Origin of the sequence: Bacillus sp. N447-1 (assembly GCF_022701035.1) — a bacterium.
GTDB classification, from domain to species: domain Bacteria; phylum Bacillota; class Bacilli; order Bacillales; family Bacillaceae_G; genus Bacillus_A; species Bacillus_A cereus.
Window position 1 is genome coordinate 922,742 of sequence record NZ_CP065509.1, and the last position, 230,686, is coordinate 1,153,427.

The following is a 230,686-nucleotide window of genomic DNA, read 5'->3' on the forward strand; positions in this document are numbered from 1 at the left end:
TTCAAAATAATCTTCTGGCTTTATTAAACCTGTAATACAAAATTCATAGCCAACATATTTCAAGTTAGGATTTAAGTCTGTAACACCGACGTATTTAAATGGTTCAACAGCCTCATCCTCTACTCTATAAAGAGTTTGATTCAATTCTTCATTGCATATAACACATACTTCTTCTAACAATTCCTTCACTCTTGTTGGATCTTCCTGATAACTTACCGTGATGCGTTCAATTACACGCATCCATCCTTTATTAAAATTTTGTATCGTTCTAATCTCTCCGTGCGGGATGGTAAGTAGTTTTCCTGACCATTCACGAATTTGCATAAAACGAATACTAATCTCTTCAATAGTTCCTGAATTTGTTCCGTTAAAAGTTACAAAATCACCAACCCGAAACTCTTTGTCCGCTAATCTTGCAAAGCCTAATATAACATCTTTTAGCATCTGTTGTGCAGCAAAACCGATGACAACTCCAGCTATCCCTGCACCTGCAATAATACTTTTTATATCTACAAATTGGCTAATTAAATATATGATAAGACTGATGATAATGATATATCTAAAAATAGATCGAATTACACTTTGAATCGTCTGCTCTACCTCTTCATCAAAAAAGCTTGATTTCCTAAAAAACCAATCAATAATACGGTTTATTACAAAAGAAATAATGATTAAAACTAAAGCAAATAGTAAAAATCTTAAAAGTAAAAACTCTCTTACATAATTAAAAATTCTTCAGTATACGTTAATAAGCTCATTTAACCACTTCCTTACTAATTAAAAATTCATAATCGCCTAAGTTTGTTCCAGAAAAATCTATTATCCTAATCTAAAATGCCACTATCCTTACTATGTATTTTGACTCTATTACTAATTCACCTTAAACAGTATGTCTAGGTGTTCTTTTTCCTTTCCCTTTAAATATACCCTTTTTAATAACCTAAGGGGGAGCGAATCGTGAAATTTTTTTATACGTTAAAACTTTATTCATCTCATTACGATTTCAACTCATTTATTCATTAACTACGTAAAAAAAGAGCTGAATTGAACTGCACCCCAATTGTTAGACACAGTCTAACAATTGGAGGTGCAGTTTTTCTATGGCTAAATTTACAGCTGATGAAAAAGTACAAATCGTTCTACGTTATTTGAATGGAAATGAAAGTTATCGAGAAATGGGTAAATCGATTGGTATAAGTGACACAATTATTTTGAATTGGGTAAACCAATATAAACAGAATGGTATGGAAGCTTTTCTAAAACGATGTACAAATTACACACAACAATTTAAACTAGACGTACTAAACTTTATGATTGAAAACGGTATGTCCTTATTTGAGACGGCAGCTATCTTTAACATTCCTGCCCTTCAACGATTTCTGTTTGGAAAACAGCTCGAAACACAAGGAATTGATGCCCTTCAATCTAAGAAAAAGGGGCGTCCATCCATGAAAAAAGATTCAAATAAACAAGTAAAACAAGCTTTAGCTGAAGGGTCAGTCGAAGCACTTGAAGCACGTATTCAACAGCTTGAAATGGAAAATGAGTACTTAAAAAAGTTGAATGCCTTAGTTCAAAACAAGGAAAAATCACGAAACAAGACAAGGCACAAGTAGTCTATGAATTAAGGCATAAATATTCAGTGAAGGCACTCGTGGAGCTAGCTGGTATTCCACGGAGTACGTATTATGATTTAGTAAAGAAAATGAATCGTCCGGATCAAGATGCCGATTTGAAAGCTGAAATTAAAGCAATTTATGAGGAAAATGAAGGTCGTTATGGCTACCGTCGCATTCGTGATGAGTTAACGAATCGTGATCAGAAAGTGAATCACAAGAAGGTTCAGCGCATTATGAAAGAGCTTGGATTAAAGTGTGTTGTGCGTATGAGGAAATATAAATCCTATAAAGGGAAAGTCGGTAAAATTGCACCTAATATTTTAGAGCGTAATTTTTATACAGATGCCCCGAATCAAAAATGGGTAACGGACATCACAGAGTTTAAATTGTTTGGAGAGAAACTGTATGTATCACCTGTATTAGACTTGTATAATGGTGAAATTATTACCTATACAATTGGTTCTAGACCGACGTATTCACTTGTTTCAGAGATGTTAGAGAAAGCATTAGAACGCTTACCTGAAAATCACCAGCTACTAATGCATTCGGATCAAGGATGGCATTATCAAATGAGACAGTACGTCCGGACACTTGAATCAAGAGCTATCGTCCAGAGTATGTCTCGAAAAGGCAACTGTTACGACAACGCAGTAATAGAAAATTTCTTTGGGATTATGAAGTCAGAGTTCCTATACATAAAAGAATTTGAAAATGTAGAGCACTTTAAAATAGAATTAAAAAAATATATAGATTATTATAATACGAAACGGATTAAGGCAAAATTAAAAATGAGCCCGGTACAATACCGGACTCACTTTTATCAAGCTGCCTAATGAAATAACCGTGTCTAACTTTTAGGGGTCACTTCAAATTTATCAGCTCTTTTATTCAATATTAATTGTTGTCTTACTACTTTTTTCTTCTTTCAATTTTGGCAATTCAATTGTCAGTACGCCATCTTTATAATTTGCTTTAACATTTTCTTCCTCAACTTGTTTAAAATTAAAGCGTCGAGTTACAGAACCTATAGAACGTTCTTTACGAATATATGTGCCATTCTCATTTTTTTCGTCTACTTCATTATGATTCGTTGCTTGGATCGTTAATATATCTTGTTCAAAATCAACTTGAATGTTTTCTTTTTGAAAACCTGGTAAATCTGCTTTCACAGTATATTTACCAGATTGCTCATGAACATCTACTTTAAAAGTATCCATGTTCAGTGGCTTAAAGAAAGCATCTGTCATCCCTTCTAATAAAGAAGGCCCAAAATCAAAAATGCCATTTTGCCGTTTTGTTATCTCTGGAAATAAATTACGCATATTTTTTCCTCCTTATTATTTATGAATGAAAGATTATCTCTTTCTGCCTTTATTATAACATTTGGTCAAAAAAGGTCAAAGTTTTCGTTTGACCTTTTTTGATGTATATTTTACCAAATAAAACAAATAAGTTATATGTCATCTCTCCCCTTATAAAGAGGAATATATTTACATAATAACGAATAGTTTATTTGCTCTTATTTTTTCTTACGGAGGTTACATACAATGGGATATATTGAAGAACTTAGAAAAGTTGTCGGATCAAGACCACTCTGCTGTAGCTGTTTTCAATGAACATGGACAAATAAAAGAGACCTTTTTTAAAGGCCTCTTTTTTCACTTCACTTCTGCATGTAAGCATGACTTAAAATGTCCAAGTGCATATTCATGCCCTTGTGCATTAAAAGATGCAACCGCCTTTTCATAAACAACAATTTTAAACCCTTTATTATAAGCATCTACTGCTGTATGAAGAACACAAATATCAGTACAAACACCTACAAGATGAACTTCTTCTATTCCTCTTTCTCTTAGCTTCATCTCTAAATCCGTTCCAGCAAACGCACTGTATCGCGTTTTGTCCATATAATATACATTCTCTGCATTTTTATATGTTTCGTACACATCTTGTAATTCACCAAACAAATCTCTTCCACTTGTACCAGCTATATTATGAGGTGGGAATAACTTTGATTCTGGATGATATACATCATTTTCTTCATGTTTATCAATAGCAAAGACAACGTAATCTCCATTTTCAATATATTGCTTCGTTATATGTACAATTTCCTTCTCAATTTCCTGTCCTGGTTTCCCGCAAGTTAAAGCACCCTTTTCCGCTACAAAATCATATGTATAATCAATATTAATAAGAGCTCGTTTCATAACCACTATCTCTCCTTCTTCTGTTTCACAGTAAACAATAGAAAATTTGTTATTACGACATCGTATGTACTATTCGACATTTCAAATGAAATACCTACATTTTTCTTCTGAAACTTACCTTAGTCCGAGTTTATCATATAATAGATAAACAATGGTAAAACAAATAGCTCCTATTAACAAGTCATGAATTTGATAATTGAGCGTTATTTGCATAAACTCTTGTATCGTAAACCAAATTACTGCCATCATTAGGCTAATCAAAATGATACGAATACACCGATTCACGTATTCAACCTCTTTCTCTGTCATAGTAGTAACAAGTGATTACTTCCTATTTAATCGTATTAGAAAATGAAATAAGTTATTCACTCTTGCCCACTTTAGTCCAAACAAAAAAGCACACTACTTTTTGAGTAATGTACTTTTTATTCTTATTAAGACGCAGGTTTTGTCTCAAATGTTGCTTGATTAAAACTAATAACCTTTCCTTTCGGGTCATTGTTTTCATACTGAACTGCAGTAATTGTATGACTACCTGTTTCCAGCGTTTTTTCTTTTAACTGCACTGTTGTCTGCGTTGTACTAGTTACTTGATGTTTATCTGTATACATTTGATCTACAAATACGAATGTTTCTTTATCACTTTGAAAATTAGAAAGTTCTAATTCAACTTGCTGAATTAATGTATCCTTTTTGATGAATACAGTCGGTATATTGCCGTTTTCAGAAGTACCATCTGGAGTAATAACTTTTACTTTCCCTTCTCCAATTGACATTGCTCCTTCAGGAAATACAACCATATTCTCATCACTTGCGTTTACAACTTGTTCTTCCTGTTTTGATTGCGCGTCCTCTTTTTCCTGTGGAGCACCGCAACCAACTAATAACAATACAGACAATCCAGTGATTATGAATTTTTTCAAAATTCATCCCCCCTGTAACTTCATTATAATTTATTATACAAAAATAACTTTTAAATTTTGAGACTACTTTCAACACTTTCATGAACAAATAGAATCTTGCTCACGATTAATGTATCATACTTTCCTTAATAGAACATTAATTTTTTTTATGAAATAAATAGTAATTTCCTCTTATCTATCATTTTAGCCCAACATATGAATTACATACCCTCAAAAATAAAAAGACATTGTTAATTCAATGTCTTTTCTATACAGCAATTAAAAAACAAACGTTGTAATCTCATCTACTTCTTTTCTTGGAAGTTTCTTCGGTTTATCTTTCGGAAATCCGAGTGAAATAACCATATTTATTTGTTTTTCAGGCTCAACTTGTAAATATTGGCGCAGTTCATCTTGAGCTAGCAATACTGGCCCTGTCATTGGACAAGTACCAAGTCCCTTTGCATGTGCAGCTAACATTAAGTTTTGTGCCGCTAAACAGCTACTCTTAATGCCTTCTTCCTCCCAAACTGAATTTGGAACAAAAGCAATTGGATCAAATATCTTTTCACGGAACTTTGATTCATATGGTGTTGCCAAACATACGATTAATACTGGTGCCTCCGAGAAAGCTGTTGCATATGGTCCGAAAGAACGTGTAAGTAATTTCCCTGCTTTCTCTTCTCCATTTTCTGCTGCTTTTGCCGCAAGTTTATGTAATGCATCCCACGTCATTTGTTCAATTTCTTTAATCTTCTCTCGATTCATGATAACTAAGAATTCCCACGTTTGTGAATTCGTATCACTTGGTGCGTAACGAGCACAATCAATTATTTCTTTTATATCATTAGTAGATACTTCTTGATCTGTAAACTTTCTAACACTTCGTCTTCCGTGAATTACTTCTTTAAAATCTTCATAATTCATATATTAAATCCCCTTTTTACAGCGTTTTCAACACTTGTCCTATGCTTGAATTATATCATGAAAAAAAGCCGGAAGAATACCAGCTTTTTTCTTCATGATTAATTTGTCACTTTAAACAAACGAATACTCTCTTCGTATGCAGCTTGTAGTTTTTTCGTAATTGGTCCTCTTTCACCAGCCCCGAACTGTTCATAACCAATTTGAACGACTGGGAATATTTCAAGTGGCGTCGCTGTAAAGAAGCACTCCTCAGCGTCATATACTTCTTGTAATGAAAACTCTCGTTCCTCTACATCGATATGTAACTCTTTCGCTAATGTAATTACATAGTGACGTGTAATACCATGTAAAATGAAATGATCCGCTGGATGTGTAATCAACTTATTATTCTTCACGATAAAGAAATTGGAATGACACCCTTCAGTCACAATACCATCTCGTACTAATATTGCTTCTTGATACCCTTGTTCATTTATTTTGTTTTTGATCATGATATTAGGAAGCAAATTTAAAGATTTTATATGGCAAAACTTCCACCTGATGTCCTCTTCTACTGTCACCTTAATCCCTGCCTCCATTGAAGCAACTGGTCTTGGGAACGAAACAAGATTTGCAAAATATGTCGGTTGTAAATCTGATTCATATACATGATTGCGCGGTTGTGCACCTCTTGATATTTGTAAATATACATTCCCATCTTCTTGAAATTGATTTTTTTCAATCATTTGATATAACTCTTCTACTAATTCTTCCTTCGTAAATGGTGGAATTAGTTTTATTTCTGCCATAGAGTTAAAGAATCGTTCCAAATGTAAATCTAATAAATGAGGCTTGCCATCGTATAGTCTAAATACTTCATAAATCCCATCACCAAATTGGAAGCCTCTCTCTTCTAATGCTACCATCGGCTGTTCTTCTTTCGTATTAATCATTCTCCCATTAAACAAGATCCAATCTTTATGAGTAGCTTTCATTCTTCCCCACTCCTTTATCACATGATTGATTTTATTGTACAACTTATGACACCCTGAAAGAAGGAATTTTCTGTATTTTCACAAACTAAAAATACATCACTTCGTAAAAGTGATGTATTTTATCATTTATTTAAGGAAATATTTTTCAATATCATCTAACATAAGGTTCGCAGCTTTAATACCGCCTGCTGTATTCCAGATTACCTCATCCACTTGGAATACTTTATTATTTTTAGAAGCCTGTAGTTGCTTAAAGAGTGGATCTTCTGTCCATTCCTTCGCTAACGAATTTCCTTCATTATTCTTATCTGCATCTTTATCAGACGTGAAATAGAATAAGTAGTCTCCGTCCATATTTGGAATCTGCTCTTTTGTAATTCCTTTTATCGCAAAATCATCTTTATCTTGTAATGGTGGTCGTTTAAATCCAATATCATTTAAAACAACGCCCGAGAATGAGTTTTTTTGATAAATACGAACATCACCTGGCACGAAACGAATAATAGAAACTTTAGAATTCAATTTATCGCCTAACTTCTCTTTCATTCCTTCAATGCGTTTTTTATAATCATCAAGAGCTTTTTGCCCTTCTTTTTCTTTATTTACAGCTTTTGTATAAAGTGTAAAGTTTTCTTTCCAATCACCGCGTAATGTTTCTGCATAAACAGTTGGTGCGATTTCTTTTAGCTGATCATATATTTTTTCATGACGCATTTTATTTCCGATAATTAAATCTGGCTTAAGCTTCATTACAGCCTCTAAATTAATATCACGTTCAGTTCCTACAACTTCCGTGTTTTTTAACTCTTTCGCTAAATGAGGATACCATTCATCACCAGCACGTGGTTTCGTAGTCCCCACTGGCGTTACGCCCACAGCTAGGAGAGCCTCTGCGCCTTCATTTGTTAAAACAACAACTTTTTTAGGTGTACCATTTACTGTCGTTTCACCCATTGCATGCTTTACCGTATATGAATCTTTTGCTTTCGCTGATATATTATTTTCTTTTTTCTCTTCTTTACTACATCCTGCAATTACAACCATGAGTATCATAATGCAGAACATAATTAGTTTTTAGTATGTATCATATGTCCTCCTAGATGAAATCGATTATCATTAACATTTAAAGATTAATGTATCTTACATACATTGTCAATGTATATCAGAAAACTTTTTAATATATACTATTTAGATTCTATCCGCTTTTCTAATGTTTCTTTTAAAACATAGTGCATAAGTATGAAAAAATGTTGTTATTAAAATGCGTATCCTTGTTATACATAACAAGGATACGCATCCATATTGCACTATCATTTCAATTCCTAATATTGAGTATACTTAATATACGCTGAGTCATTATATACCCACTGATTTCCCCCAAGGTTTAACCAACCATTTTCATTTATATATACTAAATAAGATTCTGGAGAATTTAATTGGCGGATAACTGCAGATGTAGTTGATGGACCACTTCTTAAATTTACATTCATCCCTTGTATATATGCAACCCCAATCGGGCTTCCATCACTATTGCTTGTCTTTACAAAATTAATGTAAGAAGGATCATTATACACCCATTGTCCATTCCCCAAATCTAGCCATCCGTTACTTTCTTGATATACAACGTAAGATTCTGGAGAATTTAATTGACGAATAACTGAGGAAGAAGTTGATGGACCATTTCTTAAATTTACATTTTTCCCAAGAACATAAGCGATTCCCTTCGTTTGAGGTGTCGGTTGTGGGTTAGGAGGTTGTGGATTTGGAGTTACTCCAAAAATAGCTGCTATTCCATTTGCATACGCTTGACTTAGATCTTCAATAAATTGTGGATTTTTTAATAAATTTGCATCAAAAGCTGTATCAATAAAAGCAGTCTCAGTTAAAATTGCATCCATTGCGGTTTCTCTTAATACCGCATAATTTTCTTTTTTTGCTCCTCGATCACGAAGACCATATTTTGTTAATACAGGATTGACAGCTGTATGCATTTTTTGTTGCTTTGCATATGCAGTGCTGCTATTGGATAACGCATTATAAATATAACTTTCAAAACCTGTACCCCCGCCGCTATTAATATGAAATGAAATAAAATAATCCGCACTGAAAGCATTAGCAATATTAGCACGTTCAGATAAAGAAATAAACACATCACTATCACGTGTCATTTTAATTGTAATTGGGTAATTTACCGTTAAAATGTCTCGAACGCGTCTAGCAATTTGAAGTGTTAAGTTTTTTTCTACTAAACCATTACCAACAGCACCAGAATCATATCCACCGTGCCCTGCGTCTATAACAAGTTTCATTTTATTGCCCCGCCCCTTTCTTGTAATATGTTTGCATTTCTACTCGTCCTATTTTATGTGAAATGTACAAATTCTGTTACAATTGCAAATAAAAAAACCGCCTTATGTAAGGCGGTTTCTATCATCTTGCTTTAACCAATTTAAAATAAATATATACGATTGATAGTGAACATAACGTATGCAAAATAAAATAAATAAAAGTGCTATTCCAACACCACTATAAAGTAAACCGAACTTTAAAAAAACATTTACAAGTGGTGGAAAGTTTATTAGATTTTGTAATGTACTAAGCATACAAAACATAATGAAAAAGACAGGGACGTATTGTAATTCATACGGCTTTTTTTTCTTAATCATTCTTTTCCGAATGATTATATGACATAATTCTGCTACTATAAAGCACCCTCCAATTAATACAAGACCAGAAGTCATCGTCATACATCCACCTGCCTTATATTTATTGTATCGCATAAATAATCATCGTTATATTTTCTTTACGTACTCTTCATCTTCTGAAGTAAAACCAAAACTCTCTATGAAAGACTTCGCCTTTTCTGTTAATTTCTCTTGTAGCACTTTTATTTCTTTCACATTTCTTTGTTTCATCATTTCTTCAAATGTAAAATACGTATTTGTACCATAACCGTAACCTTGGTAATCAAAATGAATAATTAGCTGTGATAAAACAGCCCGTTCCTCTTGTACACTATAATCTATTACACCAATATATGTATCATCAACTTTCACACAGTACTGTACCTTTTTCTCACCTAAACTATGCGATTTAAACATTTCTTTAACAACGCTTTCATTTTCTACAGTAACTTTCTCAAACGTAATCATATGTTGTCCATCCTTTTACTATTATTGTATCAATAATACTTCCTATTTATGAAAAAAACCTTAAGACCGTATGCGATCTTAAGGTTTTTCTAATTAAACTAAGCTATACGCACGTTTTGTTTCTTCATGGAACTTATTCGTATCGTATTTATGCTCAACATAAATTTGGTGCCATACCATAAACGCAAGTACAGTCCAAATTTTACGGCTATAATCGCCTTTATCTGCACAATGTGCTTCCAGTAAGTTTAATACATACTGTTTGTCGATTAAATGCTCTGTCTTACTTTCGTTTATAATATTTATAGCCCAATCATGCATTTCGTCTTTTAACCAGTGACGAATTGGTACTGGGAATCCAAGTTTTTTACGATCTAATACGTGATCTGGAACGATTCCGCGTGCTGCTTCACGTAAAATGGCTTTCGTAGTTCCGTTAGCAATCTTAAATTCAGTTGGAATTTTAGATGCAACATCGAATACTTCTTTATCTAAGAACGGTACACGAAGTTCTAATGAGTTTGCCATTGTCATTTTATCAGCTTTTAATAAAATGTCACCGCGTAACCATGTGAACATGTCAATGTACTGCATTTTACTTACATCATCATAATCTTTAATCTCGTTATACAATGGTTTCGTGATATCCATATAGTTAACACTTTCATTGTAATACTTCATTAATTCAGCTTTTTCTTCTTCACGGAAGATTTTAGCATTTCCATAGTAACGCTCTTCAATTGGTGTACATCCACGCTCTAGGAAGCTCTTACCTTTAAATCCTTCTTTAAGAGCACCACTTAATGCTTTTAGAACGCTCTTACCTGGACTAGGGATGTAAGAGAACATTTTTAGTGAGTTTGGCTCACGGTAAATGTTATAACCACCAAATAGCTCGTCTGCGCCTTCACCAGAAAGAACAACTGTTACATGTTTACGTGCTTCTTTCGCAACGAAGTACAATGGTACAGCTGCTGGATCAGCTAAAGGATCATCCATATGCCAAATGATTTTTGGGAACTCATCCATAAATTCTTTCGCTGAAATGAATACGTTATGGTTTTTAACGCCTAATTTCTCAGCAGTTTCTTTCGCAACATCAACTTCACTGAAACCACGTTGCTCAAAACCAACAGAGAATGTTAAAAGATTTGGATTCATTTCTCTTGCGATAGAAGCGATGATAGATGAATCGATACCACCAGATAAGAATGAACCTACTGGTACATCACTACGCATATGCACTTTTACTGAATCATATAACACATCACGAATTGCTTGGATATGCTCCTCTTTCGTTGCACTTGAAGCGTTGAAATAAGGTTTCCAGTAGCGATGGATTTCCATCTCTTTACCGATTTCTTTTACGAAATAATGACCAGGCTCGATTTTATTAACATCAATTGTTAAAGTTTCTGGCTCTGGACCATATTGGTACGTAAAGTAATGTTGTAGTGACGTTGGATTAACGCCTTTATCTTCCATCACATGCATAATACTTTTCTTCTCAGATGCGAAGAATGTAGTATCACCTTGTTGTGCGATGTATAAAGGTTTAATACCGAAGTGATCACGTGCACCGAAAAGTTTCTTTTCTTCACGATCCCAAATCATAAATGCAAACATACCACGAAGGTAATCTACACATTTTTCTTTCATATGTGCATACAATGCAATGATAACTTCTGTATCAGATTGCGTTGCAAACGTTGCACCTTTTTCAAGTAACATTTCACGTAATTCTACATAGTTGTAAATTTCACCATTAAAAATAATTACATATCGATCATTTTCATAAGTTAGCGGCTGATGTCCTGCCTCTAAGTCAATGATGCTTAAACGGCGGAAGCCAAATTGTACATGTTCATCACGAAAATATCCTTCGTCATCTGGACCACGGTGGAAAATCATCGTGTTCATATTTTCAAATTGATGTTTTTCTGTTTCTGAAAACTCTCTAGGGTTTTCACATAAACATCCTACAAAACCACACATACTTCTTACCCTCTTTCAGTTTTCATTCTGTCTCTATACTACTATATCAACCCTATTTATACTAGCATAATCAACTGAATATGGCGACCAAAAACTATAAAAAAATCACTCCATTTCACATTTTTAACAATTTTTTATGAAAACATGAAAACTAGGCACTCACCTTTCTCCGCTTTTGTCATATGATATTGCAAATTGATTTCTAGGAGGGAATACCATGAGTGAAGAAAAAAAAGATTCTTCTCGCCCACCGGTTCGTAATTACTTAAAGCAAATTGATGATTTCTTCGAGCAAACACCTCTTCGCAATGTAATCGCTGATTTAAATCATTTTTTCCAAAAAGGAAACCGTTTATTAACATTCCCTGTAGATTTATATGAAGTTGGTGAAGAACTCGTTGTTACAGCTGAACTACCAGGTATACAAAAAGAACAAATCCAAATTGAAATACAAAGTGAATACTTAAAAGTCTCTGTAAAAGAAGAGATACTTGAAGAGGAAGAAGAACAAACATCCCATAACTATTATCGCCGAGAACGTTCCATTTCAGAAGCATCAAGATTGATTAAATTGCCGTATTCAATTAATAAAAAAGCGGCAAAAGCTTCTTATCAAAACGGCGTATTAGAAATTCGGGCGCCGAAACTTCCCCAGCAACATGACATTTTATCGATAGACTAATGCAAAAAAATAAGGGTGCTATGCACCCTTATTTTTAACCCACTAATCGCTTCATATCACGTATAATGTCTTCGTATGGCGTATTACTAATGCCACTATACTTTTTCATTACTTTTCCGTTTTGATCAATTAAATAAAATGATGTACCATGCATGACCTGACCGTTCTCCGGCTTATCTACAAGTGATTGGAAATTATCTTTTGAAAACTTTGTAATATCTTCTAACGAATACCCCGTTAATAAATTCCAGTTACTAGTATCCTCTGTAAACTTTTGAATAAAAGCTTTCAGATTTTCTGGCTTATCAAGGTCTGGATCTACACTAAATGAAACAAACTGAACGTCTAATTTCTCTTCTTTTGCCATCTTTTGAAGCTTGGCCATATTTGCAGTCATTGGTGGACAAACTGTCTGACAATTTGTGAACATAAAATCTGCAACCCAAACTTTCCCTTTTAAATCTTTTGTACCAAATTTCTTTCCATCTTGATTTGTAAATTGGAAGGTTTCTAAATCCCAATTTAATGGTTTACGAAGCTTTGAACCTGATTCACTACATCCAGCAAGTACAAAGAGACAAAATACAACCATAAGACCAATTATTTTTTGATAACGCTTCATTTATAAACCTCTTTTCTCTATCCTAAATTTAAATAGGTTATGTTTATAATAACAAAAGTTAACACTACGAGAAAATTGTTTACTACATTTGTTCACGAAATCGTACGAATTTACGTATGTTACTTTTTATTTCAAGCGAATTACTAGACAAAATATATTTTTTACTATTCTTTCTCTAAATAAAAGTGATAAAACTAATTTTATTGTTACTTTTGTAAATACCTCTCCTATTTTTTAACAATTCCTTAAACATTAATCCATGTTTTACACTGTATTCCTTAACAACATTTCGGTACAATACAAATACAACGATTTTAAATGAGGTGATGTTCATGGCAAAGCGCTATGAAAATATGGATAATGTTAGTACAAAAAAATCAATTCGCTCTTTTTTACGCTGGCGTAAAGAACGAAAGCAAAACAAAAAAGATTTTTCTTTCTTAGTAGAACAATCACCCGTTAAACAAAGTGCATTTTTGCAAAGTAATGTTGAAAAAACGACTATCACATGGATTGGGCATTCCACTTTTCTTATCCAAACGAATGGACTTAATATATTAACAGATCCAGTATGGGCTAATAAATTAAAGCTAGTTCCAAGACTTACAGAACCTGGACTCTCTATAGAAGCACTACCTAAAATTGATATTGTCCTTATTTCACATGGTCATTATGATCATTTAGATTTTTCAACTCTTCGTCAGTTGAATGATGATGTTCTATATCTTGTACCTATTGGATTAAAAAAATTATTTACTCGTAAGAAATTTAAACATGTAGAAGAGTATAAATGGTGGGAAAGTACGATAATTAACGAAGTTTCTTTTCACTTCGTACCCGCTCAGCACTGGACGAGAAGATTCTTATTTGATATGAATACGTCTCACTGGGGTGGATGGATTATTGATAATGAAACGACTATGGAAACCATATATTTTTGTGGTGACAGTGGCTATTTCCAAGGTTTCAAAGAAATTGGTGAACGCTTTTTAATTGATATTGCTCTTATGCCCATTGGCGCTTATGAACCAGAATGGTTTATGAAAGTATCTCATGTTTCACCTGAAGAGGCCGTGCAAGCTTATTTAGATTTAAACGCTACGCATTTTATACCAATGCATTACGGAGCTTTTGCACTCGCCGATGAAACACCTCGTGAAGCAATAACTAGACTTCGAAATAATTGGAATTTGCGCATGTTACCGTGGGAACAACTGCATGTACTCTTTTTAGGTCAAACTTTTATTTATAGTAACGCAACAAATAATAAGCAAATAAAAGAAAAAATTGAAACTTTACATGTGTAACGTAATGACTGATTTTCTATATCCAACATATAATATAGAAAATCCTATAGTGAAACTTTAATTAGTGGGTTTTCTTCATCCCCACTGATTATTTGCATTCACCAATCAAGCTTTTACGGGCAGCCCGCTACCTAACCTCTTTGCTCCAGCTAAATTTGAGGTAGAGAGTTTTACTGTCCACAAATAGCGGGATAAAGGGTGTTTTCTATGAATGAATATTTACAGACTCGCTATATCATTAGCGGTAGTGCCTGTGTAGCTCTTCTTATTTCTTACTTTCTATTTACATAAAAAAGCTACTTGAAATATATTTTCAAGTAGCTTTTTTATTACTCTGCTAAATACATAAATCCGATTGCGCCCGGACCTGTATGAGTACTAATAATAGGCGTTGTATAGAAAATTTCTGATTGAGCAAATCCACTTACTTTTTCAACCGCCGCTTTCATACTTTCAGCTAAAGGAATTGCTTTCGCATGCGGAATTGCAACAGCTTTTACGACTTTTCCAGCCGTATCTTGCTCAAATAACTTAGCTAATGTTTTTACAATTTGGCCTTGGCTACGAACTTTCGTTACAGGATTATAAACACCGTCTTCAAGACTAGCAATTGGCTTTATATTAAGTAGAGAACCGATAAACGCTTTTCCTTTACCGATACGTCCACCCTTCACTAAGTTTTCTAATGTATCCACTACTACATATAAACGAGTATTCTTTCTTACTTCATCTACACGTTTTAAAATTTCTTCTAGTGAGCGTCCGTCATTTGCCATTTTTGCAGCTTCAATTACTTGATATGCTAAAGCATGTGTAATAAATTGAGAATCAACAACTGTTACTTTTGTATCAGTCATTGATGCAGCGCTATTTGCAGTTGCTACAGTACCGCTCATTCCACTTGTCATATGGATAGAAAGGACTTCGCTTCCATCTTCCCCTAACTTGTCATACATTTCTACAAATGTACCCATAGCTGGTTGTGATGTTTTTGGTAATTCCTCTGATTTAATCATTTCTTCAATAAATTCGTCAGGTTGTAAATCAACGCGATCTAAATATGTTTGTCCATTTACAGAGATTGATAATGGTAAAACATGAATGTCATACTTTTCGATTACGTCTTGTGATAAATCTGCCGTTGAATCTGTTACAATTTTAATTTTTTGCATACTATACTTCTTCCCTTTCCAATACGCTCTCCTTGTTATTATACTAGTATTCCCATTGCTTTCAACAATTTGGAACGAAATTTCATCAAATTAATTATATTTTCATATCTAAAATGAAAAAGACAGAGTTTACTAACCCTGTCCGTACTTCGTATCATGCATTTTTTTCAAGGGTATTTGTTTTATATACATTTAAATAATCATTCCACTTCAAACAATTTTGTAAATATTCACGGAAAGAATACGAAAATCTTGGGTGTTTTTGTTTTTGAATTTTTGCAATAAATAATTGAAGACGAGACTGAATTAGAAACGATAATGGATGCTGTGCCTGTAGGACAGGGATTTCGAATATTTTAATGCAATCCCCTGTTGAATGAGTGAAATAAAAACTTTTCGTAATCACAATATCAATCCTCTTTTTCATTGGATTTTTGAACTTCCTCTACTTTGCGCTGTAACACGTTGTTTAAAGTGGAGTAAAATCAGACTTATATGATTTCTGTAGTCCTTATGGCTAGAAGATTTATACTCTATTCATCTCCACCTAATTCACCTTCCCGCCCTAAATATCTCTGAGACGGGAATCTCATTATCCATCAATTGTTTAATACATTTAGTATAAGCTTATAAAAGCGCAAAGTTTGTCTAAATTTTGGAGATTCTATAATTTTTTTCTTCTATATATTGTATACGTTTATAGCTATAGTATAACAAATAAATAAAAAAGTGCCTTTATAACGAGGCACTTTTCGACTGCATTTCTTCTCTTTTCTTTTTCCTCTTACTAACAACCTTTGATAACGCAATACTTACTTCATAAATACAAATAAGCGGCACTGCAACTAAACTATGAGATAAAAAGTCTGGCGGTGATATACAAGATGCAATGATAATTAATGCTACGTAAGCATACCTTCTTATTTTTATTAAAAATTCCGCCGTAAGTATTCCAATACTAGTTAAAAACATTACAACGACTGGCAATTCAAAAATCACAGCAAATGGAACTGTTAAATTAAGTACAAAATGAAAATACTTTTCTGTCGTAAACATCGTATTAAACATTTCATTACCTATCGTAGTTAAAAAGTGAAATAGAAACGGCATTACAATAAAGTATCCAAAACATAAACCTGCAATAAATAATATAGACAATACCGGTATATACATTATTGTCATCTTTTGTTCATTTGGATGTAAACCCGGTTTTACAAATAACCAAATTTGTATAGCAGCAAAAGGAATTGTACAAACGATAGCAAATACTGTAGCAATCGAGAAAAAAATCCACAATACATCACTTGGACCGAGAACAGTTAATTTCATTGGTAAATCTTTTACAAGCCAAAAATAAATATCCTTTGTAAAAGTAAATCCAATAATTAAAAATAGTACAAAGGATAACACCGTATATATTACTCTTTTTCGAAGCTCAACAATATGTTCTACTACGCTCATTTCCCGATTTTCCATCTCGTTCACCACACTTTATTTATCCATTACAAGGAAAATACACTACATTTTTTCTTTCTTTTCCTTTTCTTGAAATGCGTCATCTGTCAATTCTTTCGTTGATTTTTTAAACTCTTTTAACGTTTCCCCTAAAGCCTTCCCGATTTCCGGCAATTTTTTAGGTCCAAATAAAATGAGTACTGCTACTAAAATTAAAATTAACCCTGGAAAGCCAATATTTGAAAACATTTCCCCATCCCCTTTATTAGTAGTTTCCTTGTCCTACTATTACATAATTTTATTTTGTCAAAAAAGTTTGAAAACGTCAACAAATCCATTGTCTTTTGTCAAAAAAATTCAAAAATATAATCAATTATACAAATTTCATTTTCTATTGCTCTTGTGTATGATATGGTAAGGGAAATGACATATTATTTTATGATAGTAGAAAGGATTTGCATTATGACTGAAAAAATGACACGAATGACCCAATTTGTAAAAGAAGAAATTGCAAATGCAATTACACATGGTATCGGTGCCATTTTAAGCATCCCTGCCTTAATCATATTGATTATTCATGCTTCTAAGCACGGTACCGCATCAGCCGTAGTTGCATTTACTGTTTATGGTGTAAGTATGTTCTTACTGTACTTGTTTTCAACATTGCTACATAGCATTCATCATCCTAAAGTAGAAAAAATATTTACTATTTTAGATCATTCAGCCATTTACTTATTGATTGCTGGCACGTATACTCCTTTTCTACTTATTACACTTCGTGGCCCATTAGGATGGACGTTGCTTGCTATAATATGGACACTAGCAATCGGAGGTATCGTCTTCAAAATTTTCTTTGTACGTCGCTTTATTAAGGCATCAACGCTATGTTATATCATAATGGGATGGCTCATAATCGTTGCTATTAAACCACTTTATGAAAATCTAACTGGACATGGTTTTTCACTACTTTTAGCAGGTGGCATTTTATATTCTGTCGGAGCTATATTCTTCCTTTGGGAAAAGCTACCTTTCAACCATGCCATATGGCACCTGTTCGTTTTAGGTGGTAGTGCGATGATGTTCTTCTGTGTACTCTTTTATGTCTTACCTACAGCATAATAAAAAGGATTCAGCTTACGATAAGCTGAATCCTTTTTTATTACTTATGTAATTGTGATGCAATAACTTCCTGTGTATGCTTCGTTAATTCTTTAATATCCATATTCGCATAATCTTCAGGTGTAATCGGCTTAGAAATTGTTACTGTTGCATGAGCTGGCTTCATACGATTTCCATTGGCTTCAAACATCTTATATGTACCATCTAACGTTACAGGTAAAATTGCTACACCTGACTTTACTGCAAGATGAAAACTACCAGCCTTAAACTCTCCAACTTCGCCACCCTTACTTCTCGTTCCTTCAGGGAAAATTACGATAGAATGTCCATTCTTTAATAGTTCAATTCCATCTTTAATCGCTTGAAGAGATTGACGACGATCGCTACGATCCATAAATACACAATTCATCAGTTCCATCCAAGTTGGTACAACTGGGAACTTTTTAATCTCTGCTTTTGAAACGAATCCAATTGGTTTATTTAAGTAACCTAGTAAAACAGGGATATCCATATTACTTTGGTGATTACTTACAACTAGCACTGGCTTGTCTTTCGGAACATTTTCAAGTCCTTTCACTTCTACTGCCCCTCCAGCTACACGTACCATTTTCTTACCAAACCAATTTGTCGTTTTATACACAGCATTGTCTTTTTCTTTTGGCGCCATCGTATTTACTTGTCTTTTAAGACGCCACATTCTCGGTGTAATCGCAATTACGATTAAAATTAAATAAAAGATTTTAAAAAACGTTTGAATCATACAGAACCCCCACCTATTATCATTCCGACCTTCATTATACTAGACAAACGAAGGAAAAAGAAGAAAAAAAGTCCAAACAGCAAGTGTTCGGACTTTTTAAGCATTCTATATTAGAAACGTTTTGCTAATTCACGAGCATTAGCAATTGCTGCTTCTTTAATTTCTTGTGCTTTTTCAGGGTTTGCATTCATGCCTTCAACTGCAATATATTCAGTATCATTCACACCGACAAATCCTAATACAGTCTTTAAGTGATTACGACCGAAGTCTACAGCTGCGTATGCTCCTTCAGAATATACGCCACCTGTTGCTTGAATGTGAAGTGCTTTTTTACCTTCTAATAAGCCGACTGGACCATTTTCAGTATATTTGAATGTTTTACCTGCGATTGCTACGTTATCTAAGTATGCTTTTACTACTGGTGGATAGCTAAAGTTCCACATTGGAGTTACGAATACATAACGATCTGCATTCATAAATGTTTCTAAGTTTGTGTTCATTGCTGCTATTTTTTGTTGTTGAACTTCAGTTAAAGCTTCAAAGCCTTCACCTGCTGCAAATTTACCCCAAGCAGCAAATACATCTGCATCAATTGCTGGTACTGTAGTGTTGAATAAATCAATTGTTACAACTTCGTCTTGTGGATGTTCGTTTTTATAAGCTTCGATGAAAGCTTCCCCTACTGCCATTCCGAAAGAACCTTCTGCTGAATTTGGATTTGCTGTAATAAATAGTACTTTTGTCATTGTATTCTCTCCCTTTTTTCTCTTTATCTTTAATTCAAGATTTGTTTTTTAAAAGTTAATAACTTACCTTATGTAAGTATAATATAAAAAGTTTTAATCAATGTCAATAAAAAATAGCTACTTTTTTTTCGTAAGTTAATGATTTACTTTGTTTCCTTAAAATTTAGTATACAGATATTACAAACTCTTTCATATAAAAAGGCTACCTCTACAACCTATAGAGATAGCCTTCTATTACATATTATTTTTGAAATACATGTTTTACTTTTTCAGCTGGAATATTACTTCCGCCTCTACCTTTTACATCTTCAATCATCATTGTAATGACCATATCTGGCGAATTTAAATCAAATGCAGCGAACCAACCTAGTTCTTTTCCTTCGGCCTCTTTTGATACTTTTAATTCCGCTGTACCTGTTTTTCCAGCAAGAGTCATACCATCAATTTTAGCAATTTTCCCTGTACCATCTGGATCATTAATTACTTTCGTCATTGCAGTTTTTAATATATCCTGATTTCCTTTAGAAATTACATTTTCTTTCCAAGCTTTTGGTTGTTTATCTGTTTTAATAATATACGGTGACGGAATCGTTCCATCATTTACAATTGGCGCATACGTTAAAGCTAAATGAAGAGGAGTCATTAATACTTGTCCTTGTCCATATCCCGTATCTGCCATTTGAATATCATTTTTAATGCCGTCATTTGCAATTTTAGAAGCAGGGAATCCATATTCAATTGGTAGTTTCTCATCGAATCCGAATTTTTTTGCTTCACTCATAAACTTGTCTTTTCCGATTTTCAAAGCTTCTTGTGCGAAGTAAATATTATCCGAGTATTTCATCGCCTTATCAAGATCAATCGGATTTGCATCTTTCACACGCGTTACATAGTAATTACCCCAAGAAGAATCTTTTGTCCATTTTAATCCTTCAATTTTCAACTCTTCTTTTGGATTAATTGCTTTCGTTTCAAGACCAATTGCAGCTGTAATAGGTTTAAATACAGAACCTGGTACCGACAATTGTGTAAAGCGATTTGTCATTGGTTTTTTCGGATCATTATTCCAAGCTTCGCGTTGTGCCTTCGATGTCCCTCGTGCAATTATATTAGGATCATATGCTGGACTACTTACTAGTGCAATTGTTTCTCCACTTTTCGGATTAATTGCTGCACTTGAACCAGCTTCGCCCTTCATTTCATTATACGTTTTTTCTTGAACAACACTATCAATAGTTAAAGTTACATTTTCTCCATCAACAGCATCTGTTTTTGCCAAGTTTTTAATTTCTTTTCCTTGCGCATCTTCTACAAAGACACGGCCACCTTTTTTACCGCGTAGCTTTTCCTCTAATACTTGCTCTAAACCAGCTTTACCAACTGGGTCATCAGCTTGATAGCCTTTCTTTTGTAGCGTTTTTAAATCTTCAGCATTTACCTTTCCAATATAACCAGTCAGATGAGCTGCCGCTTCCCCTAACGGATATGTACGAACATTTACAGGTTTTGTTGAAACACCTGGTAAATCAATGTACGTATTTTGTGTTGCCCCTTCAGGCAAAATTCCAATTGGTACGAGATACCCTGGTTTTACCCATTTAGCAGCTAATTTTTGATCAATTTCTTCTACAGACATATTTAATAACTTCGCTACTGTTTCTTTCGTTTGCGGAGCAGCATCGCCTAACTTTTCAGGAATCAATCCGATTTCAGAAGCTTTCCCATTCGTTGCAAGACCTTTTCCATTACGATCGTATATTTCACCACGTTTTGGCTGTGTTGTCTGCATACGCACTTTACTATCTTTCGTCATGCCTGGGAAAATAAAATCAGGAGTCCAATCTATTTTCCAAGATTCTTTATCTCCATCTTTTTCTTTCACCATTTTTGCTTCATGACCAAATGTAATTTTACCACCAACTGTATCCATGCTTACTTTAAAAGGAACAGGGCCTTCATCTTTTTTATCTTCTTTTACTTCCCCTGTTTCTACCTTTAAGTCTTTCACTTCGATACCAGAATAAATTTTTTCATATTTCTCAGTAAACTCTTTCTTTGAAATATCTTTTTTTGCATTTTTTGATAGTTGATCATACATATCTGCAAATTTTTGTTTATTCCACGCTTTTACATATGTATCAAACGCTTCTTGTGGTTTTTCTTCTTTACCACATCCAACTAACATGAATGTTAAGCAAAGAAAAAGAATCCCCCATATCTTTCTCAATCGATTCTCCTCCTCTTTCTATATTAGTACTTTTGAAAATTTTAGCATTTTTACATGCTACCTATCATTATAGCACTATCGAATCTCATCTATAAACTTATATTGGTGAATATAAATAAAAGATTGATGCGAATTCTCACATCAATCTTTTTATTATTGTTGTTTCTCATATACATGGTAATAATACGTATATGGGTTTTTCATCCGTTAAACCTTTTTCTACAAAAATCTCTTTCCAATTTGTCATATCTATTCCTGGGAAGAATGTATCTCCTTCAAATGCATGATGGATTTTTGTTATATATAACTTGTCTACATAAGGTAAAAAGAGGTCGTAAATTTGCGCTCCACCAAAAATAAAAATCTCTTCTTCATTTTTACATAGTTCAAACACTTCTTCTACAGAATGAACAACTTCACAACCTTCAACATGATACCCTTCATTACGAGTTACAATAATATTACGTCTTCCAGGCAGTGGTCTACCAATCGCTTCATAGTTCTTTCTTCCCATAATAAGCGGGTGACCCATCGTTGTTTTCTTCACGTATTGTAATTCACTCGGTAAACGCCAAGGTAAATTATTATCTTTACCAATTACTCTATTTTCGTCCATAGCGACCATAAATGAAACAATCATTTTTTCATCTCCTCTACAATTATACTGCAACCGGTGCTTTAATTGCTGGATGCGGATCGTATCCTTCAATCATTAAATCTTCCATTTCAAAATCGAAAACAGATTTCACATCTGGATTTAATGTAAGTTTCGGGAATGGACGTGGTTCACGTGCCAATTGCTTTTCTACTTGTTCAAAATGATTTGTATAAATGTGTGCATCACCAATTGTATGAACAAATTCTCCCACTTCAAGTCCGCATTCATGTGCAATTAAATGTGTTAGTAGTGAGTAACTTGCAATGTTAAATGGAATCCCAAGGAATATGTCACCACTTCTTTGATATAACTGACAAGAAAGCTTTCCATCTGCTACATAAAACTGGAATAGCGTATGACAAGGCGGTAAGGCCATACTTGGTACATCTTCTGGATTCCAGGCAGAAACGATTAAACGACGTGAGTCTGGTGTTTTTTTAATCATTTCAATTACATCTTTTAATTGATCAAGTGTCTCACCAGCTGTCGTTTTCCAAGCACGCCACTGTTTACCGTAAACGTCTCCTAAATAACCATATTTATTTGAGAACTCATCATCTTCTAAAACGTTCTTTTTAAACAATTCCATTTGCTCGTCGTACTGTACTTTAAATTCTTCATCTTGTTGTGAGCGAAGACCAAAATCAGTCATGTCAGGACCAGTATACTCATCACTTTCTACCCAGCTCTTAAAAGCCCATTCATTCCAAATGTTATTATTATGCTGCAATAAATAGCGAATATTTGTATCACCTTTCATAAACCAAAGCAGTTCACTTGCTACAAGGCGAAACGGTACTCTCTTTGTTGTTAATAAAGGAAAACCTTTACTTAGATCAAAACGCATTTGATATCCAAATACAGATACAGTGCCTGTCCCTGTACGGTCTTCTTTCTTCGTACCATGTTCCATTACATGGCGGCATAAATTTAAGTATTCATTTTCAGCATGTTTCATATGTAGGAAAACCTTCTTTCAATCGTATATGCAATTTATCATAACATGAAAAATGATAAATTTAATAATCCTAATTAATAAAATTTCTTGCGCTAATTCTTACAAAATTATTAACTTTCCGAATATAAAAAGGTTTTCATTTTCTATTACCGAAAGTATAGTGCGGTAGAACAAAATTTATATTTGGAGGTTAGAAGTATGTCTAAAATTGAAACGCCTGTTATGACTTCTTTACAAACAACGGCTGAAAAAATGATGAAGGATTTAAATGTTCCTGGTGCTGCTGTCGCTGTTATAAAAGACGGTGAAGTTATTATTTCAGAAGGTTTCGGCTATCGTAATATAGAAACAAAAGAGGCTGTTACACCGAATACTCGATTCGCAATCGGTTCCTCAACGAAAGCATTTGGCACACTTTCATTAAGCTTGTTAGCACAGCAAAAAAAGTTTAATTGGGATACCCCTATCCAGTCTTATATACCTAACTTTACTTTATCTGAACTACTTGCTAGCTCACAAGTTACAGGACGGGATTTAGCTTCTCATCGAACTGGAGTGAGTCGTCATGAGGCTCTTTGGTACAGTTCTTCCTTATCTCGAAAAGATCTCGTTGAAAAAATAAAACATTTACCACTTGATGCACCGTTCCGAACTGCATTTCTATATAACAATTTAATGTATGCAACAATTAGCTACATTGTTGAAAACATTACAAATCAAACGTGGGAGCAATACACTACAGAACATATTTTAGAACCTTTAAATATGAGACATACAAACTTCTCTGTTAACGATTCACAAACTACAGATGATTACGCTTTACCTTACATTGAAAATGACGGTGAAATAAAAGCAGTTCCATTCCGTAACATCGATACAGTTGGCGCTGCTGGGTGTATTAATTCCACAATTGAAGATATGGCAAATTGGGTACTTCTCCACTTAAATGAAGGAAAATTTGGAGATCATGAATTAATCTCCTCTGAATTATTACAACAAATGTATACACCACACAATTCAATTCCAGACCAACCGGTTTTATCACTCCCTGAATCTCCATTAAATAGTTACGGTCTTGGTTGGTTTATTAGCGCTTATCGTGGTAAAAAAGTGATTCATCATGGCGGTAATATCGATGGATTTTCAGCGCTTGTTTCATTCATACCAACAGAAAACATAGGCCTTGTCATTTTAACGAATGCTGGAGGAACATTACTTCCTACTTATCTCGCTAATCAAATTTATGACGAACTACTTGAATTAGAATCCATTGATTGGCATAAACGTGCTGTAGAAGATACTAAAAAAATGAAGGAAATGATGAAAGAAGCAACTGAATCCCTCCCTGAACAAATTAAAGGGACTACACCTTCGCACAAGTTAGAGGATTATACTGGTACTTTTGAACATCCTGCATACGGAACATTACAAGTATACAAACGAGATGATTCGTTATATGTACAATTTATGGAAATGGATATTCAATTAGGGCATCATCATTACGACATCTTCTCTGCAAAAGTTGACTTATTCCAAATGAAAATGAGCTTATTATTCGCTTATGAAATGAATGTAAGTGGTGAATTCCCATCCCTTCAGTTACATGTACCAGCTACATTAAGTACTCAGCCGCTTACATTTAAGAAAATTAAATAAGTATTTTGATGGTAAAAAATAAAGGTAGGTGCGAATCACACCTACCTTTTCTATTTCATATCAATCTTATCTGATTGAAACCAAATTGGCTTCGATAACTCAAAGTTATTATGATCCTCTAAAACTATAGTAAGGCGCTCTAACATATCATCTAACATATGCGGCGCTGCTCGTAATGTCCAGACAACTGAGGAGAAAACTGTCATACCAACGTACACCGTGTATAATGTCCAGAATTCCTCTGGTATTTTTCTATTAAAGTATCCTTCTATTTGTCCGATTGAATACGGAATACTAATGTCCCTTGCAAACAGTGCAATTTTCACAAAATCATGAAGTGGATCGCCCCAATCGTAGCCATTAAAATCAACAACACCTACATATTTTCCATCCCGTACAATTATATTTTCTAAGTGAAAATCATCGTGTTGAAATCGATTTGGGCGGTTCTTTAAATATATTTCATTTTCTTCAATAAACTTTATGATTTTATCATCATTTTTTATGTTTATTCCACATGTTTTATATGCCTCTAAATATTTACTATGTTTTTTCATTGCTCTTTCATACCATGGAAGTATATTATTAGGAGCTTCATATGTATGCATTTTTGCTAAATCTTTCCCTGCCTCTATACCAATATCATATTGTTCTTTTGGTGAATACGTAGGCAATAACTTCTTCGCATCTTCCCCTTCTAAATACGAAAAGATGCCATAGCATAAACCTTCTTCTGCCAACAAACCTATTTCAATTGGTTTTTGTGCTTGCACACTACGATTTTGCATTTCATTTAAAATTTGAAACTCTATTTTCTTTCTTTCATACTCTTTTATATCGCCTGTCCGCAATAAATATTTATCATTATTCGCACTCGTAATTATATATTTCTTATCAGGTGAAAAACCTTTAGAAATTTCTTTAATATCCACTGCATTTTTTACTATTTGTATATTGTTTTGCCATGCTGTAATTATCTTCATATCTATTCCCCTTACATTTCTGCATTTGGTGTATAGGCAACTTCTACAATAAATCCATTCGGATCGTAAAAATCAATCGTATAGTAACCTTCCGAATAATGATTCATTTCAATTGGACCACGTATTACCTTCACTTTCGTACTAGAAAGAAAATCTGCTACTTCCTCAACTACTTCTCTATGAATAGCTTGATAACAAATATGTCTAGGCCCTAACGTCCTTACAATTTCCTCATCTACTTCTTTAAAGTATATTTCACTTTCTCCTGTGCTATATGCTATTTCATTTAACTTTCTCCACCCAATTATGGAAAACAACTTATTATAAAAAGAAATGGATTCCTCTAAATTTGCTACCCAAAATTCAATATGATGAATGCCTGCTCGCAGTGTATTCATATTAAGAATACGCTCCTTGTACTACTTGCACAATTTCCATCGGCTTATGAACCATGTAATCTGGTGCATCTTTTTTCACTGTTTCAATAACATCATATCCCCAAGATACCCAAATTACGTTCACTCCAGCCTTTTTACACGCTGCTACGTCTCGCTGTTCATCACCGACATATAACATATCTTTCTCTGTTATTTTTTTTGATTTCAAAAATCTTTTTATCATTTTATCTTTACCAAACAAATTTTTAGAACAATACACTTCTTGAATATTTTCGATACCATTCTTGTGTAAAAACGCCCGAATATGCTCTTCTGAGTTCGATGATATGACTGCAATTCCGTAGCCTTTTTTATGTAGTTCATCTAATACTTCTTTCATCCCATGGAACAAAACGAGATTTTTTATAGCAGGCTGATATAATTTATAAAATTCCAACGCTAATATCGGTAGTTTATACAGTGGTACATTAAGTTGTTTACATCTCTCTGGCATCGTTAATTTACGTAAATGTTCAATTTCGTCTTCCTTTACTGCTTTATACCCATGTTTTTCAGCAAGTTGATTATAAATCGGTACAAATATATTTTGTGAATCTACTAATGTGCCATCAAAGTCAAAAACAATATATTTTTGCATTCCCATACTCCCTTTGCTTCTTTTTTCTAAACCTATGTTATTCAACAACATAGGTGTCTGTCCCTTCTATAAAAATAAAAAAGAACAAGATTTTCTCTTGTTCTTTTTAAGACAACCATTTCGGTGGTACATTCGTATTCCAATAAATATTTCCTAACTCATGATGTCCAGAGTATCCATCATCAAAACGGTGGTAATGGAAATTAAAATAATAACCATCTTGCGGTGGATGATCTCTTCTTACATGGAAACGCAATAAATCATTTCCAGATTTCGTATCGTAGACGTGAAAAATCTTCTCATTATTTCCACCAGCTGGTTTTTGAGAAATCGCTAATGATTGTAGTGAATCTTCTGGTACATCACTAGCAAGCTCAGCAATTGCCTCTTCAATTTTCGGTAATATTACATCTTTAAACTCATCTTCAATTACTGGACCAATTTTAGTACCAAACTTTTGCATCGACTGCTTCTCTGCTTCTTGCATTGCATAAGTAATAAAAGTATCGGTGGTTAACCTGTCATTCGTTTCTTCATATGTATAGGACGTGCTCTCCAAACTTTGTTGCCCAGCTGTGCTCGTAGGCTTGTCCGCAGCTTTGGCATTATCAAGTAATATGGAAGGAGGCGTCACTAAACCAAATGTAAACACGGTAATTAATGCGACTAAGGTTTTTCTAAACCAATTTGGCATTTATGTTCCCTCCCCTTTCACTCATTATTTTTTATATAACGGTGGTTTCTTCTATTATACAAAATGATTGTAATTTTTGCACTTTACAATTTTGTTAACGTTCACATATTTTTCACTTGAATATGAAATTGTAAGATTTCATACAATAAAAATACAACAACAATAAGGAGGCGATCAGATGACTTTAGATGTCATGTATTCCGCCGCAAGTATACTCGTTTTAGTATATTTTATTTATCAATGTGTTACAGACTAGAAAAAGAGCCGTCACTGGCTCTTTTTTACTGGTACAAATACAATCCATACAATTAATAAAATAAAAACAACGCTGCCTACCACAGCTGGCAATAAATAAAACTGTGAAAGTATAACTATTCCATATAAAAGTATTGCTGGTAGTAGTAAATAACGATCTGCCTTCCATCTTAACAATAGTAATTTCCCTTCATCACAATATAAACGAAGAAACATCTTATTCGTAAATTCATTCCAATAATCACGTGCATAGCGAGAAATTGCAACTACAGCAAATACGAGAACAATAGCTGCAATCCACCTTGGAGTCATAATTATACTTGCAGTACTGATACATACAATTTGAATATAAAATATTCGTGCAGTACTTGTACGGAAAAATTCTTTCAAAAAAGATTCGACAATACGAGAATCAGCTTTTTTCCCTAAAAGTCTTTTAGAGCGCGGAAACATCCACGGTTTTTTATTCGAACTACTCGGTTTAGCCGCATGACCACCAACTTGCATAATTCCGCTCGTCCAGCGCATGCTTTCCTCCTTTTCTTTCTCGATTTCTTTAAAAAAGAACTTTTTATAATTCATTTTCTCTTTTACTAATACACTACTTAAGAAAATTACTAGACCGATAAATAGAATTGAATACAACGGATTTTTATAAATAAAAAATAAACTAATTCCAAAAAAGGACACGCTCATAGAAAATACTACATTTTTTACAATCCATAAAACCCATCGTTTCCCCACATGTACATGAACAAATCTCGTTAACAACGACAACATAAATCGAAATATAGTAAAGAATACCCAAAATAATAGGACTTGTATCTCTGTTACTTCGATACTTTTCATCAACACTGGTAACATAATAACGACTACTATTATATTCGTTATCGCTATTCGAACAAATGTGTACATCATGCCATACTGGACTAATTTTCGCATATGTGTTGCATACGAAATTAAAAATAAACTATCCGCTTGCTCAAAAAATGAACGAACTCCTCTTGGATATGTTACTAGATAAAATGCGAGTAATCCTAATCCGAAATAAATCGTCTCTTCCGTTGATAATTCATTTATCCATAGCGATCGATAATAGATTCCCATAAATATAAGTGCTGGAATAATAATATATAATGCGACTGTCCAATCTGTTACCGAACGTATAGACTTCCATTTCCGCTCAAGTTCATGGCGTAATCTCTTATAAAATTGTTGTTTAATCATGTTGTTCACGCCTTACAATTACATCAAAGCAGTCTAATAATGAACTACCCGGCATTTCCGCTAATATTTGAATAGATTCTAAATGTCCATCTGCGACTAATGTACCTTGTGAAATGAGTAAAAATCTTTCACAAATTTTTTCAGCAGTATCTAATACGTGCGTACAAAGTAAAATTCCTGCCCCGCGCTCTTTTTCTTTATATAAATAATTTAAAAACTCTTTCGTAGCTACTGGATCTAAACCGATAAAAGGTTCGTCAATGATATAAAAATCTGGCTCAGTTAAAAACGCCAATATTAGCATAGACTTTTGTTTCATGCCTTTTGAAAACTTTGATAAATACTCATGTTTATGCTTATTCATTCGAAAAGTATGTAATAATTGTTCCGCTCGTTCTTCCCAACTTCCCATTTCACTTCCACGAGCTGCCATTAATAATTCAATATGTTCCCAGAGCGTCAAGTAATCATAGTATGTTGGATGTTCTGGTACGTATGCATACGGATTTTTCTTTTCACCGAATGATATTTCACCGTCCATATTTACAAGTAATCCGAGTATCGTTTTAATCGTCGTACTTTTCCCAGCACCATTTGCTCCAATAAGAGCAACTAGTTCACCTTTTTCGATAGAAAAAACTATATCATGAATTGTTTTTTCGCCTATTTCATATCCAGCTGAGCGGATATTTACTTTTAACATGCATTCCCCTTCTTTCCATTTCCAATACAATCAAGGAAAAGAATAACATATAACTATCTATATATCATTATAAAATATTTATTTTCATAGCAGGAAAAAACATTTTTTAACAGAATATTAAATGTTTGATTACATTTTATTGGAGTTGATAATATGTCTTTTCAAATTCGTGAAGCAACGATAGATGATATAGACGCACTTTGTTCTTTAACGAAAGAATTAAAAGGTTCCTCTATTTCCTATGAAGATATGAACAACCGCCTACAATTCGTACAAATGAGTCCGTTTGATTTTTTATATGTTTACGAGGAAGAAGAAGCTATATTTGGATTACTTGGATTTCGCATACGTGAAAATTTAGAAGATGTAACACGTTATGGAGAGATTTCAATTATTAGCGTTGATTCTAACATACGACGGAAAGGCATTGGACAAGTTTTGATGGATTATGCCGAGCAATTAGCAAAGAAACATAATTGCATTGGCACATGGCTAGTTAGTGGAACAAAAAGAGTAGAAGCTCATCCTTTTTACAAAAAATTAGGTTATGAAGTAAATGGCTACCGATTTGTAAAATATTTTTAAACTACTTTATAAAGTGAAGGGACTATAACTATGACAAACATTAAAGCAATTTTCATTGATCGTGACGGTACAATTGGTGGTGACACTACAATACATTATCCAGGATCTTTTACATTATTTCCATTCACAAAAACATCCTTGCAAAAACTAAAAGCTAAAAATATAAAAATTTTTTCTTTCACAAATCAACCCGGTATCGCAGATGGAATAGCAACTGTAGCCGATTTTGTACAAGAATTAGAAGGCTTCGGTTTTGATGATATTTATGTATGTCCTCATAAACACGGTGATGGTTGTGAATGCCGTAAACCAAGTACAGGCATGCTGCTTAAAGCAGCAAAAAAACATGGACTTAATTTAACACAATGTGCTGTAGTTGGTGATCGTTGGACTGATATTGTTGCAGGAGCAAAAGTAAATGCGACTACGATTCTAGTCCGAACAGGCGCTGGGTATGATGCTTTGCATACGTACCGAGACAAATGGGCACATATTGAACCAAACTACATTGCAGATAACTTTGAAGATGCAACAAACTGGGTTTTAAATCAACTATAATACAAATGAAAATTTTGATTCACCCGAAATAATTTAAAACATAGTTAAAATAGCCTTTTGGCAAATAATTGTATTCCACAAAACGGATCACCTCAAAAGGTAGCAAGTTCCCTTTTGATACGCAAACATTGCAATTCAAATTATATTTTTTATTAGTAACAGCAATTAACGTAAAGAAGGAATAGCTTAGTGGCTATCCCTTCTTTATTGACTTCTATTATTTACATTTGTTATCTGTTTTTATTGAGTATTCTCATCGTTTTTATACTCCAAAATATCCCCTGGCTGACACTCCAAAGCTTTACATATCGCTTCTAATGTTGAAAAACGAACCGCTTTTGCTTTCGCATTTTTCAAAATAGAAAGATTCGCCATCGTAATTCCAACCTTCTCTGAAAGCTCCGTTACACTCATTTTTCGTTTTGCTAACATGACGTCAATATTAATAATGATTGTCATATCCGCCACCTCAAACCGTCAAATCATTTTCTGATTTTATGTGAATTGCCTCTTGTAGAAGTCGTTGGAGGATAGCAGCAAAAACGGCGATAACGAGCGAAGCAAAAACGATAATGAGTCCCACTAACCCAATAGGAGGATCCATTTTTTTCGCTATAAAATGAAAAAGTGGCAAACTTAATACATACAAACCACTGATTGTAATTGCACAGCGCTTTATATTCTTTAACGCCTTCACTGATAATTCCGAGAACGCTGTGTTCTCATCAATGTACTGTAAAAGATTGAAAGCCTGATAAAGAGCAACGTAAAAAGGCACAGCTGCTCCATACATTACAATGAAAACAAGATATTTTATCGGAGCAATGTTAGGATACAAATTCGCTGTGAAATCCGCCATTTCCGGCACTAAAAATATGCATAAAGCAAGCACTGAAATTCCAGCAAGAAAAATAATTACTTTTAAGAACATTGTTGAACTTCGTTTAAGATTCATTTACAATACCTCACTTATTTAATGGCAACATAATTTTATCACAACATTTATTGTTTAACAATAAATAAATATCGTTTTATTTTTGTCATGTTTTTTAATTTAGGCAAAAATAAAAAAGAATTTCTCATTACAAAGAAATTCTTTTTCTTGAAAATGCCTCTTTCAACTTAATTTTTTAAAACGTTAATTCGTAATGGAAATAACGATTATCTCTCAAATAGCCATTTTCAGCGTATAATCGTTGTGCTGATAAATTATCAATCTCTGTTTGCAATTTTACACCTTTTGCTCCATTTTCTAATGCGTATTCTTTAGCAGCTTCTAATAATTTTTTACCTGTTCCGGCTCCACGCTTCGCCGCTTGTACAAATAAATCATTTAAAATCCATAATTCTTTCATTGAAATGGAAGAAAATGATGGATATAGTTGCGTGAATCCAATATATTCGTCGTCTTCAACTGCTACGAAAATAACAGACTCTTTTCTCTCAATTCGATTTCGTAAAAATACTTTTGCCCCTTCTAAATCAGAATCTTGTCTATAAAACATGCGATAGTTATTAAAAACTGATGCCAGTCCATCTAAATCTGCAATTGTTGCTTCATATATTCTCATTTTACTACATTCCCCTTCCAATACTGTCTCATTATATCCGTTGCCCATTTAGGCTGGTGTATTTCTTCTGTCGGCATAAACTCTTTCATTATTGGTTTTATATCCAATATAGGAGTGCCATCAATAGCATCTAATCCCTCAACAATAATTGATTTACCTTCTCTTTTGATCACCTTTACAATTGTTACACCTATGCGATTCGGACGATTTTTCCCGCGCTGTGCAAAAATACCTACTTCAGGATAATCCTTATTATTTCTAGGATGTCTAGCAAAATACTGAATTTGCTCGTCAGTTACTTTATGAAAATAAAAAACAACTTCAATATGAGAAAAATCTTCAATCCCTTGTATACTTTTTTCTGCATACATTTCAGTTAAAGTTATACGGGATCTTACTTCTCCCCACTCATCATCTTTTATTTCCTTTCTTTCATTATGTACAAATGCGATTGGTTGAACTGAAAACATACGCATTCCCCCTCAAATGTAACCACTTACATTATAAAGTATTTTCTGAATGTTTTCCAGATATACGAATTAAGTTTACATAATATAATTATAATCTATTTATCTAAAGCTACCTTGACTGCTTCAATTGCATGTATATGGGTCGTATCAAATATCGGGACTGATACGTTTTCTTGCTTTATTAATAAACCTATTTCCGTACAACCTAATATAATTCCTTGTGCTCCTTCTTGTACTAATTCTTCTATAACCCTTTTATAATACTCTCTAGATTGAACTACTATTTTTCCTAAACATAATTCTGTATATATTACTTCGTTTACTTTTTCTCTATTTGTTCCTGATGGTACTATTACTTTTATATCATGCTCTTCAATACGTGACTTATAGAAATCTTGCTCCATTGTATATTTAGTTCCAAGCAGACCAACCTTTTGAATGTCTTTTCTTTTAATTTCTTTTGCAGTTGCATCAGCAATATGTAAGACTGGAATATCAATTTTTTCCTTTATTTTTTCAACTACCTTATGCATTGTATTTGTACAAATGATTATAAAGTCTGCTCCTCCCTTTTGTAATGAATATGCCGCATTCCCTAGAATTTCTCCAGCACCATCCCAATCTCCGCTAGACTGACATCGTTCAATCTCTTCAAAATCCACACTATTAATCAAACATTTTGCTGAATGTAGCCCTCCTAATCTCTCTTTTATTTCTTCATTAATAATTCGATAATATTCAGAAGTTGATTCCCAACTCATGCCACCTATAAGACCTATCGTTTTCATATAAACACCTACCTAAACTATTTTTATAAAACTAATAACAACGTTTTATTGTGTATATTATACATAATAAAACAAGACTTTAAGTTTGGAATATAAAGTCTTGTTTTAACGGAAATATGGAAATAATAAAGAATAATTCTACTTTCATTTCCAAGGAAATTTTTATAGAATATTCTGAAATTAATAATCTGATGTTTTTATAAATTCTTTATACTTATAATTAAAACACTCTCGATACAGCTCTTTGATTTCATCATATGATGGAACACGTGGGTTATTAGCTGGGCTACCACTTTCAATTGCATCTGATGCCATTTTAGAAATAGCATTTTCAAATTCAATTTCATCGATTCCGTATTCTTTTAAATTTGGAATACGAAGATCAAAGCAAAGTTTTTTTATTTCACCAAGTGTGTAGTCTGCTACTTCCTCATCAGAATTCGAATACAAATCCTTATTTAAACTACGTCCAATTTTTGCTAACCTTTTCATTGCACTTGTTTTTGTAAACTCTAACACTGTAGGTAATAGTATGGCATTTGATATTCCATGCGGTACATGAAATAATGCTCCCACTGGCCTTGACATTCCATGAACTAATGTAACTGATGCATTAGAAAATGCAATTCCAGCTTGTAAAGAAGCAATCATCATCGCTTCTCTTGCCTCCATATTACGTCCATCTTCATATGCTATACGTAAATATTTCATAATACTTTCAATAGCTGAAAGAGCAAGTACATCTGTAAGTGGTTGTGAAAATTTAGAAATATAAGCTTCAATCGCATGACATAACGCATCTATTCCTGTTGCTGCCGTAATTTGTGGGGGTAACGAACTTGTCAAAACTGGATCTATAATTGCTACTTTCGGTATAAAACTAGGATGCTTCATCATCATTTTTACATCTGTTTTTTTATTCGTAATTACTGCTACACTTGTAACTTCCGATCCAGTACCAGAAGTTGTTGGAATTGCAATAAGTGGTAGTGGATTGTTTTCTATTTTAATATCCTTTTGGACATAATCCTCAACTTCTCCACCATTTGTATATAAAACCGCTACCGCTTTCGCAGCATCAATACAACTTCCACCACCAATACCGATAATAAAATCGCACTTTTCCTCTTTACAAAGAGATAACGCTTCTAATACGTGTATATTTGTAGGCTCAGCATCCACTTTATTATATGTACTAACAGTAATACCTTTCTTATTTAGTTGTTGCATACACTTTTCAACATATCCTAATTTCTCCATAATTGTATCAGTAACTATAAAAGCTCTTTTCCCTAACTTTTTTGATTGTTCTCCCAGTTTTTCAAGCGAATTCCTTCCATATAATACCGACTTTGGCATACGAAACTCAGAAACCTCTTGCAAGTCCCCCACCCCTTCTTATCCTAATTAATATTTTATAACATAAATTATCGATTTGATGAATCTTTACGATTCAAATTTTTTAATAGAGTCCTGTTAAAGTATAGAATGCGATAACTAAAAATACAGCAACCGTTTTCAAAATTGTAATAGCAAATATATCTTTATATGACTGTTTATGTGTTAATCCTGTTACTGTAAGAATAGTAATAATAGCCCCGTTATGTGGTAGTGTATCCATTCCTCCTGATGCCATTGATACGATACGGTGCATAACTTCTAATGGAATATCAAATTGATTGGCCGCTGCAATAAATTTATCTCCCATTGCACTTAATACTATTCCCATTCCTCCTGATGCCGAGCCTGTAATTCCAGCTAAAATATTCGTCGTTACTGCACCATTCACTAACGGATTTGTGAAAGTAGCAGAGATGCCATCTCTCATAATTGCGAAACCTGGAAGTGCTGCAATGACACCACCGAATCCAAACTCAGCTCCTGTATTCATCGTTGCAAGTAGCGCTCCACCAATACTTGTATTCAATCCAGCTTGGAAACCTGTTACTACTCGCTTCCAATATAATAATAACGTTGTTAAGATCCCTATAATAAGTGCCAATTCTACAGACCAAATTCCTACTACTGCACTTAATTCTACTTTTCCAAATGTTTTCATACCAATTGCAGAAAAATCAAAACCGCTTGGATACCACTTCGGTATCATAATAATAAACACTTTATTCATTACACCTACTAAAATAAGTGGTATAAATGCAATAAGTTGTTGTGCTCTTGTGATTTCAATGTTATTAGTTAATGGCATATTTTTTTGTTCTACTTGCAAAGATGCTGCCATTTCAGTATTTCCATCATTAAAACCAAAGTATCCTTCACCTGCCGCTTTTGCCTTCTTACGTCTACTCTCTAAATATAGTAAACCTACTGTAAGAACAAAAATTGCTCCTACAATCCCAAGTATCGGTGCAGCATAAATATCCGTTTTAAAAAATGTTGTAGGTATTACATTTTGAATTTGTGGTGATCCAGGTAACGCATCCATTGTAAACGTTACTGCTCCAAGAACAATCGTTCCAGGGATTAAACACTTTGGAATATTAGCTTGTCGAAACAACTTAGCTGCGAACGGATAAACAGCAAACACTACTACATACACACTAACACCACTATACGTTAAAATAGCCCCCATTAATACAATCGCTAATATAGTACGTTTTTCACCAACTAACTCAATAATTGTTTTTGCGATAGAATCTGCAATTCCTGACATTTCCACTACTTTTCCAAATATTGCTCCTAATAAAAACACAGGAAAATATAATTTTATAAATCCAACCATTTTCTCCATAAAGATATTAGAAAAGAAAGGTAATACATAACTAGGTTCTGTCAAAAATACTGCAAATAATGCAAATATCGGTGCGAATAAAATAACAGAAAAACCTCTGTATGCTACGAACATAAGTAAACTTAGTGCTAATAATATAATAACTAACTCCAATTTTACCCTCCATTAAACAGAATATTCTAAATTTTATTGATAAATTTCTACTAACCTTTTAATTCTGACATCCCTCCTCTTATTCATACAAATTTTTATGCTAAAAATGTCTAATTATAATTATTCGATTACATATGAAAAATCCCTTTAAACAGAAACGAATTCATCGTCATACGTTATAAAGGGATTGCTAGAATCTATATTTACTGCTGTATTAAATTTTTCTCTACACAAAAATGATACAGTTCTTCAACATCTTTCACTATGTAGGTCGCACTAACTTCAGTCAGTTCTTTTTCACAGCCATAGCCATATAAAACACCAATTGAAGCAATTCCATTCTGATTTGCACCTATTATATCGTGCTTTCTATCACCAATCATTATCATTTCTTCTTTATTTAGTTCTTCATTTTTTTGTAAAATATGAGCAATTATTTCTTCTTTTTTTATTCTCGTACCATCTAAATTACTTCCAATGATGTCTTCGAAATAATTCGTTAATTGAAAATGCTCTATAACTTGTTTCGCAAATACAGTGGGCTTTGAAGTTGCTACAAATATGCGATTCCCTGAACTTTTTAATTGTTGCAAGAGCTTCAGAATCCCCTCGTATACATTATTTTCAAACAATCCACGCTGCTTTAAATACTCACGGAAGTAAAAAACTGCACGTTCAACCTCTCCTTCACTCATATTATATCTCTCTACGAATGATTGCTGAATAGGAGGACCTATAAATGAATCTAACTCACTTATATGTACTTCTTCAATTCCTACTTTTTTTAACGCATACAAAACCGAATTTACAATTCCTTCTTTCGGATCCGTTAAAGTTCCATCTAAATCAAATAGAAATGTTTTATACATGTTTCATTCCTCCACTTAATTTGCTGTATAAATAACTGCTAACATCTCTTCCACTTCTCCCTATTATACTATCATTATCTATTTTTTCGAAAAATCAATTTCCATATGTCACATACTTTCAGTTACAAAATACGATAGATATGATAAAGTAAAAAAGTTACAATTATTTTAATAGAAACTGGTGAAACAAATGTCAATTACGTTAATTTTTATAATGGCTTTCACAATTGTAATCCACGCAGTTGAAACAAGCTCTTATAGTATTCGATTAGCGGGGGTTCGTTTAAAGAAGATTGCTGTCGCATTATCCGTCGTAGGAATCGTATTACTCATTTCAAGAACGTCAAACTTACTACAAGCCTTTTTACTTGGCGGGATTGTGGACGAAGCAAAACTAGATCCTTCTATTGATTTAGAGCATATTATACGTCTTGTACTATTATCTGCTTCTATCGGTACATTGCTTGCGATTATACTGTATCCAACTTTGACAAAACTATTTGGATATGTCATTCAAAACTTTGAAACAGACGGTTCTTTCATTCGAATGATGAAAACGAATAACATTCAAAAATTAAAGTACACAAAAAAATATGTCCGCTTTCCAAAGTTAGAAATGATTCATAGACTGCGTATCGGCGGTATTCCAAAGCGTATAATGCTTATTAACATGTTCGCTACTGCAATTTATACAGCGGGAGTTCTTTCCGCACTATATGCTTCTTTTTTAATTCCAGCTTTCGCAACAAAAGCCACTACAGCTTCTGGTCTTATTAATGGTTTTGCTACTATTTTATTAACAGTGCTACTAGATCCACGTATTGCTCTTTTAACAGAGCGAGCTCTTCAATCAGAAGAAGGTGCTGAAGCAATGAGTAAAATGTATGCTTGGCTAATGATTTCTAGACTTTTTGGTACATTACTTGCTCAACTGTTATTCATACCAGGTGCTTACTGGATTACATGGATTATAAAGCTTATGAATTAAATTTACTCTCTAAAAAAAAGCAGGTGAGATAACAAATGACTATACAAACAGAACAAGATATCATTCGCTTAATAGAAAACGACGAATGGATGATGAATGTATTACAAATGGCAAAATCACTAGAGCTACCTGATTGGTGGATTTGTGCCGGATTTGTTCGTTCTAAAATTTGGGATACTTTACATGACTATGAAGCTAAAACGGCTATGCCTGATGTTGATGTAATTTATTATGATAGTCTACATCAAGATGAGATATACGAACAATCATTAGAAACGAAATTAATGAATATTGATGCTACTATCCCTTGGTCTGTAAAAAATCAAGCTCGTATGCATGTAGTGAATAATATGCCACCATATTCTTCTTCTGTTAATGCTATATCTAAATTCCCTGAAACAGCAACGGCTTTAGGAGTTACACTTGATGAACTAAACAACGTTATCTTAACAGCCCCATGTGGTATTGAAGATGTCCTTTCCTTACAAGTGAAACCAACAGCTCATTTTCTTAAATCGAAAGAACGATTACATATGTACAAAAACAGAGTTATAAAAAAGAATTGGCAAAGTAAGTGGCCTAGCATCACAATCACATATCCAGAAATTTAGAAAGGGTGCCTCTCATTTATAGAAGCACCCTTTTCTTCATTTCAAAAAATGTATGACTGTTTCTGCAAATCTATCTGCTTCCTCATAATGAGGTGAATGACCGCTCTCTTCAAATACGATATACTTGCCGTTTCGGGCATCTTTATTAAATGTTTTAATTTGTTCTTCACACGTTACTACATCATGTTTTCCTACTATTAATAACATTAGATTTTGTACATCTTTTATTTTTGATAATAATGATGTATGACATGCTCCCTCTAATTTTAATCTATCAAAGTGAATTTTGGAGCGATTTGAAAATATTTCCCACTCTTCATCACTGTATAAACTCTCATCTGTCCTATCTTCCTTATTATTGTAAATCTCCATTCTTTTTTCTTCTAATTCAGCGCTTAATCTTATATAAGCTTCTGACAACTCTTCTGAACTAGCATCGCTAGATGAATAAGCAAAGCATTCTTTTGCTATTTCTTCTTTTCCATACTTTTTTAATAAATGCCCTGTTTTTTGTAACAAAGCCCTACTTGTTAATGCAAAATTAAAAGTTGGTCCTTCAAATATTATTTTCTCTATTGAACTTGGATATATCGACGCATAAAGCAATGCTACATATCCACCGAAAGAGTGTCCAATTATAGACCACTTCTCAATTTGTAATACTTTTTTTAATTCCTCACAGTCTTCAATCAAATCATTTAATCCAAAAGCTTCGTCTTCAGTAATTTCTTCTGAGCGACAAACACCTCTTTGATCTATCATAATTACATATAGAGAATCTTTTAAACGTTCCGCTTGATGAAATGAAAAATCATAACAACTTTCTCCTGGTCCACCATGCAAGTATAAGACTGGCTTATTTTTAGGATTTCCATGTGTTTCAACGTATAGCTTTTTCCCTCTAATATTCATGTATTTCCCTGCTTCTATCAAATTTTCCTTTATGATCACCACCCCTTTTTTTACTGAATATTATAACATTTAATATTAAATAATTCCTATCACATTTAAGAAGACGATAATTATTGCAAGTGGTGCTACAAATCGAAGTAAAAATGCCCAACAAGTAAATACTTTCTTTCCATAATTTCCACCTACAAAAAACTCTGCTTCTAGTACCTTCTTCTCCATTTTGAATGAAACGAAAATACTAATAAATAGTGCTCCAAGTGGCATTAATATATTACTAGATAAGAAGTCTACTGCATCAAAAATATTCTTTCCGAAAATCGTAATATCACTCCATACTCCAAATGATAACGCTGATGGTATACCTACTAAGAAAATGCCGAAACCGATCAGCCATGATAATTTCGTTCTCTTTTCTTGTTCACCATTTGCTAATGCTGAAACAACAGTTTCTAGTAGAGAAAATGCTGATGTTAATGTCGCAAATGTAAATAGTGCAAGAAATACTGTTAAGAAAAATCCACCGAATGGGATTTGACTAAATACAGATGGTAATACGATAAATAGTAATCCAGGTCCTTCTGTTGGCTCCATTCCTAATGAAAATACGGCTGGAAAAATAGCAAGACCTGCAAATAATGAAACAAATAAATTTAATCCAACAATTGTTATTGCTGATTTTGGTAAACTTTCTTTTTTATTTAAATAGGAACTATACGTAACCATAATTGAAATCCCGATACTAATTGCAAAGAATGATTGCCCCATTGCGAACAAAATACTTTCCGAAGTAATCTTTGAGAAATCTGGTTGTAAGAAAAACTTCACACCTTTCATTGCATCATCAAGTGTTAACGAACGAATAATAAGAGCGACAAATAAAACGAACAATGCTGGCAACATATATTTACTTGCTTTTTCAATTCCGTTTTGTACACCCTTTGATACAACCCATATCGTAATGAACATAAAAGCGAAATGTCCCATAATAGCCCAAGCAGGATTCCCAATTGTTTCAGTAAATAATGTGCCGTAATTTTGTCCTGGCGTAATCAGTTGTCCAGTTATTCCTCTGAATAAATAAATTAATACCCATCCACCTACAACACTATAAAATGAAAGTAGTATAAAACACGTTCCAACACCAAGGCGTCCAATCCAATGCCATCCTGTATTTGGTGCGATGCTTTTAAATGCTCCAACTGCTTGTTTCTGCGTACTGCGTCCAATCATAAATTCAGCTATAAGTAGCGGTAGTCCAATTAAAACAGTAAATAATATAAATATTAAAAAGAACGCTCCTCCCCCACTCTTCCCAGCGATATAAGGGAACTTCCATATCGCACCAAGTCCAATTGCTGATCCGGCTGCCGCCATTATAAAACCTAATTTCGAAGTCCATTGCTCCGTCTGTTTCATCTCATTTTCCTCCTAACTAAATCTTTTTATATAAATAAATAAATTTTATAAACCTATTCAAATAAACCCTCCATTTCTTCTTCCATATAATAAAAAAATGGCCTAGCATCTCTATATAAAGAGACGCTAAGCCATTTACTTAACGCGGTACCACCCTTATTGATTCCATTATGAATCCACCTTAGTAGTAATCGTTTGATTACAAACCTAATATCGAAGGTTAACCGTTAAGATTTACTAAGAATGTAATTCCGTTCCACCTTACTGCTCCTAGGCGAGTTCAGGATGTCATTTGACTATGTCACACCAACCCATAGCTCTCTGTACAAATACATGACCTTACTACTCCTATTCAACACATTGTAATATTTAGAATATATTTTCTTTTGAAATTAATATGAAGTATATCGGTTATATTTGTAACTGTCAAGGAATATGTTAATTTTTTTCGAAAAGAATGTTCTGTTGTAATTTTGTACAATAGGGCGATGTTATTAATCATCTAAATCATCATACTCCATATCGTCTTCACCTTGGTCATCATCTTCATCTTCATTTTTAATAAATTCAAATTCCTTTTCCGCTATAATATTCCCGTTTTTCTTCTTAATATATATTTCTTCCTCATCTTCGTTTGTTTCTACCTCTATTTCATATACACCCTTATCATCCATACGTTCTACATCAATTTCCTCTACAACTCCATTTACCTTTTCAACTGCAATTTGCTTAGCTATTTCTGGACTAAACTCTTTACTTTCGTAACTTTTTTCTTCTCTCTCTTCATATCGTATTTCTTCATGTTCCATTGCATTTACACCATATGCTGTCCCTCCAGCAATGAAAAGCACCATCACGATTCCAATCCATAATTTCATTCCATGTTCCCCCTCTTCATTTCTTTCTTACTTACATACTAAAATGTTAAAATGAAAAAAAACTGTGAGAAACATTAAAATTTGATGAGAATCCGTTTATTTTTGTGATTATCCTTCGTCATCATCATCTTGATTATCATTGCCTTCTTCTTGATCATCGTCATCTTGTTGTTGAGATGGCTCCTTTTGCTGAATAGCGTTATTTACTGCTGTAGTTGATAAAATTTCTCCTGTTATTGTATGTACTCTTACATCAACAGTTTCAGTTTGTTTTTTTATAATAATTTGGTAAGTAGCCGTACCATTTATATCAATTATACTTACCTTCTCAATAAATCCACCTTGTATTTTTTGTAACGCAACTTCTGTCGCCTGTTCTTCTGTTATAACTTTTGGTATTTGTGAACTACCAATTAAAGCGCCTGTAGTTTCTTCAATTTCTACGATTACATTTTCACTTGCACTTTTCTCTATTTCTATTACATATATATTTTTTTCATTTTTTTGCTCAAGCCTAATTCCCTTTACATTCCCTGGCACTTGCTGCACTGCAATTTCTTTTGCCTGCTCTTCTGTAATTTTTGTCATCGGTTTTTCTGACAATTGAATTTTACCAGTTGTTTTTTCAATCTCAACTACCTTACTTTTCTTATCATTTGTTTCTACCGTAATTACGAACACTTCTATCTCATTTCTCTTTTCTAATATAGTATGTTTAATTACACCTTGTACTTCCTGTAGCGCCATTTCTTCTGCTTTCTCTTTCGTTATTGTATTACTTTTTAATGCTATTTCTTTTGCACGTTTTACCTCTCCATTTTTGGCATCTACTATTATTTCATATAAACCTTGTTCATTTGAAAGGTTTACCCTATAAAAATCTTGTTCCCCTTTATTTACTAATTTCATACTTTTAATTTTCCCAGGATACTGTTCAGATACAATACTTTGAATTTGCTTCTCAGATAATATTCTTTCTCCTTGCTTTGAAACAATACGTTGTGATACAAACGCTACACTTACAACCGCAAAGCAAACGAACAATGCAATTTTCCATTTCTTTTTCATTTATAAAGCTCCTATCCCTTTATAAAAAATGAGGTAAATTTACTGTAACTTTCGTCCATTTTCCTTCTTCACTTTCAAGTTGTATATCTCCTTCATGAGCATCAATAATTTGTTTGGCAATCGATAAACCTAAACCAGTACCCCCTGTTTCCCTGCTCCTCGCTTTATCAACTCGAAAGAAACGATCAAACACTTTCTGTATATCTTCCTTAGGAATTCCCATACCGTAATCTTGAATAGAAAAAAAGACTTTTTCTTTTTGTATTCCTACTATCATATCGATTGAATCTTTACTGTATTTCATTGCATTATCTAATAAAACTACTAATACTTGTTTTATTTTTTGTTCGTCAATATTTACAATAATCTTTTCTTCCTCTGTAATAACACGAAAATCTCGATTATATGTTTTTTCTAGTTGTTCCGCAGTCATCTTACATAATCGAACTAAATCTGATTCTTTCGTTTCCAACTTCCACTCTGCACTACTGTTGGCAAGCAGTAACATTTGATTTGTCATGCCTTTCATTCTTACTGCTTCAGAGTATATCGCCTCTACAGATTCTTCTAAAACATCTTGTTTTTTCATTCCCCATCTTTTTAATAATTTCGCATAACTTTCAATAACTGTTAACGGTGTTCTTAATTCATGCGAAGCATCTGAAACGAACTGTTGTTGCTTTTCAAAGTTCTGATGTAATAAATCAATCATTTTATTAAATGTCGTTCCCATTATGTGCAATTCATCTTTTGATTTATTCTCAAGCGGTATTTTTTTGAATATCCCTCTATCTTGTATATGCTCCATTGTTTGTATTAAAGAATTTACAGGTTTTAAAATGAGTTTACTTAACATTCTTCCCGCAAAAAAAGATGGAATTAAAACGAAAAGTGATGCAATAACTAATACATTTTTTAACATATTTAAATTCTCTTGCAAACTATCTAAACGTTCTGTCATTTCTAACGAAACGATTTTCCCATCATTCCAAATGATTGGCATTTTTATATAAGCAAATTCACCCTCGTTCTTCTCATAAATTCCAGCGGATTCTTTTCTTTCAAATTTCGTATTTAATGCCGGAATTGGTTTTGTACTATCTACTTCTTGCCTAATCATTACCTTTGAATTTTCATTAATAATTCTAATCATACCGTTTGAAGGTAAGTATGGTTGCAATAGACTTATTGCATCTACTTCTTTTGCTGAATCTGCGTTCATTCCATCAATGATATGTATTGCCTCACGTTTCAATCGTTCTAACTCTCCGTTCGTAGTCACTTTATAAAACAAAAAATATATTGAACTATTAATAATTAATAAAATAAGTAGTAACCATACTGTAGAGAATAAATATATTTTATTTTTAATTTTCATACATTACCCCTTTAAGACATACCCAACACCTCTAACAGTGTGAATAAGTGGTACGTCCACATTACAATCTACTTTTTTACGCAAATATCTAATATATACATCAACAACATTTGTATCGCCATAATAATCAAATCCCCAAACATTCGTTACAATTTGCTCACGGTTTAACACTTGATTTTCATGCTTCATTAAAAAGAGTAATAAATCAAATTCACGTGGTGTCAAGTCGACTAGATTATCCCCTCTTTTCACTTCTCTCGTTTTCTCATCTAAATATAAATCTGCAATTTGATAACTACTATTTTCCTCTTCTTTTACTACATTTGAAATTCTTAAACAAGCACGAATTCTCGCTAATAATTCTTCTATTTGAAAAGGCTTTGTGATATAGTCACTTGCTCCTTGATCTAAACCACTAACCTTGTCAACAACTGAGTCACGAGCAGTTAATAAAATAATAGGTATTACAGCATTTTTCAAACGTATTCTTCGAAGAACTTCTAACCCACTTATATTTGGAAGCATTACATCAAGTAATATTAAATCCCAGTTACCATTGCTGAACTTTTCCATTGCCTCTGTACCTGTTTTTGCATTTTCACTTTCATATCCTTCAAATTCTAATTCTAACTGCACGACACGAGCAATTTTTTCTTCATCCTCAACGATTAAAATCCTTTCTCCCATAAAAGCCTCCTATAATATATATTTGCACCATTTTAGTATAACAAGTAATACTTTCCTTCAAAAGAAAAAATACCCAATATATTTTATCCTTAATGAAAAAAATCAGGAATGAAATATATTCCTGATTTTTAAAGAGACAATCCAACCCATTGCCAATATGCATAGTAAAATATAACCATTACAAATATATAAATAACGCTTAAATAACTACTTAATTTTAATAAATCTTGTGGTTGAAAAGTTTCTCTATCACTTTCTTGAAATAATAGTAGTGCCTTAGAACTGACCGGAAAGGTTAAACAATAATTCATTCCAACAATACCTATAAATAAGACAGCTACTTCATTTAATTGTAGACTAGTTGCAAAGTATAGTAGTGGCGGAATAAAAATTACTGCTCTCGTAGTGTGAGATGTAATATATAAATGTGATGTTACGGAAAGAATAACAATTACTAGTAGCACAATGAAAATTGATTGATCATCAATAAATTTTGTTACAGAAAATAACTTCTGCATAATCCATTGCGCTGCACCACTTTCCATTAATGATTTTCCTAATGCAATTGCTGCTCCAACAAATAAAATTAAGTTCCAGGAGACACCTTTCAAACTTTCTTTCCACTTCATCACACCGACTTTTGGTAAAGTTAATAAAAAAACTCCGATTATAGTTACAGTAGCAATTTCCAAACCGTGTAACGACTCTGTTAACCAAAAAGTTACCATCGCTATTAAAATAGTTATTGTATATTTTTCATTTCTTGATAATTTAACCTGCACTTTTTTCGGCTGTAGTTTCGTCTTTACTTCTTCTTTATCTAAAAATAAAAATAATATTACGCGACAACATATAAAGCTCATTATGACTCCAAATGGTAATCCCCATATTAACCACTTTACGAACGTAATGTTTTTATTATTAAATTCCTTTAACATATCTAGCGCGATTAAATGTGAGCCTGCACCAATAATTGTAGAACTTGTTGAAACTAAAATAACAGTAGGCATTAAAATTGCTAATGCTTTCGTAATTCTTCTACTTCCAATTTCTTTAGATATAGCTTGAAAAACAGGTAATACAACCGCTGCGCGTCCCGATGTAGATGGAATAAAAAAGGCAAGTATTTGAATAATCATCGTTAAAATCCAGCATAAGCCTGATATATTACGAGCGCGATTTACAACAAAGTACGTCATTTTTTCAGCTAGACCGGTAATTTGAAGTGCTCTTCCTAAAATAAACGAACCGATCATAAGCCAAATCACATCCGAAGCTAGCGAATCAAATAAAAGATCTTGCTTTGCTGTTCCTGAAATAATTAGAAATAATACAGAACCGAGTGCAATATAGGCCGAATTTATCGTTGTTGTTGTCCATAATATAATTGCACAGCAAAATCCAAACAAACTCCATTTCGCTTCCATCGTTAATGATGATGGAAGCAAAAGAACTATTTCTGCCATTAATATAAGCGCTACGGGAATAACCCAAGATGGCTTAGTTTTCGGATTATCAGTACTATTCACATGTAATTCCACTACATTTTTTTCAATCATGATACGTACCCACTTTTATTCAGCCGAGAAGCGATTTGATAACCGACTAACACTGTACGCATCGTACTCTCTGTACAATCACGAAGCCATTTCTCTGCATTTGAAAATGCATTTTCCAAAGAAGATGGCATTGGTAGTATACTTGTATATGCATCAATTCCGTAATCATAATTAATACGTGCTCCTTTACCGACTGTCCCTACTAACGCTATTACTGGTAACCCATATTTTTTTGCACATTTAGCCACCTCAGCTGGAATTTTTCCACGTGGTGTTTGAAAATCTATACTTCCTTCCGCGGTAAATACAAGATCACACTTTAACAATAGTTTATTTAAATCCATATACTTCATAATAATATCGTATCTCGGATGAAGTGTTGCCCCAATTAAAGCTTGTAGTCCAGCACCAAGACCGCCAGATGCACCACTTCCTGGTGTATGATGTACATCTATACCTATATCTTTTTTTATAATAGAAGCATAGCGCTCCAATGCTTTTTCTAGTTCTATTACTTGTTCTTCGTTAGCACCCTTTTGCGGACCAAACACTCTAGCTACTCCATGCTCACCGCATAATTGATTAAACCAATTACAAGCAACATCGATTTGAACATGCCTTAATCTAGGATCTACTTGTAATGTATCTATTTTCGAAACTTGTAATAAAGATGTTCCTCCTTGAATTTGCAATTCCTTTCCATCTCTATTTAAAAACTTTACACCTAATGCTTGAGCCATACCAGCTCCTCCATCAGATGTACCTGAATCACCACACCCTATTAATATACGATCTACCCCTTTATTTAAAGCTAATTCTATTAACTGTCCAACACCATGAGTAGTCGTTTTTCTTGGATCACGTAAATCTCTCGGTACAAGGCGTAGCCCAGCCGCTGCAGCCATTTCAATAACAGCTGTACGCTCACCATTTCTCGTTTCAAAAACACCAAAATAAGATTGTATCTCATCTCCAACAGGTCCCATTACTTGTACTTTATACATTTTTCCACCAGTAATATTTATAATTGTCTCTGTAAAACCTTCCCCACCATCAACCATTGGTAAAGTCTCTACAGTAGCAAGTGGCATAACTTTTAAAATCCCTTCTTTCATTACATCAGCAGCTTCCTTCGCCCCTAAACTTTCTTTAAATCCTGATGGTACAACTAAAATACGCATGTATTATTTCTCCCTTCACCTTATATATCTTTCGTATCTACGGCTTATATTAAAGGTGAAAAAAGAGAGCACAATTAAGCTTACATTAAAATCTGGTGAGAAAGTGCTGAATTTTAGGAACTAAAAAACCGTTGTACTATAAAATAGCACAACGGATACATTCCTCCTCATTATTAAGGGATAAGTCTTGTACAGTCTCTTGGAAAAGCACTAGCCTCTCGTACATTTGTTAATTCTAATAGTTTATATACAATCCTTTCTAACCCAATTCCGAAACCTCCATGTGGTGGACAACCATATCGGAATGTATTTAAATAAGATTGAAATTTCTCTGGATGTAATCCTTTTTCTTTAAACGAAGCGAGTAACAATTCATAATTATGAATTCGCTGTGCCCCTGACGTTATTTCTAGCCCTTTATATAATAAGTCGAATGAATCAGTAATAGCTGGATTCTCTTTATTTTGCATCGTATACATCGGTCTCGCTTCTTTCGGATAATGTGTAATGAAAACAAATTCACTATTATATGTTTCCTTTACATATTTCCCTAGTAACTTTTCACCTTCTGTATCTAAATCCCCTACAGGAGATTCTTTACGATACTTACTTTTCAAAATTTCTTGTGCTTCTAACAATGTAATTTTAGGTATTTCAGTAATAACAGGTACTTCTATTTGTAATAGTTGTAGTTCTATTTCACATTTTTTCGCTACTTGTTGAAACATATATCGTAAAACATCCGTTTCTAGTTGCATCACTTCATAAAAATCATGAATAAAACCAAGTTCTACGTCTAACGATATATATTCATTCAAATGACGGGAAGAATTATGATGTTCCGCTCTATATACAGGTGCAATTTCAAAAACTCGTTCTAACCCACCTGCCACCATCATTTGCTTATAAAACTGTGGTGATTGTGCTAAATAAGCTTCTTTTTGGAAGTATGGAAGCTTAAAAACATTTGCTCCTCCTTCTGCCCCTTGCGAAACAATTTTCGGCGTAAAGATCCGTGTGAAATCGTTCTCTATAAGAAATTCACTAAAGCTCTGAACGAGTGTAGATTTCACTTTAAAAATCGCTGCGGTTCGCTCATGCCTTAATGATATTGCTCGCTCATTAAGTAGTTGATCTAAGCCAACTTGTAACTTCTTTTTATTTATTTCAAATGGAAGTGGCTCTGCACCGTTTATTACTTTCACTTCATGAGCAAGTACTTCAACACCCAATTCTGTTTTCGATGTCTCGACTATCTCACCGATTACATGGACAACACTTTCTACATCAACTTTATATCCGGCCAATTCATTTTCTAATACACATTGAATTACTCCTGTTCTGTCCCGTAATAATAAAAAACTAACATTTCCAAGGTGCCGAATTTTTTTTACCCATCCTTGAAGTAATACAACCTTTCCACTTTGCTTTGTACATTCTTTTGTGAGTGAACGCTTCATTATTGAATCCATTATTTTTCCCTCCAGTAATTTTATATTTATTTACGTTATTGTTGTCATCGTCATCATCCACGGTCACTCACCCCCTTTCAAAGAATACAAAAATCCGCCCCTATAAATAGGGACGGATTTTTTTCCGCGGTACCACCCAAATTGTCATACTGACCATCTTAGCCCTGATAACGGTAGGTACCGTTTGCTTTTACTAATAATCACGTTCAAAGCAACACTCACAGGTGTCTTTCCATCATGCGGTATCGCAACCTTCCCAGCAACCAGCTGCTCTCTGTAGACCTTTGCACCATGTACTTTTCCTGATCATCACTTTTTATATTTACAGAGTATTCTAACTCCTTACTTTATAAAATGCAAGCCTTTTTTAAAACATTCTGATTTTCTAACTCCTAGATTCTTCTAAAGTGTGAAAAGTTAATTTTGTAATACATATTCTTATGTATTAAATCCAAAATTACACCTTTAACATTTTCCAATTTTTACATAAAAACTAATTCATTTACGCATATTAATAAAAATTTTAAAGCGAGGTGTGTTTATGCAAAAAGCAATTAGTTTCTTTCTCCTTTTGTTTTGCTTAATTGTAGTAAACGAAACGTATGCCTATTCACCAAAATCTTTACCAATCTCTCAAAACTCTGATCAATGGCAAGTGAATATTGATAAACCGAAAAAAACAAACAAGAATATGCTTCAAGCTAAAAAAGATGAATTTCAAACATATCATTTTTCAGTAAAGAATGTCGGGAATAGTGAAGTATATAATGTAAACGTCGAAGTATTCCGCAACGAACCAAATAAGAAAACGAAATATGAACTCTTTTCCCTAAAGGAAAGTCGTTTGGCAAGTGGAAAAACTGGATTTGAACACGCTAATTTACCCGTTGCTACAAAAGCAGATGAAGTTGATGTTATTATTACATGGCAAGAACACCCATTCCGATCGATGCGAAATGGTCAAAAAGTTGAATCTAGAAAATTTAAAGAGCATTTTGTTTTTAAAGAAGCCAAAAAGTAAATGGGATACGGATATATTCACACTATCATTGATATAGCTTTATTTACTAGTACCAGTTCTTAAGCAAATTAAAAAGTCGTGGCTTATAATGCCACGACTTTTTATATTAATTCGTACTAATGCCTCTCGCTGCCCAAATGCGATCGATATCAGCAGCATGTTGTCCGCCATATAAAAGAGCATCCGCTTGCTTAATCGCTTTCGCTCCATCACTGAATTTAGAGTTTGGTGTTAATGACCAGTGTGATTGTAAAATGATTTTTGTTGCTACATCACGGCCAAAAGCTTGTGCCATTTCGTATTGGCCTTGAGCCCAAATTTCACCATCATCATGCACTTCATTCGTTATATCTTTCGGATATACTTTATTCGTATCTAATCGGCGTAAGCATGTTGGATCTGAACTAGAATAAGCTGTCGCATCCCATTCTCCAACACATGCTTTACCATATCCAGTAGTCGATACAGCATCTTCATACGTAGCACCTAGGAAGTCGCCAAATCCTTCTCCCATCGCTCCGCCTTCTGCTGAACTACCAAAGCCAGGAACTTGGTTATCTTGGATTGAATGTCCGTATTCATGTGCGATAATTCCAGCATCTTCTGCATCATCAACACCGCCAGTACCAAATGTTAAAGCTTTCGTTGTCGGTGAATAGAATGAGTTATCAGCTGTTGTTCCATTCACATTCACTTTAATCGAACGATTATTAATATTTTTAAATCCTAGACTTTGAATGTAACGTTGCAATGTGTCGATATGATAGTACGACATAACATCTTCAAAGCTATCATTTGCGCGTGTATAGTTAAATTGTAAATTCGTAGATTTTGTTCTCGCTTTTGAAGAAATCGTTACATACTCTCCAATTAAAAATCCTGTTCCATCTAAACCTTTTAACGTAACAGTTTTCAGTTGGTTCGTTAGAGCTGTTGAATCTGCATCGTTATTATCTTTTAAGCCTACTTTACTACCGCTAGATACAACTGGGTTAGGTAAAAATACTTTTCCTGACCCTTCAGCTTTTCGGTTTATATCAATCTTTTTAATTAACTTTCCATTTTCTGCATCAATAAATGTTTCCCATGCACCAAATGGATTATTAGAATGGACTACAACTTTATATACTGGACGAGCAATTCCTTCTTCAACAATATATCCGAACTCTTTATCTGTAGGAGCCCATAAATTTTGCTCACTTGCTTCTCCAACATACGCCATTGATTTTTGTATTGCATCTTTTTCACTAATTTTTGTCGTTACTTCCTTCACACCTGTAACAGGCTGATAATCAGAAACAGCGAGTACTCCCTTTCCCTCTCCGTTAAGCGTAACTGTTATTTGTTTTGAAAATACAGGTGCACCATTAACAACTTGTTGGAACCTAACATATGAAGCTACTGACGTTTCTGTTGTAGAAATATATTGCAAGTCTGAAAGGTCTGTTTTCAATCCATACTGCGCAGCATTTTCTTTTAAATATTCAGTTGCTTTTTTCTGTGGCGAATAAGCTTCTAACTTTACTTGCTGTTGTTTTTCCAATGCCGAAACCGTAGAAATCGTCCCCATTACTAACGGTACAGTCATTGCCATTGCCACCATTTTTTTATTGAACATAGAACCACTCCCCCTAATAAAGTAGCTCAACCTTATCCCATTACCACTAGGCAATCATTCCCCGCAAAATGGATGGATAAAAATTGAATCTACGAGTAATTCTCTATGAACACTTCTATTACCTTTCCATTTAGGGTAAGTGAAATTTTCTCAATATTTATGTATAAATTGAACACAATACTGTAGAAATATATTTCTACAGTATTGTGTTCGGTACGCTATGAAAAAAGACAATTGCTAGTGGTCCTATCGAATGTATAGTCAAATAAATTCTAATCATACAAAAAAGGAAGTTGGAATCATTCCAACTTCCTTTTTTCTTTAATTAGCTGCACTTAATTTAATTCTAAGTTTTGTTTCACCTAAAGAAAGTTCATCATCTTCGTTCGTTAAGTGACCAAATGTAAATTGTTTAACGAGTAAGTTTTCTTCCAATAAATCTTTATGGTTCGTTAACGTTCGCTGTAGTTCTTCTTCTGTATCAAGAATAATATCGACTCGTAAATTAACTGGTAAATTCAACTGTTTACGGTATTCTTGAACCGCACGAATGAATTCACGCGCTACTCCTTCTTGTAACAATTCTTCCGTTACATTCGTATCTAACATAACTGTATATTGTCCGTTAGTCGTATTAGAGAATCCTGATTTTGCAACTTTCTCAACTAGCACATCTTCAGCAGTTACAACTACTTCTCCTTCTGTTGTTGCTTCGTAAACTGCTCTTCCTGTTGATACAAAGTTTTGTACTTCTTCTTGTGATAATTGTTTTAGCCAACCATTCACTGCATTCACATTTTTACCGAATTTTGGCCCCGCTGTTTTAAAATTAAGCTTCAATTGATATGATGTGTATTTTGTTTCATCGAGTTCAACATGGAACGCTTTTACATTTAACTCATCCATAACGATATCACGATAAGATTCCCAATCCATATCATTCTCGTTATGCTCAAGTAATACAAGTTCTGCTAGCGGCTGTTTTACTTTTAAAGAATGCTGATTACGGTTACTTCTTCCAAGTTCAACAACTTGTAAAACAGCATCCATTTCCGCTTCTAATTTTGGTTGAAGTAGTGATTCATTTACAACTGGATAATCGGCTAAATGAACGCTGCTTCCTTCTAAATTTAGATGAATGTCTTCCGCGACAAACGGTGTAAATGGTGCAATTAATTTACTAATTGTTACAAGCACTTCATGAAGTGTCTCATACGCAGCTGCTTTCTCAGCGTTCATACCAGATTCCCAGAAACGATTACGTGAGCGTCTTACATACCAGTTACTCACTTCATCTACAAGTGCTGCAATTTCACGAGCTGCATTCGTAAATTGATAATCATCAAGTGCAGTTCTCACTTTTTTCGTTGTACTATGCAATCTTGATAATACCCATTCGTCTAATTTCGTAAGCTTTACATCATACGTTTCTTTCGGATTATACTCATCTAAATTTGCATATAAAACGTAGAAGCTATACACATTGACTAATGTATCTACAAATTTAGATTTCGCTTCCAGTACTGTTCTTTCAGAAAAACGCTTCGCATTCCACGGGGCACTATCAACAAGTAAAGCCCATCTTAGCGCATCTGCACCAAATTTATCTACTAAATCAACTGGATCTAGTGCATTTCCTTTGCTTTTAGACATTTTCTGCCCTTCTTCATCTAAAACATGCCCTAGTGATAACACTCGTTTATACGGTACTTTTCCTGTATATAGTGCTGATACTGCTAATAAACTATAAAACCAGCCGCGTGTTTGATCAATTCCTTCTGCAATAACATCCGCTGGAAACTGCTCTTCAAATAACTCTTTATTTTCAAATGGGTAATGATATTGTGCAAATGGCATAGAACCACTATCAAACCAAACATCAATCACTTCTGGTGTACGATTCATTGTGCCTCCGCATTTCCCGCAGCAGACTTGCACTTCATCTACATAAGGCTTATGCAATTCCAAATCTTCTGGTGTTTCTTTCGTACTATTCTTTCTTAATTCGGCAATGCTTTTCGGTGCGAACTGATGATCACAACTTTCACATTCCCATACATTCAATGGCGTTCCCCAATATCTATTTCGGCTAATATTCCAGTCCACCATATTTTCTAAAAACTTACCAAAGCGCCCATGTTTCATATGATCCGGATACCAAGTAACAGAATCATTATTTTGTAAAAATGTATCTTTAATTGCAGTTGTTCGGATTAACCAACTTTCTCCTGCATAATAAAGTAGTGGTGAATCACAACGCCAGCAATGCGGATAGCTATGTTCATATTTTTCTTTATGATACAGTAAACCTTCCTTCGCTAAATAACGAACGATATCCACGTCACAATCTTTTACAAATTTCCCTTTCAAAAATGGTACTGCCTCTGTATACTCACCTTTTTCATCTACAACGTGCAAGAATGACAATCCTTCACTTTGAACAACTCTATAATCGTCCTCTCCATATGCTGGAGCAATATGAACAAGTCCTGTACCACTATCTCCCGTTACAAAATCTGCTGCAATAACGCGGTAACCATTTGTAACTTCTTTCATCGGAAATGGCGCTGTATAAGATGTGTTTAATAATTCTTCGCCTTTATGAACAGATAATACTTCATAGTTCTCTTTTAATACTTCTTGTACACGTTCTTTCGCAACAATGTATACATGACTTTCTTGTTTTGCTTTAACGTATTCCATATTTGGATGGACAGCAAGCGCAACGTTTGCTGGAAGTGTCCAAGGTGTCGTTGTCCAACCTAAGAAATACTCATTTTCACTATCTTTCACTTTAAACTTCACAGTTGCACTTAAATCTTTTACTGTTTTATACCCTTGCGCAACCTCATGTGAGCTCAATGAGGTTTGGCAGCTTGGGCAGTATGGTGAAACTCTATGTCCTTTATATAACAATCCTTTTTCATGAATTGTCCCCAAAATATGCCATACACTTTCGATATATGGATTCTTTAAAGTTACATATGGATCATCCATATCTACCCAATAACCAATACTTTCAGTGAATTCGCGCCACTGCTTCTCATATGTGAAAACACTCTCTTTACACTTTTGAATAAATGGTTCAATGCCATATTCTTCGATCTCATGTTTACCAGAAATACCAAGTTGCTTCTCAACGCCTAATTCTACAGGTAAACCATGTGTATCCCATCCTGCTTTTCTTAACACTTTATAACCAGCCATCGTTTTATATCTTGCTACTAAGTCTTTAATTGTTCGTCCAAGTGCATGACCTACATGCGGTAGTCCGTTCGCCGTTGGTGGTCCTTCATAAAATACGAAAGACTGTGCGCCTTCTCGATTCTGAATTGATTGTTCGAAAATATTTTGTTCGTTCCACTGTTTGCGAATTCGCATTTCTCTTCCTACAGCTGATTCTTTTACATCTACTTTTTCCATATACAATCACTCCTTTGAATATTTTAAAGCACACAAAAAACCCGTCCCTATAAAGTAGGGACGGGTTTACTCGCGATACCACCCTAATTCTATTAGCTTTTTCACTAATAGCACTTAGCAACGTACTATCATACGTGTTCTTTGTAACGGTAGACATCCGTCCGGGCTTACTTACTTTCAGCCTCGGCTCCTCGGAGATGATTTTCAAATAACGTCTGCACACCGGCTTTCAGCAATATACCGGCTCTCTGGAGAACAGCTCACTATTTTACTCTTTCTCGTCTTCAGATTTGTATACTTTGTTAAAAGTTATTTTATGCCATTTAGCAACTAATTGTCAACTAATTCAAAATATATCCTTATCTTTTTCCCCTATTCTTATACAATTACTTTTCAAACTCTCGCAATGCTGCTAAATTTTCATCATCCTCAATAAGTTCAGCAAAGAATCCCGATTCATCCTCACGAAGGACAAATTCAAGCTCTTCCTTCGCCTCTTCATTTCTATTTAACTGTGCTAAATAACAAGCTCGATCATATCTTGCTAACAAATCACTCGCGTCAATTATTAATACTTCATTTGTTATTTTTTCTGCCTTTATCGTTTGGCCGGCACCATGATATGAAGATGCTAAAGAAAGAAGAATTGCTGTTTCATTTGGATGATGTATAGAAGCATTTTCTAATACATGAATTGCCTCTTCAAACCTTTCTTGACTTTGATATATTTCTCCTAAAGCAAGAAATGCTCTACTTACAAACGGTGTTTGCTCTGTTAATTGTAAGATAATCTTTTCTGCTTTTCTTTCTTCCCTTGCTTTAAAGAATACTTGTGCTTGCAGAAGAAGAGTATCATAATCATCTGGTAGTTCTCGAACCATTTGTTTCGTTAATTCCAAAGCATCTCTTAACATATCTTCTTCCCCGCACTCAACGAAAAGATTTACAAGTTGCTTCGCTACGTCATAATCCCATTTATTTTCTAGTGACGTGTGCAGAATCTCTATTGCTTCTTTATTCATCTCTACATTCTCATAAAATAGCGCAAATCGCTGTGCTGCCATACTATTTTTCGGATTTAACTTTAAAGAGATTTCATATAAATCAATTATCATAGTAACCATTGAAATTTCTTTCGCACGATTTTTCATACGATAAAAAGCTCTCGTAATGATAGATCGTTTTGGCTGTTCATGCAGCTGGCGTTCAATCCATATTTCCGTAACTGCAGCTGCAGCATACATGAATGCTGTACTCCTTTCTGCTTTTTTCACCTTTAACGTATGAAGAAAATCTCGTATGTTAGACAATTTTTTATGTTGCTCTACTGCTTTTACATAAACATCAAATATACGTTCATTATCAAAATCTTTTTGTATTACTTTCATTGCAACTTCAATTGCTTTTACATTTCTTTTTTTCACTAATACTTTTGCATAATGATATAGAACTTCTATATGCTCACCATCTAATTGTAGTGCGTATTCAACCTGTGCTTGTTCTTTATCTATTTCATTCATCGCTCCGTACACATATGCAATCGCATCTAAACGCCATATTTCAGGTACTTCGTCCACTAATTGTTCTAGTTCAGTCAGCAATTCTTCCTGAAGATTCATATCTACTGAAAGCTGTGCTAAATATTCCATATTAATATGCAACGGCTCTTCTTTCATCGCCTGAACCATATGACTTTGTTCTTTAGAACGGTTTTCTTCTTTTTCGTATATTTCCGCAAGCTGTAAATGTACACCTACGAAATTCCCATCAAGCTCTAAACATGTTTCATACGCTTGTTTTGCTTCCGTCAATTGCCCTAATGCCATAAGTGTTTCACCAATTCGGTAATACGGTAATGCCGTTTCCATTTGTTCTATCGCCTTATTATATCTTTTCATCGCTTGGCCGTACTGTCCAATAGATTCATATAAAATACCTGCATAACAACCGTACTCACTTACTTCATTTCTTTCTTTGTGTAACGTTCTTAAAAATGCTATACCTCGTTGTACAAATTCCGTTCCTTTAATTCGATTCACATATTCATCTAACGCACTTGCTACATTATAATCACTTTTCTTTATACCATTTTCTAACTTAGATAGTGCTACTTTAAACCCTTCTTCATTTCCACCAAGTTCAATTTCAGCATCCCATAAAACCATTCCTGCATTCATGAGGAAATCTTGGCTCTTTTCAATTTGCTTCTCAAGACCAAGTATATATTCTTTTGCTTCCTTATATTGTTCTCTTGCCATATAAACTTGTGTAAGTCCGAAGTGAGAATAAACATCCTCATCATTTTCTTCTAAAGCACGCTTATACAATACTTCTGCTTCTTCCAAGCTATCATTTTGAAAATGATAATCACCTAATTTTACGTAAAGAGGTGCTTTATCATCACAATTCTCAATACCGTTTAATAAAATTTCTTTCGCACTTTCCTCATCCTTCAAATCAGATTCGTATATTTCCGAAAGTTTCGTATAAATGTAAGGTGCATTACTATCCAAACGAATCGCTACTTTAAGCCCTTTTATTGCTAAATATAATTTCCCTAGTTGATGTGCACATCTCGCTCGTTCATACCATACATGCGCTTCATATTTATACTCTTTTAACAAGTCATTAAAGATTTCATATGCTTCTTCATATCTTTCTAAATCTATTAATATTAAACCGTGATTTGTTAAAGTGAACCTTTCAGGACTACGCTCTAACGCAACTTGAGAGTATTGCAATGCTTTTTCAGATTGATCAATATACATATAGGATAAAGCGAGAAAACTCCAAGCAATAGGCTGATCTGCGTCTAATTGTAACGATGAACGAAAGCTTGAAATCGCTTCTATATAACTTTCCTGCTCAAAAGCATATCTTCCGTTTATTAAATGATATAAAGCACGATTATTTTTCTTCTCAACGCTTGTCAGCATTTGCTCCGCTTTCTCTACTTCTTGAAGACGAATAAAACACTGTGCACCATGCAATTTAACAAAGTCCGAGTTCGGAAACTTTTCCATTAACTTATCGATACAATATAAAATAAATTCTTTATCTACTTCAACATCTAAGTGCTTTATCGTATATAACCACGTATTTGGATTATCACTCGTTTCTTTTAAAAATTGTACTAAGTTACTAATCCCCTCTTTGTCATGTTCATCTAAATGATCCGTAAGAGAAAAAATAGATTTAAAGTAACGATTTTCTTCCTCACTTAGAAACGCTAGTTGCTCCTTCTTTTCTTTCGGAACAAACGTGATTGCTAAACAGCCTGTATAACGATATTTTTCTTGTAATTTACTATATTCCACAAGAACTGGTTCTATAAAGTTTGGATCTTGAACATAGAAAGCTTGCAATGTATCATCATATCCAGATAGAACTTGTACGTGTGAAGCATGCTCAATATCTATACTTAATAAAACAGGAATTCCTTCGTCAATCAGTCTCTTATAATTCTCTTCATTCCCTTTAAAATAACGATATTCATAACCTAATTCTTCTAAATAAGAAACAGTATCTGAAAACTTCGAACCTGTCATATCAAAAATAAACTCTGCTATTTCATCTTGTGTACGTTTCTCTCCCCATATACGCAACATCATCTCTAAACTTGTCGGAACACAATAATTATCCTTTTGTACAATAGGAACTATCGGCAAGTGAACCTTTTTTCCATCCGGATTTTTTTCTAAATTATGATATAAAGATTCTTTTAAACTCTTTTCTTCTTTTAATAGTTTTTGTAAATCTGCAAATTTATTCATTTTGTACAGTGCTTCTGCACGTAAATGTACAAAGTAAGTATTATAGGCATGATACGGCAGCTGAGTATTTATGTTATCTATTACCGCTAACATCTCTTCATATCGCTCTAAATCTAATAAATACTTTATCTTCTCAAAATGAAAATATGGTACTTGTGGGAATTTTACAATTGCATCATCGATTAACTGTATCGCGCGTTTTTGTTCTCCTTTATTCGCATACAATTGTGATAATAAATAGGTAGATAACTCTTCACAATCTTTATGCTGCATGCCAGCAATAAATTGTTCTTCCGCTTTCTCCCATTCACCTGTATGCATATAAACGTAGCCCCATTTATCAAACACTGCGCGTGCACTGTACTCCTCTGCTTTTTGCATATACATTAACGCTTCTTCGTTTCGTTTCATTTCTAAAAGACATCGTACTAACGTAAAATATGTTTTCGCTAAAAAATCTGCATCTATTTCTTCTTTATTACTCTCTTCTAAAGTTTCTTTTAACAGCTGCTCTGCTTCAAGAATTTTCCGCTCATCAATTAACTCATCACAATATAAAGAGAGCGTTCTCATATTTGGGAATTTTTTATAAGCGTAACGAATGAGGAATGAACTGTATTGGTGCATAAGCCCTTCATCAGTAAGACGAATTAATATATCGAACTCCTTATGCGAAGGAATATTGGCAAGCCAATTCTTCACATAGGATAAAGTATTCGTTTCTTTTATATATGCAATTTCATTATTTATTTCCTGTAATCCATCTACAAATCTCTTGTCTTTTAAACAAGTTTCTAACTGCTTAAAATCTAGCATGCATTCACCTCGAATTTATATTTATACTGCTACTTGCTTAGATTTTACACACCATATAGTATGTATTCAACTAAAATCTCTTATAATGGATGGTATTAATTAATATTATTCAAATTTATAACAAAATATAGTAAAATGATTGTCTTTCTCTGTATTTTGTTTGATTATATAGAATAACGTAACATGTGTATCCTATCTTTTGTTAGTTAAAAACAGTACATGAAATTATATCGGCGATAATTCAAATATATCAGCGATTCTTTCATTTTATCGGCGATTTTCAAATTATATCGACCGATTCTTAACATTTATCAGCGATTATATGTCGAATATCGACTTATCGACATTAAACGACAATCCTTATACATCATACCTTTTAACAAACTATGTCACCAAATGTAATTTTCATATTGGGAGCGTATACAAAAGAAGAATACACATGAAATATGTTAAAAAATCGTAGTTCAGCTTCATATTGAGCTAGCGCATTATCATATGTTAATCCTCTGGCTATTAAACGTTCTACAAATTGTTGCTTATCGCCCGGATCACCTGCAATCCCCTCTTCTTTTAATGATTGATACAAATCGTTTTTATCATTGTGATGCATATTTGAATCTAAAAAGTTCACTTTATCGCTTACTCTACATTCAATATTTTTCACACCTAATTCACTTAAATATATCGGTATTTTCATGCCTATATTGCCATCTTTACCATTTCTTTGCGTATCACTTTCAAATAATTTCTGCAAAACACCTAGCTGAATAAATTCCGATTGTTTCTCCCCATCTAGTAAATAAGAAGCCATATTAGAAATCCAATGTGGTTCAAAACAGATTATTTTTCCACCCTTTTTAACTGAATGTATCATTTTTTCTAGCATTGTTTCTGGAGTAGTCATATGTAATAAGAAAGCATGACAGATTGCTATATCGTATTTATCGTTCAGTTCAATTTCTGTAGCATCTCCTTCAAGAAATTCTGAATCATACGGAAGTAAACGAAACAACTCTCTGGCTTCAGCTAATAATGTTTCTCCACTATCAATACCTGTATACTTTGAACCTTCTGGGAGCAATGGCATTAATACTAATCCTAAATAACCATATCCACAACCGTAATCAACGATATGTACAGGCTTAGTAATCTTCCAAACTGTATTTACTAAAAAGCTTACATAATCGTCGTTGTAATATAAATCTCTCGTGTTTTTTAAATATGTTAGTTTATTGTTCCAATCATACGTTTCCAACATCTAACGCCTCCTTTTATATACAAAACTAAAGTTCTCTATATAATAGCCGTATTCCTACACTTTTCTTAAAATTTCAAAGCAAAAAGCTAGTGTATTTTTAATAATACACTAGCTTTTTATTGGAAAAAAATTTAACAAGTACAATCACAATCAAAACAATCCGTACAGTCTAAATCGTCACAATCTGCTTTTCTCTTTCTTTTGTTTCTTTTAAGATAATAATACAGTAGCCCAAACAATAGTATACAAATAACAAAAGCTATTATTGCTTCTGTATACTTATTTTGAATCATAAAACCAATTCCACTTCCGCCTGAAATAAAAATTAGAATTAAGTAAATCCAGAACATCTATGTAAATACCTCCATTACTATATATCTTAAGATAATATCCATATAACACTAGAGGAAATGAATAATCCCATACCATTACCGCTTAATACACCAGTAGTTATTCTTAGCAAATTTGAGCTACTTCTCCATTTCCACTTTTGGGTGAACCCATCGATAAGTAACGGAATTTGAGCGAAAAATGATAGTATGATTGCCAAAAGAAATGAAGGTGTCATATAAAAATAAATTGGAAACATTAAAATACCAATAAGCATGCCTGTACAACGCGCACATAAAGGTATGTACTTTTGTAGTTTAAAAAAACTCCTATCTAATCTTCTATGACAAGGAATTTGTAAAATAAAAGTTCGAATCAATATGAATCACCCTCTCTAAAAAGATTTTAATTGATTTTGCAAAAAAAATATATATCCAATAAAAAAACAAACCAGGTTTATACTAGACCCAGTTTGTCAGTTTACTACTATGTTACATTTCCTCAGGTGCCTCCACCCCAAGTAAACGTAATCCTTCTTTTAATACAACCGTCACAGCATAAACCAATGCGAGTCTGCTGTCTTTTTCTTTGCTCTCTTCTAATATACGAACATTACCGTAATATTTATTGAATGATTGTGCTACATCTAATATATATTTCGAAATAATCGATGGCTCATTTTTATTGAAAGCTGCTTCAATTATTTGCGGGAATTTATTTAGTAATTTTACGACACTCCAGCTATGATCGTCTTTTAAAGCAAATGTACATGTTTCAAATTCTACACTTTCTTTTCTTAAAATAGAACAAGCACGTGCATGTGTGTACTGTACGTAAGGTCCTGTTTCTCCTTCAAATTTCAGCATATTTTCTAATGAGAATTCGATATTATGCATACGCTCATTTTTTAAATCGTGGAAGATGACTGCACCAACACCGACTTGCTTTGCTACTTCTTCTTTCTGTTTTAAGTTTGGATTTTTCTCTTCAATATTTTGTTTTGCAAGTTCGATTGCTTCTTCGAGTACTTCTTCAAGTAAAATAACTCTTCCTTTACGTGTCGACATTTTCTTACCATCTTTTAAAATGAAGCCAAACGGTACGTGTTCCATACCATCAACCCAAGTATAGCCAAGTTTTTTTAATACGGTGAAAAATTGATTGAAATGTAAGCTTTGTTCTGGACCAACAACATATAGCGCTTTATCAAACCCATAAGTGTTTTGACGATATAAAGCTGCCGTTAAGTCACGCGTTGCATAAATCGTCGCACCATCTGACTTTCTAATTAAACATGGCGGCATACCTTCTTCTTCTAAATTAACGACTAATGCGCCTTCTGATTCTTCCAGTAAGTCGTGCTCTTCTAAAATCCCAATAAAGTCTTCCATTTTATCATTATAGAAAGCCTCGCCTTGAAAATTAGTAAATTCCACACCGAGAAGTTCATAAATACGAGAAAATTCTTTTAATGATTCGTGACGGAACCAATTCCAAAGTTCAACAGCTTCTTCATCGCCTTCTTCTAGCTTTTTAAACCAAGCACGTCCTTCTTCTTCTAATTCTTCATTCTCTTTTACTTCTGCATGAAACTGAACATATAACTTAAATAACTCACGTATTGGATCCTCTTTCACTACTTCTTCATTTCCCCATTTTCTATATGCGGTAATTAACTTTCCAAACTGTGTTCCCCAATCTCCTATATAATTAATCCCTACAACTTCATAGCCACATTTTTCAGCGATATGTTTCAGCGAATTTCCTATCATTGTAGAACGTAAATGCCCCATCGAAAAAGGTTTCGCGATATTAGGAGAGGAATAATCAATTACTACTGTTTTTTCACAGCCAAAGTGGTTTTGACCGAACTCTTCTTTCTCCGCTAAAACTGTTTTTAATACTGCATCACTTACAGTTTCACGATTGAAAAATACATTTACATAAGGACCAACGGCTTCTACTTTCGTAAAAAACGGATCATTGAATTTCTCAGCAACTTCCTTTGCGATAAGAGCTGGTGCTTTTTTATATTGCTTCGCTAATGAAAAGCATGGGAACGCTGCATCTCCAAATTCATCTTGTTTCGGTGTTTCAATTAAATCTAAAATTTGTTTTTGCGTTAATTCATTCGTGAAAATATTAGATAAACTTTCCGCAAACTGCATTTTATAATCCATGATACAACCTCCTTATTTTTTAAAACACAAAAAACTCGTCTCTAAAAAAGAGACGAGTTTTAACCCGTGGTACCACCCTTGTTGTTCGTTACGAACCACTTTCCCGTTTATAACGAGGACAGGGGGCCTCGGCTTTCTCTACTATTCGTTCAAGAAGCATCTCCGAAGTGCGCTTCATCTTTTTCTTCCGTACTAGGCTCACACCATCCCTAGCTCGCTTTCCTTCTAAAAAAGACTACTCTCTTCATCACAGACAGTATATTTAATTAATTATTGCTTATTATACATCTTTTCAAACAATTAGCAAGGGTCAATTACACCAAAGTGAAACTTAGCACTTTTTCTTTTGTATACATAAAAATTGTGTTTTTCAAATCTAGAACTACGAAAATGATCTTTTAAAACGACACGTTTTCTCGCCACTCGTTTTGCCTCCGCAATTGTTTCGTCAGTAATATCATGATACAAAGCGAAGTGTTTTAATCCTTTAATTCCATCGGATTCTATGACAGTTTCTTCAAACATCGGATCAAGGTAAACGACATCGTAACTATTGTCTTCACATTGCGCTAAAAATGAAAAATGCTCCGTTTGCTTTACTTGGATTCTTTGCATTGCTTCATCAATTTCAGAAACAGATGAAGACCATGTTTTCAAACCATTTTCCATAATATAAGCCATATACTCATTGCCTTCAAGTCCTGTTACTTTTCCGCTTTCCCCAACAACATAACTAGCTACAATACTATCTGATGCCATCCCGAGCGTACAATCTAACACTGTCATTCCTCTCTCTAATTGCGTGGCTTGTACAAACGGATCGTGTTCTCCACGCATTAACCTTTTCACACGAAACATCGCTGAGTTCGGATGAAAGAAAAACGATTCTTCCGTACCTTTTGGATAAATAGCTAATCGGTTCTTCCCTACGACAAGCACATCTTGTTCATACTGCTCATGTAGCTTATGTACCGGTATGTCATTACGTTTAACGAAAGAAGTATTTAATTCTGCTGCTACCTCGTTTGCATAATCTGTCATTTCTTTGTTCGTTCTTCCTGCTGTTGTTACGATCATTGTTTCACCTCTATATAAAGAAAAGAGGGAGATTTACTCTCCCCCTTCTTTAGCAATTCTTTTCGAAAGCTTGTTCTAAGTTCGTAATAATTTCGTCCATAGTTGCACCTTCAATTTCATGACGGTGAATAAAGTGAACAACTTCTTTTCCTTTTAATAATGCCATAGATGGTGAAGATGGAGGAATTTCTCCGAAGTATTCACGCATTTTTGCAGTAGCATCTTTATCTTGACCTGCGAATACAGTTACAAGATGATCAGGTTGTTTTTCAGCACGAACAACCGCTTGACCTGCTGATGGACGTGCTAAACCAGCTGCACAACCACAAACAGAGTTTACAACTACTAAAGTTGTACCTGATGTATTTTCCATAAATTCTGTTACAGCTTCTTCTGTAGTTAACTCTTCAAACCCAGAACGCACTAACTCTTGGCGCATTGGGATTACCATTTGGCGCATGTATTCTTCATAAGCATTTGACATCTTGTAATCTCTCCTTCAACTTTCATTCCAAATTCATCATATCACGCTCTATTAATAGGTGCAAAAGAAAGATAACGATGATTTCATTTTTTTGTAGGGATTTCACAAACCCCACCGCGGCAATGTCCCACTGGAACAAGTTTTCTATTATTAGCGATATAATCGTATACTTTACTTCCAAAACCAAGTACGATAGATAGCTTTATAAAAGGAACTGCAAACCAATAAGATGGAACGGCCTTTGCTAATACATGTATGCTATGAATACCGTCATACCACTTATTATATTTTAAAATATACAATCTTTGTTCCATCTTGCTTTGTAGTTCTTGAGAAAGTTCATACTTCTCAACTACATCTTCATTTCGAAATGAAACAAATTTCATCTTACCCTTTTTATCTAATTTTTTCGTACGTTCTGCAACGGCCGTACACATCGGACACCAACTATCATAGAAAACAATCATACATTATTCCCCTTTACGAGACTCCGTCATTTGTTTCCATACAGAACCTTTTGCTTCTTCTCCGCCTTCAATACGCTCTAATGCTAGACGTGCTTGCATGGCTACTTCAAACTCTGGATCATCTTGCGCTGCTTTTAATGCTGGAATCGCACTTTCATCTCCAAGTTCAAATAAGAACATCGCTGCACGCCAGCGTACTAATTTACTTGGATCTTTCAGAGATTTAATCATAACGAACATCGCTGCCGGATCACCTACATCTGATAAACAATCTCCTGCAGTACGGCGAACACTTACAGAGCGATCTAACAACGCTTTATATAATAACGGTAATACTTCATCACCTTTTACCATACCTAAATACGCTGTTGCTAAGCGGCGTATTGAAACTTTTTCATCATCTAACGCCATCTTCAACACTGGAATATCTTCTTCAGTAGGATCCATTTGTTCTAATGCTGCAAAACGGTTTTTCCAGTCAGAATCTTTCATCATCTCTTCTGTTACTTTATATGGCTCACGCTTTTGAATCGTTACTTCAACAGCACCTGCTTGATTTAATAATTCTTTAACCGTTTCATTTACACGTTCTTCTGAATAAGCAGCAACAATCTCTTCCACTACTTCTTTCCCAATTTCTTCAAAATTACCGTAACGTGTACTTTGTTCTACCCATTTACGCTCTTTTACAACGTTTGGTGCAGACATTTGCACTTTCATAATTGATTCTTTAAAACGATCTGGTAAACCAACACGTTCTTCCGTCGTTCCATCTGTTAACTTTACTTGCATTGGAATTGTAAAGAACATTTGAACAAACACCTTCACTTCTCCAAAATGAGCAAGTTGTTGTTCTTCACTTTCTTCCACTACTTCTTCGCCAAAAACAGCACGAACTTGTTGTAATAAAACTTTCCAGTCATACTTCGCATTTCGCTCCACTGCTAAAAAGTCGGCTACATGATATACACCTTTAATGCCTTCAATTTTCAAAATTTCTTGCACTTGCATTGGTGCTTGTTCTTTATTTTCATTTGTATAATTATTACGTGCTCCTGATGGTAATACTTCATTCAAAATAACTTTCATTGTATTTGGACTTGGCGTCGGTTCAATTGCTTTAATCTTCACGTAAAAAACTCTCCTTTATTGCATGTTCTTAGCTGTATTGTAACATGTTATCACTCTATACTCCTACTCGGATGCTTAATTTTACTACTTTCTTCCCGCTACCATACTATTTCATTCTTTTTACATTTTAAATTAGGAACGGGATTTTAAAAGCTTTCGTTTCCGATGATTTTTATTTTTTATCCATTAAGTTTATTAAAATACTTTCCACAATTTTTTCCGAAGCTATTACTTAAAATCACCTTTTATTACGATGCCCCCTCCCGCCTTCTCTCCAAAAAGGTAATACTCTCAATCACAACTTCAGTTCTATATATTCTCTTTCCTTGTTCATCATCGTAATTACTAGTCTGAATACGCCCTGTAATCCCAACGAGTGATCCCTTTTTACAATATTCAGTTACATTCTCAGCCGATTTGCGCCAAACGACACAATTAATAAAATCGACTTGTTGTTCACCTAAACTATTTCGAAATCCTCTATTCACCGCAACACATATTCGTGCATAAGCGACGCCTTGTTTTGTGTAGTATAATTCTGGCTCCTTTGTCAATCTACCGATTAATACAACTCGATTCATCATAAGTTATACCACCTCACATGTTTTTCTTCATTGTAAGGAGAAATGTTTGAATGGTAAAAAGCACAAAATGATATATCCGTAAGTAAAAAGTATTATTTTAGACCTTACAAAACAAAAAAAGAAACCATACATAGTTCAAACATGTATGGTTTCAAAATTTATTACACTTCAGTACAAGATATGTAATATCCTCCGCGAGCCATCTTTATTTCAGCACGGTACATTGCATTTTCTAAGTAGAAAGTAATCGGTTTAACTTTACTCTCAAATTTTAATCTTTCATTGCATTCAGTTGCATATCCTTCAATCGCTGAAGTAATAACTTTTGATGATGGATACGTTAAAGCTTCATCTAGTTCTATGAAAAAACTTTTAGAAAATAGTTTTTTCATAATCCCCTTCTTCTCTTTCATCATATTCCATCTCCTTCACTTCAAGTTGCTATCATCCATATTATACCATACATTCAATATATCTTTGAAAATAAAAAAATCCTGCATTTTTCATGCAGGATTTTTTTATTAGTCATTTTTCGTAAAGTACGAAACGAAACGAAGAATTTCTAAGTATAACCATACTAATGTAAGCATTAATCCCATCGCAGTATACCACTCCATATATTTCGGAGCTTGACTACGTACACCATTTTCGATTAAATCGAAATCTAGTAATAAGTTTAATGCAGCAACTACAATAACAACTGCACTAATAATAATACCGATTGTACCACCTTGGTGAATGTATGGAACAGTTACACCAAACATATTTAGTAGAAATACGACTAAATACATAACCATAATTCCAAGTGTTGCTGCCATCACGCCTGTACGGAATTTATCCGTTACTTTTACTACGCGTGTTGCATATAACACTAACATTGCAAATAGAATTGAGATTGTTAGTAATACAGCATTTAAAACGATAGAATCGCCAAATTTCATTGTATAAACTGCTGAAATACTTCCTAACACAACCCCTTCTACCGCTGCATAGATTGGTGCACCAAAAGGTGAAATACGCGGGAAGAACATAGACGCAAATGCGATGATTGCCGCAACGATTAAAGCACCAATTAATACTGGCATCTTCATCGTCCCCTGCATCATCTGTATGTATGAATAGACAGACGTTGCAAGTAGCAAGATAAGCATAATGAACGTTTTGCCTACTGTTCCGCCAATCGTCATCGCAGAAGCACTTGCTCCCTCTTTACGGAATGCCTCTTTTTTCAACATTGGATTAGATGTTCTCATTTTTTCCCTCCTAAAATAGGTTCTACCAATAGTGTAAAGTTTTTCTCTTTACTTTTCAATATATGCAGCTTGTTTTTATTTTAATCCTTCAACGATGTCTGATAGTTCACTCCATCTTTCCATCTTTTTTTCTAGCTCTTCTTCTGTTTTCTGCTGTGCTTCAGATAATTCTTGTGCCTTTGTGAAGTCAGATCCAACTTTCGCAAGTTCTTCTCCAATTGACTCAATTTTCTCTTCAAGTTCGGCAATTGTATCTTCAATCGTTTCCCATTCACGCTGTTCATTGTATGAAAGTTTACGTTTACGTTGTTGTTTTGGAGCTTCTTCTACAACTTTTTTCTCTTTTTGAACTTCCGCTTTCTCCATAAGTTCTCTCGTTTTTTCCATTTCTAAATAATCTGTATAACTACCTAGAAACTCACGCACTTCGCCTCCGCCAGTAAAGATGAACAGTTCATCTACTACTTTATCTAAGAAGTAACGGTCATGCGATACAGTTAAAACGACACCTGGGAAATCTTCTAAATAATCTTCTAGTACTGTTAATGTTTGTGTATCTAGATCGTTCGTAGGTTCATCAAGTAAAAGTACGTTTGGTTCTCCCATTAAAATACGTAATAAATATAAACGTCTTCTTTCACCACCAGATAGTTTACCAAGTGGTGTACCATGTGAATGCGTCGGGAATAAGAAACGTTCTAACATTTGAGATGCACCAATTACTTTTCCATCTGTCGTATGAATAACTTCTGCAATCTCTTTAATGTATTCAATCATACGCTGATTTAAATTCATCTCTTCATTTTCTTGCGTATAATAAGCAACTTTTACAGTTTGTCCTACTTCCACTTCACCACTATCAGGAGATAACTTACCTGCAAGCATATTTAATAGGGAAGATTTCCCACTTCCATTCGCCCCAATAATTCCGATACGATCACCCGGTTTCACAATATGATTAAAATTATGTAATACCGTCTTATCGCCAAATTTTTTCGTTACATCTTTTAACTCAAGTACTTTCTTTCCTAGACGACTTCCGCTTAGTGCAATATCAACTGACTGTTTTGCAGCTGGTCCTTCTTGTGCCTTTAGCTCATCAAAACGCTGAATACGCGCCTTTTGTTTCGTAGAACGGGCTTTTGCACCACGACGAATCCAAGCAAGTTCACGACGATATAAATTTTGGCGTTTCGATTCTTGTGCCAATTCTTGCTCTTCACGAAGTGCTTTCGCTTCTAAAAATGTACTATAGTTTCCTTCGTAGCTATATAGTTTACCATTATCTAATTCAAAAATACGATTCGTCACACGATCTAAGAAATAACGATCATGGGTTACAAGTAATACCGAACCTGTATATCTCGCTAAATATTCTTCTAACCATTCAACTGTCTCATGGTCAAGATGGTTCGTAGGCTCGTCTAAAATTAATAAATCCGGTGTTTCAATAAAACATTGTGCCATTGCGATACGTTTTTTCTGTCCACCAGATAAATTCCCAACAATTGCAGTGAAGTCCGTAATTCCTAATTTCGTTAAAAGAGATTTCGCATTTGCATTTGCTTCCCATGCACTCATTGCATCCATACGTTGCTGCACTGCAAATAATTGTTCCTGTACTTTTTCATTACTTGGATCTTTTTCAATATTTAATAGTGCTTTTTCATAATCACGAAGAAGACGAATTAAAGGTGTATCACCATGGAACACTTGCTCTAATACTGTCAGTTTTTCATCAAACTCTGGTTGCTGTGATAAATAACTAATTGTATACCCACGTGAATGCGTCATATCACCTGTATCAGGAGCTTCTAATCCTGCAATAATTTTTAATAATGTCGATTTACCAGTTCCGTTTACACCAATAATTCCGACACGTTGTCCTTCTGTAATACTACATGATAATCCATCAAATAACGGCTTTTCTCCATATGATTTTGATAAGTTCTCCACAGTTAACATTTTCATATTTGTGCATTCCACTCTTTCATAAATTGTTCAATAAACTGTTCCATATAACGATGACGAATTTCAGCCTCTTGTTTTGCTGCATTCGTATTCATTAAATCTTTTAATTTCAAAAGTTTTTCATAAAAATGATTTAAAGATGGATCATTATTTTTTCTATACTCTTCTTTCGTCATTTCTTCACGCGGCGGAATAGTTGGGTCATACATTAATCTCCCTTTCGCCCCACCATATGCAAATGTACGAGCAATTCCTATTGCACCAAGAGCATCTAAACGATCCGCATCTTGAACAATTTTCCCTTCAAGTGACTCTACTGTGCCGCCATGGCCACCTTTATAAGACATATTGGCGATGATATGAAGAATATGTTTACTTTCCTCTTCTTCAACACGTAGCTCTTCTAACCAATCAGAAACTTTTTTCATTCCTGCTTCTTCACTTTCATTTAGCTTTTCATCTGCCACATCGTGAAGTAATGCTGCCATTTCAATTATAAAACGATTTCCACCTTCTTGCTCAGATAAAGAAATCGCCATTTTATGTACACGTTCAATATGATACCAATCATGCCCACTCGCATCTTTTTCTAAAATATGTTTTACAAAAGTAATTGTTTTTTGAATTTTTTCTTGTTTTGTCATTTTATCTTCACCCAGTTACTTATTGTAACACGCCCGCATTTTTTCATCACATATTTTCTTGTCCGCCCATACACTAGGTGGTAGGCATCATCATGAAGGAGGAATAAACATGTTCTATAATAATCAACCGCCTTATCCAAGGCAACCATTGTATCCTCAACAACAAGAACAGAGATACACAGAACAATACGAAGAACAAGAGTTACAACAGCAAGAGCAACAATATGACGAAAACCCATATGCAACAACGCAAAACCAAGAAACTGAATTTCAACAAAATCCATATGACACACGTCCAAATTATGAATATCCTCAAAATCCATATGCAGCACCACAAAATCAAGAACAGCGATATCCTCAAAATCCATATGTAATACCACAAAACCAAGAACAACAATATCAACAAAATCCATATGTAGCACCACAAAACCAAGAACAACAATATCAACAAAATCCATATGTAGCACCACAAAACCAAGAACAACAATATCAACAAAATCCATATGCAGCACCACAAAACCCATACACAACTCAACCACAACAACCGCAATATCAACAACAAATGTATCAACCAAACTACGACGCACGTGTCTCACCACCTAAACCACCAACAATAGATCCAACTCAGCCACAAATCTTACCACCTGGACCAATTACTGAACCAACACAACAACAAATTCAACAAGTTGTCGGTACACAGTTTTTACCTTTCAAGAAACCTGTACTAGATTTCGTAAAACCATGGGTAGATTACGGTTTAAATGAAGCAAAACATACATCACACGAACACGCATTAACAGAAGTTGCTGCAATTATGTTTTTAGTTGGTAAAGGCTTCAATCCGACGATTGCACATTATATCGTTGAATCTTGGGAGAAGAATGAGCAGTTTTAGGGTTGTTTATTTGATAAAATATAAAAAACACAAAAGTGCCAAACCCCTTATACCACAAGGGTTTTGGCACTTTTTAATATCTAAAACAAATTTTATTGAAATAATTATTTTTATAGATTTTCATACTTTTTTATATAGTACGTGAACATATACAGTACAAAAATACACCTTTGTATACACATTTTTAGAAACATCTTACGTTTATCAAACAATAACCAAAAGACGTACCTGCAACCTCATCATATAAATAATAGATATTAAAAAGAGGACACTATAAGCGCCCTCTTCCTTAGGTTTTAAATATGTTCTCCATGATCCATAAACACTTCAATTGCTTCGTTTTGTGGTATGTCTTTTGCATTAGTGAGACCAAAAGTAAAAACAGCGGATAACATCATCATTAATAAGATTGCTTTTTTCATTTTAGCGCCCTTCTTTCTATGCTCTTTTTGTCTGCATCTAAAGCGATGTGCAAATACTTGCTTGCTTTTCTATGATTTTCTGAACCATAGAATATTTCACCTAAAAGAGAAGCATATTCTTTTACCCAATCATATAATTCTTCTTTTTCAAAATACGAAATACCTTCTATAACCACATTTTCTAATTCTTCTTGCGGTACATAGTTATGTACTGCTTTTAAAATTCGGAAATGATGACGATAACATAAGTCGCTAATCTTATAGCCATTCTCAATATATTCATTAGCGATATGACTATAACCTAACTTAAAATGTTCTCTTGCTAAAAGAAACATAGTTTTAGCGTTATTTTCTAATGAATCCTCTAAGTGTTTAATTGCTAACTCTGGCATGTTTTGACTTGCGTATAAAAGTCCTAAATTATGCTTAACTCGTTTAATAAGAAGTTCATCATTAGATTTTTGGAAGGTACCTAGTGCTGAAAGTAAATATTCCTCTGCACTTTCGAATTCATTTAGTCGAATGTGTGCCATTCCTAAAGTATTTAAGCATGCTGCAGTTTTTAATTCATACCCTGGACTAATTGAAAATACTTCATTCGCCTTTGTAGCAAATTGAACTGCTAGGATCGGTTTTAATACGTGATAGTAATGGACTGCAAGCCAATAATTAAATTCAGCTTTTTCAATTTCATCATGCATGTACTCTAAAAACGTTTCAGCTTTTTCAAATTGCATTCTTGCTTCACTATGGTTTGCTTTATTAATAGCGTAAATTGCTTTAAATAAATGATGATAGTACTCTAAAAATGTCTCTGTAGACTCTGGTAAAGGCTCGATTTTGTCCAGAATATCTTTTGTACTATCCATATCCCGAATTAGCAGTTTATACCGTGCATTCAATAAAGCGTAGTAGACTAATATTGTTTGGTCTTCCTTAATATTATTGATTTTATTTGCAATATCTTCTTTTATTTTCTGAGACTGTAATACACGTTGTGAAATCATAGCTTGATACCAGTCGTTTAATAATTTTGTGATTTCTTCTTTAGAAATAATGTCAACACTCATCTACTTCTACCCCCTTTTGTTAAATGTTATCATGACATGCTTGTTTGCATAAATAAGTTTTTGAATATTCTAACTTGAAAAAATTATTTTTGAATATTCATGTTAACAAAATGGTCCCATTTCAAACCAAAAAAGAACACACGTTCGTTTGTAGTGGAGTTAAAAAAACAAACGTGAGGTATTACATCATGGAATATAACGGCTTTCCTGTAGTACGTGGAAGAGGTATGGTGAAATGGAATCCGTTTGCTTCAATACCGGAGCAATATAAAGTACCTAAACCTTTTTTAACACAAGATACTATGGAACGAATAGAAAGAGCGTTAATGCAATCTTTTCACGAGGAAGAAGAAATACATATCTCATACTATCGTGATGGAATGGTGCAAGACATGTACATAAATGTATTACATATTGAACCGATGACGAAAACTATATATTGTACAGATGCTTTTGGTTTGAATACTAAGTTTAAGTTTGATGAATTGGTGAATATAAATTAAAAGAAGCCGCCCGACAGGACTGAAGTGCACCCCAATTGTTAGACACAGCCTAACAATTGGGGTGCACTTCACATATATAGGTGGCTTTTGTACGACAAAAAAAGAGCTCTGCTATACAGCAGAGCAAAAGAAAAATATATAACCCTATAAAAATAATACAAATTATTGATACTTTCAAATGACGAAATTTAAATTTCCATCACAATAATACCTATGTTTAAGTATGAAACATTCTACCTTCCGTATAGCTATGAATATTCTTATTTTAGAATTCCATAGTATCCAAATAGCTCTTTGAGAAATACCTCAATACCGAACTTCTTCAAAGAATCTTTTCTTTATTCAAAGAGAAGTTCTAAAACTTTTTTCTTATCTTTGTCTCTTCTATAATGAATCAACCTATGACAGTTCGGACATATACTAACTATATTTCCAACAACATCTAAACTATTTTCAAAATCATGTTGCATTCTTAACGGTATTAGATGATGGGCCTCCATATAATTTTTTCGGCTGGCTTCCGATACAAATGTTTCATGTGTGTCATCTATTTCACATTTAAATTCTGCCTGTTTAATAGCTTGTTTAGCTTTTTTCGGATCACGAGGCCATACTTCCCTACCAGATTCCATTTTAGTTTTTTTCGATTTTCCGATTTCTCTTCTTCTGCAATCTTTACTTTACTAAAATCCGAATCAATATTAGTAAATCCTTGTGATGTATGGTTCAATTTGTAGCCAAAGAAAGCTGCGAATTCGATTGCTTTAATGTTTACAGGTTTTAGGTCCTTAATAAAATAGATGTATTCCCAAGTTTCATCATTATCGTTTGTTTTCTAAATTTTTCTAGCCACATCTGGGTTATGAGTCTTAGCAAAAATTGTCCCGAAAAACTTAAATTCCCCTTTAGAATACGCTAAAATCCCGTCACCCTCTTTTAACTTTTCCCATCTATCAACATTTGAAGAACCAGGAGTTGCTCCCCACATACATACATTCTCATGTAATTCATTATCTTTAAGTTTAGTTACTGTATCGGCATCTAAATCTGCTAAACATGTAGAAATAGGATATGTTTTTTCAATAGTAGCTTCCAAATTTTTTATAGCACTATCTTTACTTGCAGTAAAAAGATATAACATATTTAATTCCACCTTTTTTAAATTTCATTATATTTCTTTTTAGAGTCTCGAGATTTCTCTACTGGATATTTTTTATTATTTTTTCTATTTTGTTTATAATAATCTCTTCTAAGTCAATATCCAATTGATCTGCCAACTCATCTTTCATGTCTTCTTTTTTTGTTTCTACAGCTTCCTCACTGCTTTTCCACTGAAAATTCTCCAACAACTCACTCGCCTCTAAAGAAAGAGAAATAGCTAAATCTTTAGGATTGTGGAACTGCTTCCAGTTCCTATCATCCCGAAATTTTAGGACTTTCTCTAAAATAGTTTGATTCATTTTTTGAATCCCCCAGTTACTTTTCATTGGTAAACTCTTCTATTTATCAGGTAAACTATCATAAAAACGTTCAATGGCCGCTACTAAAACTAAAACTAAATCTTCTAAATGAGCAGTTTTAGGGTTGTTTATTTTTAAAAACATCAAAAATGCCAAATCCCTTATATCATAAAGGATTTGGCATTTTTAAGTATCTAGAACACTCGCTAAGTTTAAGGAGAACTTAACAGACATGTGTCCGGCATAATGTCATGTCCACACCCAAGGATCGGTTACATAAAATAACGTATCTAACATGGGAAGTCTATTGGTCTTTTCCCCTTATAGTAACACTCTCTTCTACTAAGACCTTTTCTTTCTAGGACCTACAATTAATTTAATCGCTGTTCTTTCTTCATTATTGATAGAAATCTCTTGAAATGCTGGTACGAAGGCTAAGTCAATACCACTTGGAGCGACGAACCCTCTTGCAATCGCAATTGCTTTAATCGCTTGATTTATAGCTCCAGCCCCAATCGCTTGAATTTCCACATTACCACTTGTTCTTAGTACACCCGCTATTGCACCCGCGACTGAATTTGGGCTTGATTTTGAAGATACCTTTAATATATTTTCCATGTAAGTTGCTCCCTCTATTATTTAATCTCTCTTTCGTTACAATTTTAAATATTTTAGCGTATCTTTAATTACTATTCACACCAAAAACAAACGATGCTTCATATGTACATTATTCTATATTTTCTGACTTCTTCCTGCTCAGCTACGCAAATAAAAAAATAAACTGAATAACCTAATATACATACAGTTAAATGCCATAACTTCACCAAATGATAACATCCATACAGCGAAAGATAATATTGCTGTTTGTCAGATGAAATTAATATAGTAAAGTGAAACTTTAATGAGTGGGGGTTTTGTTCATCCCCACCTAACTTCTTTGCTTTCGCTGAATTTTGAGATGGGAGTCTTACTGCTCGGAAAATAGCGGGATAAACGTTTCCTCGTTACTTCAATCTATTTAGAAATTCCATTTATTTTTCTATCAAATTATGAACCTTATCATCTTCAAAAGGTGTTACAGGTAATACCCAAATACTACATTTCATCATTTGACCACTTTATATTCCACATCTATCTCCTTTTATAGTACAAGCATACACGCCAATTGTGATTCACCTTCATAAACTACTATGTGGTTTAAATTTATTAAGAATAGGAGGTAATATATTGGGTTCATACTATCATTCTTCAAACTCGTATAAAAAATGTTCATGTGACCATTCACATAAACGCAGCTGTCCTGCATACGGAACTTTTTGGCAAACTGAATTTATAACTGTTCCTTTTGGCGATCCTTTTCCATTTAATCACGTTGGACCTTTAGCAGGAGGCGTTTCCTTACTAAATCCTACTACTATACACTTTAGACAATTTGGTGATTATAGAGTTTCGTTCATTTCCAGTATTAATACTACTTTAAATCCTGTATTTCCACATATCCCAGTCATAACTATATTTTTAAATAACAATCCACTTGCTAATAGTCAAGGTGACTTCGCTATTCAAATGAATACTTCATCAAATAACGAATGTCTTCAACTCGTTGGCGAAACGATTGTTACAGTGCCTGCTAATTCAACTCTTCAACTTAGAAATAATAGTGGTTTTAATCGTCAAAGTATTGTAACTTGTGACAATGGTATAAATTCAGTTGAATTAACAGTTACAAAACTAAGTTAATATTATTTCTTTACATTCAGATGCTATTTCAGCACCTTTTTTTATTGAATAACAGTTTTCTTCGACTTTTATTATCTTTCATCACGCAAAAAAAGTGCAGAATTCTTTCTAACACAAGATTTCTGCACTTTTTTATTATACTTATTTATTCTTCCTTATTTCTCTACATAAACCGACTTAACAATCGTACGATTATATGATTTTCCTTCTTTATTCATCCCTTTTATATCCATCGTAACGTTATATACTCCCGGTTGTTTTATATCTTTCAAAGCACCTGTAAATGTATTCGTATTAACATTTTGTAATTCATTAAATTCAGAGACTAACTTACCTTCTTTATTAACGACTCTTACTGTTATGGAAAGATCCCCTTTCATTTCAGGTGCTACAGGTGATTTTTTCAGTTTATACTCAGGTTTATTTACTTTAACTTTTGTAGGCATTTGAAGAACAAATGGCGCGCCATCCTTGTAATCGCTTACAACTAAATATGCATCTTTCGACTGCTTCGCCATCATTTTGATTTTCCATTCGCCTACTTCCAATTTATCAAACTTAAATGTTCTAATTGTCGCCCCATTAAAGAAAGATTCGCCTTCACTAGTAGTTATAGCGCTATCTTTATTTGCATAGATTTTTCCTTTTGGAGATACCATTTGTACTTCAACATCAGAAGAAGCAGTTAGTACAGAAACTATTCCTTCAGCCTTTTTATCAACAGAAATACTTTGCTCTATCCACTGATTTTGTGGTAATTCGCCTCCTAAAATATTTTGATTTGAAGTTGTATTTAATTGTTCTAGATTTTCATTTGAACTAGTGCTGGATGCTACTAAAGCTGGTAATCCCACATTTGTCGTACGTAAATATGGTTCAATTCGTGCAAAAACAGCTGATCCTTTTCTTATATTGTCATGATCAAATCTGGAATCTGTAAATAAATGTGTACCGTACGATAGCTTGGCACTCCATTCATTTACTAGTCCATCATTTGAACCGTACGATGATAAATATAACCCACCCATAGATAATGCAGAAAATGTTGGCCCCCAGCTAGTTCCAGTAGCCGTATAGTAACGGTTTAATTTAGCTGCTGGGTTGTTATCTATTATTGAACGAAACTTTGCCATTTCACCTATTTGTAACGAGTACGTACCATCATCTTTTTGACCTAATATAGAAGCAAGCCACCCTGCCCACCAACTATATGACAAATCTGCTAAATTTGAGCCGTGATGCGGTGTAGCAAGTGTAATAACATTTCCAACAAATCGATTCGCACCATATTCAACTAATGCAGCTTGTGTATCAATTCCACCTTTACTATGCGCTACAATATTAACTTTCTTACCGAAATGATTATATATTTCTTCAAGTTTTTGTGCCAACAATTTTCCGTTATCCCACTGACTAGCCGAACCTTTCCCCGCTGCATCATACAATTGTATAAACACTGTTTGATAGCCTGCTTTTAAAGCATAATCATACATATCATTTATATCATGATATACTGTCTTTCCATACCAACTATCAGCATTACCATTTCTTCCTTGTACAAAGAGAATTGGCGGTTTATTCTCATCATAATTAGCAGGTTTTTGGCCTAAAAACCATTCTCCAGGTGTGAATACTTCTGTATCAGGAAACCCCTTTCCAAGCTCTTTTACAACTTCTGCCTGTACATTTGTGCTAATCGTTGGAGCCATGATAAAAAATACAATTAGTAAGGCCACGCATCTTCTCATCAGTCGCATATTACTCCCCCTATTTTTTTGAAAGAAGGTTTTCTTTATAATATTTTATATTTTCCCTTCCTTAATAATAGCTAATCTTTTATTTTAAAAAGATGTTAGCCCTATTTTTAGAAGGTTACTAGTTGTATACCCTCTTCCTTAACTCTCGTTATTCTCTTTGTTTCTACCTCTTCCTTTTGATAGAATACGACAAAAAGTTTCTCAATAATTGTTAACTTAGCTACATCCAGATATTTTTAAATCAATATTGTTTATATAAAGCATACAAATCTTGAAAAAATTTTAGTGAAAAACATTTTATTACTAGTTAGTTATTTAAAAATATAATAAAGATATGTACTTTCTTTCATTAAATACAAACTAATTTTAAAGGAGCTTATATTATAAGACTTTCCTACGATTAAAAATTAAACTGAAATTTCAGAATAGAAAATCACATTTCCAGAAACATATATTATGATAATTTCGCACTTGAATTAACTTTTAGAAGTACTAACCTATCGGTGAGCAGAAGAAAATTCTGTAAAAAGAAAGGAGAATACTTTATGATGACCAATTTACAAAAGGAGTTTTTAAACGCTTAAAAATTCCTGCAAAAGAAATAACATTTGATGATTTAGATGAAATTCTCTTAAAAATGGGAATGATTCTCCCTATGAAAATCTTGATATTATGGCTGGTACTATTAAAAATATCTCAAAAGATAACTTAATAGAAAAGTTACTTATTCAAAAACGAGGTGGACTTTGTTATGAATTAAACTCCTTATTGTATTATTTTTTAATTGATTGTGGGTTTCAAGTATACAAAGTAGCCGGTACTGTTTATGATCTGTACGATAATAAATGGAAACCCGATGATGGTCATGTCATTATCATATTAAGTCATGAGGATAAAGATTATGTTGTGGATGCAGGTTTTGCATCTCATCTCCCTTTACATCCAGTCCCTTTTAACGGAGAAGTCATCTCCTCTCAAACAGGAGAATATCGAATTCGTAAGCGAAATACTCGAAAAGGTACGCATATTTTAGAAATGAGAAAAGGAGCTAACGGGGAATCTACAAGTTTCTTACAATCTGAACCTTCAAACGAATGGAAAATAGGCTATGCTTTCACTATAGATCCAATAGATGAGAAAAAAGTGAATAACATTCAAAAAGTGATTGTAGAGCATAAAGAATCTCCTTTTAATAAAGGGGCTATCACTTGTAAATTAACTACTTATGGTCACATATCATTAACAAATAAAAATTATACAGAAACCTTTAAAGGCACTAAAAATAAACGACCAATAGAATCTAAAGATTATGCTCGCATTCTTCGTGAATCTTTTGGAATAACGCAAGAGAAATATGTAGGAAAACACTAGAAAGAGGTTAGTTGACTACAAGTATTCATAATAAAGCAGATTCTATATTTAGAATCTGCTTTATTTTATACTTTGTTATAAATTAATTTAATTTTGTTGTTATCCTTTAATTTTCAATTATATATTCATCATCATATTTATCGTATTGTAACCCTTCCCCTATCTTTGATTCTGTAACTTGATCTCTTAAAAACGGTGCAGCATCCATTTTGCTAGTTGCAATTTCAATTCCATATTTTTTCGTTAAATAAGCTAACTCTAGTAAAAACCACTCTCTTCGCAATGTAACTGGAATATCAAATGTTTTTCTTTTCATATATAATAGCACCTCTTTTATTTTCATAACTTAAAAACATCACTGGATGCACTTATTAAAACTACCTTTCACCGCTAACATCCAATGAAACATTATAGTATATGCATGTCCATTTCAAACGTGCTATCACAAATATGATATTCAAGTTTACATAATTATATTATGTAATAGTAAAAAAGGAAGGCATGTCCCTTCCCCTTCTACTATAGAGATTTAAATTAAGAACATCTTGGTACACCTAAAGCTAAAAATAAACCTGCTACTCCCGCAGTAATCGGTACTTTTAACGTAATAACATCGTCTACCTTCGTTACTAAAAAGTAAGCATTACCTTCTTGTAATATACAAGTTACCAACAATTGAAATTCCATTCAAATCTCCTCCTTTCAATCGATATACTATAATTTATGAAATCTCTTTCAAAACGTAATAGGAAATATATCTATTTTTCCTTATATACAAAATAAATGTTTATAAGTCTAGTAAAAATATTAACTTTCTAAATTTATATAAAACGTGTAATATCCAATAAGTTCCTATATAATCAATAAGAAGAATCTTACAAATGGAGGTATGAAAATGACGATTTTAAGTAATATTGGTGCAGCTTTATTTTTATTGCTTTTATTCTTTTAATCTTATGTATTATTTCATTCTTTAAGAAAAATGGAAAAGCAAAACAATATGGACGTCCTACCGTTATTCTTTTTATGATTTCTATTATATTAATAACGGCCGGTACAACAAAATCGGAACACCCCGTCGTCGAGTTTTTTTCTACTTTAAGTTTCATTCTATTTATATTCTTCCTTGTTCTAGCAATCTTATCTGTTATTAAGAAAACAGGTGTAGCGAAAAAACAATTTATTATTACAGCCGTATTATTTGTCATTTTTGTTGCGCTATCAGGTATTTCAGATCCTTCTTCTGAAAAAACGACAGCAACTAGTACAAAAGTTGCTTCTAACAATGAAGAACAGAAAGATAGCGAAAAGAAAAAAGAGGCGGACGAAAAAACTCAAAAGCAAGAAGATGAGAAGCGTCTAGCCGATGAACAAGCTCGTAAGCAAGAGGATGAAAAACGTCAGGCTGATGAACAAGCCCGTAAACAACAAGAAGAGCAAAAACGTCTAGCCGATGAACAAGCTCGTAAACAACAAGAAGAGCAAAAACGCCTAGCTGATGAGCAAGCTCGTAAGCAACAAGAAGAGCAAAAACGCCTAGCTGATGAGCAAGCTCGTAAGCAACAAGAAGAGCAAAAACGTCAGGCTGATGAACAAGCTCGTAAGCAACAAGAAGAGCAAAAAGCACAGCAAGCTCAAACACAACCTGCTTCAGGAAATACTAGTAGTGCATATTACAAAAATTGTGCCGCAGTTAGAGCTGCCGGGAAAGCTCCTCTATATAAAGGACAACCAGGTTATGACTCACATCTTGATCGTGATGGCGATGGAGTTGCATGTGAAAAATAGTAGTAAAAAAGAAGCTTCTAGTAAGCTTCTTTTTTATTATCAGAAACTATTATGACGAATTCCCTCTCCCTCTTCCTTTTATAAAACTCATTTGATTATCCTTAAAATTGACACATTATAAGTGATTTCAATCACCACATTGTTTTTCATTTATTGCTATTCTTAATTTAGATATTACATTCAAACTTTATGGAGGCATTCATATGGAACATACATTTACTGAAACTTCTATTGTCGGTGAGATTGTTACACAATTTCCAAAAGCTAGTAATCTTTTTAAATCATATAGAATAGACTTTTGTTGTGGTGGTAATAAACCACTTATTGATGCAATTCATGAAAGAAATTTATCAGCAACAGAAGTACTTACAGAATTAAATACGCTTTATCATAATACGAAACGATTAAATGAATCTGAAATTGATTGGAAAAATGCTTCTTATCGTGAATTGATTGATTATGTTATAAATAAGCATCATCGCTATTTAAATGAAGAATTACCACAGTTAAGTCCGTATGTGACGAAAGTATTACGCGTCCACGGAGCAAGTCAGCCTCACTTAGCTCAAATTCATAAGCTATTTCACGAATTAAAGATGGAATTAGAACAGCATTTAATTAAAGAAGAAACAGAAGATTTCCCATTAATTTTAGAATTTGAACAAAATCCAATTGACGAAAACTATGTGAAATTACGTAAAATAGTAGATGAGTTGGAAAATGAACATAACCACGCAGGCAACATTATTAAAGAACTTCGTAAAGTTACAAATGACTTTACTCCTCCAGAAGGAGCTTGCGGTACTTATCGACTTGTTTACCAACGTCTTGAAGCGCTAGAGTCTGATTTATTTGAGCACATTCATTTAGAAAATAATATTTTATTTCCACGTGCCATTACGAGAGCATAAATAAAGAGCAGGACATGAGTATACATACTTATGTCCTGCTCTTTCATTTGGTAAAGACTATACACATCCCTCTCAAATAAATCCGAATTTTAACAATTTGTGAATCATTATAAAAATGTGATAAACATCACATCTCTTCCTTTTTTGATTTTCTATAATAAAAACATAATCCTTTGTTCAACATTTCACAGAAAAAGGGGAAACGAAAATGAAAAAACGTTTAGTTATGATCGGAAATGGTATGGCTGGCATACGCTGTATGGAAGAAATATTAAAACATGATAGTGATTCATATGAGATTACTATTTTTGGAGATGAACCTCATCCAAACTACAACCGTATTATGCTCTCTCATGTTTTACAAGGCAAAACAAATATGCAAGATATCATTATGAATGAATACAGTTGGTATGAAGAAAACGAAATAACTTTGTATACAAATGAAAAAGTTCAAAGTATTAACCGAGAAGAAAAAATTATTATTACAGAAAAGAATCGTACTCTTACATATGACAAACTCATTATCGCAACAGGTTCTAGTGCTTTTATTTTGCCTGTAGAAGGTTCCACTCTCCCTGGTGTAACAGGATTTCGAACAATTGAAGATACACAATTTATGATTGATACCGCTAATGAAAAGAAAAAGGCTGTTGTCATTGGTGGTGGGTTACTTGGTTTAGAAGCCGCAAGAGGTCTTATTGACTTAGGGATGGACGTACATGTTGTTCATTTAATGCCAAACTTAATGGAGCAACAACTAGATACGAAAGCAGCTTCTCTTCTGCGCGAAGATTTAGAAGCGCAAGGCATGAAATTTCTAATGGAAAAGAAAACTGTAAAAATTCTTGGTACAGACCATGTTGAGGGCATTCAATTTGAAGATGGTGAAGTTGTAGATTGTGATTTAATCGTAATGGCTGCCGGAATACGCCCAAATACGCAAATAGCAAAAGATGCCGGTTTAATTGTAAATCGCGGTATTGTAGTCAATGACTATATGCTAACAAATGATGAGTCCATTTATGCAGTTGGAGAATGTGCAGAGCATGACGGTATCGCATATGGACTTGTTGCTCCTCTTTATGAACAAGGTGCGATACTAGCAAAACATATAACAAATTTACAAACTGATGGATATTCGGGCAGTATCGTCGGTACGCAATTAAAAGTTGCAGGTTGTGATTTATTCTCTGCTGGTCAAATTTATGAAGATGATCAAACGAAAGCAATATCAATCTTTGATGAATGTAAACGTTCCTATAAAAAAGTATTAATTCGTGATAATAAAGTCGTCGGTATCGTTTTATATGGTGACACAGCTGACGGTACACGTCTCTTTAGCATGTTAAAGAAGGAAGAAGATATACAAGAATATACACCAGCTTCCCTTCTTCACAAAGCTGGTGAAGAAAGTGAATTTGACGTTGCTACAATGAGTGCGGATGACACGATTTGTGGATGTAATGGTGTTACGAAAGGTTCAATCGTTCACGCCATTTTAGAACAAGAGTTAACGACTTTTGAAGAAGTTAAAGGCTGTACGAAAGCCGCAGGTTCTTGTGGTAAATGTCGTCCACTTGTGGAACAAGTTTTATCTCATACACTTGGAGATGCTTTTGATGCCTCAGCGCAATCTGCCGGTATGTGTGGATGTACACCTTTATCCCGTGATGAAGTCGTAGCAGCCATTCACGAGAAAGGCTTAAAATCTCCAAAAGAAGTACGAAATGTTCTTGGTTTTGCACATGAAGACGGCTGTTCGAAATGCCGCCCTGCTTTAAACTACTATTTACGTATGGCGATTCCAGAAGAATATGAAGATGATAAATCGTCCCGTTTCGTTAATGAAAGAATGAATGGTAACATCCAGCACGATGGTACATTCTCTGTTATTCCACGTATGTACGGAGGCGTTACAACAGCTGATGATTTAATGAAAATTGCTGAAGTTGCGAAGAAGTATGATGTTCCACTTGTGAAAATTACCGGTGCAAGCCGAATTGGCTTATACGGTGTCAAGAAACAAGATTTACCTAACGTATGGGCTGACTTAAATATGACTTCTGGATATGCATATTCAAAATCGCTTCGTAATGTAAAATCATGTGTTGGTTCTCGCTTCTGCCGTTTCGGTACGAAAGATTCATTAGGACTTGGTATGCTCCTTGAACAATCATTAGAAATGGTAGATACACCTCATAAAATGAAGATGGGTGTAACGGGCTGTCCGCGTAACTGTGCGGAAGTACTGACGAAAGATTTTGGCGTTGTTTGTGTCGAAAATGGATACCAACTTTATATTGGCGGAAATGGTGGTACAGAAGTACGTGAAGCTGATTTTGTAATGATTGTCCCTACTGAAGATGATGTCCTTCGCATCGCTGCAGCTTACATGCAATATTATCGTGAAACTGGTATTTACGGAGAGCGTACCGCCTACTGGACAGAACGTTTAGGCTTCGATCACATAAAAGAAATACTACAAGATGCAAGTATGGTTACTACGTTAAATGAACGTTTCCAAACAGCTCGTAGAACATATACGGAAGCATGGGGACAAGCACTAGAAACGAAATCATTAAAAGCGATGTATGAAGTAGAAACTGTGAAATAAGGAGCTGTGATCTAAATGATACACACGAAAGAAAAAATAAAAGTTATGCGTGCGGAAGATCTTGCTATTCAAATCGGTAAAGAAGTGCAAATGAAAGGTATGTCTATCGCCCTATTCCGCCTTTCAAATGGCGATATTCGAGCTGTAGAAAATCGTTGTCCTCATAAAAACGGACCGTTAGCAGAAGGGATTGTGTCTGGAGAATTCGTCTTTTGTCCACTGCATGATTGGAAAATCTCACTACTAACAGGTGAAGTTCAAAAACCTGATGACGGCTGTATTCAAACATACGAAGTAGAAGTTATTGACGGTGACATTTATTTATACATGTAATTTTCGAAAGGAAGCCTCCTCTGGCTTCCTTTTAAATAAAAATTGATGAGGTGCAATTATGAACGGATATGTATATTTAGTTGGTGCAGGACCAGGTGATGAAGGGCTTATTACAAAAAAAGCGATAGAGTGTTTAAAACGTGCAGATATTGTTTTATATGACCGTTTACTAAACCCTTTCTTTCTTAGCTATACAAAACAAACATGTGAACTTATGTATTGCGGAAAAATGCCAAAGAATCATATTATGCGACAAGAAATAATTAACGCACACCTTCTTCAATTTGCGAAAGAGGGCAAAATTGTTGTCCGATTAAAAGGCGGAGATCCATCTATTTTTGGCCGTGTTGGTGAAGAAGCAGAAACTTTAGCAGCAGCAAATATTCCATATGAAATTGTACCAGGCATTACATCTAGCATCGCCGCTAGTAGCTATGCAGGTATTCCCCTCACCCACCGTGACTACAGTAATAGTGTCACTTTATTAACCGGACATGCAAAAGGTCCCTTAACCGATCATGGAAAATATAATTCATCTCACAATAGCGACACGATGGCCTACTACATGGGTATAAAAAACTTACCTACAATTTGTGAAAACTTACTACAAGCAGGAAAAAAAGAAGATACGCCAGTAGCAGTCATTGAATGGGGTACAACTGGTAAACAGCGCGTTGTCACAGGGACACTGTCTACCATTGTTTCTATTGTCAAAAACGAAAATATTTCTAATCCTTCTATGACAATTGTTGGTGATGTTGTTACTTTGCGGAATCAAATCTCTTGGAAAGAACGTAAACCATTGCACGGCAAGAAAGTTTTATTTGCAGCTGCAACAAATAAAAAAAGCGCAATAAAGCAAAAGTTACAAGAGTCCGGTGCAGAAATATATCAAATTCCAACTTTCAAAAAGAAAGAATACACAGTAACCTCTGAACAAATCAATAAGATTTTTAACGTTGATCGTCTTGTATTTTGTTCCGCTGACAGTGTAGACATCTTAATGCAATCATGCAGTAAATATCATAAAGATATTCGTTCCTTACAGGCAGAACTTCAGTATATGAACCTTTCTATTCAAGAAAAGCTCATGCAATATGGATTGTTCAGTAAACCTGCGCAATTTTCTTCGAATTCAACGATTTATTTAGGACGAAACATTAACCGAATTGCTGTTATTCAAGAAAAAATTGGTGCTGGTTCCTATATGATGACTCATGAGTACACAATTGATCATCGCTTCGATGAAATTCATTCACGTATTCTTTCTGAATTCTCATGGGATAGCATTGTATTTGAAGGTCGTGCTTCTATTGATACGTTTCTAGCAGAAATAAAACGCCTTGGCTTTATCAATATTCTTACTCTCCCATTCTCGTATACCGACGTTCCAACTTTACACTATGCAAATAAAGTTGGGTTTCATAACGTAGATCATCAATTACAAGAAACTCTTATGAAGAAAGACATGGTGAGACAATGAAAGGAATTGTATATGTTGGACATGGAAGCCGGCTACAAGAAGGTAATGAACAATTCATTCAATTTATTCAATCTGTTATGAAAGAGCGAAACGAAAGAATTCAAAAAATAGCTTTTCTAGAACTAACGACACCTACTATTTCGGATGCAGTTACAGAAACGATAATAGAGGGAGTAACTGAAATAATGATTGTACCTGTTTTATTATTTGCAGCAGCTCACTATAAACGTGATATTCCTTTTGAAATAGAACAACTACAAAAGAAATATCCACAAATAACATTTTCAGTTGTACCTCCTTTTAGTACACATCCACATATGGTGGAACTTGTAGTGAAAAGAATACGTGAAGCTATGCCAATGCAAGGTAGTAGTATTTTACTCGTAGGGCGAGGCAGTAGTGATCCACAACCGATACATGAATTACAACAAATCGGAGCAGCTGTCGAACGAAAACTTGGTATGCCAGTATCCTGTTCCTTTTTAACGAAAGGAACTCCCTCTTTTGCTGCTGAGCTCAAGGCTATAACATCGACTGCGTCCCATGTATATGTCATGCCGTACCTTCTCTTTACCGGATTATTACTTCAAAAAATTAAATTGCATACAAAAAAATATAATCATGTTACGCCCTGTAACTGTCTTCAGTTTGATACATATATGAAACTAACATTATTAGAACGAATGGAGGAATGCATATATGTATAACATGTACCCTCTTATGTTTAATCTACAAAATAAAGTTGTCATTATCATTGGTGGAGGTAAAATTGCATATCGAAAAGCGTCTGGATTAAAAGATACAGGCGCTTTCGTCACTGTTGTCAGCCCAGAAATTTGCGAGGAAATGAAGGAACTTTCTTATATTACTTGGAAGCAAAAAACTTTTAGTAATGATGATATTAAAGATGCTCATCTAATTTATGCAGCTACAAATCAACATGCTGTAAATATGATGGTCAAACAGGCCGCTCATGAGTTCCAGTGGGTTAACGTTGTAAGTGATGGTACAGCATCATCGTTTCACACACCTGGCGTCATACGAAATGATGAATATGTTGTCACTATTTCGACTTCAGGTATGGACCCATCGTTTACGAAGCGTATGAAACAGGAATTAACTTCTGTCCTTCCTAAACTTATAAAAAGACTTTCTCGTACTCATAAAATGTAATCTATCACTTAGCTAAAATAGTAATTAACTGTGAACAAACGTTTTTTAGAGGCGTTTGTTCTTTTTGCTTTAGTTTCGTTTTTTAGGATCAGACAAACAATTGGACAAGAATCTGTGAAGAAAAATAACGGCAACAATTACGGACAAAAAAGCAGTTGCTTGAGAGCAACTGCTTCAATACAGGTTTTATATTGGATATTCATTCAACCAAATTAGCGCTTGTTCATAATCATCAAAAAATCTCACAGATTCTTTCGTATTAGATTGTTGTAAATAATCCATTATCTCCCCCTCTTCAAGGAGAAATGCAATTGCCTTACTGTTATTCAAAATGATTTCATTGAAGAACTTCTCTTTCCATACTTTTTGAACAGAAAAATGATTTGGCGTGTATCCTTTTCTATCCACCAACAATTTGTATTTCCGCCCTTCAGAAATGAATTGCTGACAAACCTGCTCAAAAACATTAAACCATTCATACACATCATCTGTTTTTATATTGCCAACTAGATGGGTAACAATTATATCTCCTGAAACTGTTGTGCTGATATTCTGTTTACTCAACTTGGAATCCCCCTTAGTTACAATTTTGCGGAAAAACCGCATAAAATCAATAAAGAAAAATTTCTTACTTGACACTCCCACCCCACCGCTATCAAACTAAGCTCATGTAACGTCAATTATAAGCGAAATTGTGTCTTTTTTCGCTAAGCTACTTGATTATCAGACATGGTACAATTGTAAACGATACCCAATATATCATAGACTGTTTTCTTCTCATATCTATGGGATTTCCGCCATCATTTACCGCCTCAAATCTATTCGTTTTAACACGTATATTCAAAACAAAATATATGACAAATAAATAACGACAGTTACTGTAATAATGCTGAAAAGTGTTGAAAATAAAACGATTTGTGCATGTAATTCAGGCTCTATTTGATATTCCATAGCAATGGTTGATGTATTTCTTGAAGTAGGAAAAGAACTTGCAATAAATAATGATTGTGCAACAATACCATCGATGTTTAGTATGTATATTACGGCAAGTGCTAATAATGGTCCCATCAGTAACCTTCCAATTAAAGCCCATGTTATGACTCGATGGAAAAAATTAAGTTTAATGTTAGATAATTGTGCCCCTAGCAATATGAGTGCTATTGCAACAAAACCATTCGCAAGCTGATTAAGAGGAATAAAGATAGAATTAGGTATTTGAATTGTAAAAGATTGAAAGAAAACCCCTAATACGAGTGCATGAAATACAGGCAGTCTTAGAAATGATTGAATAATACCTCCGATTGTTTTTGTTGCTGATAGTAAGTTATATATCCCATATGAATAAGTTAAAAGATTCTGGAAAATAACAATAAAAATTTGAATGGAAACCCCCACTGGATTGTGACTGAAAATCAATTGACTTACCGGTAACCCATAATTACCGGAATTCATTAACGAAATGCTATTTTTTAGAGCTGCACTTTCTCCTTTTTCTAACTTTAATATTTTTGAAATGAAATGACTTACTATGATCAGACTCAGACTATAAAGCATTAAATAGTATATTATCTGGAGCAACAAACCTGTTTCTATACGAATATCATATATATTCACAAATACAGCCGCTGGCATTAAGCAATAAGTAATAAGTGTAGATAGCTGCTTTAAGTTAAATTGGAACTTTCTTTGTAAGATTGCACCAATTAGCATCAATATTAATATCGGTAATATTACGTCTAATATAATAAATACAAACATTTAAAACCTCATTCTAAATATATTTTAGTTGGATTAAACGCTTTACTAAATGTGGACACATTTCATTCATCGGAAAACACCCTTAGTTCTCAATAATCAGAAAACTGAAATCGATAATATGAAAATGCTCATCAAAATTCTTATTTCATTTCCTCCTCTCTTTTCTTTAACATATCAAATATAACTCATAAAGAAAATTATGGATTATTTATACAAATTCATAATTTTATCTTATTGAACTAAACTGTATTCTTTAGTGTAGTACTTTTTTCACAATATCCGTTAGCCTTACCAAAAAATTTGGCCCTAAAAAAATCTGATACTGCAGTTACTATGCGAAGAATACTTACATCAATCCCATACTTGTCGCTTAAACCACCTAACACACCTGATACTTGTTTATCTTGAGTGGACTTATATTTTTTTCATCTAAACATCCCGATTCAATTAAATATTTGCATTCTAAAAATGAGTTCGATCTTTAGAATAGATTTAAGATTTCCTTCACTAATCTACCCTTTAAATGAATAACTTTTGACTTCTATATTTTAAAATAAAATTCCATAAGCCTTCTGTTTTTCATTTTAAAAACACATTCTTATAGAAAACGAGCGTTTATTGAGATATCAATAAAAACATGTTGAAGCCTATTACTAAAAGAACCATCCCAATATACTTTGGGATGGTTCTTTTTCCTTATTAATGATTCTTTAACATCACTAACAATTTCTCTTGGCTATACATCCATACTGTAATGATTAAACAAGCAAGTGCGACTTCTGATAGCGCCATAAATCCAATTGCATAATGACCTGTTAATTGGAATAGTAATGTTAAAATTAGCGGTGGGAAGAATCCTCCTAGTCCACCTAAAGCTGATACGAGACCATTTACAATACCAGCTTGTTCTGAGAAATACATTGGAACGAGTTTGAAGATTGTACCATTACCAATCCCTGCACAAAATGCTACTAGTAAGCAACCAAATGTATACACGTTCATACTTGGCATAAACGATAAAATAATACCTGAAAGTGTTAAACCGATAAATACGAAGATTAATATTTTAAATGGATTAAACTTATCACCGAGCCAACCACCAATCGGGCGCATAATTGTTGCGAGTACGATGAATCCGGCTGTCCGCATACCTGCATCTACTTTCTCTAATCCGAAGTGAGATACTAGAAAGTTTGGTAAGTATACTGTAAATGCGACAAATGATCCGAATGTTAAAAAGTAAAAGATACATAAAAACCAAAGTTTCTCATTTTTATATACACCTTTTATTTGTTCCATTAGTGGTGTATTCACTTTTTTCTCCTTACGATCACCTAATAAAAAGTTCATAAGTGCAAACGCTGCAAGTAAAACTAAATAACATTGTACTGTCGTTCTCCAGCCAACTGAAGTTGCAATGACAGGTGCTAAAAACGAAGTAATTGCTGTTCCGGCGTTACCGACACCGTAAATACCATTTACAAAACCGTGACTCTCTTTCGGAAAGTATTTTGGTAAAGAAGTTACTCCTACAGAGAATACAGCACCACCGATTCCTACAAATAATCCACCAATAATTAAATCCATCATAGAATTGGCAACACTAATATAAAAAACAGGAAATAATAATAGAATAAAACTAATAAAGAATAATTTTCTTGCTCCGAAACGATTCGTCCAATAACCAATTGGAATACGAAGAATAGAGCCTAAAATAACAGGTACTGCTGTGACCATAGAAATTTGTCCCGCAGTTAATGGAATATCCGCTTTAATATAAGGCATTAATGATGATAAAATGACCCATACCATAAAACCGATAATTAGATTAGAAGTTTGTAAACTTAATTGAAAATTAGGACTTTTCATCCTGTTCCCTCCTATGTATGCATAGTTATATTCATTCTCTCCAGCCTAATCACGTCCTAACATGATTAGGCTGAAAAGAATCAACCACCACTTACTGGCGGAATCATTGCTACGATATCGCCAGTTTGAATGATGTCATTCTCATTTGCATACTCTTCATTTATCGCGACCATAATCTCGTTTGAAATTGCTATGTTGTATTTCTTAATGAGTACTTCCTTCAGCTTCGCAACTGTAATATTTTCACAATCTATGTGCAATGACGACTTACTTACTTCTTCCTGTAAATGTGCAAATAATAGCACTTCAATCATATTCTCATCTCCTTTCTAGGCTCACCATTTGCATATGTTACCCTCTCTAACTGATCACCTATCCATGACTCACCATCTTCCCAAAACTCTTTCTTCCAAATTGGAACAATTTGTTTAATACGCTCCATAATATATTCGTTCGCCTCATAGGCAGCTTTCCGGTGTGGTGTAGAAACAGCAACGACAACAGCAAGATCAGAAATTTGTAATGTACCAATGCGATGTGTAATAGCGACATATATCCCCGGCCAATTCTCTCCTACTTCAGTGCCAATTCTCTCAAGCTGTTTCTCCGCCATTGTCTTATAAGCTACATACTCTAAACAAAGTGTACGTCGACCTTTCGTAAATTCTCTAACAGTACCAATAAAAGTAGTAACCGCACCACACTCACGACGAATTACTTTGTTTGTAACTTCTTCAATTGAAATAGGTGTATCAATTACTTCATAATACGTATGTGTCATTTTGCACCTCTTATCTTTATATAAGTTAGCAACCTATTTTTCTATTACTTGTATGATCGAAGCGGCTCTTCCCACGGCCACTCACTTCCGTTGTTTGATTCTAATAACAGTACCGAAACAGTAATTCCAGCTTTAAATCCTCTCGTTCCCCCTGGCAAAACGATAAATGCATTCGCTTCTGCAAGTGAAGAAATTGCGCTAGATTTATCTAAACCAACTGGTGTAACTTGTAATTGCCCATCTACAATTTCCACTCTCCCTCTTATAAAACGAGTAAATGGGTTTGCTTTCGGAAAGTCTTTTTGTAAAATTGCCTCTGCACGATATATGTGCGAATCTTCCCTATGCAAGTATTTTCCAATCACTGGTCTAACATATAATTCACAACCGACATAACAAGCAGAAGGATTACCAGATAGACCAAATAGTAATTTTCCTTCTACCTCAGCTACAGTTGTCACACTTCCTGGTCGCATCGCTATTTTGTCAAAAAGTACATTAGCTCGTAATCTCTCATAGATGGCAGGTAAATAGTCATAGTCTCCTACTGAAACACCACCAGTTGTAATTAATATATCAACTTCTTTTATCGCCTTTTTTACAGTGTTATAACACGTCTCAAAATCGTCAGCGAATTGCCCATAATACTGTACAATCCCCCCTGCTCGTTCAATTTGAGCAGCTATCATATAGGAGTTACTATTTCGAATCTTCCCTGGCTTTAATTTTTCATGTACTTCAAGCAGTTCGCTACCCGTCGTTACAATTCCAATCACTGGTTGTTTTATAACATATACCGTACTATAACCAAACGTAGCAAGAAGTGCTGCTACTCCAGGATTAATAACAGTCCCTTCTTTCACAAGGATAGTATTTTGTTTTACATCTTCACCTTTAAAAGAAATGTTATCACCGGCTGTGAAACAGCGTTTTAATGTCATATAAGTCTTTTCGTTTTTTTCAAATCCTTCCGTTAGTTCTAACATAACAACCGCATTACACCCTCTCGGAATTGCGGCTCCTGTCATAATACGGACAGCTTGAAATGCTTTCACTTCTTCTGTAAAAACAACCCCTGCTCCAATTTCACCAATTACTTCAAACTGAATAGGGTTACTACTACTTGCTTCTTTCGTATCTTCTGATCGAATCGCAAACCCGTCGTACGGAGAGCGATCAAAATGCGGGACATCATGATCTGCAATAACATCTTCTCCAAGCGTTCTTCCGTAACTTTCTATAAGAGAAACCTCTTCTGTTTCACCTTGATGAGCATATTTCATTACTCGTGCAACTGCTTCTGCCACTGGAATCGGTATACGTTTTGCTAACATTCTTTTTCACCTCGTTTTAATAAGGGGGAAACTCTCTCTGTTCATCCTATATATTTTGCGTACAATCGTTTTGCTATTTTCACATCATTTGTCCCATGAATAAATGCCCTACCGTCTGTAAATAAAACAAAACGATATTCATCAATTAGAAATGATAGTAAGTACGGCGTTTTTTGGACATGTACAATTTTTTGTAATCTTTTTTGAATTTCGTTTAAATTTAGAACTCTCTTTATTCCTGAACGGATTTGAACTGTATTCCGTCCGCATAGCACCTCCGTTTTCACCTGTGATTCAAATGTTAAACTTGGGTACGTACGTGTATTTCCGCAAGATGGACATGTACTTTTTTTCTGTTTATTTACTTTTAATGAGAGAAATTGATTGTTCCAAATATCAAATGATAACATTGTTCCTCGTAGCGTCTCGAAATCATCCACCAATATTTTCATTGCTTCTGTCACTTGGTGAGCAACAACCATCTGTACAGCTGGCTGAATAATTCCCGCTGTATCACATGTTGCACCGCCCATCGGATGATCCATTAAGCAGCGAAAACATGGTGTTTTTCCTGGAAGACTTGTATACGTTACACCGTAACCTCCAACGCATCCACCGTATATCCAAGGTATATTTTCTTTTTGTGAAATATCATTTATAAGTAGGCGCGTATCGAAGTTGTCAGTGGCATCTATAATGAGATCCACTTCTTTTGTTAACTCTTCTATTTCTTGCATTGTGACATCCATTACAACTGGTACAATTTCCACTTCAGAATTAATCTTTCTTACATGTTCTGCCGCTGCAATTGCTTTTGGTTTGCATTGTTTTGCATCTTCTTCTGTATATAACTGTTGCCGTTGTAAATTACTCCATTCGACATAGTCACGATCGGCAATTGTCAATTTCCCAATTCCCATCCTAGCGAGTGCTTCTGCATTCGCAGCCCCTAGTGCACCCGCACCGATTAGGAGCACATGCTTTTCTCTTATTTTTCTTTGTCCCATTTCACCAATTCCAGAAAACAACACTTGTCTTGAATAACGCTCTTGCATAAGAAATCCTCCTTTCACTATCCACCAATGTAAGACATTTCAACTTTTGGACGTTTACTTGCACTCTCAACCGTTCTTTCATCTGAATATCGATCTGTTCTATATCGCCATGTATGTTGTAAAATTTTTAATAGTGAGGCATCAGAAATATTTTCTCGAAGAAGCGTTCGCAAATCCGTTCCTTTTTCTCCAAATAGGCACGTAAAAAACTTACCATCTGCCGAAATACGTGCTCTCGTACAAGAAGAACAAAATGACTCAGAAACAGAAGTAATAAATCCCACTTCTGCATTACTCCCTACATATCGATACAATTTCGCAACCTCTCCAAAGTAACGAGGCTGAGCGGGCTCAATTGGATATACACGATTAATTTTCTCTATTAATTGTTCCTTCGTAACGACTTGCTCAAAGTTCCATCCGTTCGTACTGCCTACATCCATAAACTCAATGAAACGTAACTGTATTTCTTGTTCTTTAAAATAACGAACCATAGGAAGAATTTGACTATCATTCATCCCTTTTTTTACGACCATATTTACCTTTACTTCTAATCCAGCTTCCTTCGCTGCTTCAATTCCTTTCAGTACAGGTTTCGTACTTACATTTCTTCCATTAATTTTTTGGAAGACATGATCCTCTATTGCATCTAAACTAATATTCACACGCTTTAATCCTGCTTCTTTTAGCGCCTTAGCTTGTTTTGCTAAATGAATTCCGTTTGTTGTGAGTCCAATATCTTGTAAGCCTTCTAGATTTGTAAGTCTTGCAATTAACGTCGATAAGTCTTTACGCAATAAAGGTTCACCGCCAGTAAGCCTAATTTTATTAACTCCCATACTTATAAATAATCTCGCTAACCTTTCTATTTCATCGAACGTTAATAAAAGCTCTTCCTTTAAAAAAGCGTAATCAGGTCCGAACACTTCAGCAGGCATACAGTATGTACACCTAAAATTACAACGATCAATAACTGAAATACGTAAATCTTGAAGTGGCCGCTTTAAAGAATCTTTTATGTTCTCGTGCATCTCTATCCCTTCTTTTCTGCTGCAATCCTTAGTAAGCTTTCATTTTTTTATTTGCCTTTATTATAAAAAAGAAGCTACATATTCAATGTGACTTTTCTCACATCACTTTCCCCATTCAAAAACTTTTCACAAATCCGTTCGTATTTTGTTCACATCTTCAGGACATACTCTTTACGGTCATTGAAATTTTACATTATTTTTAAAATAGCTCTTGCATTTTCATCATATTTACACTCAAAATAGGAAATGTATTGCTTATAAGAAGAAAGGTGATCACTGTGGCAAACAGTATGACATTATCTCAAGATTTAAAAGAATTACTTGCATCTGTTGAATATAAAATGCAAATTAAAAAAGGTAGTTTTATTTTTCAAGAAGGTATGGAGGCAACAGAGCTCTATATCATCCACTCAGGAAAAGTACAAATTAGTAAACTAAGTGCTGACGGACAAGAATTAACACTTCGAATTTGTTCAGAATATGACATTATTGGAGAATTAACATTGTTCACGGACAATGCGAAATACTTATTAAATTCAAAATGTCTTGAGGATGTGGAAGTAGGCGTTATAAAGCGTGAAGCATTAGAAAAAGCATTACTCCAAAAACCTGCACTCGTATTTGAATTTATGAAATGGATTAGTGAACATTTAAGAAGAATGCAAACGAAGTTCCGAGATTTAGTATTACACGGCAAAAAAGGTGCCCTGTATTCTACCCTTATACGAATGACAAATAGTTACGGTATATTAAAAGAAAATGGGATTCTCATCGATTTACCATTAACAAATCAAGAACTTGCTAATTTCTGTGCAACTTCACGTGAAAGTGTAAATCGAATGTTAAATGAATTAAAAAAGCAAGGTACAATTTCAATTCATAAAGGAAAGATTACAATCCACGATTTACAATTTTTAAAATGTGAAATTGCTTGTGAAGATTGCTCTGCTTCTGTTTGTAGCATTGATTAGCATCTTATTTAGATGCTAATCTTTTTTCAATTTAAGCCATTTATTAACGGTTATTCCCTCTGTAAACAAAAACGAGGCCTTCCATATTAGACCTCGTTTCGTTTTAACCATTAGCTCCTATCCGTTTACAGCAGTATTATTTTTTCAATTCATTAGGAATACGTCTTCTGTAAATTACATAACTACGGCTTACATATTTAATTGGGGCACTAAATACATGTACTAGTCTTGTAAATGGCCATACTGCGAATAAACCCATCCCTGCAAGAATATGAATTTTAAACCATACTGGTACTTCCATCATATATTCAACTTTCGGTTGGAAAATAAAGAGGCTTCGGAACCAAGGGCCAATTGTTGTACGATAATCAAATCCTTTTGAATCGATATTTAAAAATGTTGAAGAAAGTCCTGCTAGCATTACGATAAGTAATAAAATAAGCGCAATATAATCTCCCTTTGTACTCGTTGCAATGATACGTTTTACAGTTACGCGGCGGTACGTTAATATAATTAAACCGATGATAGAAGCAACACCTGCCGGAAGCCCAAAACTAATTGCTACTACATGATACATATGCTCAGAAATACCTATTGAACGGTATACAGCTTCTGGAATTAAAATCCCCATAACATGACCGCCAATTACGAACATAATCCCAAAGTGGAATAATAGACTTCCGATTCGGAGCATTTTCTTTTCTAATAGTTCACTAGATTTTGATGTCCATCCAAATTGATCATAGTTGTATCTAAAAATATGTCCACCGATAAAGATTGCAAAAATGATATAGGGAAACAATACCCATAGAAATTGATCCATCATTTTAACAACTCTCCTTTCTAATTTGTCTGTACACCCCATGTATCGATAGCGAGTAGAACAGCCGCAAGAATTGGTTCATACATACTACCTGCTTCTTTTAACTGAACGTGTAATGCTTGTATGTTTTCCTTGTATTTACTCATAATTGGTTCACTGTCTTGCTCATTTGCATTTGCAAAAAACTCAAGCAATAGCGGTAAATAATCAGGTAATTCTTTATCTGTTACTTCAAAACCTGATTTTTTATAATGCTGTTTTAACTCCAGTAATTCAATACCTCTTTCTCTTTGTTCACCAGTGTTCATATAAGTAAGATACATATTTGTTTTCTTACCAAAATCGAATGTATATACGTAACTATCAATCAATTGATCATTCGTTTTATTTAGCGCTTGTTTTATAAATGTTGCAAGTGAAGCTTTAACATCGTCCTGTTCAATCGCTTCAATCTCTTCTAGTAATTCAGTTAAAGCTTCCCTCCACCCTAGTTCAGGATAGGAGAGAAGGAATGAAGAACAAGAAAAAGCAGTTTGTAAACTTTGTTTCATATTTTTCTGCCCCCTTTATTTAAGAAATTGTCATACAAGAGCCTGGACCACCTGCGAATGCTAAACCACAGCTTCCTTGTTCACTATATAAATCTGCAACTTGTTCTCTGTGAGATGTCGGGATAACAAAACGATCTTTATATTTTGCGATAGCAAGAAGACGATACATATCTTCTACATCCTGTTTCGTTAAGCCAAGTTCTTTTAATACAGCTTCATTTGGTTCTTTATTAATTTGCATTGCTCTCATATGCGTTCGCATAACAGCCATTTTTTTCAATGTAAGACGAATATGTGATTCATCTCCTGCAGTGAGTAAATTCGCTAAATATTGAATTGGAATACGCATATTATCAATAGCAGGGAAAATCTCTTCTGCTTGCCAGTTACTACCTTTTCCCTCCACCATATTCATAATTGGGCTAAGCGGCGGGATATACCAAACCATTGGCATTGTACGATACTCTGGGTGAAGAGGTAGAGCAATTTTCCAATCGATAATCATTTTATAGATTGGTGACTGTTGTGCCGCTTTAATCCATTCTTCAGGAATGCCTTGTTTTTTCGCTTCAGCTGCCACTTCTGGATCATTTGGATCTAGGAAAACAGTAAGCTGAGATTCATATAAATCTTTTTCGTCTTCAACAGACGCTGCTTCTTTTACTTTATCAGCGTCATATAGCATTACCCCAATATATCTGATACGTCCTACACATGTTTCTGAACAAATTGTTGGCATACCAGCCTCAATACGTGGGAAACACATTGTACATTTTTCAGCTTTATTCGTTTGCCAGTTAAAATACACTTTTTTATATGGACAAGATGATACGCAGAATCTCCAAGCACGACATGCATTTTGATCCACAAGTACAATCCCGTCTTCTTCACGTTTATACATTGCACCAGATGGACAAGATGATACGCACGATGGATTCATACAATGTTCGCATATGCGTGGTAAATACATCATAAAGACGTTTTCAAAATCTGTTTTAATTTCTTCTTCCATTTTCTTTACGTTCGGATCTTGTAATCCTGTTATATGTCCGCCTGCTAAATCGTCCTCCCAGTTTGGACCCCATTCAATTTTGTCGATAAATTCGCCTGTAATTGCTGATTTCGGACGAGCAACTGGTTGATGTTTACGCTGTGGGCTATTTGTTAATGTTTCATAATCATAATTCCAAGGTTCAAAGTAATCATCAATTGTTGGTTGATCTGGATTGTGGAAAATGTTCATAAGACGTTTCATTTTCGAACCAGATTTCAGCTGAATTTCACCATTTTTCAATTCCCAGCCGCCTTTATATTTATCCTGATCTTCCCATTGTTTCGGGTAACCAATTCCAGGTTTTGTTTCTACGTTATTGAAGTACATATATTCAGCACCTGGACGATTTGTCCAGGTGTTTTTGCACGTTACGCTACAAGTATGGCAGCCGATGCATTTATCTAGGTTCATTACCATTCCGACTTGTGCTTTAATCTTCAAGCCAATCTACCTCCTTCAGTTTGCGAATTACAACGTTTAAATCGCGCTGGTTCCCAGTCGGACCATAATAGTTAAATCCATAACTTAATTGACCGTATCCACCAATCATATGTGTCGGTTTTACGTGAATTCGAGTTGGACTATTATGTGTTCCCCCGCGGTTACTTGTTAATTTCGTACCAGGTACGTTAATGTGACGATCTTGCGCATGGTGCATAAATGCCATTCCTCTCGGTATACGATGCGTTACAACAGCACGCGCTACAACAACACCGTTACGATTAAAGCACTCAATCCAATCATTATCTGCAACACCCGCTTCAGCAGCGTCCTCTTTATTCATCCAAACAGTTGGACCACCTCTAAATAGCGTTAACATCGGTAATGAATCGAAGTACATACTATGAATCGACCACTTATTATGCGGTGTTAAATAGTTTAGTGTAATCTCTTTCCCTTCTACTTCGGGCCGTGATTTACGGAACGGTTTATGTTGCAGAATTGGTTTAAATGTTGCCATCGTTTCACCAAATTCTTTCATCATGTCATGGTCTAAGTAGAAAGATTGTCGACCAGTTATCGTTCTCCAAGGGATAAGACGTTCCACATTTGTTGTAAATGGTGAGTAACGGCGTCCACCTTTTTCAGAACCTGTAAAGGCTGGAGAAGTAATTACTGTTTTTGGCTGTGCTGTAATTTGTTCAAATGTGAAGCATTCTTCTTCACGTTCTTCTGCTAAATCACGTAGTTTTAAATCCGTTTGTTTTTCAAGTGCTTCCCATGCTTTTACAGCCATATGACCATTTGTTGTAGAAGAAAGTGTTAATACTGCCTCAGCAGCATTTATTGCTTCTTTAATGTCTGGGCAACCTTTCGCAATAGTATCCGTTCGAACAACTCCTAATTTGCTCTTTAATTGCTCATACTCTTTTTCTGCTGACCAAGAGATCCCTTTCGTACCAATCGGTTGTTTTCCGGCATTTGGTCCAAGTGCTGTCATTTTGTCATAAATCGTTTTATAATCCCTTTCAACAACATGAATTTGTGGCATCGTTTTACCCGGGATTGGTTCACATTCACCTTTACTCCAATCTTTAATCTTGCCAAGTGGTTGCGCTAATTCTTGCGGTGTATCATGAAGAAGTGGTGTTGCAACAACTTCTTTCATTGGTTCAAGATCTATTTTCTTTGCTAAATCTGACACAGCTTTAGAAAGTGAAGTGAAAATATTCCAGTCAGAGCGTGCTTCCCACGGTGAACCGATTGCTGGATTAAAAGGATGCACAAATGGATGCATATCTGTACTACTTAAATCATGTTTTTCGTACCAAGTTGAAGCTGGTAATACGATATCAGAATACAGTGCTGTTCCAGCCATACGGAAATCTAAATTAATGAGTAAATCAAGCTTCCCTTCTGGCGCTTCTTCATGCCACTTAATTTCTTCTGGTCGTAATGAATCACTGTCGTCATTCATTAACCCGTTTGTTGTACCTAATAAATGTTTTAAGAAATATTCATGTCCTTTACCGGAACTTGAAATTAAGTTCGCACGCCATACGAATAAGTTGCGCGGGAAGTTGTTTTTGTTATCTGGATCTTCAATCGCAAATTTCAGTTCTTTTTCTTTTAATTTTTGTGCAACATATTTTCCGATTTCTTCTTGCGTTGTTGCACCAGCAGCAACAGCCTCCTTATATAATTCAATTCCATTTCTCTCAAATGTCGGATAAGAAGGTAACCAGCCAAGTCGTGCAGCTAATACGTTGTAATCACCATGATGTTGATAACGAGAGTTTCCTTCCACTGGTGATGCTAAATGTCCAACAGGTGTATCTTCATAACGCCATTGATCTGTTACGAAATAGAAGAAGGATGTACCATTTTGTAATTTCGGTGGCCCTTGCCAATCTTTTGCCATCGCGATTGTTTGCCACCCTTCCGCTGGTCGTAATTTTTCTTGACCAACGTAATGCGCCCAACCACCGCCGTTTACTCCTTGTGCTCCGACGAGAAGTACAAGATTTAAAACTGCGCGATAAATCGTATCTGAGTTAAACCAATGGTTAATACCAGCTCCGACAATAATCATTGAGCGACCGTTCGTATCCACAGCATTTTGTGCGAACTCACGAGCGATTTGAATGATTAGCTCTCGTTTCACTCCTGTTATTTTCTCTTGCCATGCAGGTGTAAATGGTACATCATCATTGAAGTCTTTCTGTTCTTGTCCGCCGAGCCCTCGGTTCACACCGTAATTTGCTAACGTTAAGTCGTATACAGTTGTAACGAACACTTCGCCTTCTTCTGTCATAACCTTTTTCACTGGAATTGTACATTCTAATACTTTGTTTCCATCATCAGAGAAGTACGGAATTTGTACAGTTCCAATCGATTCTTCCATTCCAAGTAAAGAAAGACGTGGATCAATCTTTTCACCTGTTTCTTCATCTTCTAAACGCAAGTTCCATTTCTTTTCGTTATCCCAACGTGAGCCCATTGTGCCATGAGGTGTTGCAAAATCATTCGTGTTCTCGTTCCAAAGAACAGGTTTCCATTCTCCTAACTTCGTTTCGCGTCCAATATCAGCAGCGTTTAAGAAACGATCAGCAACGAATTGATCTCCTTTTTGTTTCAATGTGACAAAGAAAGGAAAATCAGTATATTGCTTCGCATACTTTGTGAAATATTCCACTTGATTATCTACGTAAAACTCTTGTAAAATCACATGCCCCATTGCCATCGCAAGTGCACCATCTGTACCTTGTTTCACACTAATCCAATCATCCGCAAACTTTGTAGATTCAGCGAAGTCAGGACTGACAGAAACGACTTTCGTTCCTTTATATCGAACCTCTGCTAAAAAGTGAGCATCTGGTGTTCTCGTCATCGGTACATTTGAACCCCATGTCATAATGTAACCAGAGTTATACCAGTCACTACTTTCTGGTACATCTGTTTGATCACCCCAAATTTGCGGAGAAGCTGGTGGTAAATCTGCGTACCAATCATAGAAACTAAGCATTGGTCCACCCATAAGTTGCATAAAGCGACTACCAGCTGCATGACTTAACATCGACATAGCTGGAATTGGTGAAAAGCCAACATTTCGATCTGGCCCGTATTTAATTACTGTATAAAGTAGAGAAGCTGAAACGAGTTGTAATACTTCATCCCAATTCGCACGAATAAATCCACCTTTACCACGCGCCTGCTTATACTTACATGCTTTTTCAGGGTTTTCCACAATACTTTTCCAAGCATCTAGTGGTGACTCGTTATTTTTTAGTTCCTCTTGCCACATACTCCATAGAACACCACGTACATACGGATATTTCACACGAAGTGGACTATAGATATACCAAGAAAAACTTGCTCCACGTGGACATCCTCGTGGTTCAAAATCTGGCATATCAGGACCTGTCGTTGGATAATTAAGCTCCTGCCCTTCCCAAGTTACAATTCCATCTTTCACATATATATTCCAACTGCATGAACCAGTACAGTTCACACCGTGTGTAGAGCGGATTACTTTATCATGTTGCCATCTCTTTCTGTACACATTTTCCCATTCGCGATCTTCATATGTTTCTTTTGTATGATTATCGTTATATCGATCTATTGGTGAAAAATATTTTAAACGTCTCATTAGTGCTGAAGGTTTTTTCTTCATACTGTTCACTCCTTTAATACGTCTCTCTTACATACCCTTACTATAAGAGAAGTTGTAAAATGCAGATGTGACATTTCGCACAGTTCAAGAGATTGTCAAAAATTCAGTAGAAAATAAGTTTGTGAGAAAACCTTTTGTTCCGTTGTAAAGGTTATGGTTAATCGTAATTATTAGGAGAATAGTATTTTGAGGTATCGACTATTTTGCAAAAGAAAAAGAGTTTTGATATTATTTCAAAACTGCCATAAGGAAAAGAGTATAAATTGTATGTAAAAATATTTTTCCCAATGTTATTATTTTATATCGAGTCTTATTTTACATAAAACTACAAATCATTATTTACTGTATTGCCCTTAGTTACGGAAACAATTATACTAGATGTAATTGAAATAAATAATCTGAATATTCTCAGAATTTAAGTTAGACCTTTACTATCTACATATAGAATTAGAAATATGTCCACTAAATTGATTAGAAAACGATAATAACATTAGGAGGATTACGATGCCCCAGCTTGATTCATTACATCCCACTGTAGAAAAAATAATCAATAATATTGAAAAAATAATGGTCGGAAAACGAAAAGAAACAATCTTAGCTTTGACAGCTCTCTTAGCTGAAGGTCATGTGCTATTAGAAGATGTTCCTGGTGTCGGGAAAACAATGCTAGTACGTGCTCTTTCTAAATCCATTGATGCTGATTATAAGCGAATTCAATTTACACCTGATTTATTGCCGTCAGATGTAACAGGAGTTTCTATTTATAATCCGAAAGAGCTCCAATTTGAGTTCAAGCCTGGACCAATTATGGGGAATTTTGTACTTGCTGATGAAATTAATCGTACATCTCCAAAGACACAATCTGCTTTACTTGAATGTATGGAAGAAGGCAATATTACAATAGATGGCATTACAAGACCTTTACCAAAACCGTTCTTTGTCATGGCTACACAAAATCCGGTCGAATATGAAGGAACATATTCTCTACCAGAAGCTCAGCTCGATCGTTTCTTATTGAAACTAAAAATGGGATATCCTACACCAGAGGAAGAATTTGAAATTTTAAACCGGATGGAAAAAACAAATCCACTCTCTCAATTACAAACCATTACTACAATACAAGAATTACTTTATTTACAACAAAGCGTACGGGTAGTAAGTATGGACAAAGCAATTAAGCATTACATTGTAAAGCTTGTTAATCAGACTCGTACGTACAGTTCTATACAGTTAGGTGCAAGTCCACGTGGCTCGATTGCTTTAATGAAAGCTTCACAAGCTTATGCATTTATCCATGGCAGGAATTATGTTATTCCAGACGATGTTAAATTTTTAGCTCCTTACGTTTTAGCACATAGACTCATTCTAAAAATGGAAGCAAAATTTGAAGGAATAACTGGCGAACAAGTTATCGCAAAAATCGTTGCACGAACTACCGTGCCTACTCAAAGGACGATGAACCCTTGATGAAACGAATGCTGCGAGCGCTATATCACGTTATGAAGTTATTGCTACTCCCTTTATGCCTAGTCTTAACATTTATGTACGCTATGTTTCAAGGCGGGTTTGTCAGTTGGTTTTTGTTTTACAGCATAATTCCCATTGCTCTTTATTCGCTACTACTCCCCTTCTACGCTTTACGGGACGCTGAAGTAAAACGAATAACAAACCAAAATGGATATGTAGTAGGAGAACAATTTGTAAGCACGATTACAATAAAAAGAAAACTTCCTTTCCCCTTACTTTATTTAGTTATAGAAGATGAACTGCCACCACAATTTATAAGTTGTAAACAAACAAAGATGAATAAGGTAGTACTCTTCCCAGGATTGAAACGAAATATTTCGTTTCAATATGTTATTGACACAATCCCTAGAGGCGAGCACACTTTTTCAAGCGTTCGTGTCAAAACTGGCGATTTATTCGGTATGATAGAGAAAGAAGTAACTTTTTCAGTTCCAGATACATTTTTAGTCTATCCCCAGTATGTAGATATAGCATATCGACAATTGGAAAATCATTTCGAACAAGGAGCGCTTTCAGCAAATATAAATTCAGCAAAAGACTCTACAATCTCTGTCGGTGTCAGAGACTATAAACCTGGTGATCGCTTTTCATGGATTGATTGGAAAGCAACTGCACGAACAAACAATATTATGACAAAAGAGTTTGAACAGCAGCGCAGCCATAATGTCATGATATTCATAGACAGAACCGAGTCTCCTCTATTCGAATCAGTCGTCACATTTACTGCCTCTATCGTAAGGGCTGTCTTGAAACAAAATTCACCAGCATCATTCGTGTCTATCGGAAAAGAACAAACTATCTTCCCTTTAGACAATGGAGATACGCAGTTACAACAAATCCTTTGTCATTTAGCAAAAGTGCAAGCAGACAGTGTATTCCCGCTCTCCCAGAGTGTAGACATGGAACTAAGAAAAATTTATGAGCCCGTCACGGTTATACTCGTGACCAGTAATCTTTCTCCCGATATTCAAAAGGCGGCTGATTGTGCTGCTATAAAAAATAGAAAATGTATGGTTTTTGTCGTGAAAGAAAAAGCGAATCAACTTTCACACCGAGAAATCAGTATAATAGAAACTCTAAAAAAACGACAAATATTTGTAAACACGGTTTATGAAAACCGGTATACAAACGTGTTTTTTGAGGTGAGCAAATGATAACATTACAAACAAAATACAAGTGGGATACGAACAGATTCTTTATGCATGCATGTGTATTTCTTCTTTTACTAGAATGGCTAAGACCTCTTATAGGCATTACAAATGTAGGTAGATTAGATATTTTCGTAACATTTATAGGAATTTGCTTCGCTCTCTCTTTTTTTCAGACGAGGTGGCAGATTCCAATAAAAATTGTCACAGTCCTATTTATCATTCATTCCCTATATTATAAAAATGCTTTTATAAATCCATCTTGGCTAACAACATTCTTTTCTGATATGTCTCGAAATTCCTCCCTATTTTTCCAAGGGAATTTACTAGATATTTCTCCAGTTTTTCCGACGGTTTTATTTTTTCTCTCATTTTGGTTTTTGAGTTCTTTCACTTCATTTTGGATTATTCATAAAAAACGTGGGTTTCTATTTCTTGTATTGACTATTATTTATATCGCAACTTTTCATAACTTACATTTATACAATGCAAACTACGCTATTATTCGAACTGTTGTCATCGGATTTTTTATGCTTAGTCTTCTTCAAGTAGAACGAATAAAAGAGCGTGAACACTTACAAAATTATGCTAGGGAAATCTCAAAATTACTTAGACCACTTACAATATTTATTGTATTATTAGTAACCATCGCATACTTTGCTCCAAAATTTGGTCCTCAATGGCCAAACCCAATGGATTTTTTAAAATTCAACACATCTGAAGCAAGTAAAGAACAAAAAGTTTCTACAATTGGGTATGGTTTAGATGACTCGCGATTAGGTGGTCCTTTTAAGGCGGATCCTACAATTGTTTTCACAGCACGAACGCAAAACAAACACTATTGGAGAGTAGAAACAAAAGATTTCTATACAGGAAAAGGCTGGGGAATTTCTGAAAATCCGAAAAAGATTTCTTTTAAAAATAAAAACGACGTCGTAAGCTGGTACGAACAAAATACAAAAACGGAAACGACTGAGGCAACAATTACCATGCAAAAAAGTTACCCTCACCTTACCTATCCAGCAGGATTAGTATCAGTTGAGGCTTCTTCTGATGTATCATACAGTGTTGACCCGTTTTCAGAAAAAATTTATACAATGAATGAAGACTCTTCTACTACTTTACATTCGTATAAAGTAACATATGAGATCCCTGAGTTTTCCATAGAAAACTTGAAAGCTGTAAAAACAAATGAAGGTCAAGAAACAAACCCTTATTTTATGACAAAGTACACACAACTTCCCGAGTCATTACCACAGCGCGTAAAAGACTTGGCTGTCAATCTTACAAATGATAAAGACAACCGATATGATAAAGTATTAGCTATTGAAAATTACTTCACAGACAACTCTTTTACATACGAATCAACGAATGTCTTATTCCCTGCCAAAAGCCAAGATTATGTAGATCAATTCCTTTTCGATACAAAAAGCGGCTACTGTAATAATTTTTCGACGTCTATGATTGTACTACTTCGTTCTGCCGGGATTCCTGCTCGCTGGGTAAAAGGCTATACAGAAGGAACTCTTGACAATACACTTGCCTCTGCAGAAGGTGCGGATGTTTATACAATCACGAACGATAACGCACACTCTTGGGTCGAAGTATATTTCCCAGGATACGGATGGATTCCATTCGAACCAACAAAAGGATTTACCAATCCCTATAATTTTATAAATAATACGCCTGCTCCTATTTCACAAAATAGCGAAGCAAATAATTCTAATAACGAGCAAATACAACAACGAAATAATGAAGCAAAACTTAAAAGTTTAATAGAAAATACAGAAGAAGCTTCTACTAAAAAGGTCACAAATTCTAAAACTAGTTTTTCTTGGTGGTACGTATTCCTCTCTACGATACTAATTAGTATTATAGGATACATTCTCTTCACCACTAGAATGAACTGGATGACATTTCTTATTATTCATTTCTATAAATACCGAAAAAATGATGCTGTTTATCAAAAAGCTTACGGTGCACTTTTAAAACAATTTGCGAGAATTGGCATACCACGGAGTGAAAGTCAAACATTCCGAGAATACGCTCTCCATATCGATACACTTTACAACTCGGCCGATATGCAACAACTTACTGCCAGTTATGAGAACGCTATGTATAAACAGGAGCAGGCTGCAGAAGAATGGAAGAAATCTGTACACTTATGGGAAGTGCTTATGAAAAAAGCAGCTTCTCTACCTAAATCAGATGGCTTTGATACAGTTATTTAATCTTGAAAATGTGAGTTTAAAGAAAACGTCTCAAAGAACTACATTGTTCTTTGAGACGTTTTTTAATAAAGTGAAACTCCTAATTATTCTCCAAGCACCTTCTCAATCTCAACCTCTAAATCTACCGGCTTCGTCTGCGGAGCAAAACGCCCTACTACTTTCCCGTCTTTTCCGATTAAAAACTTTGTAAAATTCCATTTCACTGCTTTCATACCAAGTAAACCTGGTGCTTGTTCTGTCATGTATGTATATAGAGGGTGAGCCTTATCACCTTTCACATCAACCTTTGCAAACATCGGGAAGTTTACACCGTAGTTTAATTCACAAAAACTAGTAATGTCCGCTTCTGTACCTGGTTCTTGTCCCCCGAATTGGTTACAAGGAAATCCGAGTATTTCGAGTCCTTGGTCTTTATATTTATCATATACCTCTTGTAATCCTTTATATTGTGGTGTGAAACCACATTTGCTAGCTACATTGACAATAAGAAGTGCTTTTCCTTTGTAATCTTTTAACGATTTTTCTTCACCTGTAATTGTTTTAGCTGAAAAATCATAAACTGTCATTGTCTTTGCCCCTCTCTTCACTATCATTCTATGTTTATACTATACTACATTCGTGAATATACAGCTCTTATTACGTACTTATAAGTTGTAATGATAGCGCTTTATTTCTGTTCGAAAATTCGACACAAACTACTAGACTTTTATGATGGAAAGTTTTACAATTGAATTGTGAACAAAATGTGACAGTTTATATTCCATTATAAAAGAAAAGGATGGTGTTCATTATGAAAACTGCACAACATGAAACGATTTCAAATCGCGAGTTTTATTTCGTACTATATATGATGTTATTGTATGTTACTGGCTGGGTAATCGATGTAAATGGTTTATTCTTAAGCTCCTACTTTAATTTAGCAGGAGAGATTATGCTTCCATTAGTAGGCGGGATTGTTGGACTGTTCATTATGTCTGTTAATAAACAACAAACGAAATAATAATATTACAAAAAGGCAGAAGACGAGCTTCGTTTTCTGCCTTTTTTCTATTTTAGCGTATAATAAAAACATGCAGTATATAAGGAGTGGTAACTATGAAAAAAGTAGAGCAATTATCTTCTCACCTATATCTTATTGATGATTTCGATTTACAGCATAATGAACGAACAGGTACGTACGTTTTATTAGGTGACGATATTACTTTAATTGAAACTTGTGCAGCCCCTTCTCTTCCGTATATTTTAGACGGCTTACAACAATTACATATTGATTTAAACGATGTTAAAAACATTATCGTTACACATGTGCATTTAGATCACGCTGGCGCAGCTGGTTTAATGATGGAAAAGTGCCCAAATGCTACGTTATATGTGCATTCTCGTGGTGCTCGTCATATGATTGATCCAACAAAACTTATTTTAGGTGCAAAAGCTGTCTACAAAGAAGATTTCGATAAACTCTTTGACCCAATTCTTCCAATTGAAGAAGAACGTGTTCATATTGTACAACATGGTGATATGTTAAAAATTGCAAAAGACCGCACCCTTACATTTTATGATACACCAGGACATGCGAAGCACCATATTAGCATTCACGATTCATTAACAAACGGGATTTTTACTGGTGATACAATTGGAATTTATTATAGAGAACTCGCAGACGTTGATGTAGAGTTATATCTACCATCAACGTCCCCTTCACAATTCCAACCAGATGCGATGATTGCTTCTAAAAATCACATTCAAAGCATGAATGTAGATACTATTTATTTCGGTCATTACGGCGCATCCTCTCATGTTACAGAAGTATACAATCAATTGGAACATTGGCTACCTATTTTCGTTCAGACTGGTAAGGAAGTCTTTGACAAGTATAATGATTTCGATGAAGCGACTAAAGCTTTACAAACTTTGTTAATGGATAAAATCTCTTCTCATCTTACAAAGTTAAACGTTCCATCAGATCATTCCGTTTATAATATTTTACATTTAGATATAGAAATTAGCGCAATGGGCATTATTGATTATTTCACGAAGCAAGAAAAAGCAAACTCCACTATTAACTAACAGTAAAAGAAGAGATATACAACAGTAGTTATTGTATATCTCTTCTTTTTTGAATATATTTTGAGTAAAGGATGGTGGAATATAATGCAAAAATTGATGCTATACCTCTGCTTCACATTATTTATCGTCTTATTATTATTTGTAGGAGTAAAAATTCAATTTTATTTAGATACAGATGCACAAGTGAACTTTAACGTTTATCCAAGATTATTCTACTTTACACTCTTCCCTCTTATAGTTGGCATTTTATTACGATTCCTTCAATCTATTAATCGCGAAACGAGTAAACAAAACTGGAGCTTTCAACCGGATAAATTTATTGCTATTACAGTGCCTACACTATTCATTTCCTTTTCCCCAGCACTACTCTTTTCACCACTTGCCGAATACCTACCTTATTTAGTTAATATTATTCTAATAAATACAACTTTTGTTACGATTATTAGTTTAATAGCTGGTTATTCCCTTTTAGATTGTTTTATACAAAAGGACAATGCAACGATGAAAAAATATAATTGAATGCTCTATTTAATCGTGCAAGTCAAGGATTGTACTGCCTTGGCTTGTTTTTAGAATACTTATATTCCTGTATAATACAGTTATCGAATAAATTTCGGAGGAATGATACAATGTTTTTTCAATTTTTTCTACTAGCAGTCATTATGTCTTTTATTAGTGGTAGACTCATTGGTACAAAACTAAATCTTTTCAAACAAGCAAGTGCAGCCACTGTAGGTGTTTCACTTACGTCTGCTCTGTATTGGTTTTTATATTTACGTTATCAAGATGAATCGGTTGTCGGTGTTGATAGATATTTTTGGCTAGGAAGCTCATTAATTGTATCGATGCTTTGTTACCTAGTTTTTGAATTATTTGATCCTATTAGACGTGGCGAAATGGATGACGTAGTAACGGAAAGCCGAAATCCTATTTCAAAATTCTTCGCTAAGATTGGTAGACAAAAAAGATATATGCGCGTCTCTTCTATTGCAATAAAACACGGAATGGGAAAATATTTAGCTTTAAAGCGCTCACCAGAAGCAGATCGTAAGCTCGCCACTTCACTTCGAAATACACTAGAAGAATGCGGTGGTGTATTTATTAAATTCGGACAAGTTTTATCAACTCGCTCTGATTTATTACCACCTGTTTTTATTCACGAGTTATCAAACCTTCAGGAAAATGTAACACGTTTATCACAAAAACAAGTTGAAGAAATATTGAAAAAGGAACTACATACACCAAAAGATGAAATCTTCAGCTCCTTTGAAATGGAACCGTTAGCTGCCGCCTCTATTGGCCAAGTACATAAAGCAAAGTTGAAAGAAAACGACCAGGATGTCGTCGTTAAACTACTACGTCCTAATATTTCTGAGACAATTAAACGTGACTTAGATATTTTAATTCACTTTTCTTTATGGATTTCCAACAAATCAACTTGGGCTAAAAATATCGGCTTTCTTGATTTAGCACATGGCTTCTCTATCGCAATGAAAGAAGAAATTGATTTCAAAATTGAGGCTCGTAACTTCGAACAAGTGTCTGATTCACTAAAAAATAGTGAAACGAAAGTAAAAATACCGAAAGTATATAAAAAATACAGTAATTCAAAAATACTTGTGCTTGAATTTTTAGATGGAGTAAGTGTTAAAAGTGGGTCAGCATTATTAAATGAATTACAAATTGATACGAAAAAAGTACAACGGCAACTCTTTGATTGTATTTTAGAGCAAATTTTCTTTAAAGGTATTTTCCATGCAGACCCTCATCCAGGTAATGTGTATATTCTTCGTGATGGCACTCCTGCATTACTTGATTTCGGTTCTGTCGGAAGATTAGGAACCCTACAACAAGATGCATTCAAGCGGCTACTTATTGGCTTTGAGCGCAAAAATTCATATGTCTTGCTTGATGGACTGCTTCAATTAGTTGAAAAGAAACCAAATGTTGATAAAGAAGGATTAGAACAATCTATCAGCCAATTATTAATCCAAAGTACGTACGGCTCTACAAACGGTTCTGAAGAATTTATTCAAGGGTTGTTTCAAATAATCGCTGAGTTTGAATTAGCGTTTTATCCAATGGTTGCAGGGGCTTTCCGCTCTCTAATTACGCTAGAAGGAACGATGCTGCAACTAAATCCCGAATTCAATTTAATGGACGAAGCGAAACGCTTTGCGAAAGATCATGCAGCTAGTTTCATGCCAGTTAACAATTATTCTAGTTTAAAAGAAGCTGCAACAAACGAATTACTCGCTATGTTACCTGCCATGCGACGCATTCCTAGAAAACTAGATGATTTAAGTTCAAAACTAGAAAACGGAGAACTATCCGTTAAGGTTGGCTTTTTCTCTGACGAAACAAATGCATCGTTTATTACTACATTTATCTCACAATTCCTCATTGCGTTTATTGGAACTGCATTTGGTGGGATTTCGGTAGGCGTATTGCATTTAGCAAACAGTGCGACAGAGCCAAATGATCAATTTTTAAGTGTCGTTGGTTACGGTGGTTTATTTATAAGTGCGATATTACTTGTAAGAGTCGCTATTCATGCGGTAAGAAAATTTAAGTAATAATAAAATGAGTATACAATCACGTAGATTGTATACTCATTTTTTATTGTTTACATAATCAATATGTAATAGTTAAACGAAAGAAAGCTTTGAGCTTTTCTACTTATCGCACCTTTTCATCTACATACTCCATAAACTGCTCCGCTTTAATAAATCTTTCTTTGTACGCCTCAGGTACTTCTTCTATTTTTATTGCACCAGTTGATTTTGTCTTCACTCGTACTATTTCATGTGTCATTAAAGCTTCCATATAGCGATCAAACTCTTCTTGCGTTAATACTTCTTTACTAGATTTATGACCATTTAATTTATCAAAGTATGGTTGAAGGCCCATACTTACCTTTTTCATTTCTTCTCTTTTTGCTGGTGATAATCCATCATAATCTATATTACCATTCGAATCTCCGTACGCAAGCTTTGCATTTGTTAATTTTTTTAGTTCTTTTGTAAACTCCTCATATTCCTTCGTGTCCATTTCATCTTTCGCTTCTGATAACTTTGCATTAAAACGCATATACGCTTCTAACGTCATCGCTCCGGCGTGTTTTTTTAAATTCTCAAAAGATCCGTATATACCATCCGCCATAATAGATTGATATGTAAAACCGGTCGTAGGGATTAAAAATGCTGCTGCAAGCACTCCGGCGATAAGACGTTTCTTCACCTTATTTCCCCCGCGATTCATTTTGATTTGAACAATTACTTTTTCTTTTAACTCCGGCGGGGCAACAATCCCCTTCGCTTCTTCTCGTATAGATTCTCTAACTCTACAATCTAAACTCATTTCACATTCCCTACCTCTCCTAAAAAGATTTCTTCTACTTGCTCTTTTTGACGTAGTTTCTTTAATGCCGCATGAATTCTAGACTTCACTGTACCAATTGGAATATGTAATATTTTTGCTACTTCTTCTTGTGAATATTCGTGTAAGTATCTTAAGATAATAACTTGTTTCAATTTATACGGTAATTTATGAATGAGTTCGATTAGTTTTTGGTTTGATATTTTACTTACAACATCGTTAGAAAAATCAATTTGCACTGGCTTTCTTTGCTCTTCTGCTTTTTTTATAATTCGTAGTCGCATCCACCTCTTTCTTCTATAAGAATGAATTTGTTTAATCGCAAGCCCAATTAGCCAAGGGCGAAATGGCTTCTCGCTATCATATTTACGAAGCGATTCATATAGCTGTATGTATACTTCTTGAACGACATCATCTACATCCGTTTTATCTTCAATTAAAAAATGTGCTGTTTTATATACTTCTTGAATCGTTACATCATACAATTCGCTATACGCTTCTTTATTTCCTGATAAAGTTAATCGAATTAAATGTGCGTAATCTATTTCAGCCTTCATATTCCAGCCCTCCTTTGTCTTACACTATATATTGGCAAGTAATTCATATTTCGTTCGATTTTTCCGAAAAAATTTTTTATATAAATTAATATTATGATCCGATGAGTTCATAAGCTTCACTTATAACCACGCATAACTATTATATAATTTTCCAATTTCTGATAAAGATTTAAAATGATTTATATAGTCAAATTTAGGAGGATATATGATGAAAGCTATCGTTGTAACGTCGTTCGGTGGTCCTGAAGTGATGAAATATACAGATTTAGATATACCGGCTATTTCAGAAGATCAAGTTTTAATTCGCGTTGTTGCTACTAGTGTAAATTTCGCTGATATTAAATCACGTTATGGCAAAAAAGGAGATAAAGCACTACCTTTTATTCCAGGAATAGATGCAACTGGTATTGTAGAACGCGTCGGTTCTCATGTGAAAAATATTCAACCTGGACAGCGTGTCATTGCTTTTCCTCAAAATGGATCTTACGCAGAGTACGTTGTTTCAAATGAAAATCTCACTTTCGTTTTACCCCATGAAGTCGACTTTCAAACTGCAGCTGCTTGTCCGATCGTATCTTTCACAAGCTATAATTTACTCGTGAATGTTGCAAGGCTTCAACAAAATGAATCCGTGCTGATTCATGCAGCTGCTGGCGGAATTGGTACTACCGCGATTCAACTTGCAAAACGATTAGGGGCTGGAACAGTTATCGGTACTGTCGGAAGTGAAACGAAAAAAGAAATCGTTTTAGATGCTGGAGCTGATTATGTAATTTGTCATCAAACTGAAGATTTTGTAGAGAAAGTCAATGAGCTGACAAACGGAGAAGGAGTGAATATTATTTTGGACTCTATTTCTGGAACTGTTTCTGAAAGAAGTTTAAACTGCCTTGCTTATTACGGTCGCCTCGTTCATTTCGGTAATGCTAGCGGTGAAATTGGTAACTTTCAAACGAAAGATTTACATGCAAGTTGCCGCTCTATACTCGGTTTTAGCTTTGGAACCACACGAAAAAAGCGTCCTGAACTGCTCCAAGAAACTGCAAATGAAGTTTTCCGTTATTTGCGTGACGGACGTTTACAAATTAAGGCTACGAAATCTTTTCCACTTCAAGATGCAGGGAAAGCACATGAATGGGTCGAAAGTAGAAAAAGTACAGGGAAAGTAATACTAACTGTTCAGTCCTCTTCCTGAAATGAATACTGGAAACAGAGGTGGCATTCATGGGATCACGAATTATGCATGTTATTATCGCTAACGGTATTGCTGAGAAACTATCTATTCACGATAAGACTTCTTTCTTACTTGGAGCTGTAGCCCCTGATGCTGTTCATTCAAAAAAAGAAAAAGGAACCTCACATTTTTATGCCGGTACAACGAAGAACTATACGAGAAGAATAGATTATGATTCATTTTTTCATAAATATGAATCACATATAGATTCCCCATTTGTTTTAGGCTATTATACCCATCTCATTGCCGATGATAATTGGCTAAGTGGATTTTTTCTACCTTGGCTAAAAAATAGAATAGAGAATGACGAAACTATCGCACCCCTGTACTATAACGATTTTAAATTGTTAAATGCAAAGTTGCTTCATCATTACGATCAAGAACAACAGCTTTTCTCTCTTCTCAATCAAGAGGCTCACATTGTGGATATTGAAGAGGTTTCTAAAGAAAGCGTTTTAGCTTTTCGAAAGTATCTTTTTGAAGATATGTTGTATCCAAAGCAACATTTGCATGAAGACTTACAAGTATTTACGTTTGACCAAATCGTTGGCTATATTGAGACAGCGATTGAAAAAGGAGTATTTTTTATTAAACAACTCTCTAATGAAAAATCCACTTCAAAAATTTAATCCCCCTCAAATATATTTGAGGGGGATTTTCACATAGCAATATTATTATTGGTTCTTCTCCATAACCGCAAAATAATTCCCTTCGCTATCAGCAAAGTTAAACACTTTACCAGAAGGCATAGTTACCATTTCTCCAACAGTAATATTTTTGTTTGTTAAATCTGTATATAATTGATCAAGATTTTCTGAGAAGAACATTAAGGACGGTGTACCAAGATTCAATTCTGGGCTCATTTTAGAAATAACTTCTTTATTATGTAATATAATGCTCGTTTCTGCACCGTTAGTCGGAGCAATTTCAATCCATCTCATTCCTTGCTTGTTATCTTCCTCTGCTACTACATGAAACCCTACCTTTTCCGTCCAAAAATTTACTGCCTCATCTTGATTATTTACATATAACATAATTTGTCCTACTTTATGGATCATTACATTTCCCCCTAATGGTTTTTATATTCTATGTAGCTTTCTACAAATACTATCGTTATTCCTTTTGAGTTGGTATGTACTTCTTTGCAAAATTTATCGACTGACTCATCCCATCCAGTTCATCAAAATAATCATTTCTTTCAATCATGTTATATCCGTCGAATCCAATTTTATCTAATACTTTGAAGAATATATCGAAATCTACTTCACCATTCCCTGCTGCGACTTCAATATACTTACTTGAACTATCGCTTTTCACCTTTGTACAATCTTTAATATGAGTTTGTACTATATAATCTTTTAGTAGTAACAAACCTTCTCCCGGATTTTCATTTACATCACTTATTAAATTTGCTGGGTCAAAGTTAACAGCTAGTCCTTTCGAGTTTGCAGTTTCTAAAAATCGTTTTAATACTATTGCTTTTTCAGATCCCGTCTCAATGGCGAAGAATCCTCCAAATCTGAACGCTAAGTCCCCTATTTCATTACAAACACGTAGCATTTTATCATAGTAGGCACTTTTTTCATCATCTGGAACTTTTCCCATATGAGCTGTTATGATCTTTGCCCCAAGCCCCAAACCTCTGTCAGTAATATATTTAAACTGATCTATTGCACTCTCAGCTTCTATTCCCATAATTCCATTTTCTCCAAAACTAATTGCTAATGATGGAATCTTTATTCCATTAAAAGATAAGCTTTTCTTTAAAGCATTCCATTCTACCATTGAGATATTAGCTAAGTTAAAGTTTTTATTCATAGCATATAATTGAATATATTCTAAATCCCATTCCCTTGCTTTTTGTATTCCTTCGTTTACTTCAATATGTTTCGTATTTAAAAACATTCCTAATTTCCTATCCATATGTGTACCTTCTTTTTATTATTTCGTGTCAGTTTAATATTCGACTTTTTTTATATTATTTCCTCGTATAAACCAAATAAATAAACTACCCTTTTTTCGATACTCCCAGTAGAAGCATATATATGATAGGCACATTAAAAACACTAATACAATTCCCATTATCGCTTGTTTACAAACAAAAAAGACGTAACTACAAATAGTTACGCCTTCCCTATCATTTATCTAGGCTTTTTCTTCCCAGTAAATGCTGGTTTCTTTTTCTTTGGTGCTTTCGGTTTCGTTTCTACAAATGATCCCTTGAACATTTCTTGCTTCGTAAATACGATGCCTAGTTTTTTCGCAAATTGTAGTAATTTACGCTCTTCTTGTGGTGTTACAAGAGACACGACAGTTCCTTCTTTACCCATACGTCCAGTACGTCCTGAGCGGTGAATATATTGGTCTACTGTGTCTGGTAACTCTAAATGAATTACGTGTGTTAAATCGTCAATATCGATACCGCGTGCTGCAATATCAGTAGCAAGTAGAATTTCTAATTTCCCTCCGCGGAAAGCACGCATTGTCGCTTCACGCTCTTGTTTACTTGCTTCTGCATGAAGAGCCGCTGCTTTCATTTTACGGAATTTCAATTTCTCAGTAATTTCATCTAAACGGAATGGGTCGTTTAAGAACGCAACTGCTTTTACATCGCCCATATGCATAATTCTTCTTACGTAATCATTTTTTTCGCGTCGCTCACAAATGATATACGTATGCTCAACTAAGCTTTTTGATTCTGCACGTGTTACACGTACTAATTGTGGTTCCACTGCTAAATCACGTGCCGCATCTTCTGCCGCTTTTGTCATTGTCGCCGAGAAGAATACTAATTGACGATCGCGCATCGTTGATTTAATTACATCTTGCACTGCGCCCATCATTTTTTGCTTTACAATTTGATCAAACTCATCAAATACAATTGTTTTTACTTCATGCATTTTTAGCTTTTTCATACGAATTAATTCTAAAATACGGCCTGGTGAACCGACAATTACTCTTGGGTGTTTCTTTAATTTTTCAACTTGGCGCTTAATATCTGCACCACCAATTAAAGATGCACCTGAAATTTCAGTTCCTGCTGTAAACTTTTGAACCTCTTCATGAATTTGCATTACAAGTTCACGTGTTGGCGCTAAAACAACAACTTGTGGCTGTTTTACTTCAGGATTAATTTTATGTAAAAGGGGTAATAAGTACGCTAATGTTTTTCCTGTTCCAGTTGGAGATTCAGCTATAACGTCTTGTCCTTCTAAAATAGTTGGAATCGCTTGTTTTTGAATTTCAGTTAACTCTTTAAAACCAGCCTTCTCCCAAGCTTGTTGTAAAAATGGTTGCATATCTTTTATCATTTGTTTTTCTCCTTTATCTCTATTTTTGAAGAAAATGCTGTATTGTTCGCACCGTTTCTATCATGTGTGAAATAACAGCTATTAAATCATCAACATGGTCTTCTGTAATCGCTTTTTGAAATAGAACCTCTACCTTATTATGATATGAAATCGCTTGCTTATTATATTCGTATGAAACTTTCTGCATAATCATTCTTTCTTTTCCCCATATAGAACGCATTAATGTTTCAATTTCTTCGCATTTTACTTCTGGTTGTTCTAACGGGAATGAAAATGCTAGCTTCATCTCACAACCTGGTGTAAACTGAGGCACTTCTAGTATTTCACCAGACAAGTTCTTTGCATCCACAGATAATGAAAATGTTGCTTCTACTAATGGTTCAAACGGTTCTGTTAATTGAAATGAGATATGATATATGCGACTTAATGAAGCAAGATCCATCATATCTTTTCGATCTGTTACAAGAATATCTCCATGTAGATCAAAATCATACACAGCACCTTCTACGATTACTTTTAAATTGTCAAAAGCAGTTGGATCAAACATAATTTCCTCCAAAAAACAGGCGCCTTTCGATGGAAAGGCGCCACTTGATGTATATATAGTTTACAGATAAACGAGATGAATTACAACCTTTTAGAATAAACCTACTGCTTTTCCATCTTCATTTACATCCATTTGAAGTGCTGCTGGCTGTTTTGGAAGACCTGGCATTGTTAACATTGTACCTGTTAACGCAACGATAAAGCCTGCACCGATAGATGGTTTTAGCTCACGAATTGTAACGATAAAGTCAGATGGACGACCTAATTTTGTTGCATCGTCAGAAAGAGAGTATTGTGTTTTCGCCATACAAACTGGTAGATTACTCCAACCTTCTCCTTCATATTGAGCTAATTGCTTACGTGCTTTCGGAGCAAATTCAATATCTTTTGCGCCATATACTTTTTGAGCAATTGTACGAATTTTTTCTTCTAATGGTAATTCTAATTCATAAAGTGGTGCGTAGTTGTTTTCACCTTTTTCGATTTCTTTTAGTACTTTTTCAGCAAGGTCAACTCCGCCTTGGCCACCTTTCTCCCAAACTTCTGTTAAGGATACTGCATAGCCACGCTCATTACACCACTCTTGTAAGTATGTAACTTCTGCATCTGTATCTGTAATGAATTTATTAATTGCAATTACGAAAGGCACACCGAAGCTTTGAATTGTTTCAACATGCTTCTGTAAGTTTTCCATACCTTTTGCTAATGCATCTACATTTTCTTCTTTTAATTGATCTTTTGCAACGCCGCCATGCATTTTAAGCGCACGAATCGTCGCAACAATAACAACTGCTTCTGGTTTAATGCCAGCTGCACGAGCTTTAATATCTAAAAACTTCTCAGCGCCTAAATCAGCACCGAATCCAGCCTCTGTAATAACATAATCACCTAATTTTGCTGCCATTGTTGTAGCGATAACACTGTTACAACCGTGAGCGATATTCGCAAATGGTCCGCCATGAATGATAGCTGGTGTATTTTCTAACGTTTGTACTAAGTTCGGCTTTAATGCGTCTTTTAATAATAGTGTTAACGCACCTTCTACACCTAAATCTTTAACCGTTACAGGTTGATTTGCAAAGTTATAAGCAACTACGATGCGAGATAGACGCGCTTTTAAGTCTTGAATATCTGTTGCAAGGCAGAATACGGCCATAATTTCAGATGCTACTGTAATGTCAAAACCGTCTTCACGTGGTACACCTTGTACAGGTCCACCAAGACCAATTACTACGTTACGAAGGGCACGATCATTTAAGTCAACACAGCGTTTCCAAACGATTTTACGCGTATCAATTCCAAGTGTGTTTCCTTGTTGGATATGATTATCAATAAACGCTGCTAATGCGTTATTGGCAGTTGTGATCGCATGGATATCTCCAGTAAAGTGAAGGTTAATGTCTTCCATTGGTACGACTTGTGAAAAACCGCCACCTGCTGCTCCACCTTTTAATCCCATCGTCGGTCCAAGAGATGGTTCACGAAGTGCAATTACTGTTTTCTTACCAATTTTGTTAAAAGCTTGACCTAAACCAACTGTTACTGTTGATTTACCTTCTCCAGCTGGAGTTGGGTTAATCGCTGTTACTAAAACAACTTTACCGTCTTTCTCATCTTGTAAGCGCTTAAAAATATCAAGAGATAACTTACCTTTATAATGCCCGTATGGCTCTAATTCATCTTCTAAAATATTTAAATCAGCTGCAATTTCTTGAATCTTCTTCATACTCGCTTCTTGTGCGATTTCAATATCGGATTTCACTGTTGTAGTAGTTGTCATATACCCTAGTCCCCCTTTAATTGGTTCTGATGATATTGTATCAGTTTTTTGTATTTTCTGCACTTATTTACCTCCTAAAAATTCTTTCATTTCTTTATACGTTTTTTAACATAAATACCCATAAGAATGTTAACGATTGTTGTAACTCTGTAGGTAGTTGACCTAACATCTTCTCATTTACTCCGCGCTTATATACGCCGATGCCATCTATAACTTTAAAACCTTGTTCTTTCGCTAACTGTTCAAATTCCCAAGGCATCATCGTATTACAAACAACGTCTTTTCCATACAAGCGAGGATAACTGTTCTCTCGTGGCTTTGCTGTCGGCCCTAAAATTGCAATACATGCATATCCATCTTTCTTTAACACACGCTTTATTTCATTTAACGCTCGTAATGGCTCTTCCGTCCATTCTAAAGAATTAATTGCCATAATTGATTCAAATTGCTCATTTTCAAATGGTAATGCAGAAAGATCTCCTTTTATAAAAGATAAATTTGGTCCTTCTCCGCGCTCCTTACCTTTTTGAATCATCACTTCCGATAAATCTACTCCCACTGCTTTATAGCCTGCGCGACTTAATTTATATGTACCGTACCCATCACCACAACCAACATCGAGCACTTGTGCTTCTTTCTTCACGTATTGTTCAAAAAACGGAATAATTGTACTTCTGCTACCACTGTCCCACATCTCTTGACTATTTTGATTCCAAAACTCTGCGCTACTATCCCATTTCTTTTCTGCTGATTCATGCCAATTAAATTTCGTCATACATTCCCCTACCTTCACGCTTTATCACTCATTTCATTCTACATCATTTTCCAAAATTCCTGTTTTATCTTCATAAGGAGATATACATGCTAATGAAGGAATCTTTATTCTCCAATTTTTGCTTTACTTGGGTTTAACTCATACTCATGTTCTTCTCTTTATGAAAGATACTATAGGTACACCCAATTGAAAGAGAGGGATGTACATGCGAAGAAAGAGAAATCATCATTTTAAAAGTGGTGAAAAAAACGAAGAGTATGCAGCTGAAATATCACCAGCTGGCATTCCAATTAGACATAAGCGTAAAGAAATTGCAAATGAGATAGAAGGTACAAATACCGGTGCAATGGTAGGCTATGTCGCTTTATTTCTTTCGTTATTCTCCATTGCTTTTTATCCAGTTACGCTCGGCTCCCTAGCAATTTTAGTTGGCCTATTAGCTGTCAATTTCGGAGCAAGAACACTTGGATATACAGCAATTGGTTTTGGTAGTTTTTCTGTTTTATTCACTTTATTTTATCCGCTTGCTTTGTCAGCGTTTTAAAAAAACACACCAAGTCATACTTGGTGTGTTCATTCATGATACAACATAATATGGCCGCATCCACAACAATGTTTCGCTGTAATTTCTTGAAACACTGGATAATTTTCTTCATCTCGATGCTCAATAAATACTTTTTCAAATCGATACATGTTTGGTGCATATGCCCAATCTTGTTTCGTACGTGCATATAACGTTGAGGAAAAAAACTCCTCACCGCCACAAACGATACATGTGTTCTTCATCAATACCCCTCCTATGCTTGTCTTACTTCATCTATATGAACATAAGCATAAAAAAAAGACCTTCTATTACTAGAAAGTCTTCTCTGAAACAAAAAGAAATGTACCAAACATTCCTACTCCGCTATATTCTTTTGAGACACCAGCTTCTGTTTTAAATGTTTGCTTTACAGTCATAAAGAATACACCATTTCGTGCATCTGTACTTTCAAATTGTAGTTTTTCTTTTTTACCATCTACATTTTGCGTGCATTCAAAACTACTCTCATTACAATTCAACGCATACTTATCCTGTACATACACTTTAAAATCTGATTCTTTCGGACAAGTTATAAGTAATATTGCCACGAGAATAATACTTATAATACCCACAATTGTATAATATTTCTTCATTTGTACTCCTTTCAAATGACAAGAAAACTTGACTTCATACGCCAAGTTTTCTTAGTCAACAACCCATTGCCACTCTTGTTCTTTCTTATCAAAAATGAGCCAACCTGTTTCTGTTGCTTCCTCTTTCAATTCATCGATATTATCTAACACCTCATCCGTACTTTCATACGAACCAACTACATATACCGGAATTTCAAGACCTCTTCTTGACTCAATCTTCCCTGCTAGATCTATGTAAAGACCATCTTCCATGAGTGGAATAAGTCCCATAATCAATTCTTTTGAAATCGCTGGGAAAATTTTTGATTTTTGGAAGAAAGAAAAACGTTTCTTACCGAAAGCACCGAGTTTATACGGAATGACTTTACTTAACATTCCTACAAAATCAGCAATTCTACGATAATACACTTTGTTGTACCATCCGTCATCATGTGAAAAATAAACAAATCTATTTTTCAACAGCGGAAAGAATGTTCTTGCAAGTGGTTCTTTTTTGTGAGCCAAATATAATAATTCTGCAATTTCTTTCGGCTCTAATTCATCTAAATCGCTTGCATCATCAAAATCTACCCAACAAAATTCATCAAATTCATCAATCTCTGCTTGAATTAACTTATGTATATTTTCTTCCTCAACATATTCAAATAAAGTATGATAATGAAAATCCGTCCATTCAAAGTTGTGCTTTAAAAGCAACACTTGATGAAGCGGTGAAGGGATGTTACTCGCAAACTCTTTAAACGTAATTCCTGATGTAATAAAACAATGACCTCGACGATTACCATTAATATATATCATATTCTTTACTTGGTCAGATCCTCCAGACAAAGCACCTAGCCACCTTCGTTTTATATGTTTCAATTCTATAGCATATTTTAACATGAAAAATTTTAGAAACATAGAAAAAACTTCAAAAACTATTTACAATTTCATGTGTTTTATTACATAGTGATTACAAGAAAAAACGCCTGCTCATAAGCAGGCGTTTTTAAAGGATTTCATCAGGGTTTTGAGGATGATGATTTCCCTCTTTCTTTTCTTCTTTTTGGAACATCGATTGAATTTTATCAATTGTTTGTGGAGCTAATTCAATCATTTTTTCTGCTAAATGTGTCGCATTTTGTAGATGTAGAATATTTACTCCATCTTTATTCACCACAAGAAATGCTACTGGTGTAATCGAAACACCACCCGCGCTACCGCCACCAAATGCAGGGTTACCGTTCGCTCTTTGTCCATCATTCGTTTGGAAATCAGAACCTCCTGCTCCAAAACCGAACGCTACTTTAGAAACCGTTAACACTACACCACCGTCAGCCGTTTGAACAGGCTCTCCAACAATCGTATTTACATCGACCATTTCTTTTAAATTTTCCATTGCTGCTTTCATTAACCCTTGAATTGGATGATCCACCGTTCATAACCTCCTTTGTCATATCTTTCCTAGTTTTTCCGAAAGTTTGTGAACTAAACATAAAATTTTATATTGATTTCAAAAAACTTAAGTTGTAATATTTAGAAAAATAAAAAAGAGGTCGATTCGTTATGATGCGAAAATTAACAAAGAAAGATCATGAACAAGTATTCGCTTACCTAAAAGAAGAAGCAGCCCTTAACTTGTTTATTATTGGAGATATTGAAGCTTTCGGTTATGACATAGATTTTCAAGAACTATGGGGAGTATTTAAAGAGAATGGAACATTAAAATCAATTCTACTCCGATTCCACGATTCATTTATACCCTATAGTAAAGAAGAATTTATTACCACTGATTATGAGGCACTTCTTTCCACATATAAGCCGCTTAAACTCTCTGGTAAGTCAACTATCGTAGAACAATTTGAAACTGCTTCAAATATACAACTAGGTACTAAAAATGAAATGTATTTTTGCGAATGTCTAAATGACAACAACTTACCTAGCACACCAATTCATGAAACAATTAAACTTGCCTCACTCGATGATATAGAACGAATTATGAAATTACGAAGTGACATCGCTGAATTTCCGACTACCAATGAATCAGAGAAAATATTAAGGCAGGCTATCGAAACAAATACAGGACGCACATACTATATTGAAAAAGATGGCGTGATCATCGCATCCGCCTCTACTTCCGCTGAAAATTCATTATCTGCTATGGTAGTTGGTGTATGTACACACCCGAATTATCGCGGAAATGGTTACGCTTCACTCATATTACAAAAAATGATCCAAGACTTTACGAAAGAAGACCGAACACTTTGTTTATTTTATAACAATCCAGCTGCTGGACGAATTTATAAACGACTAGGATTTAAAGACATTGGAATGTGGACGATGTATCGATAATAAGAAGTACTCTATAAGAGGAAATAGTTGTAACTTAGTAATACAAGCAAATTACAAAATAACTCACACCGTTATTATGAAGATGGAGAAACTACTTGTAAAGCCGTGCCCCTAACTAAAACATGTCATGTATTCAAACTAAATTTAGACAGATAAACGCCCCAATTGTTGCATCTACTCCAGCAATTGAGGCTACCTGTTTATTCTCAAATTCTTTCCGCTACAAATAGAAATATTTATGAAAGATTTATCTCACTTATGTCACTATTATCTTTACGTGCAAATGCCCTTCTTAATATTACTGCTTCTTATTATACTTTACTTTAAAATCAATATATTCCTGTCTCGCATCCTGATTATTACCTTGCTGACTATCAAAATATGTGTGTATCTGTGATATATATTTTACTAACTTGCCTTCATCATTTCTCTTCTTATAATTCATTACGATACTTACTTGTAATATCTGCTCTAAGCCATTTTTAGAATCTATATGCAATGCGATTGATCCACCACCATATTCATCATATTGTATTTTCAAGTTATCATTAATAATGCTCTGAAAATCTGATTCAGTTAATTTGTATCCAACAGTACTAGGTTGATCAAACTTTTTTATATCACCTTTGGGCTTCATCTTTAGTTTCCCTATTCCTTTTAAACGATCTACAATTAAGTTCACGTATGAAACATCTAGATTTGAATCCGGACTTTGCACCTTTTCATTTTTATACATAATATTTGTACTATAATTAACTTCTTCTTTATAATTTTTATTATCTACTTCCGAGGTAATTTCTTGTGTTGTATTTCCATATAAACTTTTATCTTTCGTATTATATATGCCTTTCGAAGTTTGATAGATTGTTTTACTGTGCTCTCCATCTTCCTTTTGCTCATATGTACTATATATACCTCTTTGTTTCACATACGCATATCCATCATCACTCGCAGACATAACCGTTTTCATGTCACCTTCATCCAAAGCTTTGACAAATGGCTCATACTCTATCTTTTCTTCAAAAAAGCTACATGCTTGTAGTAGGCTGATTGTTATTATGATAGTAATCATTTTAGAAACCCTTTTTTTGTTCATTTCATCATCACACTACCCACTCTATATTTTCAATTAGATAACCTACTAATCACTTTTATCACCTTACATAAGTAAATTTTCTTTTCGTAGTTCAAATACTCTCCTATAAATTATTACTTTTTCATCATCAAAACTTACAATACACACTTTCTTTATGCCTTACGTTTCGATTTACTTTTTTTATTTTTCTTTTGATATCTTGGAGTTTCTCTTTTATGTTGCTCCCATGTTTTATTAAATGATGGAAATTTAAACCTGCAATATGCTAATAGCTGAAATTCAGCTGCTCCGATTGCTACTGCGTACATTAAAATGCTCCCAACCACATACATTAGTAAAGCATCAAACCCATAGTCGTTACGAAAATAAATTAAAATCAGAAGGAGTGGTACGTATATCATTACTCCCTTCAGTACATTCATCTTTGTATTACTAAAAAATGATTTAGATCTCTCATCCATACTAAATGCACCTTCACTTGCTTGCTTAAACGTATCAATTGTTGTCACAATATGAAAAAAACTGCTCCTAGAAATAATAAACTTGCAAGCGTCAATGTAAAAACATCAATCGACTTATTAGCTATTTCAGAAACGATTAAAGCTGTGAGCCCAATCGTTCCTAATTGAAATGCGTATAATAACACGACAATTGTTTGTAATTTTTGAAATTTAAAACGAGCTTTCGGAAATAGATATAGTATTAAAAAAATTATTTGTAAACTATATAAAACTAATTCAATACTAACAATTATTTTTCCAAAAAAAGTTGAATAGTAATCCCAACCATCTGTAACTAGTGCTACGAAAATAAAAAACATTAATAATGAAACAAAAATGATTGTTCCCATCATAAATCCCGTCGCACCTTCAGGACTTAAACGATTTCTACATGTAATCCTAAATTGATCTAAATCTTCTTCTTTTATATTCCACATCCTGGCTCTTCACCTTCTATACAGTTTAAATAATTTTCATTCACTTCAGTTCTCTTTCACTCTTATTTATTTTTCGATTGGGATTTTGTATTTCGCTTTCAAAATCTCCCATGTATTCTCTCATTCTCTTCCCACGTTATATTTAATGGCAGACATTTAAATTTATTATGCCATTTCCCTTTATGCCTTACGTTTCGATTTACCTTTTTTATTTTCCTTTCGATATCTTGGAGTCTCTCTTTTATGTTGCTCCCATGTTTTATTAAATGATGGAAATTTAAATCTGCAATATGCTAATAGCTGAAATTCAGCTGCTCCTATGGCTATCGTATACATTAAAACAGTTCATATTACATATCCAATAAAAGTGTCAAACGCATAATCATTATGAAAATAAATCAAAATAAGAAGGATTAATGCGTATATTGAAGCCACTTTCATCATAGTTCCTTTTGTTTTACTAAAAAAGGATACGGATCTTTCATCCATACTAAACGCACCTTCACTTGCCAATTTAAATGTATCTATTGTTGTTACAATATGAAAAATTACTGCTCCTAAATATAGCAAACATACATAATTCAATGTACTACGATCCATTGAATTATTAGCTATTTCAGAAACAACTAAAACTGTAAGTAATATAGTAGCCATTTGAAGTGCGTATAAGAATACAACAAGTGTTTGTAGCTTTTGAAATTTAAATTGAGCTTTTGGAAATAAATATAGAATGAAAAAAATTACTTGCAGAGCATATAACAACACTTCTAGCTTAACGATTCCTATATTAAGGAGAACCATACAGTACTCCCAACCACCTGATACAATAATAGAAAAAACGGCTATTGAACTATAAAGTATTCCTCCAAACATAAATCCTGTAGCCCCCTCAGGACTTAAACGATCATTACATGTCATCCTAAACTTATATAAATCTTCTTCTTTTATATTCCACATCCTGGCTCTTCACCTTCTATATGTTTCAATTATTTTGCGCGCACTAAAATTCTATTAATATTTTATTTATTTTTCGTTTTGAATTTCTTATTTCGCTTTCGAATTCTCCCACGCATTCTCTCATTCTCTTCCCATGACATATGAAATGACTTGAATTTAAATCTACAATACATTAATAGCTGAAATTCAGCTGCACCGACAGCAATTGTATACATTAATACAGTACCTACCACATAAAGGACTAAGACATCGAACGCATAATTAGTATGAAAATAAATCAAAACAAGAAGGGTTAGTGTATATAGTGTAGCCCACTTCATCACATTCCCTTTTGTTTTACTAAAAAATGAGGTAGATCTTTCATCCTTACTGAACGCACCTTCACTCGCTTGTTTAAACGTATCGATAGTTGTCACAATGTGAACAATGACTGCTCCTAGGAATAACATACCTACATATATTAATGTAATTCTGTCAATTGAATCCTCAGAAATCCCAGGAAGAATCAACGCTGTGAATGTTATTGTACCTAATTGAAATGCATATAATATTACAACGAGCGTTTGTAACTTTTGAAATTTATAACGTGCTTTTGGAAATGAATATAGAATTAAAAAGATGAATTGTAAGCTATATAAAACAATTTCAATTTTAACAATTGTTTTGTCAAAGAAAGTATTATAATACTCCAAGCCCCCCATAAAAATAAAAAACATAAATACTGAAGTATAAACTATCCCTCCAATAAAGAAAACCATAGCACCCTCAGGGCTTAAACGATCTTTACATGTCATCCTAAACTTATATAAATCTTCTTCTTTTATATTCCACACCCTGACATTTCCCCTTCTATACAGTTTAAATAATTTTCGTGCACTAAAATTCTATTTCACTCTTACTTACTTTTCGTTTTGGATTTTGTATTTCGCTTTCGCATTCTCTCATTCTCTTCCCACGTCATATGAAATGACTTGAATTTGAATCTACAGTACACTAAGAGCTGGAATTCTGCTGCTCCTATTGCTACTGCATACATAACAACATTACACATAACATAACCAAACATTGTGTTTAATGAGTAATTATTATTTATATAAATCAAAACAAGAAGAATTAACACATAAATTACAGCACCTTGTATAACATGTCCCTTTGTTTTACTAAAAAACGAAGCTGATTTGTCTTCACTACTAAATGCACCCTCGCTTGCTTGTTTAAATGTATCAACTGTTGTCACAATATGAACAATAATTCCACCTAATACTAATAGCCCTACATAAACACATGTATTGAGATCAATTGAATGCTCTATCATCCCAGAAAGAACAAATAACATGCATCCGATAGTTCCAAGTTGAAATGCATATAATAATATCACGAGCGTTTGTAATTTTTGAAATTTATAACGAGCTTTAGGGAATAAATATAGTATTAAAAACATTACTTGCAAACCATATAACACTAATTCAATCCTAACAATTACCTTATCAAACAAGGTAGTATAATAATCCATTCCTCCCACAAAAATAATAACCATAAATAATGAAGTATAAAATATCGTTCCGAGCATAAAACCCGCAGCACCTTCAGGACTTAAACGCCCTTGACATGTCATTCGAAACTTATCTAAATCTTCTTCTTTTATATTCCACACCCTGACATTTCACCTTCTATACAGTTTAAATAATTTTCATTCACTTCAATTCTATTTCACTCTTATTTACTTTTCGATTTGGATTTTATATTTCGCTTTCGAATTCTCCCACGCATTCTCTCATTCTCTTCCCATGACATATGAAATGACTTGAATTTAAATCTACAGTACACCAATAGTTGAAATTCTGCCGCTCCGATCGCAACCGCATACATTAAAACAGTTCCTACTCCATACATAACAAAAAAATCAATTGAATAATCATTTTGAAAATACATTAAAATAAGTAGTATTAATATATATATTATAGCCCCCTTTATCATAGCTCCTTTTGTCTTACTAAAAAACGAGGTGGATCTTTCATCACCACTAAATGCACCTTCACTTGCTTGTTTAAATGTATCTAGCGTTGCTGCAATATGGATAATAACTGCTCCTACAACTAGTAGCCCGGTATACATCCTACCAATCGAATTATCAGCCATTTCAGAAATAATTGAAACTACAAATAATATCGTTCCAAGTTGAAACGCATATAGTAATACGATTAGCGTTTGTAACTTTTGAAATGTAAAACATGCTTTCGGAAATAGATATATAATTAAAAATATAATTTGAATACTAAATAACACAATTTCAGTTTTAACAATTGTTCTATCAAAAAAATTGTTGTAGTAATTCAAATCACCTACAAAAATAATAAACATAAATATTGAAATATAAAATATTGTTCCAAGCATAAAACCCGTAGCACCTTCTGGACTTAAACGGCTTCTGCATGTCATCCGAAATGCTTCTAAATCTTCCTCTTTTATATTCCACACCCTGACATTTCCCCTTCTATACAGTTTAAATAATTTTCGTGCACTAAAATTCTATTACATTCTTAATATTTTTAAGTACATAGATCTTTGTACAACTAAATTCAGATAATCTTTTAGGTATATCATTACCATAATCATCTAACCAGAATGCCTTTTGATGGTTCAAGTAGTATTCTTTTTCCTCAAAAGTTCCAAATATTCTTCTTTCAATTAAGTATAACCGTCTTCTTGTCACCTTCATCCAATGCCTTTATTAGACTCTCATACTCTATTTTGATTTACCAAAACTATACGCGCTCAGCAAAACATAACTGTTATCACAGTAACTATTTTTCACTACCCCTTTACTCATATCCTCACAACATTTATCATTCTCAAAATTCAATCAAAATATATTATTTTTAATTTATATACTCTTTTCATAATTTACATATTCTTTTTGGAACTTTGATTATTCTCTTCTCTGGTATGATAATATGTTGAAATTTCTTGATTGCGTTTTATAAGCTTATCTTCTTTTCGTTCTTCATAATTTACTGATATTGTTATTTGTATTATTCTCATTTGATCTTCTTTTGTATCATTAGGCGTATTAAATTCGATCATCAATATTGCAGAATCAAATTTATCATATTTTAAATTTAACTTATCATTCATTATGCTTTTAAACTGTAATTCAGTTAAATCATAGCTTATTATGCTCGGTTCACTAGATCTTTTTATCTTCACTCGGTTTCAATTTACTAAGTTCATTTAATCCTCTAAACATTAATTTTACATATGAAACATCTATGCCTTGATTCTGGGCTATTGAACGGGATTTTTCATTTTTCAAATTTGTACTATAGACAGTTTCTTTTTGGTAATTTTGATTACTACCAACGTTTTTATCATTTTTTATATCAGTAGCAATCTTTTGAGTTGTTTTCCCATATAAGTCGTTTTCTTTCACATTATATATTCCATGGGTTGTTTGATATATTATCCTGCTATGTTCACCATCTTCTTTTTCTTCATAAGTACTTTCGCTAGTCTCTTCTTTCACATATGCATATCCATCATCACTCGCAGACATAACCGTTTTCATATCCCCTTCATCCAATGCCTTTACTAATCTCTCATACTCTATCTTAGTCTCCCCAAAGCCACATCCACTTAATAAACTTGATACTATTAACAGAACTATCATCATCCTAGCTTTCTTCTTTAACTTCATACTGACACCCCGCTGATTTCTCTAGGCATTTTTAAGTTCATTACATTCCCATTTTGATAGTAATATAGTTCACCTTTACTTACCGGTATTTATTAACTCATACAGATTATATTGAAGATACTTTAATTTTTAATAGCATTGATTTATATACAATCCTTAATTGCTTATATATTCTATTCGAATTTTCAGAAACCAAAACTTATTTTATTTCTTTAGTTTTCTTTTTTTCCTTCTCTTCATAAAGCTTTAGTCTTTTCTGACGTTCCATTTCGTGTTCCTCCCACGAAATATAAAATGACGGAAATTTAAATCTGCAATAGGCTAATAATTGGAACTCTGCTGCACCTATGGCTACCGCGTACATTATTAAAGTTCCTCCCGCATACAATCCTAAAATATTTTGTGTATAATCATTATGCACATAAATTAAAATGAGAAGAATTAACACATAAATTACAGGACACTTTATTGCAGTCCTCTTTGTTTTACTAAAAAATGAAGAGGATTCTTCTCCCTTATTAAATGCCCCTTTACTTGCCTGTCTAAAAGTATCAATAGTCGCTAAAATATGTAAAATGACTGCACCTAAAAATAATAACCCAACATACATTAATGTAATTTGATCAATTGAATAATTTGACATTCCTGGAATTATCAACATTGTAAATGTTATAGTGCCTAGCTGAAATGCATATAATAGTACCACAAGTGTTTGTAGTTTCTGTAATTTAAATGGCATCTTAGGAAACAGATAAATAATTAAAAAAATTACTTGAAGACTATAAAACACTAACTCAAGGCTAACAATTATTTTATCAAAGAGAGTCGGGTAATAACTCCAACCAAACCTTATTAACCCTCCAATAAGAAAAAACATTATTAAAGAAATAAAAAACATCGTTCCAAACATAAATCCTGTAGCCCAATCGGGACTTAAGCGATTCTTGCAAGTACTTTTAAATTCATTTAAATTTTCTTCTTTTATATTCCACATATAATTACACCATCTTTTCTAAAATCATGTAATAACTCTATTTTTGTAGACAAACTGAGAGTAAATAAATGTTTTTAGTATTTCATATTAAACTAGCCTTTTTACTTTTTTAACGAACACAAAATACAGCGATAGCATTAGTATTAAGCCTATTCCACAAACCAATACACCTCCATATTCTTTCTGGTATAAAAATAAACATAGTAACAATATAGCTCGGTATTGACAAAATAATGAGCCACTTCCCAGAAACTCTGCTATTTTATATAGAATTAAAAAATAAACATAATCCCGACAATAATAGGTGCTATTACACTTTCAAATAAACCTTTTTCTTTTTTACAGCTTTAGATTCTTTATTCAAGATATTACATTCCTCCCTTTACTAGTTAATTTATGAATAATGTATTCATTCTATCTTCAATGTAAGTTTACGAGTATCATTTATAACTTTCATTTCAGTTTTTGTTTCGCTTTTGTTCTTTCTCTCTTATTCTTTTTCTATTTGCTATAAATTCTTGGCGTTCCTTTTCATGTTGTTCCCACGTAATATTAAATGATGGAAATTTAAAGCGACAATACACCAATAGGACGAATTCTGCTGATACTACAGCAAATGTATATAATATTATTGTTTGTGTCACATAAATTGCCATTTCATCAAATGTATAATTAAGGTTTAAAAAAATTAATACAAGTAGAACGATTACACTGATTGTTATTCCAATCAAAAAATATAATTTCGTGTCAGTAAAAAACGAGACAGCCGGTCCTTCTAATTTATATCCTCCATGCTTTGCTTTTCTAAAAACATCGATCGTTGCTACAATGTGAGTACAAAGCGCCCCTAACATTATTAAACCAATATAAACTAACGTTTTATTATTACTTGGAAAATCAAACATTCCTTCAACCATCATAACGATAAATGGTAATGTTGCTAATTGAAAAGAATAAAATAAAGTCACGATGGCTTGGAGTTTCTGTAATTTAAAAGCAACCTTTGAAGACATGAAAATTATTAAAAAAATCAACTCCAAAATGTATAACTTTACCTCAGATCGTACCAAAAATGTTTCAAGTGGTGTTAAAGAAATCTTATCACCGTTCAGCAAAACACCTAAAAACATGATGAGCATTGGTATAGAAGTATATGCAAAAACTCCCCCATAAAAAATTCTTATATAATCCGGACTTAATCGATTTCTATTTTCAATTTTAAAAAGACCCATATCTTCTTCTCTTATATTCCACATTCAGCCTTTTCACCTTCTATATAGTTTAAATAATTCTCATACACTTAAATTCTATTTCATCCTTATTTACTTTTCGTTTTGGATTTTGTATTTTGCTTTCGAATTCTCCCACGCATTCTCTCATTTTCTTCCCAAGTCATATTGAATGATTTAAATTTGAATCTACAGTACACCAATAGCTGGAATTCTGCTGCACCAACGGCTACTGTGTACAGTAAAATAGTACCTATTACATATCCAATCAAAGTATCAAACGTATAATCATTATGAAAATAAATCAAAACAAGTAGGATTAATGCGTATATTGAAGCTACTTTCATCATAGCTCCTTTTGTTTTACTAAAAAAGGAAGCGGATCTTTCATTCATACTAAAAGCACCTTCACTTGCCTGTTTAAACGTATCAATCGTTGTCACAATATGAACAATCACTGCTCCTATAAATAAGAAACCTACATATACCAATGTAATCTAACTTTTTAAGTACATTCATCTTTGTGTAACTAAATTTAGATAATCTTTTATGTATAATTACCGTACATAATCAGAATGCTTTTGATAGTTCAAATAGCCTTCTTTCTCCTCAAAAGCTCTAAATATTCTTCTCTCTTTCACTTAAGCATATCCCTCATACTCTATTTTTGTTTCCCCCGAAACTGCACTCACTTAGTAAAAACGTTACTGTCATCACAATTGTATCGAGATAATATAGCTTTAATTTTATCTTCAGAAAGGTGATAACCTCCCATCAACAATATGCTAGGAGGTTATTACAGTTATTTAAAATTTGTTTTTTATTTTAATGGATTCGATTTTTGCAAATAATAATGTTATTTAATTTGAGCAGCGAATATTAAAAACATACTGCTTAATAACTCGTAATTAAGTCTTCCCCCTCATATCTAGGGTCTTTCTCAACTTTACCATCTTTTGTTTTGATGACTTTTAGTCTACCTAACCACTCTGCTCCGTTATATGTCTCTTCACTTACCCATACATTATGCTTTTTACCATCTACCTCAACTACTAATGTGGGGTGTGTAAACATGAATTCCTTCTCTACATGCCTACCTACAATTTCTGCATGTAATGATGTACCTTCTTCAACTAATTTACTATTTTGATACCCTTCGATAATAGGTAATCCAATAAATACAAAGAGTATCAGTCCAAATACGATTACTTTCTTCTTTGTACTCCATTTATTCTTTTCTTTCAATTCCTTCTGTCTCGCTTCTCTTTCTTCGCGTTCATCCAAACTCTCATTTAAAGCATCTTCCCATGCCTTAATTTCCGCTTCGATTTCTGCTTCAGCTCTTGCTAGTTGTTCTAGTTGTTCATCGGTTGCTACCATCTCATATGAGTTGTCTCCAACCAAACGAATTTCAGCACCATTTTCTTTTACTTTTCGCAAGTCTTTTTCTGTACAATTAAACTCTCGAATGATTTCCCCTTGTGTGTTTACCAGTCTAACGTAAATGTTTTTTTTCTCCTTCTTCTTAAACATCTGAACTCCCCCTTATTTGTTTCCTATCATAGATAACCCTATTGCAATTAAGAGAAAGAAAACGATAATAAGGAAAGTCTTCCCTTTGCTTACTTGTGTTGTAGAACCTTCCAAGACAGCCCATATAAAAATTGGGAAAAGAAGAATACCTAGAAGAATATCAACTAACTTTTTGCTACTCTTCTTTAGTGGTTTTTCTTCTACTATCGGTTTTATCTGAACAGCTTCTTTTCTTATTTGTTTCGGTTTCTTTTTCTTGCGTCTATGATTCACCCAACTTACTCCTTTTAGAATAACTTTTTCCTAACTATAAAAATACCGAAATATCCCCATTTTCCATTTTATAAACCTGTCCAGATATTACAAAATCTGTGGCTTTAATGGCGCCATCCAAAGGACCATATTCATTTATAAGACTGCGGCAATTCTTCATATTGGTCCCGTATACGTACTTAACCACATCCTTATTTAAAACAGGCGCAGGATTTAAAGCTAATACGTTTATATTATCTTCTTGATGTCTTAATGCAACTGTATTCGCTGCTCCGCCACCTAAAGAGTGCCCTAGTAAAGTTATCTTCTTTCCTTTATTACTCGCCTTGACTTTTTCATAAAATTTTTCTGCTTGACTATACTGAAATTCCGCTAATGATCCCAATATAGGTGAATTAGTTAAATTATGCAGCCAAATTGCTCCATCGGTTGCTAAATAGCCTATTTGGCTCGGTTGGTTTCCAATGTATACAATGAAAATTTCATGCGTGTTTCTTTCCTCTAAATCATATGCCCCAAATCCAGTCACTGAATGAATATCATCAGAAACTATAAGATTAGCATTAAAGTTGTCTTGTAACTTCTGTTTATTTATTATTGGATCAGAATTATTATATTTTTTTCTTGTCCATTATAATCATAAATATCTCTTGCCGATAATCTTAATTTTCCTACATCACTACTTAATTTATAATCTTCCTCGTTCACCATATTCTCCCCTTATATATTAATGGCTTTCTTTAAATTTCTTTTCATATTGTAAGTAATCTTTTTGATTTCCAATTATTTTCTTCTTTATTACGTAAATATGTTGTTATTTCTTGATCATGCCCAATCATATTATTTTCTTCATTTCTTTGTTTATAGCCTATCGAAATTGTTATCTCTGTTATTTTCATCGGATTTTCCTTTGTATCCTTAGCAGAATTAAATTCAATTAGTAGTGTTGCATAACTAAACTTCTCATACTCTAATCCTAAATTCCCATTAAATAGCTCTTTAAATTGAGTTTCTGATAAATTATAGCTTATCGTAGTTGGTTGGCTGAAGCTTTTTTTATTCACATTTGGTTTCAATTCATTTATTCCTTGCACTCTATTGAGCATTAATTTTATATTAGACATATCTTTCCCTCGATTTGAAGCTTCTAGCTGTCCATTTTCGTATCTTATATCTGACTTGAATACAAATTCTTCTTTATATTGTGGGTTGTCACTATGTTTTTCATCCTCAACTGGAGTATTGACTTTCTTTTGTGTCTCACCAAAAAGAATATTATCTTTAATGCTATAAATACCTTGCGTTGTTTGATAAACTACTCCTATTTGCTTATTATTATCCTCAATAAAAGTACTATCCCTAACCTCTTCTTTCACATACGCATACCCTTCATCACTCGCAGACATAACCGTCTTCATATCACCTTCATCCAATGCCTTTACTAATCTCTCATACTCTATCTTCGTCTCCCCAAAACCACATCCACTTAATAAACTTGCTACTATTGACAGTACTATCATCATCTTAGCTTTCTTCTTTAACTTCATACTGACACCCTTATTCAATCAAAATAAGCTTTCCTCTTTCCATTTTGGAAGAGGAAAGCTTATTTCCTTTTAAATTTATTTTTTTCCCTTTATTTCTAACTCTTGTGCTTGTTGTTGCTTTTTATTTTTTTCAATTACTTTTTCAACAAACTCATTCCGCCACATTTTAAACTTAGCTGCGAATTGACCTTCAATTTTATTTCGATACCCTTCAAATTTAACCTCTGCAATATCCGTGTGGTTAAATAATTTATACGTCTCTTCGGTTAAACCCACTGGATGCAACACTCCGCCATAATCATAGAATGTGTTTTCATCAAGTAATAAACCTCTCGTAGTAATTACATACTCCGCATCTTCCTCTTCTTTAAGACCCAATCTTACAACACTGCCTAAAGGTAATACTTTATCCATATAGTCTTTCATATTAATTCACTGTCCCTTTTAGTACGCTAATTTTCTCTTCTATTTTTTGTCTTTTTTTCTCTAATTGACGGATACGATCAATAAATGCCTCACGTGTTTTTCCTTGTAATGTGCTATCAATACTACTCTCTAACCTTCTAATATCTCCCGTTAAAGATGCAGCTGCTTTTTCCAATTGCACTACAACGTTTATAATTTGTTCTCGTCCACCACTAGCTGGAAATGTACTATGAACTCTTGACATTATCGTATGTAAATCCACCTTCATACCCCTCTCTTTTAAATTTATAAACTTGGAGTTTTAATAATATGAAACTGCTCCTAATTCTTCGTCTTTTGCAAACATAGAAAATACCGCTTCTGAAACATCGTCGTTTAATTGTTTTAAATCTTTCGATAACTCCTTCACATCTTTAGCAATTTCACCTAATAAAGAATGGTTTATCCCCCTACTGTTATCATTCATAAAGAGATTTAACAATGAGTGACGATGACTTAATATATGTTCAGATACAATTGCAGCTACATTTGTATCAACTACAAAATCTCCTTTAAACAAATCTAGTAAATCTTGCACGTAAGAAGCTGCAACTTCTTTTGCAATATCTAAAATTTCACTTGTAGCTAAATATACTACAACACTTCCAGCTAAAAAATTTATAGCAGTATTAAATACAGACTCTAATACTTCTAAAACTTTTTCCTTACATTTCGCTAAAGTTGTTTCAATCCATTCTACAGCGATATCTACCGCTCCTTTTATTTCAACTGTAGCCATTATACTAAATTGGATTGCTTCTGCTGTAATTTGAGACTTTAGTCCTTCATACTTTGTATTTAATCTTGAAAAACCTTCTTGAACTTTTTCTCTTAGCTTTTCAAGCTCCTTGCTGCCTTGTACAATGTCCGAGTAACCTAATATTCCACCTATAATACTAGAAATTGGCGTTGCATTTAGTATCAAATTAATTGCAGTTCCAGCTACCTTTTCTTCTTCTATAGAAACTTTTCTATGAAATACATCATGTATAGTTCCTGTGTATATAGCCCCAGCAGATTGAGAAAACTCCATAAATCCTGGGATAATATCCCACCCCGTATCGTTATCACTTGCTAGTTTATCAATCCATATTAGATGTCCATTCTCATCATAATCCTTCAATGTAAAAGCATATGAGTGACCAGCTTGATTCGGAATTTTATACATTCTTCCCGGAAGTGTGAAGTCTGCTGCCTTTATCCCAATATGTAGTGGATCATTCTGATTAATGATATTCCGAACATTTTTCATATCAAACCCATTACCAAATTTATCAACATCTCGGTTTAATACAGGCGCTGGATTTAATGTTAATGTTTCAATATTATCTTCTTGGTGTCTTAACGATACAGTATTAGCTATACCACCACCTAATGAATGCCCTGTTACACTAATTTTGGCAGAAGGGTTATCATGTTTAACCTTCAAATAAAATTCTTCTCCTTGATCATACTGTCTAACTGTAAAATCGTGTTCCAAATTACCTAACATTATTTTATTTGCACCTGTTATATTATGTCCCCCAATTTCACCATCTGTTATTGCATCCGTTGCATCTTCCGTTCCTACATATGTTATTACAATTTCTCCTGTAGACCTATCTTTAAAAGCGTATGCAGCAAATCCTGTATTTTCATCAACTTTATCATCTATAAAATCTGCGTTAAATTTATCCTGTAATGTCTTTTTATTTTTTTGACTTAGTTGGTTATACGGTTCTTTACCAGCTTTAAAGTCATAAATATCCTTTCCAGCTAGCTCCAATTTCCCCCAATCAGAATTTATCTCTCTTACCTCTATATCCTCTATTATTTCTTTATCTTGCTCCACATCCTTACTCATATTACTCACTCCTAATTACTTATTATTTTTATCCTGTGCTCTGTAATCTATATATTTTTTTGCATCTTGATTATTGCCTTTTTGACTATCAAAATATGTGTGTATTTGTGATATATATTCTACTAACTTACCTTCATCATTTCGCTTCTTATAATTTATTACAATACTTACCTCCAATATCTGCTCTGAACCATCTTTAGAATCTATATGCAGTACAATCGATCCACCATCATATTCATCATATTGTATTTTCAACTTATCATTAACAATACTCTGAAACTCTGATTCATTTAGTTTATATCCAACTGTACTAGGTTGATCAAACTTTTTTATATCATCTCCGGGCTTCATCTTTAGTTTCCCTATTCCTTTTAAACGATCAACAATTAAGTTTACGTATGAAACATCCAGATTTGAATCCGGACTTTTCACCTGTCCATTTTTATACATAATATTGGTACGATAAACACCTTCTTTTTTATTATCTTTGCTGTCTACTGCTGAAGTAACCGCTTGTGTTGTACTTCCATATAAACTTTTATCTTTCGTATTATATATCCCTTCCGAAGTTTGATAGATTGTTTTTCTATGCTCTCCATCTTCCTTTTGTTCATATGTACTATATATACCTCTTTGTTTCACATACGCATACCCATCATCACTCGCAGACATAACCTTTCTCATGTCACCTTCATCCAAAGCTTTGACAAATGGCTTATAATCTATTTGCTTTTCCCCAAAACCACATCCACTTAATAAACTTGCCACTATTGACACGACTATCATCACCTTAGCTTTCTTCTTTAATTTCATACTGTCACCTCGTTAGTTACTCTAGGCATTTTTAGTTTCATTATGTTCCCTTTTTGATAGTAATACACTTCATCTTTACCTAATGGTGCTTCGTTGCTTATATATTTTATGTTGAAGATACTTTGATCATTTAATGGCATTGCGATAATTGCTGCTGTTAGTTTACTTCTCATTTTCATAGGTAGAGCTTCACGATTTCGGTCCATGTAGTCGTGGTGACCTGCTAATACAAAGTAAATACCTACTGTACGAGATAAATCAATTAAAGTCGCTGCATCCTCCATTTCTAAATAAACAAATTTACTAAACTCTTCAACATTTGTCATGATAATGAGTTGTTTTGTGAATGCAGGAATTTCTCTACCTTCTTGTCTTGCTTGTGCTAATTCAAGAGCTCGTTCACGAATTACTTCCATCCAATACTTCGCATGCATATTGATTTCATTTTCGTCTACAATGTAGTGCGTCACATCGTCTTTATATTGAACGAAACTATACTCTGCTGTATCCACCAACGTCACACTTTCAAAATAATCTTTATTCAATTGAGATAGGATGCTAGATACAATTTGTTTTCTCATACTATCATCTACACTATAAATCATTAAATGATCATTCACTGCAATATCATGAGCTACAACTTCTACGTTTGCAAAATCAAGCCCCATTGGAATTCTTGCTGCTTGTAGAGCTTTTGTAACGTCTTTATTTTTACGATAAGTAGCAATATCAATCACTTCTGGCATCATTGGAATTGCCTTCGGACGTTCTCCATCCCATTCTCGATCCATATCATTTGCTTCTTGTTGTAATAATTGAATTTGCTGTAATTCATCTTCTGCTTTCGTAGGTAGTGCAACCTGGAATAATGTAGGAGATTCTAGTTTTATTAACGCTCTTCCTGCTGTTTCTTCCACTTTTATATCAGATCTCCCTACAATACTAGCTACTTCACTTTGATCAATCATATATAGGCAAGTTTGGATTTTAATATTATTGTACAATTGAATTCTAAGTGCATTTTGTCGCCCTGCACTAATTAAGGTATGAATTCCTAAACTTGCACCATCTCGGACAATTTGCATAATTAGCATTTCAAAGCTTTCATAGAACTTCGCTTCTTTTACTGCATCATAATTGTCGATTGCAATAATAATATGTGGTATTTCTTTCCCGCTTGCCTTTTCATACATTTCAATATTTGCAACGTCATATTCACTTAATAATCGTTTACGATTTTTCATTTCTTGAGTTAATCTTTCAACAAACTTTAAACATTTTTCAGATTCATCAATCGTAATCGTATCCGCTACATGAGGTAATCCTTTCAAAGGTAGAAGACCATTTGTTCCAAGGTCCACTAAATACACATGCAAATGCTCCGGACTATGCTGACGAGCTACATCCATAATGACTGATTGTAAGAATGTTGATTTTCCGTAGCCTGGACTTGAGAAGACCGCTACGTGTCCGTCTTTACTAATATCTAGTGTTAATGGTGTTTGTGATTGTAATTCAGGCTGATCTAGTAGACCAATTGTTGCTTTTAATGGTTTCTTTTCTTTCGTCCATGCTTCTTTGAACTGAATAGCGTGTAAGTCTTGTAAATATACGCTTTCTGGAAGTGGTGGTAACCACGGTCTAGCTAACGCTTCAATTTCATTTATTTCTGCGTAATCGTGAATGTAGTCAATAACAGCATCCAGTTCAGATGGTACGCTTATTACTTCTTTACTGCTACCAAGGCCACTTAAATCTTCACTTAATATTTCATATTGTCCTAGATCATTTATTGCATAGATTGTTGCGTCTAAATGTTCTTTATCCTCTTTGTTTTCTACATAGTCTGCTCCGCTCCAGGCTGATTGGAATAGTTCATAAATTTCATTATTCCCAACTTGTAAGTAAGCACGTCCTGGTAATGTAATTTCAGCAGCATCTGGCGTTTTTAAAATTTCATTACTATCTGACGTATTTTGAACTTTTAATGCTAGTTTGAATTTCGAGTTACTCCAAATTTGATCATCTACAACACCACTCGGTTTTTGCGTAGCTAATATTAAATGGATTCCGAGCGAACGACCGATACGCGCTGTTGAAACTAACTCTTTCATAAACTCTGGTTGTTCTGACTTCAGTTCCGCGAATTCATCACTAATTAAAAATAGATGCGGCATCGGCTCACTTACTAAGTCTTCTTTATACAGTTTTTGATACTGATTAATATGGTTTACATCATTTTCACCAAATAATCGTTGTCTTTTCTGTAATTCAGCTTTAATTGATGCGAGCGCTCTCATACTTTGTGCTCCATCTAAGTTCGTAATTGTTCCTAATAAATGCGGTAAGTTTTTGAATAAATTCGCCATTCCGCCGCCTTTATAGTCAATTAGTAAAAAGGCTACTTCGTACGGGTGGAAATTGACTGCTAGAGATAAAATATACGATTGTATAATTTCCGATTTACCTGAACCTGTTGTACCTGCTATTAATCCGTGTGGTCCGTGTGCTTTTTCGTGTAAGTTTAAGTTTACGATATCTTCTTTACCACGTAATCCAAGTGGTACAGCTAAAGATTTATGCGCTGCATTTTTCTCCCAACGACTTGTGATATTCAGTTCTTTTACTTTTTCAACGCCGTACATTTCTAAAAATGTTACGCTTTCTGGAATACTATTTTTTAAGTTTTGCAAATGATTTAATGGTGCTAATGCCCGTGAAATATCTTCTAAATTGAATCCTTTTGGCACATGATTTAGCTTAAATTGACGGTTAACAAGTTCTCCTTGCTCTAAGATGATGTTCCCTTGTTTTGCATCTCTTATATCTATTACCGTTTTCACATGCTCCGGTAAACTTTGCATAACATCTTGTACAAATACAAGCGATACACCTAATTGACTCGGGTCATCATTAAAGAATTCCATAACAACATGGTCTAATATTAGTTTTTCATCTGTAATAAGAACGACATAGTGCGGTGCAAAGTACATTTTTTCATTAGTAGAACTTTTTTCATCTAGTTTTAATTTTCGTTCTTTCAATATTTGATACAAACTATTTAACACTTGATCACGGCTACGATCATGGTATACAAATCCACGTACATTTATATCGCGAACACTTCCATGAGGTAACCAGCGCATCCAATCCCATTTTTCTTTTTCCTCTTCCGGAAAAATAGTAATAAACTGCAAGTCATAATAACTATGGAATAAAGCTGTTTGTGCAACTAATAATTGTAATTGCTCTAACACTAAAGAGCGTTGACCAATATAACCGACTGGTCCATTCATTAAATCTGTTACAACTGGTACATCTTCCAATGATAGATAACGCTGTCTTAGTTCACGTGCTATATCAATTAATTCATCTTTCGTTTGACTAAATTCTTCTTCATTAAATTGAATTTCAAAACTCGTATTAGCTTGTCCTGTTCCAACGCTAAATGTTAAGAAATCATGATGTAACATTGTTTTTTCATAAATTCGAGGATTTACTTGAACTGCCATATTACGTATTACTTCTACATTTGGATTGTGATAATGTAACGCGTGACGCTGTTTTTCACTTTCTGCATGTAAATCTTTCGTTTTTTGTTTTATATACTCTCTATAGCTTTTATCTCGTTCAACAATGTCGACTTTATATTGCTTCAAATTTTTAATATACGATGTTACAGAAACAATGATTGTTACTAATGTCATCGCAATCGATGCGATAATAAACATTCCATATTTCATGAAAATAGCAAGTAATACAGTTACGACAATCATGACAAGTGAAGGTGCAATGATTCTTGCTAAATGCTCCGTTGGTTTTGATGGCATACTTGAAGGCTTTGCAATTGTCATTTTCTCTTCTGGTTCACGGTAAATAATACGTGGTGAACGATGATAGTCTGGATAACCACTTTGATAATTTGTTTCTGATTCTACTAAAATAGGTAACTCAGATTTCACTTTATCTTCTGAAGAAAGTACTTGAATGTCTTCACTACCAATCTCCAATAAAATACCATCAAAATATAATACGTCTCCTGATTCCAACATAACGCTATCTTTTAACTTCGTATAATTATGAAATACATCCCCGCCATACACGTTCACTTTAAAAGAATCGTACAACGTTTCGCGAGATAGCATCAAATCTACACTAGTCCCGGTAATAGAAATATCATCGTAATCGTTTTGACTCACTGTAAGAGAATGTTTCGTTCCAATATCAAACACTTTAGTTGTGCCAACAATAGATATAAAGATTTTCAAGCTCACATCTCTTGTTTTCCCAATCTCAATTTCCTTATTGAATTCTATTAATTGATCCTGTACCATCCAAGCATTTACTTCATTATTCCACTTTAACTCTACTTCTTGTTCTAAACTTGGATTCGTAATATCATTTGTCCACTCTTTTCCAATCGACACTATTGATTGCTCATTTGGATGTAATGTGCACTTATATATTTTGTCTCCATAAGTCAATACTAATAGTTGCTCCATCCGTGTTCACTGCTCCTTTTCAACTGTCTCATCAAGTGCTTACTCTTTTTTCTCCGTGTCCGACAAATTTTTATCGCTTGATGAATTGCCATATTTCTTTTTATATTCATCTAATTGTTGCTCATATGTTTTTAACTTTTGATCACGTTCTTCCCCTGATAAATCTGGATTATTTTTCAGTGATTCAATTTGTTTAACAAGGCCGTACATAATAAGCTGAGGATCATCAAGTGTCTTAGCTAAATCTAATGATTTATCAAAATTACCTTTTCCGTTATACATCCAATACAGCAAATACTTTTCATCACTTTTCAAACTAATGTTTTTCATAATCGATTTCTTTTGAGCTTCACCTAGTTTTTCAGCTGTAATGTATGCAAATGCTAACTCATATTTAGATGCAATCGGTAATGATTCAAACTCCTCTTCATTCAATTGCGTAATGACTTTGTCATAATCAGTTGCTATGAAACTTGCATTTGCTTCTAACAATTTATTTTGATAAGGAAATTTTATAAAAGTGAAATATATTAAAGGAGCAGCTAAAATAACTGTCGCCGCTATGAAGGAAAAAGCTAAGTATTTAAATGATTTATAGCTTTTTTTAGGTACTAACTGCATATTTTTTTCTGTTTTTGTTTGTTCCTTCTCAAAGCTGTCATCAAGAAACTGCAGTAATGCATCTAAGCTTTCCATTTGAGCAACGGTCTGTTCAAATGTTGTTTCTTTTGCATCTTTTAGTAACCCAGCATACAAATCATCAAAGTTATGTTTTTGGGAGAATAAAGCAATAATTAGACACTTATATTGTGTTAAAAATTGCTCTTCTAATAATGGGGTTGGCGGAACAATATCTCGAATTCCTCTATGTATAATACTTGGTATTAAATTAGCATTAAAAACTATATTGTCTGGATGTAAAAAGAACGTGATTCGTTTATTTAAATATTTACGAAACTGCTCAACATTCCGAAGTAGTCTTAATTTCTCATTTCTTCCAAAACGGCTAAGATCGTCCCACTTATATAATTTTTTATCTACTTGATATAGAAACGTAAACATATCATCCGTTTCTTCTATTGTTAATGGTACAAATTCAGATGATTCGCCCGTAATTATATCGAATTGACGGAAGTCTTTTATACGTGTTTGGGATTTGGTCATCTCCAATTTCCAATTTTCTTTTTCTATTTGAAATTGATAGTTCATTGCATCAATTTGAATTATTTTTTCCGTCATGTTTATCCTCTTCTCCTTTTCTTTATAACCCGTAATAACTTATTTTCAAATAACTAAAAGTAAAAATATTCTTTATAAAACTTGCAAAATATCTCCATCTGTTATTTGGTGATCAATTAAACGATCATTATCTGTTAAAACAATTGACTTATTTTTCACTTTAATTACAAAATGTGAACCTTCATGATTATCAATCTTTAGCGTATCTAATAAGTTTTTAATAAATATTTAATAGATTGATGATTCGGAATACGCAAATCATATGTATTTCTATTCCATTTACTAAAATCTACTGTCACATTGATATGTGTTTGTATTGCCATCACTTTACCTCCAACTTTTACGAAGAACCGTATAAATACCGATGCAAATAAGTAGAATGCCGCCGCCAAATAATAATATTATTGTTATACTAATTGGCTCTTCATTCATTGTTTCATTACTCGCTACTTCATCTGCACTTTTTCTGACAATGTATTCACTGCTAAACAAACTATTTTTCGTATCTTTAACACTATTATTCTCTTTTGGTTTTGTAAAAAGAGAATCTCGCAAAGCTTCCATATCTTTTTGTTCTTTCTTTTTCTTTTTCTCAATTTCTTCTTCTATATCTTTGTTAAATAACTCAATCGATGCTTTATCTAATTCTGTTTCCTTATGTTCCTTTTTATTTTTTTCTTGGTCGCTTTCTTCAAGTCGATCCACTTTAAACTTAATCTTCCCATCATCACCAAGATAACTGTCAGCCGCGCTCCTTATCGGTAGCGCGACAAACAGTAAAAGGATAGAGAGAAATGATAACTTAGCCACTATGCTCCATTGTTTGATCATTTACTTCTTTTTCCTCCCATTTCTTATGCCATACAAATAGATTACTAACCAATCCAATAATGGCAATTACAAACAATACGACAAAAATAACTTTCCCAGTATCTTTACCACTAATAAAATCATTTAGAAAACTTTCTATATACTGAAGCGGTGAGAATTGACGTATCTTTCCGACAGAGGACATTTGATCTACTTTACTTCCAACTGCCTCAGTTAAAAATAGGTACATGCTTAAAAATACTAATAGTATAAACATACCTACCATTTTTATTTGTCGTAATAAGTAGGTTGAGACCAATACAAACGCCATCATAATAAATGTGATGAACGCAATCCATAGTAAACTTTGATCCTGACCGAACTTTAAAAGACGCCCAGAAATGATACCTATACTAATCCCTTCCACAATTGATATACCGAAAGCTACTACTGTAGTTGGTACATTCATATCAATTAATGAGAATTTCTCTTCAAAATGATCTGATTGCATTCGTTTCTTTTCTTGATTCGCAATTGCGTATGCTGTAAATAATGCAACAATGAAACAAGTTAATACAATTAAGTAAGGTGTAAAAGCATTACCTGCTACAATTACTCCATCATTTTGCTTTTGAACTGGACTAGCTAAAAAGTCATATAGCATTTCATTTTGACGATCTCCAATACGACTATTCGCTAAAATTTTCGTAAAGTTTTTGGAGAATGATTTATCATCTTCCATTTTCTTCGTAAAGTCGTTTAATAATAAATCAGCTTTTGAAACAATTGTCGTTCCGCTGTCTTGAATTTCTTTTGCTTGTCCATTGATTTGATCAAATGTTTTATATACATCGTCTGAAGTTGCTAAACTATGTTTCGAACTTTCGACCAATGACTGACTTTGCATCATTAATGATTTAATACCAGAATCTAACGATAAAACAGCTGTTTGCTCACCAGCATGATTTGTTGTTAATACTTGCTGCTCTTCAACTAGTTTTAAGCTATTCTCACGCCATTTCGCTAAACCTTTTAAATACTCTCCTAAATTTTCATTCATACTAGTTGCTTGTTGCGTCGTTCCATTTAATTTCTCCGCTAGTAGCATAGAATTTTGATCCGCACTAGTAATAGATTGTTGATAAGAGTTTATTTTTTGTTTTAAACCTGACATATCTTGCTTTATTTCTGTAGTAATACTTGATGAAACAAGATTTGAAATTAAATCAATTAAGCTTTGTTTATTTAATACGTAGTACAAAGATTGGTCCGTCGCAATTGCATCTAAACTTCCCTCTTCTAACTTAGGACCTACATCTTTCGTTCTTAAATCAATCCCATAATACATTTCGTAAAGGCTCATTAAACCTTGATAACTTTCGACTGTATCTACTGCTTCTTTTATTAATACACTAGAAGTAATATCTGGTATTTTTTCTGTTTTTTGATGTATAACTTGATTCGTTGTACTTTCAATAATTTTTGAATTGCTACCGTTATCTGTCCCAGTGTCTGGCTTCTCTCCTGTATCAGGTTTTTCTCCTGTATCAGGTTTCTCTCCTGTATCAGGGTTTCCTCCCGTGTCTGGATTTCCTCCTGTATCAGGTTTCCCTCCTGTGTCTGGATTTCCACCTGCATCAGGTTTCCCTCCTGTGTCTGGATTTCCTCCTGTATCAGGTTTTCCTCCTGTATCAGGTTTTCCTCCTGTATCAGGTTTTCCTCCTGTATCAGGTTTTCCTCCTGTATCAGGTTTTCCTCCTGTATCAGGTTTTCCTCCTGTATCAGGTTTTCCTCCTGTATCAGGTTTTCCTCCTGCATCAGGTTTTCCTCCCGTATCAGGTTTTCCTCCTGTGTCTGGATTCCCTCCCGTATCAGGTTTTCCTCCTGTGTCTGGATTCCCTCCCGTATCAGGTTTTCCTCCTGCATCAGGATTTACACTGTCACCATTATTACTCTGTTCTGTTTTTTGAATAATAGGCGTTTTAGCATTGTGTACTAACGGCATTATGCCATACTGTGATTTATGAACCACATTTTCCACCTTGCTATTTTCAGTTTGTGTTCCTTTATCCTCTTTATTAGGTTCTTCTTTTTCAGGACTAGTTTCTTTTTTATGAGTCCCGCTCAATTCCCACTGCCATGTTACAGGAGAGAAAACATCTATATTGATGTTTGGATCTTTTAGCTTCACATGTAACCTAATCTTTATATCCCCTTCATTACGAGGAGCTATTGTAATTTCTCCTGCTTCGCTTTGAAGAAAGTCACTTGTACGATCCACATCATCAATATATAAAGCTTCTGTACTTCCATCTAGTTTAAACTCTTCTGGAATACTTATCTTCAAAATTTGCGGAGATTCCATTTTAATTACTTTCGCAGTATCACTAAATGTAATTCTCTCTGTATAAAGTCTATCCTTTACTTCTTTAATTGCGTTTCCTAAAGATATTTTATTTACAGGATCATAATAAAAATTATTTTCTTTATTATACTTTTTTGTAAATTGAATTACATTTTGCAGTTGTAATTTCGTTGCATCTGGTAAATCACTTTGACCGATTTCTTCCATGTTTAAACTAGGTAATTTCGCAATTAAATTCTCGATTTGTTTCTTTATTCGAGCATCTGGTTGTTTCATTAATGTATTTATGAAGATTTCTTGCTTTCCATCATTCGACATAGATTGCTTTAACTTCTTAATTACCGTCTCTTGAATATCACTTTCTAACTTCCCTGCAAGTTCTGTATCATATTCAGACACTTGTTTTTTTACATCTGCTAAATATTTTTGAATTGCTGCAGCATCAGTTAAAATATTTGGTTCTTTCTCTGAAAACGTAAATTGATTTGAAATAATTTTATTAGCGGATTCCAATGCACTTAATTGCTTTAAAGCATCGCCTGTATTCATATCATTCATATATTGATTGAATTGATTTGTGAAATTATTCGCTAACAAATTGTTATCAGTTTGCATTTTTTGAAAGTTATTAAAACCATCTAAGTACGTACTGTTTGATTTATTCCCTTCATCTAACGCTTGACCGAAACCTTTTAAAACATCCTGAAATCCTTTGAAACTATTAACAGAAACACCTGTATAATCTTGTACTGTTTTAAATTGATTTGTGTAATTTGCTAACGGACTATGTATATCTTTTTTATACATAGTTGTTTGAACGTTTCCTTTTTCAATTATTTTACCTATATTATCTTGTGCACCTTGTAGCTTACCGATAATACTCGCAAAATAAACGTCGATTATTTGCTTATTGAAATCTTCTAAAATAACAGAAGCTGTATTTTCTGCCTCAGCTTTCAAATCCTTATTCCCAGTTGCATTTACTTTGTAGTTTAAAGTTAATTTCTCCGGAATCTCTGAATCAATCGCAACTGCTTTCCTAGAAAAATCATTTGGAATAACAATCATCATATTGTAATTATTATTTTTCAATCCATTTTCTGCTACCCCGCGACTAACTACGTACCATTCTTGTTTCGTATTTTTATTTACATTTTTAACAAATTGATCTCCAAACGCTATTTTATTGCCCTCAAATACAGTGCCCTGATCTTCATTTACCAACGCAACTGTCATTTTTGGTGTAGTATTCTCATTAGCTTTCTTAACATTTTGATTTAATGCTAAATAGGAGACCCCTGTTGATAGTACAAGAGCTAAAATAATAAACAACAAGATGCTCCATTTGAACTTTTTCACTACTTATCACTCCTGCGACTGCGAGTCTATCTAATGAAAGACTTCGTATCTTACTCTAGTTTTAAAGTAATTTAGCCATACAACGTATGGTTGCATGGCTAAATTATATATTTCTTTTTATCTGTCTTATTGTAGACCGAAATTACGAGAAAGATCTTCGTCATGTCTAGCAACAGCTTCTGCAGTTTTATTAAGCTGCATATTAATTTCTTGTAATAGCTGTGCGAAGTTTTGTACTTTTGGCTTTAATTGATTGAACTGTTGGTCAAAACCTTCGAAAGCACGACCTTCCCATTCTCCTCTTAATTCATTTTGTAAGTTTTGTAGTTGACGTAAAATGTCCTCAATTTGATTTGCACCTTGTCCATATCGAGTCGCTTTCGATTTAAGCTCCTCTGGTGACATACGAATTTGTCCTGCCATTATTAAATCCCCCTTAAAATTAAAAAATAGTAAAATTAACCAATAATCAATTCTACAAATTGATTATATCAATAATTTAAAAATTTCTAAACAAAAAAATGATATTTTTCCAAAATTTCTCTTTTACTATAATAACGATATATTGTATAATACTAATTTGTTTTTTTAAGCACACTCTATAAATCTACTATAAAATAAAGGCAAACCATCTATTTTATATATTTATAAGGACTTATTCACTTTAAATCCCAGCGAGAAAGTAGCCACTAAATCATTATTTTCTCCCATTCAGACTATAATACTCACTTCAAAGTCATAATGACCTGCCTTTCAACAAACCCAAACTCTTCGTACATCTCTTTTGCAAAATTCCCAGCAAATACATTCAACCGAATTTCTGAATACTTCTCCTTTAATTCCTTAATACTAGCTTCCATCAGTTCTCGCGATAATCCTCTCCCGCGATATTCTGGGAAAACGTACAATTCATATATAAATCCAAGTTTTTCACGAGAAAAATAGTCTGTATTTCCCCCTATTAATATCCATCCCATTACTTTATTTTCTTCTTTAACAATTAAATAGTATGCTCCTTTTTCTACAATCGGCTTTGTAATCTCAATTGCTTTCTCGGTACTTAATTGACAATTCCCTCTCGTCCCTTCAAAAAGCGATTGAGCCGCATATTTTAATATTTCATTGGTATCTTCTTGATTCGCCTTAATTATCATTTTTCACAACTCCCCTTGAATAATAGGCATTACTATCGCTTGTTCAAGATTCTCCGCTTCCATAACAATTGCCGTTAATCCGTGTTCTGTACTTGTTTCATGGAGCTCTCCCTTTTCCCAAAACACAGCTTGTCCCGCCTCTATCTTTATCTTTTCTTTATTTACTCCACATACATATCCTGTCCCGTCCACAATAAGAAGCAGTTGAGATACAACTGCTTCATGATTACCGATGATTCCATTCTCGTGTAAATGCATAGCACCGATATGTATATTTCCTTGATGGTTTAATATTTTTGACATGATGAAATTAGATTGAAATACTGATAGGTGCTTTCCTACTTTTTCACTAAAATCAAAAATTTTCATTACTAGTCCTCCTTATACGTATAAAACCATCCTTACTGTCTGCATCATATGTCCTTCAAAGTCTTCTTCAAATTGCTCTAATTCAGCAAAACCTTTCGCTTCATAAAAGCGTTTTCCTTTTTCATTTGCTGCTTCTACATGTATGTACAATTTCCGTATCCCATTTAATGCTTTAATCCCTCTTTGTAATAAAGCACTTCCGATCCCTTTTCCTTGCTGATCTGGTAACAAATAAATCGCACCTAATTCTGCTTCGTTTTGTAGTCTAACAGGTGAAAAGTTTGCAAACCCTATTACTTCTCCTTCTTCTTCCGCAACGAATAAATGCGTATTTTTAAGACGATATTTCATTTTTTCATCAGAGTATGCCTCATCTAAAAAACTATCTTGAATTTCTCTTGGAATAATGCCTTCGTATGTATCATGCCAAGCTATTTTTGCTACTGATTGTACAGCGTGAATGTCTTCTTGCTTCATTTCTCTAATTATATATGTCATCTCGATGTCTCCATTCTCTTTAAATTATATTCTGCTAATATACTAGAAGAAACGGCAGAACCATTTTCATAATTCACCTTAATTAATTTTAATTTCTCAATTGAAGCTGTTGCAAAATTAAACTTTCCATAAATATATTCCATTACACTTAAAAACTGCTTTGTATGTAATCTATTTGCAATTGTACAATGCGGAACCCATTTTCCCGGTACGTAATATGAATTTGGGTTGTCATGAAAAGTTTTAAAATAATCATGATAAGAATAATGAAGTTTTAACAATTCATCGGTAACGGTCGGCGCTAGAAAGACCGTTCCATTAGTAGGAAAAATTCCAACAGAAGGAAAAGTTACTGCGTCTATATTTTCTTGAATAGCTACAAACTCCCCTAGTTTCTCCGTATACAAATGAACATCTAACTCATTATAATCCGCAATCGTTATATGAGGTTCTACTCCAGCTAATTGATTTGTTCCAATTACATTTGTTAATTCATTTTGCAGTTCTGTAATTTTATGAGTAAACACACGATCAAATGTAGCAATAATAGCGTACAATCTTTCTCACCCCTTCGTTACACATAGCGCTTCCCATTCTTCACGAATCATGCCCATTCGAATAGAATCATAGTATGTTCCGTTATAATAACGACACTTTCGCATTCTACCTTCTAAGCTCATTCCTATTTTCTCCGCTACTTTCATCATTCGTTCATTACCAGACCAAGTCGTGAGCCCTACTCTACCAATTTCCATCTTTTCAAATAATAAATCTCGATATAACGTTAACGCTTCTGTACCGTATCCACCATTCCAGTAAGTTGGATTATAAATAACAATTCCCATCTCCAGCCAACGCGTCGGTTTATGCTCCCAATAAAATCCGACCGTCCCTATAATTTGACCGTTATTTTCTATAATTAAATTTGACAGTGGTTCTTCTTGCAAACGAGTTTGCACCTTCTCTTTATAGGAAGAGTATTCTTGCATTGAGAACGGGAAATATGGCGCATCCCATTTCTTCCATTCTGGGCTTTCTTCTTTAAATACGATATTCCATAATGTTTTTATATCTGATTCTTCTATTGTACGAATTGTAACTTTCTTCCCCTTTAATATAACGTTTTGCATAATTCCCTCCTGCATTCCTCTTTATTTCATATATAATTATAATATTTTTTCAGAAAAATCAAAACTAATATCATTTATTATATTGTATAATTTTGTTATTAGATACCAATTATTGATTTAGAAAGCTGGTGATTTAGTGAATAATCGATTTAGTATTGCTTTATTTCTCACTATTATTACGACAAATATTATTCTCTATTTCTTCTTACCATCAAATATTGTTACGAAATGGGACTTCAATGGAACGCCTACATCAACAATGGATAAAAGCACTTTTGTAATCGTAAATATAATTATATGTTCCTTCTTATTCTTTGTATTTTTGGCTTTATCTAAAGTAGCGAATAACCAGAAATTTCTCCATTGGATCGGCAACACAATGTTACTATTCTTATTTTTTGTCGATATTGTCATCGCCCTCATTGCTCTTGGCTTTTCACTTCCTCTTGATCATTTCATATTTTTAGCATTAGGGCTTTTATTTATATTAATAGGTTATTTCAGTTCCAAAATTGATACGACTAAATCAACCGTTTCATTAGAATGGAATGATAAGCACCTTGAAAAAAGAGCTTCAAATATTAGTAGTATTTCAATGATGATAGCAGGTATTTTTTTAGCGATACTTCCTTTTATCGTTCCTGCTCCCTATAGAGGTTATGCTATACTAGCAATTCTTTTAGGAATGACGCTTATCATTCTGCCGAGTACGATTTATTTACTTATTAAAGACAGCAAGCAATCTACTCCTTTAAAAAAATAGGAGGTTATACCCCTCCTATTTCAGCTTAATGTTTTATTTTTCACTTTTTCTATCTCAACTAAAATCCCTTTCCCTATCCAACCCTCTACGCCATCTTTTTTAATTAAATCATATCCTGAACAGCTATCATCAATGAGAGAAACGATATCTCCCTTCCTAACGCTTATTTGCGCACAAGAAATATCGGTTTTCACTGTATATTCACCTGACTCAAGTTGTTTCATATATTCATTTTTTACAGTGAGTAAATTATTCGTTTCCTTTTGTTTACATACGGTGTAATCTTGCATCTTCTCGATAGGCTCTATGTAATAATACGGATATGTCACTCCGCCCTGCATTTCTGAATTCGCATTAAAATCCGCTATTACTTCGTACTCTGGAAAATAGTCTACATATGTATAAGAAAACGTATCGCCGGTTTGTTTCCTCTGAATAATAAATACGTTTAATTGCCCTGCTTCTTTAATTGCATTTCCTCCATCAATTGCAATAATTTTTTTCTCCTTATCAATAACTGGATTGTTAGACGGTGCTTCTTCAGAATAGTTCACGACAGGCCAATGACCAACTATTACATACTTATTTGCTTTATGTGATTTATTAAAAAACTGTGGCATTGCTATCGCATTTTTGCGCTCTGTTTCTTTCCAATCTACTCTATCTTCTAGACCGGCATGCACAAAAATATAATCTTCTGTTTCAATCGCTGTTGGCAACTCTGTTAGCCAATATAGTTCTTGTGAAAATTCACTTAACAATGCTTCTTTCACTTCACGAATTGAAGTGCCCTCATGAACTGAAAAACCTAATCGCTCTAGCCATTCATTAAAAATCGAGTGCTTTCTCATACATAAATAATTAATAAGATCAGGATTTTCATTTAGAAGAGCATCAACTAAAACTTCACAATTCCCTTCAACAACGTGAACCTTTGAATTGTTCTTTACAAGATTCATAACGTAGTTTACTACGCCTACGCTATCTCGTCCTTTCTCGCAAAGATCTCCATTAATAATTAAATAATCTTCATCTTTAAAGTTAACTTTATGTAGTGCTTCTTTTAAAAGATTTAATTCTCCATGAATATCAGATATGACGATAACTCTAGCATCATTAGGGATTGATAGTTTCTTTATTTTTTTCAAGTATAAGCGCTCCAATCATTCTCTTTATTAAATTAAAACAATTCGACAAAATACACTATATAACCTTTTCAAATACATATACCATAACTTACAACCTATTTACGGTTTAATAATAACTTAAAAAATAAGAAGAAGCTGTTCCCAACTTTTGCGGGACAACTTCTTCTTATTTTTTATAATTCTTTATGAAAAGAATAACTCACCTTATCATACCCTTCTCTTTCATAAAAACGATGAGCATCAATTCTTGAAAATGCTGACGTGAGGACGATAGACTCACATTCGTTTTCCTTTCCCCAGTTCTCTATATACGAAAGTAATACTTTCCCATGTCTTTTTGAACGATGTGCTTCTGCTGTTACAAGGTCATATACGAAAACGTGTTTCTTATTATAAAAGTTCGTACAAATTGCTACACCTGCAAGGCTAACAACTTCATCATCCTCATTACGCAGCGAAAATAGTTTATAATTTTCTTCTTTCATATTTCGAAATAAAGAGCTTGTTTCCTCTTTTGAAAGTTTCGTTCTTAATTGCTGTAAAACAGGTAATACGTCATGTAATTGCTCTTCTGTTACTACTTCTTTAACATTCATTTTTAACTCTCCCTTAACTATTTAAATAATTTTCTAAATGTTATATCATTATTATAGAAAGCAACTGCCCTTTACTTAAGTGGCAGTTTAAGTGTTTTTTATAAGGCCAGTTTTAAAGGAGAGTTTTATATGGATTTTACTATCCCATTGCAATTACAAAGTAACACACCTATTTACTTGCAAATTTACGAATATATAAAAGCTGAAATTATACAAGGGACTATTTCTGTTGGCACACGTCTACCCTCACACAGAAATTTAGCATCACAACTTAATATTAGCCGCATTACTGTTGAATCAGCTTATCAACAGTTATTAGCTGAAGGTTATGCAGAAAGTAAACCGAAACGTGGTATTTTTGTAGCAAATTTCGATATTGACATTATCCCAAATAAAAAACGAAATGCAGCAAAGAAGACGAACAATTTGATAGAAGAAAAATTTGAATATGATTGTAGCCAAGGGCTTATTGATCAAAATGCATTTCCGATTACAAATTGGAAACGAGCATTACAAGAATCCATACTTACATACGAAAATGCACTATTTGCCAAAGAAGATCCTCAAGGTGAATTCGCTCTTCGAGAGCATATATCAATATATTTATATCATTCTCGCGGTGTACATTCTTCACCTGATCAAATTGTGATCGGCGCCGGAACACAGCCACTTCTCTGGCTACTGCTTCAACTGCTTGGCCCTACAAAAGAATACGGCATTGAAAACCCTGGATTTCACCGTATACACGCAATTATTAAAAGCTGTGATAGACAAATTCATCCCATACCATTGGATGAAAAAGGGATTGATATTTCTAGTTTATACAATACAAATTCCAATGTCGCATACGTTACACCATCACACCAATTTCCACTCGGGATTATTATGCCTTTATCTAGAAGATTAGAATTGTTAAAGTGGGCTAATGATTGCAATGGATACATTATTGAAGATGACTATGACGGAGAGTTTCGCTACGCTGGTAAGCCGATTCCTTCTTTACAAAGTCTTGATTCAAATGAACGCGTTATTTATATGGGAACTTTCTCAAAATCTTTTTTACCTTCTTTACGAATGGGATATGTTGTTTTACCACCACACCTTTTAAAGATATACCAAGAACTGCATGGAATTTTCAAACAAACAGTCGCTACAATACAACAACTTGCTTTTGCTAACTTTATACAAAACGGGAATTGGGAACGTCACCTTAATCGGAGTCGTACACTATATAAAAGAAAACATCATACGTTAGTAAAATCCATTACGAAAGAAATGGGGGCTAATGTTCAAATTCTTGGCGAACAGTCCGGACTTCATATTGTTTTATGTGTAAATAACAGTATGAATGAAAATGAACTGATTGAATCCGCTAAAAAACAAAGCGTTAAATTATACCCACTTTCTCCATATGATTTCGTGAATGATTTACGTAAGGAATCATACGTATTACTCGGCTTTGGTAGTATTCCGGAAAATAAAATTGAAACGTTGGCTATATTATTGAAAGACGCTTGGTTTCCTAGTTGCAAGGAAACTTGTTAACAGTGGGTTTAACTTGTAACATGTTAACAATTCAACAAAATAAAAAAGAAGGCTGTTCCAAAATAACTTTTTGGACAGCCTTCTTCTAGTTATTCACCTGACCTAGCTTTCCTTCCCGGACGTTTCACACCAGTCGTTTCTGTTGAATAGGAAGCTTCAATTATAGCGGTTGGATCTACAGAGAGAACGAGATCTTTCATTTTCGGATAAATGAATCGGTTTGTAATGCAATAAATGATTCTCTTATGCTCCCCTAAAAAACCACCTTCTCCATGTAGATACGTAACAGATAGTTGCAATTCTTTCATAAGTAAATCGCCTATTTCTTTATTCTTACCAGAAATAATCATAACGCTCTTACCTTGATTAATACCATCTAGTATAAAATCAATCATCTTCGTAACAATATAGAAAATTGCTAACGAGAACATCGCTTGTTCGATTGAAAATAAAATGGCAACAAAGATGAAAATAACTGCATTTACTGCAAGTAAAAATGTACTAATCGGTACATTAAAGTGTTTATTCATCCAAACTGCTAACATTTCCGAACCGTCAATTGCTCCACCCATTTTAACAACAATCCCAACACCAATTCCAAACAGTACTCCACCATAAAGTACAATTAATAACTCAGAAGTCGTAATTGCTGGAAATGGTTTTAAATAAATTAATCCGAGTGTTGTAACTACATTCGCATAAGATGTACGGATAAAAAACTTCTTTCCCATTACTTTTGCAGTAAATAATAAAATTGGGATATTAATTCCTAAGAACACACCATAAAGCGGCAATCCTGCGACTTTATTTGCCATAATAGCAATAGCCGTTACCCCGCCATCTACTAATCCATTAGGTGCTAAAATAAGCTCTAATGAACCTGCTACTATAATTGAGCCAATTGTTAATAATACGTATTCAAATACTTTCTTCATTCATTACCCCCAAAACTTATATATTTTCTTAGTATTATTTTAACGTAATTTTACTACTAATTCAAAGGTATCGATTTATATACAGAAAAGTTTCACCTTTATCGCTATTTTTATGTAACACATGTAACGCGTAATACTAGAAACACACTTACAAATTAAAAGTAAGTGTGTTTTTAACATCTATTTAATCTTTACGTACGGCTTCATTTTTAATTTGAATATTTCCTCAACTGCCCTTTGATATCCACCAGCATTTCTAAGCGACTCTCCCACTTTACGACTATTTTCCTTAAACGTCACATCATCCATTACTTTCTTTACAGTCTCACGTAACAATTCAGAGGTTAACTCGTTACGATTAAGTGTTATGCCTGCCCCTACTTCAGTCAATCGTTTTGCAACGAATGGCTGATCTCCTGTTACCGGAATTACAACTAATGGAACACCGTAATATAACGCTTCACTCGAACTATTCATACCACCATGTGTCACGAATACATCAGCATGCTGTAAAACTTCTAATTGCGGGACATAATTATACAACTTAAAGTTTTTCGGGATATTTTCAAATTGACTTATATTTATCTTCTTACCAACGACTAATACGACTGTCGCATCAACATCTTTAAACGCTTCAAAACATTTTTCATACAAAGCAGGTTGTTCATTAAAAACTGTTCCCATAGAAATGAAAATCACTTTTTCATTTTTTAAATCTTCGGTAGGAAAACTCCCCACTTCTTTTCGAGTAGCAATTGATGGACCTACAAATTTATACGATTCATCAAATACCTCTGAACGTGGCTGATATTCTTTTGAAGTATATACAATCGTAATATCACCAGGATGGTTCATAATATCATACATACTATTACATTTCATTCCATACTGCTTATTCCATCTTTCCATTCCCGCTAAACAAGATTGATATAATGGATCCATTTCATCTACTTGTCTCGATTCTTGCTCATCATGAAAATTAATGTACTGATTAACAGCAAACGTTGTACAGGATGAAACGCTTGGTAATTGTAAAATATTCGCTATAATACGTCCTACTGGAAAATGATTATCATATATTAAATAATCATATTTTTCTTCTTTTGTTTCTTCTACAATTTGAGTAACAATACGCTCTGATGCTTCAATCATATGAGATAGCATCGTCAAAGGGCTCCCACCTTCATTTACTCGTTCCATAATATTAATTTGAGAGAGAAAATTCTCAAACACTCGGAATTCCGCACCTGTTGCTTCAACCTTCTTTCTATAATCTTCAATACAATAAGAAACAACTGTTTCCCCTCGCTGAATTAACTCACTTACAACAGCTAAAGTCGGATTAATATGACCTTCCCCAGGAAAATTTATTACGAGTACATTTGCCATAACATTCTCTCCTATCCAATTAATATAATAAAATTAACAATTAATTATATTAATTAATTTAAGTCTATTATAAATGAATGCATTCTACTTCTTCATGCTTTTCTCTTCATTTTATTATTGAGAAATATTTTCTATAGTCTACATTATTGTGATTCACAATCTTATAAATGAATGCTTAATTTTACTTTTACTCTTCATAGATTTAAAGATACGAGTCTTACATTCAAGTATTACCACCATTATTTTTAGACAATTCATACAAAAATAGAGAAATATAATATTTTTAATGAGTTTTCACTATAAATGTAAGTATACTGTCTATCTTTTTATCTTTATCCTCATAACACATCATCTGTTATATAATGAATTTATGGAATTTACAGAAAAAGGAGTCTTTTCATGTTACAACAACTATTCAATTCACCTATTCTATCCGTTCAAGCCTTGCACCCAGGTTATGAAGATCATGCAAGTGATGTTTTTCTCGTTCAAACAGAAGATACAGAAGTTATCGTTCGTGCTTCTAAAATGAATGAAGAACCAAATAATGATTTTTGGTGGGGATGTAAAAATCTATTTGGAATTGATCCAAGGAACGTCCATCATTTAGAAACTGTACATACATTGCTGCAAGAACATACGAATCTTCCTATCCCAACAATATTAGAAAAACATGTTTTAAATAGCCGTGAATTTGTGGTGGTCGAAAAGTTAGTAGGTAACACAGTTCAATCTTTTATCGAGCAACCAGATTCTATTTTATTCAGCCTAGGAAAAGGACTTGCAGAAATACATAAATTTAAAGCCGATTTCATAGGAAATCCGTCAGGCACGTTCCAAGTTCCACTAGATGAATTCCAATCACATATTTTAAACGTGAGTAAAGAGCTTGTGAATATGTTTTATTCCGATGATGAAAGCATAAAAAATGCATTCCCTACCTTTGAATCACAACTTTCTTCCCTGTCCGTACCAAAGGAATCTACACTCGTCTTAATTGATATGGATCCTACTCAATTTTTATCTGACGGTACAACTATTACGGGTTTAGTAGATAGTGAAGCTTACGCTGTTGCTCCGCGAGAACTTGATTTTATCGGACTAGAATATGTACTTACCGAAAAAGAAGCACATGCCTTTAAAAGTGGTTACGAAACAATTATGTCTATTCCTCACTTAGAAGAATATAGACAGCCTTATCGTTATTTATACCGACTGTTATCTGTGCAAGGTAATGTGGAATTAAAAAAATGGTTAAGTCACCCATCCTATTTTTAAATACGAATGAGAGGGAGTATACAATGGATATTCAGAAAAAGCGTTCTGTAACAGAAAGTGAAATACAGCAAATGAAGGATTTGGCTTATATTTGTGGGCAACAAGACAATCTTGATTACTCTTCAGATTTACATATCAACTTTTTAAAAAATCGAAATGAAGATTATATAAACGATTTTCTTCTTTATAACGGTACTCAATTAATTGGCGCTTTAAATATGTATGATTTCGAAAGACCAACAAAGCTTGAACTAATAGGCTTTGTACATCCTCATTTTAGAAAACAACGTTTCGGAACTATCCTTTTACAAACTGCAATGAAAGAAATACAAAATAGAGAGACAGATGAAGCTCTTCTTATTATTAATGGGGATTCTATTTCTGGGAATGAATTTGTAAAACATATGAAGTTACCATATTTATATAGTGAATATAGTATGGAGTGCAAAACAAACGAAATTCAAAAAACAACAGATAATAATATACAGCTTACTCTTGCAACTTCAGAATCACTTCTTGATCTTATTAAAATTTCTAGTAAAGCTTTTGGTGATTCAGTAGAAAATACGACTGCATGGTTACAAAAAATGATGAATTCATCTTCCCATCAAGTTTACAGTGCCCTTATTGCTGAAAAAGTGATAGGAACAATTACAGTTTCTAAACAAGAGCAATCTACTACACTATCAGGATTCGCCGTTCATCCTTCTTATCAAGGTAAAGGATACGGAAAAGATATTCTTTGTAATATAGTACATACCCTTATTACAGAAGGAGTTTCAACAATTGAATTAGACGTCGAAACAAAAAATATCCACGCTTTAAAACTATATACACAATGTGGTTTTGAAATTAAAACGAGGCATGACTATTATAATTTAATGAATTTTTAGGTGAATACATATGTTAAAAAAACAATTTATTCTAATTATGATATTTTAGCAAACATCTATAATAAACATTGGAGACATTTTGTTTAATACTCCTACCCAGCCTCGTTTTACAAGATGCTCTTCCCTACTCTCGTATATTAGATCTTTGTTGCGGGACTGGTCATCTCTGCCGGTGATAGTTTAATTTAGATGAACTAAAAAGCGTGTTTCACAAAGTTTACTCCGTATTACATAACGAGGGTATATTCGCATTTGATATGAATAAAAAAACTGAATCGAAATGATTCAGTTTTTTCTTAATATATTTACAACTGCAGTTGTTTCGTCATTTTCTTTATAGACACGCGGAATTCTTCTATCTAGCATACATGTAACTTCATAGTTTATTGTACCTAACATATCCGCTATTTCTTCTACTGCGATATTTTCTTCACCTTGTTTACCGTAGAATACTACTTCGTCTCCTACTTGTACTGGCATCGCTTTTGAAACATCCAACATTAACTGGTCCATACAAACACGGCCAATAACAGGTACTCGAACCCCGTTAATTAACGCATAGCCTTTATTAGATAATTGACGATTATAACCATCAGCATAACCAATTGGTACAGTCGCAATCCATTCTTCACCAGTTGTTACATACGTATTCCCATAACTTACACCACGATTCTTCTTCGCATGTTTAATATGAGCTACTTTTGATTTTAACGACAACGCAGGCTGTAAAGAAACGACTGAATGATCCACTTCTTTTGACGGATACATACCGTACACTCCTATTCCAACGCGTACCATATTTTGAAATGTGTTACTTAATTCCATTGATCCCGCACTATTTGAACTATGAATATATGGTATTTGAATTCCTAATTCTTTCGCTGTATTAACAGCTTTTTCAAATAAACTTGTTTGCATATTCGTATATGATTTATCGATTTCATCTGCCGTAGAGTAATGCGTAAATATCCCTACTACCTCTACATACTCCATACGGTTTAATTCTTCTAAAAATGGTTTAACTTCTTCTTCTTGTAAACCGATACGACTCATTCCTGTATCAATTTTCACTTGAATTTGTACTTTCTTTTGAAGACGGTTTGCAATTTCATTTATACCATGTAAATCTTCTACTCTATAAACAGTCATCATAACGTCATATTGAATTACATCTTCTACAGCCGCTACTGGTGTGTATCCTAAAATTAAAATCGGCACAGTAATTCCTGCTTCTCTTAATTCTATTGCTTCATCTACAAATGCAACTGCAAGTTGATGTATTCCTGCTTCAATTGCAGCTTTGGCAACTTCAACTGCCCCATGGCCATACCCATTCGCTTTTACAGCAGCCATCATCTTAATTTCTTCATCATTTACATGTTTTTTAAATTCTTTTACATTATGTTTTACAGCATTTAAGTTAATTTCTACAATTGTATCTCTTCCATATTTCAAACTCATTGGTCTAACTCCTAACTCAATAATTGCATTCCATTCTATTTCACGTTTCATATGACCTTTTACAATATAATACTTTTCATTATGCTAGTCAAACTACTAGAATTTTCGGAATTTTGAGTATGATATAATATCCTCAAGAAACTATTATATACGGAGACGAGGAGAATTACAATGTTTGTTCAATCTGCATTGCATCAACTAAAAGTTGCTATTGATACTTCTATTGATATGCTTAACCAATATAGTGAAAACGATTTAAAAATACAACCGATTCACTCAAAACGATCATTATTTGAAATGTGTGCACATCTTTCTCTTATTTGTCATGCTGATTTACTCATTTTAAATAGTATTCCAGAAAAAGAATTACATACCTTTTATATAGAACGTACCCCCGTAACAGTTGCTCACATGCAACAAACGATGATTGAAGGTTACAACCTTCTCTCTAAAACATTTCTTTCCTACTCCCAAATAGAATTAGCAGAAGTTATGACTGCCTATTGGGGTATTTCTTATTCGCGCTTTGAATGGTTACTTGAAATCGTTGCACACTTTTATCATCATCGTGGACAAATTCATATTTTATTATGCGAGCATATGAACGATCCTCGCATTCCTTTATTTGAGTGATTTTCCACTCATTCATTAATTATAAATAGAGAAGCTACAAAACCAATAAAAAGTATCATTCCTAATTTCCCCTCCTAATTGACCTACAAGAGAAACTAAAGACGGAACGGATATAGCAATACCTATTACAAAACAGACACTCATCATTACAAGTAGAGATAGATACGAAACAAAGCCTATTGAACTTAGACTAAAAATAGCAATCAACAATCCTCCTTGAAGAACTTTCCTTACTTCAAACCTCTTTGTTAAACGACCTGCAAGTGGTGAGAGCAACATACCAAACAGCCCTGCTAAGCGAAAATAAAGGATTTGTTCTGCAGTTAAATTGTAAGTAGGAGAGCTCAAATAATTCCCTAAAACAGTATACATATTAACAAAAGCCATTAATAAAACAGGATTTTTCACACTGACTAACTATTAGTTTTAAATAATGCGCAACTTCTTTAAGGCATAAGAAATTCCGCCTTCACTCGCCTTCGTTGTAACGAAATCAGCCCTTCTCTTCAACTCCTCTCCACCATTTCCCATCGCAACTCCTAATCCTACATACTGCAACATCTCAATATCATTTCCACCATCGCCAAAAGCAATGGCTTCTAATTTACTAATGTTTAAATGTTCCAATACTTTTTGAATTGCAGTTAGCTTCGATACTTTACTATCTTCCAATACATTTATAACGTAACCATGAAAACGCTCAAACGTAAGTGCTGGATATCTTTCAATGAATTTTTGAGCTTCTGTATCATCAGCATACAGACATATGCAATACATCTCATCTGATAAGTTTCTAACTTTGTCAGGATACTGCTCTAAATATAAAGTTTCATTTAACGCTCGCATGACACGTTCATCTTTGGAAGCAATATTATTCATTGCAAATTCTTCTGTAAAGTAAGAAACACTGTGACCATGTAATTCAGCAAAATTTGAAATATCATGAACGATTTCGCTTGAAAGTACTGATTTATGTATAACTTCTTTCCCACATTTTATATGTGCACCATTTGCTGAAATAAACGTATTTATACCTAGTTCCTTAAATTGTGAGCATAAACTATATGGTCTTCCAGTTGTAACAACTACGTGAATTCCTTTATCTATTAATCTTTGTACCGCTTCTTTTGTACTTTCGTGCATGCTTCTATCAATCTCACTTAATAACGTACCGTCAACATCGAAAAATACAACTTTGTACATAAGTCTTTACATCCCGTCCAAATGATTCGTATCATTAATGAAATGCACCGTTTTTTGTTCACCCTCAATTTCAATTAAACTTATTCCCGTATCTCCCATTTTGAAATAGTAGTCCATTGAAATTGGCATTTTGAAAAATGCACGTAATAGACTATTAATTACGCCCCCATGGGCAACAATTGCAATTCGGTCATATGTATTCTCTGTCAAGATTTTAGAAAAGATTCCTTCTATTCTCATTCGAAACTCAATAAACGATTCCCCGTTTTCAAAACGATCATGAAGAAACTTTGGCTCTGGATATTTCTTTGCTTCTTCAAATGATAAGCCTGCTTGCACTCCATTATTAAACTCCATTAATTCCTCTTCTAATTGAATTGGACAACCAATTGCTTCTGCTAATGTTTCACCCGTTTCATGAGCGCGTTTTAATGTGCTTGCCCAAATGAAATCTGGTGCAAAATCTTTTTTCACTTTCTGTACAAGTCTTTGTACTTGTTGTCTCCCTTTGTCAGTTAACTCAAAATCAGCTCGACCTTCATGCACATGTAAAATATCAGCTTCTGATTCTCCGTGGCGTATTAGTAGTATTTGCATGTTTCTCTCTCCCTTTATTTAACATTCATAAAATTCCATTATATCACATTTTAAGATTCCAAAATAAAAAAGGAACGGTCTCCCGTCCCTCATCCATTCACTTTTTCCGCATCATTCCAATAATATTTACTAAACGCTTCTGTTAACACATCAATTGTGTTATATAATTCATCTAACGTATTATCAACACCACCAACTTCAATTAACATCGCATTTTTCGATAAATCTTGGTTATAAACGCCATTTCCATCTTTTTTATACTTTGGAAAAATCCCTCTACTTAATCCGTAATAGTTTTCATCTAAATAACTATTGATCGCTCTTGCAATTTTTTCATTTTCAGCACGGCCTTCATTTTCCATCCCAATTATAAAATATAATCTTGCATACGATTTTCCGTTAATTACTTTTGTTGTTACTTTCTTACGCTGATCGTCACGGTGTATATCAATCGGAAACGCAATTTTATTATTTTGTGCTAATGCTTCTTTTACATATTCATGAGACGCTTTATATGACTGATACCATACCCACTTTTTACTCGCTAATAAATCACCCATATTCGTTTTATCATGAACTACCGGAATTCCTTGTCCTTCAAGTTGCTCTTTCATACGTTTTCCTAGTAAAGACACATTTACATCTGGGCTAGATGGATCAGTTGCCCCTGGTAATAATGGAAAGAAGGATTCCCAGCTATGTGTATGATAAATATATACTGCACTTTCACCTTTTTTCGCTCCGTTCTTTTTCTGAACCGGATTATTCTTTTCCGCTTCTGTAACTTTATCTTTTGCTATTTCCCGTTCTTTCGTTACTTCTTCAATCGGTACACTAGATTCATTTGGGATATTTGTCAAGTTTGTCCCTTCCCCAGCTACGATAATATTAGAATAATACTTTGACATACCAGGTACTTCTTTACCGACGAATGTTCTTAAATCTTTAATTTTCAAATCTGTCGCGATAGAGAACATTAAATTCCCAACTGACTCTCTTTTATTCTTCTTAAAATAATCAAATCCGTAATAGCGATTCTCACTTTCTATCATTTGAACAAAACCTTGCATCGATACTTTTCCAAACCATTGATTTGCATAATTCGATTTCATTGTATGTAAAAATGACGTCAAAATCGACGCTATCATAATTACTATTAGCGCATATAAAAAGAGTAACGAAATCAGCTTCTTCCCATGTATTCGAGTTGCATACTTTTTCACTGCATCACCTTCTTTATACATGGATATGTACAAGCTTTTCAGAATATACGCACAAAAAAAGAGAAATGGTATACCATTTCTCTTCCTCACTTTTATTGTTCTTTTCCTGTATCATTTGAAAGTAGTTTCTTCGCTTGTTTTTCTTTAAATATTTCTCCAATTGCCCCAAGAGTACCAAGTGTTTCAATTGCATTAGACGGAATAAAGACTTTATTTGCTGGTCCTTTTGCAACTTCAGCTAATGACTCAAATGATTTGTAAGCAAGTATACGCTCATCCAAATTCGCTTCACGAAGCAATTCAATACGATTTTGTTCTGCTTTTGCAATTTCTTCAATTGCTCGTGCTTCCCCTTGTGCTTCTAATTCTTTTGCTTCTTTTATACCTTCAGCTTCGCGAATACGCGCTTCTTTATCCCCTTCAGCCATCAAGATTTTACTTTGCTTTTCCCCTTCAGCGCGAAGGACTTTATCTTGTTTTGCTGCTTCAGCTTCTAAAATAATCGCACGTTTATTACGCTCAGCCTTCATTTGTTTTTCCATTGATGCTTGCACATCTTTTGGCGGGTTAATATCAACAACTTCGACACGTTCAATACGTACGCCCCATTTTTCTGTTGCTTCATCAAGCGCTAAGCGGATTTCTGTTGAAATCTTTTCACGACCAGATAACGTTTCATCTAGTTCCATTTTACCGATGATTTGACGCATCGTTGCTGACGTAATATTACGAACACCATATTCATAGTTTGAAATACCATATGTCGCAAGTTCTGGTTCAACAATTTGATAGAAAATAATTGTATCAATTTCTACTTGAACATTATCTTTCGTAATTACCTTTTGCGGTGGTACATTCGTTTGTTGAATGCGTAAGTCATGATATACACGAACACGATCTACAATTGGTATTAAAATATTTAACCCTGGGTGCATTATACGTTGAAACTTACCAAATCTTTCAACAACCCCAACTTTTTGCTGAGGAATAATTTTAATTGTTAATGCGATAAATGTAACTACAATTAGTGCGAATATAATCGTTAACGTTAATGCTACCATATTTATTCACTCTCCTTTTTCACTTGTAATATAGTACTATGCCTCTTTATAACAACGACTTTTTCTCCAGCATCAATTGAAGAATCTGCAATAGCTGTCCAAGTATCTCCATCCACCTTCACAATACCATTCGCTTTATTTGTAATCGCTTGCATAACAATCCCTCTTTTACCAACAAGCATATCTACTGTATCAGTAAAACCTTTTGCTTCTCGAAAGTTTTTTGAAATTCTTTTCGTAAAGAATGTCAAAGTTAAACTTACAATTGCACCAACAGTAACTTGTAACAGTAGTGCATCAGGAGCAAACAAAGCAATAAGACCTCCGACAACAGCTCCAATTCCAAGCCAAAGCATGTAAAATGTAATCGACAACATTTCCGCAATAAATAAAATACCCGCTATTATAAACCAAATTACCCAAGCAGCCATATGCAACCCTCACTTTCTTTCTCATTTTCTATATGTATATGAAGAAAAGAATGGTTTATCCGCCCTTTCTTACACTTGGGCGTTTGCTACAAGCTATTGTACATATTCACTGTTACAATGATCATTAATATAATACTATATCAATATATTCTTCATTATACATGAAAATCCCTTTCAAAAAGTGACAAAAAATTAAATTCTTTAAAAATTTTAATTTTTAAATTACAATTATTACAATTACTAAATACTATTTTTATAGAGGTGATATTCTTATTGAGAAACCTGTCACTAATCTACTATTTAGGTTCCAAAATATGCATTACTCTCGCTGACATCGTATATGTAATGATTATTACAACTCATATTTATATAGCAACTAAATCAGCTACTATTACTGCTCTTTTTCCATTATTACAAGTTATCACAAATCTAATTGCTAACATCTCTGCACCACTTATGATAAATCGTTTTCCATCTTATACGCTGTTATATACGCTCCAATGGTTGAAAACAGTCTTTTTACTATTATTAATGATTTTGTTCCCGGTCTTATCCACAAACATTATAGCTCTATTAACTTTTATTTTTGTCATTTCATTATGTAGCGGGTGGAGTGCTCCATTATTATACGGTATTCTTCCGCGCCTTACACCGAAAGAAAAATTAGTAAAAGTAAATAGTATCTTTTCCTTTTCAACACAAATTGTGCAAGCCGTTGCTTATTCATTTACGAGTATTGTCGTTCTTCTCATTGGCGCTACTTCTACACTCATGATTAATAACATTTTAATGATTTTCGGATGCATTGCATTACATTTTTCATTACGTTCCATACATACTGAAAGAATAGCAGATTCTCCCTCTTCCAAAAGTACTGTTTTATTGGAAGGTTGGAAACTCCTATTTCAAAATCCTTCTCTCCGTACCGTTACATATATGGACTTAATCGAAACTTTCGCAGGGACAATATGGATTGGTGCTATTACGATGGCATACGTTACGACTATCCTTCATAAGGGCGAAGAATGGTGGGGATATATTAATACAAGTTATTATGTTGGCACGTTAATCGGTGGTCTATTAGCATGGAAAATGAGTTCCTATATTCAAAACAATTTAATACGATCTATGTCGATTAGCTCTCTTATATTTAGCATTCTTACATTTTTATATGGTATGACAAGCAGCGGATTTATTGCGCTTTTTCTATGTGTTCTAATGGGACCATGTTATCAAATTAGAGATATTTCCCAAACGACTGTTTTACAATCAAGTGTCGCCCCTTCTTTATTATCAAAAATGTATACAGCACATGGCGCACTTCTTTCAACAGCCTCTGGACTATCTATGCTTAGCATTGGCATTATTACTGATATGTTCGGTGTTCGTACAATTTATATCATCGCTTCTATTCTTATTTTATGTTCCGCTTGTTTATCTTTTAGTTTATTAAAATATCATAAGACAGAGCAGAACGATATTTCAATTTAATCACTAAAACAAAGAGGATAGGGATTCCTGTCCTCTTTGTTTATTCTATTCATGATAAGTTGGGGATTTTTCTATGCTTTGTCGCTTGTTCAAAAGCATAAGCTAATTTAATTAATATCCCTTCACTAAAGGCAGTGCTTGCAATGGTAATTCCAAAAGGCCTCCCGCTTTCCATATACCCTGCTGGTATTGCTATAGACGGATAACCCGCTTTCGCACATATAGTAGAACCTATATAGGAAGGAAACAGTATCGCATCAAGATTATATTTTTCCAATGCAAAATCAATGCCTTGTTCTTGAGAAAAATATATATCTTCTAATCTCGCATTTAAATATTCTGGATTTCGTAACGTATTAGGAAAATCTTTTCTTCCCTCTAACTTAGTTTGTCCATATTTTAAAGCTCTTTCTGCTATGTTTTTATTAAACTCCATTAACTCCGAAATAGAATGTACCGGGATAGTAGAAGGTAATTTAGTAAGATAGTTATCTAAACTATGCTTCAGCTCATAAAGCGGAACTCCCCAGCTCCATTCTCTATGAAAAGAAGGAATATCAATATTTTCTACTACTGTCGCTCCTTCATTACGTAATACTTGGATCGTTTCCTTAAACAAGATTTCATCATACTCACCATTTTCGTAATAATCTTTTGGTGCATCGTTAAACACACCAATCTTCGCTCCATTTAAACCATTTGCATCAAGGTAAGATGTATAATCCCGATATGCCCTACCGTCACTTTTGTGAGTAACTACATCTTTCTCATCCACTCCAGTTAAACTCCCTAGCAAAATAGTAGCATCGGTTACCGTTCTAGCAAATGGTCCAGCTGTATCTTGCGAATAAGTAAATGGAATAATTCCTCTACGACTAATTAAACCGACAGTCGGTTTAATACCTACTACAGAATTTTGAACAGCAGGGCTCAAAATAGAAGCATCGGTTTCTGTCCCAACAGATACTACTGTAAAGTTAGCAGCAACTGCTATTGCAGATCCTGTACTAGATCCGCCAACAAACATATGATCCTTGCCCGTTCCATATGGATTGATTGTTTGACCACCTCTTGCACTATATCCAGCCCACATTTCAAAAGACATTGCATTTGCTAATTCTGTCATATTCGTTTTTCCTATTATCACTGCCCCTGCTTCTCGCAGTTTAGTAACGAGAAATGCATCTTCACTGCTTATATTTTGTTCTAGAGCTATTGTACCTGCACTTGTATGCATGAAGTCATTCGTTTCAATATTATCCTTAAGCAAAACAGGTATTCCATGCAATGGTCCCCTTACGCCGTTTGTCTTTCTTTCATAATCTAACGCTTCTGCAATAAAAATAGCATCTGGATTGATTTCTAAAATTGAATTGATTTTCGGCCCGTCTTGATCATACTTTGCAATTCTATAGAGATAATACATCACTAGCTCTTTTGAAGTTAGCTTTCCAGATTCCATTTCATTTTGAATATCTTGAATTGTTAATTCCTTTTTTAAGATTGAATTAAACTGAATTTCCATTTATATTCTCCCTTATATGAACTTTTTTAACATATACCCCTTACTTTTTCAATTTTTCATCTCAACACATCCTAAATTAATATCCCTTTAAAGAAATTCAATACTCTTATTTAAACACCTTTAATTTCCCGAAAAATAAAAAAAGTCTGAAACGGATTAACCTTCGCTTCAGACTCTTACATTACTGTGCGTATACTTCATCTAATAAATGTAAAAACTCACCTTGTTTCCCAGCTAATTCAGGGCATTTTGCAATATCAACCCATTCATAGCAAAATACTAATCCTTTATCTTCCTCACCAGCACTTACAATATGTTCCCAAGTATCCTTTACATCTGTTAGTAAAGTTACATGGAAAAAGTGGCGTTTTTCATACTCCTGTTTTTCTTTCATATGTATAATGTAATCTGCTAAAAACCGCTCTATGCATAAATGACGCAATCCGGATTCTTCCTGTACTTCACGCAATATAGCAGCTTCTAACGTTTCACCTTCATCAACCGTTCCCCCTGGCACTTGAATACCAGCTTCATGTATATCACGATGTTTAAAAACAAGTAATTGCATAACCCCCTCTTGTTCTCTTGTAATATATGCATGTACTTTTTTCTTATATAACATCGTCATTGTACATCTCTCCCCTCAATTGTTCACTCTGTTACTTCTTCAAGCGTCAGTTGATTATCATACAAATATGTAGCTTGTGGATTTCCCACATACCTTACGTGCCATGGTTCATACCGATAGCCCGTAATCGTTTCTTTCGCTTTTGTGTATCGAACCACAAAACCAAATTTATGGGCATTTTCAGAAAGCCACTGACCTTCTTTCGTTTCCCCAAAAACTGTCTCTAACTGAAATTTAGCAGATTGAGACGTAATATCCATAGCTAGTCCAGTTTGATGCTCACTTGTGCCAGGAACCGCGCTAGACATTGCTGTTTTTGCTTCCCCGTCTTGTTTTTTATACATCGTATTTAATGCTTTTTGTCGATCAAAAGATCTAAATCCAGAAACTGCAAAAAGAAAAATACGCTCGTTGTCAGCCTGCTGAAACATATCCTCAAGCGCCCTCGCTGCCTCTTTTCTCATCTTTTTCTTTTCTTGATCACCTTCACTAGAGTAGCGCACTTTCGGAATAACTAAATCTGGCGGTCTATACCCATCTGGTAAACGCCTACTTTTATTTACAAGTACAAGCATTGAATTCGGATTATTAATTACCGCAATATCCCCATCCATATTAGCAATCGTTTCTTTCGCTTTCGGAAATATGCTATTTACACTTACTTCCCGCGCCTGCTTATCCTTATACATTTTATAATTGATTCCTGCTACTCCAACAATAATTATTGCAGCTACAATACCAAGTAGTGCCCATCTTTTTTTCATATAACGACCTCTTATTTTAATAATTTGGCCATTTCATACTCATCGATGCACTTTCCATCGATAATAAGAGCAGCTTTTTTGACACCTTCTTTCTCAAATCCAGCTTTTTTATATAGTGTCTGAGCTCTTGTATTGTGGGCCATTACTGTTAATTCTAAACGCCATACATCATGTAATTTTGCCCACTTCTCAACCTCTTTAAACAATCTCGTCCCAATACCTCGCCCGTTATACTCTTGCAAAATACCAATTACAATGGTTGCCACATGTCTCTTTCTTTGAATGTTATTTCCATTCACTAATATAAAACCTACTATCCTCTCATCTTCAACTGCTACAAATATTGTTGCATATTCATTTTCTATAAATCGATCGATTATTTTTTCTTGTTGCTCAGCTGTAGTTTTTCTTTCTCCTGGTTCATATAACATAAACTTCGTTTCTTCATCTAATTGCTTACTTAATTGTAAAAATGATGCTGCATCTTCTATTTCGATCTCTCTAATCACTTCAATCACCCTACCAGTTTCATAATAAAAAGTTTTCCTTATAAAAAGATTTTCTCTACTTTCTCGAAAATCCCTTTGTAAATCTCCTACTATAAATTGACAAATTTCGATATTACTATAACAACGACAAATTATGTCTATTCTGTGACATCTCACCATTACAAAGAAAAAACGCAAGCATTACACTTACGTTTTTCCAAGATTGAAGTGAGCTAATAATTATCGATAGATGTCCTGGCTAATTCACGTTTCACTTTATCCATTCACTTTATCCATTCACTTTTTCTGCCTGCCAAAAATATTCACCAAATGCTTTAGCAAGTGCATCAATTGATCGATTCAATTCTTCCTCTGTATTATCTACACCACCAACTTCTATTAATATCGCTTGTCCTGATAGGTCTTGATTATAGATTCCATTTCCTGTCTGGAACCCTTTTTGAATGACCCCACGGCTCACTCCTGGATATTTCTTATTAATCGCCTCATGTAAAGCTGTCGCTAATTGTAAGTTTTTTTCATAGTTTTTATTTCCTTTCCCTACTACAAATGCAAGCTTTGCATATGATTTATCTCCAATTATTTTTGTCGTTACATTCTTTCGGGCACTATCACGATGCAAATCAAAAAAGTATTGAAGATCTTTATTTCCAGCCATAGCTTGCTGCACAATTTCTCGTGACATTTTATACGAACTATTACTGTTTAAACCTTTACTTATTAACTTTTGACCAACATCACTCTTATCGTTAGTAGCCCCAATCCCTTCACCTTCTAGTTGTTCACGGAAACGATCTCCTAATATAGAAATATTCGACACAGAACTCGTTGCTTTATTCGGATTCGGGTCATTCGTTAAGTTAAGTAAAGGTAAATAAGATTCCCAGCTATGTGTATGATAGATAAACGCAACTTGTCTCTTCCCAGTCGTTTGGGACGGCTGTTTTTTCTCTTTATTCGTATCTTGTTTAGGTGCTTGTCCAGTTCCACTAGTCCGTTCCTTCACTACTTCTTCAAGAGGAACACTCGACTCTATCGGTAAGTTAGAATAATTTGTACCCTCACCCGCAATAACAATTTCTGTATCGTACTTACCAAATCCCGGGAGCTCTTTCCCGACAAAACTGCGTACATCATTAAAGCGAATATTTGTAGCCATAGAAAAGAGAAAAGAAGAAATTGAAAAATCTTGATTCAAATTTCGATACTCCTGTGTAAAATAATGATTCTCTTTTCCAAGTACATACATGTAACCATTCATCGATAACTCATTTAACCAATTATATAAATACGTTGACTTTGTCTCTTTCATAGAGGTTACCATCAGACTAATAAGAAAAAAAGTCGCTAGCACTGTAGTAATAACAAATAAAACTAACTTACGCATATTTGTAAACTTCATAAAAAAAAAGCCCCGATTCATACTATCACCTCTCTATTTCAAGTTATGTACAAGCCCTAGAGAATAGACCGTTAAAATTTCGGCTATATTGTTAATGAGGTGAAATGAATTGAAGCTATTAATAGGAATATTACCAATCGCTCTATCATTCATTTTTTATTTGTCCGCTAAGCAACCAAAAATCTCTATTGTGCTACATATTTCTGCGTACTTGGCACTATATGTACTTGGTACAATTATTTCCATTAATATATACGATGTTTTAATACAAGATTTAGTTTTCATGACGAGCATTCATGGAATTTTACTGAATCCATTTTTCCTTATTGCAGGAGCGTATATAGGAACATACACTTTGTACCTACTTTTGTCTCACATTATTATGAAAATAAAAAATGGAGCGTAATGAAATGCAACCACCATTTATCTGTCATACATGCAAAAAAAGAATTGTGAGAAAGAAAGACCTTATTACAGCCACATGGTACTTCCGCTTTTATTTATTTCACAGTGATTGTTTTAAACGACAGCAAGTGTTTATCTCACGATTTCTCCCTGTGAATACACTTTTCAATTTCTTTCTTATTATATATGGACTTATTTTTGGCAGTATTCTTATGATTACAGAACCATCTATTATTTGGCTGACTTTCTTTTTTCCTATTTTTTATCGGTTTCTTTCTTATTATTATGTTGAACGTTTTTTCTCTACATAACGCGCAGACTGACCTCTCGGAATACTTAAACATTCCCACTCATTTTCTTTTAACATCTTCCCAATGTAAATAATCTGACCAATATGCAATGCATAATGAGAAATTTGCCTTTCAATTGCTTGCATGACAGTATGTGCTTCACCGCGAATGTATACCGTCTTCAATAAGTGTTCCGGCGTTAAAGTATTCATCGTATTAAAAACATATTTCCATCCTTCTTGCCAAGCTATAAGGGTTTCTTCTTTTGAATGATAGCATCCTTCAAATTCACCATCTCGATTACGATCTGTTTTTTCACCATCAGACGTTAAAAAATCCGTCCATCTAGAACGCATATTACCGTGCAGATGCTTAATAATAATCGCTATACTATTTGTTTCTTCATGAGAAGACCATTGTATTTGTTCATATGATAATTGAGAAAGTGCCCGTTCCCCTTGTTTCTTTGTTGCTTTAAAGTTCGAAATCGCACATTGCAAATATTCTCGTCCGATATCCATATTAGCCCCTACCTTCACCCTAGCTAATTTTTGTTCCATTTGGCAATTCCATATTAGGCTGAAGTAACACAACATCATCAGCTTCAGGAACACCACCAAGCACAAGCACTTCTGATTTGAATCCAGCTACACGCTTTGGTGGAAAGTTTACAACAGCAACGATTTGTTGACCGATTAAATCTTCTGGAATATACCTTTTCGTAATTTGAGCACTTGACTGCTTTATCCCGATTTCTCCAAAATCTATTGCTAGTTTAATCGCTGGTACTCTCGCTTCTTTAAATTCCTCTGCATGTATTACAGTTCCAATTCTCAAATCCAAATTTAAAAAATCTTCAAAATTAGCCATTTATCATTCCCCCCAATTATTACTTAGACAAAATACAAAAATCCCCTTCAAAAAAAGAAAGGTGCCTAAGCACCTTTCTTTTGTAATTCACTTGATTCATTTGATTTATAGAAGAAGAAACCAAGAATCCCGCCAATACATGATGGAATTAACCATCCGATTCCTTCGTTATATAACGGTAACATTTGTAGTACATTAGAAATCGCGTCAATTTTAATTTTCGCACTTTCTAAACCGTTAAAGAAACTAATTAACAATGCACCTAAAATAGCTCCAATATAAATTGTATTACGCTTCCCAATCCACTTATGGAAATACGAAAGTACGATTAATACAATTGCAACTGGATAAATGATCATTAACACAGGTAATGTTACTGCGATTAATTGTGTTAAACCTAGGTTAGATACAATTAAACTAAATACACATACCATTGTTACAATCGTTTTATGCGAAAGTTTTGGGAATAAGTTTGTAAAGAAACCTGCACACGCAGATGTTAACCCAACAGAAGTTGTTAAACAAGCGAGTATAATAACAAGCCCTAATAAAATTTTACCACTCGTCCCATATAGCTCATTTACAACATTCGTTAAAATAAGGCCACCGTTTTCTGAGATACCAAGTGATGTACTTGTTGAACCAAGATAAGCAAGTGATAAATAAATTAACGTTAAACCAAGTACAGCAATAATACCTGATACTACTGTTATTTTTGCAATTTGACTACTCTCTTTTATCCCTTTAGAGCGGATAACTTGTACAACGACAATTCCGAATACGAGCGCGCTAATTGCATCCATCGTTAAATATCCTTGAATAAATCCACCAAAGAAAGCATTTTCTTTGTAAGCAGCTAACGGCGCAGCTGGCTCTCCAATTGGATCAATAATTGCCTTTCCGACAATAACAGCGACAATTAATACTAATAATGGTGTAAGAAACTTTCCGAACCAATCCACTAATTTAGATGGATTTAATGATAAATACCACGTTATTCCGAAGAAAACTATCGTGAAAAGAAATAGCATGTACCACTCTGAAACCATTGCCTCTGATAAAAACGGCTTCATACCCATTTCAAACGAAACAGCTCCAGTACGAGGAATCGCGAAAAATGGTCCAATTGCTAAATAACTAATCAATGGGAAAATAAACGCAAATATAGGGTGGACTCTAGAAGATAGCGCTTTCAAGTCCCCCTCTACAAACGCGACAGCTGTTACAGCTAGTAGGGGTAATCCGACTCCCGTTACAAGGAATCCTATTGTAGCAATCCAAACATTCTCTCCTGCTTGTTGACCTAAAACTGGCGGAAAAATTAAATTTCCTGCTCCTAAAAATAATGCAAATAGCATTAAACCAATTGCTACCGTATCACCTGGCCTTAAACGTCCCTTCATGCTCTTCATTTGCATAGCACTTTTTCATTGTTTATCTCTATATTTTACAATATGCTATGCATCCTCCTCTCTGCTCAAGATGATAAAATATGCCCCTTACAAAGCAGTGTCTTTCTCCATAATTTCTCCATTCCCCTTATTTTTACTCTAATCATTAATACAATTATTATTTTGAATTTTGATTTTTTGAATTTTCAAATCATTAGAGTGTTATTACGTGGAGTGTAGATGTCAGACCTCTTTGTTTTTATCACACATATAGTAACATATTTATTTGCAAAATAAAAACATATTTTCAAATTGATTTTTTGAAAATCGAAATTATCTACATTTTTATTCTCTTACACAAATATTGTTACAATCTCACCTATTATTCAATTGTTATTTTCAAATAACTTTATACACGTAACATACAAAAGCCATCTAATATATAATTAGATGGCTTTTGTTATGTTACTCTATCGTTTCAACTTCACGTGGATTTTTCATCTCTTCCACATACACAACTCTAAATCCGTGATCTTCTAAATCTTTCAATAATGTCTCTAATTCACCGTCGTTAAACTCTTCTCCTAATGTAAACATAATTCTACGAACTAATAAGGCATCATTATCAAAAGTCATCAAACTTTGAATACCAGTGTATTTCTTTAAAACTGTCGATAATTTTTGGATTGCTCCATTATAGTCTTGCGTTCCAATCATGACAGAGTATTTACTAGAGTGAACGCCCCATGCATCCTCTAATAACTCAAAAACTTTTTTATGCGTTAAAATTCCAAGGAAAACCCCTTTTTCGTCAACTACTGATAAATAAGGCAATTTTTTTATTGTAAAAAATACTTTAAAGAAAGATGAATCTTCTCTCACAAATCCTTCTTTATCGTTTAATAATTGTATTACACTCTCATCAAGTGATCCTTTATATTCTAAAATATCTACTTTATATATATTCCCTAAAAATTTCTCTTTTTTTTCATCTAAAACTGGTACACAGCGATACCCCGTTTTATTTAAATGCTCTAACGCTTCCCCAATCGTAATCGAACTTGAGCACAGTAAAACTTCCCTTTTCGGCACGTAATTCCCTTTAATCCTCATAAAAAGCCTCCTTATGTTAAAATACTTTCTGTGCCATAACTATATTATATTTTCAGAAAAAAATAAATAATTTATTTTATTTTTCTGAAAATTATTCATTTTCTTGTCATAATTTATTCATGAATCCTTCACTTGTATATTTTTGCTATCAAATCTTCTCTCTGAATTACTAAATGAAAAATATATTGTAACTTCTTTCAAAAAAGCTAAAATAAGAATAAGAATTTTCTGAATATTCTAAGAGTAGGTGGTTATATGTCCTTATTACGCTCACATATATGTAAATTTATAATTGGTGTTATTGTTATTTTTGCCATAAGTCCTATTCCAGCTCTTTTTATTACACACAATTACTCTTATCAAAATGGATTTATTAGCATTTTTCAAAACTTCGCACAGCTTTCTTCTATATCAATTCCAAAGGTTGATTGGATGCATGAATCTATCTTTTTCTCAGCAAACCAAATGATACATACTTCTAATCATTCAACACCATTATTCCCTTACATATGGGAAATATATTTTATATCGATTGTTCGTTTTACTTTTACCCTTGCGATCGGATTTTTCATAAGTTTGGGTATCGGCCATTTATTTTTCAAAGTACCTAACTCGTTTAAAAAGTTTACTACTGTATTGAAATGGATACCTTACTCTTTTTGCACTGTAGTATTACAATGTTCAGTCTTATTACTACTTCTATACATCGCACAATTTATAAACCTTCCTTACTACTCATCATTTATCATCGTATGTAGTACTTCCATGATTATCGTTATGCAAGCAGTAAAAAAATGGATTCCTTTCTTAAAAAACACAAATGAATATGAAATAAAACATGATTCTTTTCTTGTGGATACATTGTTTTTGGCGCTTACTTCGAATCATAAATCAATTTTAGGTTCCATTATTCTTTCATTCGTTTTTATGGAATGCGTTTTTCATGCAAATGGACTGTTACAATTTATCGTTCAATTTGGCGGAAATTCACCTATAATTGTTACAATTGGCTTATTACTACTCTATATCCCATATAGCATACTTTCTTTCCTTCAAACACTATGGACCACAAACTACTCCAAGCAACAGTCATACACTTTAACGAGAAGTGTTCCAAAACCTTAATTTAAAATAACCCTCTATAATCTAAAAGTAGGGGGTTATTCCTTTTGTATAGCGGACAAAATAACAGCAAATTCAAAAACTATTACAGAAACATACCAATATTTACCCTTTTCCTTTGACTATTCTTTTCATTTGGATTTATTATAAAAGTATAACATAATTGCAGGAGGTGACATCTTTATTCCAGACCTTGGAATGGAGAACACGCTTGGACATATTAAATATTTTTCTCATCTTTGTACTTATTCTTATTTCTGGCTTTTTCGTTGCATCAGAATTCGCTGTTGTAAAAGTACGAAAAAGTCGAATTGACCAACTTGCAAATGAAGGTAATAAACAAGCTTTAGCTGCAAGAAGCGTCCTATCTAATTTAGATGTTTATTTATCAGCTTGTCAGCTCGGAATTACAATCACTTCTTTAGGGCTTGGTTGGCTTGGTGAACCGACTGTGGAACATATACTACGACCGCTCTTTGAAAAAATTAATATTACTGGAACAATGGCTAACACTTTATCTTTTGTTATTGCTTTTAGTGTTATTACATTTTTCCACGTTGTATTAGGTGAATTAGTTCCAAAGTCTTTCGCAATTCAAAAAGCAGAAGCAATCACACTCAAATTTGCAAGACCGCTTATTTTATTTGATAAAATTATGTATCCATTCATTTGGCTACTCAATAGTACAGCTATATTTTTCACAAAACTACTCGGATTAGAACCTGCGAAGGAAAGTGAACTTGCTCATTCTGAAGAGGAATTGCGACTCATTTTAGGTGAAAGTTTTAAAAGCGGTGAAATAAACCAAACCGAATATAAATATGTAAATAACATTTTTGAATTTGATGATCGAGTTGCGAAAGAAATTATGGTTCCTCGTACCGAAATGATTTGCTTGTCTACTGAAAATACGTTAGAAGAAAATATGGATATCGTCGCTACTGAAAAATATACACGCTATCCAATCATTGAAAAAGATAAAGATGATATCATTGGGATGATCAATACGAAAGAAGTATTCCATGATCAAACGAAAGGTATTTATAAACCACTTGAATCTTATATACATCCTGTTCTAACTGTATTTGAAACAGTTCCAATTCGTAAAACGTTAGTCCACCTTCAAAAAAATCGCGTTCAGATGGCAATCGTTATGGATGAATATGGTGGTACTGCCGGACTTTTAACGATGGAAGATATTCTTGAAGAAATCATTGGAGAAATTCAAGATGAATTCGATGCTGATGAATCACCTATGATTGAAAAGCGTACACCTAAGCTTACTGTTTTAGACGGAAAGGTGCTTATTTCTGAAGTAAATGATATGTTTGGCCTACATATTGATGATAGTGATTTAGATACAATCGGAGGATGGCTTCTCTCTCAAGCAGTTGACTTAAATATTGAAGCTGGCTATTCCATTGAATATGCTGGTTTTCAATTTAAAGTATTAGAACTTGATGGACATCAAGTCAAAAAAGTTGCTGTACATAAACTAGATATTAAAAAGGAGCTATAAAGTGACTGTTTTATTAACAATTTGTATCATTGCCTGTTTCGTTGTTTCATTTCTCGCCTTTATTTATCCAATTATCCCTGGCATACTAGCTGTCTGGGCTGGATATTTGATTTACCATTTCGGTATAAATGGAGGCGAATTAACAACTTCTTTTTGGATTATTCAAGTCATTTTCACTCTTTTCATTTTCGTTGCTGATTTTATTGCAAATGGATATTTCTTAAAAAAATACGGTAGTTCTAAATGGGGTGAACGTGTCGGAATGATTTCTATCATTGTCGGCTCGTTCTTCTTCCCACCATTCGGACTTATTATCATACCGTTCTTATCAGTATTTATAACAGAACTAGTACATAAAAAATCGCCAAAAGATGCTTTTCTAGTTGGAGTCGCTACTGTAGTTGGTTTTTTAAGCAGTACAGTAGCGAAAGCAATTCTCCAAATCATTATGATTATCATCTTCTTGTGTTATATCATCTTTTAACCATCCCGACTTCGGGATGGTTTTTTAATATGCAATACCTACTCGACTATTTTCATATATATTTTTCTTACATAGATCCCATGCAAAGTGTGCTGTATCACCCACTGTAATTTTTGATCCACCCTCTGGCAATATATCTTTTTCAGTTCGATATACCTCTGTCGCCTCACCATCTATTAAATGTGTCGGACAAACAACTGTCCAACATAAATTATTACTATTACTTAGTACCTTATATGCAGCCAAATGATCTTCCGCTGCCGTTGTCGTTTTCCTTTTTGATTCCGTTGATTGAAAACGATATAAATTTAGATCTGTTCTTGCTTGTAAAATACCAGCTGTTCCTATTGTTATGATCCTGCGAATCCCATCTTCTTCCATTTTCTTTATAATTTGTGACATACTCTTCGCTAATGTTCCATTTTGATCCGTTCCAAGTGCACTAATTACTATATCACTTCCTTCTATCGCTTTCTTTATATCATTTTCGTTCAATACATTCCCTTCTATCACTCTTAACCTTTCATGTTGTATTTCTATTCTATTTAAATCACGCGCTAATGCAGTCACTTCAGCTGAATCCTTTAATGCTAAATTAATTATGTTTGAACCTACTCGTCCTGTTGCTCCCAATATACATACTTTCATTTGTTTTCCCCCTCTTTCATTCTCTTTCTATTTTTCAATAATCTCAGTCAATTTACAACAAAAAAACTTCCTCATATATAAGAGGAAGCTTTATTATTACTTTATTTCTTTTCTTTAGAATCAGTAGACTTCTCGGTTCCGCTTGTTTCTTTATCCTTTTTGTCCTCTTGTTGTGTTGTTGTGTCGTCTTCTTTCTTCTTGTCCTCACCTTTACTACAACCTACCATTAATAAAGAACTTGCAAGTGCCATAGCAGTTAATGATTTAACCCATTTGTTCATTTGCGTTTCCTCCTTGTGATAGAATATGTACAACCTCATATTACTCTCTATTTTTAAAGGAGAGATTGAAAAACAGTAAATATACGGTAAATTTTCGTAAATTTTCCGATAACAAAACCGAATTTTAATTTATATATTTCATTTCCAATCGATACACAATAAAACTAGTTTTTTCTCTCAATGGACGTAAAAAAACTAAGGCGCATACCATTTCGCCTTAGTTTCTCATGCAAACTTTTCATTTTCATACAGATGTGTAATCTTATATTCCTTCTTCATAACATATTGCCACACACTATAAGCGTAACGGTTCATTTTCAGGAAACAATTTTCCAAAAATGAGCGAAACTCTGGGTTAGCAACTTCCACTGCAACTTGAGCAAACTTTAAAGCTAATCGTTTCAAATGCGCAATATAACTGGTTGCAATATGAATATCCCCTGTATATTTACTAACTGTTTCCTTTCCCATTTCATGCAAATCAAACTCCATTGTTTCACAGGTTATATGCTGCACATTCTCTCCTTCTTGAAAATTTACTTGTTCATTATATGCTTGTAACATATATGGTAAATGGTGCTGTAATAGATTTTTTAATTCTTCGTCTCTGACCTTTCCAGCATACTCTCCAACCTTGTATATTAGCATATAACTATATTTCATTAATTCTTTCATACAGTCCATTAAAGCGCCTCCCTTCTCTTTTGTCCATATACTATAAATATGATGCTAAAACATTCGCTATTCTCGCTAAAAACCAATCCCATCTACTAATTTTCTCAAAATCTTCTTCAGAAAATCGTTTTGATTTATGAAAGTCTACCTGTAATCGACTCCATACTTCATCAACAACTGTTTTATCATATATGATACAGTTAGACTCACAATTTAAATAAAAACTTCTATTATCAAAATTCGCTGTCCCAATATCAACAATTTCTCCATCAATAATTGTTACTTTCCCATGAAAAAATCCATTTCGATATTGATAAATCTCCGCTCCAGCATGTAACATATCTTTCAAATATGGATAGGCAGCTTGTTTTAACAATATGGCATCACTTTTAAATGGCACGAGAATTTTCACATTAACACCACGATTTAATGCAGCTTTTAACTCTTTCACCATTTCTTTACTTGGTACAAAATATGGTGTAGCGATAATTAAAGACTTTTTAGCCTTTTTTAAAAGTGCCCCATACTTTTCCCATAAGCCTTTTCCATTTGAAAATAAATATTGATATTTCACATTCCCTAATGTAGGTATACTTTCATGTATAGGCATTTTTTCTCCTGTATCTTCTTTCCAATCTTCGGCGAACTTTCTTTCCATATCCGCTGCACCCTCACCATGGATGCGCACGTGATAATCACGCCATGGCCCAAACTTTGGATTTTGTCCAAGGTACTCCTTTCCGATATTAAAACCACCGACGTATGATACCTTTCCATCTATCGTAACAATACGTCTATGATTCCGTTGATGCAAAGAATAGAACACATTTTTCAGTTTCGGTTTTTTACTAAATGTAAACTTCACACCGTTTTCCTTTAATCGGCTAATTACCTTTTTCTTCAGCTTATATCCACCTATCCGATCGACTGACAATTTCACTTCTACTCCGCTAGATGCTTTTTTCTCTAATAACTGTAAAAACTCTTGGCTTATTTCATCTTTTCCTACAATATAAAAATGGATATATATATACTTTTCTGCATCGTTTATATCCTCAAATAATTTTCTATATAACTCTTCACCGTTCGTATATAATTGAAATTCACCTAATCGAACTTGTCCTAATTCATATTCACTAGCCATTTCCTTCCCCATTTCCACATCGATGTTCATCCAAATGAATACACCTATTAAACAAAGGATTATAGCGAAAAAGTGCTTCATGGATAAATTCCTTTCTCCACTTACTGTTATTTCTATATCTTCCCTTTTTTATTACATTATCATTCAAGAAAATATGTCATTGCATGATATATGTCCATATCAAACAATAGCTCATTTGCATATTGTATGTTGTATCTTAAAATAAAAGGAGGAAATAACAATGGGCTTCGCACATGGTAATGGATTTGCGCTATTAGTCGTATTATTTATCCTCTTAATCATCGTCGGTGCTGCTTGCTTCTGCTAAGTAGCTACTGTCATATGATATGTGGATGAAAAAACTATAAAAGCGGACACCTATTTTTAGGTGTCCGCTTTTCATTTTAAAACCATTTCCGACTGCTATAGTAACTTAAATGGCTAAATATTCATCTCAAAAGGTTAACAATGTGGCTACTTTCTTACTCTCTGCCTTACGTATATGACGCTGTTCTGCACGTAACACAGCAATACGATGTAATTCTTTCTCTTCTTCTGTTTCAGGGATAACACGCGGTACTGGAACTGGATTATTTTCCTTACTAAGTGCAACAAAAGTAACGAATGACGTTGCCGCTATACGCTTCTCACCTGAAATTAAATCTTCAGCTACTACCTTCACAAACACTTCCATCGAAGTTCTTCCCGTCCAAATTACGAAAGATTCATAACTAACACAATCTGAAGAACGAACAGGATGTAAGAAATCGACCCAGTCCATAGATGCTGTGACACATTCCTTTCTCGAATGTCTGGATGCTGAAATAGAAGCAACCATATCCATCTCCGCTAATATCTTCCCACCAAATAGCGTGTTATGATCATTTAAATCTGTTGGGAATACTCGGCTCGTTTTGAACACCCTTGACTCATTGGCTGTTTTCCCCTTTACTTCTGTCATTGTTATCACCCCTTTAATGATTTATCCCTAATATTTCAATAATCACTATACTAAATGAACTACACGTTTAATATTAACAACATTCAGAACTTTTAGTCCACAAAAAAGAACCGATTTTATCAATCGGCTCCTCTAAATACATATTGTTCTTTCGGCTGTTCAACTTTATTCCATTTTGTTACTTCTAATACAGGAATATTCGCATGAAACGGCTGATAAAACTCAGTAGTTATCTCTCCTTCTACTTGAATCCAGTCATCATTATTCCACTCTACGCCTTCTGGCTTTTTCACTAACATACCATACACACCAGAATCTGCTACGCAATGTATAATACCGAAACGGAATAAGAAGTATTGTTCTTTTTTAGAAGAATCATCCCTAAAAACAAACCCTTTAAAAGATAATTTTTTCCCAGTAAACTCGCCAGGATAATTATAAATTGTTTCCATACCCTTTAGGAAGTCTTCATCTTTCAAATTAATATTGTCTTTCGTAACAAACTCTTTCTTCCCTTTTTCCATTACACCACGGTATCCTTCTTTCCCGTAATAAATGCTCGTATCAGGTCTTAGAAATTGTCTTGTCATAAATGGATCCTTACTTTCTGCTTGTGCAACAGGAAAGTGAAATCCTTTCGCTTTAACAATATCCGAATCTAACGTCGCAATTGGGAAAAATAACCCTGAGATAATTGGAAAACAAAACAAGGAGTACGAAAATGCTTTTTTCCACCATGTATTCTCATCTTTTGAATGATCATGCCCGCAATGGCTATGGTCACAACTGCAATCATTTTTCTCTTTTTCCTTTTGGTGCTCTTTTTGGAAAACGACGATAATTTGTATAATCGTTAAGAAACCTAAAATAATTGCTGCTGTTGTTGATAAATAGGCATACTTCATATTGATATACTTCGTAATGTTACCGGAAATATGAAGCTGCGCAATTAATATTGTAAAACCTAATAATATATATGCTCGAAACATAACCTACCACCCCATCGCATAAATGAGTAGTGAGCTTGCATAAACAACAAGAGTAACTGTAACTATAACAACAATTACAAATTTAGTTTTAAATGTCGCAAGCATCATAAACATATTTTTAATATCCACCATCGGTCCGTAAACGAGGAACGCGACAAGTGAAGCTGTTGAAAACGTACTTTGGAACGAAGAAGCGATAAATGCATCTGCCTCTGAACAAAGTGATAATATATAAGCAAGTCCCATCATAACAGCTGATGAAGAAAACGGACCTTGTCCAATAGCAAGAAGTGTTGAAGTTTGTACAAACGTTTGTACCGCTGCTGCAATTAACGCACCTAGTACTAAATATTTTCCCATTGAGAAGAATTCCTCAACAGCGTGTGTACATACATCCCACATTTTTTTACGCAGTGGACGCTTATTATTCACTTCTGGGAAGTGATCATCTCTTAATTGATGTTCTTTAAACATAAAGGATAATATAATTCCAACGATAATGGCTACGATAATCGCTACAATAGAACGATACCATACCATGTGCATACTACTCCCAAAGGCAACATAAGTAGCAAATAATACAACTGGATTAATAATAGGTCCAGTTAACATAAATGCAATCCCTGCGTATGGTGGAACGCCTTTTCCAATTAATCGTCTTACAATCGGAACAATTCCACATTCACAACCTGGAAACAACATACCTAAAAAAGTAGCTAATAAAACAGACAGAAATCGGTTCTTCGGCATCCATTTTGCCACCATATCTTCTGTCACGAACATTTGAATGAATCCTGAAATAAATACACCAATGAGCACGAAAGGAAGTGCTTCGATCAATATGGAGATAAAAATTGTATTCATTTGCAGGAATGCTTTCGGTAATTGAAACAATTCCATGATGTATTTCCTCCAACTTTTCATTAACAATATGTAATTTTAACCCCATTTCATTAATTGAACAAGGTTTATATGGCATACATACCCTTTATATACATTACATTGTACAAGTTATATTCTATTCAAAATTTGAGATTTCATAGCAAAAAAGCTGCTCTAGCGTAGTTATATAACTATGCTAGAGCAGCTTTCTTATCGTTAAAAGTAACGTTTCTTCCAAAAAACAAAAGCTAACGTGAAAGATAGTGTTACACATATGATGAGTACAATTACAAAACCGTGGGCTTCCCCTTCAAACGGAACCTTTACGTTCATTCCAAAGAAACTAGAAACCATCGTCGGTAAAGATAAAATGATCGTAATTGACGTTAACAGTTTCATAACACTATTTAAATTATTTGATATAACGGAGCTAAAAGTATTCATCATTCCACTTAAAATGTGACTATATATTTCCGCCATTTCAATAGCCTGTTTATTTTCAATTAATACATCTTCTAATAAATCTTGATCGTCTTCATACATTTTTAAAAATGTACTATTACGCATTAACTTTTGAATTACAATTTTATTAGCCTTTAATGACGTTGTAAAGTATACTAAACTTTTCTCAAGGCCTAACAATGTGAAAATCTCTTTATTTTTCATTGACTGATTTAATTGATGCTCTAAATCAATTGTTTTTCGATTTATTTGCTTTAAGTATCTTAAATAATAAGTAGAAATCGTATATAAGAGCTGAAGTGCAAAGCGCGTCTTCTTAAACGTATAAAATTCTTTAATACGTTGATTAATAAAACGTTCAAAAATTGGATTCTCTTCTAAGCAGATTGTAACAAAACAATCCGGCATCACAATCATACCTATTGGAATCGTGTCATAAATCGAATTTCCTTCTTCATCATGTCTAACTGTCGGAATATCCACGATAATTAAAGTATTATTGTCTTCCTTTTCAATACGAGAGCGTTCTTCATCATCCAAAGGGTCTTTAATGAAATCTAAGTCTACATTTAAAGTTTGTACTAGATATTGAATTTCTTCTTCTGTTGGATGAAGTACATTAATCCAGCACCCCTTTTGCATTTCCTCAATCTCTTGTAGTTTTCCGTTTCGGTCTGTTAAATATATATTTAACATACTATCACCCCGATTCTTTTTACATGTAGGAATCTACCTCTCTTAAATCACAGTTTTTAAACCGCCATTCTCAGCATATGAAACATACGTTTAAATTTCAATAGAAAAATTATTTTGAAAACGTTTTTATAAGAAAAATATTATAAAGTGAAACTTTAATCAGTGGCGGGCTTCATCCTCACTAATTATTAGCCCTTACAAATCGGGCTTTTACGGGTTATCCGCCCCCAACCAAACTTCTTTTCTTTCGCTGAATTGTGCGGTGAGGGTCTCACTGCCCGTTAAAGCGGGATAAACATAGAAAAAGACAGAGTGCTCTCTGCCTTAAAAGCTTATGTTGCCTTTATAACATATTTAGAAAGCATCCACAAGTTAAACCCGACTGAAATCGTATAGCCCGCGTATGTTGAAATGATAAAACTTACATAATCGAAATACGGAAGCAATACAATATTTAAAACTATCTTCACAATAATTCCAATCACTAGTCCTAGCACCGTCTTCTGCTGTTGATTGATTCCTTGTAGCATAGCAGCCGTTACTGTAAAAAGAGAAAATAGTATGCAAGCAGGAGCATAATACTGTAAAATGATTCTCCCCATCTCTGGATCATTTCCAGCACCGAATAAAAGAGTATATACAGGTTTGGCTAACACCATCATTCCAATTGCCGCCGGTACCGTAATTGCTACTACTAATACATTTGTTCTCGTAAAATGTTTGTACAATAGCTTCGTATTTCCTGCTGTATAAGCTTTCGTCATCTCTGGTACGAGAGACATACTAAAAGCTGTCGCAACGGATACCGGGATAAGTACAACCATTTGAACAAGACCAATTATCGCATTAATTTTTTCCGCTTCTCCTTGCATATACCCTATTTGTATAAGTAGTTTATTAATTGTAAATGTATCAATCGTCTGATACAACGGAATTGCTAAGCCCACCACAACAAAAGGAATAGAATATGTAAAGAGCTCCTTATACAATGAGAAAAAAGATTTCGTTGTTTGTGGTATACTTTCCATCTCTTTTTTCTTTAAGTGCCTTCTCCTTCTTATATAATACGCACTTAAAACAGTTAATCCACCTACAGCTCCCATAAATGCACCGAACGTTGAAATACCAACCGCTAGCGAAACAGAAGCTTTTAAAACATATAAAACGACAAAGCTTCCTATTAAAATGGTTAAAACCCGAAAAAATTGCTCTACAACTACACTTAATGCAGAAGGCCCCATCGATTGGAATCCTTGAAAGAAGCCCCTTAATAAACTCATTACTGGCACAAGTATTAACGCAAAACTTACAATTCGAATATTAGTAGTAACCGCTCCTACACTATTCCCCGTTTGATCATTCCCATCGATGACAAGTTTAGCTAAATGCGGAGCTAGCATATATAACGTAAAACACGAAATGACTCCCATTATAAACATAAACACGATTCCACTTTTCAACACTCTCTTAACCGTATGATAATCATTCAGTTGATCATATTTTGATACCATCTTTGAAACAGCTAGCGGTAATCCCATTGTTGCTATACTGAGCATGATGGTATAAGGACGATATGCATATGTGTATAGAACGTAACCACTCGTACCGACCATCGCTGTAAATGGTATAACATATATAAACCCTAACATTTTTGATATCATCGTTGCCATCGTTAAAAATATCGTTCCACGTATAAACGGTGACCCTTTCATCACATTCCTCCGCTACGCTTTATTATTACACATTATGGACAACTCCTTTTCTTTAGAACCGAAACAAACAAAAAAAGCCAATGAAAAATCATTGACTTTAACGCGCTGCTTTTTTCTTTTTGAAATATTTCAAACCAAAGTATAGAGCAATAAAAAGAACAGCTCCTATAATTATGTAATGTGTGTAATCAGATGCATACTCTTTAATTTGTCGCCAATTCCCACCAAGTTTTTCACCTAAGTATATAAATAGAATTGACCATGGAATGATCGCTACAACCGTATAAAGTGTAAATAGTCTTAATGGCATCTTAGCTAGTCCTGCTGGAATAGAGATCGCATGACGTACTACTGGGATAAAGCGCGCAGAAAATATTACGCCTGCTCCATAACGCTTAAACCAACCTTCCGCTATGTCTAAATGATGTTTATTAATAAGTAGATATTTCCCATATTTCTCTACAACCGGACGCCCTCCGTAGTATCCAAGCCAGTATAAAAAGATTTGCGCTAAAGTACCACCAATCGTTCCGGCGATAACTGCACCCACAAAACTAATTTTACCATTCGCTACTAAAAAGCCAGCATACGAAAGTACAATTTCACTCGGGATTACTTCAATCATTAAAGCAAGAGCTACTCCAAAGTAACCTAAGCTTGCAAAAAATTGCAATAACTGATCTATTATGTTTGCTAACATGTTCTTTTTTATCTCCTTTTTTCTTCACATACCATCCCATTATTACATAAAGGCTGCAATCTGCCAATATCTTCATTTTAATAATATGTACAATTCAAGCAGGATTAATCTATTAATTTCTCTTTCTGCGGGTCTTTCATGTAGGCAAACATCTCTTTAATTTGGTCTTCTGTATTTCTAGCAATTGATAAATTAGGCAATTCATTTTCACAAAAAAACTCCACCTCTTCTGTTTCAATACTAGTTTTCTTTTCTCCACCAATAATCTCGCATCCAATGAAAATCTTATATACATGCGTCGCCGATGGAGATGGTTGATGTTTTTCTTTATCAAATATAGCTAGTAACTTAAAATGATCTACCTCATAACCAGTCTCTTCGAAAACTTCTTTTGCTGCAACTTCGGTTGGCGTGTAACCGACATCAGCCCATCCACCTGGCAATGCCCATTTCCCATCGCTTTTTTCTTTCACAAATAATAACTTTTCATTTTGAAAAACAACCGCTCTTATATCAACTTTAGGTGTTTGATAGCCTGTCTCACTTGCAAATAATTTCTCTACGACTTCCCAATCTGTTTTCGTGTAATGTGACATCATTGAAATAGAAATATCTCGTAATTGCTGGAAACGCTCAATATCATACACATCCTTAGAATACGTTAAACCCGCTTGAGCTATAGATTGTATTTGTTTTACCCAATCAATCCATTTAATCGTCATATATCCGCATCCCCATTCTCTATCAAATATATTACTTCATTTTTATTGATACATCTTTATTATACAAAAAAAAAGAGATTGATAACGTTTCAATCTCTTTCAAAATTAATCTAATTCATGTAAGTGGTCTTGTATATACTTTCTTCTTTTATTTATATATTCATAAATCATATCAGCCTCTTGATCAAATGTTTCTAATTTTTCTTTCATGTATGGATCTTGTAGTAAATATGGGCGAATCAATTCACACAACCCTTCTACTTTCGGCCTCATAAACGAAACTGTGAATTGATTTTCTAATATTTCTTCCAAAATACTTCGATACTGCTTTCTAAATACAGGTATGTCTAGCAATCTTGCACTTAACGTATTATACCCTTGAATGCGAATATATTCATGATTAAGTGGTCTCCCTTGTACATCTCGCCCCCAAGTCGCATCATAATCCCACGGTATAACTTCAAATAAATTTGTTTCATCGTTATGATATAGTGCATAGTTATGAACGAAACCATCAAAGTTTTGCGTAAAAATAACTCCTGCTAACCATCGTAAATATTTATCTACATGTAGAAACTTCCCAATTTCTTTTTCATAGGCTTCCCTCGTCAAAGTATTCGCTTGAAATACAAATTCACTCAGTTGTTCTTCACTATTTTTATTCGAATATTTAAATTCATAACCCGCAAAGAGCTCTGTCTTAACATCTTTATCCCGTTCACTCATCAATGAAAAATTCGCATCATCATCTATCGCATAATAAATAGAACCACTCGGTAATCCTCTATTTTTCAAAAAATTTTCATCAACCGATTCTAACTGTAAATACACACCTTGAATTTGACCATTAATTTTTATAAATACATGTTGTGATTTTGGCGAAAGTACACCAATATCATGAAAAAAATCTAAAGATAATTTATTTCGTATGAGAGACGGATCCATAAACTCCGAATTCAAATGAAACTCTTTCGCACCTTGAAATTTTTTAGGCTTATAAAACATAACATGATAAGACTTTTTCTCAAATTCGCGAATATGAGCTCCTCGGTATACGATATCAATATCATACTTCTTTTTTCCATAAGTTAATTTTGCTGGCACTGGACTATCTGACCAAATGTCCTTTTTCAATTCCACTAAGTACATTGGATGAACAAAAAAATCATATGAAGGCAGCATGTTTTCTCATCCCTTCTCAGTTCTCTTCATTCAATGTATGCGCCTTGTCTTGTCCATACATCCGCAATCATCTATTTATATAAAATTACACTCTTGTCCTGTTCAGAAAGATGCCTACATACATATCATGTTAAGGAAAAAGAATACCTTTTCACTTTAATACATGATAAGGAGGATTTCTATGAAACGTGATATTAGAAAAGCTGTTGAAGAAATCAAAAGTGCTGGGATGGAGGATTTCTTACACCAAGATCCAAGTACTTTTGAATGCGATGATGATTGCTCTTCAAAAGTTGAATGTAGCGATGATTGTAATTGCCCAAGAACAAGATGTACTCGTGTGAAACATTGTACTTTCGTTACAAAATGTACTCATGTAAAAAAATGGACATTTGTTACGAAATGTACTCGCGTACGCGTTCAAAAATGGACGTTCGTTACGAAAGTAACGCGTAGAAAAGAATGCGTTTTAGTTACAAAACGTACGCGTAGAAAACATTGTACATTCGTTACAAAATGTGTACGCTTTGAAAAGAAATTTTACTGGACTAAACGATGTTACTGTAAAAAATGCGAGTTCTTCCCTCACGGACACGGTGGCTCTTGCGATGATTCATGTGATCATGGTAAAGACTGTCACGATAGCGGACACAAATGGAATGATTGCAAAGGCGGACATAAATTCCCATCTTGCAAAAATAAGAAATTTGATCACTTCTGGTATAAAAAACGTAACTGCTAGTTTTTATACCACCCAAAAAAGGCCGTTTTGCGGCCTTTTTTACATTTATTGAAAGTGACTTATATCTGCAAATTGTTTCACTTTACCAATACCCTCTTCAAATTCTATTATGCTCAAACTGGCACTATGCATAAATGGATCATCCCACACATTTTCTATTTCAATTCCCGCGAAATGCCCTACAAGTAATTTTGCTGCTGCCGCATGAGAAACAATCAATATGTTTTGTCCTTTATGCTTCTCTAAAAGAAGCTGCATCCCTTCAATTACTCTTTCATAAACGGCCTCAAAATTTTCGCCTGATGTTGACTGAAAAAGATGTGGCTCATTCCAAAACAGATGTACTTCTTCTGGAAATTGCTTTTCTATATCCGCGATTGTTTGTCCTTCCCATATACCCATGTTGATTTCATAGAAATGCTCATCCGCTATAATCGGTATATCACGTTCCCCCTTTATTAACTCTGCCGTATGAAGTGTTCTTTCGCTCGGACTACTATAGATCGCATGGATTGGTAAATCTTTCATTCGATTCCCTAATTGTTTCGCCTGAACTATACCATTTTCAGTTAAAGCAGAATTTTTCCGTCCCTGCATTCGCTTCGCTACATTCCACTCTGTTTCACCATGCCTTGTTACATATATAGTTGTTTTCATTTCTTACTCCCCCTCACCATGTTGGTCGTAATTCCCACGGTTCAACTCTCCCTACAATCCACTCCGCTCGTTTACTTTCAATCCCTTTTATAACTCCATCAGCTATCTCTTCATGAATAAGCCATCTTCCATATGTATCTTCTAAAATAAAACCTAAAATAATTCTATGATAAATACATCGCGTACTCCCTATTTTTTGTGCAGGCATACGTGATGCTTTACTACCTAAAATATGAAATAAACTATATGTTTTAGACGACAAATCTAGTTCTTTACAAATATTTGATAGTACATGCTTTGCACTTGTGTGTACCCATGCAACAACTAATGTGATTGGGCCATTTTTCTTAATTGTACTTTTAATAGCTAGCTTTACATCTTCATCATTATGATAATCTAACGAAAGGCCTGTAATATTTTCTGGTGCAGAACTCATTCGCTTAACATTTTCTAATTTCACTTCATCTCGCCCGATAATAGAAACATAAAATCCTTTCTCACAAAGCCACATAGAAACTTTCTTTAGCATTCCTGTTCCACCAATTACAAGTGCATACAAATGTTATCCCTCCCTAATAAAATGTCATATGAGGTTTCTCATCTCTATAATAATTTAAACGGTCTTGCAGTGTCCCTGAGTGAAACTCAAATTTATGACCGTCAGGATCAACAAAGTATATAGATTCGCAATCTCTTACATCACGTTCTCTTCCTTGTAAAATATGAACATCATTTTCTTCTAATCGCTGTATTAGACATTTAAAGTCTTCTTGTTCAACAGAAAATGCAATGTGCGTATAAGATTGATGAATCTCATTTCTCGGAATATGCGTCTCTTCATTAAGCGCTATCCATACTCCACATATGTTAAAATAAGCCGATTTTCTTCCTTTAACTAATAATTCTCCTTCTAATACTTTTTCATAAAACATAATAGAGTTTTCTAAATTAGATACCGAAAAACAAATATGATTGATTCCCCTTAACAACTATAATTCCTCCTTATACAAATAAAAGATGAGCGAAAATTCACTCACCTTTCATTATACTATTTTTTTGTAATATATGCCCATTTATAACTGAAGTCCCCGCCAAACGTATGGTTAGCAATGCCTTTTACAAACGGCTTCTCTAAATAAGCTGTACTTTGTTGGTACGTAGGAGAAATTGCTGCGTCTTGACCAATTAAGATTTTTTCAGCTTCCGCAAGTGCATTCCAGCGTGCTTTATCATCTTTTAATAGCTCTCCTTTTGATTTCGCTACTAAATCATCATACTTCGGATTAGAATAATCCATTTCATTAAATGAGCTTCCAGTAACAAACATATCAATATAAGTCATTGGATCTGGATAATCAGGGCTCCATGCAGATAATGAGAATTCGTATTGGAATTTCTTTTCTAAATCTAGCTTCTGCTTGTATGGTTGCTGTTTCAAATTTACTTTAATACCAGGCAAGTTTTTCTCTAGTTCTTCCTTAATAAAGTCGCCTACTTTTTTACGGCTACCGTTATCATCGTTTAGTAATTCAACGGTAATTGTATCTTGACCAAGCTCTTTCTTCGCTTCTTCCCATAATTTTTTTGCTTTCTCTGCATTATCTTTACTATCACGGAAGTTTTTATTTACAGAGCGGAAATCTTTTCCATCCGGACCTGTCGTGAATTTTTCAGGTACTAAGAAATATGCTGGCAATGAACCGTCATTTAAAATGACATCAGCAATTCCTTTTTTATCGTATGCTAAATCAATCGCTTCACGTACTTTTTGGTTTTTAAATGTTGCATTTTTTTGGTTAAAACGCAAGAAATATATGCGTGGATCTAACTTCGTTTTAAATTCATCTGGCTTATTCTTTTTATATTTATCAACAAATTCAGAAGTTAAAATAACTCGATCTGCTTGATCACTATCATATAAATTTACTCCCGTGCTTGTTTCCTTCACAATACTTACATTAATTTCGTCTAATTTTACAGTATCTTTATCCCAATAATTAGGATTTTTCTTCAACTGATAATTTTGTTCATGTTTCCATTGACTCATTGTAAATGGTCCATTATATAATAATTTATCTGCTTCTAATCCGTATTTATCTCCTTGCTCTTTCACATATTTTTCATTTAATGGGAAAAATGTAGGGAACGACGTAAGCTCAAGAAAATAAGGTGCTGGTTGCTCTAATTCTACTACCAACGTTTTATCATCCTTCGCTTTAACACCCAATTGATCTGCTGGTAATTCACCTTTATTTACTTTCTGTGCATTTTTCACATCAAATAAAATGAATGCATATTCTGCCGCTAATGCTTTATCTAATGTACGTTGCCATGCATATACAAAATCTTGTGCTCGAACTGGATCACCATTTGACCATTTCGCATCACGTAATTCAAATGTATATGTCTTTTTATCTTCACTAATCTTCACATCTTTTGCCATACCTGGTGTTGGTTTATTATCTTTATCTAGACGATATAAACCTTCCATTGCATTTACAAATACACGGAAAGATACAGAATCTGTTGATTTAGATGTATCCATTGAAGGAATTTCAGCTGTTTCTAGCAAATTTAAAACTTGTTTATCGGCCATTCCCTTATTCGATTCTTTCTTCGTTGTCGAAGCCTTCTCACCATTCCCACATCCTGCAACCAATACACTCGTCGTTAACGCAAGTGCAGCAATTGTTGTTGTCTTTCTCTTCATTCTTCCTTCCCCCAATCTATATGTATAAGTTAAATCCTATATAATATATTTCATTATACAAAAGATTCTGATTATTTTAAATATTTATTTTAACAAACATAGAAAAAAGCGATCGGAAATTTCTTTCCAACCGCTTTCTTGAATAGCATTTACTTGTAATCCATCCTCTATATCAAATGGATTTTGAACTTTAAATATTTCTTCCATCAGCTTCAAAAACTCTTCTTCAGTTTTAGATTCACCATTAATCATAAGTGAGTATGGTTCCACTTCACCTAATTTATAATCGACAACAAATTGAATCTTCACCTTTTGTCTTGGCATTCCGGTGTTATATCCTTGGAATTCTACTAATTCTAACCCTTCCGTTCCACGATAATATATCCAACCTGAATTTTGAAAATAATTTTCGAAAGATTCACCTATTGAAAAGAAAGGATATTCATAAAGCGAGCTTGTACGAACCTTTTGAATAACGTCTCGATCAGTCGGAAAAAAGAAATGGCTAAAAAATATGCTAGCAACTGCTAAAATAGTAACAATTGTCGCTCCCATTTTGCTCGTTCCGCCGCTATCATTGATTAGATAGTTTTCAACTGATTTATCTTTTATTTCTCTTGCTTTTATTCGGTATATACGTCTTTCCGCAAATTGATAGTATAATCCATTTGCAAAAATCCCCATTCCAAACAGAATAAAAATGAGTAATAAAAACGTAAGAGGCACCATATTAATGATTGGCAACGCTACATTAAATCCCATATAATACGAAAATGCATCACACGCTACTAATAACAACATAAATAAAGCAGCTGGTACATAATACTTACGATATCCTAGCCAGCCTATATTGAAGACAGCAGCCCAACCATTCCAGCTCCACCTAGCAATCCGCTTATTCTCAAGATTCCATTTCCTTTTGTAATACGGATATTGTCTCCCTACATATACTTCCAGTTCTTTATCTATTAACGAGCTACCTTCCTCTTGTTCATTATCCAAGTTTCGCTGACAACTTGCACAATTTAACTGTTCCTCCTCGCAAGGTTGCCCACAATTTATACATTTCAAAACAATCCCTCTTCCCATCCATACGTCATTTCAAAATACCTTCGTGTTTTAATAACCACTCTTTCCTCCATAAACCACCAGCATATCCAACAAGCTTTCCACTCTTTCCTATTACACGGTGACATGGAACAATTATTGAAATTGGATTCCGACTATTTGCCCCTCCTATTGCCCGTACAGCTTTTATATTTCCAACTTTCTCTGCAATATCTAAATATGAAGCACTTACGCCGTATGGAATAGTATAAAGTGCATCCCATACATTTTTTTGAAATGCTGTTCCCTCCGCAGACAGCGGGACCGTAAACTCTTTTCTTTTCCCTTTAAAATATTCATCTAACTCATTTATACATTGTTCTATCATTTCATTTTTATTTTCTTCTTGTCGTTCATCAACAAATATAACAGACGTAATTCCTTCTTGATTCGCTGTAATTTCAAGCAAACCTACTTCGCTTTCATAATAAGCCTGGTACATATGCCATCCTCCAATTCAGTTCATATTAGTCATTGTAACACGAATATACAAAATTTTTCGTATAAGCGTTTTATTAGAGAAACAAAAAAGAGAATGGTAAAATATAAGAAAATTCAATCAAGGAGGCTATTTGATGAATCCCAAGCTTTTTTCACCTTATACAATTAAGAACGTTACACTAAAAAATCGTATCGTTATGTCGCCTATGTGTATGTATTCATCGGGGAATGAGGATGGCAGCGTTACGAATTTTCATCTCATTCATTATGGAACTCGCGCTGCTGGCCAAGTAGGTTTAGTTATGGTTGAAGCAACTGCGGTGTTAGCTGAAGGACGAATTTCTAACAAAGACTTAGGTATTTGGGATGACAACCTAATTGAAGGCTTACATAAAACGACTACTTTTATACATGATAACGGCGCAAAAGCTGCCATTCAACTCGCTCACGCCGGAAGAAAAGCTGAATTAGATACGAATGCTTTCGCTCCTTCTGCAATTCCTTTTAATGATAAGATGAAGATACCAGTAGAAATGAATATACAGCAAATCAAAGAGACTATATTAGCTTTTCAGAGGGCCGCGTTACGTTCAAAACAAGCCGGATTTGATGTTATCGAATTACATGGCGCTCACGGTTACCTTATCAATGAATTCCTATCACCACTTACTAATAAACGAACGGATAAATACGGCGGCTCACCTGAAAACCGCTATCGTTTCTTACGCGAAATTATCGACTCTGTAAATGAAGTTTGGGACGGACCAATATTCGTTCGTATTTCAGCAAATGATTATCACCCTGACGGGCTAACGGTTCAAGATTATGTTCAGTATACAAAGTGGATGAAAGAACAGGGAATAGATTTAATAGATTGTAGTTCTGGCGCAGTTGTACCAGCACATATTGATGTGTATCCCGGTTATCAAGTACAATACGCCAAACATATTAAAGAGCATACTAAGATTGCAACTGGTGCAGTTGGATTGATTACGACTGGGTCACAAGCAGAGCAAATTTTAAATAATAACGAAGCTGATTTAATTTTCATCGGACGTGAGTTACTTCGCAATCCGTACTTCCCGAGAATAGCGGCCAATGAACTTGGCTTTGAATTGCAAGAACCATATCAATACAAGCGAGCACCAGGGAAAATTCATACGAATAAATAAAACCGAGAAATCATTCTTCTCGGTTTTATTTATTCTATCGTTGTAATTTCATTTGAATTATAAGTATGGATACCCGATTCTTCTCGCAGCGCGGTTATATACATACCTTTCGCCACATCTTTAGCTGAAATTGGTTTATACTTTTTGAAAGCCCCTTTAAAAATAAAAGGAATAATACGAGATAACTTTTCAGCCATTTGTTCGCCGAAACGAAATTCTTGTCGATTTCCTACTAATAATGATGGTCTAAAAATGTGAATACCACCGATCACTAACTTTTGCAATTCTTCTTCCATTTTTCCTTTCACTTGTGAATAAAAGAAAAATGATTTAGGATTCGCTCCCATAGAAGACACGACAAGGAAATTTTGTACCCCTTGTTTTTCAGCTAAACAAGCAGCTCGTAACGTATATTCATAATCTACTTTTTTAAAATTTGCTTTTGTTTTTGCTTTTTTTATTGTTGTTCCTAAGCAACTAAAAACATCATCCACAGCAAAGAACTCTTTATATTCCTCTAATACCGAAAAATCAACTTGTTTCTGCTGTAACTTCTCATGTTGCAATTGCATTGGCTCTCTTACAAAAATAGTAACCGAATCGTAGTAATCTGATTCAAGTAATAGACGCGTTATCTCTTGTCCAACTAAACCACTTGCACCAAGTATTAACGCTGTTCGCTTATTCATATATGCATATACCTCTTATTTTACTTTTCTCTCCTTCAGTAAAATACAACCTTTAGGAGTTTCCTGCTCTTATTTTACCACAAGTAAAACACTATGCGTACGCATAGTGCTTTACTCACTCTTTTTTCTCATCTCTCTCTTGTAATTTCGTTATTGTTGTAGCGTCCCCTAAATTACTTATTAATCTTCTTAAAAAAATTAATACGAAAGATAATGGCAATACTACCGCTAATATTAATAAAATAGCTTCCATTAAGTAACCCAAGCGCTCATCCCCCTCTTTACCTCCTTTTCAATATATGAAAACAGCGTTGTCACATATGCATGCATTTGCAAAAATAATACACCTATATTTGACAACTTTATAACAAAAACAAATCGGAATGATTATTATTTATTGCAACTTTATTAAAGATGTATTATACTAAGTTCGCAAACTAAAACGTAATTATTCCGTTTTGTATTAAAATGATATTTTTCTTCTATAATTGGGGAAAATATATCCGTAAAAAAGAAAAGAGGAGAACTTCATGCCTAAAAGATTGACTATATTTTCATTCTTACTTATTTTTACCTTAATTTTCGCTGGCTGCTCAAATAAAAAAGAAAGTAATGCCAAGAAAGATGGAAAGCTAACAGTTTATACAACGATTTTCCCACTTGCTGATTTCGCAAAGAAAATTGGTGGCGACTATGTAAATGTTGAAGCAATTTACCCACCTGGTGCAGATTCACATACATTTGAACCAAGTCAAAAACAAACAGTACAAGTTGCAAAAGCCGATTTATTTGTTTATAACGGCGCTGAATTAGAACCATTTGCTGAAAAAATGGAAAAAACATTACAAAAAGAAAATGTTAAAATTGTAAATGCATCTAAAGGTATTGAGCTTCGTGCTTCTACTGAAGAAGAGCATCATGATCATGGAGATGGCCATAAAGAAGATGAACATCATCACGATAAAGACCCACATGTTTGGTTAGATCCTACTCTAGCAATGAAACAAGCAGAAAAAATTAAAAATGCACTTGTAGAATTACAACCTGAACATAAAAAAGAATTCGAAAAAAACTTTGCAGCACTTCAAACTAAATTTACTGATTTAGACGATGGATTTAAGGCAGCTGTAGCGAACGCAAAAACGAAAGAAATTTTAGTTTCTCATGCTGCCTATGGTTACTGGGAACAACGATACGGCCTAAAACAAATTCCTATCGCTGGAATTTCAGCTTCTGATGAACCATCTCAAAAGCAGCTTGCTGACATTACAAAAACAGTAAAAGAACATAATCTAAAATATATTTTATTCGAAACGTTCTCTACTCCAAAAGTAGCATCCGTAATTCAAAAAGAAACTGGTACAAAAGTTTTACGCTTAAATCACTTAGCTACTATTTCTGAAGATGATGCAAAAAATAATAAAGATTACTTCACTTTAATGGAAGAAAACGTAAATACATTGAAAGAAGCAACAAACTAATCCATTATATTTTCTAGGCAGCTGAATCTGTTATTCAGCTGCCTTTTTATGTATTTATCCTTGACTTGACCAAAATAACAAGTAAAATTATCCATATTAGCTTGAAAGCTATATTAATTTAGAAGGTGAGTTGGAATTATGAATCTTCACATTTGTGAAGTAACAGCAAAAAATTGGCGTTCAGTAGTTGCTTTAGACGTCGCAAAAGACCAGCAACAATTTATTGAAAGTAACGCGTTTTCTTTAGCAGAATCATTATATGAAGGAAACGGAACGTCAGTAGGTTTATATGATGGCGAAACACTTGTAGGATACGCAATGTATGGATGGTATTCAGTAAAACATAAAAGTGTATGGCTCGATCGCTTTATGATTGACCAACAATATCAAGGAAAAGGATACGCAAAACGTTTCCTTCGCTTACTCATTCAATTCTTACAAGAAAAATTTGAATGTAAAATAATTTACTTAAGTTTACATCCAGACAACAAACTTGCAATGGGACTGTATGAATCATTTGGTTTCCGCTTAAATGGGGATATTGATGATGAAGGTCCAGTTGTAGGTGTTGTAATGGAGTTACTAATAGACGAAAATACAAGCCTGTGAAAACAGGCTTTTTATTATACAGTTATCAATTTTTAGTTTCTTTCCCTTATTTAATTCTGTTTTACAATCTAATAGAGTGCTCATAAAAAATAAGCCTACAATTTACGCAGACTTATTTCACACACTCCTCGAAATGTTCTTGGAACCACTCTTTATTAATATCTCTTCCGATAAAAACTACTTCACTTACTCGCTCTTCTCCCTCTTGCCACTCTCTATCGTACGAAGCAGCAAATAACGTATGTACACCTTGGAAAACGATACGTTTATCTACTCCATCTATCGATAAAATTCCTTTGTAACGATATAAATATTCCCCTAGCTCTTGAACGACAGCTGACATCCACTCATTAAGCTTTTGTAAATCCAGCGGACGTTCTTCACGTAATACAAATGATTTCACACCTTCTAAGTGGTTATGTTCTTTATGAGGGTAAATTTGCAACGTATCTTTCGTTTTAAACGTTTGGATTTGTAATAAAGATGGTATATCTACCTCACAGTTAGTCGCCTCAATTAACTTTGCAGTCGGGTTAATTCCTTGAATTTCATGCAAGAGATTTTCTTTCTCATTCTCTTCAATTAAATCTAATTTATTTACTAAAACGACATCAGCAAACGCAATTTGCTCTTTTGCTTCTAATCCTTTTTCAAAATGTTTATGTATATGATAACTATCTACTACCGTTACAACACCGTTAATTTGGTAAGCAGATTGAATGACTGGATCTAAAAAGAATGTTTGAATAATCGGGCCTGGATTTGCAAGGCCAGTCGTTTCAATTACTAAACCATCAAAATCCATTTTCCCTTCCGCTTTTACGTCCAGTAACTGTTTTAAAGCAACGAGTAAATCTTCACGTACAGTACAGCATAAACAGCCATTTGTCATTTCCATAATTTCTTCTTCCACATTCATAATCAACTGATTATCAATGCCAATTTGCCCTATTTCATTTACAATCACCGCTAATTTCTTACCGTGATTTTCTGATAAAATACGATTTAATAATGTCGTTTTCCCCGATCCAAGAAAACCAGTTAATATTGTTACTGGAATCATTTCGTACATCTCCTTCTAGCTATATGTTTCTACATTATAGCATATAGAGAAAATCATTTTTTTAGCAAAACATATTTATTGTATGTACACCCCCCAAACTATATAATAATACGTATTAAGAAAGCCTTTTCAAAATAATAATTATTCATCAAGGGGGTACTTATAATGGAACGAGTTCAAATGAATGAAACGCTAGAATTCTCTCGTATTATTCAAGGATTTTGGCGTTTAGCAGAATGGAATATGACGAAACAAGAATTACTTTCTTTCATTGAAGATTGTATGGATATGGGAATTACTACTTTTGATCACGCTGATATTTACGGCGCATATACATGTGAAGGGTTATTTGGCGAAGCTTTACAATTAAAGCCTTCCTTACGAGAAAACATGCAAATTATTACAAAGTGTGGAATCGCTCCCCCATCACCGAAATTTCCAGAGCGATATGTGGCTCACTACAATACTAGTGCAGAGCATATTATGCAAAGTGTAGAAGCATCACTTAAAAATTTACATACAGATTATATTGACGTATTACTTATTCATCGTCCCGATCCTTTTATGGATCCAAATGAAGTGGCAAAAGCCTTTTCACAATTAAAACAAGAAGGAAAAGTTCGTCACTTCGGTGTATCTAACTTCTTACCTTCACAATTTAATATGTTAAGTTCGTACTTAGATTTCCCGCTTATTACGAACCAAATTGAAGTTTCTGCATTGCAGCTTGAGCATTTTGAAAAAGGGACAATTGATTTATGCCAAGAAAAACGAATCAATCCAATGATTTGGTCACCTCTTGCTGGTGGGGAAATTTTTACTGGTCAATCCGAACGTGCCGTACGTGTACGCGAAACTATGCAAAAAGTTGCTACTGAGCTAGGTGTTTCTAGTATCGATACGGTTATGTATGCTTGGTTACTTGCTCATCCAGCTAATATGATGCCAATCGTTGGCTCTGGTAAATTAGATCGCGTAAAAACGGCCGCTCTTGCTACAAACGTTAACTTAGATCGTCAACAATGGTTTACAATTTTCGAAAGCTCTAATGGACATCCTGTACCATAATACACAAAAAGAAGAGCTGTTTCTTTACAGCTCTTCTTTTTTATATGTATTTCTAGTCATGGCAAATACACACATATCCCTTAATCCATTTCCATCTACCGCAACACTCGCACTTTCTAACGTACCTTCTAACTTAAAGCCTAATTTCTCAGGTATCGCTCTACTCTTCTTATTTAAAGAATCACAACGAATTTCTACACGGTTTGCTTTCAATTCAGAAAAAGCGTAATCCGTTATACCTTTCGCAGCCTCTACCATATAGCCTTTTCCGCTAAACCTTGTATCAATCCAATATCCGATTTCAAATTGAGGTATATCCCAATTAATACGATGTAATCCGGCTGAAGCAATAAATTCACCTGTTTCTTTCGAAAATACTAGTAATCTTAAATCCTCACGTTGCAAAAATTGAATATGTGATTTTCTAATACTTTCTTCTATTTCTTGCTCTGTTTGCTCTTTTTGTGCAAACACCATCCAAGGTTTCAGTTCTTGTATTGAAGCCTGAATTGCATCATATACAACTTTACCATCTCCTGGTTTCGGCATTCGAATAAAAAGCCTGTCAGTATAAAATTCAGAAGGAAAATCGAATAATAACGGATTCACTGTAAACACTCCCCATAATTCTTTTATATATAATAATATCCATCTCAAGTTATATAGTAAAGAATTTTCTGAATTAAAAACCTTTTACTCATTCACTTCCGCCGCTACACGAATTCCAGATTCAATCGCACCTTGAATCCATCCGTGATATAGCGTTGTATGATCTCCAGCGAAGAATATTCTCCCCTCTGGTTTGACAATCGCTGGTTGCAGCTCAGATTCTTGACCTGCTTGAAAAAGTGCAAATCCTCCAAGCGCATACGGATCCAATGTCCAGCTTTTTGATATTCCAGATATAAACTCATCATACACTTGACCACCTAATATTGTTGCTAAGTTGTGTAATGCGTAATAAATACGATCACCTTTCGATAAACCATCCCATAACAATGCGTCATAAGACCATGTATAGCTACCTAACATCATAGCCGGTCCTTTCTCACCAATTCCATAACTTGGATAATAGGCATAACGAATTGGCAAATCTGTTATAATTCTGCCACCTAATTGTCCTTGTTCTTCCCAAAATCGGCTTTTAAATTGAATTCCTATTTTCGTCGCAGGCATATAATGTAATTCACGAATTGCTTTCCATTTTTCATGAGATATAGAATCAAACGGATCTACTTCTACAAAACGCATTGTCGAAAACGGAATGGTAACAATAACTAAATCTCCTGTAATACTGCTATATTCAAAAGTTTCCTCGTTCCGATAGAAAGCTGTCACACCATTATCGTGTTGATGTAACTTCATTAATTTTTGATTATATATAATATTTTCTTCTAATTGCGGTAAAAATGACTTTGGTAATCTATCATTCCCGCCCACAATTTCACAAAATCCGCTCTCCTCTTGCATAATGTATAGAAAGCGTAAAGTCTCTACAAACGACCGTTCCAAAAAACCTTCTAAATCTAATAGAACACCAATCATCTCAATTGTTACTGGCGAAAAGTAAGTATTATACTGATAAGGATGATACTTTAAAAATTGCCCAGTAGAGTATCTTCCAAAATCCTTTACTACAACGTCCCAATTTTTTTCTGGGTTCTTTTTTATAAAATTTATAATGGGCTGTACCGCTAACAATAATAATTCCTCTGACGTTTTTCCAACTTCATTCATTTCCACAGGATATCTTAGAATACTTGGATCTTTTTCATATTGTTTTAACGTCGTTTTCCGTCCATTTACGTATATAATATCCGTCTCATTTCTATTAATAAAAGGTCTCACCTGTAGCCCAAATTTTCTTATATATGTCATCGTTAATGTATGCGAATATGGAATCCTCATTGCTCCAACATCTAAATATAATCCGGTATCTTCCATTCTAACCGTTTCTATACGGCCACCTACCCGGTTATTTGCTTCAAAAATTTTCACATCATGTCCTGCAGCCTTTAATAAAGATGCTGAAACTAATCCAGCCATACCAGCTCCCACTACAATAATTTGTTTTGGATTTGTCGTCTTCTTCAATCCTTTATCTATAACTTTTAACGCTTCATCCATTTCAGTGTTATACATTATATCTTTCTGCACAATTCCACCCCTTACTTCATCAAATGGACGTTAGTGGTTTAGTGCATTTTATTCATACATCCCCATAAACATAACACCATTGCAATTTGAATATTCACTAAAAGTACATAAGAGACAGATTTCATATTTCTTTATGCTTCGTATAATATAGCAACCGCACGAAGGAGTGACTAAAAAATGAAACATACTTATGATTACCACGCTACAAAAAAGCATTTAGAATTAAAGAAACAAAACTTATGTAAAAAACTTAGCAATATGACACTATCTGAAAAAGAACGTGAACAGCTAAAATGTGAAATTGACAACTATGAATATATTTTAAATCTGGTTGAAATGAATCATTATGAACGCGGATTTTCTCATTAAAAGCGGAAATAGGATTATCCGCTTTTCATTTTGAGCATTTCACTACGCATTTTTCATAAGTAAATATATAATAGGATGTACATTAAGATTGAGAGGTATATTCTATGATCAAGTTAAGTGTATTAGACCAATCACCTATTTCAGATGGTAGCACAGCAGCCCAAGCTTTTTCACATACAGTTACGCTTGCACAAGAAGTTGAAAAACTCGGATTCACACGTTTTTGGGTATCCGAACATCATAATTCCGTAAGCTTAGCTGGTTCAAGTCCAGAAATACTTATTTCTCATATTGCCGCGAAAACGGACCGTATTAGAGTCGGTTCAGGTGGTGTTATGTTACCGCATTATAGCCCATATAAAGTTGCTGAGAATTTCCGTGTTCTAGAAGCACTGTATCCGAACCGCATCGATCTCGGTGTTGGTAGAGCTCCTGGTGGTATGCCAATAGCAACTCGCGCACTTCAAGAAGGGAAAATGGTCTCACTTGATCAATATCCAGAACAAATTGCAGACGTTGCAATGTACTTACATGATCAAGTACCAGAAAACCATCACTATGCAAACTTAAAAGCCACTCCAGTTATCCCAACATCTCCTGAAATGTGGATGCTCGGTTCTAGCGGAGAGAGCGCTAAAATTGCTGCAAACAACGGAGCTTCTTTCGCATTTGCGCAATTTATTAATGGCTTTGGAGGCCCTGAAGTTATGAGGGCTTACCAAGAACAATATCAGCCTTCATTTTTAGGAGATAAGCCTAATTCAATCGTTGCCATTTTTGTTATATGCGGAGAAACAAATGAAGAAGCGGAAAAAATTGCTTCTAGTTTAGATTTATCAATCTTATTATTAGAGCAAGGAAAACGAACTACTGGTACACCTTCTATTGAAACTGCTCAAAATTATTCATACAGCGCTTATGATTTATTCCGTATAAAAGAAAATCGTCAACGTATGATTGTTGGTGATCCGTCTTCTGTAAAAGAAAAAATAATAAACTTAAGCAAAGCATACAATACTGACGAATTTATGATTGTCACGATTACTCATCAATTTGAACATAAATTAAAGTCTTATCGCTTATTAGCAAATGCTTTTAATTTATAATTCTAAAAGAGATGCATCACATATGATGCATCTCTTTTCTTACTACTTATTGTTTTCATTTCCTATATATTCAATAGCTTCTTTTAATAGCTCTTCAAAGTTAATAGGATAATCATGATCTAAGTCAGGGACAACTTTATACTTATGTTCTATATTCTTCTCTCTTAATAGTTGTACAAATTGCTGCGTGGATTCGAAACAATCTTCATCTTGATCCCCGCATACTATATATCCTTTTATATGTTTATCCTGCAGCACTCTTAGCAACTCATCCCATTCTTCAATCTCGGGAAGCCATGGTGCCATAAAAACAAAACCATCAACCTCTATATCTTTTTGCAAAATCGTATATAAAGCTACTCTCGCCCCTGCAGAAAAACCACCAATGATTACATTTTCTACTGTATGGTTTTCTATAAACTTATTGTAATGCCCTTTTAATTCTTCTTTCCCTCTCTCTATATCATCCCAAACAAATCCATCTGAAAACTGAATTTGTGAAGACTGTGGTAAAGCTAACGTGTAATCTTGTGTCAAAACTGATTTCCAATATGGCTCTACTATTTGAATATTTTCTTGGTCACCGTGCAATGTAAGTAGTAGATTTCCTTCTTTCTTGCTGTATATATATTTCACATCTGGTCTTTCCTTTTTATGTGCTAATTCTTCTCTTTCATTACATAATTGCACCATTGTATGAAATTCTTCAAATTTATGTAGTGATTTTAAATCTTCGTCGGAAATTAAATACTCATTTCCATACCAGAATCCCTTTTCTATAATAGCCTCTCTCATTAAATGTAATGCTTCTTTTTCAAGTCCCGATGCACTTGCGAGTGCATACTTAAAATTATATATTTGCGCCTCATTCCCTATTACACCTGTAGCGTTTTCCATTATATAATTGTACGCTTCAAAACTTCCTTTATTTGCATAACAACGTAACGTTTCATTTAATAATTGAATGTAAGTCATGCTATTTTTCATGTACCAATTCCCCCGAAACCTTTTATAATATTTTTTGCGAATCTTTATACCACTTTGTATAACCCACGCTAACAATACCTTATTCTCAAAATGATGCTTAATAGTTACTCTTCCCTGTCCAATACATTTAGTATAAATAATAATAGACTGAAAAATCAATATTTTAAAAAACAAAAAAAGACAACAATATATGTATTGTTGTTTTCATTACATCTACCCGCTCTTTTGTTTTTTTCTATCTGGTTTACTTGAAACTAAATAATGTTTTTCTGAAATATATAAGTCTCTTTTTAAGCTACGATTTAAGTAAGGTCCTAGCTTCATTCCGCATATGAGGCGATCTTCGCTACCTTCAACAATTGGGAACATTTCTTTTTCTGTTACGTATTGGTCTACTGCTTTTTGTACGACATCAATTTCTTTCACTAGGCTTAAATTTTCTGCTGTATGTTCAAATACCTCAAGCGTTTCCTTCGTTATGAGAAAATCATTTGTTGGAAATGCAGGTAAATACGGTTTTAACAAATCATAATTTACTGTATAATCTTCATTTACTAATACTGTATAAACGATATTAGCATTCGTTTCTAAAAACTGAGCCATCGCTTGTTCTAATTCATCTTTCGTAATTTCCCGCTCTTCTTTTCCAGTTCTGAAAAAGCGAAACATCGCATCGCCTCCTTTTTACTATATTATAGCATAAAAGAAAACTGAAAAATCATAAAAAAACCCATTGAAATAATTTTTCAATGGGTTTCTATTATATTTATCGTTATTTTAAGAATGCACTTAGCATCCATACATGCTGTTCTAATGTTGTATGAATTGCTAACAGCATGTCAGCTGATGTTTCATCACCAGCTTCACCTGCAACTTCCATACCTTCTTTTAATTCTTGAATAAGTGCAGAATAATCATTCACTAATGTTTGCACCATTTCTTCTGCAGATTCTTTGCTTGTCCCTTCGCTGACACTAGATGTTGCGAGATATTCTTTCATTGTCGCTAATGGTTTACCTTCTAAAGCTAAAATACGTTCTGCTAACTCATCAATATACGTTCCAGCCTCATTATAAAACTCTTCAAATTTCTCATGTAATGTAAAGAAGTGTGGCCCTGTCACATACCAGTGATAATTATGTAGTTTAACATATAACACATTCCAGTTTGCTACCTGCTTGTTTAATACTTCAACAACATTTGTTTTCGTACTCATACAATCACTCCTCTTATCATTTTGTAATGTTTATCTTTTAATAACCTAATTACATTTTACCATACATTCCCTTTCCTTTCGAACAATTGGCTTATATGTAACAAAGTTTTAACACCTTTAATGCTTCCCTAATATCATTAAATTCATGTATTTTTTCAAACACTTCATACGTCTAATTGTCCAAGCTCATACATATGCATAATAGTACATCAAGCTCATCATAGTAGAAAGAGGGATAACATGGACAATCAACAATGGCAAGTAGCAAAGAAAGTAGCCGCTACTTATATCGGAACTGTCGTTGGAGCTGGATTTGCTACTGGACGAGAAATTGTTGAATTTTTCACAGTGAATGGATTATACGGGACAATTGGCATATGTGTAAGTGGATTTTTTTTTATTTGGCTTGGCACAAAGATGATGTTACTTTCATCACAAATCGGGGCATTTTCAGCGCAAGAATTTAACAAATATTTATTTGGGGATGTATTTGGGAATGTTGTAAACACATTATTATTACTCGTTTTATTCGGCGTAACGAGCGTTATGTTATCAGGGGCTGGTGCAGTATTTGAAGAGCAACTTCGCTTACCAAGACAACTCGGTATTCTTATTACAGTTATCGCTTGTCTTATTATAAGTAGCCGCGGATTACAAGGTGTTTTTGAAGTAAATACACTTGTCGTACCTATTATGATGATTTTTATTATCGGACTTGCTATTACAACCTTTTTTCACGGTACACCTTCCATTAATAACACTATTCCTGCAGAGAACTGGAATATGAAATGGATTACTAGCCCTATTACATATGTCGCCTTAAATCTTTCTCTCGCCCAAAGTGTTCTCGTCCCATTAGCCAGTGAAGTAAGAGATCGAAAAGCTATTTTTTGGGGTGGGATTTTGGGTGGTGCTGGACTTTCTTTAATTTTATTATGCAGCCATTTAGCAATCTTATCAGTCGATCAATTTTACCAATATAACATCCCAATGGCTGAAGTCATAAGAAGATTTAATGCAACTTTTCACTTCTTTTTCGTTCTCATTATTTTCGGTGAAGTTTTCACAACTTTAGTTGGTAATGTGTTCGGAATGACAAAACAGATGCAATCTATTACTGGGTGGAAAAATAACAATATTATTTTCTTCATTTTACTAATTAGTTATTGCTTTAGCTACATCGGTTACAGTGACTTACTTCACATTCTATATCCTATCATCGGATGGGTAAGTATTGTTATACTGCCAATCATTGCGTTTAAACAACTTCAAAAAACATAAAAAAGCATCCATGTTATTGGATGCTTTTTTATGCTCATTCACAATCATCACATACTTCCCAGTACGGTCCCATTTCTAATGCTAAATATGGCTTTAACTGCAACCGAATCATTCGACTAGGCATGCGCTCTAAAACAAATTGAATACCTTCTTCATCTTCGTCTAATTCAACTTTTGAAATCGCAATTCTTTGCATAGTCGTAATGGGAATTCCATCTTTATATAAAGTGATTTTCACCTCATCGTATTCATTAAAATATAATTCGACACTCATTTGATTTTTCAGTATTTCATCAACAATTTTAAATGTATTATTTTGTTCTTGGATTATATATTTCCATCCGCCTCTATCTTCTTTCGGAGCTGTTTGAAATAATGTCTCCAAATCCTCGTATAGCATAAGATAACCCCTCTCTTACTAAAAAACGATGAGTATTTTATATACCCTTTATCTCTATCACTATCCATAGCTATTGTACCATATATCAACGTTCTTACCGTATTCATTTGCTTCATACATACTTATAAAATAACTAATTCTATCTCCATTATTATGTATATTACCTCATTACTCCATACACTCTTACAAGTTCAAATAACGACAGACTTTAATCCATGTAAATATTGTCTACTCTCTGCTTTTATTAGCTCACAGCATTCACACTTTTACATATAGTAAGACTACCACAAATAAAAAAGGAGAGTGACTTATACCACTCCCCTCAAAAGACCTTCCCTATAGCTGCTAAAACTAATACGATTATTAAAATTGCAAATAATAATGAGACAATGAAACTAAAAATAGGTAACGCTTTCTTTTCATTCTTCTTAAATAGTAACTTTAAACTAAGAAAAATATTTACTGGTACAAATATAAAATAAAAATATTTAACAATTTGCACCGAGCTATTCGAAAGTGTTTTTAATATAAACACTTCAATTAGAAAAACAATAAAAAATGAAATACTTAGCCAAAATGAGACGTAACTAAGCCAAGAATGTCTTTTTGTCCCCCAATACACTCCCATAATACTCTCCTTTTATTTGTATTCTATACGTTAATAATTATACACAAAGCTAACAAATACCTCTATTTTTCGACAAACATTATGCAAAATACCATTTTAAACGTCATAAAGGAAGTTTACATCTCCATTTGATTTTACACAATAAAACAGACTACCCTCTATTGGCATAATGCTACTAGAGGTAGTCTGTTCTCTATTAGACTTTAAATCTGTCAATTAGTCCTTGCAACTCTTCAGCCATTTGAGATAACGTGCCTGCTGCAGATCCAATTTCCTCCATCGAAGCTAGCTGTTCTTCAGCTGAAGCCGCAACATTTTGTGTGCTTGTCGCATTATTTTGTGCTGTCATTGCAATTTGTCCTACCGAAATAGATACTTCATTTGCCCCTTTTGACATTCCATTAGCCGTTTCAACCATCGTCTTAATTTGATTAGCTATTTCATTTGTAGATTGTAAGATTTCAGCAAAGTTTTGCTTCGTTTCATTTGCGATAACAAGTCCAGATTGAACTTCCTCATTTACATGATTCATAGATTTGACTGTCTTACCCATATCATCTTGTATTTCACATATTAATTTACTAATTTCACTAGAAGATACGCTAGACTGCTCTGCCAATTTACGCACTTCATCTGCAACAATTGCGAAACCTCTTCCATGCTCACCGGCTCTTGCGGCTTCAATCGCCGCATTTAGAGCTAGAAGGTTTGTTTGATCTGCAATATTTTGAATTACTTCTAAAATATCACCAATTTGTTTTGATTTATTATTTAGTAATTGTATAACTGCATCTGATTGTGAAACCGATTCTGCAATAGACTGCATCTGGTTTACTGTTCTTCCTACTAGTTTCCCACCATCTTCTGCTTTTTCACGAGTATGTGCAGAAGCCGTATTAATAGATGATGAACTATTTGCTACATGTTGAATTCCTTCCGTTACATCAAACAGTAACATAGCGCCATTTTCTACGCTTGTTGTTTGCGTCGTTGCCCCACTTGATATTTCATCCATTGCGATTGTGATTTGCTCAGTCGCTTCACTTGCTTGCCTTACACTTGCAGTTAACTCTTCTGATGCCGCTGCAACATGCCCAGCTGAATCGTTAATTCTTCCAATTAACGTCCGTAACGAATTCGTCATCTCATTAAAACCTTTAGCAAGTTGGCCGATTTCATCATTAGAATGGATTTCAATTGTTTTCGTTAAATCCCCTTCGCTTATTTCTTTAGAGGTAACAACTAATCTCTTTAAAGGCTTCGTAATTGAAAGTGTCACAAAATAAATAAGTGCCCCGCCTACTACTAATGAGATAAGCATAACAATTAACATATTATAAAATACAGGTTGAGCAGCTTCAATTACTTCAGTTTCGTACATCGTCCCACCAATTTTCCAACCTGTTTTTACGTTTGTAGCAAATACCATATTCTTTTCACTACCACCATAAGAATATGTAAAAGCACCGTGATTATCTTCATAAATTTTCTTTGCCCAAGAATCAGCTGCTTTATCCCCTGATTTTTCTTGTGGATGAGCAATGATTTTTTGCTTTCCATCTAAAATGAAGGCATATCCTTTTTTACCAATATTGATTAACTTTGTTGTTTTTAATAAATTGTCTAAACTTAAATCTAGCGCAACAACCCCATTTTTATCTTCTGTTTGTTTTGCAATCGTTACGACAATATGTCCATTTCCTTTTGCCTTATATGGCTCGCTAACAACAATACCACCTTGTTTTGCCACTGCATCTTTATACCAAGGTCGTGTTGTTGGATCATAATCTGCTGCCATTTGTATATTTGGTTCCTGTACAAATTTCTTATCATTACCGGCAACATACACTTGTTCAACATCTATATTCAAATTGATATACTGAGATAATGTCTTTCTTAGCTCATCCTGATTATCCCCTTGATACATATTCCCCTGAATCACCCGTGCAAAATTATTCACATCATTAAATTTTGCATCAATCATTTGATTGATTAAATTATCTAATATTTTTATATTATCGTTAGCACTACTCGTAATTTGTGATTCAAAATTCTTTTTAGCAGTTTGATAAGACATGCCCCCGATTATAGAAACGGCTGCAATTAAAATTACAAAGAATGAAATTAATAGCTTTTTTGCTACTTTCATATCACGAAACAAATTTAATAGTTTACCCATTATGAACCTCCTAATTTTCGAATTTAAAAGTTAAATTGAGTTAATTATGAATATTTCCCATTCCTTAATTATTATTTTCATAACCTATTATGGTGAATACTTTGTAAAGTTTAAACAATTAATTTCTCTTTGTCTATATATACGAATAATATTATTATAAAATTTACAAATAGAAAAAACCAAAGGGGCCCCTTTGGTTTTTACATTTTTTTATGTTGTTTAGAAATTTTCTTCCATTTATCACGCTCTGCTCTGGCAAGGATTGCATCTTGTTTCCTCATAAAATACGCCAGTTCTCTTTGTAATTTTTTATAGCTTTTCAAACGATCTATCGTAATAAGTCCGTTTTCAATTGCACTATACACCGCGCATCCTGGTTCATTCTCATGCTTACAATCACGGAAACGACATGTTGTCGCAAATTCTTCAATATCAGAGAATGCTGTTTGAATCGCTTCGCTGCCTTCCCAAAGTTGCAATTCCCTCATGCCAGGCGTATCAATCACGAGAGCGCCACTAGGCAATTGGAATAATTCTCGATGCGTTGTCGTATGCCTCCCCCTACTATCCTCTTCACGTATATCTCCCGTTTTTGCTACATCAATTCCTATTAGAGCATTTAACAAAGTTGACTTTCCTACCCCTGATGACCCAACTAAAGCAATTGTTTTCCCTGAAGAAACGAATTGTTTCAACGAATCAATACCTGTATGCTCTAAACTATCAACAACGAAAATAGGAACACCAATTGCTATAGCTTCCGTTTCTACAATTTTTTGTTCTACATCATTACATATACTACTCTTTGTTAAAACAATAACTGGCATAGCGCCACTTTCATACGCCAATAATAAATAACGTTCCATCCTTCTAACATTAAAATCATGATTAAGTGCATTCACTAAAAATAAATAATCTACATTTGCTGCTATAATCTGTTCTTCTGTTCTTGTTCCAGCCTCTTGTCTTGAGAAAGAACTTCTTCGCTGGAAAATACGATGAATAATCGCTTTCTTTTCATCTTCTATTTTCTTTATATACACCCAATCACCAACTGCTGGATAATCGCCTTTCGTAATCGCTTCATGCCGAAACTTCCCAGACAGTTCTGCCATATATTCACCATCATTACAAATAATGCGATATATATGCTTATGCTCAAGTAAAATACGACCTACTTCATAATTTTTCTCTGTAACTTGTTCTTCAAAAAATGAATCCCAGCCGAAAGATTCTAAAATATTTTGATTCAAATAAATATCCTCCCTAGTTTGTACTAAGTGGAAGGATTGCGAATTACCTTATATAATATCGCCCTTTCCATCCACCTTTGTATTTGGTTGATTATTCATATAAGTTATTTTCGCCATAATACATCACCCCGTTCTTCTTTTAATTACTCTCATTATATGGAATTCTCCTATAAAAAGCTACATTATTTAACGTAATTTTCAAATAACTTACTTTTGAGCATTCTAATTTGTCCTCGGTGACTAATTTCATCTTCTAGCACATGATACCAAAGATAGTGCTGGTTATATATTACACCGTTAGGCCACTTTCTTTCTGACATGAGCCACTCATCACTTTGTTCACTTAAATACTTCAGAGATTCTTCTCGAACACTTTGTAGAAGTTGTACATAATACTGTATTTCATGACCACGGATCGCTCTACCCGCTTCCCCTAAATACAGTGCATCTTCCCATATTTCTAATTCTTCTTTTGTAAAGTCACGATTTTGAAATGAAATAAGCTGATGAACTTTTTCAATAGCTGCTATATGCTTTAATAAGGCACCAATTGAATTTCCGCTGCTCTGCATAATTAAGTCTAATTGCTCAACTGATAAATTTTTTACTTCGCCTAATGTTACAGCTCTCGTATGCTCAAGCATGCTTACTAATTCCCCTATATTTTTTGTATAACCATCTACACTTCTTATTCGATAATCTATCTTCATATCACGCACCCCTTTCTGCATTCATATTATTGTAAAAATGATTCATATAATAGACTGAAACCTTTCGAAATTTTCTGTTATAATTAAATTGAATACAAAATATACCCAAACAAACTTTCTCAATATGCTTATATGAAATATTAAAAGGAATCAATATAAAATAATCGAATCTTATTCACTAAAAGGAGTGGATTCGATGGAAATGTATCAATGGCTAACTGCTATACTCGTTGGTGGCATTACCGGCTTCGTTTCCCATCTAATCAATAACCAAGGTAAGTTATTGCTTCCACGCCGTTTGAAAACATTTTTTCATTTTGGATTTTTAACTGACATTTTTACTGGTAGCCTAGCCGCACTTCTTGGGCTCGTTTTATTCGATGTCACCGCAATAAAAGAAATTATAAAAGTATCCATTGTAACTGCTATTTCCGGTCAAACTTTCTTACTACATCAAGCTCTTGGTGGCGAACAGGCTAAAAATACGCAAATTGGGAAAGCTGATGAGAAGATTCAAGAAATTGACAAATTATTGCGACGTTAGTGTATACTTTCTTTTAAAATTATTGTTATAATGAGAAATAAATATTTTCTATTGCGTCGTTTGTCAGGAGAAAGGGTGTTTCGTATGACAAAAAAGAAAATAGAAGATTTCTTAACAAACTCCGAAAAAGAGGAACTGCTAGAAAACTATAAATGTTTACGAGAAGCCCGCACAAAAAGCGAAGCTAACTATTTTGGTGAAGCAGTAAACCATCTATTAAATAAAGCAAAACAACGAATTATTAAAGATGCAGGTATACATGATGAAAATGCTGCAACTGTTCAATCAAAGAGAAAAGCACTGTTTTAGCTACATTAGCTAAAACAGTGCTTTTTATTTAGAATTTTTTTCTTTCCATGCTATATTCTCTCTGCCTTTATCTTTCCATTTTTACAGTTTCAAAAGTCATCTAGACCTAAAGATCAACCTAATAATATTAGCCCACGCAAACCATTTTAATAATAGATAAAATAATTGAACTAGTAATGCTACAAACTAAATAAGTTTATTAAATCGCTTCTTTTAAATCTGAATGCGGATTTGGTCCGTATTGATTGTCATTTTCTTCACTTTCAATGATAAAAAATACAAGTAAAACAACGCTACCAAACGGTACAAAATTTAATAGTTGCCACCATCCCGTTTTCCCAATATCATGTAATCGTCGTGCACCAACCGAAAAACTTGGTATAATCATTACTAACATAAATAGCAACGCAATAATAGCAACTAACACCTCTGAAAATGATGATAAAAATAACAGTAGCCAAAAAATTACGATATTGGATAAACTAAAAATCCAGTACTCTTTTCGCGTAGCTCTACCACTAAAATTCCCATAATTCTTTAGAGCTTTCAAATACCATTGCATTTAAACCTCTCCCTTTTATCCCCAATAAAATTAAAATATGTAATTATTAACAGATAAGTAGAAATATAACACAACATTTATGTAAAATCCATATCCCCATCTAAATTGCCCTCTATTTAAATAGTTTTTCCTTCGGCATTTTTCACATTACTTTCACATCTATTTCACAAATATAAGTAGTCCGATATGCTAAACTAAGTATATCCTTTTCCAAGGAACTATATGCCGATATATAAATCCCTATCTTTATAGGGATTTTTATTTTTGATTCCTCATAACTTTGTTACAATCCATTTCTTCTACTATTTCTATACTTTTAGTAACTACTTTAATTAAAAGCACATTCATGTATTCACACTCTTATTAATTCTGATTTGCGAAATATTTATACAAGCTTTATGATGCAATTCCTGTTTCACTACTTTCAGTAAGTTTTTCACTTTTTCTAAACAAAAATAAAGCTCCTATATATAGTAAAGCAGTAAAACTACCTATAAGTATAAAATTGTGAGATACTGCAAATAACATTCCTGCTATTGCCGCACCAATCATTTGACCAATATACATAGAAGCATTTGCAAGTGCGGCTCCTGTTCCTCTTGCTGCACTAGATATGTTTTGTAAGTGCCTCATCATTAATACAAACAAAATTCCTGTCCAAAAAAACAAAGCAAAGAACGATAACTCCACCAATACAATGTTCTTTACATGTGGAAGTAATACATATAGCACTGCTGTAAATATAATTCCACCATAGAAAGAAAGGTTATAACCAATTTTATTTACGATTCTAGGACCAAAAATATTACCAGTTAAATTTCCTAACCCTAATACGAGCATAGCTGTACCTACTTCATGAACTTGTAAGCCAAATTGAATGGAAAGCCATACACCAAAAAATGAAAATGCAGCAAAATTTCCGGTTTGAAAAACAAAGTATGCAAAATAAGAAAGTGAAACCTTTGAATCTGTAAGTAATTGTTTATAACGCTGTAAAATCGCTTTTTTATTTCCACCTATATGAACCGACTGGATTTCTGGTAATACAACATAAATAAGAATGACAAGTAGTGCTGATAATATACCAATGAAATAGAATGGGATTGTATAATGTATCGTTGCTAAATAAGCTCCCAGTGGCAGCCCTAAAATTTGAGAGATTGATAACCCTGCTGTTGCAACCCCAATTGCTTTCACAATTTGCTTCTTCTCTATAAGGAGCGGAATAGATGCCCACACTTGTGGAGATACAAAAGCTGCACTTACACCTGCTAAAAATCTAAATGTTAGCATCCATAAAAAACTCGGTGCAATTCCACACAAAAACGTACTTATTGCAAAAAAACTCATACCTAGTACCATCACTTTTTTTCTGTTTAATCCATCTGATATAGGACCAGCAATAAGCGCAAATCCAGCATACCCTAAAGCATACGAACTCACCATCCATCCTGACAACTCAGTTGAAACATGATACACCTGTTGCAATGTCGGCAACAGTGGTGAAATTAAGAAAGTATCTGTACCGATCATAAACATTATCATAAAAAATACAGCTAGTACTCTGTTCATTTAGACCTTCTCCTTATATAAACAGAGGGTACTCTCCCTCTGTTTAACTAATCTTCTAAAATAGATTGGATTTCTTTCATGACTCTTTCATTCAATGCAACGTCTACCGCTTTCACACTTTCTCTTACCTGCTCTGCCCGCTTTCCACCAGGTATAACAGTATCAATTCCTTCTTTATTTAATAACCATGCTAACGCTAAATGAGACACTTCAATATCATTTTCTTTAGCTAGCCCTTTTAACTTATTCACTTTCTTAAAATTACTCTTATATGTATTTTCTTCAAATAGATTTACATTTTGACGCCAATCGACTTCATTTAATTTAAAATCTTCTGTATATTTTCCACCTAATATTCCAAAAGCAAGAGGCCCATATGGAATAAATGAAATACCCGCTTCTATACAATACGGCAACAGTTCTTCCTCAGCTGTACGTTCTAACATATTGTATGGAGATTGTACAACATCTATATGACCATGTTGATTCGCCTCTTTTAATTGTTCTATGTTTACATTCGATATTCCAATTGAACGAATTTTCCCTTCTTCTTTTAAATGAGTAAGCTCTCCGATTGAATCTATGTAACTTGTTTCAGGATTTGTAAAGTGTAAATAATATAAATCAATATATTCAGTCTGTAATCTTCTTAAGCTATTTTCTACAGCATTCCTTAAGTAACTTGGTTCATTGTTAATATAAGTTTCTCCATTTAACAACGGTTGAATTCCACCTTTTGTAGCAAGTATAAACTCATGACGCTTTCCCTTTAATACTTCTCCTACTAATTCCTCTGATCTACCGAAACCATATGAATCTGCTGTATCAAAAAATGTAATCCCTTGCTGAATAGCTTCTTCTACTAATCGCTTTCCTTCTTCTTCATTCACATCAGCATATAAATTATGTCCCCCTACTGCATTTGTACCTAAACCCAACTTTGAAATATTTAATCCTGCCTTTTGCAATTTTGTATACTTCATTTTTTCTCCCCCTATATTTCTATTGTTCGAATATATTCGAACAATAGAAATATACCACTTTATATGTTATAGTGCAAATATCTTAACTTATACAAGTAGGTGAAATATGCGTACACTCTATCATCCAAATCGAGAAGAAATTCAATTTTCTTCTGTCTTATATGCACTTAGCGATCAAATTCGTTTACAAATTGTAAATATGTTACTAGAGAAAAATGAACAATCTTGTGGTGCTTTAAACATCCCTGTTGCAAAATCAACTTTATCTCACCATTTCAAAGTTTTACGTGAGTCAGGTGTTATGTACACGCGCCTTGAAGGAACACAACGTTTCATTTCAATTCGTGAAGAAGATTTAAATGCTAGATTCCCAGGTTTATTACAAGTTGTATTACATGCGACAGAGCCATATTAAAAAAACATCTCATATTCATATGAGATGTTTTTTTAATATGGCTATTCTTTTAATAAATCTAATAATCCATTACCTTCGGATGTACGTTCATACCCTAAAGGTACAGTTCTTTTAATAAGTTGTGCATATATTTCCGGCTCTGATAACTTTCGACCGTATTCTTTCTCACACTGTTTAATGAGCAAGGCAAGCGCTCCAGCAACATGCGGCGTCGCCATGGAAGTTCCACTTAACACTGCATATTTCCCATCTGGATACGTAGATAATATTTCATCACCTGGCGCTACTAGATCAATTTCTTGATTTGAATTACTAAAACATGTGATTTTCCGTTCTAAATTGACAGCGCCAACTTCAATTACTTCCGAGTAAGCACCTGGGTAATCTAGTTCCTCTGTATTATCATTACAATCTCCATTATTCCCAGCAGCACATACGACGAGAACATCCTGCTTTACCGCATTTTGAATTGCTTCATGTAATTCTGGAACATCTTGCGGACCACCAAGTGACATTGAAATAATTCTCACTTTCTCTTGATTCGGCCCTCTCCAATTTACAGCATAATGAATTGCCTCAATAATTTGCTCGTAACTTCCAGAACCATCTCCCGCTAAAACTTTTAATACTAACATTTTAGCAAGTGGTGCAACTCCTAATACACCGACACCATTTTCAGTTGCTGCAATCGTCCCCGCGACATGAGTACCATGTCCGTTATTATCAAGATACACATTTGGATCAGCTTCATAATCTTTTGTGAAATTTCTTCCGCCGATAATACGATCTTTTAAATCTATATGATTAGTATCACACCCTGTATCTAATACGGCAACGACTACATCTTGCCCCTTCACACTCTTTTCCCATACTTGCGGAGCGTGAATCAGTTGTACACCTGGTGGAATTTCATTTACTTGTTCTACAACTTTATTTACGATAAATGGAATCAATTGTATACCTTTTTGTTTATTCACTGTACTACTCATCGTAATCCCTCCTGAAAATGTATTATTTTCATTTCAGACCACTTTTGAATACGTGTAAATGTAACATTCGTTTTATTCTTTTTGTTTTCCTTCTTTTCAAATATTTCTCAACATCATTTACTAACTCTATACTACTTTTGTATTTCCCCTATGATTTATAGGAAATAACAGCCTGGGTCATTCAACTAATAACCAAAATAAAAGGACCAATTAATGGTCCTCTTACAGTCTTTTAAAAGAATGATATGTAATTTGAAAAATAATATAAATTAAGACTAAACCTCACTCTTGTTTAAAAACTTTTCTATTTCTTTTACTAAATATTCCGCTCCCTCTATCCCAACAGTAATATTTCCATTTGCTAATGATATGTTCTGCTCTGAAACATCACCTGTGATTTGGCAAGCATTGTAAGGTTGATATTTTTGTAAAATGATTTTATCTGCTTCTACAAAAATTTCAAGCGGTGATTTGATTTGTATTCCCAATACATCGCGTAATTCTTTAGGGATAACAATTCGTCCTAATTCGTCTACTTTTCGAATAACTCCTGTTGCTTTCATATTTCTCCCCCCTTTCTCTCTATTAATTTTTTTCACCTCGCTTTTTCCATTTTATCACTTTTTGGCAATACTTGCCTCTTTTTAGAAAATTTTGTACTCGAGTTAAAAAAACACATTTAATGCATACGTAATCTCTCTTTCAATTGTTTTACATAACGGGATCTTATAAGTAAGAAGTATACAACTTGAATACCTATGAAAATACTTAATACAGCTGTATTTTCTTTAAACAATGAGTACTCAAACATTTGCCCTAACGCCGTTAAGGCTACTGCCCCATGTAATGTTGCAACACCAATTGGAACGAAGAATAAAAGCGCCAATCGAATTGTAACTACCTTCGATAATTCCCTACTCGTCAATCCAACTTTTCGAATCATTTCGAACAAGCGAACATCATCCTCCAAATCGGAGAATAAACGGAAGTAAAGGAAACTTCCTGCGCAAACGAAAAATACTATACCAATAAAGAAACCTACAAATAAAATCGGTCCTGCAATTTGTAAACTTTGGTTTTGTTCGTACTCTTCCGCACTAAACGTTAACTGTTCTTGATACGGTTTAATTTGATGAGTAAGCTCTTTACCAATTTCAATCTCATCTTTCGTTCTTTCAGTTTTATACATATAATCTTTTGTCTCTATAAATCCATCTTGTAATGAATCATATTGATTATTAGAGATTACATAAACATTTCCTCTTAATATTTTCCCCAATGAAGATGAAGTAACTTTTTTCACCTTTAAACTTTCATTCATATTGGGTAAAGTAATTTCTTTTCTTTCTTTCATCGCTGGCCCTGGTATATCAGCTGACAAAAATACAACCTCTTTATTTGCTACAGTATTAAATGGTTCTCCCGTTAACTTTGCATATTCCTTATAGTCTGATTCTTTTATAAAAGTGGCGCTTCTTAACGACTGTTCCTCCGTTTTCTTTGTCGAAATATTAGTTTTTGAAGCTGCTATATTATGTTTCTTTAATCCTTTGTCAATCATTTGTATATGTTGTGATTCGTTACTATTCCCTTGCTTAGAATGGTAATGAAACGCAATTGGTCTCTCCATTATCCCTTTCGTCATGGATGCGAAGCCGACTAATGTCCCTATTGCGGAAAATGCTACAGTAGAAATAATGGTTACAATAAAGAACATTCTTGCGTTATCTCTCATGCGATACGCTAAATCTGATAACGTAATAATATTAGTCTGTGTCCAATAGAAACGTTTACTTTTTTTACATAATCGAATAATAAAGACACTCAGCTGCTTGTACAACAAATACGTCCCAATAATAACTACCGTTGTAACAGGAATCATCATAATAAATACCATTGCTCCATGTGATAGAAGAGCTCCTACATAGCCAGCACTAAGCAATACTACTGCTAATATTGAAGAAATGATTGATGCTTTCGGTTCCGGTTTCGCCTCTGCTGATCCTCTAAACAACTTCATAATCTTATTTTTACGAATCATTCCTGCACTAAACAATGATATGATCATAAATAAAATAAAAAACATAATACCCGTTACAACAATTGCTTTCATCGGTATGTAATAGGATAAGGAGATATCTAGTTTCAATATCATCGGAGCGACAAATAGTAATACCCCTGAAAATAACATACCTGAAAGAATACCAAAAATAATTGCCCCTATTCCAATCATAATATTTTCAAAAAAGATCAGACGCTTTAATTGATATTTCGTCATACCTAGCATCATTAAAATTCCTAGTTCACGCTTTCTCGTTTTTAAAAACATTCCCATAGAATATAAAATAAAGAAGAATGTAAATAAGTAAATAATAGACTGTGCAAAAGACATACTTACGAATACGTACTGACCTAATTCTCCTGCACTTAATGCCGGATGAAACGCAAAAAATGAATACACAAAAAAGGCCATAATTGCAAATGCACTACTCAAAAAATAGGCTGAGTATGTCCGTCTATTTCGGGTTACATTCCGATATGCTAGTTCTCTAATGTTCATATTACTTCTCCGCCCTTCTACTATCTATGTTTTTATATTAGTAAAGTGCGGAAATACCTTCCATCGATTCAAATGACAAAAACCTTACATTTTTGAAAGGTTTAAAAAATTGCTTATACGTAGTACTTTATTTATAATGACTACATTCATATTCATACACACATCCTATTGTATATTCGTTAGTTTTGCGAAATAATAAAGGATAGAAGTATGTACCATTATACATATAAACTTATTTACCGCTTTAATATGAATAGGAGGAAAACATAATGACATTACAAGAACAAATTATGAAAGCATTACATGTTCAGCCTGTAATTGATCCAAAAGTTGAAATTCGTAAACGAGTTGATTTCTTAAAGGATTATGTAAAAAAAACAGGCGCAAAAGGATTTGTACTTGGTATTAGCGGCGGCCAAGACTCTACATTAGCAGGACGCTTAGCACAACTTGCAGTTGAAGAAATTCGTAACGAAGGTGGTAATGTAACGTTTATCGCCGTGCGTCTTCCTTATAAAGTACAAAAAGATGAAGATGATGCACAATTAGCATTACAATTCATTCAAGCAGATCAATCTGTTGCATTTGATATTGCTTCAACTGTTGATGCTTTTTCAAATCAATATGAAAACTTATTGGGTGAATCATTAACAGATTTCAATAAAGGTAACGTGAAAGCACGTATCCGTATGGTTACTCAATATGCAATTGGTGGACAAAAAGGGTTACTTGTTATCGGAACAGATCACGCTGCAGAAGCTGTAACAGGGTTCTTTACAAAATTCGGAGATGGTGGTGCAGATTTATTACCATTAACGGGATTAACGAAGCGCCAAGGACGTGCATTATTACAAGAGTTAGGTGCAGACGAGCGACTTTACTTAAAAATGCCAACAGCTGATTTATTAGATGAAAAACCAGGTCAAGCTGACGAAACAGAGTTAGGTATTACTTATGATCAATTAGATGATTATTTAGAAGGTAAAGCAGTTCCAGCTGACGTTGCAGAGAAAATTGAAAAACGTTACACAGTGAGTGAGCATAAAAGACAAGTACCAGCGTCAATGTTTGATGATTGGTGGAAATAAATAACACATAAAAAAGAAGCTAATCTTCATTTAGCTTCTTTTTTATATGTTAACGATATACCCCTACTCTTTTCTCCAATAAATCTTGCAAGCAATCTTCATGTTGTTTACAAAATAACGGTGGCATGTCGTCTAACGGGAAAAACTTCAAATCCAACGTTTCATCACCATCTACTTTTTTGTCACCTCCAACTATTGAGAATGAAAAGAACATCACAATTGACTGGGCCTTGTCTCCATTTGGATATGATTGAAAATATTTTGTATACACTCCAATAAGCTCATTTATTTCTACATCATACCCGGTTTCTTCTTTTATTTCCCGGATTGCAGTTTCCGCAGCTGATTCTCCTATCTCCATTGCACCACCTGGAAATCCCCAAGCGTTAAAGTCTCCTCTTTTTTGCAGTAATACTTCTCCATCTTTATTAAATACACAACCACCGGCAAAGTTTAAGAAAACATAATCATGTCCTACTTTTTCACGTAATTCTTTTATATAATTCGCCATTCTCTTTCCCCTTTTCATACTTCTTCTATCGCTATTTTTTATCTTTTTCAAGCAATTCAATGATTCGATCTAGCTTCTGGTTCATATTAATCACGTGGTGTTTCTTTGCAACGCTGCTTTGTAATACTCTTCTAATAAACAAAGTAAATGATATGAAAAACAAAACGATAAGTCCGATTACTAAACAAGTATATATCAATGTGAAAATATTACTTTCGAACAAGTTCATTCAGCATTCACATCCTCTCCTTTTTATTTTATCACATAATTCCCAATATTTTAAAGTGATTAACAAATATAAAAAGAGCATCTTTTACAGATGCTCTTTCTCATTGCTTAATACGTAAATGTAATTGTCGCCAATGAATAACCAGCCAATGCACTATAAGGCGCTACTTGATAAGACACACGCTTTGCACCTTTTGGCCAATTTATTTCATTTAATACTTTCTTTATATCTTGCATCGTCCCATCCATGGACTGCTTATATCGCACTTCTACTTTTTCTGGTTTGGCTGCAAACTGTTGCTGCAACTTTTGTTTAAATTCATTATAATTTTCTGCTCCGTATTCTGCAGATAAGTATTGTAAATTTGTTTCTTTTAACATCTGCTCATATACGACAGTTTTTGAGCTACCAGCTTTTATTTTGTTTGTTAATTCACCAAAATAACTTGTAGTTGCTGCTGGATATTTACTACGATCCCAGTCGTGATCTTTACTTAACTGTTCGTCAGACATATTAAAATATGAGTAAGTTACACGCCCTGCTTTATCTGGTACTGGATCATCAAATGTAGTATCTAGGTGATACCATTTGTTTTCAATGTTCACTAAATTCCACGCGTGAGCTTGTCCGTTTCCTGTGCCTGTTACAATATGGTTTTGAATACCTGCCTCTTTTAACAACTCATACGTTAATAATGTATATCCTTGGCAAACGGCAGAACGATTCGCTAATGCTTCATATGCTGTATACGCTTGATAAGACGTATCATAAGACACATGCTTAACAACGTAATCGTGAATAGCTTTTACTTTCTCATGCTCATCCATCCCTGGTTTTACAATTGATCCAACAATTGATTTCACCTGAGCTTTTACATATTGAGTTTGTTCTTTTGATTCACGGTATTTTACTTGCAGTGTAAACGTATAGTCCCCTGGCATTCCTTTAATAGAATATCTAGTAGACGCTACATTATATTTTACATACTCATCAGCATCTACAATTTTATTAAACTCACCATACAATTGATCCATAATATTTCTAGCATTTCTATCTTTTGTTTTATATGTGATTGTAATATTTTCTTCTCGATTATCAATCTGTTTTTTTAATTCTTTTCTGAAATCATCTAATAACTTTACATCTGATTGTGCTGTCACTGTAGTCGGATTTGTAGCTGCATAAGATACAGATGATGCTTGTAAGCCTCCCATTACTATAGTTGAACAAAGTGCGGCAGCTGTCACATACTTACTTGTCTTTCCCATCTTGTCACTCCTTATATTCTATAACTATACGAAAAAGTATCGTATAGTTTCAGAGTATACAATACTTTTTCGTATAGGTCATATGAGATTATGCATATTAACTAATTCACATAAAAAGGTTGTTCTTTTTAAAAGAACAACCTTTTTTCATTAGCATGTTTGTAATACACAGCATGTATTTTCAAAACGTTGATTTTTCAAATCTTCATTATTAATACAGA

231 protein-coding genes, 18 pseudogenes and 4 other annotated features (2 of these 253 cut by a window edge) are annotated in these 230,686 nt (G+C 34.0%); of the genes and pseudogenes, 58 read left to right on the forward strand and 191 right to left on the reverse strand.

From position 1 onward, the window contains the following. A pseudogene (locus IQ781_RS04545) lies at positions 1 to 758 on the reverse strand (mechanosensitive ion channel family protein) (it extends 135 nt beyond the left edge of the window). 342 nt (positions 759 to 1,100) lie between these two features. On the opposite strand from IQ781_RS04545, the gene IQ781_RS04550 reads away from it, so the two are divergent. Next, a protein-coding gene (locus IQ781_RS04550) for an IS3 family transposase (protein ID WP_242808199.1) occupies positions 1,101 to 2,452 on the forward strand; the annotation gives its coding sequence in 2 pieces (ribosomal slippage) (positions 1,101 to 1,551 and positions 1,551 to 2,452; 1,353 coding nt in all). Between the two features lie 51 nt (positions 2,453 to 2,503). On the opposite strand, the gene IQ781_RS04555 is transcribed toward IQ781_RS04550, so the two are convergent. The 11 genes from IQ781_RS04555 to asnB all read right to left on the reverse strand — a co-directional run bounded on the left by IQ781_RS04555 (position 2,504) and on the right by asnB (position 11,776). Further along, complete coding sequence (locus IQ781_RS04555; protein ID WP_001245055.1) at positions 2,504 to 2,941, reverse strand: Hsp20/alpha crystallin family protein; 438 nt, start codon at positions 2,939 to 2,941, stop codon at positions 2,504 to 2,506. A 336-nt stretch (positions 2,942 to 3,277) separates the two neighbouring features. Further along, on the reverse strand, positions 3,278 to 3,826 hold the full coding sequence (locus IQ781_RS04560; RefSeq protein WP_000816763.1) for a cysteine hydrolase family protein: 549 nt from the start codon (positions 3,824 to 3,826) through the stop codon (positions 3,278 to 3,280). A gap of 114 nt (positions 3,827 to 3,940) precedes the next feature. Then, positions 3,941 to 4,135, reverse strand: coding sequence for a hypothetical protein (locus IQ781_RS28275; protein WP_017674122.1), 195 nt, complete (start codon positions 4,133 to 4,135; stop codon positions 3,941 to 3,943). A gap of 125 nt (positions 4,136 to 4,260) precedes the next feature. Beyond that, complete coding sequence (locus IQ781_RS04565) at positions 4,261 to 4,749, reverse strand: putative periplasmic lipoprotein (RefSeq protein ID WP_000713496.1); 489 nt, start codon at positions 4,747 to 4,749, stop codon at positions 4,261 to 4,263. Between the two features lie 258 nt (positions 4,750 to 5,007). Then, a complete protein-coding gene (locus IQ781_RS04570; RefSeq protein ID WP_001105288.1) occupies positions 5,008 to 5,655 on the reverse strand; it encodes a nitroreductase family protein in 648 nt (215 codons plus the stop codon). Positions 5,656 to 5,753: 98 nt separating this feature from the next. Next, positions 5,754 to 6,629, reverse strand: a complete 876-nt coding sequence (gene dat / locus IQ781_RS04575; RefSeq protein ID WP_065211746.1) for a D-amino-acid transaminase — start codon at positions 6,627 to 6,629, stop codon at positions 5,754 to 5,756. Between the two features lie 126 nt (positions 6,630 to 6,755). Further along, the gene (locus IQ781_RS04580; protein ID WP_242808243.1) at positions 6,756 to 7,694 is read right to left on the reverse strand and encodes an ABC transporter substrate-binding protein; all 939 of its coding nucleotides are present in this window, start codon (positions 7,692 to 7,694) and stop codon (positions 6,756 to 6,758) included. A 257-nt stretch (positions 7,695 to 7,951) separates the two neighbouring features. Continuing rightward, positions 7,952 to 8,938, reverse strand: a complete 987-nt coding sequence (locus IQ781_RS04585) for an N-acetylmuramoyl-L-alanine amidase (protein ID WP_000779892.1) — start codon at positions 8,936 to 8,938, stop codon at positions 7,952 to 7,954. 102 nt (positions 8,939 to 9,040) lie between these two features. Further along, complete coding sequence (locus IQ781_RS04590; RefSeq protein WP_000200455.1) at positions 9,041 to 9,370, reverse strand: hypothetical protein; 330 nt, start codon at positions 9,368 to 9,370, stop codon at positions 9,041 to 9,043. A gap of 51 nt (positions 9,371 to 9,421) precedes the next feature. Then, positions 9,422 to 9,781, reverse strand: coding sequence for a GNAT family N-acetyltransferase (locus IQ781_RS04595; RefSeq protein ID WP_000627523.1), 360 nt, complete (start codon positions 9,779 to 9,781; stop codon positions 9,422 to 9,424). 93 nt (positions 9,782 to 9,874) lie between these two features. Further along, positions 9,875 to 11,776, reverse strand: a complete 1,902-nt coding sequence (asnB, locus tag IQ781_RS04600; protein WP_000333816.1) for an asparagine synthase (glutamine-hydrolyzing) — start codon at positions 11,774 to 11,776, stop codon at positions 9,875 to 9,877. A gap of 217 nt (positions 11,777 to 11,993) precedes the next feature. Between asnB and IQ781_RS04605 the strand changes: the two genes are divergently transcribed. Continuing rightward, a complete protein-coding gene (locus tag IQ781_RS04605) occupies positions 11,994 to 12,458 on the forward strand; it encodes an Hsp20/alpha crystallin family protein (RefSeq protein ID WP_001288085.1) in 465 nt (154 codons plus the stop codon). A 34-nt stretch (positions 12,459 to 12,492) separates the two neighbouring features. Here the strand turns inward: IQ781_RS04605 and IQ781_RS04610 are convergent, their stop codons facing one another. Next, positions 12,493 to 13,080, reverse strand: coding sequence for an SCO family protein (locus IQ781_RS04610; protein WP_000833331.1), 588 nt, complete (start codon positions 13,078 to 13,080; stop codon positions 12,493 to 12,495). Positions 13,081 to 13,412: 332 nt separating this feature from the next. Here IQ781_RS04610 and IQ781_RS04615 point away from each other — a divergent pair, with 332 nt between their 5' ends. After that, complete coding sequence (locus IQ781_RS04615) at positions 13,413 to 14,387, forward strand: MBL fold metallo-hydrolase (protein WP_001129629.1); 975 nt, start codon at positions 13,413 to 13,415, stop codon at positions 14,385 to 14,387. A 329-nt stretch (positions 14,388 to 14,716) separates the two neighbouring features. Here the strand turns inward: IQ781_RS04615 and IQ781_RS04620 are convergent, their stop codons facing one another. From IQ781_RS04620 to IQ781_RS04635, 4 genes are all read right to left on the reverse strand, one after another. Continuing rightward, on the reverse strand, positions 14,717 to 15,559 hold the full coding sequence (locus IQ781_RS04620) for a DegV family protein (protein ID WP_001169470.1): 843 nt from the start codon (positions 15,557 to 15,559) through the stop codon (positions 14,717 to 14,719). A 154-nt stretch (positions 15,560 to 15,713) separates the two neighbouring features. After that, the gene (locus tag IQ781_RS04625) at positions 15,714 to 15,965 is read right to left on the reverse strand and encodes a DUF2535 family protein (protein WP_000629012.1); all 252 of its coding nucleotides are present in this window, start codon (positions 15,963 to 15,965) and stop codon (positions 15,714 to 15,716) included. A 329-nt stretch (positions 15,966 to 16,294) separates the two neighbouring features. After that, entirely contained in the window at positions 16,295 to 17,035 is a 741-nt protein-coding gene (gene tatC, locus IQ781_RS04630; RefSeq protein ID WP_000431523.1) for a twin-arginine translocase subunit TatC, read from the reverse strand. A 42-nt stretch (positions 17,036 to 17,077) separates the two neighbouring features. After that, a complete protein-coding gene (locus tag IQ781_RS04635) occupies positions 17,078 to 17,263 on the reverse strand; it encodes a twin-arginine translocase TatA/TatE family subunit (RefSeq protein WP_000492443.1) in 186 nt (61 codons plus the stop codon). Positions 17,264 to 17,476: 213 nt separating this feature from the next. Here IQ781_RS04635 and trhA point away from each other — a divergent pair, with 213 nt between their 5' ends. Then, on the forward strand, positions 17,477 to 18,133 hold the full coding sequence (gene trhA / locus IQ781_RS04640; RefSeq protein WP_000136889.1) for a PAQR family membrane homeostasis protein TrhA: 657 nt from the start codon (positions 17,477 to 17,479) through the stop codon (positions 18,131 to 18,133). A gap of 40 nt (positions 18,134 to 18,173) precedes the next feature. Here trhA and IQ781_RS04645 read toward each other — a convergent pair whose 3' ends face one another. The 5 genes and pseudogenes from IQ781_RS04645 to IQ781_RS04665 form a co-directional block, all read right to left on the reverse strand. Next, positions 18,174 to 18,893: a lysophospholipid acyltransferase family protein gene (locus IQ781_RS04645; RefSeq protein ID WP_000616577.1), complete on the reverse strand. Its 720-nt coding sequence runs from the start codon at positions 18,891 to 18,893 to the stop codon at positions 18,174 to 18,176. Positions 18,894 to 19,003: 110 nt separating this feature from the next. Continuing rightward, the gene (locus IQ781_RS04650; RefSeq protein WP_065211745.1) at positions 19,004 to 19,639 is read right to left on the reverse strand and encodes an FMN-dependent NADH-azoreductase; all 636 of its coding nucleotides are present in this window, start codon (positions 19,637 to 19,639) and stop codon (positions 19,004 to 19,006) included. A gap of 241 nt (positions 19,640 to 19,880) precedes the next feature. Continuing rightward, positions 19,881 to 21,866, reverse strand: a complete 1,986-nt coding sequence (pbpC, locus tag IQ781_RS04655; RefSeq protein WP_139846918.1) for a penicillin-binding protein 3 — start codon at positions 21,864 to 21,866, stop codon at positions 19,881 to 19,883. A gap of 153 nt (positions 21,867 to 22,019) precedes the next feature. Continuing rightward, positions 22,020 to 22,506 (reverse strand): annotated as a pseudogene (locus IQ781_RS04660) (dihydrofolate reductase). 19 nt (positions 22,507 to 22,525) lie between these two features. Continuing rightward, positions 22,526 to 23,482 (reverse strand): thymidylate synthase, encoded by a 957-nt coding sequence (locus IQ781_RS04665; RefSeq protein WP_044795539.1) that lies wholly within the window; start codon positions 23,480 to 23,482, stop codon positions 22,526 to 22,528. A gap of 198 nt (positions 23,483 to 23,680) precedes the next feature. On the opposite strand from IQ781_RS04665, the gene IQ781_RS04670 reads away from it, so the two are divergent. After that, positions 23,681 to 25,138 carry a serine hydrolase gene (locus tag IQ781_RS04670; RefSeq protein WP_000034322.1) on the forward strand — a complete coding sequence of 486 codons (1,458 nt, stop codon included), beginning with the start codon at positions 23,681 to 23,683 and terminating at the stop codon, positions 25,136 to 25,138. Between the two features lie 50 nt (positions 25,139 to 25,188). Here the strand turns inward: IQ781_RS04670 and IQ781_RS04675 are convergent, their stop codons facing one another. The 6 genes from IQ781_RS04675 to IQ781_RS04700 form a co-directional block, all read right to left on the reverse strand. After that, complete coding sequence (locus tag IQ781_RS04675; protein ID WP_000692087.1) at positions 25,189 to 26,121, reverse strand: aminoglycoside phosphotransferase family protein; 933 nt, start codon at positions 26,119 to 26,121, stop codon at positions 25,189 to 25,191. Between the two features lie 11 nt (positions 26,122 to 26,132). Further along, positions 26,133 to 26,519, reverse strand: a complete 387-nt coding sequence (locus IQ781_RS04680) for a VOC family protein (protein ID WP_001094664.1) — start codon at positions 26,517 to 26,519, stop codon at positions 26,133 to 26,135. Position 26,520: 1 nt separating this feature from the next. Further along, positions 26,521 to 27,156: an HAD family hydrolase gene (locus IQ781_RS04685; RefSeq protein WP_025687389.1), complete on the reverse strand. Its 636-nt coding sequence runs from the start codon at positions 27,154 to 27,156 to the stop codon at positions 26,521 to 26,523. Positions 27,157 to 27,262: 106 nt separating this feature from the next. Further along, positions 27,263 to 27,850 carry a YpjP family protein gene (locus IQ781_RS04690; protein WP_001134421.1) on the reverse strand — a complete coding sequence of 196 codons (588 nt, stop codon included), beginning with the start codon at positions 27,848 to 27,850 and terminating at the stop codon, positions 27,263 to 27,265. Between the two features lie 267 nt (positions 27,851 to 28,117). Next, positions 28,118 to 29,332, reverse strand: coding sequence for an ABC transporter permease (locus IQ781_RS04695; protein WP_000595443.1), 1,215 nt, complete (start codon positions 29,330 to 29,332; stop codon positions 28,118 to 28,120). Beyond that, a complete protein-coding gene (locus tag IQ781_RS04700) occupies positions 29,325 to 30,035 on the reverse strand; it encodes an ABC transporter ATP-binding protein (RefSeq protein ID WP_000921912.1) in 711 nt (236 codons plus the stop codon). The genes IQ781_RS04695 and IQ781_RS04700 overlap by 8 nt, the downstream gene beginning before the upstream one ends. A 153-nt stretch (positions 30,036 to 30,188) precedes the next feature. Between IQ781_RS04700 and IQ781_RS04705 the strand changes: the two genes are divergently transcribed. Together IQ781_RS04705 and IQ781_RS04710 are read left to right on the forward strand one after the other, a co-directional pair. Continuing rightward, positions 30,189 to 30,620 carry a GNAT family N-acetyltransferase gene (locus tag IQ781_RS04705; protein ID WP_000009777.1) on the forward strand — a complete coding sequence of 144 codons (432 nt, stop codon included), beginning with the start codon at positions 30,189 to 30,191 and terminating at the stop codon, positions 30,618 to 30,620. A 30-nt stretch (positions 30,621 to 30,650) separates the two neighbouring features. Continuing rightward, positions 30,651 to 31,178, forward strand: a complete 528-nt coding sequence (locus tag IQ781_RS04710) for an HAD-IIIA family hydrolase (protein WP_000181785.1) — start codon at positions 30,651 to 30,653, stop codon at positions 31,176 to 31,178. A 240-nt stretch (positions 31,179 to 31,418) separates the two neighbouring features. Here IQ781_RS04710 and IQ781_RS04715 read toward each other — a convergent pair whose 3' ends face one another. The 8 genes from IQ781_RS04715 to IQ781_RS04750 all read right to left on the reverse strand — a co-directional run bounded on the left by IQ781_RS04715 (position 31,419) and on the right by IQ781_RS04750 (position 37,778). Next, on the reverse strand, positions 31,419 to 31,637 hold the full coding sequence (locus IQ781_RS04715; protein WP_000152532.1) for a helix-turn-helix domain-containing protein: 219 nt from the start codon (positions 31,635 to 31,637) through the stop codon (positions 31,419 to 31,421). A 10-nt stretch (positions 31,638 to 31,647) separates the two neighbouring features. Next, the gene (locus tag IQ781_RS04720) at positions 31,648 to 32,133 is read right to left on the reverse strand and encodes a DUF2975 domain-containing protein (RefSeq protein WP_001050141.1); all 486 of its coding nucleotides are present in this window, start codon (positions 32,131 to 32,133) and stop codon (positions 31,648 to 31,650) included. A 175-nt stretch (positions 32,134 to 32,308) separates the two neighbouring features. After that, entirely contained in the window at positions 32,309 to 32,749 is a 441-nt protein-coding gene (locus tag IQ781_RS04725; RefSeq protein WP_001223868.1) for a GNAT family N-acetyltransferase, read from the reverse strand. Then, positions 32,746 to 33,219 carry an SAM-dependent methyltransferase gene (locus IQ781_RS04730; protein WP_000493258.1) on the reverse strand — a complete coding sequence of 158 codons (474 nt, stop codon included), beginning with the start codon at positions 33,217 to 33,219 and terminating at the stop codon, positions 32,746 to 32,748. Before IQ781_RS04730 ends, IQ781_RS04725 begins: the two co-directional genes overlap by 4 nt. Positions 33,220 to 33,314: 95 nt before the next feature. Next, a complete protein-coding gene (locus IQ781_RS04735; RefSeq protein WP_000848563.1) occupies positions 33,315 to 34,007 on the reverse strand; it encodes an aspartate/glutamate racemase family protein in 693 nt (230 codons plus the stop codon). Positions 34,008 to 34,187: 180 nt separating this feature from the next. Then, positions 34,188 to 35,390: an iron-containing alcohol dehydrogenase gene (locus IQ781_RS04740; protein ID WP_065211744.1), complete on the reverse strand. Its 1,203-nt coding sequence runs from the start codon at positions 35,388 to 35,390 to the stop codon at positions 34,188 to 34,190. 79 nt (positions 35,391 to 35,469) lie between these two features. Next, positions 35,470 to 36,909, reverse strand: coding sequence for a GntP family permease (locus tag IQ781_RS04745; RefSeq protein WP_242808244.1), 1,440 nt, complete (start codon positions 36,907 to 36,909; stop codon positions 35,470 to 35,472). A gap of 203 nt (positions 36,910 to 37,112) precedes the next feature. After that, the gene (locus IQ781_RS04750) at positions 37,113 to 37,778 is read right to left on the reverse strand and encodes an HAD family hydrolase (protein ID WP_000278485.1); all 666 of its coding nucleotides are present in this window, start codon (positions 37,776 to 37,778) and stop codon (positions 37,113 to 37,115) included. Positions 37,779 to 37,968: 190 nt separating this feature from the next. Here IQ781_RS04750 and IQ781_RS04755 point away from each other — a divergent pair, with 190 nt between their 5' ends. After that, positions 37,969 to 38,766, forward strand: a complete 798-nt coding sequence (locus IQ781_RS04755) for a lipid II flippase Amj family protein (RefSeq protein ID WP_000028911.1) — start codon at positions 37,969 to 37,971, stop codon at positions 38,764 to 38,766. Positions 38,767 to 38,801: 35 nt separating this feature from the next. After that, on the forward strand, positions 38,802 to 39,377 hold the full coding sequence (locus IQ781_RS04760) for a nucleotidyltransferase family protein (protein ID WP_000155287.1): 576 nt from the start codon (positions 38,802 to 38,804) through the stop codon (positions 39,375 to 39,377). 36 nt (positions 39,378 to 39,413) lie between these two features. On the opposite strand, the gene IQ781_RS04765 is transcribed toward IQ781_RS04760, so the two are convergent. From IQ781_RS04765 to aspS, 9 genes are all read right to left on the reverse strand, one after another. Next, positions 39,414 to 40,289 carry an alpha/beta fold hydrolase gene (locus tag IQ781_RS04765; RefSeq protein WP_079004346.1) on the reverse strand — a complete coding sequence of 292 codons (876 nt, stop codon included), beginning with the start codon at positions 40,287 to 40,289 and terminating at the stop codon, positions 39,414 to 39,416. Positions 40,290 to 40,364: 75 nt separating this feature from the next. Next, entirely contained in the window at positions 40,365 to 41,705 is a 1,341-nt protein-coding gene (locus IQ781_RS04770; protein ID WP_000814537.1) for a sodium-dependent transporter, read from the reverse strand. Between the two features lie 116 nt (positions 41,706 to 41,821). Next, positions 41,822 to 42,070 (reverse strand) — a binding site (T-box leader). A gap of 129 nt (positions 42,071 to 42,199) precedes the next feature. Beyond that, positions 42,200 to 42,583, reverse strand: coding sequence for a PepSY domain-containing protein (locus IQ781_RS04775; RefSeq protein ID WP_079004340.1), 384 nt, complete (start codon positions 42,581 to 42,583; stop codon positions 42,200 to 42,202). Between the two features lie 108 nt (positions 42,584 to 42,691). After that, on the reverse strand, positions 42,692 to 43,651 hold the full coding sequence (locus IQ781_RS04780) for a PepSY domain-containing protein (protein WP_079004339.1): 960 nt from the start codon (positions 43,649 to 43,651) through the stop codon (positions 42,692 to 42,694). 19 nt (positions 43,652 to 43,670) lie between these two features. Beyond that, positions 43,671 to 45,029 (reverse strand): sensor histidine kinase, encoded by a 1,359-nt coding sequence (locus tag IQ781_RS04785; RefSeq protein WP_063220597.1) that lies wholly within the window; start codon positions 45,027 to 45,029, stop codon positions 43,671 to 43,673. Positions 45,030 to 45,032: 3 nt separating this feature from the next. Continuing rightward, on the reverse strand, positions 45,033 to 45,716 hold the full coding sequence (locus IQ781_RS04790; RefSeq protein ID WP_139846916.1) for a response regulator transcription factor: 684 nt from the start codon (positions 45,714 to 45,716) through the stop codon (positions 45,033 to 45,035). A gap of 128 nt (positions 45,717 to 45,844) precedes the next feature. Then, a complete protein-coding gene (locus IQ781_RS04795; RefSeq protein WP_000570753.1) occupies positions 45,845 to 47,275 on the reverse strand; it encodes an SLC13 family permease in 1,431 nt (476 codons plus the stop codon). Then, positions 47,272 to 48,456 (reverse strand): glycerate kinase family protein, encoded by a 1,185-nt coding sequence (locus tag IQ781_RS04800; protein ID WP_061457143.1) that lies wholly within the window; start codon positions 48,454 to 48,456, stop codon positions 47,272 to 47,274. The genes IQ781_RS04795 and IQ781_RS04800 overlap by 4 nt, the downstream gene beginning before the upstream one ends. Positions 48,457 to 48,629: 173 nt before the next feature. After that, positions 48,630 to 49,928, reverse strand: coding sequence for an aspartate--tRNA(Asn) ligase (gene aspS, locus IQ781_RS04805; protein WP_139846915.1), 1,299 nt, complete (start codon positions 49,926 to 49,928; stop codon positions 48,630 to 48,632). A gap of 105 nt (positions 49,929 to 50,033) precedes the next feature. Beyond that, positions 50,034 to 50,247: a binding site (T-box leader), on the reverse strand. 222 nt (positions 50,248 to 50,469) lie between these two features. On the opposite strand from aspS, the gene IQ781_RS04810 reads away from it, so the two are divergent. Beyond that, positions 50,470 to 50,949, forward strand: a complete 480-nt coding sequence (locus IQ781_RS04810; RefSeq protein WP_001167912.1) for a hypothetical protein — start codon at positions 50,470 to 50,472, stop codon at positions 50,947 to 50,949. Positions 50,950 to 51,055: 106 nt separating this feature from the next. Here the strand turns inward: IQ781_RS04810 and IQ781_RS04815 are convergent, their stop codons facing one another. The 16 genes from IQ781_RS04815 to IQ781_RS04890 all read right to left on the reverse strand — a co-directional run bounded on the left by IQ781_RS04815 (position 51,056) and on the right by IQ781_RS04890 (position 71,958). Then, positions 51,056 to 52,567 (reverse strand): M36 family metallopeptidase, encoded by a 1,512-nt coding sequence (locus IQ781_RS04815; protein WP_079004338.1) that lies wholly within the window; start codon positions 52,565 to 52,567, stop codon positions 51,056 to 51,058. Positions 52,568 to 52,888: 321 nt separating this feature from the next. Further along, positions 52,889 to 55,990, reverse strand: a complete 3,102-nt coding sequence (ileS, locus tag IQ781_RS04820; protein WP_079004337.1) for an isoleucine--tRNA ligase — start codon at positions 55,988 to 55,990, stop codon at positions 52,889 to 52,891. A gap of 53 nt (positions 55,991 to 56,043) precedes the next feature. Then, positions 56,044 to 56,284: a binding site (T-box leader), on the reverse strand. Between the two features lie 92 nt (positions 56,285 to 56,376). Beyond that, entirely contained in the window at positions 56,377 to 60,579 is a 4,203-nt protein-coding gene (locus IQ781_RS04825; RefSeq protein ID WP_242808245.1) for a bacteriocin-processing peptidase family protein, read from the reverse strand. A 376-nt stretch (positions 60,580 to 60,955) separates the two neighbouring features. After that, positions 60,956 to 61,834 carry a class I SAM-dependent methyltransferase gene (locus IQ781_RS04830; protein WP_025709739.1) on the reverse strand — a complete coding sequence of 293 codons (879 nt, stop codon included), beginning with the start codon at positions 61,832 to 61,834 and terminating at the stop codon, positions 60,956 to 60,958. Between the two features lie 134 nt (positions 61,835 to 61,968). Next, positions 61,969 to 62,187: a hypothetical protein gene (locus IQ781_RS04835; protein ID WP_000498601.1), complete on the reverse strand. Its 219-nt coding sequence runs from the start codon at positions 62,185 to 62,187 to the stop codon at positions 61,969 to 61,971. A 29-nt stretch (positions 62,188 to 62,216) separates the two neighbouring features. Beyond that, a complete protein-coding gene (locus IQ781_RS04840; RefSeq protein WP_000621475.1) occupies positions 62,217 to 62,546 on the reverse strand; it encodes a DUF2085 domain-containing protein in 330 nt (109 codons plus the stop codon). Between the two features lie 112 nt (positions 62,547 to 62,658). Continuing rightward, complete coding sequence (gene argS / locus IQ781_RS04845) at positions 62,659 to 64,347, reverse strand: arginine--tRNA ligase (protein ID WP_000384912.1); 1,689 nt, start codon at positions 64,345 to 64,347, stop codon at positions 62,659 to 62,661. A gap of 45 nt (positions 64,348 to 64,392) precedes the next feature. Continuing rightward, positions 64,393 to 64,607: a binding site (T-box leader), on the reverse strand. 40 nt (positions 64,608 to 64,647) lie between these two features. After that, positions 64,648 to 65,424: a class I SAM-dependent methyltransferase gene (locus IQ781_RS04850; RefSeq protein ID WP_139019864.1), complete on the reverse strand. Its 777-nt coding sequence runs from the start codon at positions 65,422 to 65,424 to the stop codon at positions 64,648 to 64,650. 49 nt (positions 65,425 to 65,473) lie between these two features. After that, a complete protein-coding gene (locus tag IQ781_RS04855; RefSeq protein ID WP_000063706.1) occupies positions 65,474 to 65,908 on the reverse strand; it encodes a BrxA/BrxB family bacilliredoxin in 435 nt (144 codons plus the stop codon). A gap of 83 nt (positions 65,909 to 65,991) precedes the next feature. After that, positions 65,992 to 66,375, reverse strand: coding sequence for a thiol-disulfide oxidoreductase DCC family protein (locus IQ781_RS04860; protein WP_000634888.1), 384 nt, complete (start codon positions 66,373 to 66,375; stop codon positions 65,992 to 65,994). 3 nt (positions 66,376 to 66,378) lie between these two features. After that, positions 66,379 to 67,506 (reverse strand): conserved virulence factor C family protein, encoded by a 1,128-nt coding sequence (locus tag IQ781_RS04865; RefSeq protein ID WP_000692580.1) that lies wholly within the window; start codon positions 67,504 to 67,506, stop codon positions 66,379 to 66,381. 248 nt (positions 67,507 to 67,754) lie between these two features. Continuing rightward, the gene (locus tag IQ781_RS04870; RefSeq protein ID WP_000982018.1) at positions 67,755 to 68,090 is read right to left on the reverse strand and encodes a single-stranded DNA-binding protein; all 336 of its coding nucleotides are present in this window, start codon (positions 68,088 to 68,090) and stop codon (positions 67,755 to 67,757) included. A gap of 161 nt (positions 68,091 to 68,251) precedes the next feature. Next, a complete protein-coding gene (locus tag IQ781_RS04875; RefSeq protein ID WP_000975138.1) occupies positions 68,252 to 68,506 on the reverse strand; it encodes a DUF4318 domain-containing protein in 255 nt (84 codons plus the stop codon). Positions 68,507 to 68,611: 105 nt separating this feature from the next. Further along, entirely contained in the window at positions 68,612 to 69,343 is a 732-nt protein-coding gene (locus IQ781_RS04880) for a Bax inhibitor-1/YccA family protein (RefSeq protein WP_001260655.1), read from the reverse strand. A 75-nt stretch (positions 69,344 to 69,418) separates the two neighbouring features. Beyond that, positions 69,419 to 71,314, reverse strand: coding sequence for an ABC-F family ATP-binding cassette domain-containing protein (locus tag IQ781_RS04885; protein WP_000783160.1), 1,896 nt, complete (start codon positions 71,312 to 71,314; stop codon positions 69,419 to 69,421). After that, positions 71,311 to 71,958, reverse strand: a complete 648-nt coding sequence (locus IQ781_RS04890; RefSeq protein ID WP_000165966.1) for an HD domain-containing protein — start codon at positions 71,956 to 71,958, stop codon at positions 71,311 to 71,313. The genes IQ781_RS04885 and IQ781_RS04890 overlap by 4 nt, the downstream gene beginning before the upstream one ends. 109 nt (positions 71,959 to 72,067) lie before the next feature. Between IQ781_RS04890 and IQ781_RS04895 the strand changes: the two genes are divergently transcribed. Then, positions 72,068 to 72,853 (forward strand): hypothetical protein, encoded by a 786-nt coding sequence (locus IQ781_RS04895; protein WP_242808246.1) that lies wholly within the window; start codon positions 72,068 to 72,070, stop codon positions 72,851 to 72,853. A 296-nt stretch (positions 72,854 to 73,149) separates the two neighbouring features. On the opposite strand, the gene IQ781_RS04900 is transcribed toward IQ781_RS04895, so the two are convergent. Together IQ781_RS04900 and IQ781_RS04905 are read right to left on the reverse strand one after the other, a co-directional pair. Beyond that, positions 73,150 to 73,275, reverse strand: coding sequence for an aspartate phosphatase (locus tag IQ781_RS04900; RefSeq protein ID WP_000709201.1), 126 nt, complete (start codon positions 73,273 to 73,275; stop codon positions 73,150 to 73,152). Then, entirely contained in the window at positions 73,272 to 74,345 is a 1,074-nt protein-coding gene (locus IQ781_RS04905; protein ID WP_000109855.1) for a response regulator aspartate phosphatase, read from the reverse strand. Before IQ781_RS04905 ends, IQ781_RS04900 begins: the two co-directional genes overlap by 4 nt. 188 nt (positions 74,346 to 74,533) lie before the next feature. On the opposite strand from IQ781_RS04905, the gene IQ781_RS04910 reads away from it, so the two are divergent. Continuing rightward, positions 74,534 to 74,848: a YolD-like family protein gene (locus IQ781_RS04910; protein WP_139846912.1), complete on the forward strand. Its 315-nt coding sequence runs from the start codon at positions 74,534 to 74,536 to the stop codon at positions 74,846 to 74,848. 338 nt (positions 74,849 to 75,186) lie between these two features. Here IQ781_RS04910 and IQ781_RS04915 read toward each other — a convergent pair whose 3' ends face one another. From IQ781_RS04915 to IQ781_RS04930, 4 genes are all read right to left on the reverse strand, one after another. Further along, positions 75,187 to 75,480, reverse strand: a complete 294-nt coding sequence (locus IQ781_RS04915; protein ID WP_065382617.1) for an HNH endonuclease — start codon at positions 75,478 to 75,480, stop codon at positions 75,187 to 75,189. 203 nt (positions 75,481 to 75,683) lie between these two features. Further along, complete coding sequence (locus tag IQ781_RS04920) at positions 75,684 to 75,989, reverse strand: hypothetical protein (protein ID WP_000966109.1); 306 nt, start codon at positions 75,987 to 75,989, stop codon at positions 75,684 to 75,686. A 58-nt stretch (positions 75,990 to 76,047) separates the two neighbouring features. Next, positions 76,048 to 76,335, reverse strand: a complete 288-nt coding sequence (locus tag IQ781_RS04925) for a nucleoside triphosphate pyrophosphohydrolase family protein (protein ID WP_002025705.1) — start codon at positions 76,333 to 76,335, stop codon at positions 76,048 to 76,050. A 315-nt stretch (positions 76,336 to 76,650) separates the two neighbouring features. Next, entirely contained in the window at positions 76,651 to 76,926 is a 276-nt protein-coding gene (locus IQ781_RS04930) for a stage V sporulation protein S (RefSeq protein WP_000427801.1), read from the reverse strand. 609 nt (positions 76,927 to 77,535) lie between these two features. Between IQ781_RS04930 and IQ781_RS04935 the strand changes: the two genes are divergently transcribed. Beyond that, positions 77,536 to 78,048, forward strand: a complete 513-nt coding sequence (locus IQ781_RS04935) for a hypothetical protein (protein ID WP_000536148.1) — start codon at positions 77,536 to 77,538, stop codon at positions 78,046 to 78,048. 155 nt (positions 78,049 to 78,203) lie between these two features. Here IQ781_RS04935 and IQ781_RS04940 read toward each other — a convergent pair whose 3' ends face one another. Beyond that, positions 78,204 to 79,805, reverse strand: a complete 1,602-nt coding sequence (locus tag IQ781_RS04940; RefSeq protein ID WP_001238704.1) for an esterase/lipase family protein — start codon at positions 79,803 to 79,805, stop codon at positions 78,204 to 78,206. A gap of 545 nt (positions 79,806 to 80,350) precedes the next feature. Between IQ781_RS04940 and IQ781_RS04945 the strand changes: the two are divergent. Continuing rightward, a pseudogene (locus IQ781_RS04945) lies at positions 80,351 to 81,187 on the forward strand (arylamine N-acetyltransferase family protein). 95 nt (positions 81,188 to 81,282) lie between these two features. Here the strand turns inward: IQ781_RS04945 and IQ781_RS04950 are convergent. Together IQ781_RS04950 and exsG are read right to left on the reverse strand one after the other, a co-directional pair. Further along, entirely contained in the window at positions 81,283 to 81,492 is a 210-nt protein-coding gene (locus tag IQ781_RS04950) for a hypothetical protein (RefSeq protein ID WP_000824196.1), read from the reverse strand. Positions 81,493 to 81,710: 218 nt separating this feature from the next. Continuing rightward, complete coding sequence (gene exsG / locus IQ781_RS04955) at positions 81,711 to 81,863, reverse strand: exosporium protein ExsG (protein ID WP_000395679.1); 153 nt, start codon at positions 81,861 to 81,863, stop codon at positions 81,711 to 81,713. Positions 81,864 to 82,071: 208 nt separating this feature from the next. On the opposite strand from exsG, the pseudogene IQ781_RS04960 reads away from it, so the two are divergent. From IQ781_RS04960 to IQ781_RS04990, 7 genes and pseudogenes are all read left to right on the forward strand, one after another. After that, positions 82,072 to 82,964, forward strand: a pseudogene (locus tag IQ781_RS04960) (excalibur calcium-binding domain-containing protein). 203 nt (positions 82,965 to 83,167) lie between these two features. Beyond that, positions 83,168 to 83,875, forward strand: coding sequence for an iron-sulfur cluster repair di-iron protein (gene ric / locus IQ781_RS04965; protein WP_000401371.1), 708 nt, complete (start codon positions 83,168 to 83,170; stop codon positions 83,873 to 83,875). Between the two features lie 208 nt (positions 83,876 to 84,083). Beyond that, positions 84,084 to 86,489, forward strand: coding sequence for an NADPH-nitrite reductase large subunit (gene nirB / locus IQ781_RS04970; protein WP_074047483.1), 2,406 nt, complete (start codon positions 84,084 to 84,086; stop codon positions 86,487 to 86,489). A 15-nt stretch (positions 86,490 to 86,504) separates the two neighbouring features. Then, positions 86,505 to 86,822, forward strand: coding sequence for a nitrite reductase small subunit NirD (nirD, locus tag IQ781_RS04975; protein ID WP_000581982.1), 318 nt, complete (start codon positions 86,505 to 86,507; stop codon positions 86,820 to 86,822). Positions 86,823 to 86,880: 58 nt separating this feature from the next. Further along, entirely contained in the window at positions 86,881 to 88,305 is a 1,425-nt protein-coding gene (locus IQ781_RS04980; protein ID WP_139846911.1) for a uroporphyrin-III C-methyltransferase, read from the forward strand. Then, positions 88,302 to 89,012, forward strand: coding sequence for a sirohydrochlorin chelatase (locus IQ781_RS04985; RefSeq protein WP_000676471.1), 711 nt, complete (start codon positions 88,302 to 88,304; stop codon positions 89,010 to 89,012). The genes IQ781_RS04980 and IQ781_RS04985 overlap by 4 nt, the downstream gene beginning before the upstream one ends. Further along, entirely contained in the window at positions 89,005 to 89,478 is a 474-nt protein-coding gene (locus tag IQ781_RS04990) for a precorrin-2 dehydrogenase (protein WP_000282587.1), read from the forward strand. The genes IQ781_RS04985 and IQ781_RS04990 overlap by 8 nt, the downstream gene beginning before the upstream one ends. 186 nt (positions 89,479 to 89,664) lie before the next feature. Here the strand turns inward: IQ781_RS04990 and IQ781_RS04995 are convergent, their stop codons facing one another. From IQ781_RS04995 to moaA, 9 genes and pseudogenes are all read right to left on the reverse strand, one after another. Further along, positions 89,665 to 90,084 carry an STAS/SEC14 domain-containing protein gene (locus tag IQ781_RS04995; RefSeq protein WP_072770268.1) on the reverse strand — a complete coding sequence of 140 codons (420 nt, stop codon included), beginning with the start codon at positions 90,082 to 90,084 and terminating at the stop codon, positions 89,665 to 89,667. Between the two features lie 234 nt (positions 90,085 to 90,318). After that, positions 90,319 to 91,236: an AEC family transporter gene (locus IQ781_RS05000; RefSeq protein WP_000497498.1), complete on the reverse strand. Its 918-nt coding sequence runs from the start codon at positions 91,234 to 91,236 to the stop codon at positions 90,319 to 90,321. 296 nt (positions 91,237 to 91,532) lie between these two features. After that, positions 91,533 to 91,622 (reverse strand): annotated as a pseudogene (locus IQ781_RS28280) (hypothetical protein); the annotation flags it as partial. A gap of 313 nt (positions 91,623 to 91,935) precedes the next feature. After that, positions 91,936 to 93,105 carry a nitrate transporter NarK gene (narK, locus tag IQ781_RS05005; RefSeq protein WP_000841841.1) on the reverse strand — a complete coding sequence of 390 codons (1,170 nt, stop codon included), beginning with the start codon at positions 93,103 to 93,105 and terminating at the stop codon, positions 91,936 to 91,938. An 80-nt stretch (positions 93,106 to 93,185) separates the two neighbouring features. Continuing rightward, positions 93,186 to 93,419 (reverse strand): molybdopterin converting factor subunit 1, encoded by a 234-nt coding sequence (gene moaD / locus IQ781_RS05010; protein ID WP_000573688.1) that lies wholly within the window; start codon positions 93,417 to 93,419, stop codon positions 93,186 to 93,188. After that, a complete protein-coding gene (gene moaE / locus IQ781_RS05015) occupies positions 93,416 to 93,886 on the reverse strand; it encodes a molybdopterin synthase catalytic subunit MoaE (protein ID WP_000149962.1) in 471 nt (156 codons plus the stop codon). Before moaE ends, moaD begins: the two co-directional genes overlap by 4 nt. 44 nt (positions 93,887 to 93,930) lie before the next feature. Further along, a complete protein-coding gene (locus tag IQ781_RS05020; RefSeq protein WP_065211618.1) occupies positions 93,931 to 95,220 on the reverse strand; it encodes a molybdopterin molybdotransferase MoeA in 1,290 nt (429 codons plus the stop codon). A gap of 41 nt (positions 95,221 to 95,261) precedes the next feature. Beyond that, complete coding sequence (locus IQ781_RS05025) at positions 95,262 to 96,275, reverse strand: molybdopterin-synthase adenylyltransferase MoeB (protein ID WP_001158123.1); 1,014 nt, start codon at positions 96,273 to 96,275, stop codon at positions 95,262 to 95,264. Positions 96,276 to 96,292: 17 nt separating this feature from the next. Next, positions 96,293 to 97,306, reverse strand: a complete 1,014-nt coding sequence (gene moaA, locus IQ781_RS05030; protein ID WP_000545004.1) for a GTP 3',8-cyclase MoaA — start codon at positions 97,304 to 97,306, stop codon at positions 96,293 to 96,295. A gap of 278 nt (positions 97,307 to 97,584) precedes the next feature. On the opposite strand from moaA, the gene IQ781_RS05035 reads away from it, so the two are divergent. Continuing rightward, complete coding sequence (locus IQ781_RS05035) at positions 97,585 to 98,277, forward strand: Crp/Fnr family transcriptional regulator (RefSeq protein WP_000013865.1); 693 nt, start codon at positions 97,585 to 97,587, stop codon at positions 98,275 to 98,277. Between the two features lie 136 nt (positions 98,278 to 98,413). On the opposite strand, the gene narI is transcribed toward IQ781_RS05035, so the two are convergent. Genes narI through IQ781_RS05055 form a run of 4 tightly spaced genes read right to left on the reverse strand, consistent with a single transcriptional unit; the run spans position 98,414 to position 104,819 of the window. Further along, the gene (narI, locus tag IQ781_RS05040; protein ID WP_000969213.1) at positions 98,414 to 99,103 is read right to left on the reverse strand and encodes a respiratory nitrate reductase subunit gamma; all 690 of its coding nucleotides are present in this window, start codon (positions 99,101 to 99,103) and stop codon (positions 98,414 to 98,416) included. Between the two features lie 17 nt (positions 99,104 to 99,120). Next, positions 99,121 to 99,651, reverse strand: a complete 531-nt coding sequence (gene narJ, locus IQ781_RS05045; RefSeq protein WP_000814216.1) for a nitrate reductase molybdenum cofactor assembly chaperone — start codon at positions 99,649 to 99,651, stop codon at positions 99,121 to 99,123. Positions 99,652 to 99,670: 19 nt separating this feature from the next. Further along, positions 99,671 to 101,146, reverse strand: coding sequence for a nitrate reductase subunit beta (gene narH, locus IQ781_RS05050; RefSeq protein WP_065382201.1), 1,476 nt, complete (start codon positions 101,144 to 101,146; stop codon positions 99,671 to 99,673). After that, on the reverse strand, positions 101,136 to 104,819 hold the full coding sequence (locus tag IQ781_RS05055; RefSeq protein ID WP_139846910.1) for a nitrate reductase subunit alpha: 3,684 nt from the start codon (positions 104,817 to 104,819) through the stop codon (positions 101,136 to 101,138). The genes narH and IQ781_RS05055 overlap by 11 nt, the downstream gene beginning before the upstream one ends. Positions 104,820 to 105,323: 504 nt before the next feature. Between IQ781_RS05055 and IQ781_RS05060 the strand changes: the two genes are divergently transcribed. The 3 genes from IQ781_RS05060 to IQ781_RS05070 are packed head-to-tail and all read left to right on the forward strand — an operon-like array spanning position 105,324 to position 109,725. After that, entirely contained in the window at positions 105,324 to 106,286 is a 963-nt protein-coding gene (locus IQ781_RS05060) for an AAA family ATPase (protein WP_001135810.1), read from the forward strand. Then, entirely contained in the window at positions 106,286 to 107,500 is a 1,215-nt protein-coding gene (locus IQ781_RS05065; protein ID WP_000827536.1) for a DUF58 domain-containing protein, read from the forward strand. Before IQ781_RS05060 ends, IQ781_RS05065 begins: the two co-directional genes overlap by 1 nt. After that, positions 107,497 to 109,725 (forward strand): transglutaminase TgpA family protein, encoded by a 2,229-nt coding sequence (locus IQ781_RS05070; RefSeq protein ID WP_065211622.1) that lies wholly within the window; start codon positions 107,497 to 107,499, stop codon positions 109,723 to 109,725. Before IQ781_RS05065 ends, IQ781_RS05070 begins: the two co-directional genes overlap by 4 nt. An 83-nt stretch (positions 109,726 to 109,808) precedes the next feature. On the opposite strand, the gene bsaA is transcribed toward IQ781_RS05070, so the two are convergent. Next, entirely contained in the window at positions 109,809 to 110,291 is a 483-nt protein-coding gene (gene bsaA, locus IQ781_RS05075) for a glutathione peroxidase (protein WP_000219440.1), read from the reverse strand. Positions 110,292 to 110,515: 224 nt separating this feature from the next. On the opposite strand from bsaA, the gene IQ781_RS05080 reads away from it, so the two are divergent. The 4 genes from IQ781_RS05080 to IQ781_RS05095 all read left to right on the forward strand — a co-directional run bounded on the left by IQ781_RS05080 (position 110,516) and on the right by IQ781_RS05095 (position 114,368). Continuing rightward, the gene (locus tag IQ781_RS05080) at positions 110,516 to 110,725 is read left to right on the forward strand and encodes a DUF3925 domain-containing protein (protein WP_000844985.1); all 210 of its coding nucleotides are present in this window, start codon (positions 110,516 to 110,518) and stop codon (positions 110,723 to 110,725) included. Between the two features lie 95 nt (positions 110,726 to 110,820). Then, on the forward strand, positions 110,821 to 111,792 hold the full coding sequence (locus IQ781_RS05085; protein WP_000754964.1) for an MBL fold metallo-hydrolase: 972 nt from the start codon (positions 110,821 to 110,823) through the stop codon (positions 111,790 to 111,792). Positions 111,793 to 111,876: 84 nt separating this feature from the next. Next, complete coding sequence (locus IQ781_RS05090; protein WP_001170914.1) at positions 111,877 to 112,311, forward strand: hypothetical protein; 435 nt, start codon at positions 111,877 to 111,879, stop codon at positions 112,309 to 112,311. A gap of 110 nt (positions 112,312 to 112,421) precedes the next feature. Continuing rightward, positions 112,422 to 114,368 carry an ABC1 kinase family protein gene (locus IQ781_RS05095; protein ID WP_000466006.1) on the forward strand — a complete coding sequence of 649 codons (1,947 nt, stop codon included), beginning with the start codon at positions 112,422 to 112,424 and terminating at the stop codon, positions 114,366 to 114,368. Positions 114,369 to 114,471: 103 nt separating this feature from the next. Here the strand turns inward: IQ781_RS05095 and IQ781_RS05100 are convergent, their stop codons facing one another. Then, positions 114,472 to 115,152 (reverse strand): DUF3600 domain-containing protein, encoded by a 681-nt coding sequence (locus tag IQ781_RS05100; protein ID WP_000050701.1) that lies wholly within the window; start codon positions 115,150 to 115,152, stop codon positions 114,472 to 114,474. Beyond that, positions 115,149 to 115,727 (reverse strand): sigma-70 family RNA polymerase sigma factor, encoded by a 579-nt coding sequence (locus IQ781_RS05105; RefSeq protein WP_139846909.1) that lies wholly within the window; start codon positions 115,725 to 115,727, stop codon positions 115,149 to 115,151. The genes IQ781_RS05100 and IQ781_RS05105 overlap by 4 nt, the downstream gene beginning before the upstream one ends. Before the next feature lie 208 nt (positions 115,728 to 115,935). Here IQ781_RS05105 and IQ781_RS05110 point away from each other — a divergent pair, with 208 nt between their 5' ends. Further along, positions 115,936 to 116,922: a quinone oxidoreductase family protein gene (locus IQ781_RS05110; RefSeq protein ID WP_000644629.1), complete on the forward strand. Its 987-nt coding sequence runs from the start codon at positions 115,936 to 115,938 to the stop codon at positions 116,920 to 116,922. A 29-nt stretch (positions 116,923 to 116,951) separates the two neighbouring features. Then, positions 116,952 to 117,590, forward strand: coding sequence for a hydrolase (locus IQ781_RS05115; RefSeq protein WP_139846908.1), 639 nt, complete (start codon positions 116,952 to 116,954; stop codon positions 117,588 to 117,590). Between the two features lie 45 nt (positions 117,591 to 117,635). On the opposite strand, the gene IQ781_RS05120 is transcribed toward IQ781_RS05115, so the two are convergent. The 6 genes from IQ781_RS05120 to IQ781_RS05145 form a co-directional block, all read right to left on the reverse strand. After that, positions 117,636 to 118,019 carry a VOC family protein gene (locus tag IQ781_RS05120; RefSeq protein WP_072770259.1) on the reverse strand — a complete coding sequence of 128 codons (384 nt, stop codon included), beginning with the start codon at positions 118,017 to 118,019 and terminating at the stop codon, positions 117,636 to 117,638. 55 nt (positions 118,020 to 118,074) lie between these two features. Next, positions 118,075 to 118,884: a sugar phosphate isomerase/epimerase family protein gene (locus tag IQ781_RS05125; RefSeq protein WP_000375204.1), complete on the reverse strand. Its 810-nt coding sequence runs from the start codon at positions 118,882 to 118,884 to the stop codon at positions 118,075 to 118,077. Positions 118,885 to 119,102: 218 nt separating this feature from the next. Further along, entirely contained in the window at positions 119,103 to 120,272 is a 1,170-nt protein-coding gene (locus IQ781_RS05130) for a DEAD/DEAH box helicase (protein ID WP_000588613.1), read from the reverse strand. Between the two features lie 19 nt (positions 120,273 to 120,291). Next, positions 120,292 to 120,819, reverse strand: coding sequence for a hypothetical protein (locus IQ781_RS05135; protein ID WP_000460219.1), 528 nt, complete (start codon positions 120,817 to 120,819; stop codon positions 120,292 to 120,294). A 90-nt stretch (positions 120,820 to 120,909) separates the two neighbouring features. After that, positions 120,910 to 122,598, reverse strand: a complete 1,689-nt coding sequence (locus IQ781_RS05140; RefSeq protein ID WP_014482011.1) for a formate--tetrahydrofolate ligase — start codon at positions 122,596 to 122,598, stop codon at positions 120,910 to 120,912. Between the two features lie 94 nt (positions 122,599 to 122,692). Next, complete coding sequence (locus IQ781_RS05145) at positions 122,693 to 123,373, reverse strand: class I SAM-dependent methyltransferase (RefSeq protein WP_000160043.1); 681 nt, start codon at positions 123,371 to 123,373, stop codon at positions 122,693 to 122,695. Between the two features lie 205 nt (positions 123,374 to 123,578). On the opposite strand from IQ781_RS05145, the gene IQ781_RS05150 reads away from it, so the two are divergent. Continuing rightward, complete coding sequence (locus IQ781_RS05150) at positions 123,579 to 123,917, forward strand: hypothetical protein (RefSeq protein WP_001253200.1); 339 nt, start codon at positions 123,579 to 123,581, stop codon at positions 123,915 to 123,917. A 29-nt stretch (positions 123,918 to 123,946) separates the two neighbouring features. Here IQ781_RS05150 and IQ781_RS05155 read toward each other — a convergent pair whose 3' ends face one another. The 4 genes from IQ781_RS05155 to ytfJ form a co-directional block, all read right to left on the reverse strand. Then, positions 123,947 to 124,159, reverse strand: coding sequence for a hypothetical protein (locus IQ781_RS05155; RefSeq protein WP_000798747.1), 213 nt, complete (start codon positions 124,157 to 124,159; stop codon positions 123,947 to 123,949). Between the two features lie 69 nt (positions 124,160 to 124,228). Then, entirely contained in the window at positions 124,229 to 124,549 is a 321-nt protein-coding gene (locus tag IQ781_RS05160) for a hypothetical protein (protein WP_000761174.1), read from the reverse strand. A gap of 51 nt (positions 124,550 to 124,600) precedes the next feature. Next, on the reverse strand, positions 124,601 to 125,377 hold the full coding sequence (locus tag IQ781_RS05165; protein WP_000014087.1) for an oxalate:formate antiporter: 777 nt from the start codon (positions 125,375 to 125,377) through the stop codon (positions 124,601 to 124,603). A 160-nt stretch (positions 125,378 to 125,537) separates the two neighbouring features. Next, entirely contained in the window at positions 125,538 to 125,963 is a 426-nt protein-coding gene (gene ytfJ, locus IQ781_RS05170; RefSeq protein ID WP_000349991.1) for a GerW family sporulation protein, read from the reverse strand. Positions 125,964 to 126,094: 131 nt separating this feature from the next. On the opposite strand from ytfJ, the gene IQ781_RS05175 reads away from it, so the two are divergent. Then, positions 126,095 to 126,880: a GNAT family N-acetyltransferase gene (locus IQ781_RS05175; RefSeq protein ID WP_139846907.1), complete on the forward strand. Its 786-nt coding sequence runs from the start codon at positions 126,095 to 126,097 to the stop codon at positions 126,878 to 126,880. Between the two features lie 298 nt (positions 126,881 to 127,178). Here IQ781_RS05175 and IQ781_RS05180 read toward each other — a convergent pair whose 3' ends face one another. The 32 genes and pseudogenes from IQ781_RS05180 to IQ781_RS05330 all read right to left on the reverse strand — a co-directional run bounded on the left by IQ781_RS05180 (position 127,179) and on the right by IQ781_RS05330 (position 155,687). Continuing rightward, positions 127,179 to 127,952 (reverse strand): DUF3952 domain-containing protein, encoded by a 774-nt coding sequence (locus IQ781_RS05180; protein WP_139846906.1) that lies wholly within the window; start codon positions 127,950 to 127,952, stop codon positions 127,179 to 127,181. A gap of 176 nt (positions 127,953 to 128,128) precedes the next feature. Further along, a pseudogene (locus tag IQ781_RS05185) lies at positions 128,129 to 128,913 on the reverse strand (hypothetical protein). A 180-nt stretch (positions 128,914 to 129,093) separates the two neighbouring features. After that, positions 129,094 to 129,870, reverse strand: a pseudogene (locus tag IQ781_RS05190) (hypothetical protein). A 62-nt stretch (positions 129,871 to 129,932) separates the two neighbouring features. Next, positions 129,933 to 130,703, reverse strand: coding sequence for a hypothetical protein (locus IQ781_RS05195; RefSeq protein WP_000267165.1), 771 nt, complete (start codon positions 130,701 to 130,703; stop codon positions 129,933 to 129,935). Positions 130,704 to 130,765: 62 nt separating this feature from the next. Further along, positions 130,766 to 131,524: a hypothetical protein gene (locus tag IQ781_RS05200; RefSeq protein ID WP_065211628.1), complete on the reverse strand. Its 759-nt coding sequence runs from the start codon at positions 131,522 to 131,524 to the stop codon at positions 130,766 to 130,768. A gap of 62 nt (positions 131,525 to 131,586) precedes the next feature. Further along, complete coding sequence (locus tag IQ781_RS05205) at positions 131,587 to 132,348, reverse strand: hypothetical protein (RefSeq protein ID WP_000267152.1); 762 nt, start codon at positions 132,346 to 132,348, stop codon at positions 131,587 to 131,589. Positions 132,349 to 132,554: 206 nt separating this feature from the next. Further along, on the reverse strand, positions 132,555 to 132,626 hold the full coding sequence (locus IQ781_RS05210) for a DUF3952 domain-containing protein (RefSeq protein WP_117616460.1): 72 nt from the start codon (positions 132,624 to 132,626) through the stop codon (positions 132,555 to 132,557). A 128-nt stretch (positions 132,627 to 132,754) separates the two neighbouring features. Beyond that, a pseudogene (locus tag IQ781_RS05215) lies at positions 132,755 to 133,564 on the reverse strand (DUF3952 domain-containing protein). Between the two features lie 199 nt (positions 133,565 to 133,763). Then, positions 133,764 to 134,558, reverse strand: coding sequence for a hypothetical protein (locus tag IQ781_RS05220; protein ID WP_065211629.1), 795 nt, complete (start codon positions 134,556 to 134,558; stop codon positions 133,764 to 133,766). Positions 134,559 to 134,645: 87 nt separating this feature from the next. Continuing rightward, a pseudogene (locus IQ781_RS05225) lies at positions 134,646 to 134,922 on the reverse strand (hypothetical protein). 94 nt (positions 134,923 to 135,016) lie between these two features. Beyond that, positions 135,017 to 135,814: a hypothetical protein gene (locus IQ781_RS05230; RefSeq protein ID WP_065211630.1), complete on the reverse strand. Its 798-nt coding sequence runs from the start codon at positions 135,812 to 135,814 to the stop codon at positions 135,017 to 135,019. Positions 135,815 to 135,876: 62 nt separating this feature from the next. Continuing rightward, positions 135,877 to 136,284, reverse strand: a pseudogene (locus tag IQ781_RS05235) (hypothetical protein); the annotation flags it as partial. Between the two features lie 397 nt (positions 136,285 to 136,681). Beyond that, on the reverse strand, positions 136,682 to 137,320 hold the full coding sequence (locus IQ781_RS05240; RefSeq protein ID WP_000473563.1) for a hypothetical protein: 639 nt from the start codon (positions 137,318 to 137,320) through the stop codon (positions 136,682 to 136,684). Positions 137,321 to 137,332: 12 nt separating this feature from the next. Then, the gene (locus IQ781_RS05245; protein WP_001016543.1) at positions 137,333 to 137,593 is read right to left on the reverse strand and encodes a hypothetical protein; all 261 of its coding nucleotides are present in this window, start codon (positions 137,591 to 137,593) and stop codon (positions 137,333 to 137,335) included. A 37-nt stretch (positions 137,594 to 137,630) separates the two neighbouring features. After that, a pseudogene (locus tag IQ781_RS05250) lies at positions 137,631 to 138,304 on the reverse strand (lipase family protein); the annotation flags it as partial. Between the two features lie 16 nt (positions 138,305 to 138,320). Beyond that, positions 138,321 to 139,140: pseudogene (locus IQ781_RS05255) on the reverse strand (DUF3952 domain-containing protein). 75 nt (positions 139,141 to 139,215) lie between these two features. Further along, positions 139,216 to 139,566, reverse strand: coding sequence for a DUF4176 domain-containing protein (locus IQ781_RS05260; protein WP_000656382.1), 351 nt, complete (start codon positions 139,564 to 139,566; stop codon positions 139,216 to 139,218). 1 nt (position 139,567) lies between these two features. Continuing rightward, positions 139,568 to 139,828 carry a hypothetical protein gene (locus IQ781_RS05265; RefSeq protein WP_000363098.1) on the reverse strand — a complete coding sequence of 87 codons (261 nt, stop codon included), beginning with the start codon at positions 139,826 to 139,828 and terminating at the stop codon, positions 139,568 to 139,570. A 39-nt stretch (positions 139,829 to 139,867) separates the two neighbouring features. Next, entirely contained in the window at positions 139,868 to 141,448 is a 1,581-nt protein-coding gene (locus tag IQ781_RS05270; protein WP_139846904.1) for a lipase family protein, read from the reverse strand. A gap of 15 nt (positions 141,449 to 141,463) precedes the next feature. Further along, positions 141,464 to 142,261: a DUF3952 domain-containing protein gene (locus IQ781_RS05275; protein ID WP_242808247.1), complete on the reverse strand. Its 798-nt coding sequence runs from the start codon at positions 142,259 to 142,261 to the stop codon at positions 141,464 to 141,466. Next, a pseudogene (essC, locus tag IQ781_RS05280) lies at positions 142,258 to 146,487 on the reverse strand (type VII secretion protein EssC); the annotation flags it as partial. The gene IQ781_RS05275 and the pseudogene essC, both read right to left, overlap by 4 nt. After that, positions 146,482 to 146,763 (reverse strand): annotated as a pseudogene (locus tag IQ781_RS28395) (FtsK/SpoIIIE N-terminal domain-containing protein); the annotation flags it as partial. The pseudogenes essC and IQ781_RS28395, both read right to left, overlap by 6 nt. 39 nt (positions 146,764 to 146,802) lie before the next feature. Further along, positions 146,803 to 148,002 carry a type VII secretion protein EssB gene (gene essB / locus IQ781_RS05285; protein WP_063220149.1) on the reverse strand — a complete coding sequence of 400 codons (1,200 nt, stop codon included), beginning with the start codon at positions 148,000 to 148,002 and terminating at the stop codon, positions 146,803 to 146,805. A gap of 72 nt (positions 148,003 to 148,074) precedes the next feature. Beyond that, positions 148,075 to 148,325, reverse strand: a pseudogene (locus IQ781_RS05290) (EsaB/YukD family protein). Between the two features lie 4 nt (positions 148,326 to 148,329). Further along, positions 148,330 to 148,833, reverse strand: a complete 504-nt coding sequence (gene essA / locus IQ781_RS05295) for a type VII secretion protein EssA (protein WP_000595655.1) — start codon at positions 148,831 to 148,833, stop codon at positions 148,330 to 148,332. Then, positions 148,805 to 152,536, reverse strand: a complete 3,732-nt coding sequence (gene esaA / locus IQ781_RS05300; RefSeq protein WP_242808248.1) for a type VII secretion protein EsaA — start codon at positions 152,534 to 152,536, stop codon at positions 148,805 to 148,807. Before esaA ends, essA begins: the two co-directional genes overlap by 29 nt. Before the next feature lie 126 nt (positions 152,537 to 152,662). Then, on the reverse strand, positions 152,663 to 152,959 hold the full coding sequence (locus tag IQ781_RS05305; protein WP_000918601.1) for a WXG100 family type VII secretion target: 297 nt from the start codon (positions 152,957 to 152,959) through the stop codon (positions 152,663 to 152,665). 302 nt (positions 152,960 to 153,261) lie between these two features. Next, the gene (locus IQ781_RS05310; protein ID WP_000584239.1) at positions 153,262 to 153,690 is read right to left on the reverse strand and encodes a GNAT family N-acetyltransferase; all 429 of its coding nucleotides are present in this window, start codon (positions 153,688 to 153,690) and stop codon (positions 153,262 to 153,264) included. A gap of 3 nt (positions 153,691 to 153,693) precedes the next feature. After that, positions 153,694 to 154,059: a cupin domain-containing protein gene (locus IQ781_RS05315; protein WP_000688072.1), complete on the reverse strand. Its 366-nt coding sequence runs from the start codon at positions 154,057 to 154,059 to the stop codon at positions 153,694 to 153,696. Positions 154,060 to 154,071: 12 nt separating this feature from the next. Continuing rightward, on the reverse strand, positions 154,072 to 154,557 hold the full coding sequence (locus tag IQ781_RS05320) for a GNAT family N-acetyltransferase (protein ID WP_000221050.1): 486 nt from the start codon (positions 154,555 to 154,557) through the stop codon (positions 154,072 to 154,074). After that, positions 154,554 to 155,114, reverse strand: a complete 561-nt coding sequence (locus tag IQ781_RS05325; RefSeq protein WP_065211638.1) for a 2'-5' RNA ligase family protein — start codon at positions 155,112 to 155,114, stop codon at positions 154,554 to 154,556. The genes IQ781_RS05320 and IQ781_RS05325 overlap by 4 nt, the downstream gene beginning before the upstream one ends. A 6-nt stretch (positions 155,115 to 155,120) precedes the next feature. Beyond that, entirely contained in the window at positions 155,121 to 155,687 is a 567-nt protein-coding gene (locus tag IQ781_RS05330; RefSeq protein ID WP_001181784.1) for a GNAT family N-acetyltransferase, read from the reverse strand. Between the two features lie 136 nt (positions 155,688 to 155,823). Between IQ781_RS05330 and IQ781_RS05335 the strand changes: the two genes are divergently transcribed. Next, the gene (locus IQ781_RS05335; protein WP_001065171.1) at positions 155,824 to 156,450 is read left to right on the forward strand and encodes a DUF1648 domain-containing protein; all 627 of its coding nucleotides are present in this window, start codon (positions 155,824 to 155,826) and stop codon (positions 156,448 to 156,450) included. A gap of 20 nt (positions 156,451 to 156,470) precedes the next feature. Here IQ781_RS05335 and IQ781_RS05340 read toward each other — a convergent pair whose 3' ends face one another. Together IQ781_RS05340 and IQ781_RS05345 are read right to left on the reverse strand one after the other, a co-directional pair. Further along, on the reverse strand, positions 156,471 to 157,598 hold the full coding sequence (locus IQ781_RS05340) for a metallophosphoesterase (RefSeq protein ID WP_000721379.1): 1,128 nt from the start codon (positions 157,596 to 157,598) through the stop codon (positions 156,471 to 156,473). 173 nt (positions 157,599 to 157,771) lie between these two features. After that, complete coding sequence (locus tag IQ781_RS05345; protein ID WP_001101108.1) at positions 157,772 to 158,194, reverse strand: GNAT family N-acetyltransferase; 423 nt, start codon at positions 158,192 to 158,194, stop codon at positions 157,772 to 157,774. A 129-nt stretch (positions 158,195 to 158,323) separates the two neighbouring features. On the opposite strand from IQ781_RS05345, the gene pdxR reads away from it, so the two are divergent. Continuing rightward, on the forward strand, positions 158,324 to 159,739 hold the full coding sequence (gene pdxR / locus IQ781_RS05350) for a MocR-like pyridoxine biosynthesis transcription factor PdxR (protein WP_000348026.1): 1,416 nt from the start codon (positions 158,324 to 158,326) through the stop codon (positions 159,737 to 159,739). A gap of 89 nt (positions 159,740 to 159,828) precedes the next feature. Here the strand turns inward: pdxR and IQ781_RS05355 are convergent, their stop codons facing one another. Together IQ781_RS05355 and IQ781_RS05360 are read right to left on the reverse strand one after the other, a co-directional pair. Next, positions 159,829 to 160,674, reverse strand: coding sequence for a YitT family protein (locus IQ781_RS05355; protein WP_000755126.1), 846 nt, complete (start codon positions 160,672 to 160,674; stop codon positions 159,829 to 159,831). A gap of 180 nt (positions 160,675 to 160,854) precedes the next feature. Then, a complete protein-coding gene (locus IQ781_RS05360; protein WP_000024494.1) occupies positions 160,855 to 162,063 on the reverse strand; it encodes a macrolide family glycosyltransferase in 1,209 nt (402 codons plus the stop codon). A gap of 399 nt (positions 162,064 to 162,462) precedes the next feature. On the opposite strand from IQ781_RS05360, the gene IQ781_RS05365 reads away from it, so the two are divergent. The 3 genes and pseudogenes from IQ781_RS05365 to IQ781_RS05375 form a co-directional block, all read left to right on the forward strand. Beyond that, the gene (locus tag IQ781_RS05365) at positions 162,463 to 163,341 is read left to right on the forward strand and encodes a nitrate reductase (protein ID WP_000941374.1); all 879 of its coding nucleotides are present in this window, start codon (positions 162,463 to 162,465) and stop codon (positions 163,339 to 163,341) included. 23 nt (positions 163,342 to 163,364) lie between these two features. Continuing rightward, positions 163,365 to 164,234 (forward strand): GNAT family N-acetyltransferase, encoded by an 870-nt coding sequence (locus tag IQ781_RS05370; protein ID WP_000354420.1) that lies wholly within the window; start codon positions 163,365 to 163,367, stop codon positions 164,232 to 164,234. Next, a pseudogene (locus tag IQ781_RS05375) lies at positions 164,235 to 164,497 on the forward strand (class I SAM-dependent methyltransferase); the annotation flags it as partial. Positions 164,498 to 164,519: 22 nt separating this feature from the next. Here the strand turns inward: IQ781_RS05375 and alr are convergent. Beyond that, on the reverse strand, positions 164,520 to 165,695 hold the full coding sequence (gene alr / locus IQ781_RS05380) for an alanine racemase (RefSeq protein ID WP_065382148.1): 1,176 nt from the start codon (positions 165,693 to 165,695) through the stop codon (positions 164,520 to 164,522). 171 nt (positions 165,696 to 165,866) lie between these two features. Here alr and IQ781_RS05385 point away from each other — a divergent pair, with 171 nt between their 5' ends. Next, on the forward strand, positions 165,867 to 166,328 hold the full coding sequence (locus IQ781_RS05385) for a DinB family protein (protein ID WP_065382145.1): 462 nt from the start codon (positions 165,867 to 165,869) through the stop codon (positions 166,326 to 166,328). Positions 166,329 to 166,343: 15 nt separating this feature from the next. Here IQ781_RS05385 and IQ781_RS05390 read toward each other — a convergent pair whose 3' ends face one another. The 6 genes from IQ781_RS05390 to IQ781_RS05415 all read right to left on the reverse strand — a co-directional run bounded on the left by IQ781_RS05390 (position 166,344) and on the right by IQ781_RS05415 (position 170,843). Then, a complete protein-coding gene (locus tag IQ781_RS05390) occupies positions 166,344 to 166,715 on the reverse strand; it encodes an MFS transporter (RefSeq protein WP_011110050.1) in 372 nt (123 codons plus the stop codon). Between the two features lie 39 nt (positions 166,716 to 166,754). Continuing rightward, on the reverse strand, positions 166,755 to 167,531 hold the full coding sequence (locus tag IQ781_RS05395) for a Cof-type HAD-IIB family hydrolase (protein ID WP_000278977.1): 777 nt from the start codon (positions 167,529 to 167,531) through the stop codon (positions 166,755 to 166,757). 6 nt (positions 167,532 to 167,537) lie between these two features. Further along, positions 167,538 to 168,128, reverse strand: a complete 591-nt coding sequence (locus IQ781_RS05400) for a histidine phosphatase family protein (RefSeq protein ID WP_065211639.1) — start codon at positions 168,126 to 168,128, stop codon at positions 167,538 to 167,540. A gap of 89 nt (positions 168,129 to 168,217) precedes the next feature. Beyond that, complete coding sequence (gene spoIIP, locus IQ781_RS05405) at positions 168,218 to 169,423, reverse strand: stage II sporulation protein P (protein ID WP_306821755.1); 1,206 nt, start codon at positions 169,421 to 169,423, stop codon at positions 168,218 to 168,220. Between the two features lie 20 nt (positions 169,424 to 169,443). Next, positions 169,444 to 170,412, reverse strand: a complete 969-nt coding sequence (locus IQ781_RS05410) for an SPFH domain-containing protein (protein WP_000226251.1) — start codon at positions 170,410 to 170,412, stop codon at positions 169,444 to 169,446. Positions 170,413 to 170,414: 2 nt separating this feature from the next. After that, positions 170,415 to 170,843, reverse strand: a complete 429-nt coding sequence (locus tag IQ781_RS05415; RefSeq protein ID WP_065211640.1) for an NfeD family protein — start codon at positions 170,841 to 170,843, stop codon at positions 170,415 to 170,417. Positions 170,844 to 171,116: 273 nt separating this feature from the next. Between IQ781_RS05415 and IQ781_RS05420 the strand changes: the two genes are divergently transcribed. Then, a complete protein-coding gene (locus tag IQ781_RS05420; RefSeq protein WP_065211641.1) occupies positions 171,117 to 172,334 on the forward strand; it encodes an MFS transporter in 1,218 nt (405 codons plus the stop codon). A 49-nt stretch (positions 172,335 to 172,383) separates the two neighbouring features. On the opposite strand, the gene IQ781_RS05425 is transcribed toward IQ781_RS05420, so the two are convergent. From IQ781_RS05425 to spoIIP (IQ781_RS05445), 5 genes are all read right to left on the reverse strand, one after another. Continuing rightward, a complete protein-coding gene (locus tag IQ781_RS05425) occupies positions 172,384 to 173,859 on the reverse strand; it encodes an amidase family protein (RefSeq protein ID WP_000405419.1) in 1,476 nt (491 codons plus the stop codon). Positions 173,860 to 174,040: 181 nt separating this feature from the next. Continuing rightward, positions 174,041 to 174,487: an NUDIX hydrolase gene (locus tag IQ781_RS05430; protein WP_000178293.1), complete on the reverse strand. Its 447-nt coding sequence runs from the start codon at positions 174,485 to 174,487 to the stop codon at positions 174,041 to 174,043. Between the two features lie 23 nt (positions 174,488 to 174,510). Further along, positions 174,511 to 175,251, reverse strand: coding sequence for a M15 family metallopeptidase (locus IQ781_RS05435; RefSeq protein ID WP_000747649.1), 741 nt, complete (start codon positions 175,249 to 175,251; stop codon positions 174,511 to 174,513). An 11-nt stretch (positions 175,252 to 175,262) separates the two neighbouring features. Continuing rightward, positions 175,263 to 175,760, reverse strand: a complete 498-nt coding sequence (locus tag IQ781_RS05440; RefSeq protein WP_000617568.1) for a GNAT family N-acetyltransferase — start codon at positions 175,758 to 175,760, stop codon at positions 175,263 to 175,265. Positions 175,761 to 176,028: 268 nt separating this feature from the next. Beyond that, complete coding sequence (gene spoIIP / locus IQ781_RS05445) at positions 176,029 to 177,183, reverse strand: stage II sporulation protein P (protein ID WP_065211642.1); 1,155 nt, start codon at positions 177,181 to 177,183, stop codon at positions 176,029 to 176,031. Positions 177,184 to 177,271: 88 nt separating this feature from the next. On the opposite strand from spoIIP (IQ781_RS05445), the gene IQ781_RS05450 reads away from it, so the two are divergent. Together IQ781_RS05450 and IQ781_RS05455 are read left to right on the forward strand one after the other, a co-directional pair. Further along, entirely contained in the window at positions 177,272 to 177,568 is a 297-nt protein-coding gene (locus IQ781_RS05450; RefSeq protein WP_000770738.1) for a hypothetical protein, read from the forward strand. A gap of 4 nt (positions 177,569 to 177,572) precedes the next feature. Continuing rightward, positions 177,573 to 177,878 carry a hypothetical protein gene (locus tag IQ781_RS05455; protein WP_002164560.1) on the forward strand — a complete coding sequence of 102 codons (306 nt, stop codon included), beginning with the start codon at positions 177,573 to 177,575 and terminating at the stop codon, positions 177,876 to 177,878. Here the strand turns inward: IQ781_RS05455 and IQ781_RS05460 are convergent. From IQ781_RS05460 to cbpA, 4 genes are all read right to left on the reverse strand, one after another. Then, complete coding sequence (locus tag IQ781_RS05460; protein WP_000435830.1) at positions 177,851 to 178,417, reverse strand: DUF1572 domain-containing protein; 567 nt, start codon at positions 178,415 to 178,417, stop codon at positions 177,851 to 177,853. The two genes, IQ781_RS05455 and IQ781_RS05460, sit on opposite strands and share 28 nt — an antisense overlap. Then, positions 178,398 to 178,727: a chaperone CsaA gene (csaA, locus tag IQ781_RS05465; protein WP_001263013.1), complete on the reverse strand. Its 330-nt coding sequence runs from the start codon at positions 178,725 to 178,727 to the stop codon at positions 178,398 to 178,400. Before csaA ends, IQ781_RS05460 begins: the two co-directional genes overlap by 20 nt. A 65-nt stretch (positions 178,728 to 178,792) precedes the next feature. After that, positions 178,793 to 180,130 (reverse strand): branched-chain amino acid transport system II carrier protein BrnQ4, encoded by a 1,338-nt coding sequence (gene brnQ4 / locus IQ781_RS05470; RefSeq protein ID WP_011110049.1) that lies wholly within the window; start codon positions 180,128 to 180,130, stop codon positions 178,793 to 178,795. Positions 180,131 to 180,583: 453 nt separating this feature from the next. Beyond that, entirely contained in the window at positions 180,584 to 181,231 is a 648-nt protein-coding gene (cbpA, locus tag IQ781_RS05475; protein WP_001220526.1) for a cyclic di-AMP binding protein CbpA, read from the reverse strand. A gap of 255 nt (positions 181,232 to 181,486) precedes the next feature. On the opposite strand from cbpA, the gene IQ781_RS05480 reads away from it, so the two are divergent. The 3 genes from IQ781_RS05480 to IQ781_RS05490 all read left to right on the forward strand — a co-directional run bounded on the left by IQ781_RS05480 (position 181,487) and on the right by IQ781_RS05490 (position 184,356). After that, a complete protein-coding gene (locus IQ781_RS05480) occupies positions 181,487 to 182,356 on the forward strand; it encodes a hypothetical protein (RefSeq protein ID WP_000055268.1) in 870 nt (289 codons plus the stop codon). Between the two features lie 208 nt (positions 182,357 to 182,564). Beyond that, a complete protein-coding gene (locus tag IQ781_RS05485; RefSeq protein WP_000353738.1) occupies positions 182,565 to 183,872 on the forward strand; it encodes a hemolysin family protein in 1,308 nt (435 codons plus the stop codon). Position 183,873: 1 nt separating this feature from the next. After that, positions 183,874 to 184,356 carry a DUF456 domain-containing protein gene (locus tag IQ781_RS05490; RefSeq protein ID WP_000217339.1) on the forward strand — a complete coding sequence of 161 codons (483 nt, stop codon included), beginning with the start codon at positions 183,874 to 183,876 and terminating at the stop codon, positions 184,354 to 184,356. A 24-nt stretch (positions 184,357 to 184,380) separates the two neighbouring features. Here the strand turns inward: IQ781_RS05490 and IQ781_RS05495 are convergent, their stop codons facing one another. From IQ781_RS05495 to cls, 4 genes are all read right to left on the reverse strand, one after another. After that, the gene (locus IQ781_RS05495; RefSeq protein WP_033695499.1) at positions 184,381 to 185,004 is read right to left on the reverse strand and encodes an NAD(P)-dependent oxidoreductase; all 624 of its coding nucleotides are present in this window, start codon (positions 185,002 to 185,004) and stop codon (positions 184,381 to 184,383) included. 101 nt (positions 185,005 to 185,105) lie between these two features. Next, positions 185,106 to 185,285 (reverse strand): hypothetical protein, encoded by a 180-nt coding sequence (locus tag IQ781_RS05500; protein WP_001045960.1) that lies wholly within the window; start codon positions 185,283 to 185,285, stop codon positions 185,106 to 185,108. 225 nt (positions 185,286 to 185,510) lie between these two features. Further along, positions 185,511 to 185,969, reverse strand: coding sequence for a spore coat protein (locus tag IQ781_RS05505; RefSeq protein ID WP_000340527.1), 459 nt, complete (start codon positions 185,967 to 185,969; stop codon positions 185,511 to 185,513). Positions 185,970 to 186,000: 31 nt separating this feature from the next. Next, positions 186,001 to 187,185: a cardiolipin synthase gene (cls, locus tag IQ781_RS05510; RefSeq protein WP_002023919.1), complete on the reverse strand. Its 1,185-nt coding sequence runs from the start codon at positions 187,183 to 187,185 to the stop codon at positions 186,001 to 186,003. 160 nt (positions 187,186 to 187,345) lie between these two features. Between cls and IQ781_RS05515 the strand changes: the two genes are divergently transcribed. Beyond that, positions 187,346 to 187,432 carry a YjcZ family sporulation protein gene (locus tag IQ781_RS05515; protein ID WP_000505094.1) on the forward strand — a complete coding sequence of 29 codons (87 nt, stop codon included), beginning with the start codon at positions 187,346 to 187,348 and terminating at the stop codon, positions 187,430 to 187,432. A gap of 126 nt (positions 187,433 to 187,558) precedes the next feature. On the opposite strand, the gene IQ781_RS05520 is transcribed toward IQ781_RS05515, so the two are convergent. The 8 genes from IQ781_RS05520 to cotH all read right to left on the reverse strand — a co-directional run bounded on the left by IQ781_RS05520 (position 187,559) and on the right by cotH (position 195,410). Then, positions 187,559 to 188,065: an acyl-CoA thioesterase gene (locus IQ781_RS05520; protein ID WP_000141164.1), complete on the reverse strand. Its 507-nt coding sequence runs from the start codon at positions 188,063 to 188,065 to the stop codon at positions 187,559 to 187,561. A gap of 119 nt (positions 188,066 to 188,184) precedes the next feature. Then, positions 188,185 to 189,054, reverse strand: a complete 870-nt coding sequence (locus IQ781_RS05525; protein WP_000488043.1) for a TIGR03943 family putative permease subunit — start codon at positions 189,052 to 189,054, stop codon at positions 188,185 to 188,187. Positions 189,055 to 189,057: 3 nt separating this feature from the next. Continuing rightward, the gene (locus IQ781_RS05530) at positions 189,058 to 189,954 is read right to left on the reverse strand and encodes a permease (protein ID WP_000418716.1); all 897 of its coding nucleotides are present in this window, start codon (positions 189,952 to 189,954) and stop codon (positions 189,058 to 189,060) included. 198 nt (positions 189,955 to 190,152) lie between these two features. Continuing rightward, positions 190,153 to 191,094 carry a magnesium transporter CorA family protein gene (locus tag IQ781_RS05535; protein WP_000932389.1) on the reverse strand — a complete coding sequence of 314 codons (942 nt, stop codon included), beginning with the start codon at positions 191,092 to 191,094 and terminating at the stop codon, positions 190,153 to 190,155. A 332-nt stretch (positions 191,095 to 191,426) separates the two neighbouring features. Next, positions 191,427 to 192,806 carry a putative polysaccharide biosynthesis protein gene (locus IQ781_RS05540; RefSeq protein WP_000678845.1) on the reverse strand — a complete coding sequence of 460 codons (1,380 nt, stop codon included), beginning with the start codon at positions 192,804 to 192,806 and terminating at the stop codon, positions 191,427 to 191,429. A gap of 97 nt (positions 192,807 to 192,903) precedes the next feature. After that, the gene (gene uptA, locus IQ781_RS05545) at positions 192,904 to 193,506 is read right to left on the reverse strand and encodes an undecaprenyl phosphate transporter UptA (protein ID WP_139847192.1); all 603 of its coding nucleotides are present in this window, start codon (positions 193,504 to 193,506) and stop codon (positions 192,904 to 192,906) included. 104 nt (positions 193,507 to 193,610) lie between these two features. Next, the gene (locus IQ781_RS05550) at positions 193,611 to 194,228 is read right to left on the reverse strand and encodes an NUDIX hydrolase N-terminal domain-containing protein (protein WP_069355460.1); all 618 of its coding nucleotides are present in this window, start codon (positions 194,226 to 194,228) and stop codon (positions 193,611 to 193,613) included. A gap of 105 nt (positions 194,229 to 194,333) precedes the next feature. Continuing rightward, positions 194,334 to 195,410, reverse strand: coding sequence for a spore coat protein CotH (gene cotH, locus IQ781_RS05555; protein ID WP_000938001.1), 1,077 nt, complete (start codon positions 195,408 to 195,410; stop codon positions 194,334 to 194,336). Positions 195,411 to 195,591: 181 nt separating this feature from the next. Between cotH and exsB the strand changes: the two genes are divergently transcribed. Continuing rightward, positions 195,592 to 196,152, forward strand: coding sequence for an exosporium protein ExsB (gene exsB, locus IQ781_RS05560; RefSeq protein ID WP_000817482.1), 561 nt, complete (start codon positions 195,592 to 195,594; stop codon positions 196,150 to 196,152). A gap of 45 nt (positions 196,153 to 196,197) precedes the next feature. On the opposite strand, the gene IQ781_RS05565 is transcribed toward exsB, so the two are convergent. The 6 genes from IQ781_RS05565 to IQ781_RS05590 form a co-directional block, all read right to left on the reverse strand. Next, positions 196,198 to 196,809 carry a phosphoserine phosphatase 1 gene (locus IQ781_RS05565; RefSeq protein WP_000858827.1) on the reverse strand — a complete coding sequence of 204 codons (612 nt, stop codon included), beginning with the start codon at positions 196,807 to 196,809 and terminating at the stop codon, positions 196,198 to 196,200. 13 nt (positions 196,810 to 196,822) lie between these two features. After that, positions 196,823 to 197,368: a short-chain dehydrogenase gene (locus tag IQ781_RS05570; RefSeq protein ID WP_139847193.1), complete on the reverse strand. Its 546-nt coding sequence runs from the start codon at positions 197,366 to 197,368 to the stop codon at positions 196,823 to 196,825. Positions 197,369 to 197,381: 13 nt separating this feature from the next. Further along, on the reverse strand, positions 197,382 to 197,798 hold the full coding sequence (gene fosB / locus IQ781_RS05575; RefSeq protein WP_139847194.1) for a FosBx1 family fosfomycin resistance bacillithiol transferase: 417 nt from the start codon (positions 197,796 to 197,798) through the stop codon (positions 197,382 to 197,384). Positions 197,799 to 197,857: 59 nt separating this feature from the next. Further along, on the reverse strand, positions 197,858 to 199,519 hold the full coding sequence (locus IQ781_RS05580) for a peptide ABC transporter substrate-binding protein (RefSeq protein ID WP_000824276.1): 1,662 nt from the start codon (positions 199,517 to 199,519) through the stop codon (positions 197,858 to 197,860). Between the two features lie 84 nt (positions 199,520 to 199,603). Next, a complete protein-coding gene (locus IQ781_RS05585; protein ID WP_079004308.1) occupies positions 199,604 to 200,608 on the reverse strand; it encodes a DUF2628 domain-containing protein in 1,005 nt (334 codons plus the stop codon). Between the two features lie 7 nt (positions 200,609 to 200,615). Further along, positions 200,616 to 201,068, reverse strand: coding sequence for a methylated-DNA--[protein]-cysteine S-methyltransferase (locus tag IQ781_RS05590; protein ID WP_000283912.1), 453 nt, complete (start codon positions 201,066 to 201,068; stop codon positions 200,616 to 200,618). A 133-nt stretch (positions 201,069 to 201,201) separates the two neighbouring features. Between IQ781_RS05590 and namA the strand changes: the two genes are divergently transcribed. Then, on the forward strand, positions 201,202 to 202,239 hold the full coding sequence (gene namA, locus IQ781_RS05595) for an NADPH dehydrogenase NamA (protein ID WP_001068416.1): 1,038 nt from the start codon (positions 201,202 to 201,204) through the stop codon (positions 202,237 to 202,239). A gap of 29 nt (positions 202,240 to 202,268) precedes the next feature. Here the strand turns inward: namA and IQ781_RS05600 are convergent, their stop codons facing one another. After that, positions 202,269 to 202,928, reverse strand: a complete 660-nt coding sequence (locus IQ781_RS05600) for an oxidoreductase (protein ID WP_001042735.1) — start codon at positions 202,926 to 202,928, stop codon at positions 202,269 to 202,271. Between the two features lie 115 nt (positions 202,929 to 203,043). Beyond that, on the reverse strand, positions 203,044 to 203,193 hold the full coding sequence (locus IQ781_RS05605; protein ID WP_000540932.1) for a hypothetical protein: 150 nt from the start codon (positions 203,191 to 203,193) through the stop codon (positions 203,044 to 203,046). Between the two features lie 265 nt (positions 203,194 to 203,458). Here IQ781_RS05605 and IQ781_RS05610 point away from each other — a divergent pair, with 265 nt between their 5' ends. Together IQ781_RS05610 and IQ781_RS05615 are read left to right on the forward strand one after the other, a co-directional pair. After that, positions 203,459 to 204,409, forward strand: coding sequence for a metal ABC transporter substrate-binding protein (locus tag IQ781_RS05610; protein ID WP_001126148.1), 951 nt, complete (start codon positions 203,459 to 203,461; stop codon positions 204,407 to 204,409). Between the two features lie 138 nt (positions 204,410 to 204,547). Further along, the gene (locus IQ781_RS05615) at positions 204,548 to 205,018 is read left to right on the forward strand and encodes a GNAT family N-acetyltransferase (protein WP_001048677.1); all 471 of its coding nucleotides are present in this window, start codon (positions 204,548 to 204,550) and stop codon (positions 205,016 to 205,018) included. Between the two features lie 112 nt (positions 205,019 to 205,130). On the opposite strand, the gene IQ781_RS05620 is transcribed toward IQ781_RS05615, so the two are convergent. Then, complete coding sequence (locus tag IQ781_RS05620; protein ID WP_000613422.1) at positions 205,131 to 206,081, reverse strand: CobW family GTP-binding protein; 951 nt, start codon at positions 206,079 to 206,081, stop codon at positions 205,131 to 205,133. A 165-nt stretch (positions 206,082 to 206,246) separates the two neighbouring features. Between IQ781_RS05620 and IQ781_RS05625 the strand changes: the two genes are divergently transcribed. Further along, positions 206,247 to 207,149 carry an aldo/keto reductase gene (locus IQ781_RS05625; RefSeq protein ID WP_000442816.1) on the forward strand — a complete coding sequence of 301 codons (903 nt, stop codon included), beginning with the start codon at positions 206,247 to 206,249 and terminating at the stop codon, positions 207,147 to 207,149. A gap of 24 nt (positions 207,150 to 207,173) precedes the next feature. On the opposite strand, the gene IQ781_RS05630 is transcribed toward IQ781_RS05625, so the two are convergent. Both IQ781_RS05630 and IQ781_RS05635 read right to left on the reverse strand, forming a co-directional pair. Continuing rightward, positions 207,174 to 207,758: a GNAT family N-acetyltransferase gene (locus IQ781_RS05630; RefSeq protein WP_001068745.1), complete on the reverse strand. Its 585-nt coding sequence runs from the start codon at positions 207,756 to 207,758 to the stop codon at positions 207,174 to 207,176. A gap of 84 nt (positions 207,759 to 207,842) precedes the next feature. Further along, on the reverse strand, positions 207,843 to 209,306 hold the full coding sequence (locus IQ781_RS05635; protein ID WP_001168128.1) for a flavin monoamine oxidase family protein: 1,464 nt from the start codon (positions 209,304 to 209,306) through the stop codon (positions 207,843 to 207,845). 177 nt (positions 209,307 to 209,483) lie between these two features. Between IQ781_RS05635 and IQ781_RS05640 the strand changes: the two genes are divergently transcribed. Next, the gene (locus IQ781_RS05640; protein WP_000683364.1) at positions 209,484 to 209,675 is read left to right on the forward strand and encodes a DUF3896 family protein; all 192 of its coding nucleotides are present in this window, start codon (positions 209,484 to 209,486) and stop codon (positions 209,673 to 209,675) included. Positions 209,676 to 209,779: 104 nt separating this feature from the next. Beyond that, complete coding sequence (locus tag IQ781_RS05645) at positions 209,780 to 210,781, forward strand: LLM class flavin-dependent oxidoreductase (protein WP_000594045.1); 1,002 nt, start codon at positions 209,780 to 209,782, stop codon at positions 210,779 to 210,781. Between the two features lie 42 nt (positions 210,782 to 210,823). On the opposite strand, the gene IQ781_RS05650 is transcribed toward IQ781_RS05645, so the two are convergent. The 3 genes from IQ781_RS05650 to IQ781_RS05660 form a co-directional block, all read right to left on the reverse strand. After that, complete coding sequence (locus IQ781_RS05650; protein ID WP_000798324.1) at positions 210,824 to 211,768, reverse strand: alpha/beta hydrolase; 945 nt, start codon at positions 211,766 to 211,768, stop codon at positions 210,824 to 210,826. Positions 211,769 to 211,981: 213 nt separating this feature from the next. Then, complete coding sequence (locus IQ781_RS05655) at positions 211,982 to 212,437, reverse strand: DUF3939 domain-containing protein (protein WP_000488210.1); 456 nt, start codon at positions 212,435 to 212,437, stop codon at positions 211,982 to 211,984. A 103-nt stretch (positions 212,438 to 212,540) separates the two neighbouring features. Further along, the gene (locus IQ781_RS05660; RefSeq protein ID WP_000105199.1) at positions 212,541 to 212,984 is read right to left on the reverse strand and encodes a Dps family protein; all 444 of its coding nucleotides are present in this window, start codon (positions 212,982 to 212,984) and stop codon (positions 212,541 to 212,543) included. A gap of 240 nt (positions 212,985 to 213,224) precedes the next feature. Here IQ781_RS05660 and IQ781_RS05665 point away from each other — a divergent pair, with 240 nt between their 5' ends. Next, a complete protein-coding gene (locus IQ781_RS05665) occupies positions 213,225 to 214,265 on the forward strand; it encodes a YkvI family membrane protein (RefSeq protein ID WP_000370205.1) in 1,041 nt (346 codons plus the stop codon). A gap of 34 nt (positions 214,266 to 214,299) precedes the next feature. Here IQ781_RS05665 and IQ781_RS05670 read toward each other — a convergent pair whose 3' ends face one another. From IQ781_RS05670 to IQ781_RS05690, 6 genes and pseudogenes are all read right to left on the reverse strand, one after another. Further along, positions 214,300 to 214,665, reverse strand: coding sequence for a DUF3979 family protein (locus tag IQ781_RS05670; RefSeq protein WP_000965068.1), 366 nt, complete (start codon positions 214,663 to 214,665; stop codon positions 214,300 to 214,302). 322 nt (positions 214,666 to 214,987) lie between these two features. Continuing rightward, a complete protein-coding gene (locus tag IQ781_RS05675) occupies positions 214,988 to 215,293 on the reverse strand; it encodes a hypothetical protein (RefSeq protein ID WP_000539569.1) in 306 nt (101 codons plus the stop codon). A gap of 196 nt (positions 215,294 to 215,489) precedes the next feature. After that, complete coding sequence (locus IQ781_RS28400; protein WP_406566133.1) at positions 215,490 to 216,437, reverse strand: methyl-accepting chemotaxis protein; 948 nt, start codon at positions 216,435 to 216,437, stop codon at positions 215,490 to 215,492. Between the two features lie 42 nt (positions 216,438 to 216,479). Continuing rightward, positions 216,480 to 217,472, reverse strand: a pseudogene (locus IQ781_RS28405) (cache domain-containing protein); the annotation flags it as partial. A 200-nt stretch (positions 217,473 to 217,672) separates the two neighbouring features. Next, positions 217,673 to 218,725 (reverse strand): ribosome small subunit-dependent GTPase A, encoded by a 1,053-nt coding sequence (rsgA, locus tag IQ781_RS05685; RefSeq protein ID WP_001073076.1) that lies wholly within the window; start codon positions 218,723 to 218,725, stop codon positions 217,673 to 217,675. A 182-nt stretch (positions 218,726 to 218,907) separates the two neighbouring features. Continuing rightward, positions 218,908 to 219,435, reverse strand: a complete 528-nt coding sequence (locus tag IQ781_RS05690) for a DinB family protein (protein ID WP_139847196.1) — start codon at positions 219,433 to 219,435, stop codon at positions 218,908 to 218,910. A 196-nt stretch (positions 219,436 to 219,631) separates the two neighbouring features. Between IQ781_RS05690 and IQ781_RS05695 the strand changes: the two genes are divergently transcribed. Both IQ781_RS05695 and IQ781_RS05700 read left to right on the forward strand, forming a co-directional pair. Then, entirely contained in the window at positions 219,632 to 219,979 is a 348-nt protein-coding gene (locus tag IQ781_RS05695; protein WP_000426310.1) for a DUF4257 domain-containing protein, read from the forward strand. Positions 219,980 to 220,063: 84 nt separating this feature from the next. Further along, the gene (locus IQ781_RS05700) at positions 220,064 to 220,288 is read left to right on the forward strand and encodes a hypothetical protein (protein ID WP_000162602.1); all 225 of its coding nucleotides are present in this window, start codon (positions 220,064 to 220,066) and stop codon (positions 220,286 to 220,288) included. A 199-nt stretch (positions 220,289 to 220,487) separates the two neighbouring features. Here the strand turns inward: IQ781_RS05700 and IQ781_RS05705 are convergent, their stop codons facing one another. The 4 genes and pseudogenes from IQ781_RS05705 to IQ781_RS05715 form a co-directional block, all read right to left on the reverse strand. Beyond that, complete coding sequence (locus IQ781_RS05705; protein ID WP_001198796.1) at positions 220,488 to 220,850, reverse strand: DUF805 domain-containing protein; 363 nt, start codon at positions 220,848 to 220,850, stop codon at positions 220,488 to 220,490. Positions 220,851 to 220,992: 142 nt separating this feature from the next. Beyond that, positions 220,993 to 221,198, reverse strand: a pseudogene (locus IQ781_RS28285) (hypothetical protein). Between the two features lie 48 nt (positions 221,199 to 221,246). Next, the gene (locus IQ781_RS05710; RefSeq protein WP_048655667.1) at positions 221,247 to 222,422 is read right to left on the reverse strand and encodes an MFS transporter; all 1,176 of its coding nucleotides are present in this window, start codon (positions 222,420 to 222,422) and stop codon (positions 221,247 to 221,249) included. A 47-nt stretch (positions 222,423 to 222,469) separates the two neighbouring features. Further along, the gene (locus tag IQ781_RS05715) at positions 222,470 to 223,405 is read right to left on the reverse strand and encodes an aldo/keto reductase (protein WP_000877965.1); all 936 of its coding nucleotides are present in this window, start codon (positions 223,403 to 223,405) and stop codon (positions 222,470 to 222,472) included. 106 nt (positions 223,406 to 223,511) lie between these two features. On the opposite strand from IQ781_RS05715, the gene IQ781_RS05720 reads away from it, so the two are divergent. Continuing rightward, the gene (locus tag IQ781_RS05720) at positions 223,512 to 223,820 is read left to right on the forward strand and encodes an ArsR/SmtB family transcription factor (protein WP_001259906.1); all 309 of its coding nucleotides are present in this window, start codon (positions 223,512 to 223,514) and stop codon (positions 223,818 to 223,820) included. Positions 223,821 to 223,861: 41 nt separating this feature from the next. On the opposite strand, the gene IQ781_RS05725 is transcribed toward IQ781_RS05720, so the two are convergent. The 3 genes from IQ781_RS05725 to IQ781_RS05735 all read right to left on the reverse strand — a co-directional run bounded on the left by IQ781_RS05725 (position 223,862) and on the right by IQ781_RS05735 (position 227,369). Beyond that, complete coding sequence (locus tag IQ781_RS05725; protein ID WP_000099748.1) at positions 223,862 to 224,809, reverse strand: serine protease; 948 nt, start codon at positions 224,807 to 224,809, stop codon at positions 223,862 to 223,864. A 275-nt stretch (positions 224,810 to 225,084) separates the two neighbouring features. Further along, a complete protein-coding gene (locus tag IQ781_RS05730) occupies positions 225,085 to 225,372 on the reverse strand; it encodes an AbrB/MazE/SpoVT family DNA-binding domain-containing protein (protein WP_000648324.1) in 288 nt (95 codons plus the stop codon). Positions 225,373 to 225,488: 116 nt separating this feature from the next. After that, positions 225,489 to 227,369, reverse strand: coding sequence for an FtsX-like permease family protein (locus tag IQ781_RS05735; RefSeq protein WP_139847197.1), 1,881 nt, complete (start codon positions 227,367 to 227,369; stop codon positions 225,489 to 225,491). A 269-nt stretch (positions 227,370 to 227,638) separates the two neighbouring features. On the opposite strand from IQ781_RS05735, the gene nadE reads away from it, so the two are divergent. Then, a complete protein-coding gene (gene nadE / locus IQ781_RS05740; protein WP_000174904.1) occupies positions 227,639 to 228,457 on the forward strand; it encodes an ammonia-dependent NAD(+) synthetase in 819 nt (272 codons plus the stop codon). Positions 228,458 to 228,506: 49 nt separating this feature from the next. Here nadE and IQ781_RS05745 read toward each other — a convergent pair whose 3' ends face one another. The 4 genes from IQ781_RS05745 to IQ781_RS05760 form a co-directional block, all read right to left on the reverse strand. Next, positions 228,507 to 228,968: an NUDIX hydrolase gene (locus IQ781_RS05745; RefSeq protein WP_000024992.1), complete on the reverse strand. Its 462-nt coding sequence runs from the start codon at positions 228,966 to 228,968 to the stop codon at positions 228,507 to 228,509. A gap of 31 nt (positions 228,969 to 228,999) precedes the next feature. Continuing rightward, entirely contained in the window at positions 229,000 to 229,197 is a 198-nt protein-coding gene (locus IQ781_RS05750; RefSeq protein ID WP_001048104.1) for a DUF4083 domain-containing protein, read from the reverse strand. 107 nt (positions 229,198 to 229,304) lie between these two features. After that, positions 229,305 to 230,465, reverse strand: a complete 1,161-nt coding sequence (locus IQ781_RS05755) for a transglutaminase domain-containing protein (RefSeq protein ID WP_000520867.1) — start codon at positions 230,463 to 230,465, stop codon at positions 229,305 to 229,307. A 150-nt stretch (positions 230,466 to 230,615) separates the two neighbouring features. Further along, positions 230,616 to 230,686 carry the end of a YwqG family protein gene (locus IQ781_RS05760; RefSeq protein ID WP_001034843.1) on the reverse strand. It continues 682 nt past the right edge of the window, so only the last 71 of its 753 coding nucleotides appear in the window; the start codon falls outside the window, past its right edge; it ends in the stop codon at positions 230,616 to 230,618.

What these genes read in the sequence shown, in the direction of transcription:
- IQ781_RS04555 (WP_001245055.1), bottom strand. Translation starts at nt 2,941, where the DNA reads ATGCGTAATTTATTTCCAGAGATAACAAAACGGCAAAATGGCATTTTT.
- IQ781_RS04560 (WP_000816763.1), bottom strand. Translation starts at nt 3,826, where the DNA reads ATGAAACGAGCTCTTATTAATATTGATTATACATATGATTTTGTAGCG.
- IQ781_RS28275 (WP_017674122.1), bottom strand. Translation starts at nt 4,135, where the DNA reads ATGACAGAGAAAGAGGTTGAATACGTGAATCGGTGTATTCGTATCATT.
- IQ781_RS04570 (WP_001105288.1), bottom strand. Translation starts at nt 5,655, where the DNA reads ATGAATTATGAAGATTTTAAAGAAGTAATTCACGGAAGACGAAGTGTT.
- dat (WP_065211746.1), bottom strand. Translation starts at nt 6,629, where the DNA reads ATGAAAGCTACTCATAAAGATTGGATCTTGTTTAATGGGAGAATGATT.
- IQ781_RS04580 (WP_242808243.1), bottom strand. Translation starts at nt 7,694, where the DNA reads ATGTTCTGCATTATGATACTCATGGTTGTAATTGCAGGATGTAGTAAA.
- IQ781_RS04585 (WP_000779892.1), bottom strand. Translation starts at nt 8,938, where the DNA reads ATGAAACTTGTTATAGACGCAGGGCACGGTGGATATGATTCTGGTGCT.
- IQ781_RS04590 (WP_000200455.1), bottom strand. Translation starts at nt 9,370, where the DNA reads ATGACTTCTGGTCTTGTATTAATTGGAGGGTGCTTTATAGTAGCAGAA.
- IQ781_RS04595 (WP_000627523.1), bottom strand. Translation starts at nt 9,781, where the DNA reads ATGATTACGTTTGAGAAAGTTACTGTAGAAAATGAAAGCGTTGTTAAA.
- asnB (WP_000333816.1), bottom strand. Translation starts at nt 11,776, where the DNA reads ATGTGTGGTTTTGTAGGATGTTTATGTGAAAACCCTAGAGAGTTTTCA.
- IQ781_RS04605 (WP_001288085.1), top strand. Translation starts at nt 11,994, where the DNA reads ATGAGTGAAGAAAAAAAAGATTCTTCTCGCCCACCGGTTCGTAATTAC.
- IQ781_RS04610 (WP_000833331.1), bottom strand. Translation starts at nt 13,080, where the DNA reads ATGAAGCGTTATCAAAAAATAATTGGTCTTATGGTTGTATTTTGTCTC.
- IQ781_RS04615 (WP_001129629.1), top strand. Translation starts at nt 13,413, where the DNA reads ATGGCAAAGCGCTATGAAAATATGGATAATGTTAGTACAAAAAAATCA.
- IQ781_RS04620 (WP_001169470.1), bottom strand. Translation starts at nt 15,559, where the DNA reads ATGCAAAAAATTAAAATTGTAACAGATTCAACGGCAGATTTATCACAA.
- tatC (WP_000431523.1), bottom strand. Translation starts at nt 17,035, where the DNA reads ATGGAAAATCGGGAAATGAGCGTAGTAGAACATATTGTTGAGCTTCGA.
- IQ781_RS04635 (WP_000492443.1), bottom strand. Translation starts at nt 17,263, where the DNA reads ATGTTTTCAAATATTGGCTTTCCAGGGTTAATTTTAATTTTAGTAGCA.
- trhA (WP_000136889.1), top strand. Translation starts at nt 17,477, where the DNA reads ATGACTGAAAAAATGACACGAATGACCCAATTTGTAAAAGAAGAAATT.
- IQ781_RS04645 (WP_000616577.1), bottom strand. Translation starts at nt 18,893, where the DNA reads ATGATTCAAACGTTTTTTAAAATCTTTTATTTAATTTTAATCGTAATT.
- IQ781_RS04650 (WP_065211745.1), bottom strand. Translation starts at nt 19,639, where the DNA reads ATGACAAAAGTACTATTTATTACAGCAAATCCAAATTCAGCAGAAGGT.
- IQ781_RS04665 (WP_044795539.1), bottom strand. Translation starts at nt 23,482, where the DNA reads ATGAAACATGCTGAAAATGAATACTTAAATTTATGCCGCCATGTAATG.
- IQ781_RS04670 (WP_000034322.1), top strand. Translation starts at nt 23,681, where the DNA reads ATGTCTAAAATTGAAACGCCTGTTATGACTTCTTTACAAACAACGGCT.
- IQ781_RS04675 (WP_000692087.1), bottom strand. Translation starts at nt 26,121, where the DNA reads ATGAAGATAATTACAGCATGGCAAAACAATATACAAATAGTAAAAAAT.
- IQ781_RS04680 (WP_001094664.1), bottom strand. Translation starts at nt 26,519, where the DNA reads ATGAATACACTGCGAGCAGGCATTCATCATATTGAATTTTGGGTAGCA.
- IQ781_RS04685 (WP_025687389.1), bottom strand. Translation starts at nt 27,156, where the DNA reads ATGCAAAAATATATTGTTTTTGACTTTGATGGCACATTAGTAGATTCA.
- IQ781_RS04690 (WP_001134421.1), bottom strand. Translation starts at nt 27,850, where the DNA reads ATGCCAAATTGGTTTAGAAAAACCTTAGTCGCATTAATTACCGTGTTT.
- IQ781_RS04695 (WP_000595443.1), bottom strand. Translation starts at nt 29,332, where the DNA reads ATGATTAAACAACAATTTTATAAGAGATTACGCCATGAACTTGAGCGG.
- IQ781_RS04700 (WP_000921912.1), bottom strand. Translation starts at nt 30,035, where the DNA reads ATGTTAAAAGTAAATATCCGCTCAGCTGGATATGAAATAGGCGAAAAA.
- IQ781_RS04705 (WP_000009777.1), top strand. Translation starts at nt 30,189, where the DNA reads ATGTCTTTTCAAATTCGTGAAGCAACGATAGATGATATAGACGCACTT.
- IQ781_RS04710 (WP_000181785.1), top strand. Translation starts at nt 30,651, where the DNA reads ATGACAAACATTAAAGCAATTTTCATTGATCGTGACGGTACAATTGGT.
- IQ781_RS04715 (WP_000152532.1), bottom strand. Translation starts at nt 31,637, where the DNA reads ATGACAATCATTATTAATATTGACGTCATGTTAGCAAAACGAAAAATG.
- IQ781_RS04720 (WP_001050141.1), bottom strand. Translation starts at nt 32,133, where the DNA reads ATGAATCTTAAACGAAGTTCAACAATGTTCTTAAAAGTAATTATTTTT.
- IQ781_RS04725 (WP_001223868.1), bottom strand. Translation starts at nt 32,749, where the DNA reads ATGAGAATATATGAAGCAACAATTGCAGATTTAGATGGACTGGCATCA.
- IQ781_RS04730 (WP_000493258.1), bottom strand. Translation starts at nt 33,219, where the DNA reads ATGTTTTCAGTTCAACCAATCGCATTTGTACATAATGAAAGAAAGGAA.
- IQ781_RS04735 (WP_000848563.1), bottom strand. Translation starts at nt 34,007, where the DNA reads ATGAAAACGATAGGTCTTATAGGTGGCATGAGTTGGGAATCAACTTCT.
- IQ781_RS04750 (WP_000278485.1), bottom strand. Translation starts at nt 37,778, where the DNA reads ATGTATAAAACATTTCTATTTGATTTAGATGGAACTTTAACGGATCCG.
- IQ781_RS04755 (WP_000028911.1), top strand. Translation starts at nt 37,969, where the DNA reads ATGTCAATTACGTTAATTTTTATAATGGCTTTCACAATTGTAATCCAC.
- IQ781_RS04760 (WP_000155287.1), top strand. Translation starts at nt 38,802, where the DNA reads ATGACTATACAAACAGAACAAGATATCATTCGCTTAATAGAAAACGAC.
- IQ781_RS04765 (WP_079004346.1), bottom strand. Translation starts at nt 40,289, where the DNA reads ATGAATATTAGAGGGAAAAAGCTATACGTTGAAACACATGGAAATCCT.
- IQ781_RS04770 (WP_000814537.1), bottom strand. Translation starts at nt 41,705, where the DNA reads ATGAAACAGACGGAGCAATGGACTTCGAAATTAGGTTTTATAATGGCG.
- IQ781_RS04775 (WP_079004340.1), bottom strand. Translation starts at nt 42,583, where the DNA reads ATGAAATTATGGATTGGAATCGTGATGGTGCTTTTCATTGCTGGAGGG.
- IQ781_RS04780 (WP_079004339.1), bottom strand. Translation starts at nt 43,651, where the DNA reads ATGAAAAAGAAATGGAAAATTGCATTGTTCGTTTGCTTTGCGGTTGTA.
- IQ781_RS04785 (WP_063220597.1), bottom strand. Translation starts at nt 45,029, where the DNA reads ATGAAAATTAAAAATAAAATATATTTATTCTCTACAGTATGGTTACTA.
- IQ781_RS04790 (WP_139846916.1), bottom strand. Translation starts at nt 45,716, where the DNA reads ATGGGAGAAAGGATTTTAATCGTTGAGGATGAAGAAAAAATTGCTCGT.
- IQ781_RS04795 (WP_000570753.1), bottom strand. Translation starts at nt 47,275, where the DNA reads ATGATTGAAAAAAATGTAGTGGAATTACATGTGAATAGTACTGATAAT.
- IQ781_RS04800 (WP_061457143.1), bottom strand. Translation starts at nt 48,456, where the DNA reads ATGCGTATTTTAGTTGTACCATCAGGATTTAAAGAAAGTTTAGGGGCG.
- aspS (WP_139846915.1), bottom strand. Translation starts at nt 49,928, where the DNA reads ATGGATTCAATAATGAAGCGTTCACTCACAAAAGAATGTACAAAGCAA.
- IQ781_RS04810 (WP_001167912.1), top strand. Translation starts at nt 50,470, where the DNA reads ATGCAAAAAGCAATTAGTTTCTTTCTCCTTTTGTTTTGCTTAATTGTA.
- IQ781_RS04815 (WP_079004338.1), bottom strand. Translation starts at nt 52,567, where the DNA reads ATGTTCAATAAAAAAATGGTGGCAATGGCAATGACTGTACCGTTAGTA.
- ileS (WP_079004337.1), bottom strand. Translation starts at nt 55,990, where the DNA reads ATGGAAAAAGTAGATGTAAAAGAATCAGCTGTAGGAAGAGAAATGCGA.
- IQ781_RS04825 (WP_242808245.1), bottom strand. Translation starts at nt 60,579, where the DNA reads ATGCTAGATTTTAAGCAGTTAGAAACTTGTTTAAAAGACAAGAGATTT.
- IQ781_RS04835 (WP_000498601.1), bottom strand. Translation starts at nt 62,187, where the DNA reads ATGTTCTGGATTTACTTAATTCTAATTTTTATTTCAGGCGGAAGTGGA.
- argS (WP_000384912.1), bottom strand. Translation starts at nt 64,347, where the DNA reads ATGGATTATAAAATGCAGTTTGCGGAAAGTTTATCTAATATTTTCACG.
- IQ781_RS04850 (WP_139019864.1), bottom strand. Translation starts at nt 65,424, where the DNA reads ATGATCGTAACAACAGCAGGAAGAACGAACAAAGAAATGACAGATTAT.
- IQ781_RS04855 (WP_000063706.1), bottom strand. Translation starts at nt 65,908, where the DNA reads ATGTCAAATGCTTATGAAGAATACATGCGCCAAATGGTAATCCCAATG.
- IQ781_RS04860 (WP_000634888.1), bottom strand. Translation starts at nt 66,375, where the DNA reads ATGATTGTTTTCTATGATAGTTGGTGTCCGATGTGTACGGCCGTTGCA.
- IQ781_RS04870 (WP_000982018.1), bottom strand. Translation starts at nt 68,090, where the DNA reads ATGATGAATCGAGTTGTATTAATCGGTAGATTGACAAAGGAGCCAGAA.
- IQ781_RS04875 (WP_000975138.1), bottom strand. Translation starts at nt 68,506, where the DNA reads ATGATGAAAGAGAAGAAGGGGATTATGAAAAAACTATTTTCTAAAAGT.
- IQ781_RS04880 (WP_001260655.1), bottom strand. Translation starts at nt 69,343, where the DNA reads ATGAGAACATCTAATCCAATGTTGAAAAAAGAGGCATTCCGTAAAGAG.
- IQ781_RS04885 (WP_000783160.1), bottom strand. Translation starts at nt 71,314, where the DNA reads ATGAAAATGTTAACTGTGGAGAACTTATCAAAATCATATGGAGAAAAG.
- IQ781_RS04890 (WP_000165966.1), bottom strand. Translation starts at nt 71,958, where the DNA reads ATGACAAAACAAGAAAAAATTCAAAAAACAATTACTTTTGTAAAACAT.
- IQ781_RS04895 (WP_242808246.1), top strand. Translation starts at nt 72,068, where the DNA reads ATGTTCTATAATAATCAACCGCCTTATCCAAGGCAACCATTGTATCCT.
- IQ781_RS04900 (WP_000709201.1), bottom strand. Translation starts at nt 73,275, where the DNA reads ATGAAAAAAGCAATCTTATTAATGATGATGTTATCCGCTGTTTTTACT.
- IQ781_RS04905 (WP_000109855.1), bottom strand. Translation starts at nt 74,345, where the DNA reads ATGAGTGTTGACATTATTTCTAAAGAAGAAATCACAAAATTATTAAAC.
- IQ781_RS04910 (WP_139846912.1), top strand. Translation starts at nt 74,534, where the DNA reads ATGGAATATAACGGCTTTCCTGTAGTACGTGGAAGAGGTATGGTGAAA.
- IQ781_RS04915 (WP_065382617.1), bottom strand. Translation starts at nt 75,480, where the DNA reads ATGGAATCTGGTAGGGAAGTATGGCCTCGTGATCCGAAAAAAGCTAAA.
- IQ781_RS04920 (WP_000966109.1), bottom strand. Translation starts at nt 75,989, where the DNA reads ATGTTATATCTTTTTACTGCAAGTAAAGATAGTGCTATAAAAAATTTG.
- IQ781_RS04925 (WP_002025705.1), bottom strand. Translation starts at nt 76,335, where the DNA reads ATGAAAAGTAACTGGGGGATTCAAAAAATGAATCAAACTATTTTAGAG.
- IQ781_RS04930 (WP_000427801.1), bottom strand. Translation starts at nt 76,926, where the DNA reads ATGGAAAATATATTAAAGGTATCTTCAAAATCAAGCCCAAATTCAGTC.
- IQ781_RS04940 (WP_001238704.1), bottom strand. Translation starts at nt 79,805, where the DNA reads ATGCGACTGATGAGAAGATGCGTGGCCTTACTAATTGTATTTTTTATC.
- IQ781_RS04950 (WP_000824196.1), bottom strand. Translation starts at nt 81,492, where the DNA reads ATGAAAAGAAAAACATTTGATATTCCAGTTACATTGCGAAGAGAGTGG.
- exsG (WP_000395679.1), bottom strand. Translation starts at nt 81,863, where the DNA reads ATGGAATTTCAATTGTTGGTAACTTGTATATTACAAGAAGGTAATGCT.
- ric (WP_000401371.1), top strand. Translation starts at nt 83,168, where the DNA reads ATGGAACATACATTTACTGAAACTTCTATTGTCGGTGAGATTGTTACA.
- nirB (WP_074047483.1), top strand. Translation starts at nt 84,084, where the DNA reads ATGAAAAAACGTTTAGTTATGATCGGAAATGGTATGGCTGGCATACGC.
- nirD (WP_000581982.1), top strand. Translation starts at nt 86,505, where the DNA reads ATGATACACACGAAAGAAAAAATAAAAGTTATGCGTGCGGAAGATCTT.
- IQ781_RS04980 (WP_139846911.1), top strand. Translation starts at nt 86,881, where the DNA reads ATGAACGGATATGTATATTTAGTTGGTGCAGGACCAGGTGATGAAGGG.
- IQ781_RS04985 (WP_000676471.1), top strand. Translation starts at nt 88,302, where the DNA reads ATGAAAGGAATTGTATATGTTGGACATGGAAGCCGGCTACAAGAAGGT.
- IQ781_RS04990 (WP_000282587.1), top strand. Translation starts at nt 89,005, where the DNA reads ATGTATAACATGTACCCTCTTATGTTTAATCTACAAAATAAAGTTGTC.
- IQ781_RS04995 (WP_072770268.1), bottom strand. Translation starts at nt 90,084, where the DNA reads ATGCGGTTTTTCCGCAAAATTGTAACTAAGGGGGATTCCAAGTTGAGT.
- IQ781_RS05000 (WP_000497498.1), bottom strand. Translation starts at nt 91,236, where the DNA reads ATGTTTGTATTTATTATATTAGACGTAATATTACCGATATTAATATTG.
- narK (WP_000841841.1), bottom strand. Translation starts at nt 93,105, where the DNA reads ATGAAAAGTCCTAATTTTCAATTAAGTTTACAAACTTCTAATCTAATT.
- moaD (WP_000573688.1), bottom strand. Translation starts at nt 93,419, where the DNA reads ATGATTGAAGTGCTATTATTTGCACATTTACAGGAAGAAGTAAGTAAG.
- moaE (WP_000149962.1), bottom strand. Translation starts at nt 93,886, where the DNA reads ATGACACATACGTATTATGAAGTAATTGATACACCTATTTCAATTGAA.
- IQ781_RS05020 (WP_065211618.1), bottom strand. Translation starts at nt 95,220, where the DNA reads ATGTTAGCAAAACGTATACCGATTCCAGTGGCAGAAGCAGTTGCACGA.
- IQ781_RS05025 (WP_001158123.1), bottom strand. Translation starts at nt 96,275, where the DNA reads ATGCAAGAGCGTTATTCAAGACAAGTGTTGTTTTCTGGAATTGGTGAA.
- moaA (WP_000545004.1), bottom strand. Translation starts at nt 97,306, where the DNA reads ATGCACGAGAACATAAAAGATTCTTTAAAGCGGCCACTTCAAGATTTA.
- narI (WP_000969213.1), bottom strand. Translation starts at nt 99,103, where the DNA reads ATGATGGATCAATTTCTATGGGTATTGTTTCCCTATATCATTTTTGCA.
- narJ (WP_000814216.1), bottom strand. Translation starts at nt 99,651, where the DNA reads ATGAAACAAAGTTTACAAACTGCTTTTTCTTGTTCTTCATTCCTTCTC.
- IQ781_RS05055 (WP_139846910.1), bottom strand. Translation starts at nt 104,819, where the DNA reads ATGAAGAAAAAACCTTCAGCACTAATGAGACGTTTAAAATATTTTTCA.
- IQ781_RS05060 (WP_001135810.1), top strand. Translation starts at nt 105,324, where the DNA reads ATGCCCCAGCTTGATTCATTACATCCCACTGTAGAAAAAATAATCAAT.
- IQ781_RS05065 (WP_000827536.1), top strand. Translation starts at nt 106,286, where the DNA reads ATGAAACGAATGCTGCGAGCGCTATATCACGTTATGAAGTTATTGCTA.
- IQ781_RS05070 (WP_065211622.1), top strand. Translation starts at nt 107,497, where the DNA reads ATGATAACATTACAAACAAAATACAAGTGGGATACGAACAGATTCTTT.
- bsaA (WP_000219440.1), bottom strand. Translation starts at nt 110,291, where the DNA reads ATGACAGTTTATGATTTTTCAGCTAAAACAATTACAGGTGAAGAAAAA.
- IQ781_RS05080 (WP_000844985.1), top strand. Translation starts at nt 110,516, where the DNA reads ATGAAAACTGCACAACATGAAACGATTTCAAATCGCGAGTTTTATTTC.
- IQ781_RS05085 (WP_000754964.1), top strand. Translation starts at nt 110,821, where the DNA reads ATGAAAAAAGTAGAGCAATTATCTTCTCACCTATATCTTATTGATGAT.
- IQ781_RS05090 (WP_001170914.1), top strand. Translation starts at nt 111,877, where the DNA reads ATGCAAAAATTGATGCTATACCTCTGCTTCACATTATTTATCGTCTTA.
- IQ781_RS05095 (WP_000466006.1), top strand. Translation starts at nt 112,422, where the DNA reads ATGTTTTTTCAATTTTTTCTACTAGCAGTCATTATGTCTTTTATTAGT.
- IQ781_RS05100 (WP_000050701.1), bottom strand. Translation starts at nt 115,152, where the DNA reads ATGAGTTTAGATTGTAGAGTTAGAGAATCTATACGAGAAGAAGCGAAG.
- IQ781_RS05105 (WP_139846909.1), bottom strand. Translation starts at nt 115,727, where the DNA reads ATGAAGGCTGAAATAGATTACGCACATTTAATTCGATTAACTTTATCA.
- IQ781_RS05110 (WP_000644629.1), top strand. Translation starts at nt 115,936, where the DNA reads ATGAAAGCTATCGTTGTAACGTCGTTCGGTGGTCCTGAAGTGATGAAA.
- IQ781_RS05115 (WP_139846908.1), top strand. Translation starts at nt 116,952, where the DNA reads ATGGGATCACGAATTATGCATGTTATTATCGCTAACGGTATTGCTGAG.
- IQ781_RS05120 (WP_072770259.1), bottom strand. Translation starts at nt 118,019, where the DNA reads ATGATCCATAAAGTAGGACAAATTATGTTATATGTAAATAATCAAGAT.
- IQ781_RS05125 (WP_000375204.1), bottom strand. Translation starts at nt 118,884, where the DNA reads ATGGATAGGAAATTAGGAATGTTTTTAAATACGAAACATATTGAAGTA.
- IQ781_RS05130 (WP_000588613.1), bottom strand. Translation starts at nt 120,272, where the DNA reads ATGATAAAAGATATGCAACCATTTTTACAACAAGCTTGGGAGAAGGCT.
- IQ781_RS05135 (WP_000460219.1), bottom strand. Translation starts at nt 120,819, where the DNA reads ATGTTTGATCCAACTGCTTTTGACAATTTAAAAGTAATCGTAGAAGGT.
- IQ781_RS05140 (WP_014482011.1), bottom strand. Translation starts at nt 122,598, where the DNA reads ATGACAACTACTACAACAGTGAAATCCGATATTGAAATCGCACAAGAA.
- IQ781_RS05145 (WP_000160043.1), bottom strand. Translation starts at nt 123,373, where the DNA reads ATGACGAAATTTAATTGGCATGAATCAGCAGAAAAGAAATGGGATAGT.
- IQ781_RS05150 (WP_001253200.1), top strand. Translation starts at nt 123,579, where the DNA reads ATGCGAAGAAAGAGAAATCATCATTTTAAAAGTGGTGAAAAAAACGAA.
- IQ781_RS05155 (WP_000798747.1), bottom strand. Translation starts at nt 124,159, where the DNA reads ATGAAGAACACATGTATCGTTTGTGGCGGTGAGGAGTTTTTTTCCTCA.
- IQ781_RS05160 (WP_000761174.1), bottom strand. Translation starts at nt 124,549, where the DNA reads ATGAAGAAATATTATACAATTGTGGGTATTATAAGTATTATTCTCGTG.
- IQ781_RS05175 (WP_139846907.1), top strand. Translation starts at nt 126,095, where the DNA reads ATGATGCGAAAATTAACAAAGAAAGATCATGAACAAGTATTCGCTTAC.
- IQ781_RS05180 (WP_139846906.1), bottom strand. Translation starts at nt 127,952, where the DNA reads ATGATTACTATCATAATAACAATCAGCCTACTACAAGCATGTAGCTTT.
- IQ781_RS05220 (WP_065211629.1), bottom strand. Translation starts at nt 134,558, where the DNA reads ATGTGGAATATAAAAGAAGAAAATTTAAATGAATTTAAAAGTACTTGC.
- IQ781_RS05230 (WP_065211630.1), bottom strand. Translation starts at nt 135,814, where the DNA reads ATGTGGAATATAAGAGAAGAAGATATGGGTCTTTTTAAAATTGAAAAT.
- IQ781_RS05240 (WP_000473563.1), bottom strand. Translation starts at nt 137,320, where the DNA reads ATGTTTAAGAAGAAGGAGAAAAAAAACATTTACGTTAGACTGGTAAAC.
- IQ781_RS05260 (WP_000656382.1), bottom strand. Translation starts at nt 139,566, where the DNA reads ATGAAAGACTATATGGATAAAGTATTACCTTTAGGCAGTGTTGTAAGA.
- IQ781_RS05270 (WP_139846904.1), bottom strand. Translation starts at nt 141,448, where the DNA reads ATGAGTAAGGATGTGGAGCAAGATAAAGAAATAATAGAGGATATAGAG.
- IQ781_RS05275 (WP_242808247.1), bottom strand. Translation starts at nt 142,261, where the DNA reads ATGAAATTAAAGAAGAAAGCTAAGGTGATGATAGTCGTGTCAATAGTG.
- essB (WP_063220149.1), bottom strand. Translation starts at nt 148,002, where the DNA reads ATGACGGAAAAAATAATTCAAATTGATGCAATGAACTATCAATTTCAA.
- essA (WP_000595655.1), bottom strand. Translation starts at nt 148,833, where the DNA reads ATGATCAAACAATGGAGCATAGTGGCTAAGTTATCATTTCTCTCTATC.
- IQ781_RS05305 (WP_000918601.1), bottom strand. Translation starts at nt 152,959, where the DNA reads ATGGCAGGACAAATTCGTATGTCACCAGAGGAGCTTAAATCGAAAGCG.
- IQ781_RS05310 (WP_000584239.1), bottom strand. Translation starts at nt 153,690, where the DNA reads ATGATAATTAAGGCGAATCAAGAAGATACCAATGAAATATTAAAATAT.
- IQ781_RS05315 (WP_000688072.1), bottom strand. Translation starts at nt 154,059, where the DNA reads ATGAAAATTTTTGATTTTAGTGAAAAAGTAGGAAAGCACCTATCAGTA.
- IQ781_RS05320 (WP_000221050.1), bottom strand. Translation starts at nt 154,557, where the DNA reads ATGACATATATAATTAGAGAAATGAAGCAAGAAGACATTCACGCTGTA.
- IQ781_RS05330 (WP_001181784.1), bottom strand. Translation starts at nt 155,687, where the DNA reads ATGCAAAACGTTATATTAAAGGGGAAGAAAGTTACAATTCGTACAATA.
- IQ781_RS05345 (WP_001101108.1), bottom strand. Translation starts at nt 158,194, where the DNA reads ATGAATGTTAAAGAAGTAGTAACAGAAGAGCAATTACATGACGTATTA.
- pdxR (WP_000348026.1), top strand. Translation starts at nt 158,324, where the DNA reads ATGGATTTTACTATCCCATTGCAATTACAAAGTAACACACCTATTTAC.
- IQ781_RS05355 (WP_000755126.1), bottom strand. Translation starts at nt 160,674, where the DNA reads ATGAAGAAAGTATTTGAATACGTATTATTAACAATTGGCTCAATTATA.
- IQ781_RS05360 (WP_000024494.1), bottom strand. Translation starts at nt 162,063, where the DNA reads ATGGCAAATGTACTCGTAATAAATTTTCCTGGGGAAGGTCATATTAAT.
- IQ781_RS05365 (WP_000941374.1), top strand. Translation starts at nt 162,463, where the DNA reads ATGTTACAACAACTATTCAATTCACCTATTCTATCCGTTCAAGCCTTG.
- IQ781_RS05370 (WP_000354420.1), top strand. Translation starts at nt 163,365, where the DNA reads ATGGATATTCAGAAAAAGCGTTCTGTAACAGAAAGTGAAATACAGCAA.
- alr (WP_065382148.1), bottom strand. Translation starts at nt 165,695, where the DNA reads ATGAGTTTGAAATATGGAAGAGATACAATTGTAGAAATTAACTTAAAT.
- IQ781_RS05385 (WP_065382145.1), top strand. Translation starts at nt 165,867, where the DNA reads ATGTTTGTTCAATCTGCATTGCATCAACTAAAAGTTGCTATTGATACT.
- IQ781_RS05390 (WP_011110050.1), bottom strand. Translation starts at nt 166,715, where the DNA reads ATGGCTTTTGTTAATATGTATACTGTTTTAGGGAATTATTTGAGCTCT.
- IQ781_RS05395 (WP_000278977.1), bottom strand. Translation starts at nt 167,531, where the DNA reads ATGTACAAAGTTGTATTTTTCGATGTTGACGGTACGTTATTAAGTGAG.
- IQ781_RS05400 (WP_065211639.1), bottom strand. Translation starts at nt 168,128, where the DNA reads ATGCAAATACTACTAATACGCCACGGAGAATCAGAAGCTGATATTTTA.
- IQ781_RS05410 (WP_000226251.1), bottom strand. Translation starts at nt 170,412, where the DNA reads ATGGTAGCATTAACGTTAACGATTATATTCGCACTAATTGTAGTTACA.
- IQ781_RS05415 (WP_065211640.1), bottom strand. Translation starts at nt 170,843, where the DNA reads ATGGCTGCTTGGGTAATTTGGTTTATAATAGCGGGTATTTTATTTATT.
- IQ781_RS05425 (WP_000405419.1), bottom strand. Translation starts at nt 173,859, where the DNA reads ATGGAAATTCAGTTTAATTCAATCTTAAAAAAGGAATTAACAATTCAA.
- IQ781_RS05430 (WP_000178293.1), bottom strand. Translation starts at nt 174,487, where the DNA reads ATGACGATGTTATATAAGAAAAAAGTACATGCATATATTACAAGAGAA.
- IQ781_RS05435 (WP_000747649.1), bottom strand. Translation starts at nt 175,251, where the DNA reads ATGAAAAAAAGATGGGCACTACTTGGTATTGTAGCTGCAATAATTATT.
- spoIIP (WP_065211642.1), bottom strand. Translation starts at nt 177,183, where the DNA reads ATGAATCGGGGCTTTTTTTTTATGAAGTTTACAAATATGCGTAAGTTA.
- IQ781_RS05455 (WP_002164560.1), top strand. Translation starts at nt 177,573, where the DNA reads ATGCAACCACCATTTATCTGTCATACATGCAAAAAAAGAATTGTGAGA.
- IQ781_RS05460 (WP_000435830.1), bottom strand. Translation starts at nt 178,417, where the DNA reads ATGGAACAAAAATTAGCTAGGGTGAAGGTAGGGGCTAATATGGATATC.
- csaA (WP_001263013.1), bottom strand. Translation starts at nt 178,727, where the DNA reads ATGGCTAATTTTGAAGATTTTTTAAATTTGGATTTGAGAATTGGAACT.
- brnQ4 (WP_011110049.1), bottom strand. Translation starts at nt 180,130, where the DNA reads ATGAAGGGACGTTTAAGGCCAGGTGATACGGTAGCAATTGGTTTAATG.
- cbpA (WP_001220526.1), bottom strand. Translation starts at nt 181,231, where the DNA reads ATGAGGATTAAAGGGAATTACGTGCCGAAAAGGGAAGTTTTACTGTGC.
- IQ781_RS05480 (WP_000055268.1), top strand. Translation starts at nt 181,487, where the DNA reads ATGTCCTTATTACGCTCACATATATGTAAATTTATAATTGGTGTTATT.
- IQ781_RS05495 (WP_033695499.1), bottom strand. Translation starts at nt 185,004, where the DNA reads ATGAAAGTATGTATATTGGGAGCAACAGGACGAGTAGGTTCAAACATA.
- IQ781_RS05500 (WP_001045960.1), bottom strand. Translation starts at nt 185,285, where the DNA reads ATGAACAAATGGGTTAAATCATTAACTGCTATGGCACTTGCAAGTTCT.
- IQ781_RS05505 (WP_000340527.1), bottom strand. Translation starts at nt 185,969, where the DNA reads ATGGACTGTATGAAAGAATTAATGAAATATAGTTATATGCTAATATAC.
- cls (WP_002023919.1), bottom strand. Translation starts at nt 187,185, where the DNA reads ATGAAGCACTTTTTCGCTATAATCCTTTGTTTAATAGGTGTATTCATT.
- IQ781_RS05515 (WP_000505094.1), top strand. Translation starts at nt 187,346, where the DNA reads ATGGGCTTCGCACATGGTAATGGATTTGCGCTATTAGTCGTATTATTT.
- IQ781_RS05520 (WP_000141164.1), bottom strand. Translation starts at nt 188,065, where the DNA reads ATGACAGAAGTAAAGGGGAAAACAGCCAATGAGTCAAGGGTGTTCAAA.
- IQ781_RS05525 (WP_000488043.1), bottom strand. Translation starts at nt 189,054, where the DNA reads ATGTTTCGAGCATATATATTATTAGGTTTTACAATATTAATTGCGCAG.
- IQ781_RS05530 (WP_000418716.1), bottom strand. Translation starts at nt 189,954, where the DNA reads ATGGAATTGTTTCAATTACCGAAAGCATTCCTGCAAATGAATACAATT.
- IQ781_RS05535 (WP_000932389.1), bottom strand. Translation starts at nt 191,094, where the DNA reads ATGTTAAATATATATTTAACAGACCGAAACGGAAAACTACAAGAGATT.
- IQ781_RS05540 (WP_000678845.1), bottom strand. Translation starts at nt 192,806, where the DNA reads ATGAAAGGGTCACCGTTTATACGTGGAACGATATTTTTAACGATGGCA.
- uptA (WP_139847192.1), bottom strand. Translation starts at nt 193,506, where the DNA reads ATGTTAGCAAACATAATAGATCAGTTATTGCAATTTTTTGCAAGCTTA.
- IQ781_RS05550 (WP_069355460.1), bottom strand. Translation starts at nt 194,228, where the DNA reads ATGACGATTAAATGGATTGATTGGGTAAAACAAATACAATCTATAGCT.
- cotH (WP_000938001.1), bottom strand. Translation starts at nt 195,410, where the DNA reads ATGCTGCCTTCATATGATTTTTTTGTTCATCCAATGTACTTAGTGGAA.
- exsB (WP_000817482.1), top strand. Translation starts at nt 195,592, where the DNA reads ATGAAACGTGATATTAGAAAAGCTGTTGAAGAAATCAAAAGTGCTGGG.
- IQ781_RS05565 (WP_000858827.1), bottom strand. Translation starts at nt 196,809, where the DNA reads ATGAAAACAACTATATATGTAACAAGGCATGGTGAAACAGAGTGGAAT.
- IQ781_RS05580 (WP_000824276.1), bottom strand. Translation starts at nt 199,519, where the DNA reads ATGAAGAGAAAGACAACAACAATTGCTGCACTTGCGTTAACGACGAGT.
- IQ781_RS05585 (WP_079004308.1), bottom strand. Translation starts at nt 200,608, where the DNA reads ATGGGAAGAGGGATTGTTTTGAAATGTATAAATTGTGGGCAACCTTGC.
- IQ781_RS05590 (WP_000283912.1), bottom strand. Translation starts at nt 201,068, where the DNA reads ATGTACCAGGCTTATTATGAAAGCGAAGTAGGTTTGCTTGAAATTACA.
- namA (WP_001068416.1), top strand. Translation starts at nt 201,202, where the DNA reads ATGAATCCCAAGCTTTTTTCACCTTATACAATTAAGAACGTTACACTA.
- IQ781_RS05600 (WP_001042735.1), bottom strand. Translation starts at nt 202,928, where the DNA reads ATGAATAAGCGAACAGCGTTAATACTTGGTGCAAGTGGTTTAGTTGGA.
- IQ781_RS05610 (WP_001126148.1), top strand. Translation starts at nt 203,459, where the DNA reads ATGCCTAAAAGATTGACTATATTTTCATTCTTACTTATTTTTACCTTA.
- IQ781_RS05615 (WP_001048677.1), top strand. Translation starts at nt 204,548, where the DNA reads ATGAATCTTCACATTTGTGAAGTAACAGCAAAAAATTGGCGTTCAGTA.
- IQ781_RS05620 (WP_000613422.1), bottom strand. Translation starts at nt 206,081, where the DNA reads ATGATTCCAGTAACAATATTAACTGGTTTTCTTGGATCGGGGAAAACG.
- IQ781_RS05625 (WP_000442816.1), top strand. Translation starts at nt 206,247, where the DNA reads ATGGAACGAGTTCAAATGAATGAAACGCTAGAATTCTCTCGTATTATT.
- IQ781_RS05640 (WP_000683364.1), top strand. Translation starts at nt 209,484, where the DNA reads ATGAAACATACTTATGATTACCACGCTACAAAAAAGCATTTAGAATTA.
- IQ781_RS05645 (WP_000594045.1), top strand. Translation starts at nt 209,780, where the DNA reads ATGATCAAGTTAAGTGTATTAGACCAATCACCTATTTCAGATGGTAGC.
- IQ781_RS05650 (WP_000798324.1), bottom strand. Translation starts at nt 211,768, where the DNA reads ATGAAAAATAGCATGACTTACATTCAATTATTAAATGAAACGTTACGT.
- IQ781_RS05655 (WP_000488210.1), bottom strand. Translation starts at nt 212,437, where the DNA reads ATGTTTCGCTTTTTCAGAACTGGAAAAGAAGAGCGGGAAATTACGAAA.
- IQ781_RS05660 (WP_000105199.1), bottom strand. Translation starts at nt 212,984, where the DNA reads ATGAGTACGAAAACAAATGTTGTTGAAGTATTAAACAAGCAGGTAGCA.
- IQ781_RS05665 (WP_000370205.1), top strand. Translation starts at nt 213,225, where the DNA reads ATGGACAATCAACAATGGCAAGTAGCAAAGAAAGTAGCCGCTACTTAT.
- IQ781_RS05670 (WP_000965068.1), bottom strand. Translation starts at nt 214,665, where the DNA reads ATGCTATACGAGGATTTGGAGACATTATTTCAAACAGCTCCGAAAGAA.
- IQ781_RS05675 (WP_000539569.1), bottom strand. Translation starts at nt 215,293, where the DNA reads ATGGGAGTGTATTGGGGGACAAAAAGACATTCTTGGCTTAGTTACGTC.
- IQ781_RS28400 (WP_406566133.1), bottom strand. Translation starts at nt 216,437, where the DNA reads ATGACGAATTCGTTACGGACGTTAATTGGAAGAATTAACGATTCAGCT.
- IQ781_RS05690 (WP_139847196.1), bottom strand. Translation starts at nt 219,435, where the DNA reads ATGAAGATAGATTATCGAATAAGAAGTGTAGATGGTTATACAAAAAAT.
- IQ781_RS05695 (WP_000426310.1), top strand. Translation starts at nt 219,632, where the DNA reads ATGGAAATGTATCAATGGCTAACTGCTATACTCGTTGGTGGCATTACC.
- IQ781_RS05700 (WP_000162602.1), top strand. Translation starts at nt 220,064, where the DNA reads ATGACAAAAAAGAAAATAGAAGATTTCTTAACAAACTCCGAAAAAGAG.
- IQ781_RS05705 (WP_001198796.1), bottom strand. Translation starts at nt 220,850, where the DNA reads ATGCAATGGTATTTGAAAGCTCTAAAGAATTATGGGAATTTTAGTGGT.
- IQ781_RS05710 (WP_048655667.1), bottom strand. Translation starts at nt 222,422, where the DNA reads ATGAACAGAGTACTAGCTGTATTTTTTATGATAATGTTTATGATCGGT.
- IQ781_RS05715 (WP_000877965.1), bottom strand. Translation starts at nt 223,405, where the DNA reads ATGAAGTATACAAAATTGCAAAAGGCAGGATTAAATATTTCAAAGTTG.
- IQ781_RS05720 (WP_001259906.1), top strand. Translation starts at nt 223,512, where the DNA reads ATGCGTACACTCTATCATCCAAATCGAGAAGAAATTCAATTTTCTTCT.
- IQ781_RS05725 (WP_000099748.1), bottom strand. Translation starts at nt 224,809, where the DNA reads ATGAGTAGTACAGTGAATAAACAAAAAGGTATACAATTGATTCCATTT.
- IQ781_RS05730 (WP_000648324.1), bottom strand. Translation starts at nt 225,372, where the DNA reads ATGAAAGCAACAGGAGTTATTCGAAAAGTAGACGAATTAGGACGAATT.
- IQ781_RS05735 (WP_139847197.1), bottom strand. Translation starts at nt 227,369, where the DNA reads ATGAACATTAGAGAACTAGCATATCGGAATGTAACCCGAAATAGACGG.
- nadE (WP_000174904.1), top strand. Translation starts at nt 227,639, where the DNA reads ATGACATTACAAGAACAAATTATGAAAGCATTACATGTTCAGCCTGTA.
- IQ781_RS05745 (WP_000024992.1), bottom strand. Translation starts at nt 228,968, where the DNA reads ATGGCGAATTATATAAAAGAATTACGTGAAAAAGTAGGACATGATTAT.
- IQ781_RS05750 (WP_001048104.1), bottom strand. Translation starts at nt 229,197, where the DNA reads ATGAACTTGTTCGAAAGTAATATTTTCACATTGATATATACTTGTTTA.
- IQ781_RS05755 (WP_000520867.1), bottom strand. Translation starts at nt 230,465, where the DNA reads ATGGGAAAGACAAGTAAGTATGTGACAGCTGCCGCACTTTGTTCAACT.